The organism is Brevibacillus brevis (genome assembly GCF_031583145.1).
GTDB lineage: Bacteria > Bacillota > Bacilli > Brevibacillales > Brevibacillaceae > Brevibacillus > Brevibacillus brevis_E.
Map to the genome: position 1 here is coordinate 3,514,040 of NZ_CP134050.1, position 229,033 is coordinate 3,743,072.

Annotated in this window: 239 protein-coding genes, 1 other RNA gene and 2 riboswitches (2 of these 242 cut by a window edge); of the genes, 47 read left to right on the forward strand and 193 right to left on the reverse strand. The window is 54.2% G+C overall.

The genetic code is table 11. The annotated features are described in order from the left end of the window. The 61 genes from ispG to RGB73_RS17710 all read right to left on the reverse strand — a co-directional run. Positions 1-51: the beginning of a flavodoxin-dependent (E)-4-hydroxy-3-methylbut-2-enyl-diphosphate synthase gene (ispG, locus tag RGB73_RS17410; protein ID WP_310763980.1), read on the reverse strand. 1,032 nt of this gene lie to the left of the window's left edge; only the first 51 of its 1,083 coding nucleotides appear in the window; the start codon lies at positions 49-51; the stop codon falls past the left edge of the window. Between the two features lie 49 nt (positions 52-100). After that, a complete protein-coding gene (gene rseP, locus RGB73_RS17415) occupies positions 101-1,372 on the reverse strand; it encodes an RIP metalloprotease RseP (RefSeq protein ID WP_310763982.1) in 1,272 nt (423 codons plus the stop codon). Between the two features lie 26 nt (positions 1,373-1,398). Then, the gene (locus RGB73_RS17420; protein WP_310763984.1) at positions 1,399-2,559 is read right to left on the reverse strand and encodes a 1-deoxy-D-xylulose-5-phosphate reductoisomerase; all 1,161 of its coding nucleotides are present in this window, start codon (positions 2,557-2,559) and stop codon (positions 1,399-1,401) included. A gap of 36 nt (positions 2,560-2,595) precedes the next feature. Beyond that, the gene (locus RGB73_RS17425) at positions 2,596-3,381 is read right to left on the reverse strand and encodes a phosphatidate cytidylyltransferase (RefSeq protein WP_310763986.1); all 786 of its coding nucleotides are present in this window, start codon (positions 3,379-3,381) and stop codon (positions 2,596-2,598) included. A 17-nt stretch (positions 3,382-3,398) separates the two neighbouring features. Further along, positions 3,399-4,169, reverse strand: a complete 771-nt coding sequence (locus RGB73_RS17430) for an undecaprenyl pyrophosphate synthase (RefSeq protein WP_310763988.1) — start codon at positions 4,167-4,169, stop codon at positions 3,399-3,401. Positions 4,170-4,235: 66 nt separating this feature from the next. After that, positions 4,236-4,793, reverse strand: a complete 558-nt coding sequence (frr, locus tag RGB73_RS17435) for a ribosome recycling factor (protein WP_310763989.1) — start codon at positions 4,791-4,793, stop codon at positions 4,236-4,238. Positions 4,794-4,795: 2 nt separating this feature from the next. Next, positions 4,796-5,518, reverse strand: a complete 723-nt coding sequence (pyrH, locus tag RGB73_RS17440; protein ID WP_310763990.1) for a UMP kinase — start codon at positions 5,516-5,518, stop codon at positions 4,796-4,798. A gap of 243 nt (positions 5,519-5,761) precedes the next feature. Next, entirely contained in the window at positions 5,762-6,649 is an 888-nt protein-coding gene (gene tsf / locus RGB73_RS17445) for a translation elongation factor Ts (RefSeq protein WP_310763991.1), read from the reverse strand. A 110-nt stretch (positions 6,650-6,759) separates the two neighbouring features. After that, complete coding sequence (gene rpsB, locus RGB73_RS17450) at positions 6,760-7,467, reverse strand: 30S ribosomal protein S2 (RefSeq protein WP_310763992.1); 708 nt, start codon at positions 7,465-7,467, stop codon at positions 6,760-6,762. A 193-nt stretch (positions 7,468-7,660) separates the two neighbouring features. Then, complete coding sequence (locus tag RGB73_RS17455; protein ID WP_310763993.1) at positions 7,661-8,311, reverse strand: DNA polymerase III subunit gamma/tau; 651 nt, start codon at positions 8,309-8,311, stop codon at positions 7,661-7,663. Continuing rightward, the gene (locus RGB73_RS17460; RefSeq protein ID WP_310763995.1) at positions 8,301-8,816 is read right to left on the reverse strand and encodes a DUF6115 domain-containing protein; all 516 of its coding nucleotides are present in this window, start codon (positions 8,814-8,816) and stop codon (positions 8,301-8,303) included. The genes RGB73_RS17455 and RGB73_RS17460 overlap by 11 nt, the downstream gene beginning before the upstream one ends. Before the next feature lie 38 nt (positions 8,817-8,854). Beyond that, complete coding sequence (locus RGB73_RS17465) at positions 8,855-9,193, reverse strand: hypothetical protein (RefSeq protein ID WP_310763996.1); 339 nt, start codon at positions 9,191-9,193, stop codon at positions 8,855-8,857. Positions 9,194-9,238: 45 nt separating this feature from the next. Further along, positions 9,239-10,654 (reverse strand): flagellar assembly protein A, encoded by a 1,416-nt coding sequence (locus RGB73_RS17470; RefSeq protein ID WP_310763997.1) that lies wholly within the window; start codon positions 10,652-10,654, stop codon positions 9,239-9,241. A 36-nt stretch (positions 10,655-10,690) separates the two neighbouring features. After that, a complete protein-coding gene (locus tag RGB73_RS17475; RefSeq protein WP_310763998.1) occupies positions 10,691-11,479 on the reverse strand; it encodes a FliA/WhiG family RNA polymerase sigma factor in 789 nt (262 codons plus the stop codon). Between the two features lie 16 nt (positions 11,480-11,495). After that, positions 11,496-11,882 (reverse strand): hypothetical protein, encoded by a 387-nt coding sequence (locus RGB73_RS17480; protein ID WP_310763999.1) that lies wholly within the window; start codon positions 11,880-11,882, stop codon positions 11,496-11,498. Positions 11,883-11,884: 2 nt separating this feature from the next. Further along, a complete protein-coding gene (locus tag RGB73_RS17485) occupies positions 11,885-12,370 on the reverse strand; it encodes a chemotaxis protein CheD (protein WP_310774394.1) in 486 nt (161 codons plus the stop codon). Between the two features lie 4 nt (positions 12,371-12,374). Next, positions 12,375-12,998, reverse strand: a complete 624-nt coding sequence (locus RGB73_RS17490) for a chemotaxis protein CheC (protein WP_310764000.1) — start codon at positions 12,996-12,998, stop codon at positions 12,375-12,377. A gap of 5 nt (positions 12,999-13,003) precedes the next feature. Then, positions 13,004-13,480 (reverse strand): chemotaxis protein CheW, encoded by a 477-nt coding sequence (locus RGB73_RS17495; protein ID WP_310764001.1) that lies wholly within the window; start codon positions 13,478-13,480, stop codon positions 13,004-13,006. A gap of 37 nt (positions 13,481-13,517) precedes the next feature. Continuing rightward, positions 13,518-15,554, reverse strand: a complete 2,037-nt coding sequence (locus tag RGB73_RS17500; protein ID WP_310764002.1) for a chemotaxis protein CheW — start codon at positions 15,552-15,554, stop codon at positions 13,518-13,520. Between the two features lie 20 nt (positions 15,555-15,574). Then, positions 15,575-16,714: a protein-glutamate methylesterase/protein-glutamine glutaminase gene (locus RGB73_RS17505; RefSeq protein ID WP_310764003.1), complete on the reverse strand. Its 1,140-nt coding sequence runs from the start codon at positions 16,712-16,714 to the stop codon at positions 15,575-15,577. A 33-nt stretch (positions 16,715-16,747) separates the two neighbouring features. Next, on the reverse strand, positions 16,748-17,611 hold the full coding sequence (locus tag RGB73_RS17510) for a MinD/ParA family protein (protein ID WP_310764004.1): 864 nt from the start codon (positions 17,609-17,611) through the stop codon (positions 16,748-16,750). 5 nt (positions 17,612-17,616) lie between these two features. Then, positions 17,617-18,960, reverse strand: a complete 1,344-nt coding sequence (gene flhF, locus RGB73_RS17515) for a flagellar biosynthesis GTPase FlhF (protein ID WP_310764005.1) — start codon at positions 18,958-18,960, stop codon at positions 17,617-17,619. Then, positions 18,957-20,999: a flagellar biosynthesis protein FlhA gene (flhA, locus tag RGB73_RS17520; protein WP_310764006.1), complete on the reverse strand. Its 2,043-nt coding sequence runs from the start codon at positions 20,997-20,999 to the stop codon at positions 18,957-18,959. The genes flhF and flhA overlap by 4 nt, the downstream gene beginning before the upstream one ends. An 18-nt stretch (positions 21,000-21,017) precedes the next feature. Beyond that, entirely contained in the window at positions 21,018-22,115 is a 1,098-nt protein-coding gene (flhB, locus tag RGB73_RS17525) for a flagellar biosynthesis protein FlhB (RefSeq protein WP_310764007.1), read from the reverse strand. Further along, positions 22,112-22,894 carry a flagellar biosynthetic protein FliR gene (gene fliR / locus RGB73_RS17530; protein ID WP_310764008.1) on the reverse strand — a complete coding sequence of 261 codons (783 nt, stop codon included), beginning with the start codon at positions 22,892-22,894 and terminating at the stop codon, positions 22,112-22,114. Before fliR ends, flhB begins: the two co-directional genes overlap by 4 nt. A gap of 3 nt (positions 22,895-22,897) precedes the next feature. After that, entirely contained in the window at positions 22,898-23,167 is a 270-nt protein-coding gene (fliQ, locus tag RGB73_RS17535; RefSeq protein ID WP_310764009.1) for a flagellar biosynthesis protein FliQ, read from the reverse strand. Between the two features lie 31 nt (positions 23,168-23,198). Next, a complete protein-coding gene (gene fliP / locus RGB73_RS17540) occupies positions 23,199-23,960 on the reverse strand; it encodes a flagellar type III secretion system pore protein FliP (RefSeq protein ID WP_310764010.1) in 762 nt (253 codons plus the stop codon). Beyond that, entirely contained in the window at positions 23,957-24,634 is a 678-nt protein-coding gene (locus RGB73_RS17545) for a flagellar biosynthetic protein FliO (protein ID WP_310764011.1), read from the reverse strand. The genes fliP and RGB73_RS17545 overlap by 4 nt, the downstream gene beginning before the upstream one ends. Beyond that, on the reverse strand, positions 24,634-24,996 hold the full coding sequence (locus tag RGB73_RS17550; RefSeq protein WP_310764012.1) for a response regulator: 363 nt from the start codon (positions 24,994-24,996) through the stop codon (positions 24,634-24,636). Before RGB73_RS17550 ends, RGB73_RS17545 begins: the two co-directional genes overlap by 1 nt. Positions 24,997-25,031: 35 nt before the next feature. Further along, positions 25,032-26,441 carry a flagellar motor switch phosphatase FliY gene (gene fliY, locus RGB73_RS17555; protein ID WP_310764013.1) on the reverse strand — a complete coding sequence of 470 codons (1,410 nt, stop codon included), beginning with the start codon at positions 26,439-26,441 and terminating at the stop codon, positions 25,032-25,034. Beyond that, positions 26,434-27,429, reverse strand: a complete 996-nt coding sequence (gene fliM / locus RGB73_RS17560) for a flagellar motor switch protein FliM (protein WP_310764014.1) — start codon at positions 27,427-27,429, stop codon at positions 26,434-26,436. The genes fliY and fliM overlap by 8 nt, the downstream gene beginning before the upstream one ends. 39 nt (positions 27,430-27,468) lie before the next feature. Continuing rightward, the gene (locus RGB73_RS17565; RefSeq protein WP_310764015.1) at positions 27,469-27,924 is read right to left on the reverse strand and encodes a flagellar basal body-associated FliL family protein; all 456 of its coding nucleotides are present in this window, start codon (positions 27,922-27,924) and stop codon (positions 27,469-27,471) included. A 14-nt stretch (positions 27,925-27,938) separates the two neighbouring features. After that, on the reverse strand, positions 27,939-28,160 hold the full coding sequence (locus RGB73_RS17570) for a flagellar FlbD family protein (protein WP_310764016.1): 222 nt from the start codon (positions 28,158-28,160) through the stop codon (positions 27,939-27,941). Positions 28,161-28,229: 69 nt separating this feature from the next. After that, positions 28,230-29,054 carry a flagellar basal body rod protein FlgG gene (gene flgG, locus RGB73_RS17575; RefSeq protein ID WP_310764017.1) on the reverse strand — a complete coding sequence of 275 codons (825 nt, stop codon included), beginning with the start codon at positions 29,052-29,054 and terminating at the stop codon, positions 28,230-28,232. Between the two features lie 96 nt (positions 29,055-29,150). Beyond that, entirely contained in the window at positions 29,151-29,534 is a 384-nt protein-coding gene (locus tag RGB73_RS17580) for a TIGR02530 family flagellar biosynthesis protein (protein ID WP_310764018.1), read from the reverse strand. 24 nt (positions 29,535-29,558) lie between these two features. Further along, positions 29,559-30,773: a flagellar hook-length control protein FliK gene (locus RGB73_RS17585; protein ID WP_310764019.1), complete on the reverse strand. Its 1,215-nt coding sequence runs from the start codon at positions 30,771-30,773 to the stop codon at positions 29,559-29,561. A 64-nt stretch (positions 30,774-30,837) separates the two neighbouring features. Continuing rightward, positions 30,838-31,749, reverse strand: a complete 912-nt coding sequence (locus tag RGB73_RS17590; protein ID WP_310764020.1) for a MotE family protein — start codon at positions 31,747-31,749, stop codon at positions 30,838-30,840. A gap of 12 nt (positions 31,750-31,761) precedes the next feature. Continuing rightward, on the reverse strand, positions 31,762-32,208 hold the full coding sequence (fliJ, locus tag RGB73_RS17595) for a flagellar export protein FliJ (protein WP_310764021.1): 447 nt from the start codon (positions 32,206-32,208) through the stop codon (positions 31,762-31,764). A gap of 1 nt (position 32,209) precedes the next feature. Then, positions 32,210-33,529, reverse strand: coding sequence for a flagellar protein export ATPase FliI (gene fliI, locus RGB73_RS17600; protein WP_310764022.1), 1,320 nt, complete (start codon positions 33,527-33,529; stop codon positions 32,210-32,212). After that, positions 33,526-34,344 carry a flagellar assembly protein FliH gene (gene fliH / locus RGB73_RS17605; RefSeq protein WP_310764023.1) on the reverse strand — a complete coding sequence of 273 codons (819 nt, stop codon included), beginning with the start codon at positions 34,342-34,344 and terminating at the stop codon, positions 33,526-33,528. The genes fliI and fliH overlap by 4 nt, the downstream gene beginning before the upstream one ends. Further along, the gene (gene fliG / locus RGB73_RS17610; RefSeq protein ID WP_310764024.1) at positions 34,328-35,341 is read right to left on the reverse strand and encodes a flagellar motor switch protein FliG; all 1,014 of its coding nucleotides are present in this window, start codon (positions 35,339-35,341) and stop codon (positions 34,328-34,330) included. Before fliG ends, fliH begins: the two co-directional genes overlap by 17 nt. Before the next feature lie 12 nt (positions 35,342-35,353). Beyond that, entirely contained in the window at positions 35,354-36,937 is a 1,584-nt protein-coding gene (gene fliF, locus RGB73_RS17615) for a flagellar basal-body MS-ring/collar protein FliF (protein ID WP_310764025.1), read from the reverse strand. Between the two features lie 30 nt (positions 36,938-36,967). Continuing rightward, complete coding sequence (gene fliE / locus RGB73_RS17620; RefSeq protein WP_310764026.1) at positions 36,968-37,267, reverse strand: flagellar hook-basal body complex protein FliE; 300 nt, start codon at positions 37,265-37,267, stop codon at positions 36,968-36,970. 16 nt (positions 37,268-37,283) lie between these two features. Then, positions 37,284-37,742, reverse strand: a complete 459-nt coding sequence (gene flgC, locus RGB73_RS17625) for a flagellar basal body rod protein FlgC (RefSeq protein WP_310764027.1) — start codon at positions 37,740-37,742, stop codon at positions 37,284-37,286. 2 nt (positions 37,743-37,744) lie between these two features. Next, a complete protein-coding gene (gene flgB, locus RGB73_RS17630; RefSeq protein WP_310764028.1) occupies positions 37,745-38,158 on the reverse strand; it encodes a flagellar basal body rod protein FlgB in 414 nt (137 codons plus the stop codon). Positions 38,159-38,531: 373 nt separating this feature from the next. After that, positions 38,532-39,311 (reverse strand): GTP-sensing pleiotropic transcriptional regulator CodY, encoded by a 780-nt coding sequence (gene codY, locus RGB73_RS17635; protein ID WP_310764029.1) that lies wholly within the window; start codon positions 39,309-39,311, stop codon positions 38,532-38,534. A 47-nt stretch (positions 39,312-39,358) separates the two neighbouring features. Further along, the gene (hslU, locus tag RGB73_RS17640; protein ID WP_310764030.1) at positions 39,359-40,753 is read right to left on the reverse strand and encodes an ATP-dependent protease ATPase subunit HslU; all 1,395 of its coding nucleotides are present in this window, start codon (positions 40,751-40,753) and stop codon (positions 39,359-39,361) included. 21 nt (positions 40,754-40,774) lie between these two features. Then, positions 40,775-41,317, reverse strand: a complete 543-nt coding sequence (gene hslV / locus RGB73_RS17645) for an ATP-dependent protease subunit HslV (protein WP_310764031.1) — start codon at positions 41,315-41,317, stop codon at positions 40,775-40,777. 17 nt (positions 41,318-41,334) lie between these two features. Then, positions 41,335-42,276 carry a tyrosine recombinase XerC gene (gene xerC, locus RGB73_RS17650; protein WP_310764032.1) on the reverse strand — a complete coding sequence of 314 codons (942 nt, stop codon included), beginning with the start codon at positions 42,274-42,276 and terminating at the stop codon, positions 41,335-41,337. A 55-nt stretch (positions 42,277-42,331) separates the two neighbouring features. Next, positions 42,332-43,651 (reverse strand): FADH(2)-oxidizing methylenetetrahydrofolate--tRNA-(uracil(54)-C(5))-methyltransferase TrmFO, encoded by a 1,320-nt coding sequence (gene trmFO / locus RGB73_RS17655; protein ID WP_310764033.1) that lies wholly within the window; start codon positions 43,649-43,651, stop codon positions 42,332-42,334. Positions 43,652-43,681: 30 nt separating this feature from the next. Further along, on the reverse strand, positions 43,682-45,760 hold the full coding sequence (gene topA, locus RGB73_RS17660; protein WP_310764034.1) for a type I DNA topoisomerase: 2,079 nt from the start codon (positions 45,758-45,760) through the stop codon (positions 43,682-43,684). 108 nt (positions 45,761-45,868) lie between these two features. Continuing rightward, positions 45,869-46,978: a DNA-processing protein DprA gene (gene dprA, locus RGB73_RS17665; RefSeq protein ID WP_310764035.1), complete on the reverse strand. Its 1,110-nt coding sequence runs from the start codon at positions 46,976-46,978 to the stop codon at positions 45,869-45,871. Between the two features lie 125 nt (positions 46,979-47,103). After that, positions 47,104-48,006, reverse strand: a complete 903-nt coding sequence (gene sucD / locus RGB73_RS17670) for a succinate--CoA ligase subunit alpha (RefSeq protein WP_310764036.1) — start codon at positions 48,004-48,006, stop codon at positions 47,104-47,106. A 120-nt stretch (positions 48,007-48,126) separates the two neighbouring features. Further along, a complete protein-coding gene (gene sucC / locus RGB73_RS17675; RefSeq protein WP_310764037.1) occupies positions 48,127-49,287 on the reverse strand; it encodes an ADP-forming succinate--CoA ligase subunit beta in 1,161 nt (386 codons plus the stop codon). A 186-nt stretch (positions 49,288-49,473) separates the two neighbouring features. Next, a complete protein-coding gene (locus RGB73_RS17680) occupies positions 49,474-50,532 on the reverse strand; it encodes a hypothetical protein (protein ID WP_310764038.1) in 1,059 nt (352 codons plus the stop codon). Between the two features lie 42 nt (positions 50,533-50,574). Next, positions 50,575-51,468 carry an AlbA family DNA-binding domain-containing protein gene (locus tag RGB73_RS17685; protein WP_310764039.1) on the reverse strand — a complete coding sequence of 298 codons (894 nt, stop codon included), beginning with the start codon at positions 51,466-51,468 and terminating at the stop codon, positions 50,575-50,577. Between the two features lie 81 nt (positions 51,469-51,549). Next, entirely contained in the window at positions 51,550-51,882 is a 333-nt protein-coding gene (locus tag RGB73_RS17690; RefSeq protein ID WP_310764040.1) for an SCP2 sterol-binding domain-containing protein, read from the reverse strand. A gap of 84 nt (positions 51,883-51,966) precedes the next feature. Next, entirely contained in the window at positions 51,967-52,281 is a 315-nt protein-coding gene (locus RGB73_RS17695) for a YbjQ family protein (protein WP_310764041.1), read from the reverse strand. A 159-nt stretch (positions 52,282-52,440) separates the two neighbouring features. Then, positions 52,441-53,253 (reverse strand): GGDEF domain-containing protein, encoded by an 813-nt coding sequence (locus RGB73_RS17700; RefSeq protein WP_310764042.1) that lies wholly within the window; start codon positions 53,251-53,253, stop codon positions 52,441-52,443. Then, on the reverse strand, positions 53,250-53,606 hold the full coding sequence (locus RGB73_RS17705; RefSeq protein ID WP_310764043.1) for a hypothetical protein: 357 nt from the start codon (positions 53,604-53,606) through the stop codon (positions 53,250-53,252). The genes RGB73_RS17700 and RGB73_RS17705 overlap by 4 nt, the downstream gene beginning before the upstream one ends. A gap of 27 nt (positions 53,607-53,633) precedes the next feature. Further along, positions 53,634-54,356, reverse strand: a complete 723-nt coding sequence (locus RGB73_RS17710) for an EAL domain-containing protein (RefSeq protein ID WP_310764044.1) — start codon at positions 54,354-54,356, stop codon at positions 53,634-53,636. A gap of 470 nt (positions 54,357-54,826) precedes the next feature. On the opposite strand from RGB73_RS17710, the gene RGB73_RS17715 reads away from it, so the two are divergent. Next, entirely contained in the window at positions 54,827-55,135 is a 309-nt protein-coding gene (locus tag RGB73_RS17715) for a protease inhibitor I42 family protein (protein ID WP_310764045.1), read from the forward strand. Between the two features lie 18 nt (positions 55,136-55,153). Here RGB73_RS17715 and RGB73_RS17720 read toward each other — a convergent pair whose 3' ends face one another. From RGB73_RS17720 to RGB73_RS17735, 4 genes are all read right to left on the reverse strand, one after another. Next, positions 55,154-56,701 carry a YifB family Mg chelatase-like AAA ATPase gene (locus tag RGB73_RS17720; protein ID WP_310764046.1) on the reverse strand — a complete coding sequence of 516 codons (1,548 nt, stop codon included), beginning with the start codon at positions 56,699-56,701 and terminating at the stop codon, positions 55,154-55,156. Between the two features lie 211 nt (positions 56,702-56,912). Continuing rightward, positions 56,913-57,446: a DUF4241 domain-containing protein gene (locus RGB73_RS17725; RefSeq protein ID WP_310764047.1), complete on the reverse strand. Its 534-nt coding sequence runs from the start codon at positions 57,444-57,446 to the stop codon at positions 56,913-56,915. 276 nt (positions 57,447-57,722) lie between these two features. Further along, on the reverse strand, positions 57,723-58,193 hold the full coding sequence (lspA, locus tag RGB73_RS17730; protein WP_310764048.1) for a signal peptidase II: 471 nt from the start codon (positions 58,191-58,193) through the stop codon (positions 57,723-57,725). 426 nt (positions 58,194-58,619) lie between these two features. After that, positions 58,620-59,957, reverse strand: a complete 1,338-nt coding sequence (locus tag RGB73_RS17735; protein WP_310764049.1) for an Ig-like domain-containing protein — start codon at positions 59,955-59,957, stop codon at positions 58,620-58,622. A gap of 247 nt (positions 59,958-60,204) precedes the next feature. Between RGB73_RS17735 and RGB73_RS17740 the strand changes: the two genes are divergently transcribed. The 3 genes from RGB73_RS17740 (at position 60,205) to RGB73_RS17750 (ending at position 62,754) form a co-directional block, all read left to right on the forward strand. Beyond that, positions 60,205-61,023: a methyl-accepting chemotaxis protein gene (locus RGB73_RS17740; protein ID WP_310764050.1), complete on the forward strand. Its 819-nt coding sequence runs from the start codon at positions 60,205-60,207 to the stop codon at positions 61,021-61,023. A 137-nt stretch (positions 61,024-61,160) separates the two neighbouring features. Beyond that, a complete protein-coding gene (locus RGB73_RS17745) occupies positions 61,161-62,189 on the forward strand; it encodes an Ogr/Delta-like zinc finger protein (protein WP_080597846.1) in 1,029 nt (342 codons plus the stop codon). A 1-nt stretch (position 62,190) separates the two neighbouring features. Then, positions 62,191-62,754 carry a transposase gene (locus RGB73_RS17750; RefSeq protein ID WP_310764051.1) on the forward strand — a complete coding sequence of 188 codons (564 nt, stop codon included), beginning with the start codon at positions 62,191-62,193 and terminating at the stop codon, positions 62,752-62,754. Between the two features lie 192 nt (positions 62,755-62,946). Here the strand turns inward: RGB73_RS17750 and RGB73_RS17755 are convergent, their stop codons facing one another. The 30 genes from RGB73_RS17755 to RGB73_RS17900 form a co-directional block, all read right to left on the reverse strand. Next, positions 62,947-63,318 (reverse strand): YraN family protein, encoded by a 372-nt coding sequence (locus RGB73_RS17755; protein ID WP_310764052.1) that lies wholly within the window; start codon positions 63,316-63,318, stop codon positions 62,947-62,949. Further along, positions 63,315-63,608 (reverse strand): EscU/YscU/HrcU family type III secretion system export apparatus switch protein, encoded by a 294-nt coding sequence (locus RGB73_RS17760; RefSeq protein ID WP_310764053.1) that lies wholly within the window; start codon positions 63,606-63,608, stop codon positions 63,315-63,317. The genes RGB73_RS17755 and RGB73_RS17760 overlap by 4 nt, the downstream gene beginning before the upstream one ends. Next, positions 63,605-65,524 carry a hypothetical protein gene (locus RGB73_RS17765; protein ID WP_310764054.1) on the reverse strand — a complete coding sequence of 640 codons (1,920 nt, stop codon included), beginning with the start codon at positions 65,522-65,524 and terminating at the stop codon, positions 63,605-63,607. Before RGB73_RS17765 ends, RGB73_RS17760 begins: the two co-directional genes overlap by 4 nt. A gap of 38 nt (positions 65,525-65,562) precedes the next feature. After that, positions 65,563-66,339: a ribonuclease HII gene (locus RGB73_RS17770; protein WP_310764055.1), complete on the reverse strand. Its 777-nt coding sequence runs from the start codon at positions 66,337-66,339 to the stop codon at positions 65,563-65,565. Between the two features lie 124 nt (positions 66,340-66,463). Continuing rightward, positions 66,464-67,357 carry a ribosome biogenesis GTPase YlqF gene (gene ylqF, locus RGB73_RS17775; RefSeq protein ID WP_310764056.1) on the reverse strand — a complete coding sequence of 298 codons (894 nt, stop codon included), beginning with the start codon at positions 67,355-67,357 and terminating at the stop codon, positions 66,464-66,466. 34 nt (positions 67,358-67,391) lie between these two features. Beyond that, positions 67,392-67,955, reverse strand: coding sequence for a signal peptidase I (gene lepB / locus RGB73_RS17780; RefSeq protein ID WP_310764057.1), 564 nt, complete (start codon positions 67,953-67,955; stop codon positions 67,392-67,394). 147 nt (positions 67,956-68,102) lie between these two features. Further along, positions 68,103-68,450: a 50S ribosomal protein L19 gene (rplS, locus tag RGB73_RS17785; RefSeq protein ID WP_023557202.1), complete on the reverse strand. Its 348-nt coding sequence runs from the start codon at positions 68,448-68,450 to the stop codon at positions 68,103-68,105. Positions 68,451-68,607: 157 nt separating this feature from the next. Then, entirely contained in the window at positions 68,608-69,354 is a 747-nt protein-coding gene (gene trmD, locus RGB73_RS17790) for a tRNA (guanosine(37)-N1)-methyltransferase TrmD (RefSeq protein WP_310764058.1), read from the reverse strand. A 17-nt stretch (positions 69,355-69,371) separates the two neighbouring features. Next, complete coding sequence (rimM, locus tag RGB73_RS17795; protein WP_310764059.1) at positions 69,372-69,887, reverse strand: ribosome maturation factor RimM; 516 nt, start codon at positions 69,885-69,887, stop codon at positions 69,372-69,374. A 5-nt stretch (positions 69,888-69,892) separates the two neighbouring features. Continuing rightward, positions 69,893-70,327 carry a YlqD family protein gene (locus RGB73_RS17800; RefSeq protein WP_310764060.1) on the reverse strand — a complete coding sequence of 145 codons (435 nt, stop codon included), beginning with the start codon at positions 70,325-70,327 and terminating at the stop codon, positions 69,893-69,895. A gap of 82 nt (positions 70,328-70,409) precedes the next feature. Further along, entirely contained in the window at positions 70,410-70,637 is a 228-nt protein-coding gene (locus RGB73_RS17805) for a KH domain-containing protein (RefSeq protein ID WP_049738737.1), read from the reverse strand. A 23-nt stretch (positions 70,638-70,660) separates the two neighbouring features. After that, positions 70,661-70,933: a 30S ribosomal protein S16 gene (gene rpsP / locus RGB73_RS17810; protein WP_005834322.1), complete on the reverse strand. Its 273-nt coding sequence runs from the start codon at positions 70,931-70,933 to the stop codon at positions 70,661-70,663. Between the two features lie 111 nt (positions 70,934-71,044). Next, positions 71,045-72,457, reverse strand: a complete 1,413-nt coding sequence (gene ffh, locus RGB73_RS17815; RefSeq protein ID WP_310764061.1) for a signal recognition particle protein — start codon at positions 72,455-72,457, stop codon at positions 71,045-71,047. 10 nt (positions 72,458-72,467) lie between these two features. Continuing rightward, positions 72,468-72,806, reverse strand: coding sequence for a putative DNA-binding protein (locus RGB73_RS17820; protein ID WP_310764062.1), 339 nt, complete (start codon positions 72,804-72,806; stop codon positions 72,468-72,470). Positions 72,807-72,949: 143 nt separating this feature from the next. After that, on the reverse strand, positions 72,950-73,957 hold the full coding sequence (gene ftsY, locus RGB73_RS17825; RefSeq protein WP_310764063.1) for a signal recognition particle-docking protein FtsY: 1,008 nt from the start codon (positions 73,955-73,957) through the stop codon (positions 72,950-72,952). Positions 73,958-74,001: 44 nt separating this feature from the next. Next, positions 74,002-77,574, reverse strand: a complete 3,573-nt coding sequence (gene smc, locus RGB73_RS17830) for a chromosome segregation protein SMC (protein ID WP_310764065.1) — start codon at positions 77,572-77,574, stop codon at positions 74,002-74,004. A 266-nt stretch (positions 77,575-77,840) separates the two neighbouring features. After that, positions 77,841-78,530 carry a ribonuclease III gene (gene rnc / locus RGB73_RS17835; RefSeq protein WP_310764066.1) on the reverse strand — a complete coding sequence of 230 codons (690 nt, stop codon included), beginning with the start codon at positions 78,528-78,530 and terminating at the stop codon, positions 77,841-77,843. Positions 78,531-78,584: 54 nt separating this feature from the next. Beyond that, the gene (gene fabF, locus RGB73_RS17840; RefSeq protein WP_310764067.1) at positions 78,585-79,826 is read right to left on the reverse strand and encodes a beta-ketoacyl-ACP synthase II; all 1,242 of its coding nucleotides are present in this window, start codon (positions 79,824-79,826) and stop codon (positions 78,585-78,587) included. A 139-nt stretch (positions 79,827-79,965) separates the two neighbouring features. Continuing rightward, on the reverse strand, positions 79,966-80,199 hold the full coding sequence (acpP, locus tag RGB73_RS17845; protein ID WP_005834336.1) for an acyl carrier protein: 234 nt from the start codon (positions 80,197-80,199) through the stop codon (positions 79,966-79,968). A gap of 115 nt (positions 80,200-80,314) precedes the next feature. Beyond that, positions 80,315-81,055 carry a 3-oxoacyl-[acyl-carrier-protein] reductase gene (gene fabG, locus RGB73_RS17850; protein WP_310764069.1) on the reverse strand — a complete coding sequence of 247 codons (741 nt, stop codon included), beginning with the start codon at positions 81,053-81,055 and terminating at the stop codon, positions 80,315-80,317. Then, positions 81,049-81,999, reverse strand: coding sequence for an ACP S-malonyltransferase (gene fabD / locus RGB73_RS17855; RefSeq protein WP_310764070.1), 951 nt, complete (start codon positions 81,997-81,999; stop codon positions 81,049-81,051). Before fabD ends, fabG begins: the two co-directional genes overlap by 7 nt. Then, complete coding sequence (locus RGB73_RS17860; RefSeq protein WP_310774398.1) at positions 81,999-83,018, reverse strand: beta-ketoacyl-ACP synthase III; 1,020 nt, start codon at positions 83,016-83,018, stop codon at positions 81,999-82,001. The genes fabD and RGB73_RS17860 overlap by 1 nt, the downstream gene beginning before the upstream one ends. A gap of 5 nt (positions 83,019-83,023) precedes the next feature. Next, the gene (gene plsX, locus RGB73_RS17865; RefSeq protein WP_310764071.1) at positions 83,024-84,031 is read right to left on the reverse strand and encodes a phosphate acyltransferase PlsX; all 1,008 of its coding nucleotides are present in this window, start codon (positions 84,029-84,031) and stop codon (positions 83,024-83,026) included. A gap of 33 nt (positions 84,032-84,064) precedes the next feature. After that, a complete protein-coding gene (gene fapR, locus RGB73_RS17870) occupies positions 84,065-84,637 on the reverse strand; it encodes a transcription factor FapR (protein ID WP_310764072.1) in 573 nt (190 codons plus the stop codon). A gap of 93 nt (positions 84,638-84,730) precedes the next feature. Continuing rightward, a complete protein-coding gene (locus tag RGB73_RS17875; protein WP_310764073.1) occupies positions 84,731-84,988 on the reverse strand; it encodes a hypothetical protein in 258 nt (85 codons plus the stop codon). Positions 84,989-85,094: 106 nt separating this feature from the next. Further along, complete coding sequence (locus RGB73_RS17880) at positions 85,095-85,865, reverse strand: DeoR/GlpR family DNA-binding transcription regulator (protein WP_310774401.1); 771 nt, start codon at positions 85,863-85,865, stop codon at positions 85,095-85,097. Between the two features lie 258 nt (positions 85,866-86,123). After that, positions 86,124-86,294, reverse strand: a complete 171-nt coding sequence (gene rpmF / locus RGB73_RS17885) for a 50S ribosomal protein L32 (protein WP_122905734.1) — start codon at positions 86,292-86,294, stop codon at positions 86,124-86,126. Between the two features lie 142 nt (positions 86,295-86,436). Next, positions 86,437-86,955: a YceD family protein gene (locus tag RGB73_RS17890; RefSeq protein WP_310764074.1), complete on the reverse strand. Its 519-nt coding sequence runs from the start codon at positions 86,953-86,955 to the stop codon at positions 86,437-86,439. Positions 86,956-87,038: 83 nt separating this feature from the next. Then, entirely contained in the window at positions 87,039-88,106 is a 1,068-nt protein-coding gene (locus RGB73_RS17895) for a SepM family pheromone-processing serine protease (protein WP_310764075.1), read from the reverse strand. After that, positions 88,103-88,897 carry a patatin-like phospholipase family protein gene (locus RGB73_RS17900; protein WP_310764076.1) on the reverse strand — a complete coding sequence of 265 codons (795 nt, stop codon included), beginning with the start codon at positions 88,895-88,897 and terminating at the stop codon, positions 88,103-88,105. Before RGB73_RS17900 ends, RGB73_RS17895 begins: the two co-directional genes overlap by 4 nt. A 136-nt stretch (positions 88,898-89,033) precedes the next feature. Here RGB73_RS17900 and ylbJ point away from each other — a divergent pair, with 136 nt between their 5' ends. Next, positions 89,034-90,263: a sporulation integral membrane protein YlbJ gene (gene ylbJ / locus RGB73_RS17905; RefSeq protein ID WP_310764077.1), complete on the forward strand. Its 1,230-nt coding sequence runs from the start codon at positions 89,034-89,036 to the stop codon at positions 90,261-90,263. 10 nt (positions 90,264-90,273) lie between these two features. Here ylbJ and coaD read toward each other — a convergent pair whose 3' ends face one another. After that, positions 90,274-90,753, reverse strand: coding sequence for a pantetheine-phosphate adenylyltransferase (coaD, locus tag RGB73_RS17910; RefSeq protein ID WP_310764078.1), 480 nt, complete (start codon positions 90,751-90,753; stop codon positions 90,274-90,276). Beyond that, a complete protein-coding gene (gene rsmD, locus RGB73_RS17915) occupies positions 90,750-91,361 on the reverse strand; it encodes a 16S rRNA (guanine(966)-N(2))-methyltransferase RsmD (RefSeq protein ID WP_310764079.1) in 612 nt (203 codons plus the stop codon). The genes coaD and rsmD overlap by 4 nt, the downstream gene beginning before the upstream one ends. Positions 91,362-91,817: 456 nt before the next feature. Between rsmD and RGB73_RS17920 the strand changes: the two genes are divergently transcribed. Together RGB73_RS17920 and ku are read left to right on the forward strand one after the other, a co-directional pair. Continuing rightward, on the forward strand, positions 91,818-91,961 hold the full coding sequence (locus RGB73_RS17920) for a hypothetical protein (protein WP_310764080.1): 144 nt from the start codon (positions 91,818-91,820) through the stop codon (positions 91,959-91,961). A gap of 174 nt (positions 91,962-92,135) precedes the next feature. Then, a complete protein-coding gene (gene ku / locus RGB73_RS17925; protein WP_310764081.1) occupies positions 92,136-93,092 on the forward strand; it encodes a non-homologous end joining protein Ku in 957 nt (318 codons plus the stop codon). 43 nt (positions 93,093-93,135) lie between these two features. On the opposite strand, the gene RGB73_RS17930 is transcribed toward ku, so the two are convergent. Continuing rightward, positions 93,136-94,017 (reverse strand): cation diffusion facilitator family transporter, encoded by an 882-nt coding sequence (locus RGB73_RS17930; protein ID WP_310764082.1) that lies wholly within the window; start codon positions 94,015-94,017, stop codon positions 93,136-93,138. A 514-nt stretch (positions 94,018-94,531) separates the two neighbouring features. Here RGB73_RS17930 and thiC point away from each other — a divergent pair. Beyond that, positions 94,532-96,313 (forward strand): phosphomethylpyrimidine synthase ThiC, encoded by a 1,782-nt coding sequence (thiC, locus tag RGB73_RS17935; RefSeq protein WP_310764083.1) that lies wholly within the window; start codon positions 94,532-94,534, stop codon positions 96,311-96,313. A gap of 27 nt (positions 96,314-96,340) precedes the next feature. After that, positions 96,341-96,511, forward strand: a complete 171-nt coding sequence (locus tag RGB73_RS17940; RefSeq protein ID WP_310764084.1) for a hypothetical protein — start codon at positions 96,341-96,343, stop codon at positions 96,509-96,511. Positions 96,512-96,630: 119 nt separating this feature from the next. Here RGB73_RS17940 and RGB73_RS17945 read toward each other — a convergent pair whose 3' ends face one another. The 11 genes from RGB73_RS17945 to RGB73_RS17995 all read right to left on the reverse strand — a co-directional run bounded on the left by RGB73_RS17945 (position 96,631) and on the right by RGB73_RS17995 (position 111,500). Continuing rightward, positions 96,631-97,704 carry a glycosyl hydrolase family 18 protein gene (locus RGB73_RS17945; RefSeq protein ID WP_310764085.1) on the reverse strand — a complete coding sequence of 358 codons (1,074 nt, stop codon included), beginning with the start codon at positions 97,702-97,704 and terminating at the stop codon, positions 96,631-96,633. Positions 97,705-97,730: 26 nt separating this feature from the next. After that, positions 97,731-99,491: a polysaccharide deacetylase family protein gene (locus RGB73_RS17950; RefSeq protein WP_310764086.1), complete on the reverse strand. Its 1,761-nt coding sequence runs from the start codon at positions 99,489-99,491 to the stop codon at positions 97,731-97,733. A 41-nt stretch (positions 99,492-99,532) separates the two neighbouring features. After that, positions 99,533-101,404 carry a glycosyltransferase gene (locus RGB73_RS17955; protein WP_310764087.1) on the reverse strand — a complete coding sequence of 624 codons (1,872 nt, stop codon included), beginning with the start codon at positions 101,402-101,404 and terminating at the stop codon, positions 99,533-99,535. A gap of 21 nt (positions 101,405-101,425) precedes the next feature. Then, complete coding sequence (locus tag RGB73_RS17960; RefSeq protein ID WP_310764088.1) at positions 101,426-102,739, reverse strand: nucleotide sugar dehydrogenase; 1,314 nt, start codon at positions 102,737-102,739, stop codon at positions 101,426-101,428. A 28-nt stretch (positions 102,740-102,767) separates the two neighbouring features. Next, positions 102,768-104,219, reverse strand: coding sequence for a polysaccharide deacetylase family protein (locus RGB73_RS17965; RefSeq protein ID WP_310764089.1), 1,452 nt, complete (start codon positions 104,217-104,219; stop codon positions 102,768-102,770). Positions 104,220-104,329: 110 nt separating this feature from the next. Beyond that, entirely contained in the window at positions 104,330-105,793 is a 1,464-nt protein-coding gene (locus RGB73_RS17970) for a polysaccharide deacetylase family protein (protein WP_310774403.1), read from the reverse strand. Positions 105,794-106,011: 218 nt separating this feature from the next. Continuing rightward, positions 106,012-106,341 carry a DUF1904 family protein gene (locus tag RGB73_RS17975; protein WP_310764090.1) on the reverse strand — a complete coding sequence of 110 codons (330 nt, stop codon included), beginning with the start codon at positions 106,339-106,341 and terminating at the stop codon, positions 106,012-106,014. Between the two features lie 382 nt (positions 106,342-106,723). Then, positions 106,724-107,863: a stage II sporulation protein P gene (locus RGB73_RS17980; RefSeq protein WP_310764091.1), complete on the reverse strand. Its 1,140-nt coding sequence runs from the start codon at positions 107,861-107,863 to the stop codon at positions 106,724-106,726. 148 nt (positions 107,864-108,011) lie between these two features. After that, complete coding sequence (locus RGB73_RS17985; protein ID WP_310764092.1) at positions 108,012-109,094, reverse strand: Ger(x)C family spore germination protein; 1,083 nt, start codon at positions 109,092-109,094, stop codon at positions 108,012-108,014. After that, on the reverse strand, positions 109,091-110,176 hold the full coding sequence (locus RGB73_RS17990; protein ID WP_310764093.1) for a GerAB/ArcD/ProY family transporter: 1,086 nt from the start codon (positions 110,174-110,176) through the stop codon (positions 109,091-109,093). Before RGB73_RS17990 ends, RGB73_RS17985 begins: the two co-directional genes overlap by 4 nt. Then, positions 110,169-111,500: a spore germination protein gene (locus RGB73_RS17995; RefSeq protein WP_310764094.1), complete on the reverse strand. Its 1,332-nt coding sequence runs from the start codon at positions 111,498-111,500 to the stop codon at positions 110,169-110,171. Before RGB73_RS17995 ends, RGB73_RS17990 begins: the two co-directional genes overlap by 8 nt. Before the next feature lie 219 nt (positions 111,501-111,719). Between RGB73_RS17995 and RGB73_RS18000 the strand changes: the two genes are divergently transcribed. The 3 genes from RGB73_RS18000 (at position 111,720) to RGB73_RS18010 (ending at position 115,284) form a co-directional block, all read left to right on the forward strand. Continuing rightward, positions 111,720-112,922, forward strand: a complete 1,203-nt coding sequence (locus tag RGB73_RS18000) for an oxalate decarboxylase family bicupin (protein ID WP_310764095.1) — start codon at positions 111,720-111,722, stop codon at positions 112,920-112,922. Positions 112,923-113,077: 155 nt separating this feature from the next. Then, positions 113,078-114,007 (forward strand): ATP-dependent DNA ligase, encoded by a 930-nt coding sequence (locus tag RGB73_RS18005; RefSeq protein WP_310764096.1) that lies wholly within the window; start codon positions 113,078-113,080, stop codon positions 114,005-114,007. A gap of 89 nt (positions 114,008-114,096) precedes the next feature. Beyond that, positions 114,097-115,284: a hypothetical protein gene (locus RGB73_RS18010; protein ID WP_310764097.1), complete on the forward strand. Its 1,188-nt coding sequence runs from the start codon at positions 114,097-114,099 to the stop codon at positions 115,282-115,284. A gap of 114 nt (positions 115,285-115,398) precedes the next feature. Here RGB73_RS18010 and RGB73_RS18015 read toward each other — a convergent pair whose 3' ends face one another. Genes RGB73_RS18015 through RGB73_RS18030 form a run of 4 tightly spaced genes read right to left on the reverse strand, consistent with a single transcriptional unit; the run spans position 115,399 to position 119,773 of the window. After that, on the reverse strand, positions 115,399-116,757 hold the full coding sequence (locus RGB73_RS18015; RefSeq protein WP_310764098.1) for a GerAB/ArcD/ProY family transporter: 1,359 nt from the start codon (positions 116,755-116,757) through the stop codon (positions 115,399-115,401). Positions 116,758-116,769: 12 nt separating this feature from the next. Continuing rightward, positions 116,770-117,006 carry a hypothetical protein gene (locus RGB73_RS18020; protein WP_310764099.1) on the reverse strand — a complete coding sequence of 79 codons (237 nt, stop codon included), beginning with the start codon at positions 117,004-117,006 and terminating at the stop codon, positions 116,770-116,772. Continuing rightward, positions 117,003-118,163, reverse strand: a complete 1,161-nt coding sequence (locus RGB73_RS18025; RefSeq protein WP_310764100.1) for a Ger(x)C family spore germination protein — start codon at positions 118,161-118,163, stop codon at positions 117,003-117,005. Before RGB73_RS18025 ends, RGB73_RS18020 begins: the two co-directional genes overlap by 4 nt. Next, positions 118,160-119,773, reverse strand: coding sequence for a spore germination protein (locus RGB73_RS18030; protein ID WP_310764101.1), 1,614 nt, complete (start codon positions 119,771-119,773; stop codon positions 118,160-118,162). Before RGB73_RS18030 ends, RGB73_RS18025 begins: the two co-directional genes overlap by 4 nt. Positions 119,774-119,958: 185 nt before the next feature. Here RGB73_RS18030 and ligD point away from each other — a divergent pair, with 185 nt between their 5' ends. From ligD to RGB73_RS18045, 3 genes are all read left to right on the forward strand, one after another. Further along, positions 119,959-120,813, forward strand: a complete 855-nt coding sequence (gene ligD, locus RGB73_RS18035) for a non-homologous end-joining DNA ligase (protein WP_310774405.1) — start codon at positions 119,959-119,961, stop codon at positions 120,811-120,813. A 73-nt stretch (positions 120,814-120,886) separates the two neighbouring features. Then, positions 120,887-121,681 (forward strand): prolipoprotein diacylglyceryl transferase, encoded by a 795-nt coding sequence (gene lgt, locus RGB73_RS18040; RefSeq protein ID WP_310764102.1) that lies wholly within the window; start codon positions 120,887-120,889, stop codon positions 121,679-121,681. Between the two features lie 129 nt (positions 121,682-121,810). Beyond that, a complete protein-coding gene (locus RGB73_RS18045) occupies positions 121,811-122,050 on the forward strand; it encodes a hypothetical protein (RefSeq protein WP_310764103.1) in 240 nt (79 codons plus the stop codon). Between the two features lie 88 nt (positions 122,051-122,138). Here the strand turns inward: RGB73_RS18045 and RGB73_RS18050 are convergent, their stop codons facing one another. From RGB73_RS18050 to RGB73_RS18060, 3 genes are all read right to left on the reverse strand, one after another. After that, the gene (locus tag RGB73_RS18050; RefSeq protein WP_310764104.1) at positions 122,139-123,158 is read right to left on the reverse strand and encodes an inorganic phosphate transporter; all 1,020 of its coding nucleotides are present in this window, start codon (positions 123,156-123,158) and stop codon (positions 122,139-122,141) included. Then, entirely contained in the window at positions 123,151-123,768 is a 618-nt protein-coding gene (locus RGB73_RS18055; RefSeq protein WP_310764105.1) for a DUF47 domain-containing protein, read from the reverse strand. The genes RGB73_RS18050 and RGB73_RS18055 overlap by 8 nt, the downstream gene beginning before the upstream one ends. Before the next feature lie 207 nt (positions 123,769-123,975). Then, positions 123,976-124,620: a GGDEF domain-containing protein gene (locus tag RGB73_RS18060; protein ID WP_310764106.1), complete on the reverse strand. Its 645-nt coding sequence runs from the start codon at positions 124,618-124,620 to the stop codon at positions 123,976-123,978. 299 nt (positions 124,621-124,919) lie between these two features. Between RGB73_RS18060 and RGB73_RS18065 the strand changes: the two genes are divergently transcribed. The 4 genes from RGB73_RS18065 to RGB73_RS18080 all read left to right on the forward strand — a co-directional run bounded on the left by RGB73_RS18065 (position 124,920) and on the right by RGB73_RS18080 (position 128,357). Then, positions 124,920-126,170 carry an MDR family MFS transporter gene (locus tag RGB73_RS18065; RefSeq protein ID WP_310764107.1) on the forward strand — a complete coding sequence of 417 codons (1,251 nt, stop codon included), beginning with the start codon at positions 124,920-124,922 and terminating at the stop codon, positions 126,168-126,170. Positions 126,171-126,326: 156 nt separating this feature from the next. Further along, entirely contained in the window at positions 126,327-127,394 is a 1,068-nt protein-coding gene (locus tag RGB73_RS18070; RefSeq protein WP_310764108.1) for a type III polyketide synthase, read from the forward strand. Between the two features lie 5 nt (positions 127,395-127,399). Further along, positions 127,400-127,912, forward strand: a complete 513-nt coding sequence (locus RGB73_RS18075) for an isoprenylcysteine carboxyl methyltransferase family protein (protein WP_310764109.1) — start codon at positions 127,400-127,402, stop codon at positions 127,910-127,912. 166 nt (positions 127,913-128,078) lie between these two features. Then, complete coding sequence (locus tag RGB73_RS18080; RefSeq protein ID WP_310764111.1) at positions 128,079-128,357, forward strand: hypothetical protein; 279 nt, start codon at positions 128,079-128,081, stop codon at positions 128,355-128,357. A gap of 11 nt (positions 128,358-128,368) precedes the next feature. Here RGB73_RS18080 and RGB73_RS18085 read toward each other — a convergent pair whose 3' ends face one another. The 5 genes from RGB73_RS18085 to RGB73_RS18105 all read right to left on the reverse strand — a co-directional run bounded on the left by RGB73_RS18085 (position 128,369) and on the right by RGB73_RS18105 (position 132,143). Continuing rightward, complete coding sequence (locus RGB73_RS18085) at positions 128,369-129,484, reverse strand: aminopeptidase (RefSeq protein WP_310764113.1); 1,116 nt, start codon at positions 129,482-129,484, stop codon at positions 128,369-128,371. A 149-nt stretch (positions 129,485-129,633) separates the two neighbouring features. After that, positions 129,634-129,804, reverse strand: coding sequence for a DUF4025 domain-containing protein (locus RGB73_RS18090; protein ID WP_310764115.1), 171 nt, complete (start codon positions 129,802-129,804; stop codon positions 129,634-129,636). A gap of 191 nt (positions 129,805-129,995) precedes the next feature. Then, a complete protein-coding gene (locus RGB73_RS18095) occupies positions 129,996-131,036 on the reverse strand; it encodes a threonine aldolase family protein (protein WP_310764117.1) in 1,041 nt (346 codons plus the stop codon). Continuing rightward, on the reverse strand, positions 131,023-131,481 hold the full coding sequence (locus RGB73_RS18100; protein WP_310764120.1) for a MarR family winged helix-turn-helix transcriptional regulator: 459 nt from the start codon (positions 131,479-131,481) through the stop codon (positions 131,023-131,025). The genes RGB73_RS18095 and RGB73_RS18100 overlap by 14 nt, the downstream gene beginning before the upstream one ends. A 230-nt stretch (positions 131,482-131,711) precedes the next feature. After that, positions 131,712-132,143 (reverse strand): MarR family winged helix-turn-helix transcriptional regulator, encoded by a 432-nt coding sequence (locus tag RGB73_RS18105; protein ID WP_310764122.1) that lies wholly within the window; start codon positions 132,141-132,143, stop codon positions 131,712-131,714. 221 nt (positions 132,144-132,364) lie between these two features. Here RGB73_RS18105 and lepB (RGB73_RS18110) point away from each other — a divergent pair, with 221 nt between their 5' ends. Next, complete coding sequence (lepB, locus tag RGB73_RS18110) at positions 132,365-132,925, forward strand: signal peptidase I (protein ID WP_310764123.1); 561 nt, start codon at positions 132,365-132,367, stop codon at positions 132,923-132,925. 61 nt (positions 132,926-132,986) lie between these two features. Here the strand turns inward: lepB (RGB73_RS18110) and RGB73_RS18115 are convergent, their stop codons facing one another. The 8 genes from RGB73_RS18115 to RGB73_RS18150 form a co-directional block, all read right to left on the reverse strand. Then, positions 132,987-133,832 carry a M15 family metallopeptidase gene (locus RGB73_RS18115; protein ID WP_310764124.1) on the reverse strand — a complete coding sequence of 282 codons (846 nt, stop codon included), beginning with the start codon at positions 133,830-133,832 and terminating at the stop codon, positions 132,987-132,989. A gap of 82 nt (positions 133,833-133,914) precedes the next feature. Then, positions 133,915-134,805: an NAD-dependent epimerase/dehydratase family protein gene (locus RGB73_RS18120; RefSeq protein ID WP_310764127.1), complete on the reverse strand. Its 891-nt coding sequence runs from the start codon at positions 134,803-134,805 to the stop codon at positions 133,915-133,917. Between the two features lie 20 nt (positions 134,806-134,825). Further along, positions 134,826-136,853, reverse strand: a complete 2,028-nt coding sequence (gene ggt, locus RGB73_RS18125; protein ID WP_310764129.1) for a gamma-glutamyltransferase — start codon at positions 136,851-136,853, stop codon at positions 134,826-134,828. Positions 136,854-137,013: 160 nt separating this feature from the next. Then, positions 137,014-138,084: a phosphodiester glycosidase family protein gene (locus RGB73_RS18130; protein WP_396136115.1), complete on the reverse strand. Its 1,071-nt coding sequence runs from the start codon at positions 138,082-138,084 to the stop codon at positions 137,014-137,016. Next, positions 138,074-138,592, reverse strand: a complete 519-nt coding sequence (locus RGB73_RS18135; RefSeq protein ID WP_310764133.1) for a hypothetical protein — start codon at positions 138,590-138,592, stop codon at positions 138,074-138,076. Before RGB73_RS18135 ends, RGB73_RS18130 begins: the two co-directional genes overlap by 11 nt. Before the next feature lie 335 nt (positions 138,593-138,927). Continuing rightward, entirely contained in the window at positions 138,928-139,839 is a 912-nt protein-coding gene (locus RGB73_RS18140) for an SDR family oxidoreductase (RefSeq protein ID WP_310774407.1), read from the reverse strand. Between the two features lie 197 nt (positions 139,840-140,036). Next, entirely contained in the window at positions 140,037-141,134 is a 1,098-nt protein-coding gene (locus RGB73_RS18145; RefSeq protein ID WP_310764135.1) for a threonine aldolase family protein, read from the reverse strand. Between the two features lie 149 nt (positions 141,135-141,283). Next, positions 141,284-142,114 carry an RDD family protein gene (locus RGB73_RS18150; RefSeq protein WP_310764137.1) on the reverse strand — a complete coding sequence of 277 codons (831 nt, stop codon included), beginning with the start codon at positions 142,112-142,114 and terminating at the stop codon, positions 141,284-141,286. A 49-nt stretch (positions 142,115-142,163) separates the two neighbouring features. Here RGB73_RS18150 and RGB73_RS18155 point away from each other — a divergent pair, with 49 nt between their 5' ends. Further along, complete coding sequence (locus RGB73_RS18155; protein WP_310764139.1) at positions 142,164-143,150, forward strand: stage II sporulation protein M; 987 nt, start codon at positions 142,164-142,166, stop codon at positions 143,148-143,150. Here RGB73_RS18155 and RGB73_RS18160 read toward each other — a convergent pair. The 6 genes from RGB73_RS18160 to RGB73_RS18185 form a co-directional block, all read right to left on the reverse strand. Next, positions 143,117-144,487, reverse strand: coding sequence for a DUF58 domain-containing protein (locus RGB73_RS18160; protein WP_310764141.1), 1,371 nt, complete (start codon positions 144,485-144,487; stop codon positions 143,117-143,119). The two genes, RGB73_RS18155 and RGB73_RS18160, sit on opposite strands and share 34 nt — an antisense overlap. Further along, the gene (locus tag RGB73_RS18165) at positions 144,438-145,358 is read right to left on the reverse strand and encodes an AAA family ATPase (protein WP_310764143.1); all 921 of its coding nucleotides are present in this window, start codon (positions 145,356-145,358) and stop codon (positions 144,438-144,440) included. Before RGB73_RS18165 ends, RGB73_RS18160 begins: the two co-directional genes overlap by 50 nt. 5 nt (positions 145,359-145,363) lie before the next feature. Then, positions 145,364-146,491 (reverse strand): DUF4350 domain-containing protein, encoded by a 1,128-nt coding sequence (locus tag RGB73_RS18170; RefSeq protein WP_310764145.1) that lies wholly within the window; start codon positions 146,489-146,491, stop codon positions 145,364-145,366. Further along, positions 146,484-147,110 carry a DUF4129 domain-containing protein gene (locus tag RGB73_RS18175; RefSeq protein ID WP_310764147.1) on the reverse strand — a complete coding sequence of 209 codons (627 nt, stop codon included), beginning with the start codon at positions 147,108-147,110 and terminating at the stop codon, positions 146,484-146,486. Before RGB73_RS18175 ends, RGB73_RS18170 begins: the two co-directional genes overlap by 8 nt. Then, complete coding sequence (locus tag RGB73_RS18180; RefSeq protein ID WP_310764149.1) at positions 147,103-148,128, reverse strand: DUF7847 domain-containing protein; 1,026 nt, start codon at positions 148,126-148,128, stop codon at positions 147,103-147,105. Before RGB73_RS18180 ends, RGB73_RS18175 begins: the two co-directional genes overlap by 8 nt. 389 nt (positions 148,129-148,517) lie before the next feature. Beyond that, positions 148,518-149,453: a cation diffusion facilitator family transporter gene (locus tag RGB73_RS18185; protein WP_310764151.1), complete on the reverse strand. Its 936-nt coding sequence runs from the start codon at positions 149,451-149,453 to the stop codon at positions 148,518-148,520. A gap of 218 nt (positions 149,454-149,671) precedes the next feature. On the opposite strand from RGB73_RS18185, the gene RGB73_RS18190 reads away from it, so the two are divergent. Together RGB73_RS18190 and RGB73_RS18195 are read left to right on the forward strand one after the other, a co-directional pair. Then, positions 149,672-150,295, forward strand: a complete 624-nt coding sequence (locus RGB73_RS18190) for a LysE family translocator (protein ID WP_310764153.1) — start codon at positions 149,672-149,674, stop codon at positions 150,293-150,295. A 101-nt stretch (positions 150,296-150,396) separates the two neighbouring features. Beyond that, a complete protein-coding gene (locus RGB73_RS18195) occupies positions 150,397-150,996 on the forward strand; it encodes a hypothetical protein (protein ID WP_310764155.1) in 600 nt (199 codons plus the stop codon). Between the two features lie 211 nt (positions 150,997-151,207). Here the strand turns inward: RGB73_RS18195 and RGB73_RS18200 are convergent, their stop codons facing one another. The 4 genes from RGB73_RS18200 to RGB73_RS18215 all read right to left on the reverse strand — a co-directional run bounded on the left by RGB73_RS18200 (position 151,208) and on the right by RGB73_RS18215 (position 158,078). Further along, positions 151,208-152,356, reverse strand: coding sequence for a glycosyltransferase family 4 protein (locus RGB73_RS18200; RefSeq protein ID WP_310764157.1), 1,149 nt, complete (start codon positions 152,354-152,356; stop codon positions 151,208-151,210). Positions 152,357-152,381: 25 nt separating this feature from the next. Continuing rightward, a complete protein-coding gene (locus RGB73_RS18205) occupies positions 152,382-154,229 on the reverse strand; it encodes a CotS family spore coat protein (RefSeq protein WP_310764159.1) in 1,848 nt (615 codons plus the stop codon). A gap of 226 nt (positions 154,230-154,455) precedes the next feature. Beyond that, positions 154,456-157,740, reverse strand: a complete 3,285-nt coding sequence (locus tag RGB73_RS18210) for a DEAD/DEAH box helicase (RefSeq protein WP_310764162.1) — start codon at positions 157,738-157,740, stop codon at positions 154,456-154,458. A 146-nt stretch (positions 157,741-157,886) separates the two neighbouring features. After that, positions 157,887-158,078 (reverse strand): hypothetical protein, encoded by a 192-nt coding sequence (locus tag RGB73_RS18215; RefSeq protein ID WP_310764164.1) that lies wholly within the window; start codon positions 158,076-158,078, stop codon positions 157,887-157,889. A 312-nt stretch (positions 158,079-158,390) separates the two neighbouring features. Between RGB73_RS18215 and pdaA the strand changes: the two genes are divergently transcribed. Beyond that, positions 158,391-159,140 carry a delta-lactam-biosynthetic de-N-acetylase gene (pdaA, locus tag RGB73_RS18220; RefSeq protein ID WP_310774409.1) on the forward strand — a complete coding sequence of 250 codons (750 nt, stop codon included), beginning with the start codon at positions 158,391-158,393 and terminating at the stop codon, positions 159,138-159,140. An 81-nt stretch (positions 159,141-159,221) separates the two neighbouring features. Here the strand turns inward: pdaA and aspA are convergent, their stop codons facing one another. Next, positions 159,222-160,646: an aspartate ammonia-lyase gene (aspA, locus tag RGB73_RS18225; RefSeq protein ID WP_310764166.1), complete on the reverse strand. Its 1,425-nt coding sequence runs from the start codon at positions 160,644-160,646 to the stop codon at positions 159,222-159,224. Between the two features lie 161 nt (positions 160,647-160,807). Between aspA and RGB73_RS18230 the strand changes: the two genes are divergently transcribed. Continuing rightward, the gene (locus RGB73_RS18230; RefSeq protein ID WP_310764168.1) at positions 160,808-161,329 is read left to right on the forward strand and encodes a Gmad2 immunoglobulin-like domain-containing protein; all 522 of its coding nucleotides are present in this window, start codon (positions 160,808-160,810) and stop codon (positions 161,327-161,329) included. A gap of 149 nt (positions 161,330-161,478) precedes the next feature. Here RGB73_RS18230 and RGB73_RS18235 read toward each other — a convergent pair whose 3' ends face one another. Both RGB73_RS18235 and RGB73_RS18240 read right to left on the reverse strand, forming a co-directional pair. Further along, a complete protein-coding gene (locus RGB73_RS18235; protein WP_310764169.1) occupies positions 161,479-163,071 on the reverse strand; it encodes a PTS sugar transporter in 1,593 nt (530 codons plus the stop codon). Positions 163,072-163,349: 278 nt separating this feature from the next. Further along, positions 163,350-163,487, reverse strand: coding sequence for a hypothetical protein (locus RGB73_RS18240; protein ID WP_310764171.1), 138 nt, complete (start codon positions 163,485-163,487; stop codon positions 163,350-163,352). Positions 163,488-163,609: 122 nt separating this feature from the next. Here RGB73_RS18240 and RGB73_RS18245 point away from each other — a divergent pair, with 122 nt between their 5' ends. Next, entirely contained in the window at positions 163,610-164,350 is a 741-nt protein-coding gene (locus RGB73_RS18245; RefSeq protein WP_310764174.1) for a YwaF family protein, read from the forward strand. 21 nt (positions 164,351-164,371) lie between these two features. Here RGB73_RS18245 and RGB73_RS18250 read toward each other — a convergent pair whose 3' ends face one another. Next, positions 164,372-165,247 (reverse strand): LysR family transcriptional regulator, encoded by an 876-nt coding sequence (locus RGB73_RS18250; protein WP_310764176.1) that lies wholly within the window; start codon positions 165,245-165,247, stop codon positions 164,372-164,374. Positions 165,248-165,396: 149 nt separating this feature from the next. Here RGB73_RS18250 and RGB73_RS18255 point away from each other — a divergent pair, with 149 nt between their 5' ends. Then, the gene (locus RGB73_RS18255) at positions 165,397-166,305 is read left to right on the forward strand and encodes a DMT family transporter (RefSeq protein ID WP_310764178.1); all 909 of its coding nucleotides are present in this window, start codon (positions 165,397-165,399) and stop codon (positions 166,303-166,305) included. 25 nt (positions 166,306-166,330) lie between these two features. Here the strand turns inward: RGB73_RS18255 and RGB73_RS18260 are convergent, their stop codons facing one another. Continuing rightward, the gene (locus tag RGB73_RS18260) at positions 166,331-166,876 is read right to left on the reverse strand and encodes a GrpB family protein (protein ID WP_310764180.1); all 546 of its coding nucleotides are present in this window, start codon (positions 166,874-166,876) and stop codon (positions 166,331-166,333) included. A gap of 90 nt (positions 166,877-166,966) precedes the next feature. Here RGB73_RS18260 and RGB73_RS18265 point away from each other — a divergent pair, with 90 nt between their 5' ends. Continuing rightward, positions 166,967-169,624, forward strand: a complete 2,658-nt coding sequence (locus tag RGB73_RS18265) for a phosphoenolpyruvate synthase (protein ID WP_310764182.1) — start codon at positions 166,967-166,969, stop codon at positions 169,622-169,624. 64 nt (positions 169,625-169,688) lie between these two features. Here the strand turns inward: RGB73_RS18265 and RGB73_RS18270 are convergent, their stop codons facing one another. Next, positions 169,689-171,287 (reverse strand): amidohydrolase, encoded by a 1,599-nt coding sequence (locus RGB73_RS18270; protein ID WP_310764184.1) that lies wholly within the window; start codon positions 171,285-171,287, stop codon positions 169,689-169,691. 188 nt (positions 171,288-171,475) lie between these two features. Here RGB73_RS18270 and RGB73_RS18275 point away from each other — a divergent pair, with 188 nt between their 5' ends. Both RGB73_RS18275 and RGB73_RS18280 read left to right on the forward strand, forming a co-directional pair. Next, on the forward strand, positions 171,476-172,765 hold the full coding sequence (locus RGB73_RS18275) for an MFS transporter (RefSeq protein ID WP_310764187.1): 1,290 nt from the start codon (positions 171,476-171,478) through the stop codon (positions 172,763-172,765). Positions 172,766-172,899: 134 nt separating this feature from the next. Next, positions 172,900-173,325 carry a sporulation protein gene (locus tag RGB73_RS18280; RefSeq protein ID WP_396136116.1) on the forward strand — a complete coding sequence of 142 codons (426 nt, stop codon included), beginning with the start codon at positions 172,900-172,902 and terminating at the stop codon, positions 173,323-173,325. 61 nt (positions 173,326-173,386) lie between these two features. On the opposite strand, the gene RGB73_RS18285 is transcribed toward RGB73_RS18280, so the two are convergent. Next, entirely contained in the window at positions 173,387-173,998 is a 612-nt protein-coding gene (locus tag RGB73_RS18285; protein ID WP_310764189.1) for a TetR/AcrR family transcriptional regulator, read from the reverse strand. 362 nt (positions 173,999-174,360) lie between these two features. Between RGB73_RS18285 and RGB73_RS18290 the strand changes: the two genes are divergently transcribed. The 4 genes from RGB73_RS18290 (at position 174,361) to RGB73_RS18305 (ending at position 177,428) form a co-directional block, all read left to right on the forward strand. Then, positions 174,361-174,816 carry a MarR family winged helix-turn-helix transcriptional regulator gene (locus tag RGB73_RS18290; RefSeq protein WP_310764191.1) on the forward strand — a complete coding sequence of 152 codons (456 nt, stop codon included), beginning with the start codon at positions 174,361-174,363 and terminating at the stop codon, positions 174,814-174,816. Continuing rightward, positions 174,813-176,219, forward strand: a complete 1,407-nt coding sequence (locus tag RGB73_RS18295; protein WP_310764193.1) for an MDR family MFS transporter — start codon at positions 174,813-174,815, stop codon at positions 176,217-176,219. Before RGB73_RS18290 ends, RGB73_RS18295 begins: the two co-directional genes overlap by 4 nt. 41 nt (positions 176,220-176,260) lie before the next feature. Next, a complete protein-coding gene (lgt, locus tag RGB73_RS18300) occupies positions 176,261-177,052 on the forward strand; it encodes a prolipoprotein diacylglyceryl transferase (RefSeq protein ID WP_310764195.1) in 792 nt (263 codons plus the stop codon). Between the two features lie 190 nt (positions 177,053-177,242). Continuing rightward, positions 177,243-177,428 carry a hypothetical protein gene (locus RGB73_RS18305; RefSeq protein ID WP_310764197.1) on the forward strand — a complete coding sequence of 62 codons (186 nt, stop codon included), beginning with the start codon at positions 177,243-177,245 and terminating at the stop codon, positions 177,426-177,428. A 178-nt stretch (positions 177,429-177,606) separates the two neighbouring features. Here the strand turns inward: RGB73_RS18305 and RGB73_RS18310 are convergent, their stop codons facing one another. The 8 genes from RGB73_RS18310 to RGB73_RS18345 all read right to left on the reverse strand — a co-directional run bounded on the left by RGB73_RS18310 (position 177,607) and on the right by RGB73_RS18345 (position 182,212). Next, positions 177,607-178,101 carry a GNAT family N-acetyltransferase gene (locus tag RGB73_RS18310; RefSeq protein WP_310764198.1) on the reverse strand — a complete coding sequence of 165 codons (495 nt, stop codon included), beginning with the start codon at positions 178,099-178,101 and terminating at the stop codon, positions 177,607-177,609. 116 nt (positions 178,102-178,217) lie between these two features. Next, positions 178,218-178,610, reverse strand: coding sequence for a hypothetical protein (locus tag RGB73_RS18315; protein ID WP_310764199.1), 393 nt, complete (start codon positions 178,608-178,610; stop codon positions 178,218-178,220). After that, positions 178,607-179,194, reverse strand: coding sequence for a manganese catalase family protein (locus RGB73_RS18320; protein ID WP_310764200.1), 588 nt, complete (start codon positions 179,192-179,194; stop codon positions 178,607-178,609). The genes RGB73_RS18315 and RGB73_RS18320 overlap by 4 nt, the downstream gene beginning before the upstream one ends. A 19-nt stretch (positions 179,195-179,213) precedes the next feature. Then, positions 179,214-179,462, reverse strand: coding sequence for a spore coat protein CotJB (locus RGB73_RS18325; protein WP_310764201.1), 249 nt, complete (start codon positions 179,460-179,462; stop codon positions 179,214-179,216). Between the two features lie 192 nt (positions 179,463-179,654). Continuing rightward, positions 179,655-179,936: a hypothetical protein gene (locus RGB73_RS18330; RefSeq protein WP_310764202.1), complete on the reverse strand. Its 282-nt coding sequence runs from the start codon at positions 179,934-179,936 to the stop codon at positions 179,655-179,657. Between the two features lie 295 nt (positions 179,937-180,231). Next, entirely contained in the window at positions 180,232-180,567 is a 336-nt protein-coding gene (locus RGB73_RS18335; protein ID WP_310764203.1) for a YolD-like family protein, read from the reverse strand. A gap of 11 nt (positions 180,568-180,578) precedes the next feature. Next, complete coding sequence (locus tag RGB73_RS18340) at positions 180,579-180,971, reverse strand: YhjD family protein (RefSeq protein WP_310764204.1); 393 nt, start codon at positions 180,969-180,971, stop codon at positions 180,579-180,581. Beyond that, positions 180,968-182,212: a DNA polymerase IV gene (locus RGB73_RS18345; protein ID WP_310764205.1), complete on the reverse strand. Its 1,245-nt coding sequence runs from the start codon at positions 182,210-182,212 to the stop codon at positions 180,968-180,970. Before RGB73_RS18345 ends, RGB73_RS18340 begins: the two co-directional genes overlap by 4 nt. A 244-nt stretch (positions 182,213-182,456) precedes the next feature. Here RGB73_RS18345 and RGB73_RS18350 point away from each other — a divergent pair, with 244 nt between their 5' ends. Next, positions 182,457-182,945, forward strand: coding sequence for a GNAT family N-acetyltransferase (locus RGB73_RS18350; protein ID WP_310764206.1), 489 nt, complete (start codon positions 182,457-182,459; stop codon positions 182,943-182,945). Here RGB73_RS18350 and RGB73_RS18355 read toward each other — a convergent pair. From RGB73_RS18355 to RGB73_RS18385, 7 genes are all read right to left on the reverse strand, one after another. Continuing rightward, on the reverse strand, positions 182,942-184,516 hold the full coding sequence (locus RGB73_RS18355) for a hypothetical protein (protein WP_310764207.1): 1,575 nt from the start codon (positions 184,514-184,516) through the stop codon (positions 182,942-182,944). The genes RGB73_RS18350 and RGB73_RS18355 overlap by 4 nt on opposite strands. 239 nt (positions 184,517-184,755) lie before the next feature. Then, on the reverse strand, positions 184,756-186,810 hold the full coding sequence (gene recG / locus RGB73_RS18360; RefSeq protein WP_310764208.1) for an ATP-dependent DNA helicase RecG: 2,055 nt from the start codon (positions 186,808-186,810) through the stop codon (positions 184,756-184,758). After that, complete coding sequence (sdaAA, locus tag RGB73_RS18365) at positions 186,807-187,694, reverse strand: L-serine ammonia-lyase, iron-sulfur-dependent, subunit alpha (RefSeq protein ID WP_310764209.1); 888 nt, start codon at positions 187,692-187,694, stop codon at positions 186,807-186,809. Before sdaAA ends, recG begins: the two co-directional genes overlap by 4 nt. 58 nt (positions 187,695-187,752) lie before the next feature. Continuing rightward, positions 187,753-188,418 (reverse strand): L-serine ammonia-lyase, iron-sulfur-dependent subunit beta, encoded by a 666-nt coding sequence (gene sdaAB / locus RGB73_RS18370; protein WP_310764210.1) that lies wholly within the window; start codon positions 188,416-188,418, stop codon positions 187,753-187,755. Between the two features lie 225 nt (positions 188,419-188,643). Next, the gene (locus tag RGB73_RS18375) at positions 188,644-189,498 is read right to left on the reverse strand and encodes a DegV family protein (RefSeq protein WP_310764211.1); all 855 of its coding nucleotides are present in this window, start codon (positions 189,496-189,498) and stop codon (positions 188,644-188,646) included. A gap of 21 nt (positions 189,499-189,519) precedes the next feature. Next, a complete protein-coding gene (locus tag RGB73_RS18380; protein WP_310764212.1) occupies positions 189,520-191,217 on the reverse strand; it encodes a DAK2 domain-containing protein in 1,698 nt (565 codons plus the stop codon). Positions 191,218-191,233: 16 nt separating this feature from the next. Further along, entirely contained in the window at positions 191,234-191,599 is a 366-nt protein-coding gene (locus RGB73_RS18385) for an Asp23/Gls24 family envelope stress response protein (protein WP_310764213.1), read from the reverse strand. A gap of 241 nt (positions 191,600-191,840) precedes the next feature. Between RGB73_RS18385 and rpmB the strand changes: the two genes are divergently transcribed. Then, positions 191,841-192,029 carry a 50S ribosomal protein L28 gene (gene rpmB, locus RGB73_RS18390; protein WP_005831020.1) on the forward strand — a complete coding sequence of 63 codons (189 nt, stop codon included), beginning with the start codon at positions 191,841-191,843 and terminating at the stop codon, positions 192,027-192,029. Between the two features lie 95 nt (positions 192,030-192,124). Here rpmB and spoVM read toward each other — a convergent pair whose 3' ends face one another. From spoVM to RGB73_RS18420, 6 genes are all read right to left on the reverse strand, one after another. Then, positions 192,125-192,208, reverse strand: a complete 84-nt coding sequence (gene spoVM / locus RGB73_RS18395; protein WP_005831022.1) for a stage V sporulation protein SpoVM — start codon at positions 192,206-192,208, stop codon at positions 192,125-192,127. Positions 192,209-192,228: 20 nt separating this feature from the next. Next, on the reverse strand, positions 192,229-192,405 hold the full coding sequence (locus tag RGB73_RS18400) for a hypothetical protein (RefSeq protein ID WP_310764215.1): 177 nt from the start codon (positions 192,403-192,405) through the stop codon (positions 192,229-192,231). A gap of 217 nt (positions 192,406-192,622) precedes the next feature. Further along, positions 192,623-193,183: an energy-coupled thiamine transporter ThiT gene (gene thiT, locus RGB73_RS18405; RefSeq protein WP_310764216.1), complete on the reverse strand. Its 561-nt coding sequence runs from the start codon at positions 193,181-193,183 to the stop codon at positions 192,623-192,625. Between the two features lie 148 nt (positions 193,184-193,331). Further along, positions 193,332-194,054, reverse strand: a complete 723-nt coding sequence (locus RGB73_RS18410; RefSeq protein WP_310764217.1) for an amino acid ABC transporter ATP-binding protein — start codon at positions 194,052-194,054, stop codon at positions 193,332-193,334. Further along, positions 194,047-194,706 carry an amino acid ABC transporter permease gene (locus RGB73_RS18415; RefSeq protein WP_310764218.1) on the reverse strand — a complete coding sequence of 220 codons (660 nt, stop codon included), beginning with the start codon at positions 194,704-194,706 and terminating at the stop codon, positions 194,047-194,049. The genes RGB73_RS18410 and RGB73_RS18415 overlap by 8 nt, the downstream gene beginning before the upstream one ends. A gap of 59 nt (positions 194,707-194,765) precedes the next feature. Further along, complete coding sequence (locus RGB73_RS18420; protein WP_310764219.1) at positions 194,766-195,587, reverse strand: transporter substrate-binding domain-containing protein; 822 nt, start codon at positions 195,585-195,587, stop codon at positions 194,766-194,768. 324 nt (positions 195,588-195,911) lie between these two features. On the opposite strand from RGB73_RS18420, the gene RGB73_RS18425 reads away from it, so the two are divergent. Together RGB73_RS18425 and RGB73_RS18430 are read left to right on the forward strand one after the other, a co-directional pair. Further along, positions 195,912-197,042 (forward strand): M20 family metallopeptidase, encoded by a 1,131-nt coding sequence (locus RGB73_RS18425; protein WP_310774423.1) that lies wholly within the window; start codon positions 195,912-195,914, stop codon positions 197,040-197,042. A 100-nt stretch (positions 197,043-197,142) separates the two neighbouring features. Beyond that, on the forward strand, positions 197,143-197,568 hold the full coding sequence (locus tag RGB73_RS18430) for an RDD family protein (RefSeq protein ID WP_310764220.1): 426 nt from the start codon (positions 197,143-197,145) through the stop codon (positions 197,566-197,568). A gap of 289 nt (positions 197,569-197,857) precedes the next feature. Here the strand turns inward: RGB73_RS18430 and rpe are convergent, their stop codons facing one another. The 14 genes from rpe to RGB73_RS18500 all read right to left on the reverse strand — a co-directional run bounded on the left by rpe (position 197,858) and on the right by RGB73_RS18500 (position 211,994). Beyond that, positions 197,858-198,505 carry a ribulose-phosphate 3-epimerase gene (rpe, locus tag RGB73_RS18435; protein ID WP_310764221.1) on the reverse strand — a complete coding sequence of 216 codons (648 nt, stop codon included), beginning with the start codon at positions 198,503-198,505 and terminating at the stop codon, positions 197,858-197,860. Then, on the reverse strand, positions 198,499-199,389 hold the full coding sequence (gene rsgA, locus RGB73_RS18440) for a ribosome small subunit-dependent GTPase A (protein ID WP_310764222.1): 891 nt from the start codon (positions 199,387-199,389) through the stop codon (positions 198,499-198,501). Before rsgA ends, rpe begins: the two co-directional genes overlap by 7 nt. A gap of 18 nt (positions 199,390-199,407) precedes the next feature. Then, entirely contained in the window at positions 199,408-201,393 is a 1,986-nt protein-coding gene (gene pknB, locus RGB73_RS18445; protein ID WP_310764223.1) for a Stk1 family PASTA domain-containing Ser/Thr kinase, read from the reverse strand. Positions 201,394-201,398: 5 nt separating this feature from the next. Continuing rightward, positions 201,399-202,154, reverse strand: coding sequence for a Stp1/IreP family PP2C-type Ser/Thr phosphatase (locus RGB73_RS18450; RefSeq protein ID WP_310764224.1), 756 nt, complete (start codon positions 202,152-202,154; stop codon positions 201,399-201,401). A gap of 4 nt (positions 202,155-202,158) precedes the next feature. Continuing rightward, positions 202,159-203,229 (reverse strand): dual-specificity RNA methyltransferase RlmN, encoded by a 1,071-nt coding sequence (gene rlmN / locus RGB73_RS18455; protein ID WP_310764225.1) that lies wholly within the window; start codon positions 203,227-203,229, stop codon positions 202,159-202,161. A 197-nt stretch (positions 203,230-203,426) separates the two neighbouring features. Further along, entirely contained in the window at positions 203,427-204,776 is a 1,350-nt protein-coding gene (rsmB, locus tag RGB73_RS18460; RefSeq protein WP_310764226.1) for a 16S rRNA (cytosine(967)-C(5))-methyltransferase RsmB, read from the reverse strand. Positions 204,777-204,779: 3 nt separating this feature from the next. Further along, positions 204,780-205,730, reverse strand: coding sequence for a methionyl-tRNA formyltransferase (gene fmt, locus RGB73_RS18465; RefSeq protein ID WP_310764227.1), 951 nt, complete (start codon positions 205,728-205,730; stop codon positions 204,780-204,782). A gap of 6 nt (positions 205,731-205,736) precedes the next feature. Then, complete coding sequence (gene def / locus RGB73_RS18470; protein WP_310764228.1) at positions 205,737-206,213, reverse strand: peptide deformylase; 477 nt, start codon at positions 206,211-206,213, stop codon at positions 205,737-205,739. A gap of 16 nt (positions 206,214-206,229) precedes the next feature. Then, positions 206,230-208,665 (reverse strand): primosomal protein N', encoded by a 2,436-nt coding sequence (gene priA / locus RGB73_RS18475; RefSeq protein ID WP_310764229.1) that lies wholly within the window; start codon positions 208,663-208,665, stop codon positions 206,230-206,232. Further along, the gene (coaBC, locus tag RGB73_RS18480) at positions 208,662-209,906 is read right to left on the reverse strand and encodes a bifunctional phosphopantothenoylcysteine decarboxylase/phosphopantothenate--cysteine ligase CoaBC (RefSeq protein WP_310764230.1); all 1,245 of its coding nucleotides are present in this window, start codon (positions 209,904-209,906) and stop codon (positions 208,662-208,664) included. The genes priA and coaBC overlap by 4 nt, the downstream gene beginning before the upstream one ends. 81 nt (positions 209,907-209,987) lie before the next feature. Then, positions 209,988-210,182: a DNA-directed RNA polymerase subunit omega gene (gene rpoZ, locus RGB73_RS18485; RefSeq protein ID WP_310764231.1), complete on the reverse strand. Its 195-nt coding sequence runs from the start codon at positions 210,180-210,182 to the stop codon at positions 209,988-209,990. A 3-nt stretch (positions 210,183-210,185) separates the two neighbouring features. Next, positions 210,186-210,806 (reverse strand): guanylate kinase, encoded by a 621-nt coding sequence (gene gmk, locus RGB73_RS18490; protein ID WP_310764233.1) that lies wholly within the window; start codon positions 210,804-210,806, stop codon positions 210,186-210,188. A gap of 15 nt (positions 210,807-210,821) precedes the next feature. Beyond that, positions 210,822-211,082, reverse strand: a complete 261-nt coding sequence (gene remA, locus RGB73_RS18495; RefSeq protein WP_015891999.1) for an extracellular matrix/biofilm regulator RemA — start codon at positions 211,080-211,082, stop codon at positions 210,822-210,824. 24 nt (positions 211,083-211,106) lie between these two features. Further along, positions 211,107-211,994: a YicC/YloC family endoribonuclease gene (locus RGB73_RS18500; protein ID WP_310764234.1), complete on the reverse strand. Its 888-nt coding sequence runs from the start codon at positions 211,992-211,994 to the stop codon at positions 211,107-211,109. 189 nt (positions 211,995-212,183) lie between these two features. On the opposite strand from RGB73_RS18500, the gene RGB73_RS18505 reads away from it, so the two are divergent. The 3 genes from RGB73_RS18505 to RGB73_RS18515 are packed head-to-tail and all read left to right on the forward strand — an operon-like array spanning position 212,184 to position 214,816. Beyond that, positions 212,184-213,926: an Rqc2 family fibronectin-binding protein gene (locus RGB73_RS18505; protein WP_310764235.1), complete on the forward strand. Its 1,743-nt coding sequence runs from the start codon at positions 212,184-212,186 to the stop codon at positions 213,924-213,926. A gap of 36 nt (positions 213,927-213,962) precedes the next feature. Beyond that, on the forward strand, positions 213,963-214,307 hold the full coding sequence (locus RGB73_RS18510; protein ID WP_310764236.1) for a DUF2512 family protein: 345 nt from the start codon (positions 213,963-213,965) through the stop codon (positions 214,305-214,307). 32 nt (positions 214,308-214,339) lie between these two features. Beyond that, positions 214,340-214,816, forward strand: a complete 477-nt coding sequence (locus RGB73_RS18515; RefSeq protein WP_310764237.1) for a hypothetical protein — start codon at positions 214,340-214,342, stop codon at positions 214,814-214,816. Positions 214,817-214,998: 182 nt separating this feature from the next. Here RGB73_RS18515 and ssrS read toward each other — a convergent pair. The 5 genes from ssrS to RGB73_RS18540 all read right to left on the reverse strand — a co-directional run bounded on the left by ssrS (position 214,999) and on the right by RGB73_RS18540 (position 219,169). Then, a non-coding RNA gene (ssrS, locus tag RGB73_RS18520) (6S RNA) lies at positions 214,999-215,189 on the reverse strand. 65 nt (positions 215,190-215,254) lie between these two features. Continuing rightward, positions 215,255-216,022, reverse strand: coding sequence for an enoyl-CoA hydratase/isomerase family protein (locus RGB73_RS18525; protein WP_310764238.1), 768 nt, complete (start codon positions 216,020-216,022; stop codon positions 215,255-215,257). A 17-nt stretch (positions 216,023-216,039) separates the two neighbouring features. Beyond that, positions 216,040-217,188: a CaiB/BaiF CoA transferase family protein gene (locus RGB73_RS18530; RefSeq protein ID WP_310764239.1), complete on the reverse strand. Its 1,149-nt coding sequence runs from the start codon at positions 217,186-217,188 to the stop codon at positions 216,040-216,042. A gap of 138 nt (positions 217,189-217,326) precedes the next feature. Beyond that, the gene (locus RGB73_RS18535) at positions 217,327-217,677 is read right to left on the reverse strand and encodes a DUF4870 domain-containing protein (protein ID WP_310764240.1); all 351 of its coding nucleotides are present in this window, start codon (positions 217,675-217,677) and stop codon (positions 217,327-217,329) included. Between the two features lie 544 nt (positions 217,678-218,221). Then, entirely contained in the window at positions 218,222-219,169 is a 948-nt protein-coding gene (locus tag RGB73_RS18540) for a GntR family transcriptional regulator (RefSeq protein WP_310764241.1), read from the reverse strand. Between the two features lie 195 nt (positions 219,170-219,364). Between RGB73_RS18540 and RGB73_RS18545 the strand changes: the two genes are divergently transcribed. Next, positions 219,365-219,478 carry a YjzC family protein gene (locus RGB73_RS18545; protein ID WP_396136222.1) on the forward strand — a complete coding sequence of 38 codons (114 nt, stop codon included), beginning with the start codon at positions 219,365-219,367 and terminating at the stop codon, positions 219,476-219,478. 60 nt (positions 219,479-219,538) lie between these two features. Here RGB73_RS18545 and RGB73_RS18550 read toward each other — a convergent pair whose 3' ends face one another. Beyond that, complete coding sequence (locus tag RGB73_RS18550) at positions 219,539-219,787, reverse strand: hypothetical protein (protein ID WP_310764243.1); 249 nt, start codon at positions 219,785-219,787, stop codon at positions 219,539-219,541. A gap of 89 nt (positions 219,788-219,876) precedes the next feature. On the opposite strand from RGB73_RS18550, the gene RGB73_RS18555 reads away from it, so the two are divergent. After that, positions 219,877-220,410, forward strand: coding sequence for a DUF309 domain-containing protein (locus RGB73_RS18555; RefSeq protein WP_310764244.1), 534 nt, complete (start codon positions 219,877-219,879; stop codon positions 220,408-220,410). Positions 220,411-220,416: 6 nt separating this feature from the next. On the opposite strand, the gene RGB73_RS18560 is transcribed toward RGB73_RS18555, so the two are convergent. After that, positions 220,417-220,980, reverse strand: a complete 564-nt coding sequence (locus tag RGB73_RS18560; protein ID WP_310764245.1) for an RNA 2'-phosphotransferase — start codon at positions 220,978-220,980, stop codon at positions 220,417-220,419. Positions 220,981-221,001: 21 nt separating this feature from the next. Then, positions 221,002-221,682 (reverse strand): CPBP family intramembrane glutamic endopeptidase, encoded by a 681-nt coding sequence (locus RGB73_RS18565; RefSeq protein ID WP_310764246.1) that lies wholly within the window; start codon positions 221,680-221,682, stop codon positions 221,002-221,004. A gap of 202 nt (positions 221,683-221,884) precedes the next feature. On the opposite strand from RGB73_RS18565, the gene RGB73_RS18570 reads away from it, so the two are divergent. Both RGB73_RS18570 and RGB73_RS18575 read left to right on the forward strand, forming a co-directional pair. After that, a complete protein-coding gene (locus tag RGB73_RS18570; protein WP_310764247.1) occupies positions 221,885-223,084 on the forward strand; it encodes an MFS transporter in 1,200 nt (399 codons plus the stop codon). Positions 223,085-223,177: 93 nt separating this feature from the next. Next, on the forward strand, positions 223,178-223,657 hold the full coding sequence (locus tag RGB73_RS18575) for a CcdC family protein (protein WP_310764248.1): 480 nt from the start codon (positions 223,178-223,180) through the stop codon (positions 223,655-223,657). Between the two features lie 80 nt (positions 223,658-223,737). On the opposite strand, the gene RGB73_RS18580 is transcribed toward RGB73_RS18575, so the two are convergent. Beyond that, complete coding sequence (locus tag RGB73_RS18580) at positions 223,738-224,550, reverse strand: VOC family protein (RefSeq protein ID WP_310764249.1); 813 nt, start codon at positions 224,548-224,550, stop codon at positions 223,738-223,740. 144 nt (positions 224,551-224,694) lie between these two features. On the opposite strand from RGB73_RS18580, the gene RGB73_RS18585 reads away from it, so the two are divergent. Together RGB73_RS18585 and RGB73_RS18590 are read left to right on the forward strand one after the other, a co-directional pair. Further along, a complete protein-coding gene (locus RGB73_RS18585; RefSeq protein ID WP_310764250.1) occupies positions 224,695-225,849 on the forward strand; it encodes a CapA family protein in 1,155 nt (384 codons plus the stop codon). Between the two features lie 63 nt (positions 225,850-225,912). Then, positions 225,913-226,044 carry a hypothetical protein gene (locus RGB73_RS18590; protein WP_310764251.1) on the forward strand — a complete coding sequence of 44 codons (132 nt, stop codon included), beginning with the start codon at positions 225,913-225,915 and terminating at the stop codon, positions 226,042-226,044. A gap of 3 nt (positions 226,045-226,047) precedes the next feature. Here the strand turns inward: RGB73_RS18590 and RGB73_RS18595 are convergent, their stop codons facing one another. The 3 genes from RGB73_RS18595 to RGB73_RS18605 form a co-directional block, all read right to left on the reverse strand. Then, a complete protein-coding gene (locus RGB73_RS18595; protein WP_310764252.1) occupies positions 226,048-227,340 on the reverse strand; it encodes a homoserine dehydrogenase in 1,293 nt (430 codons plus the stop codon). Between the two features lie 54 nt (positions 227,341-227,394). After that, positions 227,395-227,505: riboswitch (SAM riboswitch) on the reverse strand. A gap of 85 nt (positions 227,506-227,590) precedes the next feature. Further along, positions 227,591-227,697, reverse strand: a riboswitch (SAM riboswitch). Positions 227,698-227,792: 95 nt separating this feature from the next. Next, complete coding sequence (locus RGB73_RS18600) at positions 227,793-228,308, reverse strand: DinB family protein (RefSeq protein WP_310764253.1); 516 nt, start codon at positions 228,306-228,308, stop codon at positions 227,793-227,795. Positions 228,309-228,336: 28 nt separating this feature from the next. Then, positions 228,337-229,033: the 3' portion of an ATP-binding protein gene (locus RGB73_RS18605; RefSeq protein ID WP_310764254.1), read on the reverse strand. Its footprint extends 590 nt past the window's final position; 697 of the gene's 1,287 nt are visible here — the last part of the coding sequence; its start codon lies off the right edge, out of view; the stop codon is at positions 228,337-228,339.

Below are 229,033 nucleotides of genomic sequence, written 5' to 3' on the forward strand. Positions count from 1 at the left end.
GATTTGTACGCCTCCGACAAATACCGGTTTCGTCTCCTCGCGCTTGTACATTTTGCACCATCCTTCGTTTTGTCTGTTTCTATTCTAGTTAGATTGTACGTTATTGGAAGAAAAACCGTTGCAGGTCATTCCATGTGACTACCAGGATCAACAGCATCAGGAACGCAAAGCCGAGGAAGTGAACCATCCCTTCCTTGTGCGGATCGACGGGTCGTCCCCGCAAGGCTTCCACAGCCAGAAATGCCAGCCGGCCACCGTCAAGGGCTGGCAGCGGCAACAGGTTGAACAGCCCAAGATTGATGCTCAGAACGGCGGCCCATTTCATCAAGATCGCCATCCCTTGCTGGGCAAACTCGCCCGTCATCTTAAAGATCCCCACCGGTCCGCTCAGGTCGTTGATCCCTACTGAACCGGTAAAGAGCATACCCAGGCTCTTCAGGATCATCATGGTGAAGTCATACGTCGATGACGCCCCGTACTTCAAAGCTTCCCCTGGCGCGTATGTCAACGAATTGGACACCATGATCTTGCCGACGTTATTTTCATCTTTTCCTACCTTGACCGGGATCGTGTGGCGCTGACCGTTGCGCTCGTATTCGAACGTCAATTCCTTGCCGGGGGACTGGCTGACAATCTCCACGATCTCTTTCCAGGAAGCGACCGGTTTCCCTTGAATCGCGATGATTTTGTCTCCCTGCTGCAAGCCTGCTACTGCTGCAGGTCCTCCCGGCTTGATTTCCCCGAGGTACGGTACATCTTTCGGCACACCGAAAATCAGTCCGATCGAAACGAACAAGAGAAAAGCTAGGATAAAGTTTGCTGCCGGGCCTGCGAAAATGGCCCAGAAGCGCTGCGCCACCGTCTTCCCTTTAAATTGCCTGTTCAGCGGAGCGATTTGCGCCTCTTGTCCATCCTTCACCAGCTGCGCCTGCGGGTGCACAGAGAATGTACGCTGTTCACCATCGACTTCCAACGTCAGATTCAGCGCATGCTCCAGGTCAAAGCGGACGACCGTCCCTGTAATCGCACGTGCCGATCCGCTGTTTGGTCCGTCCAAGAGGATGTGCGTTACCTTTCCCACCGCATCCCGCTCCACGCTGATTTCCATGTGCGGCTTCAACATATCCATCTCAGGGTCTTCGCCGGCCATCCGGACCAAACCTCCGATCGGCAGCAGGCGAAGCGTGTATTCCGTCTCTCCCCGCTTTACGCTAAAAATTTTGGGCCCCATGCCAAGTGCGAATTCCCGACAAAGTATTCCCGCCTTTTTGGCCAGCAGGAAGTGTCCCAGTTCATGCACGAATACGAGTACCCCAAACACGACGACGATCGCGAGAATTGATTCCACGGAATCCAGATTGGGAAAAGGCAAGTGAACATCCACCTTTCATTCAGTATCTAAAGCCCTACCGTATACAGCTCCAGTGCCTGCGAGCGGGCCCACTCGTCCGCTGAAAAAATGTCTTCCAGCGTCGGGACCCTGACTCCTCGGTGAGCTTCGCATGTCTTTCTGACGATCTCCTCAATTTCAAGAAAACGGATGGCCCCTTTTAGAAACAGGTCGACGGCGACTTCGTTCGCAGCATTCAAAACGGCTGTATACGTGCCGCCGGCTTTTCCGCATTCATACGCCAATTGTAACAGAGGATAGCGTTCAAAATCCATGGCAGCAAAGTGAAGAGTGCCGAGCTTCACCAAATCGAGCGGTTCTGTCGCCAGATCCATTCTCCCCGGGTAGCTGAGCGCGTATTGGATCGCGACCCGCATGTCGGGTGTTCCAAGCTGGGCCATTACCGCCTTGTCCCTGTATTCTACCATAGAGTGAATGATGCTTTCATAGTGCAGGATGCAATCGATCTGCTCGTACGGCAAATCAAACAGCCAATGGGCCTCGATCACCTCGAAGCCTTTGTTCATCATCGTTGCGGAGTCTATCGTGATTTTCGCACCCATGCTCCAGTTGGGATGAGCCAGAGCTTGGGCAACAGTGACGTCCTGCAACTCCTTCCTGCTGGCATGGCGAAAAGACCCACCGGAAGCGGTCAGCAGGATGCGGGCTACGTCATCTTTGCGCTCCCCTTGCAAGCATTGGAAAACGGCGGAGTGTTCGCTGTCCACCGGGATGATCGCCACACCCTTTTCACGGGCAGCCCGCATCACGACCGGACCCGCGCTGACCAGTGTCTCCTTGTTTGCCAGGCCAATCGTCTTGCCGGCTTCAATGGCGGCAAGGGTCGGGGCGACGCCGACACTTCCGACGATGGCCGTCATCACGAAGTTCGCCGATTCATGGCGCGCCACCAGTTCCAGGCCCTCCGCTCCGTAGACGATCTCGGGTCTGACAAAGCCCCCGAGCCGTTCCTTCAAGGCTGCAGCGCCCTGCTCATTCCCTACCGAGACCAGTTCCGGCCGAAACTTTTTCACCTGCTCTGCCAGCAAGTCCACATTGGAGCCTGCCGCCATCGCTACGACGGAGAACTCCTCCGGATGCTGCGAGACCACATCCAACGTGCTCGTTCCGATCGAACCCGTAGAGCCCAGGAGTGCTATATGTTTCAATGATTTCACCCTCTATATTTCTTTATGCGCCAGGTTTCAGACGATACCTAGTAGATGCAAAACCGGGAAGACGAGCAGGAAGCTGTCAAATCGGTCCAGAACGCCTCCATGACCGGGGATGAGCTGTCCGGAATCTTTCACGCCAAAGTGGCGCTTGAACCCAGACTCCACCAGGTCCCCCAGTTGTCCGGCAATCCCGGCTACCAAGGCGATGCCGAAAACCTGGGCAAGGCTCAGGCTGCCAAGCAATGCATTTACAACGAGCACCACCAGCACCGATGCCGCAAGGCCGCCAAGCGACCCCTCAACGGTCTTGTTCGGGCTGATTTGTGGCCAAAGCTTGTTCTTGCCGATCGCCTTGCCGACGAAATACGCCCCCGAATCCGTCGCCCATATACCCAAAATGACCAAAATTGTCAGCATCAATCCGTCCGGAAGATTGCGGGTAGCTGCCATATAAGAAAATCCAAAGCCTATGTATAACGCCCCCACGACAGTCAGGGCGACGTGTTCGATATGAAACTGATTTTTCCGCAGAACGGAGTAAATCAATAAAAGCAACAGTACGGTTATCACCAGATCCGGCGTGCTGATGGTAAGCCATGCAGAAAAAGTGAGCGATGGCCAGAGAATGCCCACCACCAAGATATAACCAAGAAATCCTGCTACGCCAAACGGCCGTATGCCCGACATCATCATAAATTCAAAATGGCCAATGACGGCCAGTAAAAAAACCAATAGGGAGTACCATGCTCCTCCAGCATAGATCAAGAAAAGAAAAGCCGCCCCACCTATCAAGCCAGTTATTATTCGTTGCTTCAACAGATTCCACCTCTCGGCTATACCGCCCCGTAGCGACGAGCTCGGCCTTGGTACTCCACAATCGCTTGATAAAAGTGTTCACGGGAAAAATCAGGCCAAAGCACATCCGTAAACCACATTTCCGTGTAGGCCAATTGCCAAAGCATAAAGTTGCTCAAGCGAATCTCTCCACTAGTGCGAATCAAGAGGTCGGGATCGGGAATATCGCTTGTATACAGGTAACGGGAAATGAGTTCTTCATCCAAATCCTGCGGGTCGAGTACCCCCGCCTTCACTTGCTGTGCGAGCGTGGAAAATGCCTTGACAATTTCGTCTCGGCCGCCGTAATTCAACGCAAAATTAAGCTGCAAGCCGCTGTTCTCGCGGGTTTTCTCCTCCGCCGTAAGCAAGGCATTGAGCGTATGGGATGGCAATTCATCCTTGCTGCCCAGCATGCGAATCCGAACGTTTCGTTCAATCAATTCATCCAATTCTGTCGACAAAAATTCCTGCGGAAGCTTCATGAGAAAATCCACTTCGTCCCGTGGACGCTTCCAGTTTTCCGTGGAAAAAGCGTACATGGTCATGTAGCGCACGCCAATTTCGTCCGCCGCCTTTACGACATCCTTCACTGTTTTCATACCTGCTCGATGCCCGGCGACCCGGGGTAAATTGCGCATGTTGGCCCATCTGCCGTTGCCATCCATGATGACAGCGACATGCTTCGGGATTTTTCCAGAGCGGTCCAGTTCTTCAGGTGCGCTGTTCTTTTCCTTGCGGGACCATTTGCGCGCTAGATGTTCTAACATAAAGTGTTCCCCCGTAATGAGAGATATAGACGTACATCCCCCTCATTAGAGGGGGATTCCCTAGAATTACACTTCCAAGATGTCTTTCTCTTTGTCCTTCACAATTTTGTCGACTTCTGCGATAAACTTATCCGTTGTTTTTTGCACGGTTTCCTGGTGGCGGCGGGATTCGTCTTCCGAAATCGTCGCAGCCTTTTCCAGCTTCTTGATCTCATCGTTTGCATCGCGGCGGATGTTGCGGATGGCTACCTTGGCCTCCTCACCGCTCTTGCCGGCCAGCTTCACGAGATCCTTGCGGCGCTCCTCCGTCAGCGGTGGAATGGCCAAACGGATGATCACACCGTCATTGCTCGGAGAAATACCGAGATCAGACTGCTGCAGAGCACGGTCGATTTCTTTCAAGGCCGTTTTGTCCCAAGGTTGAATGGTCAGCATGCGCGGCTCAGGGACGCTGATGTTCGCCAATTGGCTGATCGGCGTCGGCGTGCCGTAGTAGTCCACCATTACACGATCCAGCATGGCGGGATTCGCCCGCCCTGCACGCAAGGTGGACAGGTCCTTTTTCAGATTTGCGATCGCTTTGTTCATGCGATCTTCCATGTCTTTGATCACGGATTGTGCCATAATTATTCCCCCTTCACCAGAGTACCGATCTTGTCGCCCATCACTGCCCGGCGAATATTGCCTTCTTCGGAAATGTTAAAGACGATCAGCGGGATATTGTTGTCCATGCACAAGCTCGAGGCTGTGGAATCCATGACGCCCAACCCCTTGCTTATGACTTCCAGGAACGTGAGTTGGTCGTACTTCTCCGCGGCTGGATCCAGGCTCGGATCTGCGGAGTAGACGCCATCCACTTTGTTTTTCGCCATCAGGATGACTTCGGCTTCGATCTCGGCTGCGCGCAAGGCAGCAGTCGTGTCTGTCGAGAAGTACGGGTTGCCCGTACCGGCCGCAAAGATGACGACGCGCATTTTTTCCAAGTGGCGAATCGCACGTCGGCGTATGTATGGTTCTGCCACTTGTCTCATCTCGATCGACGTTTGTACGCGAGTCGGGACGTTCACTTGTTCCAGTCCATCCTGCAAGGCGAGTGAGTTCATGATCGTGGCCAGCATGCCCATGTAATCGGCGGTTGCCCGATCCATTCCCTTGGAGCTGCCGGAAAGTCCGCGCCAGATGTTACCTCCACCGACGACTACTGCGACTTGTACTCCCAATTCTACGATTTCCTTGATCTGGTTAGCGACGGAAAAGATGACTTTCGGGTCAATGCCGTACCCGAGGTCTCCAGCCAGCGCTTCCCCACTCAACTTTAACACAACCCGTTTGTAAGCAGGAAGTGGCATGTGAAACGGCCTCCATTCATGAATCATTCTCTGTGCATTGTCGGCATTCCTCCCGATGCTCATAACTTGGCTTGCGCCAGCCTCGCGGGAGTGCCTACGCTGACCATGTCGATACTGCATCGCCTTCCGCGAGCCGATCGACAAAGAAGCAGCACAAATGCTTTTTACGTAACGGAGAGTTTCACATGTAGTGAAACTCTCGCTTTGAAAATAGGGAACACGGAGGTGTTCCCTATTTCCTTCTTATTGTTTATTCACTTGCGCCATTACTTCAGCGGCAAAGTCTTCTTGCTTTTTCTCGATGCCTTCGCCCACTTGGAAACGAGCGAATTCTTTCAAAGTAGCGCCTGCTTCTTTCAAAAGAGCGGATACTTTCTTGTCTGGGTCTTTTACGAATGGCTGTTCAACCAGTACGTATTCTTCGAAGAACTTGGAGAGGCGGCCTTCTACCATCTTCTCGACGATGTTTGCAGGCTTGCCTTCCGCCAGTGCTTGGTTCTTCAGAACTTCGCGCTCGCGATCGATTTCCTCTTGGGAAACTTCTTCGCGGTTCGCAAAGCGTGGGTTGGACGCAGCAGCGTGCATGCCGAGGTCTCTTGCCAAGGTTTCATCCTGGGTGCCTTCCAGTGTCACCAGAACGCCGATGCGGCCGCCCATGTGCAGGTAAGCGCCGAATACGCCGTTGTCGCTCTTCTCGGAGATGAAGAAGCGGCGGAAAGAGATGTTTTCACCGATGGTGGAAATTTTTTCGTTGATCACGTGAGACAAAGACTCGCCAGCGCCTTTGAAAGGTTGTTCCAGAGCCGCTTCAACAGATGCTGGGCGTTGGGATACAACGTGCTCGGCGATGTCTTTTACGAGGTTTTGGAACTCAGGGTTTTTCGCAACGAAGTCGGTTTCGCAGTTTACTTCGACGATTGCTGCCACGTTGCCAGCAACCGCAGTAGCGGTCAGACCTTCAGCAGCGATGCGGCCGGATTTTTTCGCCGCTTTCGCGATACCGCGCTCACGGAGCAAGTCGATTGCTTTTTCCATGTCGCCGTTTGTTTCTTCCAGCGCGCGTTTGCAATCCATCATCCCTGCACCTGTACGCTCGCGCAGTTCTTTTACTGTTTGTGCACTAATTGCCATTGAGTAGACCTCCTTGGAAAGTTGCGATCTTTGTACGGGAAAAGATCTCCCATTTGTTAAAAAAGGATGGACGGGGCTCTGACACCCTCAGTCCACCCTCTTACACTTGCTTACGCAGTTGTTGTGGCTTGCTCTCCGCCTTGGTTGCCTTCTTGCAGGGCATCTGCCATTTTCGCAGTCAGCAATTTCACTGCGCGAATAGCGTCGTCGTTACCTGGGATCACGTAATCGATCTCATCCGGATCGCAGTTAGTATCTACGATTGCAACGATTGGGATACCCAGTTTGCGAGCTTCGGCAACAGCGATGCGCTCTTTGCGTGGGTCGATGACGAACAGTGCGTCCGGCAGTTGATCCATGTGAGCGATACCGCCGAGGAATTTCTCCAGGCGATCCATTTCTTTGCGAAGAACGATAACTTCTTTCTTCGGCAATACTTCAAACGTGCCATCCTGTTCCATGCGCTTCAGCTCAGCCAAGCGAGCTGTACGTTTTTTGATGGTCGTGAAGTTAGTCAAAGTACCACCCAACCAACGTTGGTTGATGTAGTAGTGACCTGTGCGTTCTGCTTCTTCTTTTACGGATTCTTGTGCTTGTTTCTTCGTACCAACGAAGAGCACTTTGCCGCCGTTTTGAGCGAGTTCACGTACGAAGTTGTACGCTTCCTCTACTTTTTTCACAGTTTTTTGCAGGTCGATAATGTAGATTCCGTTACGTTCGGTGAAGATATAGCGAGCCATTTTCGGGTTCCAACGACGAGTTTGGTGACCAAAGTGAACACCAGCCTCGAGGAGTTGTTTCATCGAAATTACTGCCATATTTCACACCTCCTTGAAAGTGGTTTTTTTGATGCCTACCTCCGCCGCACCGCATGTCCCAAGCAATTCTGCCTGAGGCAGCACCATTGCTGGAATTGGTGGGCGTGCGATTTCAACACCGTTAATGAATATATCACATGGAACTTTCAATTGCAACAAACAGATTCCATTATTTTCGCAAAAAAATACCGCCTTACTTTTTAGGCGGTGTGGTAATGAGCTTGACGATTTCCGCTTCCGTCACAGGTGTCGAAACCTGGTACGTTCCTACGCGAATCCGGTTCAGCTTGTCCTGTGCGCGCAGCTCGTCCACGAATTTGTTATCGGCAGGCAGAATCCCCGCTTGCACCAGCTGCTTCGCTACTCCTTCCGCCGTCGCTTTGTAAGGGACGGTAAAGGACACGAGCGTTTCCGGCTTAGACTCCTCCACTTTCGGTGCGAGCGGCTGCCCCGTCTGAGCTTGGGCCGGCGGCGTCGCGGAAAGAGGCGGTTGCGCTGGAGAGCGTTCCTCCCCTTGGGCTTCCGGTGGCTTCGCTTGCGGCTGCGCGGCTTCTTTTACTGTCGGGGCATTCGGCTGAACGGTCTGACTAGCCGCAGGAGACACTGGCGCTTTCGGCGCAGCGGGAGACGGCTTTACGTTCACCTTTTTTTCCTGTTGCCATTGTTCGTACTCTTCCTTGGTCAACACGACCATCTGTAATTCCTTTGCGGCGTCCTTGATTTGCTCGGATGAAAGGGCCTTCGCCTCTGTGGGCACCTGTTTCGATGCAAGCCATCCCATGCTTGCCGCAGCAACGATCAAGCCCGCACCGAACCCGAACAGCAGCTCCCGTTTACGCATCATAAGCCCCTCTTTCGTTCCTGGAAGCCAATGCAAAGATCAGATCGATCTCACCGCGCCCCGCGCCCAGACGCTTGGCGATCTCATCGGCCGACAGACCTTCCCGATGCAGCTCAAATGCTCGCCGGTACCTCTCCCGCAGGGCTAGCATGTCTACCTCTGCGGGAGCCTCGATGCCTTCCTTCTTTTCTTGGTGCATCGTCTGTGGCAGAGGCTCCTCTTGATTCAGTGGCCGTGCGTTTTCCCATTGAGCCACGCGCTGGCGCAATTCGTGCATTTCTGACCGAAGCTCCCCCTCGGTCGCTTCGAGCCTGGCCCGTACCCATTCCTTTTCCTGTCTCCACTTCCGCTCCAGCCCTTGCACCAGCTTTTCGATCTCTGTCCTGTCAGTCGTCCGCTGTGTCAGAAGCGTCCTGTCAGCATCATCTGTCCGATTTCCTTTCAAGAACAAGGCAACAGCCATGCAAAGCACGCCTGCTCCAATCATGATGAGATACACTACGTCCATAATGGCCACCTTTGTTTCTGGCATGTCTTCTTTCCTTATTACAAGGAGATATCAATAAATCGCCCGCGCAAGGGATCCCTCATCGACACCGAAGATGGCGCCTTGTCCTCTGCGGAAGCACCCTCGAGTGAGACTGGGTCTTTTCCTTCCCGCTCCTGCTTTTCTTTTTGCTGTTTGTTCTCCCGCTCTCGGATCTGGCTCTTTTCTGGCTGAGCGACCTCGACCGGGCGACTGCGCATCTGCTGGTCAAGCAGGGAGCGTTCGTCGAGCATCGATTGCTGTTCATGGATGGTACGCTGCTGCTGGTGCTCCTGAATCCTTCCCGCCTCGAGCGAACGAGGCACAGCGACCTGCAATTCCACCGCTTTCCAACTCATGGAGGCTCACTCCCTGCCGCTTTTGGATGTGGGCAAAAACGAAAATCAGATCAAGGTGGCCGTACTGATTTCTCCGTCAAGCACGACAAAACGCGTCCGCGCATACTCGTGCTTGATGAAATGCACAAGTTTCCCGAACGTCATCTTGATCCCGGGGTACATCACGTGGTATGCCTCGATCGCAGCCGGCCCTTCTCCCTTTAACTCGGTCTCCACATCTTTTTTCCGGGCCTCGAGTGTCTTGCACTCCTTTTCCAGCACAAGCCGGGTATTCGTGAGTTTGATCTGGAGCATTTTTTTGTCTGGAGGCAATTCCCCGCTCGTTTGCAAAATCTGGTTCATGACACTGAGACCTTGATCCGTTTTGCGCAAATTTTCATACACCTGCTGCAATTCCTTTTGGATTTGCACCAGCTCCTGGCGAAGCTCCGGCTTCACTCCCACTTCGAGGACCGTCGGCGTCGCGCTCGTATTGCCGAATACGCGTGCGGCAATCTTCTCGCCCGCTTGCAATACACCGCCAATGATGATGCCTTTGGCACCTTTGCACAGGATTTGCTTGCCAGCCCGAACCGTCGAAAACATGATGCTCTGCGACACGATTACCTGATTTCCCGCTGTCACGTTTGCATTTTGGATAAAGGATGTGCGAACGTCATGGCCTGCGACGATGGACCCTTTGTCTTGAGCCACGATTCCGCTTTTGATTTCGATGGATCCACCTGCGATCAGCTCCGCTCCTTCTACACTGCCCAAGACGCGAATATCGCCCGATGCTTTTACTCGAAACCCATTTAATACGTTCCCGCGAATGACCACCGTTCCCACAAAGTCGATGTTGCCGACGCCGAAGTCCACGTCCCCGTTCACTTCAAAGACAGGGAAGACATTCAGCTTGTCCTGGTCTGTGAACGATACCTGACCGTCAATGGCTGCATAAATCATGGTTCGCTCCTGATTTTGCACCACGTTTTTTCCAGGCTTGATGATGACATCTCTGCCGGCTTTGGGAATGATGGGCTCTCCGGTAACGGACTTGCCAGGTTGACCTTGCCCCGCTGGGATTTTGCGCGCCAACAGCTGCCCCTTTACGACGTTAGGGATCGTTGTGAGGTTGTAGAAGTCGACGCGACCGTCTTCCAGTTCTTTGGGACCGCTTTCCTCACGCACCGAATCAAGATAAGGGTATTCTACCGATCCATCCGTACCCGGCACAGGAGGGAGGCCCCTGGCGACGGTGACCTGTGCATGAACGAATTTGCGAGGCAAGGTGCACAAATCCTGAACGACGTTGTCCAGGATTCCGAAAGTGACCCGGTGTTTCCGAAGCTCTTCATATACATCACTTTCCCGGATCAAGATGTTGTCGAGATCCTCCTCCTCTGCACGGAGAATGATCACCGCTTCCAGTTTGTCTGCGGACAGCTTCACTTCGAATCGATAGTTCCCGATCGCTTCCATCTTGCTTCCCCCTTTACATCATTGGGTACTTTCTCTCTACATTAATTGCGACTTCCATCTGGACAACGCAGAACGAAGACGGAAAAGAGCCTTGGAATGTAGCTGGGATATTCGTGAAGGAGACAGGCTCATGATTTCTGCGATTTCCGACAACGTCATCTCCTCGAAGTAGAACAGCGAAACGACGAGTCTTTCCTTTTCCGGGAGCTTGTCAATAACGGTGACCAGCACTTCCTTCAAGCTCGACACCTCTGCCACGTTCTCGGGACGCGGAGTCGCCTCATCGACAATGTAAGTGTGCCGTGCCGTTTTTTGCTCATCTTCCTCCCCGACCGCTTCATCAATCGAGACCATCGTCGCCAGTGACGTTTCGTAAAATACTTGCTGAAGCTCCTTTTCGCTTATCCCCAAATAATCCGACACTTCCTGATCGGTAGGCATTCGCAGCATTTGCTGTTCCAATGTGGTGTACGCTTCTTCGATTTTTTTGGCCTTGTCGCGAACGGTACGGGGAATCCAATCGTTTTCACGCAATCCGTCGATCATGGCTCCGCGGATGCGCCACATCGCGTACGTCTCGAATTGCAGTCCGCGCGTGTGGTCGAACTTTGCCAGGGCGTCCAACAGACCAAAACGGCCGTAGCTGATCAGATCGTCCTTGTCTACATTTGCGGGCAAATTGATCGCCAGCCGGTTCGCTACTTTGTCCACAAGAGGAAGAAAACGGGTAATCAAATCGATTTCCGCCTCGCGACTCCCTTCCTGTTTCCACATGACCCATTTATCGAATTCTTTTGCTTTTTCTTGAATGGTTAGCCGTGCCACGAAATGTCACCAACCTTTACTCATCTGTTAAGCGCCTAACGACCTCTGCAACGGTGGTGGGATCCTCTGCCGGATGGACTTTTTCCACCCTGGAGAACTGGAGTGGAGCAAAAGTCCCTTCGTCCTCTTCGCTCGGACCGTCCTCTCGCCCAGTCAATGAGGGAGCGACCGATGCCTCAGGGCCAGGTTCCCCTGCATTCGCCGAGGAAGAAGCCGACGCCTGTGTCTTTGCCACGATGGCAAACACCCAGCGAATCGGAAACGCAGCGAGGAAAAAAACGATGAAGGCGACGCCTGCCCTCTCCAGCGCAACAAGCAAGACGTTGCTCGAGAGGGCTGTCGCCAGCGTGATGACAAAAGCGAGAAGTCCCAAGCCAGCATTGATCCAAATGGTTCCCATCATCCCTATACTTCCTTCACACCTTGATTAACTGTCCGGATTTGAAGCACTCCGTTTGTGGCATCCATCTCTATCGTCCGACCGCAGTTTCCCCCTGTATCTTCTGCCACTATCTTGATCTGAGCGTCCTTCAAAGCCAGCTTGCATGCTTCCACATTCCTCGGTCCGATCCGCATCGTATCGTTGTTGCCCAAGAAGGCAAACATCTGAGCCCCGCCTGCCAGTTTCGCGACGAGATGCCGGGTGGAAGCGCCCGCTTTTTCCATCTGGTCGATCAGAAACGGTATGGCGGTGTCCGCGTACTTTCCAACCGTGAGCTCCCCGCCTTTGGCCAGGGACGATTCGGGTAGCATGACGTGGGCCATTCCGGCTATTTTATGGATACTGTCGTAGAGCACCACCCCTACACACGAGCCAAGTCCGGTGGTACGCAGCCGGCTCGGCGCCTTGGCCACACCGAGGTCGGCCATACCGATCTTTATAATTTCCATCGAGCTAATTTCCATCGAACGGAACTCCTAGTGCACGAAATAGAATGGGAAGGGACTCGGGATCGGGTATCAGAAAGAAATTCCCCTTTACCTTTTCGTTCCCCTCAAAGAAAGCCGTGTCAATCGTGAGGGCGACGTCCCCTGCCTGACCGAGTTCGATCAAGCCGTAGCTGAGAATGGCTCCAGCCATATCCACCGCCAGCGCAGGAACGGAAGGCTGCAGATTCAACTGAGTGAAATCTGCTAGCGATGATAGGTAAGAACCCGTCAAAATGTTTCCGATCTCATGCAGCGCCGAAACCTCCAGCTCTTCCCATTCATAGACGTCTTTCTCGATTCCGGTGATCTGGTGCAGCAGATGCTTGGCGGAATCCATGTCGAGGATGAAAAACATGTTGCCGGGGCTGTCGCCTTCTACGCGGAGAAAGACAGTAACCACAACCGTTTCTGCCCCACCCACGCAATCCGCTACTTGGTCGAAAGGAATAATGCTGACTTGAGGCACTTTCATGTCAATTTCTTTTTGCATGAGTTTAGAGAGAGCGGTAGCTGCATGGCCCGCACCGATATTCCCAATTTCTCGCAGCACGTCGAACTGGAAATCTCCAAACTTCGTAAAGTAGCCCATTTTGCTTACCCCTCAATAGTGTCCAACTGCTTGATTTCTTCATTGCTCAACACTTTGTCGAGGTTAAGCAGGATCAACAGGCGCTTGTCCAGCTTGGCAACCCCGCGCAGATAAGCCGCTTCCACCCCTCCCACTACTTCCGGCGGCGGCTCGATCGCATCGACTGGAATATCGATCACGTCGTTTGCGGCGTCCACGATCAAGCCAACCTCCAGCTCTCCTACCGCGACGATAATGATCCGGGTCGATTCGGAATAGACGCTCTCTTCCAGCCCGAACCGGTTGCGCAGGTCGATGATCGGAGTCACGACCCCGCGCAAGTTGATCACCCCTTTGACAAACTTGGGAGTGCGAGGTACGCGTGTAATGTGTTCCAGTTTTTCAATGGATTTGACTTGACTGACTTCTACTCCGTACTCTTCGTCTTTCAAACGAAAGACGATCACTTTTACTTCGCCTACGATTTCCTTGTGCTCGAGCATTCGGTTGCCCCTCCTTGATTGGCCTCGGTAGTGTTGCTTACTTGATCAGTGCGTTGCAATCGATGATGAGTGCTACTTGTCCGTCGCCCAGAATCGTAGCGCCGGAGATGGCGAAGACGTTCACCAAATATTTGCCAAGCGATTTCAAGACGATTTCCTGCTGACCGATGAAGGAGTCGACCACCAGCCCGGCCATTTTTTCTCCTTTGCGGACGATAACCACAGCGACCTCTTCTTCATCCAGCTCTGTACCGTTCGCAGGCACCTGGAAGATATCTTGAAGCGAGACGAGCGGGACCACCCGACCTCGGAAGTCGATCACCTTTTGGCGGTGGGCCATCATGATCTGGTCTTTTTTGAAGACGGCTGTCTCGATGATGGAGCTGAGCGGCACGGCGTACTTCTCATTCTTCACCTGGACAAGCATCGCGGAAATGATCGAGAGCGTCAGCGGCAGCTGAATCAGGAAGGTCGTCCCTTGTCCCGCCACCGACTCCACGGTTACACTTCCACCGAGGGACTCGATTTTGGATTTGACCACGTCCAGGCCTACGCCCCTGCCGGAAATGTCCGAGATGACCTCTGCCGTGCTGAAGCCGGCGGCAAACAGCAGTTCATGGATCTGTTTATCCGTCAGGCTGTCCGCATTTGCAGGATTCACAATACCGCGCTCAATCGCCTTTTTCAGCACGCGCTCCTTGTTGATGCCTGCCCCATCGTCCTTGACTTCGATGAACACGTGGTTTCCGCTATGGAACGCACGAAGCACGATCGTTCCTTCTTCCGGCTTGCCCGCTTTTTTCCGGTTCTCAGGGGATTCGATCCCGTGGTCCAGCGAATTTCGCAGCAAGTGGTTGAGCGGGTCGCCGATTTCGTCGATCACGGTGCGGTCCAGCTCGGTCTCTGCCCCGATGATTTCCAAATGGACTTTCTTGTGCAGATCCTTTTGCAAATCACGAATCATGCGGGGAAAGCGATTGAACACCTGCTCGACCGGAACCATTCGCATCGTCAGGATGATATTTTGCAAATCTCCGCTGATGCGGCTCATGTGTTCAACGGTCTCTTGCAGCTCATTTTTGCCGATTTCTCTTGCCAGCTGCTCGAGTCGCCCGCGGTCGATGACGAGCTCACTGAACAGGTTCATCAAAATATCCAACCGATCGATATCCACGCGGATCGTCTTTCCGCCCGTTGCCTGCTTTCGCGTAGGAGCCTGCTGGGCTTCCGGGGCTTTTTTCTCCGCTTCTTCCGTCTTTTCCAGAGCCACGGGTTCAGGCTTTCTTTCCGCTTCCTTCAATTGGATCGGATCGATTTTGACATCCTGAATCTCGGAAATGTTCAAAATCGAACTGCGAATTTTATCCGCGGATTGCATCGTGACATATGCGACCTCGAACGACGTCTCGAACCGTTCGTTTTCGATGTCTTCCACGCTCGGTTTGGTTTTGATCACTTCACCCATCGACTCCAGCTGATCGAAAACCATGTAGGCGCGAGCGGCTTTCAGCAAGCATGATTCAATTAGCGACACCTTGATCCATAGCAGGTTGTTGCCCTGCTCCTTGGACTGTTTCAGCACCATCATCGCGTAATCGTCCATGTCGTCCACCCCGACAGCCGCTTGTTCGGCTGCGGGAGCTTCCGCTTCTTCTACGGCCGCTGTTGCCGCAACCTCCTGCTCGGCGGTAAACTCGCCAGCGACGATTGCACGCAGCTTCTTCACGGGGATCGACACGTCCGCCGACCCGTCTCCGCCTTCCGTGATGTCGATCACCATCCCTTCGATCAAATCGACGCTCTGGAAGATGACATCCATAATATCGCTGTTGATCGTCAGCTTTTGATTGCGGATGAGGTCCAGTACATTTTCCGCTTCATGCGTCAAGCTAGCCATGTCCTCAAACCCCATCGTTGCGGACATGCCTTTCAACGTATGAGCCGAACGGAAGATTTCCTTCACATGTGTAAGGTTGCCCGGATCATTTTCCAGCAGCAGCAGATTTGCGTTGATCGCTTGCAGATGTTCTTTCGATTCTTCGATAAACATGTCCAAATACTGATTCATATCCATCGGTGATCCACCTCCCAAAATCAGTGCACGAGCTTGCACAACAGCTCTGGAATTTTATCAACAGGGGCAACGTTGTCTGCAAGGCCCGCCAGAACGGCAGAACGTGGCATCCCGTAAACGACACAAGTCGACTCGTCCTCGACAATGCTCGTAACAACACCCTGGTCTTTCATCAATTTTAGACCTTTTGTCCCATCATTTCCCATGCCTGTCATGATAATTGCCCACTTGTCTACATTTGTCAAATGGCTTGCGGACTCGAACAAAATGTCGACAGAAGGGCGATGGCCACCTCTCGGCTCCGCCTGATGCAGATGAGCCTGAAGTCGCCCGTTTATGTATTGAACTTCAAAATGGAATCCTCCCGGAGCGATATAGGCCGTACCTGGCTCCAGCACTTCTCCGTCTTCCACCTCCGTCACCCGTATATGGGACAGCGTGTTCAGTCGTTGCGCCAACGATTTTGTAAAACCGGCAGGCATGTGCTGCACGATAGCGATCGGTGCGGGAAAATCTGCAGGTATTGCAGTTAGGACGGTTTGCAGTGCTTTTGGTCCTCCCGTCGATGTACCCAAGACGACCAGCCTTTGTCTTGCGCTTCCAAACACTCGCGGCGGAGCGGCATGGGCTGGAGCGGGAGCGGTCGCTTTTGCCGTTTTCTGAATCCGAATTGGAGCCGCAAGCTTGCCAGGCGAGCCCAGTTCGTTGGCCGGTGGCTTGCTATCCCTTTCGTTTGCCGGTGATTTGCGAATGCGGCCCTTGGTTGTGTACGCTGCTTTTACGCGTTCTACCAGCCGGTCGCCTACCTTGTGAATATCAAGCGAAATCGGTCCGGAGGGCTTTGTCACGAAGTCAAACGCGCCCAGCTCCAAGGCCAGAATCGTCGCTTCCGCACCTTCCCTCGTCAAGCTGCTCAGCATCACCGTCGGCACCGGATGATCGTTCATCAGAATCTTCAGTGCGTCCAGGCCGTTCATGACGGGCATCTCAATATCCAACGTGACGACATCCGGATCAAGTTGTTTGCACTTTTCCACACACTCGAGTCCATTTCTCGCTCGATCGATGACTTCGATATCGGGATCCGCGGATAAAATATCAGAAATAACTTTACGCATGAATGCAGAATCGTCTGTTACCAAGACACGAATCTTACGCAAGTTCAATCTCGCTCCTTTCCTTCGCCTGCTGCCTTATCGAATGAAGTGTTTCAACCTCGCCAAAAATCCTTTGAGACCATTCGCCGGGATCTCTGCTTTTGAAGAAATCTCCAAGTACTGCCCGACCAAACTCCGAATGCTCCTGGAGGATTGCGCTTGTGGATAGGCCAGTAGAAAAGGACGTTGCTGCTTCACTGCCTTGGACACGTGGGAATCATCCGCGACGTATCCTAATGAATGGATCTCCATCTCTAGAAAGCGTTTGGCAACCATCGCCAGCTTGTCCGCTGTCATCTTGCCTTCGCGATCTGAGGTTACTCGGTTGATCACCAGCCGGATCTTGACCGCGGGGTTGCGGGAGTGCAGCATTTTGATGACCGCGTAAGCATCTGTGATCGCTGGCGGCTCCGGCGTCGTCACGAGAATCACCTCGTCCGAGGAAAGCATGAAGTGTATGGATTCCTTTGACAAGCCAGCCCCCGTATCGAATATGATCGTATCGGCATAGCCTTGGAGCGGGTTCAGCCGAGCAAACAACAAGTCCAGTTTTTCGTCGTCCAGCTGCATGATCTGAGTGAACCCGGACCCGCCCGCGATAAATTCCAGTCGGCCTGGTCCTTGTTCCATGATGTCCCATACGGTCACATCGGGCTCAAGCAGATGAAAAAGATGCTTTTTCGGAGTAATCCCCATCAGCACATCCAGATTGGCAAGGCCCAAATCTACATCGAATAGAACAGCCTTGTGTCCCCTCTCGATCAATCCGAGTCCAAAGTTGAGACTGAAATTCGACTTCCCCACCCCGCCCTTTCCGCTGGTGACCGTTACGAGCTTTGTCGGACGTGCCTGATTGTTCGCTTTGATACGTTGGCGGAGTTGTTCTGCTTGGTCTCGCATGGCCTTTAGTCTCCCATTACCATGGATGATACAAGTGCGGGTGTCGCAACCACGATGTCATCCGGAACATTTTGACCCGTCGTGACGTAGGATGGGACAAGTTTCATTTCCTCTGAGACGTTTACCATCGTCCCATAGCTCTGAGTCTCGTCCGCTTTTGTAAAAATCACCTGCTTAACCGGTATATCCGAGAAGTTTTGAATAATCGCCTTCATGTCCGCATACTTGGAAGTCAGGCTGAGCACCAGGTAGTTAACGCTGTTCTGTCCGTGCTCCACGAGCTCCCGAATCCCTTGCACGTACTCATCTTTTCGGAAATTGCGGCCTGCGGTATCCACGAAGATCAAATCGCAATCACTGAGCTTTTCCATCGCCGACAGCATCTCTTTCGGTTGAAACACGACCTCCAGCGGCACGTTGAGTATGTTTGCGTACGTCTTCAATTGCTCAACTGCAGCCATCCGGTACGTATCCGCTGTAATGAATCCGATTTTCCGTTTTTCCTGCAGCATGCAGTTGGCAGCCAGCTTGGCAATAGTCGTCGTTTTCCCCACGCCGGTAGGTCCGAAGAAAAACGCATACTGAACGGAGCGATCGAGCCGCATTGGCGTCTTTGTACGGCCAGAAAGCATTTCGGAGAGGATGCTCCTGCTCTCAGCGCGGGCATCATCCAGTTGCCAGACATGTCCCGCGTTCGCTTTCTCCATCAATTTTTGCAGGATCTGGGCCGTGACTTCCTCCGTCACCCCTTGCTCTAGAAGGTGCGCCCGGATCGCTTTTACGGGTTCCGGTAGCTGCTGGCTCAAATCGTGAACAAGCAGTTTTTGAAACATCTGCCGCATGTCTCGCATCTCGTTGGCCAACGCATCCGTGCCGGCCAAAGGATGGCTCGGGATCGGATTCGAATCCGGTTTTGCCGATTGAACGGCGGCCGGATTTGGCTGGACCGCCGGTTGCTCCAGCTCTTTTTCAGCCACTGGCTCCTGCGTTCTCTGGGATATTTCCGGAGGAGCCGAGACACGTTCTTTTACAGCCACGCCTCCTTCATTCGCACGAGACTGTGCCGCGCCAGCTTTTCGGTACACTTGTCCCATTGAATAGGCTCCTGTTTGCGTGCGAGTGATAGCGTCTGTTTGTCGATCTGCTGCCGGTGCCTGAACCTTCTCATTCTCGGCGGCCTTATCGTCTACTGCAGCAATGACTTCAATCCGCATCTTGCCAAACATCCCGAACAATCCGCCTATTTTTACTGGCTTGGAGTTTAAAATGACGGCATCTTTGCCTAAATCCGCCCTGATTTTGTCCAGGGCTTCCGGCATGGAATCGACTATGTAACGTTTCACTCTCACGTGATGTTCACCATCCCTACGCTTTGCACTTCAACATGTGGCTCCAGCTCGCTGTATGACAAAACGGGAACATCCGGCATCATTCGGTCAAGCAGCTGGCGCAAATACATACGCACGGCAGGTGAAGAAAGAATGATCGGCTGTTGTCCCGAATTGATCATCTTTCCGACCTCCACCGACATCGACTGGTAGATCCGCTGGGACGTCTCCGGATCCATCGCCAGATAGCTGCCTTGCTCGGATTGCTCGACCCGTTCGGAGATCGCCTTTTCCAGCCCTGCCCCTGCTGTGAGCACCCGGAGAGGTTGGCCCGGTTCGGTATACTGCAGAGTGATCTGTCTGGCCATCGCCTGCCGCACGTACTCGGTCAGCACTTCCGGATCCTTGGTGAACAGGGCGTGATCGGCCAACGCTTCGAGGATGACATTCAAATTGCGCACCGAAACTTTCTCTCTCAGCAGCTTTTGCAGCACTTTCTGCACATCGCCGATGGAGAGCAGCCCCGGGATCAGCTCGTCTACCAAAACCGGAGCAGTCTCCCTCACATTGTCGATCAGGGCGCGGGTCTCTTGGCGGCCCAAAAGCTCGTGCGCATGGCGCTTGATGATCTCCGTCAAATGGGTGGCCACTACGGATGGCGGATCCACGACCGTATACCCTGACAGCTCGGCAATCTCCTTATTCTCTTCTGTTACCCATAATGCGGGCAATCCAAACGCGGGTTCCACCGTTTCAATCCCTACCACGCTGTCATCCTCGATCCCCGGACTCATGGCGAGATAGTGATCCAGCATAATTTCCCCTTTTGCTACTTGGTTGCCCTTGATTTTGATCATGTACTCATTGGGGCGCAATTGGATGTTATCCCGAATGCGAATGACAGGAACGACGATTCCCATTTCCAGCGCAATCTGTCGGCGTATCATGATGACGCGGTCGAGCAGGTCCCCACCCTGTTTCACATCAGCCAGTGGAATCAGTCCGTAGCCAAACTCGAACTCAATCGGATCGACCTGCAGCAGACCGACGACACTCTCGGGACTGCGCACTTCTTCGATTTGCTGTTCTTCTACTTTGTCTGCGGATTCAAGCATCTCGATCCGCTGTTTCTTGCTCAGCTTCCACCCGGCAAAGGCCATAATTCCCGCCACCGGGAAAACCGGCAAAAGACCGATCGGGGTAAAGAGTCCCAGGAGCAGCATACATCCGGAAACGATGTACAACAGCCGCGGAAAACTGAACATTTGCCGGGTGATGTCATCACCGAGCCCTTCCCCGGAAGTCGAGCGCGTCACGATAATACCAGCCGCTGTGGAAATCAGCAGGGCGGGAATTTGGCTGACGAGCGCATCCCCGACAGACATTGTGGTAAAGCGGGAAGCAGACTCCGCGAAGCCAAGACCGTGGACGAGCATCCCGATTATGAAGCCTCCGATGATGTTGACAATAAAAATAATGATTCCGGCAATGGCATCCCCTTTTACGAATTTGCTGGCACCGTCCATCGCTCCGTAAAAGTCGGCTTCACTCTCGATCTTTTTCCTTCGCGCTCTCGCTTCTGCTTCGGTGATCATTCCGGCATTCAGGTCGGCGTCGATACTCATCTGTTTCCCCGGCATCGCGTCGAGCGTAAACCGTGCCGCTACTTCCGCCACACGCTCAGACCCTTTGGTGATGACGATAAACTGGATGATGATCAAAATGAGGAAGACGACAAATCCGACGACCTGGTTTCCACCAACGACAAAATCCCCGAAGGTTTCGATTACTTTTCCGCCTTCCCCATGAGACAAAATGTTTCTCGTGGTGGATACATTCAAAGCCAGACGAAAAAGCGTAGTGATGAGCAGAACCGTGGGGAATATGGAAAACTCCAACGTTTCCTTTGTGTACATGGACACAAGCAAAATCGTCAACGCAAGGGAGATGTTGAGGATCAGAAGCAGATCGAGCAATCCGGAAGGGAGTGGGATCACCATCATGACCACAATGCTTATGACGAATAGGATCGTGCCTAGCTCCTTGAATTTGAATCCCACTGTTTATCCTCCTTTCTCTTATTTCACTTTCCCCTGCAGCTTGTATACGTACGCGAGAACTTCCGCTACGGCTTTAAACAACTCTTCGGGAATTTGCTGTCCGATTTCTACTTGACTATAAAGAGCCCTGGCCAAGGGCTTGTTTTCCATCGTTACGATACGGTGCTTTTTGGCCACCTCTCTGATTTTCAGAGCGAGGTAATCTTGCCCTTTGGCCACCACCGTCGGGGCACTCATCGCGTTGGCGTCATAGCGTATGGCAACAGCAAAGTGAGTCGGGTTGGTGATGATCACATCTGCTTTTGGCAGCTCCTGCATCATTCGCCGGATCGCCATACTGCGTTGACGCTCGCGAATCTTTCCTTTAATCAGCGGATCCCCTTCCGCCAGTTTGTGTTCATCTTTCAAGTCCTGCTTGGACATCCGCAAATTCTTCTCGTGTTCATAACGCTGGTAGGCGTAATCCAAAACCGCGAGAACAAACAGCAGTAAGCCCAGGTACAGCCCCAGCTTGGAGACTTCCCCCGCCGTAAATGACAGGACCGTTCCCAAAGATTTGAGGGACAGCTGTACCACCTGTTCTTTCGTGTTCCACAAAATCGTATAGGCGACAAAAATACCGGCACTGATTTTCAACAGCGACTTCAGCAGTTCCACTAGGGAACGCATGGAAAATATTCGTTTTGCCCCTTGAATCGGGTTTAATTTTTCTAGCTTGAAATGCAGCGTCTCGGTGGATACGACCCACCCGACCTGCATGATGTTGACGGCAAAGGCTACGAGCATGGAAAGACCGAGTACCGGCCCCACGATTTTGAATGCTTCAAAGGCCAACTGCTTAATCATGACGGCAAGGTTTTCCTCATTGACTTGCCATCCCGTATACGTGATCAGCGACTCTCTCATGATGTTTTGAAATGTAGCGAGCATATTCGAGCCGAGCATGGTCAGCAAAAAAAAGAACGAAGTGAGGGCAATCGCCGGGGACAAATCCTGGCTCTTGGCCACCTGCCCCTTCTTGCGAGCGTCATCCCTTTTCTTGGGCGTCGCTTTTTCGGTCTTCTCTCCGTTAAAATACTGGAGGTCTATCGGAAAATGAAATCTGATTCTCTTCATGGTGATCCTCCGAGCGATTTCATCATTTCTGCGAGTGCCCGGAACATGTTTTCGAACAACCCGCTCAACGTCAGCAGGAAAGCAGGCATCACCACTATCAAAAGCAGAAAACTCGCAAGCAATTTGATCGGCAGCCCAACGACGAAAATATTGAACTGCGGGACTGACTTGGCGATAATGCCGAGAGAGAGGTCCACCAGGAACAGAGACACCACGATAGGTGCAGCCATCATAAACGCGCTGAGGAACATGTTTTGAAAGACTTTGACGGCGGTCATCATCACCTGCTCGCTACCGAAGGCCGCCCAAACCGCATCGACCGGAATGGCCTGGTAGCTCTTGAGGATCCCCCGGATCAGCATGTGATGCCCGTTGATGCTGAAAAAGTAAAGAGTAGCCAGGATGTTCTTGAAGTTACCGGTAACCGGGATGTATGCGCCCGTCTTCGGATCGATGACGTTGGCCATCGCCAGCCCCATCTGCATGTCCATGAGTCCGCCAGCCACCTGAACAGCAACAAACATCAATTCGCAAATGTATCCGAGAATGACTCCTACCAATGCTTCTTTGCAAACGTGAAGGATAAAGGTCAAATCCATGGCAATCTGCATGTTCACAGGAACGTACTGAAAGCTGATCAGCGCCATGATGAAAGCCAGCGTGATCTTGAACCGGTTCGGAACCCCCTTGATCGAGAAAAACGGGGCGGCTACAAAAAAAGCGCTCATTCGGACAAAGACAAGCAAAAAGATGGGCAGATACGCGAAAAAGAGATTCATAGGCTATCCTACAAAACGATGGAGGTTTCCGAAGATTCCCATCGTGAAATCGAGCATCACACGTAGCATCCACGGCCCGACGGCCAGCAGGGTGATGAATACGGCCAATATTTTCGGGATGAATGCAAGAGTCTGCTCCTGAATTTGTGTGGTAGCCTGAAAGACGCTGACGATCAATCCGACCAGCAAGGCAATCCCCAAGGCGGGTGCCACAAGCAGCAGGATGGTGTAGACAGAGCTTTGCGCGATCTGCATCAATAATTCTTGTGTCATGCTCTACCTCCTCGGACCCTTCGGAATTTCCTCAAAAGCTGGCCAGCAGCGATTTCACGACCAAGTACCAGCCGTCCACCATGATGAACAGCAAAATTTTAAACGGCAAGGAGATCATGACCGGCGGAAGCATCATCATCCCCATCCCCATTAAAATACTGGAGATGACCATATCGATCACGAGAAACGGGATAAAAATCATAAAGCCGATTTGAAATGCCGTTTTCAATTCGCTGATGGCGTATGCGGGAACCAGCGCACTGAGCGGAATGTCCTGAATGGTCTTGGGCCGCTTCTCTTTGGTGTACTCCAAAAACAGCGCCAAATCTTTTTCCCGGGTCTGCTTCGCCATGAATTCCTTGAACGGAATGACAGCCGCGTCAAACGCCTGCTGCTGGGTCAATTTCCCTTGCATGAACGGCTGCACTGCCGTTTCGTTTACCTTCCCGAGTGTCGGTGCCATGATGAAGAGCGTCATGAACAGAGCGAGCGACACCAGAACTTGGTTGGGCGGCATCTGCTGCGTCGCAAGCGCATTGCGCACGAAAGAGAGTACGATGACAATCCGGGTGAAGCTCGTCATGAGCAGCAAGATCGCCGGAGCCACGGATAATACCGTCAGGATCAGCAAGATCTGGATCGCCGAGGATGTTTCCTGAGGCGTTCCAGTACCACCGCCAATTTTCAAATCTATGCTCGGAACAAGCGGTGTTCCCGCCGGTGCTGCCCATACGACATTCGGCAAGGCCAGCAGCACTGCGGCAATCACGAGCACCTGCAAAAAACGTTTCATTTTAGGTCCCCTCTGTCCTGGGCTTCCTCTTTGGTCCATACGTCCGTTTGAATCGGCCGTTTTTTCACATCATTCCATTGCCCCCTCAAGAGCTCTTGAAACGACTGCCCTTCCGCATCGGAAGAATACAGGATTTCTTCTTCCATCTGTTTCTTTCTACCGAAAGGCAGCCAGCTCAAGGAAAACTGCGGGGACAGCGGCTTGATCTCGGCATCAGCCAAGATGAGGTCCACTTCTTCGCCCGGCTCGATCATGCGGAGCAATTGTACATTTTCGCCAACTCCTACGATGTACAAGGTCTCCCCGATCATGACCACCTGCATCGTCTTTCCGTTCCCGAGCGCTGCGGCGGAGATGATTTTGATCGGGCCTCGGCTTTGACCGATTTGCCTCTTCCCCAGAAAGCGAAGGAGCAGGTAGATGAGCACAGCGATAAACCCTAGCGAGAAGACAACTTGAATCAAGTAGCCCCACATGCTGTCAGAACCGCTGCCCGGAATGGCCGCCGGCTGTTCGCCGCCGGCGGGCGCATTGCTCGTGGGTGTATTCCCCTGTTTGTAGGCATCCGCCACTGTTCCTTCGGCTGCCGCCAAACCGGGAAGGGAAGCGAGAAGCAGCATGATGAGACATCCAACCCAGATGAATCGCATCCCTGCTTTCCGGATCTTCATCATTAGCTCAAAGTCTTCTTGATCGCTTCCAAGACGCGATCAGCCTGGAACGGCTTCACGATGAAGTCTTTTGCGCCCGCCTGAATCGCGTCGATAACCATTGCTTGCTGTCCCATTGCGGAGCACATGATGACGCGTGCGTTCGGATCCAGCTTTTTGATTTCTTTCAAAGCAGCGATCCCGTCCATCTCCGGCATGGTGATGTCCATCGTCACGAGATCAGGACCGAGCTCTTTGTATTTCTCGATGGCCTGTGCCCCATCGCTCGCTTCTCCTACGACGGTGTACCCGTTTTTGGACAAGATTTCCTTGATCATCATCCTCATGAACGCTGCGTCATCCACGATTAATACTTTGTTTGACATGATTAGCTCCTCCCAATGCTTCACTGTTGATTTGGTTATTGTAATTTTTGAACACGATCGAACTGACTGATGATATCTGTGACACGGACACCGAAGTTTTCGTCGATGACGACCACCTCTCCCTTGGCAATCAGCTTGTTGTTCACCAAGATGTCGACATGCTCACCTGCCAGCTTGTCCAACTGTATAATTGATCCAGCGGACAAGTCAAGAATTTCCCTGATCAATTTCTTGGTGCGTCCGAGTTCGACTGTCACTTGCAGAGGAATGTCGAGAAGCAGGTTCAAGTTTTGCTCTTCCCCGGCCGCCATGGGCGCACCTCCAAGTGGTGCGAATTGTGCCGGTCTCACATTCGCTGGTTGTGCTGCCGGACCTCCAAAGTGCTGAGGAGTCGGCGACACGGGAGCTTGTGGATAGCCTTGCGGATACGGCGCATAGCCGGGCGGCATTGCATGCTGAGCGTATGGATCCGGATACGCGGGCGGCTGTCCCGGGTACCCCATCGGCTGCCCGTAGCCAGGAGGTGCATAGCCCATTGGCGGCTGCCCGTAAGCAGGCTGTGGCGGATACCCCATCGGGGGCTGCTCGTACGCTGGCGCCTGTGCTTGTGGTGCTTGTGGTGCCTGTGGCTCGTATGCCGGCTCAGGCGGAGTTGGAGCAGCTGCAGCAGGTGCGGCAGAGTGTCCGATAGCAGGGATGCTCGGCATCTCGAGGACTTCGGCAGCAGCAGCCTCATCATCGGTACCTCCGACAAGTCGATCGATCATCTTTTTCGCAAAGGACAGCGGCAAGAGCTGCATGATGTTGGAATCGATCAACTCTCCTTGCTCGCCGACCTTCAAGCGAAATGACACTTTTACCAGCGGACTGTCGTCATCCGAAAAGCTGTCTCCGCCCTTTCCTTGCGCCAAGTCCATCACATCAATGCCTGGAGGAGTGATGTTGATGAACTGGTTGAAGATGGTCGACATGGATGTTGCTGCAGAGCCCATCATCTGGTTCATCGCTTCCTGTACGGCGCTGATATGAAGCTCGGAAAGCTCAGTGTTATCCGGGCGTCCATCGCCTCCCATCATCAAGTCGGCGATGACGGCTGCGTCTTCCATTCGGATGACCAAAAGATTGATCCCTTTGAATCCGTCGGTGTACTCCACGTGTACCGCTACATGGGGAATGGGAAACTCGTTCTCCAGCTCGTTTACACTTATGACGGAAACGGTCGGTGTGGTGATGTCTACCTTTTGGCTCAAGAGCGTAGACAGTGCAGTCGCTGCACTTCCGAACGAAATGTTACCGATTTCGCCGAGCGCGTCCTGCTCAAACGGGGAAAGATACTCGGCTACATCCTTGATTTCCGCCGAATCCGCTTCCTCTTCGTCTTCCACCAAGTTGTTCGCGCGGAGCAGCGCGTCAATTTCGTCTTGAGAAAGCATATCTCTACTCATTGTGTTCCTCCCCCTCCTCTATGACTTCATCAATCTGTACGGCCACTCGCCCTTTCATCGTTCCCGGCTGTCCGAGGAACTTCAGGTGATTGCCGATCTTGATTTTGAGTTTGCTGTCCAAAGATTGATCCAGCTGGATCACATCGCCTGTTTGAAGCTGGAGGAAGTCTCTAACCGAGATTGTCGCTGTTCCCATCTCCGCGATAATCGGCAGCTTCGCTGTCTTTACCCGTTCCTCCACACGCAGACGCTCTTCTTCATCACGCGTCTTCTTCTGTTTGGAGAACCAGTATTGTCCGGACAGCTTTGTCATGATCGGCTCGAGCACCACATGGGGCAGACACAAGTTAATCATGCCGGTCGTGTCCCCTATTTTGGTGCTGAATGAAATGACGACGACGATTTCATTGGGCGAGACGATTTGCATGAATTGCGGGTTCATCTCCAGCCCTTCCTGATAAGGATCAAGCTCGATGATTTGCTTCCATGCCTCGTGGAACGTGTCCAGTGCTTTTCCGAACACACGTTCCATCACCGTTGTTTCAATTTCCGTCAGGGCTCCCATTTTTTCCGGAATCGCCCCCTGCCCTCCGAGAAGACGATCGAGCATGGTGTAGGCGATGTTGGGGTTCACTTCCAGCACCATGCGACCTTCCAGCGGCGGGGCTTCAAAGATATTGAGAATGGTCATCTTGGGTATGGAACGAATAAACTCGTCATACGGCAATTGGTCGACGGAGGCAACCGTAATTTGCACGAAGGTACGGAGCTGAGCGGAAAAATACGTCGTCAACAGCCTCGCGTAGTTTTCATGGATACGCGTCAGACCACGAATTTGGTCTTTCGAAAAACGCAGAGCTCGTTTAAAGTCATACACTTTTACTTTGCGCTCAGTCTCTTCTTTTTTCAGCTCATTGGCGTCCATCTCCCCTGAGGAGAGAGCAGCCAACAACGCATCAATCTCACTTTGTGAGAGAACCTCGGCCATATGTCGTCACCTCCTTGCTATGTATACCTTCATCGCTTCCTAGGACAAGACGCGCTTCGTCGTCACCACTTGCACGATTTTGCCATCTTGCATCAGGGAGCTGACCTCATTCATGATTTTAGCTTCCAGCTTGTTTACGCCTTCCGTGCCTTTGATGTCTTCCGGCGTCAACCCTGCCAATGTTTTGATGATCACCTGGTTTACCTGCGGCAAGCGTTGCTCCAGCTCCGCTTTTGACTTCGAGCTATCCGCTGTGATGGTAAAGCGTACGATCATGTAGTTGTTTGTCAGCAAATTGGTGGTAATTTCCCCGGTATCTACCGAGTACTCCTGCATTTCCTTTGCAGAAAGTGGTTCCAGTTGCTCTTCTGCGCCGCTTGCCGACTGTGCGGCCGGGGATAGATACGTTTGCCAAAGCACGAACGAAATAACTCCCAGAAGCGAAATCGCGATGATAATAATGAGAGCCATGTTAAACAAACGATTTTGAAACATCGCAAAGCCTCCCGCTATTCATTTGCGTCGTCCGGCAATTTTGGTGCGGTGCGTGCCGGATGAACATTTTGATAAAAGGCTTGGACACGTTCAGCGATCGATTCCGCTGAATCCTGGACGATGTATTTCCTGTCGTTGAACAGGGTAATCACCGTATCGGGAGTAGCCTCTACCGTCTCGATATGCGTGATGTTCAGATAAAACGTGGCGCCGTTAAATCGCGTCAATTTGATCATCGGCTGCTCCTTTCGGGCGAGAGGGCGGGGAAGGACTGTCTCCTTCCCCTAGCTCACCCTTTTAGCCATTTAGCGTTTCAGGTTGACCAATTCTTCCAACACCGTGTCGGAGGTGGTGATGATGCGGGAGTTGGCCTGGAAGCCGCGCTGCGCCACGATCATTTCCGTGAACTCCTCGGACAGGTCTACGTTGGACATTTCCAGCTGACCTGCAATGATGTTCGCCTTGATGTTGGCATCCGTCGGTTCGAGTGGCGTATATGGATCTCCACCGTTTACGTCGCCCGCATTGAGCGTGTATTCATACAGGGAGTTGCCCACTTTTTTCAAGCCGCCAGGGTTGTTGAAGCTCATCATCCCGAGCGTCGCGATTTCTTCCTGCGTGCCGTCAGGTGTGACACCGATGACCTTTCCGTCCTGTCCGATCGAATAAGACGTGTACGCATCGCGGCTGATGGTAATCGCTCCGCCGCCGGCAGCCTGTACGACCATTCCTTGCGGGTTGACGAGCGTCCCGTTGCTATCACGGGTAAAGTTGCCCGCACGCGTGAAGTAGGTCAGACCGTCGTCACCGTCTTTTACGACGAAGAATCCGTCGCCCTCGATGGACAAGTCCGTGGGCAGATTCGTCGTCATCGGGCTGCCTGCGTTAAACACGGTATCGATGGAACCGATTTTCGAACCCAGTCCGATCTGCGTCGGGTTCGTACCACCTTTACCGCCATCTGACGGTGCACTTGCGCCCTGGATGTTTTGGCTCAAAATATCCTGAAACATGACACGGCCCTTTTTAAAGCCAACGGTATTCACGTTTGCGATGTTGTTTCCGATGACGTCCAGTTTCGTCTGAAAACCGCGCAAACCGGAAATACCCGAGTACATGGAACGAAGCATATTCTATTTCCTCCTCTGCTTGATCGTAAGTTGCGATTACCTCCGTCGATCGGTAATCGCGGGGCTTCCTCGCGCGAGGTCCAGCCCGCCGCTTCACTATACGAAGATCGCACTGTCGATGTTGGTAAACACATTGTCTTTCATGCTTCCGTCATCTACTGCAGTAATGATCTTGCGATTTACGATACTGACGACGTAGGCCACATTGTCCATCAAAATGAGGGATTCTCTGGCCCCTTTCGTAGCCGCCTTCTTCACGGCTGACTCCAGACGGTCCATTTGCGCGGCATCAAGTGTGATTCCCCGTTCCTTCAGCCGGTTCGCTGCGTGCTGGCTGAAGCTGAGTGGCTGCGCTTTGCTAGTTGTGCCAAGCGATTCCGTCAGATATTGCTGGAACGGTATGCCGCTAGCTCTGGCGGTCTGGGCAGTCGGATTCGTTCTCGGAGGGAAGTAGGTTTGCGACACACGAATGGGATTCATCGCGGCTCCTCCTTTTTTCCGTCCCTAGACGATATCGCCTATGCCCTGTGCGGTCTCCCGCAGGCGATTCCATAACGATTCTGTCGATTCCGTGTTGTCAACCAAAGCGTCCAGTGCAAATTCCTGATCTTGCTGCTGTTCCGCTTCCCGCTTGTTCTCTTGCTGTTGTCTCGCTTGATCCCGTTGTCCTTGGAAGCTAAATGCTGTTTCCTGCTGCTGGCTTACTTCCAAACGGTCAACCTGCAAGCCTTGTTGAGCCAGCGCAGCTCGGAGTTGCGGCAGCTGATTGTCTAATAAATCCTTGCCAGCCTGCGTCTCTGCGGAGAAGTGGGCCGTAATGACTCCGTTATGCGACTTGATGGTCACATCAACTTGGCCCAACGACTGCGGATTCAGGATCAGCTTTGCTTCGTGAACGCCCTCTACCTGCGACAGCTTCATCTGCTTCACGAAAATTTGGGTGACCTGCTGCGTTACCTGGCTCGCATGTACCTGATGAGCCGGGACGGAGGGTTGCGGGAGGGTCTGGTTGGTTTGCTGCGGGGTCGGTGTTGCGACCGTCCCTTGCGCATTGGCAAACGGCTGACTGCTCTCCTCGTTTCCATTCTGATTGGACAAGCCTGAGCCTTGCAATGAAGGCTGTACGGTTTGAGATGGAATGCCGGCTTCGGCCTTGTACGCCGACAAGCCTTGGTGGAAACGCAGTGGCTGGACACTTTTTTCGAGCTCCGGTTGAACTTGCGGTCCCCCGGTCACTTCCGAACGGGCAAGCAACGGGCTCTTCTTCCCAGTCTCCTGGGATCCTTTTTGGTTTTTCAGGGCCTCGAGCAGTTCCGCGAGCTTTTCCATTTCGGCGGAAGCGGGTTCCCCCTCGCTCAGCTTGGTCATCAGTTGCTTCCAGTCTTCCTGAATCCCAGGAAATTGGCTTTGTGCTTTTTGAAGCAGCTGATCGACCGCCCCTGCCTTGTCCTCCAACGCAGCTCCCAGTTCTTGCGGCAGCTGCTCTCCGGACGAAAGCATCTGTGCGAGCAAGGCCATCAGCTCCTGCAGGGCATCCATATCGTCTTCGCTAAGCCCTTCCGGAGCAAGCGTTGCATCGGGATCCGGCAAGGATTGCAAGGCCTGAATCATCTGCATCGAGAACAGATCTCCAAGTCCTGCGCCTCCTGTCGCCGTACCGGCAGTCGCAGTCGCGCCACTTCCCACACCGACCGAAGTCGTCACACTTGCTACATTCATCTCGTTCACCTCCCTAATTGGTTTCGTTGCTATGTAAACGACAAGAGATCAGTTTCCCAATCTGTTATCGAAGCAACTCCTCGGTAATGCGGGCCGCCAGGTTGTCGTCTTTCTTCTTGTCGTCCTGGGCGATCGCGGCGAGAGTCTGCGCCCGTTTATCATCGGGCATGTCCGACAGAATCGAGAGTGCTCTCGACTTGTTTGTCTGCATCAGGGAACGAATGACGGCGGCCGAGTCTGCTGCAGGCATTTGTGCAAATGAATTGACCAATGATTCCTTTGTATTGCTGCTTCCCGCAGCATCGTTGCGCGTCGCGCTCAGCGCCTTCGTCAATACTTGCACACGTTCTTGCAGCGCAGCGATGTCATCGTCCTTGTTTACGACCGAATCTTTCAGCATGATCGAAATATCTGCCGCTTTCTTCGGATCCATTTTCGCCAAAATATCGGCTCTCTGGTTTGGCTTCATCTTGGTCATGACGGTGACGGCTTCGTCCAGACTGAGGTTTTCGATGATTGCCGCAGCACTCTTGGGAGCCATCGTGGTGTACACCTTGGCCAAATCCGCAAATTGCTGCTGACGTTCCTCTTCCGAAGCGCGCTTGTCCTCCATCATCTTTTTGAGGTCTTCCACTTGTTTTTCCAGCGCCTGGATGGTCGCTTCCTTCTTCGCCGTTTCTTCTTTTAATGAAGAAATGGCTTGCTCACTTTTCGCGCGATCATTTTGCAGGGTGGACAACTGTTTGGTTACCTCTTCTTTTGGATCAGTGCCAGGAGCCGCCGCATATTCGTCCGGGACTAGCTTTTCCACGTACGGTATGGATTTGGCCCAATGCAGAACATTCCCCAGCACATTGACCCCTAGCAGGCTGAGGAGCACACCGCCTAGGAGGCAGGCAAACAGTGCAGGAATCACGATCATGTAAAAAAACCATTCCCACCTGCCGTACTCCCGTTCTTCTTGGATTTCTTCCATCTGGTACCTCCCTCAGTTGCTTCGCCGAAGATAGAGCTGCGTGCCAATCTCGTCCAACTCTTTTTGTTCCTTGATCTTTTCCGTCTCAAGGTACTGTGCGAGCGAGCGCTCCCGCAGGCGCTGCCATAACTGAGACTCCTTCATTCTTTCCGTCAACCTGGACTGGCAGCGCTCCACATCCTGTTCGCACCCGCGCAGCGTCCTCTTTTGACTGGCAATCGAACGTTCTACCGACAGCTTGTACTGATTGATCGAGAGAAGCTGTGCCGCGCTGCATGTTTGAGCCTGTGCTTCCTGAAGAAGCAGCGACATTTCGTCGCGCTGTTCATGCAAACGGTGCAGCTTCCATTCCTCTTCGTTTTTCCGCTGAACCGACTTGCCGAATGCCCACTCCGCCTGTTCCTTCTCCTTCTCTTTCAAATCCAGAACTTTTTGGAGATGAAACTGGAACACTTTCACGTTAGTTCACTCCCCCGAAATTCGCGGTCAACGCTTTGATAGCACTTTGCAACGTAGATGACTCGTGCGTACCCTGTGCCGTAAAATCGCGGATGACGTCCCTGTAGCGAATCGCAGCGTCGATCTCCCGGTTCGTCCCCGGTTTGTAGGCTCCGATGTTGATCAGGTCCTCTGCTTCCGTGTAGGTGGCCAGATGCTTTTTCAACTGACGGGCCGCTTCCAGATGGCTGTCGCTTACGATCTCCGTCATGACCCGGCTTACGCTGGCGAGTACATCAATCGCAGGAAAATGTCCTTTTTGCGCAATTTTCCGGTCCAAAACGATGTGTCCGTCCAGAATCCCGCGAACCGCATCGGCGATCGGGTCGTTCATGTCATCCGAATCTACGAGCACGGTGTAAAAGGCGGTAATGCTACCGCGATCCGCTGTACCCGCCCGCTCCATCAGCCTCGGCAGCAATGCAAAAACGGACGGAGTGTACCCACGGGTTGCAGGGGGCTCACCAATGGCCAGCCCGACTTCCCTTTGGGCCATGGCAAAACGGGTGACGGAATCCATCATCAGCATGACGTTCATGCCGCGATCACGGAAATACTCAGCGATTGACGTGGCAATCATGGCGCCTTTGATCCGGATCATGGCGGGCTGGTCCGATGTGGCTACGACGACAACGGATTTCTTTAATCCTTCTTCCCCCAGATCCCTTTCAATAAACTCCATGACCTCCCGACCGCGTTCCCCGATCAATCCGATCACATTGATATCTGCCGTCGTATTGCGCGCGATCATTCCCATCAAGGTACTCTTTCCGACACCGGATCCGGCGAAGATACCTACGCGTTGGCCTTTCCCGATGGTCAGCAGTCCGTCGATGGCTCGGACACCTACGCTCAACGCTTCTTGAATTCGCGGGCGCAAAATCGGATTGGGCGGCAGGTTGTTCGTCGGAAAGGAGGTCAGTCCCACTGGCAGTGTGCCTTGAAACGGCCGCCCCAGTCCGTCCAAGACGGAGCCGAGCATTTCAGGACCGACCTTGACTTCCAGCGAACGCCCCGTCGCGACGACATCGCACCCCGGGCCGATCGCCTCGAGCTCGCCAAGCGGCATGAGCAGTACCTTGTTTTCTCGGAACCCGACTACTTCTGCGATGATCGGCTCGCGGCTGTTGCTTGGAAACAGGTGGCAAATTTCCCCGAGCTTGACTTCGGGGCCTTGCGACTCGATTGTCAGTCCGACGACTTGCGTGACCTTTCCATTCACACGCATCGGATCGAGCCCGAGCAAGGCGTGTTTGTATTTGGACAGATCGAGAATGCTCATGGCGCTTCACTTCCTCGCGCGATTTCAAGCAGTGCCTGCCTGATTTCCGTCAATTGCGTATCAATGCGTGCATCGACGCTTCCGAGAGGGGTGCGAATGACACATCCGTCATCTTGTACGGTGTAGTCCGGGTAAATCGAAAGCTCCGCTTGGCCATCCAGCAGCTCAAGCAACTGCGCCCGATGTTCTTGTACGAAGTCAAAATGTTTGTGATTGACGCATACCGTGATGTGTCCGTGGACTCTCGAGCGGCTCATCACTCGCTTCACGATTTCCAGGACCTTCTCCGGTGCCTGTGCCAGCTCTGCCGCAATCACTTTTTTCGCCACCTCGATGCTGAGCTCCACCAGGAACGGCTCCGCTTCCGCTACAATGCGCTGTTTTTCAGCAAACGCACTCTCCAACACCGTGCGGGCTTGTCCAACAGCATTCGATTCTTCCTCGTATGCCTGCTGCTTCCCCGCTTCATAGCCAGCCAGATGTCCTGCGCTAGACGCTTCTTCGTGAACGTTTTGAAACAGTGTTTCTGCTTCTGTGCGCTTTTGTTCCCACCACAGCTCGACCTCCTGCATCGCCTGACGCCTGATCTCCTCGGCCTGCTGGGCTGCCTGCTGCAATATTTTTTGAGCGGATTCTTCCGCGTCCCGTATGATGTTTTGCGCTTCTTCCTCAGCCGCGCTTAAAATTTTTTGATTTTCTTGCAACCTTTCCGGATCAACTTCCGTCTTTAGTGGTACAGGTGTCACAGAAAGGAGCACGGAATCGTCAGAAGGCTGATAAAAAGAGGCTTTGATGATTCTAGACAATGATATCATCTCCTCCACCGCGAGCGATGATGATCTCACCAGCCTCCTCTAAACGGCGGATAATCGCAACAATGCGGGACTGAGCTTCTTCGACGTCGCGCAGACGGACAGGACCCATGAATTCCATTTCTTCTTTGAAGGTGTCCGCCATCCGTTTCGACATGTTGCGGAAAATAACTTCCCGTACTTCCTCGCTGGACACTTTGAGCGAAAGCTGGAGGTCTGCGTTCTCTACATCGCGAATGACGCGCTGGATGGAACGGTTGTCCAACGTTGCGATGTCCTCGAATACGAACATGCGCTTCTTGATTTCTTCCGCCAATTCGGGGTCCTGGATCTCCAACGAGTCCAGAATGGTACGTTCGGTACCGCGATCGACACCGTTGAGTACCGCCACGATGGCTTCGATACCGCCGGCCTGGGTGTAGTCCTGGGTGACTGTAGCGGAAAGCTTTTGCTCCAGCACTTGCTCGACTTGTGCAATTACCTCCGGAGATGTGCTGTCCATCATCGCAATCCGCTTCGCTACTTCTGCTTGGCGTTCTTGCGGCAAAGCCGACAAGATCATCGCCGCCTGCTGTGCCTCAAGATAGGACAAGACCAATGCGATCGTTTGCGGATGCTCATTTTGAATAAAGTTCAAGATTTGGCCGGGGTCCGCTTTTCTGGCGAAATCAAATGGCCGCACTTGCAAGTTGGCGGTGAGGCGATTGATAATATCCATCGCTTTTGTCTCGCCCAAGGCCTTCTGCAAAATTTCCTTGGCGTATGTAATTCCGCCTTGCGCGATCACTTCTTTTGCCACTGCGATCTGGTGGAACTCAGCCAAGATTTTGTCTTTTTCATCGTTATCTACTTTTCGAACATTGGCGATTTCCAACGTCAATTGCTCGATCTCGTCTTCACGCAAGTGTTTGAACACTTGGGCGGAGATTTCCGGCCCGAGTGAGATGAGCAAGATAGCCGCCTTCTGTCGACCAGTCAACTCTTTAGCGCCGCGAGCCATACTTTTCACTCCTTAATCTTCTGCTAGCCATGTACGAAGCAGGACGACAAACTCTTCTGGCTTGCTTCGCGCCAGTTTTTCCAGCTGCTTCCTGACGACCACCTGATCTCCGTCTTCCTGGTATATCAAGTCAGGAATTTCTGTAGGCTGGGACGATGACAGCAAGTCCGGAGCCTCTTCTTCTTGCTGTTTGACCTGACTTCTTCTCCGCAGAATGAGGAATGCGACCGCTGCGAGCGCCAGAACTGCAATACCGCCGACTGTCCAAAGAACGGTGGGGCTAAGCGAATTGGAGTCTTGCGCAGCTACTTTTCCAGAGAATTGACGCGGCAGGACGGAAATATGCTTGTCCAGTTCATCTTGAGTCAAATCGATTCCTTGATTGCTCAAGGTAACCCGTACGACATTGCGCAATACTTGCTTGATGCTCTCTACCGTCGCATCATCGAGCTGGCCGCCGTCTGGAGGCTCCACGCCCACATTGATCGTGACGTCTTCGATTTTGTATGGACTCAGTGTGATGTTTCGCGTAATTCGGTTTACTTCCCGGTTGATCGTATCGTTCAATTCTTCGTAGTCACTGTTGCTGCCTTGCGGGGTGCTTGCAGGATAGCTGGGGACTGCGCTTGCGCCCGTACCGGCAATTCCTCCCGGAGGTGCGCCTTGACCCGAGAACGTTTTGGATAATTTTTGAGAGGAAATAATAAGTCCTTCGTTATTTTCTTTGTCAGGAGCTTCCACGAGATTTTCTACGCGATTTTCCTTGTCAAAGTTCATTTTAATAAACGTATGGACAATTACTTTGTCTCTACCCATGATGGTGCCGAGCAGATTGTACAGGTTTTGCTGAATATTCTTTTCCACTTCAGCCTTGATTTTTTCTTGTTGATTAAAACCGGTGAGCGTTCCTTCGCTTTCGTTTTCATCCGCGCGCTCCAAAGGATTGGAGTACTGGTCCGTAATGGCGATGGCATCCATCGGCAGCTTCGGCACACTTCGGGAAACGAGCAGGTAAAGCGAGTTGATTTGTTTTTGGTCCAGGGTCGTACCCGGCTCGACATCGACGATGACCGAAGCGGTAGCCGTATCGGGGGTTTCTGTTACCCAAACGCTTTCTTCCGGCAGCGTGATCATGACCTGTGCGCTTCGCACACCCTTCACCCGCTCCAGCATTTTGCGCAGTTCTTGTTGAAGGGCTTCCTTTTTCATCACATCGAACTGGCGATCCGTGACGCCGAGCGTATTGGAAAAGATCTCCGAATTGATGCCAGCCTCGCTAGGTATGCCTTGCGCTGCCAAATCCACAATCACATCCTGTGCCATTTTTTCCGGCACCTCGATGCTCGTTCCATTGCCGGTAATCCGGTACGGAACCTTTGCACTTTCCAGCTCTTGTTTGATTTTCCCGATTTCCTGTTCACTCAGCTTTTGATTGTAAAGCGGTGTATATACCGGCTGCGCCGCGATGTATATGTATAGCCCGAGTGAGATGAGCAGAAACAAGGATATTCCTGCGATCATCCATTTTTGCTTTTTGGAAAACTGGTTCCATCTTGACGCAAGCTGTTCTCTGAATACTGCTATACGTTCGTTCATGATTCACCTCTCACAGGATACCAACAACAATCATATCGTCATGCGCATGATTTCTTGATAAGACTCGATCACCTTGTTACGTACCTGTAAGGTCATCTGCAACATGTTCGAAGCTTTTAATCCTGCCACCATTACTTGGTCGATGTTGTCAATCTGTCCAGCTGCAAATTTGTCTGCCAAGATCGAAGAATCCACTTGGGCTTGATTCACTTGGTTCAGAGCATCCGATAAAAAGGCGCCGAAATCTTTCGTTACATCAGCAGGTGTTTGCGTCTTGGCTACTCCTGCCGTCTGAATCGGTGTGATTTGGGATAGCGAATGGATTTCCATCGATTACTTCTCCTCTTTACCTGATTTCCAAGGCTTTCATCATCATGTTTTTCGTTGCGTTCAAAGCCGTAATATTGGCCTCGTACGATCGGGAAGCAGAGATCATGTCCACCATTTCCTTCATCACGTCGACGTTTGGCATCAGGACATAACCTTCTTTGTCTGCGTCCGGGTGGGACGGATCGTACACCAGTTTGAACGGTGTCTCGTCTTCCTTGATTGCTGTTACCCGCACGCCTTGGCTGCCATTTTTCCCGGTCACGTTTCCTACTGCCGCCTGCAGCAAGTTTTCGAACGACTCACCGGATTTCGGCGAGAGTTCCACCATTTTTCGCCGGTACGGCTGCCAAACGCCATTCACGAAATTCGCTCTGGTTGTTTCGGCATTCGCGATATTCGAAGCGATCGTATCCATGCGAAGCCGATTAGCAGTCAGTGCAGATGCACTCGTGTTGATTCCCTGAAAGAGACTCATCCCTATTTCCCTCCGCCGTCAATGACACTTCGTATTTTTTGGTACGCTCCGGCCGTTAGTTGAGTCAAACCGCTGTACCAAATCTGGTTTTTGGCCAATTCGGTTTCTTCCGCTTCCAAATCGACATCGTTCCCGTTATTTTGTACAAAGTTGTTTGGGTTGGAAACGATTTGCGGAGTTGCAAAACCTCCCGCATTGGCAAATGGTATGTGCTTTTCATTGGTGCGATATGCTTCCAACTTTTGCTGTCCCCGTGCGCCAGATAATTCCTGCTGAAGGTACTCTTCGAATACGACTTGCTGGCTCTTGTATTGAGGGGTATCGATGTTAGCTAGATTGTTCGCGATCGTTCTGTTTCTAAGGTTTGCAGCATCCATTGATCGCTCCAGGACCTGCATATGATAGCTTCCCAGCATCGGCTTTTTCTCCCCCATTCATTACCAACTCGATTTCGCAAAAACGCTATAATTCTTCCATATTCGACATCCAAGATACGAATCAATCATAGCAAAACTGCTATACCGAAAAAAGCCCCTTTTCATGACGATTTTCAAAATGATTCAATGGCACTAAATGCCTGTTCTTTCCTGATTTTTTACTACATTTTACATTTCCCCATGGAAAAATCCCATATATTTGAAAGCTATATGTCCCGGGTTCCATTGCGATACCGACGTAAAATCATGTCACAAATTGTTGAAAACAGGACTATGGTCCCATGAAAAAAGGCGCAGCACGCTCTCGTGCTGCACCTTTTTTTAACGAACATTAAATTTTTCGTGAAGGGATTTACGAAGTTTTCAACTTCTCCAGCTCTGGCAACAGCTTCTCGTTCAGTACTTTGATAAACGTACCTTTCATACCCAGAGAGCGGGATTCGATCACGCCTGCGCTCTCCAGCTTGCGGAGCGCGTTTACGATCACGGAGCGGGTAATTCCTACGCGGTCGGCAATTTTGGAAGCGACCAGCAAACCTTCTTTGCCTTCCAGTTCTTCAAAGATATGTTCGACTGCCTCCAGCTCGCTGTAAGACAGGGAACCAATCGCCATTTGTACGACGGCCTTGCTGCGAGCTTCTTCCTCAATCGCTTCAGAGCGCTCGCGCAGAATTTCCATGCCTACTACCGTGGCCCCTACTTCTGCCAAAATCAAATCGTCATCGACGAACTGATCGTTGATTCTGCCCAGAATCAGTGTACCCAAGCGGTCTCCTCCACCCATGATCGGCACGAGCGTGGTCCAACCGGCGCGGAATACCTCTTTCATTTCCACAGGGAAAATCGTGTATGGGCTTTCTACGTCCAGGTTGGCGGAGGTTTCTTCGACTTTCAGCAGTCCTTGGCTGTATTCTTCCGGGAATCGGCGGTCTTCCAGCATTTTGCGGATACGGGCGTTGTCCATTTCTTGATGGATGGCAAACCCGAGCAGCTTCCCTTTGCGGCTGACTACGAATGTATTCGCTTCGATGACATCGCTCAAAACTTGCGCCATTTCATTGAAGTTTACGGCATGCCCTGCAGATTTTTGCAGCATGCGGTTAATTCTTCTTGTTTTCGACAAAAGATCCATCTGTATTTCCTCCCAATGTATAGGTGATGCTTTGCACTAACGTCCCTTTACAGGATATATTGGCTCAAATCCTTATTCCCTACGATAGTACCCAGTTTTTGCTTGACGTAATCAGGGGTGATTTGCACGACCTCCAGGTGAATATCGGGAGCCTCAAACGACAAGTCTTCCAGCAGCTTTTCCAAGATGGTATGCAAGCGTCTGGCCCCGATATTGTCGGTGCTCTGGTTCACTTCCGCTGCGAGACTGGCCAGCTCGGAAATGGCTTCCGGCGTAAACTCCACCCGAATCCCTTCCGTTTCCAGGAGGGCGATGTACTGTTTCAGCAGCGCGTTTTTCGGCTCTGTCAAAATCCGCACAAAATCTTCTACTCGAAGACTGGTGAGCTCTACCCGGATCGGGAAGCGTCCTTGCAGCTCCGGTATCAGATCGGACGGCTTCGCCATATGGAAAGCGCCGGCAGCTATGAACAAGATGTAATCGGTTTTGACAGGACCGTACTTGGTCATGATGGTAGAGCCTTCTACAATCGGCAAGATGTCCCGTTGCACACCTTCTCGGGAAACGTCCGGACCACGGCCGTCTTTGCCCGCGATCTTGTCGATTTCGTCGATGAAGATGATCCCGTGGTTTTCCGCCCGGCGAATCGACTCCTGCGTGACCTCATCCATATCCACCAGTTTTTGCGCTTCTTGCTGAATTAATACCTTTCGTGCATCTTTTATTCGCAATTTTCGTTTCTTCGTCCGTTTTGGCAGGAGGCTGCCAAGCATATCCTGCATTTGCATCCCCATTTGTTCTGTACCCGGAACCTGGAACATGTCAAACATCGTAGGGGATTGATCCTCGACGTCAATCTCGATCATCTGGTCTTCCAATTGGCCATTCGCAAGCTGCCACGATACTTGTCTGCGCTGCTGCTCGATGGAAGCGTCCTCCGGCTCTTGTGCGGGAGTCTGCTGGTTTTGCCCTCCAAAAAGCATTTCGAGAGGGTTTTTAAACGAGCTTTGCTGCTTGCGCGATGGAACCAGGACGTTCACAATGGCATCGTTTGCGAGCTTTTCCGCCTTCTCTTTGACTGCTTCCATTTTTTCCTGCTTCACGGTACGAATCGAGGCTTCGACCAGATCCCGAACCATGGATTCCACATCTCTGCCGACGTAGCCCACTTCCGTGAATTTTGTCGCCTCTACTTTAATAAACGGGGCGCCCGTCAGCTTGGCGATCCGGCGGGCGATTTCCGTTTTTCCGACGCCAGTGGGACCGATCATCAAAATGTTTTTCGGGACGACTTCTTCAATCATTTGCTCCGGCAAGCGGCTGCGGCGATAACGGTTGCGCAAGGCAACGGCGATGGCTTTCTTGGCTTGTGCTTGCCCGACGATGTATTTGTCCAGATGCTCAACGATCTTACGCGGGGTTAGTTGCTCAAGATTCAGCACGTAAACGTCCTCCCTTATGCTCTATTGGATTTCATCCACAACCAAGTTGGTGTTCGTGAAAACACATATTTCCGCAGCCGTGAGAAGAGATGCTTCCGCAATTTCCCGTGCGCTCAAATGGGGAGCGTATTTTTTCAGTGCCCGTCCAGCAGCGAGTGCAAAGCTGCCGCCGGAGCCGATCGCCAAAATTCCATCATCCGGTTCGATAATTTCACCGTTGCCCGAGATCAGCAACAAGTGGTCTTTGTTGAGTACAATCATCATTGCTTCGAGGCGGCGCAGCACTTTGTCCATGCGCCATTCCTTTGCCAATTCGACGGCCGCACGCTGAAGGTTGCCGTGGTACTCCTCCAGCTTGCCCTCGAATTTTTCGAAGAGCGTAATGGCATCCGCCACCGATCCGGCAAAACCAGCCAGGACTTCGCCTCGGTAAAGCCGTCGCACTTTCTTTGCGCCGTGCTTCATGACCATGCTGTTGCCAAAAGTGACTTGACCGTCTCCGGCCATCGCGACTGACCCATTATGCTGTATGGCGAAAATCGTTGTGGCATGAAATTGTTCCATGACTGATTCCTCCCGTTCTATGTACGATTGGCGGAACCGGTATCGCGCGTACCCGCACGCGGATGAGCGGTGTTGTATACATGGCGGAGCCTCTCCTTGGTCACATGCGTATACACCTGTGTCGTCGAAACATTCACGTGTCCGAGCAGCTCCTGCACCGTCCGAAGGTCAGCGCCTCCATTTAGCATATGGGTGGCGAATGTATGGCGGAACGTATGCGGAGACACATGCAGATGGAGCGCGTGCGTTTCGACGTATTTGTCGATCACGCGGCGAACGCTTCTGTCAGACAACGGCTCACCACGGTAGTTGACCAGTAGATATCCATGATCCTTGAGACCAGCCAGAAGCTTTTGTCTTCCATACTCTAGGTATTGCCGAAGAACGTCGCAAGCATAACTTCCCACCGGCACATACCTTTCTTTTGCCCCTTTTCCGTATACGAGCGCGACACCCATGTTTGGATCGATCGCATCTACGGAGAGTGTAACCAGCTCCGTGACTCGTATGCCGCTCGCGTACAGCAGTTCAAAAATCAGCCGATCTCTCACCCCGAGTGGAGTCGTCATATCCGGCAGATCCAAAAATGCTTGAACTTCTTGTGGATACAAAAAGGTAGGAAGTTTCTTCTCCATTTTGGGAGTCGAAACGAGTTGGAATGGATTCCCTTCCAATAACCCTTCACGCAACAAAAAACGAAACAGGCTGCGCAAACTGGAAAGCTTGCGGGCAATACTTCGCCTGGAGAGGCCTTTTTTCGCCAGATGCGCGAGAAAGGAGCGACCATGCAAATAAGAAACAGCAGCAAATGCGGTGATTTGGTGCTGTTCCATAAAGGCGACAAATTCGCGGATATCTGCCACATACTGCTTCACCGTGTGAGGAGAGGCGTTTTTTTCTACTTGCAAATAACGGGTAAACATCGCAACTTCAGATGCGAGCTGTTGCGAAATGTCCATACGGGATGCACCCTCCTCGAAGCACCTATATAGTAACACAGTCGAAAAACGGATATCAACGTAAATTGTGTCGTTCTTGTGTAAAATTCTGAATTGTATCTAGCGCCCGCTCAGCGAGTTTTTCGTTCTTTTCCCGTTTGTTGCGAATACGCGTGGGAAGCTCCGGAACGAGTCCGAAATTCGCATTCATTGGCTGAAAATGCTTCGAATCTGCTGTCGTGATATATCGGGCCATGCTTCCCATGACTGTCTCGGGAGGAAGGACTAGCAGCTCTTCGCCTTTTGCCAAGCGGGCTGCATTGATTCCCGCCAGCAGACCGGAGGCTGCGGATTCTACATACCCTTCCACGCCGGTCATTTGCCCTGCGAAGAACAGCGTGTCCCGATCCTTGTACTGATACGTCGGTTTCAGCAGCTTCGGCGAGTTGATGAAGGTATTGCGGTGCATGACGCCGTAACGGACGATCTCGCAGTTTTCCAGACCCGGTATCAAGGAGAATACGCGTTTTTGTTCCGGCCATTTCAGATGCGTCTGGAAGCCGACGATGTTGTACAGGGTAGCGGCTCCGTTGTCTTGGCGTAGCTGGACGACCGCATACGGCTGCTTGCCCGTTCGCGGATCGGTCAGCCCGACAGGTTTCAATGGGCCAAACAGCATCGTCTGACGACCGCGCTTTGCCATGACTTCGATCGGCATGCAGCCTTCGAAGAAGATTTCTTTCTCAAATTCCTTGAGCGGCACTGCTTCCGCTGCAATCAGTTCCTCGTAGAAACGGTTGAATTCTTCTTCCGACATGGGGCAGTTCAAGTAGGCAGCTTCCCCCTTGTCGTAGCGGGAAGCCACGAACACCTTCTCCATGTCGATCGAGTCCTTCTCCAGAATTGGTGCAGCCGCATCGTAAAAGTAGAGATAATCTTCCCCGGTCAGGTTTCTCAGCTGTTCTGACAGAGCGGGGGATGTGAGCGGTCCTGTGGCGATCACGACGATGCCTTCCGGAATCTCCGTAATCTCCTCCGTTGCCACTTCAATCAGCGGGTGGTTGCGGACTGCATCGGTCACATACTCCGCGAACTCGTGGCGGTCGACGGCGAGAGCTCCGCCTGCCGGTACCGCACAACGATCCGCTGCCCCGATGATAACCGAGCCCATTCGGCGCATTTCTTCCTTGAGCACCCCGACCGCATTGGTCAGCGAATTGGCGCGCAAGGAGTTGCTGCAAACAAGCTCAGCGAATTTATCGGTGTGGTGGGCAGGCGTCTGCGTTTTCGGTCTCATTTCATACAGTTTTACGGCGACACCGGCTTGGGCGATCTGCCAGGCCGCTTCACTGCCCGCCAGTCCGGCGCCCACCACGGTAATTGTAGGTTGTGTCATGATGAATATCCTCCAATGGTCAAAATCGCATCAGGAGTCTGCGTCTTCCTGGTAATCGCATTTGGTGCAGACGATGCTCACGCCTTGCTTCTTACGCTTCTTTTCCACCAGCATACTGGAGCATTTCGGGCAAGGGCGGGCGATCGGTTTGTCCCACGAGACGAAATCACATTCCGGATATCGGTTGCAGCCGTAGAAAATACGGCTCTTTTTAGATTTACGTTCGATAATCATTCCGGTTTCACATTGCGGGCACTTTACTCCCGTTTCTTTTACGATTGGCTTGGTATTCCGGCAATCCGGGAACCCGGAGCAAGCCAAAAACTTTCCATAACGCCCCAATTTGTAAACCATGACCCGACCGCACAACTCGCATGTCTCGTCGGATTCTTCATCCTTAATTTCGACTTCCTTCATTTCTTCTTCCGCGAAGGCAACCCGTTTTGCAAAGTCACCGTAAAACGCATCGAGAACATCTACCCAGTTGGCGATCCCTTCTTCGATGCTGTCCAGACCGCTTTCCATATGGGCCGTAAACTCCAAGTCCAGAATCTCCGGGAAGAACTCCTCCATCAAGGTAATGACGATTTCTCCTAATTCAGTCGGAACAAATCGTTTTTCCTCGAGGGCGACATAGCCGCGTTTTTGAATGGTTTCCAACGTTGGAGCGTATGTAGAAGGTCGACCGATGCCTTGTTCCTCCAGCGTCTTTACTAAACGTGCTTCGGAATATCTGGGAGGTGGCTGCGTAAAGTGCTGCGACGGTTCAATGGTTTTCTGTTCAAGGGTCTGTCCCTCTTCAATCGGTGGCAAAAAGCTCTCTTCCTCGTTTCCGTCATCGCTTCCTTCAATATATACCTTCATAAAGCCAGGAAACTTTACCTTGGAGCCGGTGGCCCGGAAGATGACATCTCCTGCCTTGATGTCTACGCTCATCGTATCCAGCACCGCAGAGGACATTTGACTTGCGAGAAAACGCTCCCAGATCAAGCGATAGAGGCGCAGCTGATCACGGGACAAAAACTCTTTGATTTCATCCGGTGTACGCATAACCGACGTGGGACGGATCGCTTCATGAGCATCCTGGGCATTCTCGTTTTTGGCAGCAGTACGAGGTTCGGACAAGACGTACTCGCTTCCAAACTTTTCTTGTATGTATGCTTTTGCTTCCTCTTGCGCGGTAGCAGAAATCCGGGTGGAGTCTGTACGCATGTAGGTAATCAAACCGACTGCGCCCTCTTTGCCGCCGACGTCAATCCCTTCATAGAGCTCCTGAGCAATTCGCATGGTTTTGGCTGTACGGAAATTAAGCTTTCGGGCTGCCTCTTGCTGCAAGGAACTGGTGATGAAAGGAGGTGCCGGATTCCGCTTGCGTTCGCGTTTCGTTACTTTTTGAACGACATACGGTTGATCCGCCATCCTTTTGTAGACTTCCTGAACATCCGCCTCCGACTTCAGTTCAACCTTTTCATCCCCATAGCCGTAAAATTTGGCCTCAAAGTCCTTTCCGTTGCTGATGAGCTTCGTTGTGATCGTCCAGTATTCTTCCGGAATGAATTGCTGGATTTCCCGCTCCCGATCCATAATCATTTTGACGGTAACGGATTGCACCCGACCGGCACTAAGACCCTTGCGCACTTTTTTCCACAAGATCGGACTGATGTTGTACCCGACCAATCTGTCCAGAATGCGGCGGGCCTGCTGAGCGTTCACCAAATCCATATTGATGTGTCTCGGGTGTTTGAACGCTTCCTTGATGGCGTCCTTCGTGATCTCATTAAACACAACGCGAAGCGGCTGGTTCAAATCCAACCCCAGGTATTGAGCCAAATGCCACGCAATTGCTTCCCCTTCGCGATCCGGGTCAGCCGCCAGATATACTTTCTTCACTTTTTTGGCGGAATCTTTCAGGGTCTTCAATACGTCCCCTTTGCCGCGAATGGTTATGTATTTGGGTTCAAAGCCACGTGTCACATCCACACCCGTCTGACTCTTCGGGAGGTCGCGCACATGTCCCATCGATGCTTTGACAATATATTTGCTACCCAGATATTTTCCAATGGTTTTCGCTTTCGCAGGGGATTCTACGATTACGAGCGTATCAGCCATTTTTTTCCTCCCCTTTTAGTAAGGAATCTTCCCTATTATTAAATATGCTTATCCGGTTTGTCAAACACTTGCAAGGCGCACGGGAAGCGGAGGAAGCCGAGGCAGGCTTTAACGTCTCGCGAAATACCCGCCCGGAAGGCTGGCAACCATCCCTTTCGCTTCCAGCGTCAAAAGACTTCGGTGCAGCATCCTCACCGCCTCCGGCCGCAGCAGCAAAGCCACTTCATCCAGGTGGGTTCCTTCATGGGACAAGACTCGCAGAACTTCCCGCTCATGATCCTCGAGCTGCTCGCCGTGGGCCGATTGTTCCTCACACGCAGCGGCCTGCTTCGGGAGCATGTGCGCCCACTCCTCCAAGACATCCGCACTCGTTGTTACTAGCTTTGCACCTTGTTTGATCAAGTTATTCGGCCCTGCACTGACCGATGAAAAAATCGGACCAGGGACGGCAAAAACATCTCTTCCCTGTTCCAATGCGCAATCCGCCGTCACCAGCGATCCGCTCTTTTCTGCTGCTTCCACCACGAGAACGCCAAGACTCAATCCGCTGATAATGCGATTGCGCTCCGGAAAAAGACCTGCCACCGGAGGCGTCTCGGGCGGATATTCGGAGACGAGCAGGCCTAAAGACTCAATTTTCTTGTACAAGGAGCGATGCCCGGCTGGATAAACATGGTTCATTCCACATCCCAAAACGCCAATTGTCTTTCCATTTGCCCTCAGTGCCGTCTGATGCGCTTCTTCATCAATACCATAGGCCAGTCCCGACACGATAACCAATCCTTGCCGTGCCAGGTCTTTGACCAGATGTGCGCAGCTCGCCCTCCCATACGGAGTGGGCTTCCGCGATCCTACGACACCGATCGCCGGTTGGTGCAAAAGGTCACTCTCGCCTTTGCAAAACAGCGTAAGCGGAGGATCGGGAATGTGCCGAAGCTTGTCGGGAAAGTCATCGTCCAGAAAGCAAAGGTACTGGATGTCCCTTCTGTTTCTTTGTTCGACAAACAAACGAGCTGTTTCTTCCTTTATATGTTCGCGTACTTGCTGCGAAACCTTTCCGGGCAGCTTCCACTGTCTTTCTACCGTCTGCCAGTCAGCTACCGCCGCGGCAAACGACCCGTATTCGTCAAATATCGCCCGCAGCCGCTTCCTGCCCAATCCCGGTACCATTCCAAGCACGTACAGCCAGTCTCTTTCCTGCAAGCCATGCTTCGACACGTTCGGACCCCTCCCCTTACTCCTATCCAATGGTCTTAGGAGCTATTCTAACCAATGACAGAAGTCCGTTCAAAAAGAAAAAGGCAGACAAGTCGCTGCTTGCCCACCTTTTTCAACCCCAAACCTTATTTATTCATAACTTTGTCGAGCATGCCGCGTTCTTTCAGCAGCTCAACGAGTGTTTCGCCAATGACAGCTGGAGTTTTCGCTACGCGAATGCCGCATTCTTCGAGCTTCGCGATTTTTTCAGCAGCTGTACCTTTTCCGCCGGAAATGATTGCACCAGCGTGACCCATGCGTTTTCCTGGAGGCGCAGTTTGACCGCCGATGAAGCCGACAACCGGCTTTTTCATGTTGGCAGCGATCCATTCTGCTGCTTCTTCTTCAGCGGTACCGCCAATTTCACCGATCATGATAACCGCTTCGGTGTCTGGGTCTTCGTTGAACATTTTCAGTACATCGATGAACTCCATACCTTTTACAGGGTCCCCACCGATACCGACAGCAGTGGATTGACCGATGCCGCGGGTAGAAGTTTGGTGAACCGCTTCGTACGTCAAGGTACCGGAGCGGGATACGATACCCACTTTACCCGGAGTGTGGATGTAGCCTGGCATGATACCGATTTTGCACTCGCCTGGGGTGATGACGCCAGGGCAGTTCGGTCCGATCAGCTTGGTTTTCTTGCCTTCCATGTAGCGTTTCACTTTCACCATGTCCAGAACCGGGATCCCTTCCGTAATGCAGATCACCAGATCCAGTTCAGCGTCAACCGCTTCCATGATCGCGTCAGCTGCAAACGGAGGAGCAACGTAGATAACAGATGCATTTGCACCCGTTTTTTCGACTGCTTCTGCTACGGTGTTGAAAATCGGAATACCGTCAACCTCAGTGCCACCTTTACCTGGTGTCACACCACCCACCATTTGTGTACCGTATTCAACGGCACCGCGAGTGTGGAACAGACCAGTTGCACCCGTAATCCCTTGCGTAATTACTTTTGTATTTTTATTAACGAGAATACTCATCGCGTATTTTTCCCACCTTTTTTATGACGTGTAGGAATTTATAAGCGCAGGGCACTTATAAATTTCCGGAGCGCATGAAAGCTTTCCGCTACGTTATTCTTACGTATCAGACCGCTTCGATTACTTCACCAAAGCAACGATTTTTTCAGCGCCGTCTGCCATGGATTCAGCAGCTACGATGTTCAAACCGGACTCGCCCAGGATTTTCTTTCCGAGGTCTACGTTGGTACCTTCAAGGCGAACAACCAGCGGTTTGTCCAATTTGATTTGTCTCGCAGCGTTCACGACACCGTTTGCAATGACGTCGCACTTCATGATACCGCCGAAGATGTTGACGAAGATGCCTTTTACTTTTTCATCGCGCAGGATGATTTTGAACGCTTCGGTTACTTTCTCTTCGGTAGCGCCGCCGCCTACATCAAGGAAGTTTGCAGGATCGCCGCCGTAGAACTTCACGATGTCCATGGTAGCCATTGCCAGACCTGCACCGTTTACCATGCAGCCGATGTTGCCATCGAGGGCGATGTAGGACAGATCGAACTTGGAAGCTTCGATTTCTTTTTCATCTTCTTCATCCAGGTCGCGCATTGCCACTACGTCAGGGTGACGATACAGCGCGTTGCTGTCGAAGTTCAGTTTGGCATCGAGTGCCATTACTTCTCCGTCGCCGGTAACAACCAGAGGGTTGATTTCCGCGATAGAGCAATCTTTGTCTACAAATGCTTGATACAAGCTCATCATGAACTTGGCAGCCTTGTTGACCAGCTCGTTTGGAATGTTGATCGCATAAGCCAGTCGACGAGCTTGGAACATATTCAAACCAGTTACTGGATCGACTACTTCTTTGAAGATTTTTTCCGGAGTGTTGGCTGCAACTTCTTCGATCTCTGTACCGCCCTCTTCGGATGCCATCATCACTACGCTGCCGGTTGCACGGTCAACGACCACACCTACGTAGTATTCTTTCTTGATATCGCAGCCTTGCTCGATCAGAAGACGTTTTACTTCTTTACCTTCTGGGCCGGTTTGATGAGTAACCAGTACTTTTCCGAGGATTTCCTGGGCGTATGTACGCACCTCATCCAGATTTTTTGCCACTTTCACACCGCCGGCCTTACCGCGGCCACCTGCGTGAATTTGCGCTTTTACTACACATACTTGTGTGCCGAGTTCTTTTGCGGCTTCGACAGCTTCTTCTACAGTGAAAGCTACGCGGCCTTCCGGAACTTTCACACCGTACTGCTTAAGTATCTCTTTACCTTGATACTCATGAATGTTCATTCTCCATCCTCCTATGGCAGATAAAGATCAGCAGGCGCAATGACTGATACATAAACAAAAGACTGTTCCAGTCATTATCGCCACTATCAGTGCAACAGTACCTATTCTACGACAAAAATCGCAAAAGTGGTAGTCATATGTTCTCTTTATCGTGACCATTCTGCTTCCGGTTCATAAGGGCAATCCTTATTTTTGCGCAGGTTCTAATAACTTCCAGACTGACTTTTGCAGCTGACTGTGCCCATACCATACTTGGTCGATACAAAAATGGCGCTCGTAGAAAATGACAGTCCGCTCCTCCCCGTTTACGCGAAAGTGAACCCGGTATTGCTCCGGACCGACTTGCTTCGGCGCATCGCCCAGCCGTACCCCTGTCTTCAACAGTCGAACAATCTGATGAGCTTTCCCTTGCTCGACCGTGCTCTGGGTGACATCCAGATTCCTCTCGTTCACACGCATCTCTCCGGTCGCTTCCGCCCGAATATTCGTTGCCTTAAAAAGTTTCTCGATCGGTTGCCCCGGATTTTCCTTCGGTACCAAGTATTCCGTCAAGCGGGAAAACATGGATCCGTCCACCTGAAAATACTGCGTGTCCCTCCCGAATGGAACCGAGATAAGCGTAGGCGTCAACACGGTTACTTCCAACGGACGCTCTGCAGAGTCAAGACGCAATTTGTAGTACGGATACAAAGGGTGTTGGCTCTGCGGCATTTCCGTTTCAGGAACCGCCTTGCCCAGTACGGCTTGGATATACGTCGTCTCTTTATCCTGAAGTACCCGTGATAAGGTGAGATCCTCCGCGCTCAGCAAAATGCTGTCGGCTCGCATGGCCAACAGCCCCTTCCCTGTCAAGCGATGCACCCATTGATAAAATGTGGCGGCTCCAGTACCTCGATACGTATTTTCTCCGAACTGGCTCGCCTTCTCTCCCACAGTGACAACAAGAGGTGCCAGCTGTTTCCGGTACAAAACAAGCGTGAACCGGGCTTCCTCCTGCTTCAGCGGCTCGTTCGACAGCTGGAGATCCTTCCCTTGACCTTGCAGTTCGTTCAAAAATGTGGGCAAGTCCAGGGCGACTTCCTGACCGTCTGTCGACATCACCGTTACTTTGTCCACGGTCCCCAGCTCGGTTCGGATCCGCTCCCGCATGTCCGCATCGGTCACTTTTGCGTTTTGCGCACAACCCGTTACCATTGCACACGCCACCATGAGCGAAAACAAGTAGGTACGAAAAGACGATTTCATGAAGAAATCCTCCTTTATGTAGCCGTCTGCAAGACCCCTGCGTCAAAGAAGTCCCAAGCGACGGCTGATTTCGCTGCCAAGCTTACGCTTTACGTAAATTTCCCCAATTTGATGGGGATCCTTCACCACGACCGAACGATTGTTGGTTCGGATGACCACAAATTTGTCTCCGTTCTTGTCCAACCCACAGATCAATTCCGATGCGACCTCCACAAAGATGGCAACCACGTACTGATCCTTGACTTTCTTCAGTGAGATTTTGGGGAACGGCGATAGCAGCGGCGACGTTTTGTCCTGGATGTACTGCGTGATGGCCAGCAAGTATTTGTCCGGGTCCCCGTACTGCTCGATTTCGTGATTGACCCCGGTTATGACGCCTTCGTCCGTAATGCCCAGGAACAAATTACCGTTGTTTGAATTGGCAAACGCCACAATCGTCTTGATGATTCCGCTTTTCGACAACAAAAAGTCGCGTTTGAATTCAATCATGTCATTCTCTCCGAGCTGAGTCGCCACAAGAGGGTCGTCTACTCTTCCCAAGTAGCGAAACCTGCTGATCGCCCCCAGTCGGTAGACGTATTCCTCGAACAGATCTGCGGACAGCGCGAGATCTTCCAATACTGCATCCGTGTTCTGCCACAATTTATACGTCTGTGGAGAGAAACACATGTCAAACAAAACAGTGCTGCCGAGTGAACGGATGTTCATCCCGATGGCAGCAGGCCTCGCGAGACCAGTCTGATACGGCGGCTCGCACTCGGCCTCCATGACTCCCGAATGCAGCAGGTAGTCGAAATAATGCCGAGGCAATGCAGCGTGCTGTCTGAGAAGTTCTCGCTCCACACTCCCCCGCCTGGTCTCCTGATACAAGTCAAAACGCACACATTGTTCTTCCCACTGAGTCACTACTGCTACAAAGGAGCAAATATGGCGCATGATTCCCCTCGTTCGTCAAATTTTCAAACCGTAGATCGTTGGTCATATTTTACAGTAAGCCTTTGGAGCTTGACTAGTGAATTATGAGCGAGTGCCATTCAGAATCATCTGGAACATCAGAGAGTAGCCCATGTCCCCCTTGATTTTCAACTGGCCGGTCACCAAAGCTACAGTCGGATTCAGCTTGCCTTCCGCCCATCTGATAAAATTTGTGTCAGAAAGCTCAAGTGTGCACGTAGCCTCATCCGGAGTCCCTTTCGTATACGCAGCTCGATTTTGGCAAAGGGTCAACTGAAAATTCCCTCCTCCTTCCCCGTTCACGAACAAGTGGTATACAGCTTGAAAACCGCGAATCACTTGGGGCTCCCTGTTTATTTTTTCCACCAGATCCGCAAGTGTTTGCTCAACAGACACGAAACCTACACCTTCCCCTGTTTGAAGTCGTCTAATGCGAGATGCTCATTTTGGGGTGAAAAAAGAAAAGCCGGTAAACCCGGCTTACTTGACACGAACAGCGGTTCCTGTCGCGATGACCATCATCATTCCTTCACGGAGCGTTTCGAAGTCGAGATCGACCCCGATCACTGCGTTTGCCCCCAGCGCTCGGGCTTTCTCCTTCATCTCGCGGATCGCTACCTCGCGCCCTTCTGCCAGCTTGTTTTCGTACGTACCGCTTCTTCCCCCGATAATGTCCGTAATGCCGGCCAGGAAGTCGCGCACCACGTTGGCGCCCATAATGACCTCGCCGCTGACAATATCCAGATAGGCTTCGATCTCTCTGCCTTGCAACGTACTTGTCGTAGAAACAATCATGGGGAATGCCTCCTGTATAATCAGTTGTTTACTTCTCTTCTTTGTTTACGATTGATCCTTTGACAAGTTACATTTTTTATCCAGTCATGTAACCTTATCATCCAAAAGTGTATGCCTTCAAGCGAAAGACTATTCCCAAAAGCTTCCCTGCTCCCCTTATCAGATGGCAGCGGCTGGCGAGATCTTTTTGGTCTTGGCTGCCGTCGAGAGGAGACTGGCTCTCGCGATGTGTTCCCGCAACGGAGTCGAGCAAAAGCCCGGCTCGCGAAATCCGTCGATATGCCCGATCGCCGCAGAGACTTGTATATCGCAAATATCCATCGGCTGCTCAATCAGCCCCAGTTGCTGCTCGACCCGCTCTTCCGAAGCGGAAGTAATCAAAATGAATTCGTCGCCTGCATAGCGGCAAAGGTAGTCGTCCTTGTCCAGGACCATCGAGGACAGAACAGCGGAGAATGTCCGGATGACATCGTCGCCAAACGGGTGGCCGTATTTCTTGTTGATTTTTCCAAACTCATTCACGTCGATGAAAAACAGATGGAACGGTCTTTGCTCTTTTAACAGCTTTTCCCCTACGCATAGGATGAAAGGAGCGCGGTATAAACCGGTCAATGGATCGAGCCATTCCGCCAGTTTGATCTGGACAGCCTCCCTGGTCACGACACCTATCAACCTCTCCTGATCCATCACCAGTACGAGGTCGGTGTCATTATTCTCAAAAAAGTCATGGGCTTCCCATACGTTTTGCTCCGGAGACATGGGAGGTGGAGGGTCTGCCATTGCATCCGCCACGATCCGGTTGGGATGGGCTGCTCGCACATGCCTCGACAGCAGGATTCCCGTCAGTACTCCGTGATCCACAACAACCAGCGTATCTGTGCTGTATTCGTTCATTTTCTCTGCCGCATGCTGCACACTTTTGTCAGAGCTAATGGTGCAAATCGCCGTTGTCATGATTTCCGAGAGTTTCATAACAGGTCTACCTCCCGCTGGACGGACATTGCAATCTTCAGTTCCGAGCGCAGAACCATCGAATCGCTGATCATTCGTTCTGCTTCTTCCAAAATGATGGTCATCAGCCTTTTTTCATCGATCATCTGCAGAAGAGAATTTCGTAAAAGGACCGCTTCAATTTTCGGGTGATCCATTTTGATGAGAGTGAACTGCTCAGGAGACAGCGCTTCCGCCATCCTCCTGACCGCTTCCGGTCCAATCGGCGCCCGACGGCCAATAATCAGCAAATCCTGCATAGGCGGAACTTCAAATTCGGATATTTTTAGCGTTAACGTTGCTTTCCGTGACGAGACATTATTTTCACCAATCATTTGTATACCTCCATTCCATCCGGGCATTCATTCGCCGGGCAGTCTGCCGGGCTTTCCGAATAAATACCCTTGCCCGATCGCAACCCCAAGCCCCGCTGCGCAGGCAAAATCTTCTTCCTGTTCGACTCCTTCTAGAATCAGCTGCGCATCATCCCTGCAAAAATCTACGAACAGCTTGACTACTTTCTGCTTTTCTTGTGAACGGGACAAATCTTGCGAAAAGAAACGATCTATTTTGATGAAATCGGGCGCAATTTCAAGTATTTTGCGAAAAGTGGTCGTTCCATCCCCGACGTCATCCAACGCGATCAGAAACCCACACTCCCGCAATTTGGCAATTCTCTTCAAAAAAAGCGGTTCGTTCCATATTTTCCCTTCCATGATCGACTCGTTGATCTCCAGCACAATCTGGTTCTGGTACGGTGCATAGTCCGCGGAGAGCTTTTGAATGAAAGCAGGGAAAGTTTCGTCAACGATCGTGGAAGGAAAAATATTGACAAACAGAAGCTCGTGGCGATAGCGCTTTTGAGACTGAAAGAACGACCGGAGCGCGTAATACATGGACAGCGTGTCGAACTCCAAAAGCTCTTTTTGTTCTTTTGCAGTCTGAAACAGCTCCTCCGGATTTGCATTTCTTGAACTTCGGAGCAGGGCTTCGTACCCCATTCGCTTTTTCCCCGGTAGGCTGCAAATCGGTTGAAATACATGGTAGTATTCCTGTTTTTCAAATAAGTTCGCAATGCTTTCCATTAGTTTTCCTTTCCCTTTCTCATTCCTAGCAAAAGATGAACACAAAGAAAAAGCTTCTCCCGATCGAGAGGAGCAACAGTGGCAGGCTTGCCTTTTATACATTGCCGGGAAGTGATCCATATACGAAAACAAATAGTTGCGATCATAACGATTCGGCCTTGAAACCCTTGCCGATTTCCTTCTCACGAAAACGACAGGAATATTCGCTCACGAATCCCGCCTTTTCGGTTCGACATTTTGTGTCTTTATCCCTAATCATTCGCCATTTTTTTGCAAATTCCTTTCCAAATGATGCTAATTGCCTATAAAAAAATATAAACAAGTCGGGATTGTCATGATTTCGTAAAAATATGGAAGGGAATCCCACTCAAGCAGACTCACCTCCATGGGGATCAGGCCAGCCGTCAAACACCCGGCTGGCCCCAGGGACATATGCTGATGGGAAAGGAGAAAGGGGGAAGGAGGAAGCCATGGCACAATCAAAAACTCATTCCATCCGCGTTTCGGAAGGTCATTCGTTTGTTCTTACGTTTGCATCAAATCCAAGTACGGGCTATCAATGGTTTTTGTCCAATCCATTGGACAATCAGTATCTATCCTTGGCCGCGAACGAGTACGTCCCTCCCACGTCGCCATCCCGCATCGGACAGAGCGGTCATCAACTCTTCACCTTTCATGCCCTGCAAAAGGGGATGACCTCCATCGCAATGAAATACTGCCGCCCGTGGGATGCGGGCGATTGCGGAAGCTTTGACTTCACGATCGTAACGATTACTTGAGAGGCCACTCTTTGCAAGTCACGCAGGAATCCCCCGGTCCAAGGCTCTGTAACGAATCGCCTCTGCTACGTGTACCGACTGAACACTCTCGGAGCCTTCCAGATCCGCGATCGTTCTCGCTACCTTGACGATTCGGTCGTAGGCCCGTGCACTTAGTCCGAGTGATTCAAAAGCCAGCTGGATCAGTTCCTGGCCTTCCTTGTCAAGCTTGGCATATCGACGAAGTTCACTTCCCGTCATCGCGCTGTTGAACGGACAGCCTTGCCTTTGCGCATATCTTTCGGCTTGTCGTTTTCTGGCTTGCTCGACACGCTGTCGAATATCTGCGGACGACTCTTCTGCCGTTCGCAGATTTAAAAGCTGGACAGGCACTCGTGGCACTTCCAGGTGCAAGTCGATACGATCCAATAGAGGTCCGGACAGCTTCGAACGGTATTTCTGAACCTGCTGAGGCGTGCATGTGCAGCTTTGCTGGTCCCGGGTGCCAAAGTAGCCGCACGGACAAGGATTGCATGATCCGATCAAAAGAAAACGAGCGGGGAACGTGAAAATTTGCTTGGCTCTTCCGATCGTAACGATACCAGCTTCCAGCGGTTGTCGGAGGACCTCCAGCACATGTCTGGAAAACTCCGGCATCTCGTCTAGGAAAAGAATACCGCCGTGCGAAAGGCTGCACTCGCCGGGCCGGGGGATTTGCGCCCCTCCTCCCACAAGCGCAGTGGCGGTAATCGTATGATGCGGCGCACGGAACGGGCGCTCTTGGATGAGCGCGCCCGTCCGCGGCAGCTGCCCCGCTATGCTGTATATCTTGGTCACTTCGTACGACTCTTCGGTCGTCATTCGCGGCATGATCCCCGGTAGACAGGTCGCCAGTAGCGTCTTCCCTGAACCGGGCGGACCAACAAGCAGAACGTTGTGGAAGCCGGCAGCAGCGATTTCCAACCCGCGCTTTACAAATTGCTGGCCGTAGACGTTGGAGAAATCAGGGCTTTCGCGATGATCTCGACCTGTCAGCAATGCAGCCGCACGTGTATGTTCTGCTTCAGCATTCACTGGCCGCAGTCCTTCTTTCCAGTAATGAACCGCGGAGGACAAATCAGGGGCAGGAAGCACGACAATTTCGACCAGCCGTGCTTCGGGGGCGTTTTGTTCGGGCAGGATGACGTGTGTAAATCCCGCCTGCCTCGCTTCCAGCAAGATCGGAAGCACGCCTGTGATCGGCCGCAGAGAACCGTCCAAGGCCAGTTCCCCCAAAATAAGGACTCGTTCGGGTCGAGGCGTGATCTGCTTGGAAGCCAGCAAGATACCAAACGCGATGGCGAGATCGAAGCCCGAACCTTCTTTGCGCTGGTCGGCAGGCGCGAGATTTACCGTGATGCGCTGCATCGGATAATCAAACCCCGCGTTTCGCAATGCGGCTCGTACACGATCTCGTGCCTCCTTCACAGCCGAGCCGCCGAGGCCCACCAGATCAAACTGCGGCAATCCATTGGCGATATCCGTCTCGACGGATACTACCATTCCATCTATGCCAAGTACGGTCCCGGAATAACTGCAAGCGTACATAATCGTTTCCCCTCCTCTTTCAGGGTAGGAAATGATAGAGGAGTGGGCAAATGTTTTTGAAAGTAGCTGAATGTTGCGGTCCAAAAAAAAAATAAGCCTTGATGTTCAAGGCTTCTCTCTCGCGACAACGATCTCAAGCATGTTGCAGGGGGAAATCTCAGCGATCGTTCCTTTTTAATAAGCCAGAGCGGGCTTCGAAGTCGGAATCTGCTCAAACTTCTTCTTCCTCCTCCAAATCCTCTTCCGTAATAAACACGATCTGAACGCCCACCACTTTCCCTTCCGAATTCCTTGCCACGAACGCCACATATCCGCCGTCCCCAAATCCCGAGCTGGATACTACGCCACCATTGATTACTCCCGCACCCAAATCGGTCAATGTCAGATCGCAGCACGAGGAGTACCACTTGTCGTCCGGGTCGAAGGTCGTCTCGCCTACGACTGAATCGTCATTTCTGTAGACGGTTCGCTCGAATATCCCTGCCTGACCGCTGTCCACCGCGACTACAAAGTCACACGCTTCCCAGGCTGCTTCGTCTTCCTCCCGCAGAGATTCGTGAAGAGCAAAAACAACCGCGCACCTTTCTCCCCACTCTCCTCCATCGATTTTCTCCACATAGGCGTTCCACTTCCCGGTCGAAACGTTCTCAAGGACACCCTGGCCCCAATTGCCCAAATCATAGCAAGGGTCAGAGACAACCAATTGTCCCGAATGACTCTCAAACACCCCTAAATGAATTCTCATCTGTTTCTCCTCCAGAACTGTAATATGTTTTTTGACGAATAGGCACCTTAAGCTGGCCAAGCCTTGGGCAAACGAACGCACCCCATTGAGATTGTCTCGCGCGGAAGGATGAGCCCGCGCTGCGAGTTTGTCGATCATATGTATGCTTCCTGCTAGTCAGTGTTCACCTACAAGGCAAAAGCTCCAAGAATTTGTCATGACGCAGCAGGGGGACGGAAGGCAGATCGATTTGGTCTGCTTTCCCGAGGCGTACCGCTTTCTTGTTCCGCTGATGGTTCATCCTTTCCCCTGCCTTGCCCTCGCTCTTGCTTTACCCGCCACATAATGAATGACGCCGCCCATCGCGAGTAGAACAATCCCTACGTTGATGGCTTGGTCCGCCAGATTGAGGATCCCTTTTCCGGAAGGTGACACCAAAAAGTCGGTTACGCGGCCAAATACGATCCGATCGATGGCATTCCCGATGGCCCCACCCGCCAAAAATCCCAAGGCGACATCGACAAGGGCCCCTCTTTTTGGCTCATGCTTACGGAAGTACAGGATCCCGATCACGAAAATGACAGCGACTGCTGCAAACAGTCGCGCATAGCCCTGGAAGAGGCTAAAGGCCATGCCCGCATTTTCATAGTGGGTCAGCTCCAGGCCCCAGAAGAAAACTGTTTCCCCTTCAGGCAAATGCAGACGGACGATGAGTTTGGTGAGTTGATCTGCGATGAGTACGAGGATCCAGGTCAAATAAAAAGGCATGGCAGGTCCTTCTTTCTCTTGTTGGGTTGTAACCCTTTATAGAGCCTCGGTCAAAATGGGCTATACTGCGATGTAGTGAAGAGGAGCCTTTTGTCGTGTTGAATCAAGGAAAGATTAGAAAAAAACCCTCTCATGTTCGCGACGCTATGAGAGGGTTTGCCGACTCTATCGCTATTCTACCACAATTGTGATTTCTTTGGCTTCTTCTCGGCCGGTCCGGCTTTGGGCAGCTTTCACTTTCAGCGTGTACTCGCCTGCTTTCTCAGGCTTCCACAGATACACTTTGCGGTAGATGCCGTTCTTACTGTCAACTTGTATTTTTGCCCACTACCAACGAGCCGGAGAAGTCGACAATGATCGGCTTTCAAAAAGCCCTGCAGACTATGTTCATACAGTGTCCACAGGGCTTTCGTCATCTATTCTTCCTTACTCGACAGTTACTTTAATTTTTACCGAATCGCCCTTGTATTTGGCGGTTATCGTAGCTGTTCCAGTTTTCTTGGCCGTGACGACTCCGTCCTTCACGGTAGCTACGGACGAATTGGAAGTGCTCCAAGTTGCTTTGGAGCCTTTCAGCGACTTGTCATCGTACAACAAGTAAATCGTGTCTTTCTTCCCTTTTTTAATGGTGATGGAGGTATCCTCTGCTTCCAGGCTGCCGCTGCTGTTGGAATCTTTTACGGTTACTTCGATTTCCACTTCGTAGCTTTTGTACTTGGCGGTAATGATTGCGGTTCCTTTGGCTTTCGCGGTGACGACTCCATCTTTCACAGTGGCGACAGACGATTTGGAAGTCTTCCAGGTAGCCTTGGAGCCAGTCAACTTCTTGTCGTCGTACGTCAGCTTAATGGTTTTCTTGTCGCCTTTCTTCATGGAAAGCTCGTCGGTGTCTGCCTCCAGTTTGCCGTCCGATGCTCCAGAACCATCGACGACCACTTCGATCTCAACCTTATCGTTTTTGTACTTCGCCGTGATGATCGCCGTACCTTTGCCTTTGGCGGTTACTTCGCCGTCATCAACGGTGGCTACGGAAGACTTGGATGTTGTCCAGGTTGCTTTTGAACCGGAAAGGGTCTCGTCATCATATTTCAGCTTGATTGTCTCTTTGTCGCCTTTATCCAGTTTCAGCTTGGTTTCGTTCGCTTCCAATTTGCCGGAAGTATTGGACTCGACACTGACATCAATCAATACGAACAGGTTTTTATAATAGGCAGCGATCGTTGCGGTTCCGTTCGCCTTTGCCGTAATCACGCCGTTTTTGACGGTTGCGACAGAGGTGTTCGAGGACGTCCAGCTGGCCTTGTTGTTTTCCAGCGTTTTGCCATTAAACGTCAAACGAACCGTTTGCTCGTTTCCTTTTTTCATGGAAGCCTTCGTCATATTTGCGTCAAGCGTATCAGGATTCGAAACGGTGGTTCTGATCTTAATGCTCTCTCCGCTGTACTTGACCGTGATGAACACAGTTCCGGTCCCTTTCCCCGTCACCACGCCATCCTTTACAGTCGCCACGGAGGAATTGGACGTGCTCCACGTAGCTCGAGTAGGATCGAGCTTTTGGCCGTTGTACATCACTTGGATGGTCGTGGTTTTGCCCTTCGTGACGCTGATCGCCTTCGAAGTCACAGTCAATCCGGTTGAATCCGCTGCGGCCGCAATCGCCGCGGTCTGCGCATGCGTAGTGGCAGGAAGCGCAAAGTGGACCGCGCAAACGGTAGCCAGCGCTAACGTGAAAGTTTGAAACAGCTTGCTCTTCATTCTCTTCATGAGTGTACCTCCAAAATTTATCCTATATCTGGTTTGACGGATGAAGTGGAAAAATGTCACATGAAAAACCCACTTTTTTTAGAAAAACATTTGTTTTTTGTTCTGTCAATTGTTTCACGCAAGATTTGTCGGATTATGCCGATGTATATAGTAGCGACAGTGATCCAACGTGTGACCGTCATAGCTCGTTGTGTATGAATATTCCTCGTTGACGATCAGGAATCAAAATCAAAAGGAGGATCATTTCATGTCTACCAAATTGCAAGCGCTGTTAGCATGCTTGGAAGATATTAAGGCAAGCCAGGTGGAGGATGTCTGTGTAGCTTTGACCGATACCGAGAAGTATCTCGCTTTTTTGCCGAGCGAGACGTTGAATCTGCACACGGAGCCTGGTACGCCCATCGAAGGAATTAAAGGGACCGTCACGGAAAGGGCGCTGCGCAGTGGAAAGAAACTGTCTCAGGAGCAAGGACCCGAAATCTGCGGAACACCTTACATATCGACGGCAACCCCTATTTACGAAGACGGACGCATCGTCGGCTGCCTCACGATTCTGACCTCGAACGCGAAGATCGAAAACATCCGTTCCGTCTCTTCCACACTCGCTGCTACCGTCGAAGAGATGACCGCGACAGCGGATCAAGTGGCGGCGGTCTCCCTTCATGTCAACGAGCAAATCCTCGGCGTTTCGCAGGAATCACAATTTGTGACGACGGAAATCGACAAGATCTTCAAAGTTCTTTCGTTCGTCAACGAGATGGCTTCCCAATCCCACATGCTCGGTCTAAACGCCGCGATTGAAGCTGCCCGTGCCGGTGAGCACGGCAGAGGCTTCAGCATCGTCGCCAACGAAATCAGAAAAATGGCAACGCAGAGCAAAGAAGCTTCTGAAGAAATCCAAAAGCAGTTGAAGTTCATCGAGACGTCCATGCACAAAATGAATGCCGCCATCCAATCCGTCAGTTCCCAGTCGCAAAACTCCTCGGCGAGCATCCAGGAACTGCGGGCAGCCTTTGAGCATATCGCAAATACCGCAACGGAATTGTATGACGAAATTCAAAAATAGTGACCAGCCCTATCCCCGCTTACTTATCGTGCGGGGTTTTTTACGGCAAAAAAAACTACGACTGACCAATTAACTAACAAGGATTTCCAAGACCTCTGTCGAAGTTAGTCATTAGCCTATTTGACGGAGGTCTTCTCATGCCTTTACCCAAGAATCGTGTCATTCCTGAAAAGAAAATATACTTTCGGCCAGAGATACAGCATTGCCCGCACTGTGGCACGAAACTCAGGCGACATCATACCGCATGGAAAAAGAATGTCATCACACTTGCCGGTGTTATCCAAGCTTGGAGTATGGCTTATGCTTGCAGCAACGCAGATTGCTCATACCCCAGAACCTATTACAAATCCGCTGAAGCTGAGCTTCTCAGCATGAAACACACTTCCTACGGTTTTGACGTGCTAGCGTTGGTTGGTCAGCTTCGGTTTAAGCAACATATGACAATCGGCGAAATTACGGAAACGTTGAATCAGCGCGGGGTAACCACGTCAGAACGCAATTCTCAGCGGTTGTACGAACGTTATCTTACCTTGCTCCGCGCTAGCGTGACGGATCACGTCAAGCAAGCACTCAAGCAAGTTGTTCAGGACCGTGGCGGTATCATGATTTCCATGGACGGTGTTCAGCCCGAGAAAGGCAATGAGACGCTCTATGTCATACGAGAAGTATTCAGCGGAACGATCCTGTCTGCACAAAATCTAAAGAGTAGCTCCGCAGAAGAACTTAAGAAACTCATCCTGCCTGTTATCGAACTGGGATTTCCCATCATCGGGATCGTTACGGATGGTCAACAATCCATCCGAATGGCCATGGAATCGTTACTGCCGGACGTGCCGTACCAATACTGCCAATACCACTATCTAAAGGACATTGCAAAGCCTGTTGTCGATTTAGACCGCAAGCTCAAGACAGGAATCAAGAAGAGCCTCCGTGGTATTCGCGAAGTCGAGAAGCGAATCGAAAACGATGCCTCTACAGAAGCAGAGGTGGCAAAAGATTACGTGGCGGCCATTCGTTCTGTGCTCCTCGAAGACGGCAATCCCCCACTCGATCTACCGGGCATACGTGTTTATGAAAATGCTAGAGCCATTCAGGCTTCCCTCGAACGATGCCTGAGTAAAAAAGGGGCCCTCTCTGCTCAAAAACCTAATCAGAATTTTCGATAAATTGGATGATTTTGAAGAGCAATATGCTACCGTGATGCGCTGGTCCAAACCGATTCACCACGTTGCCGGGATCTTGAATCCAAGCATAGATAAACGAAGTGAAACGGTTCGATTTCATATGCAGCATCTGTTAGATTGGGTTGAACAGACGTACACCAGCAAAGACGACTTGCCAATGGTTGCAAATCTGAAAAGCTACTCCCGGGGGTTTTGGAAAGGCCTGTTTACGTGTTACGACCATCCGCATGTCCCACGAACGAACAACGACCATGAGCGCTTCTTCCGCCAGACGAAGACCCGGCATCGACGGATGACGGGTCTGAGAAGTTGGAACGAATATATCCTCCGAAGTGGTGAAATGGTCGTATTTGTCGATGACGCACTTCACCAGAGTAATGTGTTAAGTAGACTTCAGTCTGTAAACTACCTTGATTTTAAAAATGAACGCCTGCGTTGGTCTGCTCGTTTGAGTGAAGCTACCAAACGCAGACGATTCCGAACGAATACAAGTGTGTACCTGGAACAGGCCGAAAATGCTTACTGTATGTTAATTGGTCAGTCGTAGAAAAAAAATGCCTCCCAGCAGCGCCGGGAAGCGGATGATGATGCTTGGAGGAGTTTCATCGCGTCGAGTACAGTACATAGTACGCTGGGAGCAAGGCAGTTGATGTAGACATATCCCCAATAACCCGGCATCCAGGAGCCCTTTTTTTCCCCGTTTGCTATCCTCCTGGGGTCGGGCAACCGGATAGTCCGGTCAAAATGCGTGCTTGATGTGATCAAGACTGCATTCGGTGATAGACTTGTCCCCCCTCGAACAATGAATCGCAATGACGTCAAACCGGAAGGACGGAATATGCCGAGAATCGTTCTGTAAATACTCTAAGGCCAGTTCCCTCAGCTTCTGCCTTTTTCTCCACGTGACCGATTCAGCAGCTGTGCCGAATACCTGCCCGCTCCTCGTCCGAACCTCCACGAACACGAGTTCCTCTCCGTCGATCGCTACGAGATCAATCTCTCCGCGCCGCGTACGAATATTGCGCCCAACGATTTCATATCCGCTCTGTAGAAGATAGGCCTCTGCCATCCTCTCTCCCCGCTGTCCCAGTGCAGCTCGGCTGTCGCTCACCCGTTGCTTTCCCCTCCTTTGTCCAGACGATATACGAAAGCGAGGACTTCTGCGACGACCTGATACAACTCAGGCGGAATTTGCTGGTTGAGATCCAGCTTACCCAATACCTCTACCAGCGACGGGTCTTCCTGTACCGGGATGTGGTTTTCCTTTGCCGCCTTCAAAATATTTTCGGCTACGTACCCCTTCCCTTTCGCCACCACCTTGGGAGCTTCCATGGTACCTGCCTGATACTTGAGTGCGACCGCCTGCTTTCGTTTGCTTTCCGATTCCTTGGGCTGACTCATACCCGCAGATCCACTCCTTTGTACTCAGCCAGCCATGTCTCTTTGACTCCGGCAGCGGCAGACGACTTCGCACGCTGTTCGGGAATGGATTGGACCCGAACGGCAGAAAGCTGGTAGCCGATGTCCTGCAGCTGCTGTGCAAAGCGGTCCTTCATCCCGTGCACAATCGGTTCTACCCAGGAGGTATCGTTGAATATTTGCAAATTGACGATTCGATTGACAATACTGACATCGATCATGGTCGTACCCATGGTCTTCAAGTCGAGGTGGAAAAAAAGCCGGCAATTTTCTGCGTCGATCTGTCCGCCGCCTCTTTTTTTCGATTCGATCTGAACGTAAGCCGTATCCTCCCCTTGAGCGGAACGTATGGGGATTTGCATAACGATTTGGGAAAGGGCTTGGCTGCTCGGCTGGACCATCATGAGCTGTTGGCCGGTGACTTGCTGAAGCAACTGGTCCGCCGCTTCCCGCAACGCGGTCGGCACGGTGTGAGCCGGCGCCTGGATGACTTGCAGAAGCATGGACTTCACCGATTCCATCTGACCCAAGTGTCGGGCATCCGGCAATGCTCCAGGCAGTGACTGTCCCAGCAAGTCGCGTTCATGGGCGATACCCATCTGGCGAAACAGCTCCTGAATCGGATGATTGCCTGGGGGGACTGCTGAAGACTCCTGATTCACCAACACTCCCTGCTGATTCAGGCTCACGTACTGCCCGTTCCCTGTTGCCTGCGGCGCTTTGGCTGATTGCTCCGCTACCCCAGCCCCTTCGCGGTTGGCTGCGAGTGGCAACGTAACCGGGACAGGCTCCTCTCTCCCTGGGGCTGAGAGGCCTGCCGTCGCTTGAACCGCATTTCGGTTTTGGCTGGCTCCTGACAGAGCGCTTCCACTATTTTGCGGCTCAGCTGCACTCGCTGTTTTCGATGGTACGGACTCCAGTTGCCCGCCTTGTGCGCCGGGCAGCTGAGCGGATGGATTCGGAACCGTACTGTTTGGGGAAACGCGCATCGCCTCTCCGGAAGATGGGCCTTGCAAAGCGGTTGCCCCTGATGTGGGAGCAAGCGAAATGGTTTTCGTCGTTCCATCAGCGGTTTGTGACAGCACTTGTCCATTCTGGGTGTTTGGACCAGCAGGCGCTGGAGTAGATCGATTGCCATCCTGCTGTGCCAAAGGAGAGAGCGGAGTGGTATCCTCTGCGGCGGACAACGTTACGGGCAATGCTGCCACTTTTTCTCTCAAAAGCGAAACCAGCCCTCGAAGAGCTCCATTGGTCTGGCCCGCCTGCGTTTGCAACATTGCACCCGTGGCCTGGCCTGGCTGCCCCCCCGCTGTTTCCTCTCCCAGAAATGCGGATGATTGCTGCAGAAAGGCTTGGATTGCCTGGCTGATCGGCTTATCGGACAGAAACGCTTTCAGACCTGCCACCGCATCGGGGGTAAGCGGCAAGTTTCGCTTGACCGCGATCATGAAAGCTTCCAGTGTGGCGTCGTCGGTGCCAAGTCGAGCGGCCACAGCCGTAAAGGCTTGAACCGTTTCTTTGTTGACGGGCAAATTGGCATTCATCAGCGCCGTGACAATCGCCTTGCTTTCTTTTGTGTCCGGCAGCCCCAACGTGCGAATCAGGCTTTCCAGCGATGCCTCTTTCCCTGCCCCATCGCCCGCGGTGTCGAGGACTTTCAGTGTAACGACATCGGAAGAGGGCTGAACCTGGAGCCAAGCCTTTTGACCTTCCTCCAGCCTTGCCTCCAGCTTCGCCTGCACCTTCGTGCCGCCAATCTGCACCAGCGCCATGTTGTCCGGATACAGCTTGACCACGGTTCCTTTGAACACTTGCCCCTCGGTCAGCTCGACAGGCTTCGGAGCGGAAATCGGCGTGCGCTGCACCAATGATTGGATCAGTTGTGACGGGGAAAACATAGCACTTCACCTCTCGAAAGGCCATCAAACGGGCGAGATCACGCCTGCTTTTTCACGCCGGTAAAGGTCATCCGATGGATCGGGCTGGGTCCGTAGCGTTCAATCGCAGCCAAATGCTCGGCCGTTCCGTAGCCTGCATGTTTTTCAAAGCCGTACGCTGGATAGTCTCGTGCAAACTCCGCCATCATTCGGTCGCGGGTCACCTTGGCTACAATCGAGGCTGCCGCGATCGACACGCTTTTTCCGTCGCCGCCGATGATCGGCACTTGCTCACAGGAGAGCCCCGTAAGCTGAACCGCATCGATCAGGCAAGCATCTGGAGCAAGATCAGCCGCGACAATGGCCTTGTGCATCGCTTCCTTCGTAGCGTTCAATATATTGATCGCATCGATGCGTGCGGCGTCCACGACTCCGATCCCGATGGCCGCTGCATCTCGAAGAATGATTTCATAGTAAGCCTCTCGGGTGGCTGCCGGCACTTTTTTCGAATCGTTCAGACCCGGCAAATAAAAATCCTCGGGCAAACAGACAGCCGCTGCCACAACCGGCCCCGCCAGCGGTCCTCGGCCGACCTCGTCCACTCCGAACAAATGGCGGTAGCCCTTGTCCCGCAGCGCGCACTCATACTTCGTCATTTCAGCCCACTGCTGCGCGAGCTTCTCTTGACGCTGAAGTGCGGCTTCATGCCGGCGAGCGAGCTCCTGCACTCCTGCCCGCTTGTCTTCCTTCAGCCATTGTAAAAAATCTTTGGGCAACTCGTCCAATTTTTCGAGCATCGCCTTTATTTCCTTTATCGACAGTTCCGCGATGTTCATTGAATCATTTCTCCTTATGTACCATCTTGAGAACGGAAAATCGGCCACGCTTGTTTACCCGGTGGCTTTCCCGCGTAAAAAAAACCGTCTACCACCGAAATGATAGACAGGTTTTCGCATATGCTCATTCCGACAACGAGAGCGGCTTGCCGATGGGCTCGTCCATCTCCCAGTCGACGGGGCGCTCCACGGACACCTGGCCCAGCTTTCCTGAGCGCAGCTCCCGCAAAAAGATCTCCGCCGCCTTGTCGTAGTCGATATTTCCGCCGGATACCAGACAGCCGCGCTTCTTGCCGATTTCCTCGAGCATGGCCACCTTGTCTTCCGGCAGCTCCTTCAGCTTGAAGCGCTCCAGCAGCCGCTCCGGATAGTAGTGCATCATGTAGCTGATCGCGAACAGCGCCACTTCCGTGAAGTCGATCAATTCGTCCTTGATCGCCCCGCTCGCAGCGAGTCTGAGCCCGACCATCTGGTCCTCGAACTTTGGCCACAAAATCCCGGGTGTATCCAGCAGCTCGAGAGTATCGCCCATTTTGACCCATTGCTGGGCTTTCGTTACCGCAGGGCGGTCACCCGTCTGCGCGACAGCCCGCTTGGACAGCCGGTTGATCAACGAAGACTTTCCGACATTGGGAATACCGAGGATCATGATTCGGATTGCCCGTGCCTGCATGCCGCGCTCCGTTCGCTTGGCCAACATCTCTCCAGCCAGCTCACGGCAAAGCTCCGGCAGCTTGCTGACGCCTTTCCCGCTCAAGGCGTCGATCGGCAGCGTACGGATCCCTTGCTCGCGGAAGTAGGCCATCCATTGCTCGGTGACCTGATCATCTGCCAAATCGGCTTTGTTCAACAGGATCAGTCTGGGCTTGTCGCTGACGATTTCGTCGATCATCGGATTGCGGCTGGACAACGGAAGCCTTGCATCCAGCAGTTCGATGACCACATCGATCAGTTTGAGTTTTTCCGTCACTTGACGGCGGGCTTTTGCCATATGGCCAGGAAACCATTGAATTGTCATGTTGTTCACCTACCTTGCAGCTTGCTTGTTTGCCTTATTTCGTCATACGCATGTCCGCTAACGGCCAAAAGGTAAACTCGGCACGTCCCACGACCGTGCTGATCGCAACGGGCCCGATCATCCTGCTGTCGCGGCTGTTCGGACGGTTGTCGCCCATGACAAAAATATGGTCGGCCGGTACTTTCACAGGGGGAAAGTCGCTTGTGAATACTGTCCCGCCTTCTTTTTTCCACGCTTCCTTATGCTGTGCAAGATACGGTTCTTCTACCAGCTTCCCGTTGACGAACAGCTGATCCCCTTTTGCCTCTACCGTATCTCCTGGTACTGCGATGACCCGTTTGATGTAATCGCGCGTAGCCTCCGCATGAAAGACGATAATGTCGCCCGGTTTGGGATCTCCCATATAATAGATTGCCTTATTGACAACCAATTTTTCATTGTTATGTAAGGTGGTTTCCATGGACTCGCCCTCCACGATAAAGGGGGCGAATAGGAAGGTCCGGATGAGAAATGCCAGTACTATCGCAATACCCAGCGCACGGGTCCATTCCCAAATCTCGTTTTTCTTGGCGCGGGTGGAGGTAACTTCTTCACTCATGATTCCGATCCTCCCGTGTTGGCTCGTCCATCGTGTCGTCTTCAGACCTTGGCTATGCCAAGCCAAATCAATCCTGCTTTTTGGTACAAATGGAAAAAAGAGGCCTGGCTAGCAGACCAGTCCTCTTTCCTATGCGTCATCAAACGCTTATCGGCGGATTTCTTTAATGCGAGCTGCTTTACCCACGCGATCACGCAGATAGTACAGTTTCGCACGGCGCACTTTACCATGACGCACGATTTCGATCTTGTCGATCTTAGGCGTGTGTACTGGGAAGGTACGCTCAACACCTACACCGTAAGAAATCTTACGAACGGTGAAAGTCTCGCTGATACCAGTACCACGACGGCGGATAACAACGCCTTCGAAGAGCTGAATACGCTCACGCTGACCCTCGATAACCTTTACGTGTACACGAACGGTGTCACCAGGTCGGAACGCAGGAATGTCCTGTTTCAATTGCTCTTTTTCCAATTCGCGAATTACTTGGTTCATTTGAATTCCCTCCTTCCGATCAGACGTTCTTACTCGTCTACCACTGGATGGCTCAGCGCAAATGCCTGAGATACGAGTAGCGGACCGCCTTAGTCAGCGGGCAAAATTGCCACAAGAAGTATAATAACACATTGGGCGACAAACGACAAGGCAATATCTACGGTTTGTCCCCCATTTTTTTCTCATTGTCGAGCTCGTCCAGCAGCTTTTTCATTTCGTCCGTCATTTCCAGCTTGTGCAGAAGGTCTGGCCTGCGCTCGCGGGTGCGGCGCAGCGATTCCTTCAGGCGCCATTTTACGATATTGGCATGATGCCCGGAGAGAAGGATGTCCGGCACCTTCCAGCCGCGGAAATCGGCAGGTCTGGTGTAATGAGGGTATTCCAATAGACCCGTGGAAAAGGAATCTTCCTCCGCCGACGTCTGGTTGCCGAGAGCCCCAGGCTGCAGCCGCACCACGCTGTCGATGACGACCATGGATGCCAGTTCGCCGCCTGTCAGCACATAATCGCCGATCGAGATTTCGTCTGTGACCAGATGCTCGCGGATGCGCTCATCGTAGCCTTCGTAATGGCCGCAAATGAATACGAGGTGCTCTTCCTGGGCCAGTTCTTCCGCGAGCTTTTGATGGTAGGGAACGCCTTGCGGGCACATAAGGATAACCCTTGGCTTTTTCTCTCCCGTCATCGCCTCCACAGCGCGAAACAGCGGTTCCGGCTTCAAAACCATGCCGCCCCCTCCACCGTATGGAGTATCGTCTACCGTTCCGTGCTTGCTCTCTGAATAATCGCGAAAGTTGGTCACGTGAAAATCCACGATTCCTTTTTCGCTGGCTTTTCCCAGAATGCTGCTGGACAAAACCCCCGTAAACATCTCGGGGAAAAGCGTAAGAATGTCTATGCGCATGCGAGTTCGTATCCTCCCTACAGCAAGCCTTCCATGAGGTGGCAAACCACTCGTTTGTTCGCGACGTCCACGTGTTTGATGCAGTCGTCGATATAAGGCAGCAAAATTTCTCCACGCTTGCCTTTTACGACCCAGACATCATTGGCACCTGGCTGCATGACGTCCACGATCTTGCCAAGCTCTTCTCCCTCTTCCGTGAACACGTCGCACCCGATCAGCTGGTGGATGTAATATTCGTCCTCCTCCAGCTCCATGAGCGCTTCTTCCGGGATTTTCAGCTCGCCGCCCTTGTACTTTTCGATGTCGTTGATATTCGTATACCCATGAAAGCTCAAAATCTCAAAGCCCTTATTATGGCGGCGAGTCGCGATTTTCAATTTCAGCGGCTCAGCGAGAGTCGGGTGGAACAAAAACAGCTCGCTCCCTTTTTTGAACCGTTGATCGGGAAAATCCGTCGTGGAAATGACGCGCACTTCTCCGCGCAAGCCGTGGGTATTGACCAGCTTCCCCACACCGTAGTAACGCTTTTCCAATGCCTTCAATCCTCCATACATGCCTGGGTATCTGTTTTCGTGCGAATTTCATGCACCCGGCCGTCTTTTATCATGATTTCCGTTCCAGCCATGATTTCATCCCAAACATCTCCGATTTGGACCGTCACGGGACTTTGCACGGTCTGAAAGTCCAGCTCGCTTCCCACCGGCACGCTTGCTGCCTGCTCGAGCTGAAGCTTCAAGAGATCGATTTTTTCCTTGCGCTGCTTCTCTTCCCGAGCTACTTTTTCTTGTGCCAGCGCATATGTATCGGCTGATTTCTTCCGCGCGTCAGCCAGGATAAGCTTTGCTTGAAACTGCCACTGTTCCCATTCGCTCTGGAGCATGTGTATTTGCTTCTCATAGTGCTCCACCAGCGCTGCACGGGACGCTTCCGTCATGATGATCTTGACCTGTACCGAACGTAATATCGTGACCATGGCGCCACTCCTCTCGGTGATCGATCGATCCACAACAACCGCTCTCATAGGAAAAAAGACTGGGATTGCTCCCAGCCTTTTCTCAAACAATTTCAACCGTGACCCGCTTGTCCGTTTCCACGGATGCGGCCATCACGACTGTCCGCAGTGCCTTCGCAATTCGGCCTTGCTTGCCGATGATCTTCCCCATATCATCGGGGTGCACCGACAATTCAAAGACGAGAATGCGCTCTTTATCCACTGCGTTGACACGAACCTCATTCGGATGATCGACGAGAGCTTTTGCGATCGTTTCGACCAGCGCTTTCATCATCAGACCTCCAGATGACCGACTTACTTGCCGTATTTGGTTTCGTGTACTTTCGCGAGAACGCCCTCTTTGGAGAGAAGGTTACGAACGGTATCAGTTGGAGCTGCACCATTCAGGATCCATTGAACCGCTTTTTCGGTATCAATTTTCACCACTGCCGGTTGAGCAACCGGATTGTAGTAACCGATTTCTTCAATGAAACGGCCATCACGCGGGGAACGGGAGTCAGCTACTACTACACGGTAGAAAGGAGCTTTCTTGGAACCCATGCGCTTCAGACGGATTTTAACTGCCATGTTGTGTCACCTCCTGTATGGATCAACGCGAGAATCACTTCGCGTTGGTGCTTCTATATCTGAACCATCGCGACCCCTGAAGAATCAGCGGCGCGAAGAGATCATGCAAACTCATTTGAACGGCGGCTTGAAGTTGAACGGAAAGTTCATGCCACCCTGGTTTTTGCCGCCTTTGCCCATGAACGGAAGGCCGAGACCGCCTTTTTTCTTCGACTTTTTCATCATCTTGTCTGCGGCTCCGGAGAACTGCTTCATCATCTTCTTCATTTCTTCGAATTGTTTGATGAACCGGTTCACTTCCTGAATGCTGGTCCCGCTGCCGCTTGCAATGCGCTTGCGACGGCTTGCGTTGAGCAATTCGGGATTGGCCCTCTCCGCTTTCGTCATCGACTTGGCGATGGCTTCCACGCGGGCAATCTGCTTCTCATCGACGTTCATCTTGCCCTTCATCTTGTTCATTCCGGGCAGCATGCCGAGAATGTCTTCAAAGGGGCCCAGATTGCGGAGCTGCTGCATGGAGTCCAGGAACATGTCAAAGGTAAACTCTCCTTGACGCATCTGGCGTTCCATGTCGCGCGCCTTTTCTTCATCGACGGATGCCTGCGCTTTTTCGATCAGGCTGAGCACATCACCCATGCCCAAGATCCGAGATGCCATGCGATCCGGATGGAATGGCTCCAGCGCGTCCAGCTTCTCACCCATCGCCGCGAACTTGATCGGCTTGCCGGTGACCGCTTTAACGGAGAGCGCGGCCCCGCCTCGGGTATCGCCATCGAGCTTGGTGAGAACGACACCGGTCAGCTCGAGCTGGCTGTTGAAGCTCTCTGCGACGTTGACTGCATCTTGTCCCGTCATCGCATCGACGACCAGCAAGATTTCATCGGGCTTGGCTACCTCGCGAATCTGCTTCAGCTCATCCATCAACGCTTCGTCGATATGCAGGCGTCCTGCCGTATCGAGAAGGACGACGTCGAGATTGTTCTCCTTGGCATGTGCGATCGCTTGCTTGGCGATTTCCACCGGGCTGACCTGGTCACCGAGTGTGAAGACAGGCGCTCCGATTTGTTCTCCCAAGACTTGCAGCTGTTTGATCGCAGCAGGTCGGTAAATGTCTCCCGCCACCAAGAGAGGCTTCCTGTTTTGTTTTTGCAAATACTTGGCCAGCTTACCGGTCGTGGTCGTTTTCCCGGCCCCCTGCAAACCCGCCATCATGATGACGGTCGGCGGCCTGTGAGCCATCGTCAGTTGAGCGACACTGCCGCCCATCAGCTCGACCAGCTCTTCATTCACGATCTTGATGACCATCTGGCCAGGCGTCAGGCTTTTCATGACATCCTGACCGACTGCGCGCTCCTTGACGCGAGCGACGAAGTCTTTCACTACTTTAAAGTTCACATCTGCTTCCAGCAGGGCCAGTCGAACTTCGCGCATCGCCTCGTTGACGACGGTCTCGTCAATCTTGCCTCTGCCTCGCAGTTTGTCAAACGCGCTCTGCAGCCGATTGGCTAAGCTCTCAAACGCCATGCGAGCCCTCCTAATCCATCTCTGACAGTTGGTGCAGCAAAGTGTTCAGTTCGTCTCTTGTCTCGCCCTCTGCTAGGGACTGCAAAAGCTCCTGCATGCGGTTCAGCACGGCCATGCGCTGTTCATGCTTTCTTGCGAGGTGGAGCTTCTGGTCGTATTCGAACAGCTGCTTCTCCGCCCGCTTGATGTGGTCATAGACAGCTTGTCGGCTGACCTCGTGCATTTCGGCGATCTCTCCGAGGGACAAATCATCCAGATAGTACAACTCGAGATATTCGCGCTGCTTGCCCTTGAGGAGCGGGGCGTAAAAATCAAACAAGAGATTGACTTGATTGGTTTTCTCCAGCATGGGACCCAATCCTTTGCTTTGAGGTACTCGACTGTGACCTGTAAAGACTTTTTCTTTACAGCACGTAGATTATAGTACCCAATTCCACACCCAGTGTCAAGCTTTTTTGTTGACATCATTTTTTTCGTTCGTTTTTGCTCGAATTACGCCTCGTTTTGCTCTTCTCCGACTTCCTGCTGGATGAGGCCCGCGAACAGGGCGTGGACAAACTGTTCCGGATCGAAGCGTTGCAGATCGTCCATTTTTTCGCCCAAGCCGACGTACTTCACGGGAATGTTCAGTTCGTTCCGGATCGCGATGACAATTCCGCCCTTTGCCGTCCCGTCCAGCTTGGTCAGGACGAGTCCGGTCACGCCAGCAGACTGGCCAAACGTCTTGGCCTGTGAAAGGGCATTTTGTCCCGTAGTGGCGTCCAGCACGAGCAATACTTCATGCGGCGCGCCCGGAAGCTCCCGCGCCAGGACGCGGTGCACCTTAGCCAATTCTTCCATCAGATTGACCTTGTTTTGCAGACGGCCGGCGGTATCGCACAGAAGGACATCCACCTGGCGTGACTTGGCTGCCTGGATGGCATCGTAGATGACCGCTGCCGGGTCGGAGCCCTGCTGCTGCTTGATGACATCGACGCCGACACGCTCTCCCCACACTTCCAGCTGTTCGATCGCGGCAGCGCGGAACGTATCGCCCGCTGCGAGCAGTACCTTTTTGCCTTGCTGCTTGAACATGTGCGCCATTTTCCCGATGGTGGTCGTTTTCCCTACGCCGTTGACTCCCACGAACAGAATCACGTTCAGACGGCCATCCTGCACATTCAGCTCCGTATCTGCCGCTTCGTCGTTCTTGAGCAGGGCGACCAGCTTTTCGGAGAGGATCGGCTGCAAGTCCATGGCGTTCTCGATCTTTTGCTTGCGCACTTCCACGCGCAGGTCGTCGATCAGCTCCATGACGGTACTGACGCCGACGTCCGAGGTGATCAAAATTTCTTCGAGCTCGTCGAAGAAGTCGTCATCGATTTTTTTGTAGCGGCGGACCAGATCCTCCACCTTTTCCACGAGCAAGTCGCGGGTCTTGGCCAGTCCGTCCGTAAACTTCTGGGTCACTTCTTCCGATTTTTGTACGATCGCGTCGCGAAGGCGCTTGAAAAAGCTCATGTTCATCTTCCTTTGCCGGTAGTAATCAATCGTTCATGGAAACGCTACGATGCGGATTCGATAAATTTGTCGCTGTCCTCGAGCTTGACGGAAACCAGCTTGGAGACCCCGCCTTCCTGCATCGTAATCCCGTACAGCACGTCCGCGCTTTCCATCGTCCCTTTGCGGTGCGTGACACAAATAAACTGGGTCTGGCTGCTGAAGTGGTGCATGTATTCGGCGAAGCGGTTGACGTTGGCCTCATCGAGGGCCGCCTCTACCTCATCGAGCACGCAGAATGGCACGGGCTTCACGCGCAGGATGGCAAACAGCAGCGCCATCGCGGTCAAGGCACGCTCCCCGCCGGAGAGCAGCGCCAGATTTTGCAGTTTTTTGCCGGGCGGCTGTGCCACGATGTCGATGCCTGTCTCCAGCAAATTGTCCGGATTGGAGAGCAACAGATTCGCGCGTCCCCCGCCGAACAGCTTGACGAAGACGTCCCGGAACTGCTCGGAAATTGCGTCGAACGTCTCCTTGAACCGGCGTGACATCTCCGTGTCCATCTCCTGTATCACTTGATAGAGCATGTCCTTGGCTTCGTTCAGATCCGCTTCCTGCGTGCTCAGGAACTGCTGCCGCTCGGACAGTCGTTCGTACTCTTCGATCGCGCCGAGGTTCACGGTGCCGAGCGCGGCAATTTGCTTCTTGAGCTTTGCCACGAGCTGCGTCTCTTCGGCGATCTCGCCGCGTACCGGATATTTTTGCTTCGCCAGATCGTAGCTCATTTCGTATTCTTCGGAGAGTTTGTTCAACAGATGATCGAGCTCGACCTCGTAGCGGTTTACCTTGACTTCTTCCTGGTGCAGCTTGTCTTCCAGCGATTTGACTTCCCTGCGGATTTCCTTGACCTGCTGCTCCACCTGCTCCTGCTTGTAGAACAAAGTCGCCCGCTCGCTGCGCCGCTCCTGGATCAGACCTGCTACCCGATCCTTGTCTTGCCGCAGTTCGGCAATTTTTTGGTCCAGCTCGGCGCCGGACGTTTCATTCGTGCGCTCCAGCTCATCGAGGGAGGCAAGAGCCGCATTTTGCTCTTCCCACTCCTTTTGCAGGGCGCTCTTTTGCTCGGTCAACCGTTCTGTCTGCTCCATGCGCGACTGGTACTCCTGCATGACCTGCGCATTCAGCACCTTGAGGCTGGTGATTTTCTGATTCATCTCTTCCTTGGACTCGAGCTGCTCCTGACGCTTGGCCTCCGCAGCGGCGATCAAGGCTGACAATTCCTTTTCTTCTCCATCCATCACAGACAGAGACGCCTGCAATTCTTCCAGCCTGCGGGAAGCTTCTTCCATTTCGCGGCGGTAGCCGGCGATTTCCTGCTCGACGATCCGCGTACGCTCGCCAAGCGAACGGCCTTCCGCTTCCGTTTGCGACTGCAGGCCTTTGACTTCCTGCTCCTTCAAGCGAAGCGCCTCACCCTGGCTCCGGAGCGCCTCCTGCTCTTGCTCCAGTTCACGGAGCTCCTTCGCCAGTTGATCCATATGCGTAGTATGCCCAGAAATTGCCTGGTCGATTTCGCCCATCTGCGCTTCCAGTTCTTCTGCCTGCCGATTGCGTCCGAGCAGGTTGGTGCTGTTCTTCTTCAGCGCTCCCCCTGTCATGGAGCCGCCCGCATTGACGATATCCCCTTCCAGCGTCACGACGCGGTAGCGGTAGTTCAGTGTCCGGGCTACTTTGTTGGCTTCCTCGAGCGTTTGCGTTACGATGACATTGCCGAGGAGCGATTCGAGAATCGGCCGGTACTTCTCCTCGAACGACACCAGTTCGCTGGCGATCCCGACGACCCCTCCCGCCTTCGCCAATTGGCGCTTGTCTTCCGGCTGCAAATGGCGCGGTCGGATGACATCAAGCGGCAAAAACGTCGCGCGACCGGCGTTGTGCTTTTTCAAATGCGCGATGGCGGCGCGGCCTGCGCCTTCGTTCTCGACGACGACGTTTTGCAGGGCTCCTCCGAGTGCCACTTCTACTGCAGTCTCGTATTGCTGCGGCACGACGACAAGCTCCGCCACCGCTCCATGAATACCCGCAAAGCCGCGTTCGCGCGCCTTCAATATTTCTTTGACGCCCTGCTGGAAGCCGGCGAACTCGGATTGCATTTCCTTCAAGAGATCCAAGCGGGACTTGGCCGCCTCTTTCTTCTGCTCCAAACCCCGAAGCTCCCTGCGATCCGTCTCCAGACGGGCTTGTCCATCGCGGATGCGCTCCATCAGCGACTTGTAGCCCGCGACGGTGTCCTGAATCGATTGGTCGATCTCCACGAGCTGCTCCCGCAAGGCAGCCAGCTTGGACTGCCGCTGCTGCTCTTCCGCATCGAGCTGCTCTTTTCCCGCCAATTGGCGGTCCAGTCTCGCCTGACTCGTCTGCACCAATTGCTGCTGGTGCCGCATTTCATTTCGCAGATTGGCCATTTCGTTCAGCTTTTCGAAATAGTCGCCTTTCAACCTTTCCACATCATCGGTCAGCGACTGGACCATCGAGAAAAATTGCCCTTCGGCTTCTTGCAGCGAAGCGTTGGCCTCCGCCATGCGGCGATTGGCTTCCTGGGCTCGCTCTTGCTCTTCTGCCAGTTCAGCCTCCAGAGCGTGCTGCTTTTCCGTGATCCGGTGCATCTGCTCCATCGTCTGCTGGCGGTTGGCGTGCAGGTTGCGCATCCGCTCGCGCAGTACTTCCCGCTGCCCTTCGACCTTCTCCGTCTCCTCGCTGACCGTCAGGAGCACGTGCTGGAGCTCCTCAATCGACTGGTCGATCTGCGTGACGTGAAAACGTGCCTGCTCCAGATCGGCCTCTTGCTTGGAAGCCTCCGTCGACTGCTCGACCAATTGCTCCTGCAGCTCATGTACGCGTTTCGTCGCCGCTTCCCATTTGGCGTGCGCCGCCTCGATCTGCTGGACGTACAGCGCCACCTCGTGCTCCACGAGCCTCTTGTGCAGCTCCTTGTACGTTCGGGCAGTTTCTGCCTGCTCTTGCAAAGGACCGATCTGCTCGGTGATTTCACTTACGATATCGTGAATACGGACGAGGTTTTGTTCGGTTTCATCCAGCTTCTTTTCCGCTTCCCTCTTCCGCGTCTTGTATTTGACGATCCCGGCCGCCTCTTCAAAAATGCCGCGGCGATCCTCCGATTTGGTGCTGAGAATCTCCTCGATTTTGCCTTGCCCGATGATCGAGTAGGCCTCCTTGCCCAAACCGGTATCCATGAACAGCTCCATGATGTCTTTGAGACGGCATGACCTGTTGTTTATGTAGTACTCGCTTTCACCGGAGCGGTATACTCTGCGTGTGACCGAGACTTCCGAATATTCCACATCAAGGGAACGGTCGGAGTTGTCCAAAGTGAGGGTCACTTCCGCGAAATTGACGGGCTTGCGCGTATCGCTGCCGGCAAAGATGATGTCTTCCATCTTTGCGCCGCGAAGCGACTTGGCGCTCTGCTCCCCAAGCACCCAGCGGATCGAGTCGGAGACGTTGCTCTTCCCGCTTCCGTTCGGGCCCACTACCGCTGTCACTCCGGGCACGAATTCCAATTCCGTCCGGTCGGCGAAGGACTTGAATCCTGCCAGTTCCAGGCGTTTTAAATACATACTGACGGTCCTCCTTAACAGCCCATCCGAGATATGGCCTCCTGCAGCCTGATTGCTTCCGGAAATAGAAGCCGCGCTGACTGTCGCATCATCGCCAGGCCGCTCGAAAAGAAGCCCCTGCATACGGACAGGAGCTTACCTACAATCAGCTACTTCGTCTTATCGACATAAGTGTAACATAGAAGAGTACGTCCCGCAGTATTTTCCCACGGAAAAGAGAAAGCCGCACCCACCCGGTACGAGTTGGTGCAGCCTTCCTTTCATCGTTATTGCTTATCTCCCAGCTTGACCAACGCGCGAGCGGCCGCCTGCTGTTCCGCTTCCTTCTTGGAACGGCCGGAGCCGACGCCCAGCGAGCGATTGTTCAAGAGTACTTCAGACACGAACTCGCGATTGTGAGCCGGTCCTTTTTCTTCTACGATGCGATACTGGATGTCTCCCAGATTGTCTTGTTGAACAAATTCCTGCAACTGGCTCTTGAAGTCGGTTACCTGGGCAAACTCGCCTTTATCGACGCGAGGATAGACGTACTTTTCCATAAAGGAAAACACAGCGTCGACCCCCTGATCCAAGTAAAGGGCACCAATAAATGCTTCAAATACGTCCGCCAGCAAGGCAGGTCGCTGACGGCCACCCGTCAGCTCTTCCCCTTTTCCCAGCAGAACGAGATCGCCGAAATTCAGCAGTTCAGCAAACTTCACCAGAGACGGTTCACAGACAATGGCTGCACGAAGCTTCGTCATTTCCCCTTCACTCATCTTGGGGAATGTCTTGTACAGAAACTGGGAAACGGTCAGCTCGAGGACAGCGTCACCCAAAAACTCCAGGCGCTCATTGTCTTGTATCCGCTTGCCGCGTTGCTCGTTCACGTAGGAAGAATGGGTGAATGCCTGCCGCAACACGCTTTCGTCATGAAAGCGCACGCCGATCTTTTCTTGCAGCTGTGCAAAACTCATCACCCTCACCACCATTCCAGGAGACTTCCTACTTTTTCTCTCAGTAGGACTCATTTATGCTTCGTATCGTTTCAAGATGACCGTCGCGTTGTGACCGCCAAATCCGAACGTATTGGAAACAGCCACGTTGACTGTCGCCTTGCGCGCATGATTTGGCACGTAGTCGAGGTCGCACTCCGGATCCGGATTCTCCAGATTGATAGTCGGAGGCAAAATTTGGTCGCGCAGGGCAAAAGCCGTTGCGATCGCTTCGATCCCGCCCGTGGCGCCCAACAGGTGGCCCGTCATCGACTTGGTCGAGCTCACGGCCAGCTTGTACGCATGCTCGCCAAATACGGACTTGATCGCTTGGGTCTCGGCGATGTCGCCTTGATCCGTCGAGGTTCCGTGTGCGTTGATGTAGTCGACCTCGTTCGGGTCGATACCGGCGTCCTTCAAAGCGTTCTTCATGCAGCGGGCTGCCCCTTCTCCACCCGGAGACGGCGCCGTGATGTGGTGGGCGTCAGCGCTCATGCCATACCCGATCACTTCTGCGAGGATGTTGGCTCCACGCTTTTTGGCGTGCTCCAGCTCTTCCAGGATAAGCACCCCTGCGCCCTCGCCCATGACGAATCCGTCGCGGTCCTGATCAAACGGGCGGCTTGCTTTTTGGGGCTCGTCGTTGCGGGTTGACATCGCTTTCGCGGAACAGAAGCCTGCGAAAGCCATCGGACGGACTGTTGCCTCCGCTCCGCCCGCGATCATGACATCGGCGTGATCAAACTGGATCAGGCGAAGCGCGTCACCGATTGCATTTGTACCCGTAGCGCAGGCCGTAATCGCGCTGGAGGTAGGGCCTTTCGCACCGTACTGGATGGAAACCGCACCGGAGGCCATATTGGCAATCAGCATGGGAATAAAGAACGGACTGACACGGCGCGGTCCTTTTTCCAGCAAAATGCTGTGCTGTTCTTCCCACGTGGACAAGCCGCCAATCCCTGACCCGATGTATACACCCACTCGCTCCGCATTTTCGGGAGTAATCTCCAGCTTGGCGTCTTCCAGCGCCATTTTCGCCGCTGCTAGCCCGAATTGAACGAATCGGTCTGTACGTCGAACTTCTCTTTTGTCCATGTACAGCTCGGGGTTGAAATCCTTGACTTCACCCGCGATCTGCGTCGGATAATCCGAAGCGTCAAACGCAGTCAGGCGATCAATGCCTGATTTGCCTTCCAAAAGGCTGTTCCAGAAGGTCTGCGCGTCATTTCCCACTGGGGAGATGACTCCGACGCCGGTAATCACCACTCTTCGTTTCATTACGATCACCTCTATATGAAAGTCAGCAATCCGCTTTCTGGTTTCACTCTCGCTAAATGTTTCATGTGACCCGTGCAGGTATGTACAGTTGGGAATGAAGGAGAAGTCCCGTACGATACGGGACTTCCAACTGATGGATCTACTTGTGAGATTCTATGTATTTTACGACCTCACCTACAGAAGTGATCTTTTCAGCATCTTCGTCAGAAATCTCTAAATCAAACTCATCCTCGAGTTCCATTACGAGTTCCACTACATCCAGGGAGTCAGCGCCCAGGTCTTCTTTGAAAGAAGCTTCCAAAGTAATCTTGGACTCATCTACACCCAGACGATCGACGATGATTTTCTTCACACGTTCCAATGTATCTGCCATTTTGCTTCACCCCCTCTCCCGTATTATAGTAGATGAGCCAGCAAAAAACCAGTTCTAGCATTCGGGCGAAAATCCAAGCTGCGACTAGGCTGCAAGGCTCATGTACCTGTTATGGCTACATGTACATACCGCCGTCTACGTGAAGGGTTTGGCCCGTCATGTAATTGGCTGCGTCCGATGCCAGGAACAGCACGACAGAAGCGATGTCATCCGTTTGACCCAATCTGCCGAGCGGAATTTGCGCCATCATTCCTTCTTTTACTTCTTCGGAAAGCACGGCGGTCATCTCCGTATCGATGAATCCGGGAGCGACGGCGTTGACTGTAATGCCGCGGGTAGCCAGTTCGCGTGCCGCGGTCTTGGTCAAGCCGATCACCCCAGCTTTGGCAGCCACATAGTTGGCTTGGCCGGGATTGCCCAGTACGCCGACTACGGATGTAATGTTGATGATTTTACCGGAGCGCTGTTTCATCATGGGGCGCGTCGCCGCTTTCAGACAGTTGAACACGCCTTTGAGGTTGGTGGCGATGACGTCGTCCCACTCCTCTTCCTTCATGCGCATCAGCAAATTGTCGCGGGTTATGCCCGCGTTGTTCACGAGGATGTCGATCGCTCCGAAATGATCCAGGGCAGCCTTGAACATCTCGTTTACTTCTTCGGTCTGCGACACATTCGCACGCACCATGATGGCGTCCCTTCCCAATTCCTTGATCTGAGCGACCGTCTCCGAAGCAGCCGCCTCGCTGCCTGCGTAGTTGACTACCACATTGGCCCCGGCTTCCGCCAGCTTCAGGGCAATTGCACGGCCGATTCCGCGAGAAGCGCCTGTAACCAGCGCCGTTTTTCCTGCTAGCATAATACCCCTCCGTTCAACAGCTCCGCGAGCGACTCCTCATCCTGCACCGAGATCATGGTTGTTTCCGCCGGCGCGATCTTCTTGATCAGCCCTGCAAGGACTTTCCCCGGACCAATCTCGACGAACGTCGTCACGCCTTGCTCCACCATCCATTGCACGGAATCTTCCCAGAGGACAGGGGCAGACACTTGCTGCACCAAGCTGTCAACGATCTCCCGTGCGTCAGAGACCGGTCTTGCCGATACGTTTGCCACGACAGGCACGCCCGCGTCCTGCACACTTACGCTCGCCAAAACCGCCTTCAGCTTGTCAGCTGCCGGCTGCATCAGGCTGGAGTGGAACGGACCGCTGACGTTGAGCGGGAGCACGCGCTTCGCTCCTGCTGCTTTCGCTTTTTCGCCTGCCAGCTTCACACCTTCCGCCGAACCGGAAATGACGATCTGCCCGGGGCAGTTCATGTTGGCGAGCTGCACCGGATGTCCCGATGCCGTCACTTCTTCGCAGACGGCATGCAGCGCGGCGCGATCCATGTTCAAGACAGCAGCCATGGCGCCTTGTCCTGCAGGTACCGCTTCCTCCATGAACTGTCCGCGTGCCCGTACCGTCTTCACCGCATCCGCGAAGGACAGGGCACCAGCAGCTACCAGCGCGGAATATTCGCCGAGGCTGTGTCCTGCCACAAAGTCAGGCGCGAAGCCAGGCTGCTTTTCCCGAAACGCCGACAAAACCGCGATGCTCGCCGTCAAAATCGCCGGCTGCGTATTCGCTGTCAGCTTCAATTCTTCTTCCGGGCCTTGGAAGCACAAGCCGGACAAGGAAAATCCGAGCGCTTCGTCTGCTTGTTCAAAAACGAGGCGAGCTGCCTCGGACTTCTCTGCGAGTGCCTGGCCCATTCCTACGAATTGCGAGCCTTGGCCAGGAAAGACAAATGCCACTTTCCCCATTACTTTCCGCTCCCTTCTGCTGAGGTGGTCGACCATTTCAGGAGAGCCGCTCCCCAGGTCAGACCGCCACCGAATCCGACGAGCACGATATTGTCGCCTTCTTTTACGCGACCTGCTTCGACGGCTTCATCCAGAGCCACCGGAATGGATGCCGAGGACATGTTGCCGTACCGGTCGAGGTTGATGACGACCTTGTCTTCGGACAATCCGAAGCGCTGCACAGCGGAGTCGATAATCCGCTTGTTCGCCTGATGCGGCACCAGAAGACCGATGTCTTCCTTGGTCAAGCCTGCCTTTGTAAGGACGGCTTCCGTCGCCGAATTCATCACGCGAACCGCGAACTTGAATACTTCTCCACCAGCCATCGTCAAATAGTGCAGATTGTTTTCCACGGTTTCGCTGGAGGCAGGTGTGCGGGAGCCCCCGGCAGGCAGGCAAAGCAGGGAGCCGCCGGAACCGTCTGCACCGAGCTCGAACGACTGGAAGCCGTAGCCCTCCTGGACTTCCCCGATGACGGCTGCACCCGCCCCGTCACCGAACAGGACGCACGTATTTCGGTCTTTGTAGTTGGTGATCTTGGAGAGGCTCTCGACGCCAACCACCAGAATGTATTTGTAGAGCCCGTTTTGGATGAACTGGGTCGCTGTCGTGATTCCGTACAGGAAGCCGGTGCAAGCCGCCGACAAGTCCATCGCTGCTGCGCGGGTCGCTCCCAGTTTGTCCTGCAAAATGCAGGCCGTAGACGGAAACATCGTGTCCGGTGTCACGGTCGCGACGATAATCATGTCCAGCTGTTCCGGGCTCAGTTTCGCTTTCTCCAGCGCTTTTTTGGCCGCCTCGTAGGCGAGGTCGGAAGAAGCCTGATCCGGAGCGCTGATCCGGCGTTCGCGGATTCCCGTCCGCGTGACGATCCACTCGTCCGATGTATCCACCATCTTTTCCAGATCAAAGTTGGACAACACCCGCTCAGGGGTATAGGAGCCGGTTGCCAAAATGCCTACAGAACGCTTGCCGTTCATCTGCCTCACTCGCTTTCTCCCGTATGATTTTTTTGCAGTGCTTGCGCGATAATGTCGTTCACGTTCTGTTCCACGAATCGCGCAGCGCTGGCGATCGCGTTTTTAATCGCCTTTTCGTCAGAGGAACCGTGCGCCTTGATGACAGGACTGCGCAGACCCAAGAGCGGTGCTCCTCCGTACTCCGCGTAATCCATGCGCTTTTTGAAGCGGGACAGTCCCGGCTTCAAAATAGCCGCCCCTACCTTATTAATCAGGCTGGAAGTAAATTCCTGCTTGAGCATCGAAAAGATTGTGGAGGCCGCGCCTTCCACTGCTTTGAGCAGCACATTGCCGACGAATCCGTCGCATACCAATACGTCGCAGTTCCCAAGCAAGACATCGCGCGCTTCTACGTTCCCCACGAAGTTCAAATCGGCCTCAGCTAGCATCGGAAAGACGGCTTTGGTCAGTTCATTGCCTTTCCCGTCTTCCGTGCCCACATTGAGCAGCCCAACCGTCGGACGTTCAAAACCGAGGACGCGCTCTGCGTACAGGCTGCCCATCACCGCGTATTGCAGCAAGTGAAGCGGCTTCGCGTCCATGTTGGCGCCGACATCCAGCGTCAACGAAACGCGGCCCTTCGTGTTCGGAATGAATGCAGCCAGCGCAGGACGTTCGATCCCTTCCATGCGCCCGGCATACAAAAGCCCTGCCGTCATGAGCGCACCCGTATTTCCCGCTGAAATGGCCGCATCCACGATATTTTCCCGCGCCATCTGCACGGCGACGACGAGAGATGAATTTTTCTTTTTCCTCGCCGCTTTCACCGGTTCGTCATCCGGCATGATGACTTCGGTCGTAGGTACAATCTCGATGTTCGCCGGGATCTCTCCCGGCAGGTGGCTCCGAATGCCTTGTTCATCCCCCACCAGCACTACCGTAATAGATGGGTTTTCCTTGATGGCAGCCAGCGCTCCCAGCACTGTACTGCGCGGTGCGTTATCGCCGCCCATCGCATCCACTGCAATTCGCAACCGTGTCTCCTCCTTAATTCTGGGCCATGTCAATTATGTGAGAGCGGGCATTCCTACCACGCGGAATGTCGCAGTAAAGACCAGTTCACCTTGCACTTTCGTCTCTACCCGCACTTTGCACTCATCTCCGTTGCGGCTTCGTACCATTGCCTTCGCAACCAGCTTTTCTCCCGCCCGCACCGGCCTGATAAAGCGAATTCTCGCCGTCGCTGTCAATGCGACATCAGCGTTTATGACCGCCACAGCCAACGAGTTGGCCTGGGCAAATATGTAGTGTCCACGAGCGATCTGCGTTCGTGAAAAGACGTGCTCTTCTTTGATCTCTAATACGGAAATCGCCTGCGAATCCAGCTGCAAATCGATGATTTCCCCGATGACCTCATCGATCCCCAGCGACTTCACCGGGTCGAGGCTTTTTTCGGCCACCGACTTGATCCTCTCCCGAAGCTCCGGGATGCCCAGCTCCAGACGATCTAAGCGTATTGTTTGAATACTGACCTGAAATAACTCTGCCAGTTCCTCGTCAGTGGCAAAAGGATTCTCTTGCAGCGTCTGCACCAAGCGAGTCTGGCGATCCTTTTTCGGCAAGCGGGCGATGCTCGACACCCCCCTAGAAAGATTCTTCTATAACTTATCTAATGATTGCGATCAGTTTTTAATACCTGGTACCAAACAAAGTATAAGGGACGTTTCCCCGAATTACAAGCAAAGATCGAGAAAATAGCCCGATGGTCTCGTCTTATACAGACGCTTGATGACGTTCGCAGCTCGAGCGGCCTGCGAAATTCTGCCTGGTATCATAATCGAGAGTCCGATCTGGCTGCGCGGCCCTTGCGCGATCGTGTCCACCATCTTTTTCCCGTGGTTGATGAGGATGATTCTGCCGCAAAAGGCCCGGAGTCGCGTCTTGGCAACAACATACGTCAAGCCCGATGGTCGGTATGTAAATGCCGACAAAAAAAGAGAAAGCCCTTCCAAAATAGAAGGGCTTTCTCTGATAAATTCACTTGCTGTCACGCCGGGATAAAGAACCCTTCACGCCAGCCAGGTGAAGTTTACCCGCCTAGTTCTGCCGATCCTCCGCCACCAACAGCTCCACCTCATGCTGCAGGAGGGCTTCCATCATTTCCGGATTCGGCCTTTGGTCGGTCACGATGATGTCGATCTGCTGCAGACCAGCCACCCGATACAGCATTGACTTGCCGAATTTGGACTGGTCGGCCAGGACAATGACCTGATCGGCTCTTTTCATCATTTCCTTGATCACGTAGCCGGACTCCTCCGTGGGAGAGACCAAGCCGCTCGGGGTAATGCCGCAAGCCCCAATAAACAGCTTGTCGACATGGAAATCGGACAGGTTGTCGATGGCTCGGGAGCCGTATACATACTGATCTTCAGGATGCACATCTCCGCCGAGGAGCTTTACCTGAAACCCCTCTCTGCCGGCCAGGCTGGATGCGGCGGCGAGCGAGCTGGTGATAATCACGTGGCCCGTCGTCTGCAAGGACTCGATGGAGAGCTGGACCGTTGTCGACGCATCGAGCATCAGGTAGTCCCCGTCTTTCACCAATCCTGCCGCGACCGCAGCAATGCTGCGTTTTTCCGGCAAGCCGAGCTGCATGCGCTCCCGGTAGGAATAGCTTTTCTTCGTCAAGGTAGGCAAAATGGCTCCGCCGCGAGTCCGCAAGATTTGCCCCTGCTCCTCCAGCTTGACGATATCCCGCCGTGCCGTATCCCGGGACACCCCAAATCGCTCCACGACATCCTGCACGCTGATCCGCTGATGCTCCTGCAAATACTGCAGGATGGCGGCCAGCCTTTCTTCCTGAAACATCACGATTTCACTCCATCCGGACACAGCCGCTGTGCTTCTGCTTTTATTGTAAGGGAATCTCGCATTATACGCAAGTGTTTATAAGTATTTATAAGTAAAGTTAAGTAATGCGTCCAATTCGGAGCTCTGAATGGAGTCAGCCCACGGCGGATCGCCGCTGAGTCCCGGGGCAGGTAGGTCAAGCGACTTCCTCAGGTCGCTTTTGCCAAATAAAAAAGACAAGGTGATTTCTCACCTTGTCTTTTAAGCAGCGCCGAATTACTTCGCTACTTTCACACCTTTGTAGTGACCGCAGCTTGGGCAAACGCGATGCGCAAGTTTGTATTCGTTGCAATTATCGCATTTGATCATGCCTGGAATCTCTAATTTGAAGTGCGTACGACGCATTCTTTTACGGGTTTTGGAAGTTCTCCGTTGAGGTACTGCCATCTTCCTTACACCTCCTTCAACTGACAAATGCTAAGATGCTCTATTGGGTGGATAGTATAGGCAAAATGCTTATGCCATCCTTCAAAAATGGGACGCTCCAATCCGACAGATCGGCGTCCCATCTTGAAAACAAAAGGAACGACTACTTGCTGTCTTTGAACAAATCCGCCAGCCCTGCCAAACGGGGGTCGATTCGTTCGTTCTTGCAGCTGCATGCCACTTCGTTGCGATTGACGCCACAAGTCGGGCACAATCCCTTGCAATCTTCCTCGCACAGCGGGAAGGTAGGCATAGCCAGCAGAAAATCTTCCTGGAGAAGCGAGTCCAGCTCGATTTCATCGCCGTGCAACGGAAGAATATCGCTGTCCTCATCCTCTTGAAGAATCGGTTCGTCTTCATGTGCAAAGGTCTCGGAAAAGGCAACGTTCGCATGCTGGGTAAAAGGAGTGAGGCAACGGGCACAAACAAAATCCACGTCTGCATTCATTTCGCCTTTTACGTAATAGAGGTTGCCCAGCTGCACCGCTTCGCCCTTGGCGGAAACCGGAGTGATACTTCTGATTTCGTGATGGCGATTCTTCAGCTCGGACGCATCAAGCGTCAGCTGAAACGGCAAGGGCTCTCCCTTTCGATGCTCTAACTCTGTCAACTTAATATTCATAGTTTCACCTCATGCACAACAAAGATGATTATAGCCCCTGCCCAAAGCTTTGTCAACCTTTTTTCCTTGACAGCTCATTTTCCTCAGGAGGTTTTTTGCTTTTGGGACTGGAGATAAGCCACTGCGTCACTGACATTCTTGACGGGTACGATTTGCATTTTGGTACCAATCCGTTTCGCGGTAGCCAAAGCCTCTTCGTAATTGGAGTCCGCTCCCGGCGTATCCTGCGGGGCGAAAAAGATCTCCGCTCCAGCCTTGTCGGCCGCTACGACCTTGTGATTGATCCCGCCGATGCGGCCTACGGTCCCATCCAGGGAAATCGTGCCTGTTCCGGCGATTTTGTATCCTTTGGTCAGATCCGTATTCGTCTCCAGCTGGTCATAGATTTCCAGCGTCATCATCAACCCTGCAGAAGGACCGCCGATTCCTTGGGAGGCGATATTCACTTTTTTCGGGATGACGATGTTTTGCTTGTTGTCCGGACGCACACCGATGCCGACCGACTTGGAATCAGGCAGCGGTACCAACGTTATCACCGTTTTGGCTTCTTGTCCATCGCGGATGTAAGCAATTTCGACGGAGTCCCCTGCTTTCTTTTTGGAGAGCACTGCCAGCAGGTCGGCCGCTTCCGGGGTCGGGATCCCGTCGACGGAAGTGATGACGTCCCCGATCTTCAGTACCTTTTTCGCAGGGAGGCCGTCAATGGTCCCCATCACCCACACGCCCTGCTTTTCCACTTTCACGTCGTATCCGGCCAGGCGAAAAGCGACCGCTTCCGCCAGTTTTTGCGAATTGTCCATGACAGCCTGCTCGCGCCGCACGAAATCTTCATTGCTCTCCCCTTGGCTCACCACGAGCTCCTTTTGCATCAGCTCGGCGTCCGGAGACATTTGAGCGTAGATGTACCAGGCGAGATTCGCTTCCCCCATGCGAACTGTGGTCAGCATGAACGATCCGGATTCATCTTTTTTTCCGCCTTCAACCTCAATCATCGGAGCCAGTTCGATCGCCGATCCCGGTCTCGTGATGTAGTAATTCGTAGGAATAAAGAAGGAGAGGCCTAGAAGGGCCGAAATCAGAGCTAACCCCCAACTGACGCCTTTGGCGCCCTTCGCTCTTCTCGAATTGGAGCTTTGCCTTACCTCATTCATTCAACAGCCTCCCAGCTTTCAATCAATTCTTGGATGCGCGAGGCATGCTGTGCCCCTGCCTGCTCGCCCAGTTCGATGATTTCTTCGACTCCGGTGTAAGCGATACTGCTATAATGTCCAACATCCGGCCGGATTACGAGATCGGCAGCCAGGATCCGGTGCCGCAAAATTTCCCGCTCCATCACGTCGATCGTCTGGGCGATGACGTCGAAAATGGTCGATACTTTCATCGGCGTGTCCACTTGTGCGACATCGACTGCGATCACGATATCGGCGCCCATTTCGCGAACGACTGTCACGGGCACGCGATCGATGACGCCACCGTCGACGAGCAGCCGTCCATCCACTTTCTCCGGCACAAAAATGCCGGGGATGGAAATACTCGCACGAACAGCCTGATCAATCGGTCCCTCACGAAAGACCACTCGCTCGCCGGACTCAATGTCGGTCGCCACGATTGCGAGCGGCTTATTCAATTGTTCGATCCGTTTGCCATGGGTAAGCAAACGGATGAGCTGTTTGATTTTTTCACCGGATACGAATCCGAGACTGGGGACCGTCAAATCGAGCCAGTGCTTGCGTTTCAAATTCAGCGCCAGTTTCCCCATCATATGGGGCTCAATGCCGTTGGCGTACACGGCGGCGATCAGGCTGCCCATGCTGCTTCCTGCCAGCATATCCACCTCAATGCCATGTGCCTCCAGAGCCTTGAGTACCCCGATATGGGCGAAGCCGCGCGCCCCTCCCGACCCCAATGCCACGCCTACTACCGGTTTCCGTTTCGCTCCCATGCTCCATTCCCCCTGTACCATAGCCTATGTGGGGAGCCGCCGATCCTTTCGCACCCATCGCGTAGAGGATCGGCGCATAGTTTGCGGTTTGAGGGCGTAGACATGTACTATCTTGCAGTCGGTTCAGGAGGATTCCATGTCACGCCACTCTCCGATTCTCACGTTGTTGTTCGCCTTGTCGACGATTGCCCTCGTGTTTTCCTTGGTCGCCTACTCGCAGATCTCGTTTGAGGCTGCGGTCCGCGGACTCAAAATCTGGTGGGAAGTGGTCTTCCCTTCCACCCTGCCCTTTATCGTCCTCTCCGAGATTTTGATGGGTCTCGGTGTGGTTCATTTTGTCGGCGTATTGTTGGAGCCCATGATGCGTCCCCTTTTTAACGTGCCGGGGACAGGCGGGTTCATCCTCGCCATGGGCTTTTCCTCCGGTTACCCCGTCGCCGCCAAATTGACGACGCGCCTGCGACAGCAAGGCAGCGTGACGCAGGCGGAAGGGGAGCGGCTCGTATCCTTTACGACGACCGGAGATCCCTTGTTCGTCATGGGGGCCGTGGCCATCGGTTTTTTTCACAGCGAACAGATGGGGCTGATTCTCGCCCTCACCCATTATCTCTCCGCGGTCATCATGGGGTTGCTGTACCGTTTTCACGCACCGTTCGCCACTGTCACCAAGCCTCTCGCAAAGACGGAGCTGCCGCTGCCGCTGCGCGCCCTCCAAGCCATGCATAGGGCTCGCCTCCGCGATGGCCGCGCTTTCGGCAAGCTGATGGGAGACGCCGTTCAGTCCGCCTTGAATACGCTCTTCATGATCGGCGGGTTCATCATCGTGTTTTCCGTGCTGATCCAATTGTTCTCAGCGATCCACCTGACGCAGATCATCGGTACGCTGCTGTCGATCTTCCTCGGCCCCTTCGGCTTTCCTCCTGCTTTCTCCCATGCAATCGTGGCCGGCCTGTTTGAGGTCACCCTCGGAGCCCAGGCAGCGAGCACTGTTGCCGACGGCGTGCCTCTCGTATGGAAAGCCGCGATCGCAAGCGCCGTGCTTTCCTGGGGTGGATTGAGTGTACATGCGCAAGTGGCGAGCATTTTGAGCGAAACCGATATACGGGTGGCTCCGTATTTGATCGCACGGTCGATTCACGCCCTTCTCGCCGCTGTCCTCACTTTCGCCGTGTGGAGCCCGCTCCAAGCGACGGCATGGTTTGCAGCGAAAAGCGTTCCCGTCTTCCTCCCCACCTCATCCGGCATACCGGTCTTCAGCTGGTGGGAGATCCTCTGGAAATCCAGCTTGCTCGCACTTGGCATCGCCGCGTTCCTGCTGCTGGCAAGCGGACTGGTCCGCAGCTTGCGCACTGGTAAGACGCGCTGAGAACGGAGAGCTACCTGCCCAGCTTGGCCAGAAGCGCCTCCTCCACAACCGGAGGAACAAGGTCGGACACGCTTGCCTTGTAGCTGGCTACCTCTTTCACGATGCTGGAGCTCAGATAGGAATATTGGTTGCTGGTCATCATGAAAAACGTCTCGATATTTTCATCCAGCTTTTTGTTGATGGATGCGACCTGCATTTCGTATTCAAAATCGGAAACAGCGCGCAACCCCCGGATGATCACCTGGGCTTTGCGCTTTTTCATGTAGTCAATTAAAAGGCCGTCGAACGAATCCACTTCCACATTGTCTATGTCGGCTGTCGCTTGGCGCAACAGCTCTACGCGTTCTTCCACGGTGAACAAGGAGTTTTTCTTGGAATTGATCAATACAGCTACGATCACCTTGTCGAATACGCGGGCTCCCCGGTTGATGATGTCGAGGTGTCCGTATGTAACGGGATCGAAGCTTCCTGAGCATACCGCGATGGTCATGGCGATTCCTCTCCTTCGGGCGTCGACTCGTCGTCTGACGCGTCCCTTTCAGAATGGCGTTCATAGTAGTAAAGCGTTACGGCCGTCTCGCCATAGGAAGACGAGCGGTCCACCACGCAATCGCCGATCTCGAGCGGCAGCTCGACGCCGACATCGTGTTCGGCGACGATCCACGCTCCTTCGGCAAGCAGTCCGAATTGTTGAAACAACCGGATTTCCTCTGCAATTTTTTGGTGGGCGTACGGAGGGTCGAGAAACACCAAATCAAACGCGTGGCCGCGCGAAGCCAGCGTACGTATCGCGCGATCCGCGTCCATGCGGTACAGCTCCGCGCTGCCCTCCAGCCTACAGGCCTCCACGTTTTGCTTCACGACGGCGAAAGCCTTCGCATCCCGCTCCACAAACACGGCCCGCTCGGCTCCCCTGCTCAGCGCTTCTATTCCTAACCCACCCGTTCCGGCGTACAGATCAAGCGCCCAACCGCCGTCAAAATACGGGCCAATCATGTTGAAAATCGATTCTTTCACTTTGTCTGTCGTAGGACGCGTGCCTTTGCCTGGAACGGCCGTCAGTCTGCGTCCCTTGTGCTCACCCGCGATGACTCGCATACTTTTTTCACCCGTCATCTGTTTATGTTATTGTGCCTGACTGTCGGAAGCAGGCGAGAATGATTTCATACTATCACAACTGCATGGGCCCGTAAAATTTCAAGTGGAAAATTATTCTCGCGAAGGTGTATAACCGAAAGACGAATTGGAAAAGATTATGGATAGCGACGCAACGGTGTCGCTGACAACCGCGGAGAAGACTTACGTTTCCCCATAAGCTCTTCCTCCGGTTTCTCCTCTCCCATAATTGAAAGGCCGTTCACTTTGGCGCACGGCGTGTCTGATAGGAGCATTCCGTGCCATCACTCCCCATGCGGGAGGAGTTGAACTGCTACCTCATTGCCCATCAGGCGGTGGGGTATTTTTTTTGCGTTCGGGAACGATACAAGGGAGGAATTCGCCGCTAAAGCGCGCACAGCGATCCTCCGAACCATCGCCGAAAAGGAGTGTGCTAACATGGCCGAAAAGCAGCCATCCGAGCAAAAGCTGAAAGCTTCCAAAGCCCAATCGATTGCGGACCGCACAGGCGAAGGTGTGGATCGAGCCAGACAGATGCAATCAGAGGCCGATCAGTCCGACATCGTCAAGCACGGACAATAGCTCTGCGTGCCAGCCGTCTGCTTTCTGCGGCTGGTTTTTTTGTATATTCCCCCATAATCGGCGGCATACAAGCGCGGCCGCATCCTTGAGCTTGTTCACCTGTATTTCCCTTCCCGCTTCCTCCCGAGAAAGCGGATACTACCCATTAAGAAGCGAAAGACGGGAGGAATCGCATTGCACACGGTTTGGAAAGGCTCCATCAGCTTTGGACTCGTCAATATTCCCGTTCGCATGTTCACGGCGACAGAAGAGCGGGACATCCGATTTCGCCAGTTGCACAAGGAATGCCATACGCCGATCAAATACGCCAAGATGTGCCCGCATTGCGATCGGGAAATCGAAGCCAGCGAAATCGTGCGCGGCTACGAATACGAGAAAGGACACTTCGTCATCATCGACGATTCCGATCTCGAGGCGATCACTCCGGAAACACGCAGGGCGATTGAAATTCTCGACTTCGTCGATTTGAAGGACATCGATCCCATCTACTTCGACAAGAGCTATTTCCTTTCGCCGCAGGAGACAGGGGACAAAGCGTACGCGCTGCTGCGGGCTGCGATGGAGCAGACCGGAAAAATCGCAGTTGCCCAAGTGACGATGCGCAATCGCCAGAGCCTCGCCGTCGTACGGCTGTACGAGCACTGCATCATGATGGAGACCATTTACTATCCGGATGAGGTCAGGCCGGTCAGTCAAGTCCCTGCCTTGCCTGAAGCAGAAGTCGCCCTCTCGGAAAACGAACTCAAGATGGCGACGGAGCTTATCAACAACATGACCGTCCCCTTTGATCCAGGAAAATACACGGACGATTACCGCATCGAACTGCAAGCGATGATCGAAAAAAAGCTGGAAGGCCAGGAAATTGCGACTTCTCCAGCCGTGCCGCGGGCCAATGTCATCGACCTGATGCAGGCGCTCAAGCAAAGCCTCGAGGCGACCGGCGGGCCCGCAGCTGGTCCGGTCAAGCTCGAGCCGGAGCCCACACCGGAGCCTGCTGCGAAAAAGCCCGGACGAAAGGCATCGTCCAAGACGCCCAAGGAAGGGGCCGCCAAGCCGATGCCAGCCGCTCCTGCCGCTTCCACTACCGGGACCACGACAAAAACGCTGCGCAGGAAAAAAACGTCTGTGTGAGATGTTAAATCATAAAAAAACCTGTCCGCCAAGGGACAGGTTTTTAACGTTGTGCGACCTTTTTGATCGGTTCAATGTGGATGTGTACGTTATTGATCTTGTGTACCTTCCGCATTCGTTCCTCGATTTTTTCCGTGATGGTGTGGCTCTCGACGACGTTCAGGTCCGGATCGACGTGGATCACGACGTCGACGAGGACGCTGCTCCCGAGGTAACGCGCTTTGATGTCGCTGATCTCCTCCACGCCCGAGATGCCGGAAATAGTCCCACGCAACTGTTCCAGATGACTCTGGTCAAAACCGTCGGTAAGGCGATGCGTTGACTCCCGAAAAATGTTCCATGCCGTTTTTAGGATGATCAGACCGACGACCAACGCAGCGAGGGGATCCAGCCAGTCGAGCCGGAACTGCGCCCCGGCCACGCCGACAAACGTCCCGATACTGACGAATGCGTCTGAGCGGTTGTCCATGGCTGCAGCCATCAGGGCCTGGCTGTTCGTCCTCTGTGCCAACCCCCGGTTGTATCGATATACCCCAAACATAATGACCGCTGTAAACAGTGCAGTCCAGCCCGCCAGCATGTCCGGCGCGGAATGTTCCGGTGAAAACAGCGTCGGAACCGCTTCGGTCACGACCTGAATCCCGACGGCCAGCATGATAAACGAAGCGATGAGTGCAGAAATCGTCTCCGCCCGAAAGTGGCCGTATGGATGATCTTGGTCAGGCGGCTTGCGGGAAATGCGAAGTCCGATCAGAACAGCCACGGATGCAATCACATCCGTTGAATTGTTCAACCCGTCCGCCATTAACGCTTCCGAACCGGCGATCAGGGCAATCATTATTTTGAGAACCGAGCAGAACACATAGGCGACAATGCTCACCCATGCCCCCCGCTCCCCTTTTTTGATATTGGAGTACACATCCACACACCATCACCTCAGAAATCTCTATGTTGTCATCCGATAGGATTGCAAACAAGTGAAGAACCACGCATTTTTTAACGACCTTCATCGTAACAGACGCTATTCGTGTGGGTCTAGAGAAACAGTTTTAGTCCGAGTCAGGAGTATCGGGCAGAGGAAAATGTTTTGCACGGCCGCAATTTCCCCTTCCAATTTTTCACTTGAAAAGAAGCAAGGTTATCGGTATGCTAGATGTGCAACCAAACCAACACATGCACGGGAGCTTGGGGAAAACCAGGCTGAGAGGATGGCTGTCATCGCCATCGACCGTTGAACCTGAACTGGGTAATGCCAGCGGAGGAATTGTCATAGTCGACACGATCAGACTCGCGTATCTCATCGTTGGGATACTTGTGTCTGTTCATCTCTCGCGTCTGGCGTCGCATGCTCCCATGCGGCGTTTTTTCGTGGCGCAGGGATTCTTTCCGCCTCCCCGTACGGTTCGCGATTCGTGCAACCATCACAAGGAGGTTTTATTATGTCCACCTCACACGATTCTCCCTTCCACATCACCCCGGTCCAAACTTTTCCGGGCAGCCGAAAAGTGTATGCGATCGGCAGTTCACCCGACATCCGCGTCCCGATGCGGGAAATCTCCCTTCAGCCAACAAAGACAGCTGCGGGTTCGGCGCCGAATCCCCCACTTCGCGTGTATGACACCAGCGGAGTGTACACCGAAGAAGGCTACGTCCCTGATATCCAAAAAGGACTTCCGCTCCTGCGGTCGGGCTGGATCGAGAGACGCGGTGACACCGAAGCATACACGGGCCGCCAGCCGCAGCCACTCGACGACGGTATCGAAAGCGACAGCCAGAACAAGTCCGTCCCCACCTTTCACCGGGCTGGACGACTCCCTCTTCGCGCCAAGAAAGGACGCTCCGTCACCCAATTGCACTATGCAAAAAAAGGGGTGGTCACTCCCGAGATGGAGTTCGTGGCGCTGCGCGAAGGAGTCGATCCCGAATTCGTGCGTGATGAGATCGCGCGAGGACGTGCGATTATCCCCGTCAACATCAATCATCCCGAGAGCGAACCGATGATCATCGGACGCCATTTCCACGTCAAGGTAAATGCCAATATCGGCACGTCTGCCGTTTCCTCCTCCATCGGTGAAGAGGTCGAGAAAATGATGTGGTCCGTGCGCTGGGGCGCCGATACGATCATGGATTTGTCGACAGGCACGCACATCCATACGACGCGGGAATGGATCCTGCGAAACAGCCCGGTTCCCGTCGGCACTGTCCCGATATATCAGGCCCTGGAAAAGGTCAAAGGCAAGGCCGAGGATTTGACCTGGGAGATCTATCGCGACACGCTGATCGAGCAGGCGGAGCAAGGAGTGGACTACTTTACGATCCACGCGGGGGTGCTGCTTCGCTACATCCCCCTCACAGCGAACAGAGTGACGGGAATCGTCTCGCGCGGAGGCTCCATTCTGGCTGCCTGGTGCCTTGCCCATCACGAAGAGAACTTTTTGTACACCCATTTTGAAGAGATTTGCGAGATTCTCAAGACGTATGACATCGCTGTCTCGCTGGGAGACGGTCTGCGCCCCGGATCGATCGCGGATGCGAATGACGAGGCCCAATTTGCCGAACTGGAGACATTGGGCGAGCTGACGAAAATCGCCTGGCAGCACGACGTGCAAGTCATGATCGAAGGGCCCGGCCACGTCCCGCTTCATCAAATCAAGGAGAACATGGACAAACAGCTGACCATCTGCCATGAGGCCCCCTTCTACACGCTGGGTCCGCTTACGACCGACATCGCCCCGGGCTACGACCACATCACTTCGGCCATCGGCGCCGCGATGATCGGCTGGTTCGGCACGGCGATGCTCTGCTATGTGACACCGAAGGAACACTTGGGGTTGCCGAACAAGGAAGACGTGCGCAACGGCCTGATCGCCTACAAGATCGCCGCGCATGCAGCCGATTTGGCTAAAGGCCATCCCCGCGCGAAGCAGAGGGATGATGCCCTGTCCCAAGCACGTTTTGAATTTCGCTGGAACGATCAGTTCAACCTGTCGCTGGATCCCGAGCGTGCCAGGGAATACCATGACGAGACGCTGCCAGCGGAAGGGGCGAAATCGGCTCATTTCTGCTCGATGTGCGGGCCGAAGTTTTGCAGTATGAAAATCACGCAGGACATTCGCACGCTCGCCCGGGAGAAGCAGCTCTCAGAGGATGCCGCGCTTGCGGAAGGCATGAAAGAAAAGGCGTCTCAGTTCCGCTCCCAAGGAAGCCGCATCTATACGTAACGCCGTGAGAAGGAGAGGGATCGATCGATGGAAGAGGCCATCAGACTGCGCGAAGAAATTTTGCGGCTGCAAGAGTCCCTTCTGGAACATCGCCGCCAGCTATTCGCCTTGCAGCAGAGCTGCTTACACGAATTTCAGGAGACGCCGCTCGCTCGCACCTGCGTGAAATGCTTGCTGACCGAAAGCCTGTATTACTGATCGGAAAAGAGACAACCTGGCTACGCCATACCGTTTGGCGGAGCCGCGGTTACCCTTATACGGGATCAAGACCTATCTGTACGAAAAAACCGGAGAGTACGCCTCTCCGGTTTGATTCCTTACTTGGATTGATTCATCAATCGTACGCTGCCTGGACTCAGATCTCCGAGACGCCACAGTGCGATGTCGTATCCTTCCTGCCAAACGGCGTCCGCCCAAGTCTGAAGCGTCGTTTCATCCGCATACCAGACCGTATGCTTCCGCTGCTCCTGGTCAAGATAGGTGAAGTGAAGGCTGCCGCTTGCATTGTTGCGCCTCGGCATTTCCAGGCTGGACTTTGCGAGCTCGGCTGCCTGGGTCTCTGTTAGCGCTGTGACCTCCCCGCCCTCCGACCAGTCAAATCCTCCAGCGGACAAAGCGATGACTTTCTTGCCCGGGACCTTCTTCATCCGGCTTGCCAGCTCCGCAATAAAGGAACGATCAGCCTTTGGTCCGGGATCGCTGCTCGGTCCATGCAAATTGTACGCCATCATGACGTATACCGGCCCTTCCGGTAGGGAAAGCTGCTCGATCGGCGTCCGCGGCTCGAGGACGATGCGCAGCGTCTTGTCCTGTGCGGAAAGGCGTCGGTACAGCTCCCCGTAAAAAGCGAGCACATGCTCCCAATCCTTCTCCTCGATCCGTTCGTAATCGATTTCGATTCCGTGGAACTGATAGCGGGAAACTGCCTCCATGATCTGGTCGATATGCCTGTTCCGACTCTCTTCGGTCGCCATGAGCCTCGACACGATGGCCGGGTCTTTCTGCGATTCGCTTCCGTCTTTGCGCAGCTGATCGTTGACGATGGTGAGATCGAGATGGACCAGACTGCTCTTTTTGGCGACGTCCTGCACCTTGGGCAGAGCATCTTGAAATGCTTTCGTAAAATACAGGTCGTCAGACTCGTCAAAGTAGGCGGCAAACATTTGCACGCTCGTCAGCCCATCCGTCATTTGCCGCAAATCTTCCGCGCCGGCTTTCCATTGCCAATCGACCAGCCATGCCGTCTTTTCCAAGGGCTGCTTCGCTGCAGCGGTCGGCATCCGATCCGTTGTATCGCCTATCGTCGCACACCCTGATAGAAGGGCGCCCGCCATCCCCACTTTCATTGTCCAAGCCATTATCCGGTATAGCACCCGCTTTGTATTTGCCACCAGCCTCGGATCTCCTTTTCAACTGATCAAAATGTGTCCATGACCCAATCGATGCAAACGTTCCATCCACGCTTGACTGCGTTTACCACCTTTTCCCATCCGGTGTACGAATTGTGAAACAGCATGACTTCCTTGCCGTCTGCACCTGACAGCTCCGAGATTTGCAGATCCGTAAATACGGCGTCGTATATGTCGTCCTTTTTGTTTTTCTCGCTGTACGCGGACTCCAGCGCTACGCCGCCCTTCTCCAAGCCACGATCGAAGCTCTGGCTGATCCACTGCTTGCCATCCACCGATACGTTGAGTTGATCGCCGCTGACCCGGATGTCGAGCATGCGGGTGTTCTGGATATTGACCGGATAACCTTCGTCTTCTTCCTTGGCTCCCGCAGCCGTCTGGGCATTGGTGTACACAGTCGCCTTGTCGTAGGACAAATCTTCCGGACGCCAGCTGATTTCATTTAATTTGACCGTCGCCAGCTCCGTGACAGCACCGCCCGGCCGCTTCTCTTCCACTGTCAATTCGTTATCGCGAAGCGTCACTCGCACATACGCGTCTTTGGCTCGGTCAAAACGAACGTATACGCTCTGCTCTCCGACGACGTTGCCTTCCAGCTTGGCTGAGATGTGCAGATTGCGCTGATTCTCGCTGTTCTTGAGAAACAGCATGCCGCTTCCCCCTGGCGGCGAAGTCAGCACCAGCTTGTTCCCCTTGTACTCATCCGCCCCGCTCAATCGCTCCCATTGCTCGGCCTGAAGCTCGTCGCCCCTTTCGAACCTCACTTTTTGCTGTGTATCCTTCTGGATCTTCATCAGCAGATGGTTCGTGTACCAATACGGAGCGGCCTGAAGTCTGGTCAGGTCGTACAGGCTGTCCTTGCTGGTATTGTAAGCCGTGCCCTCCCTGTTGAAGTGCATGGCAAACAGCTGACGAATATTCGTGTCATTCACGTCGGAAACCAATCGGTTCATCCCGTTGTACAACGTATTGGCGTGCATGATCATGTACACCTGCGGCACAAAGCCCAGCGTCTTCGTGTATACCTCGTTCATCTCCTGGTAGTCATGGCTGATCCGGGCTTCCATCTGCGCTCTGTCTTCCACCGGGATCATGTTGGCGTCCCGTATGAAGTCCATCAGGTAATGGTTGTAATACGCCACATCGCCCTTTGCCGTCATCTCGTTTTCGTCCCGGACGCCGACAAAACGCCCCTGCCGATCGAAGATATTGATGTACGTAAGCCGGTAGCCGTTCGTCCCGAGCTCCCAATACCCCGACTCCTTCATCTTCAACAGATCGTTCGGCTGAAGAAATTTGTGGTCGCTGTTCCCCATCTTATTGGCGTAGGACAACGCCGTCGCCTTGTCATTGTACTTTTCCAGCAGGGGCTGGGCGAACAGATGAGAGTCGTTTCGCCCGTCTTCGAAAGCCAAAAAGAGCGCTTTATCGGGAAGCGGCTTCTTCTCCTTGTAGAAATCGAGAACGTCCTGCTGGGAAATCGTTACGTATCCTTGATCTTTCAGCGCCTTCAGCTGCTCGTCCAAATGCTCCTGCGCGATCAGCTTTGGAGTGCCTGTCCGCCCGACCCCAAAGTAGGAAATGGCGATAAAGCCTTTGTCATTGTGCCAGGCCGTACGATCCGGTTCCACGTATTGATTTGGATCGAACACGGCTTGGTACAGGATGGCTCCCACAGCCAGCAGGATAGCGAACTGACCGATGGTGCGAACCGCTTTCCGGCGATTTTTTTTGGAAACGTCCAGGGCGGTGATTCGTTTTTTCCTCATCGCTTATCCCACCCACATTCTACGAATCTTACAGGCCGCCATCAAAAAGGCAGCCCGAATCCTTTTTTGTTTTTCTTTCGAGCTTCCTTTCTTTTTCGCGCTTCAACATCCTGCGGCGTTTCCCTCGTTCCCCAGGTCGATTTCCAGAAGGTCACCCAGGCGACGGGCATTTGCCACAACAGCACGAATTCGTAAAACAGGCAAAATACCATTCCGAATATCCAGAGTCTGCTCTTGCGGTAGAGCAAGTGAGCGAGACTCATCAACAGAGCCATCATGAACAGGCCCATGAGGAACGTGCCCGGAAAGATGTGGTGAACGAGCGGAACGTATCCCAGATTGTACAGCACGATGACCGGTGCAGCGATCGGCACAATCAGACCGATGTAGAAGAAAAGGGCCATAAACGGTTCCTTTCTCCAGATAAACGTACTTGCCCGAAGCGACTCCCGCAGCCACGAACGCTTCCAGCGCATTTGCTGCTTCAAAAACACGCTCATCTCCGAAGGGACGATCGTGGAGCAGATCGCGGAGTCTTGATACGAGGTCCGATGCGTCTTGAGAATGAAGTTGGTCATACTTCGATCGTCTCCGAACGTCGCAGGCTGGCCGAGAAACTTTTGCGTCAGCCAGGCTTCGGAGTGCTTCAGCACCAGTTCTTTGCGGTAGCAGGACAATGGACCAGACAGGCACGTCACGCTGTCAAACCAGGCCTCCGCTGCCTTCATGATGCGGAAGGCGATATAGTAGCGCACCGTCTGCAGCTTGGTGATCGAATTGGTAAACTTGTTCTCGACGTCGGTACGCCCCGCTACGCCGCCCATCTTCGGATCCTGAAAAGGCTGAACGAGATGTCTGATCGCAGTCGGCTCCAAAAAGCTGTCCGAATCGACGAATACGACCAAATCGTGCTTCGCCATCTCCACACCCTTCACCAGAGCGACCCGCTTCCCTCCATTTTCGGAAAGAACGTGCATCCGTACGCGCTCTTTGGTCTGGAATCGCTCCGCCTCATTGTGGATCATGGAGATGACTTTTTCGATCTGTTCGACAGACTTGTCCGTGGAACGGTCATCCACGACGATGACTTCCAGTTTGTCGATCGGGTAATTTTGATTCACACAGCTCAAAATAGTCCGGTGTATCCATTTTTCTTCATTAAAACACGGGATGATGATCGACACTCCGGGGGTGAAGTCCGGATTGATCGGCACATCGCGGTAGAGCGCTCCGAAAAAGTAGCGCGTCAACAGGAAGGCAGCCGCGATGATGCTATACAAGTACAACAAGATGTTGTACGAAAAGTAAATTACGCTCTCCGCCCGCATGAGCATGATAAAAATCGCCGACAGGAGCAAGAAACCGCTGGAGGTGTAGATCGCGTATCCCCAGCGTTTCTTTTGGAAATACTCCGTCAGCGGTTTGGCAAATTCGATGCCCACCATCCACTTCTCTTGCACCTCGTCCTCTTGGGCATACGTCCGAACGACAGTGGCCTCTATGTTCACAGTCGATTCGAACCCTTCCGGCATCGTCCCCGGAGGGATTTCGCAGTGGATGCTCACCTTTTTCCCCTCAAACAGTTGGCCTGCAGCGGATGGGGCAAATTCCGCCAAGAGCCCCGTGGAAGAAATATCGACAGCCCGTCCTTTCAGCGAATGCTTCCGCTGTTGACCGCGCGTATAGACCCGCACTTCAAAATTGGCCATGTATCGCAGGCTAAGCATGCGGAGCTTGTCCAAATATTCCGGGTCCGCCTGCGTTTGGTCCGCCCCTTTGGCGTCCTTGACTCCTCGACGGTCTACCTGATTGCGTATCCTTTCAGGATCTGGCACGTTGGACAAAAGGCGCCGGTCTGCACGGGATACCGTCAGCACTTCTCCGACCTTCTTCTTTTTGTTGCTATGAAACACGGTCGCCCTCTCCCTTTCCGCTTACAAACTCCAGTAGTGATAACCGTTCTTCTCAAGGGTCTCCCGATCAAAGACGCCTTTGATGTCGATCATCACTCTTTTCTTTTCTTTGCCGTACATGCTCTCGATCTCTTCCAGGCGCATTTGGGCAAATGGCGCATGCGGAACCGCCACGACGACCACGTCCAGATCGGTAAGGTCCTCCAGCTCGGAAAGCTCGATTCCGAATTCCTCGTAAGCCTGACGCGAATCGACCAGTGGATCCACGACGAGGGGAAGCATTCCGTATTCGTGCAGTTCGAAAATTATGTCGGTCACTTTCGTATTGCGGATGTCCGCGCAATTTTCTTTATAAGAAAGCCCAAGAACGCCGATCCTGACGTTGGGCACATCCAGCTTCAGCCGAACAACCGTCTTGATGATCTGCTCGGCGATGTATTTCCCCATTCCGTCATTGATGTGCCGGCCAGCCAGGATGATTTTCGAGTGGTACCCGCTGTCCTCGGCTTTATACGTCAAATAGTACGGGTCGATCCCGATGCAATGGCCGCCGACCAGCCCAGGCGTGAATGGGAGGAAATTCCACTTCGTTCCGGCAGCCTGCAGGACCGATTTGGTATTGATCCCGATCTGATGAAAGAGCATGGCCAGCTCGTTCATAAACGCGATATTGATATCCCGTTGCGCGTTTTCGATCACTTTTGCGGCTTCTGCCACCTTGATGCTCTCTGCCCGATAAACGCCTGCCTCTACGGCCAGGCTATACACGCGCGCCACGACATCCAGCGTCTCCTCATCCATGCCGGAAACGATCTTGACAATGTTTTCGAAGCGGTGCTCCGTGTCCCCCGGATTGATCCTCTCCGGCGAGTACCCGATTTTGAAATCGATCCCGCTGCGCAGTCCGGACTCGGCCTCCAGCAGAGGGATGCATACCTCTTCCGTCACACCCGGATAAACCGTCGATTCGAACACGACCACGGAGCCCTTCGGCATGTGTCGTGCCACGGTTCTCGCCGCGGCTTTTACGTAGTGCAGATCCGGAACGTTGCCGCTTTGGATCGGCGTCGGCACCGCGATGATGAAAAAGCGTGCCTCACTCAGGCGCTCCTCCTCGTCCGTAAACTCGATCGAGGTTTCCCTAAGCCTCTCGGGTTCCACACTCCCGTCCCGGCATATCCCGTTCTGAAAGTCTTCTATTTTTTGGCGATTCACGTCAAAACCGATGACGCTCGCTTTCCTCGACAAAGCTACTGCTACCGGAAGTCCGACATATCCAAGTCCGACTACCGCAATTTTTTCCTGCCGGTCTACAATCGCTTCAAACAACCCCATGATGTCAACACTCTCCTGCTTTGCTCGATTATGGACCCAACATGTCTGACAGCTTCACAAATGTATATCCCTGACTCCTCAGCTTTTCGATGACGATCGGCAGTGCTTCCGCCGTGTGGATGTCATCCAGCATGTGCATCAGGATGATGCTTCCACTGTGTGTTTGCTTCAAAATGGCGTTCACGATGTCGTCAGCTGATTTGCTCTTGTCATAATCGGACGGATCGACATCGAAGTTGGCCACGGTGTGATAGCCTGTCGCTCCGATTGCTTTCAGCGTCGCTTGGCTGAACTCCCCTGTCGGGGGACGGAAGTACATCGTCGGCTTTTTCTGGATGGCCTCCGTAATGATCCGGTGCGCCTTGACGATTTCCTCTTGCAGCTGCTCCTGCGTGATTTTCGTGTTGACCGGGTGGGAATACGTGTGGTTGGCCACATCGTGCCCACCCTCGGCAATCGCCCTCGCGAGATTGGGGTTTCTCTCCACTCCGTCCGCCCGCAAAAAGAAAGAGGCTTTGACGTCGTACTTGTCCAGGGTGTCCAGTATTTTCGTGATCGTGTAGTCCGTGCCCCAATCGTCAAAAGTCAGCGCGATTTCTTTTTTGCCTGTATCCATGTGCGTCACGAGCCGGTACGCGGCACGGTCATAGTCCGCATTGATCTTGGCGGCATCGTACCCGTCGATTTGTTCGAGGGGCTTCTTCTTTGAACCGACTGCAATCAGGTCGCGAAGCGTTGCAAACTGGTAGCCTGCATCTGCTGCCGCCTTTGCAATCAGCGCCAGGTTGGGGAGGAGCTGCTTGCTCTCTACCGTGTCCATCGCGATGATGCCGCCCCGATTGATGTATTTCCGGATGTAGCGGTACTTTTGCTCTTCGGTCTCGTTCTCCCAATTATGTAAAAACAGACTCGCAGTGATCACGGCTTCCTGCCCGTTTTGAGCGGCGGCAGCCCGGATGTCATCGCTTGCCTTCGCTGCCCACGTTCTGACATAGCGCGGCGTGATGCCGGTCTTTTGCTGGATGACTTCCTTGCCGAGCTTGATCTCCTTGTCAATCTGATCGTAGTCGAGCTTGGTCAGGTCGAGCTGATTGAGGGTGTTGTTTTCGATTTCATGCCCGCGCGCGAGAATTTCTTTTGCCAGATTCGGCTCCTCGGCTACCCTCATACCCGGCAAGAAGAAAGTCGCCTTGATATGGACCTTGTCCAATTCATCCAACAGCAGCCTCATCGTCTTGCTGTCCGCCATCCCGTTAAAGGTAAGGGCGAGTTTTCTCTGCGTCGTATACACGGAAGAAACCATCTTGCTCGGTTCGCCGGTCAAGCGCGCTGCTTTTTGCACCGCTTTATTCGGTGCCGAGACATAACCGACCGCCCTCTCTGATCTCTGGGCCGGGGCACAGCCACCTGCTGCCATAGCAAGTGCCATGGCTGCCAGCATCCATTTCGTACCAAGTCTTTTGTTTGTTTTCCTGACCATTGCCGTCAAGTTCCCCTTCCTTTGCAAAGTGTACGACTTCACCCACCATTTGTCCGTTTGCCAATTTTTTAATCCTACTCTGAATCGAAACAGTCAGGCTAGTGCCAATTTCAGGGAGCCGCTTTGGCTCCTTCCTGCTGAATCAGGTCAGCCATTTTCACAAAGGCAAAGCCCTTTTTCTTCAATTTCTCTATCGCAATCGGCAACGCCTCAATCGTGTGGATATCGTCTAGCATATGCAGGAGGATGACACTCCCGCTTTGCGTCTGGGAGAGGATGCCGTTCACAATGTCGTCAGCACTGTTTTTCTTGTCCCAATCCAGTGTGGTGACGTCGTACATGGCAATGTCCTTGTATCCGACCGCTGCGATGACCTTTCCGGTTTCATCGCTGACGACTCCAGTCGGAGGGCGAAACAGCATCACCGGCTGCTGCTGGATGGCTTCCGTAATGACGCGGTGCGCCTTCACCAAGTCCTCCTGCAGCTGCATGGGCGACAGAGTCGTGACGACCGGGTGGCTGTAGCTGTGGTTGGCGACATCGTGTCCGCCTTCTACCATCGCTCGGGCGAGATTCGGATTGTTTTCGACCCCTTTGGCCCGCAAGAAAAACGTGGCTTGAACGTCGTGCGCTTCCAGGATGTCCAATATCTTTGTGACCGTCTTGTCGCTTCCCCAGTCGTCAAAGGTCAATGCGATTTTCGGCTGGCCCGTTTCGATCCGATAAATGAGCCGATAGGCAGCGTTTGCGCTGTCCGGGTTGATTTTGGCTGCATCGTATCCGGGGATTTGCTCGAGAGGCTTGCGCTCCCCGCCGTCCGCCACCAGTTGTCCTAACGGGACGAACTTGTAGCCGATATCCACGGCCGCTTTCGCAATATAGGGAATGGCCGGAATCACCTCCGGATTGATATCCGTATTCAAGGAGATGATGCCCCCTCTGGATATGAACCGTTCCACATATTCTCCGATCGCTTTCGCGTCTTTCATATCGCGGTCCTTCGGGTTGATATTGTATGTAACCACCGCCTTCATCCCCAGAGCCGCTGCGGCTATGCGAAGGTCGTCATTGTAATCCCCGGACTTGGTCCGAACATAACGGGGAGTGACTCCTGTCTGCTTCTGAATGACTTCGTTTGCCAGGCGGATTTCCTTATAGATCTGTTCGTAGTCGAGGTTGCTCACATCTGAATGGTTCAATGTATTGTTCTCGATCTCATGCCCTCTGCGCAGGATGTCATTGGCGATATTCGGCTCTTCCGCCACTCTCATCCCTGGTAGAAAAAAGGTCGCCTTGATCTGATTCGCGTCCAGCTCATCCAGCAGGCGCCTCATCGTAGCCTCGTCACCCATTCCGTTGAACGTCAACGTGAGCTCCTTCTTTGCCGTATAGACGAAAGGAAGCACTTTGCTCTTCTTCTCGGGATCACGCTTCACGGTTGGCGCCACGCTCTGCTCTTGTCTCGTCTCTACCGTTTTTTCTTCCCACCAGCCGCACCCCGCGAGCAGAGAATTGGTCATGACCAAGATCAGCCATGGGATGATCCGAAGCTTTTTTCTTTCTCGGCGATCCATCACTATCGTTTTCACCTTTCCCCTTCCGGACACTTTTTTTTCTGTCGATCACATTTTATAGGAAAATATACCTATTTGCACAGTGGGAATGTAGTCCGTTGCCCTCACAAGACTCCATTGTAACGTCGTCATGCCCTTTCTCATTCGATTAATTTCGACAAAATACCAAAAAATAAAAAAAGCCTGGCTCCGTGTATCGGAGCCCGACCTTTTCACCGCTAGCGCATGGTTTTCGCCTGAAGAGGCAACCCTTCCTTGTAATAAAGGGAGGGAGACAGCAGAATAAAAAAGATATGGGTATTCTCAAAACCGTGCGGCTTGAGAATCTGATGAATCATTTGGGCGATCGCATCGTACTGCCTTTGTTCGCGTTCAAACATGAGAATTTCCACCGAGTACGGACTGTTTGTGATTTGCTCGACGAGGAGCAGCTCAATTTTCACTTTTTCCTTGGCTACTTCCGCGATGCGGGCAAATTCGTCGATGATCTCAGGGGAAACCGTACGAAGCAGCTCTTTCTCAAACCCTTTAAATCGAAGAAACGGCAAGACAATTCCTTCTTTCTCGAGAGCGAGACAGCAGTCTCGTCAATAAGATACTTACTCAAATAATTATAAGCATCATCATATTTGTAGATCAATTAAAAATGTATTAATGAAAGTAAACTCACTTCAAGTACCTACAAAGCCGGACGAAAAAAGGTAGGCTATATCAGAGAGCGCATGCCGATTTTATGAAGGTGTGGTGGACGTACCACTGAAAATCGGGATGCACTCAACCAGATATAGCCCGCGGTTTTACCAGCGGAAAGGACGTAAAAGGCTGAGTCCTCCTGTCGCTGCGCGAAAAATGATTACATTCAGTATAACCTGAATATCGATACTTTATCAAATAAAAAGTTTCATAAAATTCCTGCTCCCTTCTTGCTTGTCACACACGCTCCGCATGCAAAACATACTCGGCAAAGACATCGGCAAACGCCTCCACGCTCCGATAGCATTCTTCGACGGTATTGCCGGTACCGCCTACTTCCAGCAGCAAACTCCCCGGTGAAATGTGCTGGTTGTACTCCCCGTTCCCTTCGTTCTCCCCTTTATCGTCCACCCCTCTGGTCAAGCCTGGATACTTCTTGTCCAGCAGCTCTCGCAGGTCGTTCGCGACTTTCAGGTTTTTCTCGTAGGCCGGGTTTCTCGTTCCGATGACAAACATCAGCCTCGCATACGTTTTTCCACCGATGGCGACCGTTGTTTTTTCTCGGGGAGAGTCGTCCCGGTGCAGGTCGAAGAAGTAATGCAATTGGCGGTTTTCCCCCGCAGCGGCAGTCACGGCCTTAAGCGATTGGGCGTAGGCGAACGGGTAGCTTTTGCCGAGGTCGATCAGCTCTTGGTAAATATCTTGATCGAGAAACTGTGTGCCGATCCCCCGATCGTTCAATGCTTCCGCCAAATGCTTGCCGACCAGCGTAATGTTTTGCGTCTTATGGTCTACGGCACTTGTGCCCGGCGCCGGCTTTGCTACGCTGAGCCACGATTCCCGGTTGTGTGTATGGTACACGAGCACTTGCTTGCTCTTTGACTGGCCGGAGTGATCGACGGGCTTTGGCTTTTCTTCTGTCTGCGAGCTTGTCTCCTGCGTGTTTGTGTCCCCTCCGCTAACGGGCTGCGCAGGCTTCTCCACGGGAGCGGCGGACTCGACCTTCCACTCCGGCGCCATGCTGTCCCCGTTCTCCGGTTGATTCGGCGATTCATAGGCGATCAGCCCGGGTATTTCCTTTCCCATGATACTGAGCGGGTTTCCCGGTGTGAGCCCGGTCATGGTACGGATAAGATCATCGGTGAAGGAGCCAGGCTCTTGCCTGGCAGGAGCTTGTACCGTCTGGGAGAGGTACGGGATGTCGGTCCCTATCCCTTTCACCAGGATCGAAAGCGAAAGGTGCGCAGCGATTTCACGCAGCATCGGCGTCTGGATGAGCGCCTGGTTTCCCTTGATCACAAGAAGGCTTGTCAGGTTGAACAACAGAGCTGTTGCAAGCGATAGAATGACGAACAGTCGCAGCAGATGTCCTGCCATCTCTGCTCCCCCTTTAGTCTGGATCGCGACTCCCCTTTCTACTACTCTATGCAGCCAGATGCACAAATTCTCCTTTTCCTTCATGGCAAAGGCTTGATTGACCTAGTCTCTCGGAACATGTGTGACTCACGGCGGCTCAGCTTCCTCTCTACTTCTTCGTTTTGAGAAGCCCTTCATTTTGAATGACCGCCTGCAGATGGGTGTTCAGTTTCATTTTTGGGTAATAATCGGTCCTCCAATGCACCAAGCGTTCACGAGGAATCTGCCTCCGACAGAACTGGCCCAGGCCCAAAATATCGGCTTCCTTCGATTGGAGTTTGCGGAACAGTCGTTGATATCGGCTGGCAAGCAACGCTTCCAGTTCTTGTTTGATTACCTCCACAGAGGCATTTCCTTTTGTCTCCATAATGACAACGTTCAACTTGATATTGCTGTTCAAAGCAGTTCGATTCCCCTCGGCAGAGCAGCTGTGGGATAAAGTTTGTCCTAGAATTCGCACGGTGGCGTGGTCCATTACCTCGATCCTGCCTTGCGCGCTGAATCCGTTGTAGGCGTTGAACAACAATGTTTCGTCTGTCGAAATTTTGCCTACCATTTTTCCGTTCTTGATGATGGCCGAACCGGTGCTCGCAATGGTCGTCGTTTTACCTGTTTTGATAATGGAGATCGCCACATCTTGTGTGTACGAATGCAGGCTGCGGAAAACCTGCCATATTCGCGTTTGCGCCACATCAGGGGTCCAACCGGCATTTTTTTCAAAGAAGTTATAGATTTCCATTCCACTTTTCGCGGAAGAGGATTGCAGCCTCTCGAACAACGGTCCCAGCTTTTCCTCCGAGATGGCCACGATCGTTTTGGAGGAAATGTCGCGTGCCCGCATTATGCTTGAAATACTGTCCTTCAGCCCTTGCTCGGCCAATGACCTATCAAACACGATGACTTTTAAATGAAGCAAATCGACCTGGGTCTCCATGTTTGTGCTGATCTGGTCCCAGATCTCGTTGATCGTTTGACCCGCATCGGCTACAACCCTGACATCGGACGTACCTTGATTCATATTCGGAATTAGAAGATAAACTTTGTACCCTCCCCCGCTTTTTTCCAGCCCCATCACAATTGGCAACGCTCGGTGATTGATGTCCTTATTGTTGGCGCATCCGTAAGTGACCAGCAGGATTCCGGCTATCAGCAGCATGTGGAGAAACGTTGCGACGTGGTTTTTCGCAATCATGGACAAGCTACCCCTTTTCGATGATGACGAATTCCCAGGACAAGCGTAGCAATCGGGATCACTGTCATCACATACAGGCGCGGAAAGGTGTTCCACCACAGCAGCTCTTCGACGTGTTTCCAATCCGGAATGTACAAACAGACGACAAATATAGCCACGGCCAAAACAAGTTTTGCTCGAATCGGATGGACGGATGGGATCCCCCGCCGAATGAGCTCGGTCGTCTTCCAGATAATCAAGGAGAGAAAGAGCACGACGAAGCAGATCAAGCTGATCATGAAAAACATCGTGACCCGATCAAACATCAGCCAGGTGACATTAACGGTGTCGATTGCCATAATAAACGGAAATTGAAACTGGGAAGCGGTATTTTGCCCAAACGTTAACAGCGGCACGTACGTCGAGATCAGAAACACGGGGAGAAGCAGAGAGGCGGTCCACATCACTTTTCGCCAGTTGTAAGGGACATAGGGCGGAATAAACCCCAAGAACATGAATCCCCCCGTGAAAGCAAACATGCTGAGCAGGTAAGAACGGCTGAAGACGTACGAGAAAGAAGCCGCTTGCTCGTCCATGAGAGGGAAAATATAGCGCCAATCCACATTTTGAAAGGATAGGCAAAACACCAGAAAAAGAAAAGGAAGGAATAGGACGGCGACAAGCAGTCCCGTTCGAAACATCGATTCAATACCGAGAGCGGAAATATACGTGGATACCGCCAGCAGCAGCGCCATAATCGCCCACAGCGGCATGTTGGCCAGGAAAACAAGTGTGATGATTTCTGAATAGGCACGGACCGTAATGATCAGAATCATCAGGAAGTAGAGCAGGACGGGAAGCAGCAGGAGAACGGCAGCCATTTTGCCCGTCTCCAGAAAAATATCGATCACGCTTTTCGGCGCCGCATAACTCAATCCTTTCGTAAACAGGCCGATCACTGCGATATGGCAGGCAAATCCCAGCAGGATCGCGCTCCAGTGGCCGACGGAAAGACTGCCGATAATGTCCGTCGGATACAGGAAAAAGATGAGCCCGATATGCGTCAGGAGGTACATGGCCATCACTTGCAAGCTTTTATCCATCTGATTGATCCCTTGCTTTCCAATGGTACAGATACGGAATGCCAAACGTACTCACGCTTGCCAGATAAGCGCAGACCACCACGATGCCGACAAATAACCCCAGCACGCCATACACCGCGGATAGGATGAGCAACAGATACTTGGATATGCGAATGGAAATCGCATTGTGGAAGCCGATCACCGTAAAACTTGCGATGGTGGTAGCAGCCAATATGATGATGAGAATATTGCTGACGAGTTTCGCCTGGACGACTGCTTGGCCGAGAATGATGCCCCCGACCATTGTGATCGTAGGCCCAATGGTTTTCGGAAGACGGATGCTGGCCTCGAGAATCAGTTCGAGGGTGACGAGAAGCAATAGCGTTTCAATGATGGCCGGATAAGGTACATCCACGCGGCTGCGTGCAATGGACAGGGCGAGCTCGATGCGAAGTACGTCAGGATTTACCGAAACCAGCGCGACATACAAGCCGGGCATCAACATGTTGACCAGTACTCCGACGATCCGCAACAGTCGAAATGCGATCAAGAAAAACAAAGGGTAATTCCGATCGTTCTCCTCCACAAACATGTCCATCATCAGACTGGGCAGAATCATCGCGAACGGGAAGCGGTCAAGAAACAGTACCACCTTCCCCGCTCCGAGTGCCGAAGCGACATTCTCAGGCAGCTCGGTCGTGTTGTAACGGGTAACCAGCGTCCATTTCGGGAATCCAAGCGCTTTGGATAAGGCCAGCAAATTGGGGATATCTCGATCCAAACGAGATTCGACTCTTCGCGTAACCGCATCGAGAAACGCGGGATTTGTCTGTCCCTCCATGAATAAAAGCATGGCTCGTCTGCGCTGCACTTTCCCAAACCAGTACGAGTGCATTCGCAATTTGTCCGACATGACATGTGTCTTTACGATTCCGATATTGGTATCGAGATCCTCATTGAAGGCGCTGATCGAGCCACGCACCACATTTTCGGTCGAAGGCGCTTCGATGGAACGGGACAGCGTACGGTGTACCGGAGTGATTTTCATGCAATAGCCGGAAAGTTCATGAAGAATGATCAGATTTCCTTCTGACATCGCCGAAACTACCGCTGGCTCGTCCGCGTCGTTCAAGCATTCTCCCATTCCGTTGCCCAATGCAATCAAAGGCTGGTCTGCAGCGATGGCGTTTTGGTACTGCTGTTGAAGCAGCATCATGGTCTGAGGCAGATCGATGAGCGAAGTGTACCCAGCCAGCGTGACCGTATGATCAATCAGAACCATTCGATGAAGAAATAGATCGGCATCTTGCTTTTGTCTCGTCTGCAAATATTCCAAAAGGTCCAAGCAAGATCACTTCCCATGGGTTATCGTTCCCCAGTATTTCCTATGGGAGTTTCCCGTATACCGCGAGAGAAAACACAATCGGACGCCAGTCACCAACAGGGAACTGGGCGAATATCCTGCTCATGTTGTAAGTGATAAGGAGTTTCGCGCTCTGCCTTCATTCCTCCCCCTTTTTTCACCTCGTTACATGCCCCACATGATACAAGGAGGAACGCTTTGATGAAGAACAGTTTTGACAATCATGCTGCGAAGGAGTCGATCCCGCAGCCGATCAGGGAGGACGGTGCCGGTTGGTGGGATTTTGGCCCGCGGGACGTCATGCGAGATCGAGAAAACCCCGATATGCTCGTCTCTCCCGCCACTGATGCCGGCACCCTGCCCAATTTAAAGTTCTCTTTCTCCGATACCTACATGCAGCTCAATCAAGGCGGATGGTCACGTGAGGTTACCATTCGGCAGCTTCCGATCGCGACTACCCTGGCTGGCGTCAATATGGCGCTTACCCCTGGCGGCGTGCGCGAATTGCACTGGCATCAGCAGGCGGAATGGTCGATCATGCTTGTAGGCAAGGCACGGATTACAGCAGTCGACCAGAACGGAAGGAACTTTAGCGCCGATGTCGGTGTGGGAGACTTGTGGTACTTCCCCCCCGGGATTCCCCACTCCATTCAAGGTCTGGAAGAAGGATGCGAGTTTTTGCTCGTTTTCGATGATGGCCATTTTTCCGACCTGAACACGCTCTCTATTTCGGATTGGTTCGCCCACACCCCGCCAGATATCCTCTCAGCCAATTTTGGTGTGCCCGAAAGCGCCTTCGATGGGATCCCGAACCAACAGGTGTACATTTTCCAAGGCACGATTCCCGGCCCGCTCGCATCCGAGCAAGTACCCGATCCCTTCGGCACGGTGCCGCTGAGCTTTTCACACCGCCTGTTGAAACAGGAACCGCTCGTTTTTCCGGGAGGTACCGTCCGCATCGTTGACTCGACCAATTTTCCGATCTCCACAAGGGTCGCGGCGGCATTGGTAGAGGTCAAACCAGGTGGCATGAGAGAATTGCACTGGCATCCAAACGCGGACGAGTGGCAGTATTATATCCAGGGCACAGGACGAATGACGGTCTTCGGGGGCGAAGGAACAGCCCGCACCTTCGATTATCGGGCAGGCGACGTCGGATATGTGCCGCGTGCCTTTGGCCATTACATCCAAAACACCGGTGACCGAAGTCTGTGGTTTCTCGAGATGTTCAGAAGCGACCGCTTTGAAGATGTGTCGTTGAATCAATGGATGGCACTGACCCCTCATCCACTGGTTCAGGAAAACCTCCAGACAGGCCCTGAATTGATGGATGCCCTGCGAGAAGAAAAATGGTCGGTCGTGAAATATCCGGGATATTCCTATACGCCAAGAACGAACAAGTAACTTCGGAATTCGTGCGCGTATAATCGCATATTTTGGGTTCATCATAAAGACAAAAAGCCGGTTACCACCCTCGCATGGTAAAACCGGCTTATTTCTATGCAAGCTTCTTGTGCTTTGCAAGGATGCGTCCTCCATATCCTTTTCCGAGGTGAACCATGAACCCGATTATTCCACTGGAACCCATTAGCTGTGAAGAAATACCCCAAGGACCGAACTGGATTGCCCAGGTGAAATGGGACGGGGTTCGCGTATTGACTTATTACGATGGTCGTGAAGTGCGGCTGTTCAATCGCAAGCTCAATGAGCGAACGTTTCATTACCCGGAGCTGACATCGATCTCGAATTATTGCTCAGCAGGCTCCATCATCCTGGACGGAGAGATCATCGCCTTAAAAAATGGAAAACCTTCTTTTTATGAGGTGATGAAAAGGGACGGGATCCGGAAGCTGAACAACGTGGATGTCGTTCGTAAAAGCGTTCCCATCACCTATATGGTCTTTGACATACTCTATCTGAATGGTCAATGGGTAACTTCTTCCCTTCTCTCAGAGAGACAAAAGATACTGCGAGATGTCATTCAGCCGACGGACGATGTTCAACTGGTGGATAACTTTGACGGGACGGCTTTGTACGAAGCGGTCAGGCTACAGGAAATGGAAGGAATTGTAGTCAAGGACCTTGCCAGCACCTACTTGATAAACGGCAAAGATGCTCGATGGCAAAAGAAAAAATATTATAAAGACATAATTGCGGTAGTCGGTGGGGTCACCTTTCGAGGCAGCCTTGTGAATTCTCTTCTGCTAGGGCTATTCGATCAGGATGGCCGATTCAGATACATCGGACATGCAGGGACAGGAAAACTAACCCAAAGCGACTGGAGAAACCTTACGGAACGGATCGGGCCGCTCGTCCAAAAAAGCATGCCATTTGTGAATAAACCGCCGCGGACTGCTAATACGGTTTGGCTTCGGCCAGAAATTACCGTGAAGATCAAATTTGCAGAATGGGTAGAGGGACATTCCCTTCGTCAGCCAAGCATACAAGGATTTGTAGATCTTCCTGCGCACCAATGTGTGATGGAGTAGTTTCAGATAGGGAAAATTTGCTCCAGGATGTAACTTTTAACGGTGGCGGAACGTTTTACGATTGAATTCCCAAGAAGGAGATCCGAGACATGTTGAAAAAGAGCTTTCGCGCCGCCGCAATCGCAATCATGCTGTTCACAGGTCCATTCGCTCCATCCATGCAAGCAGCCCAAACAGGAGTGCCTTCATACCGAGTTGCTATTCACCTGCCCACCGTCAATACGCTGGAAGAATCTGAAGTCATGCACACGATCCTGAAAGAGTCTCTGAAAAGCGTAAACCCCTATCCCGCCGGTGTTGTGGAACAAAATGCGATGAGTCCGGTAGAAATTGTAGGAGATATGAACGCGACCATTACGCCATCGGGATTTATGATGGATAGCTTTTATGAATCCAGAACCGGCTACTTGCTGGCGCTTTATAATGAAATTGGCTCTCTGGCTCCGATGTATCCCACAGGCTACGATCCGGCCTCTATCAAGCAGCAAATCGCACGGACGGAAGGCACTGCGGAAGGGGAAGCGCTCAGGAAAAAGCGAGGTCAGGTGGAACTTGAAGCGCGCATCAATGCGCTGGTACAGGCGGGATTCGTCAAACCGGAGGAATTAGGCGGTCAACAGCTTACGAAGCAATTTGTTGCGGAGACCCTGTACCGGGTATACAAAAACGCCAGACCCTACAAGGGAAGCGTAGCACCGAAGGACAGTCAAAGCGAAGCAGTGTGCTGGGCGATAGAAGTTGGGCTTCCGGGTTTTCAAGTCGATGGCAAAGGATATGTTTATCCGGAGCACCTGCCCAGTTACTCGAATATACTCGATTTCGTCCACTTGTTTCTGCCCAGCAAAATCAATGGGACAGGGCGTGAGTATTTCCAGTTTGAAGTCGATGCAGACCTCCTTCGAACGGCTATTGACATTCGATCCGAAAATTTCTTGTATGTGAACAACAAGCCGCTCTCCTCCATGCCCAACTCTTTTCTGTTGTCCGAGCTTCCGGAAGCAAAGAAAGCAAAGGCGGAGCTGGCTGCGGCTATGGCGCCACAATTGATCGGAATGATCCAACAAGCGCGACTAGAGATTCAGAAACCGCGTGTGTGGGACTGGAGAAAAGACGTGATTCGGCATCCTTCCTTCACCAAACTCGTACAAGAATATCGGAAAACCAAAAGCCAAAAACCACTCCTGCAAGTGTATCAAGCAGTCAAAACACGGTATAATTTGTACGCTCGCCAAGACTCCCTGCAGGTCATGAAAAGTGTGCTGGATCATATCCAATAACAATCGTTGAAAGACGCAAGCTGACGCCGTATTCTACCGGTGTCAGCTTTTTTTCGTACGCGAGGTCGTTTGCCGGATCAAAGCAGCTGCCCGATCCATTTTCCTTACTCTTTGCTATTGCCGGAACGTCCCTGACTCTTTGTTCTTGACAAGCTTTTGCTTTCCGTGATTCAACGCCTGCATTTCCGCATAGCTCGCCAAGAGAGCCAGGAGCAGGAAAAAGGAGAAGGAAATACTTGTGACGACTCCCCCCATCTCCGTACTGTTCATGAAAAGAACGCCGCTGACAATCGATACGATGCACCCCAGAAGCGAGAGGGCTCCGATCCACACCGATTGACGGTAAAACCGGTACAAACGCGTCCCCTCCGGAATGCTTACCTGCGTTTCCATCTTCCGGTTCACCCTCGCTTTGATGTACAAAATCGTCAGCAGCGGAACCTGGATGGCGACGGCGATGAACGGCATCGTGAAACTGAGAAAATCGCTCATATCCACGACCCGCTGGTAAAGAAACAGAGAGGCAGCAGCCAGGAGCCAGCCCGCAGGCAGGTTGTAAGCCGCATAATGCTGCTGTCCGCCAAAAGAACCGAGACAAACGAGAAAGGCCAGATAACCGACGATAACCTTTATGGTGAAGGCGGGAAACCACAGGCTGAACAAGACGATTTCGACCCGGTCCAGGAAATCCGTCACATGGATCTGTTGAACCAAAATGAACAAGGGGAAATTGAGACGACTGGCGATCGTAAACCCCATGACCCCGAGCAAGATCAGCAGGAGCACAGTCGCCGCGAATCCGACGAGCAAAACGCCATGCTTCATGGCTGCGAAGAACAAACGGGGATGGGTAGATGCATGCAGGAATGCTCCAAACAGAAAGATATCCCCATAGATCCCGAGCGGCAGCAGGTTGGTTACGAAGATTTTGCTAAGACTGCTGCTGAGGATCGGTTCCAGACGCTCCACGCTATACTCGTTGCTCAATAGCAGGTACATCAGGATCGAGAGGGAAAAGAAAGCAGGAAAGTACATTTCGTTCACGCGGGCAGCGACTTCCAGACTCGTCTTTCCGTAGTACATCATCAAGAGGACAAAGACGATCAAAATGATTTCAAGGGGGGTCCGCGGAAGAAGGGCCACGTGGAAAAACGAGCAAGCCCCTTTGATGTCCAAGGTAAGAGTGATGCCGATATACAGCAGCAGAATGAAATTGATCAAGCCGCCTACCCATTTGCCAAACACAATAAACAATATTTCAAACATATTTTTCCCCGGATAGGCGCGAGTCAGCTCAGCCAGTGCGAACGCGATTGCAATCGCATAGCAGCAAGGAAGGATCTGAGAGAACCAGGCATCCATTTTGGCTATTTTCGCCAAGGTATTGAAAAAGGAGATCAACATCCCCGTCAGTAAGACGCTCGCGACCAGCCAGGCGATTTGCCGATGATTGATGACTTGCTTGTGGATCATGGACGCTCCTCCTTACTTCATATGATCAATCCACGACTTGATATGGGGAGAAAAGACATTCAAATAGTCGTCGATGGGTATTTGTCTCTTCTGTTGAAGCTGCAGGAGAATCAAGAAACACACGGTAAACCCGTACAGGATATACATCACGATTTTCTGTTTGCCAGGAATACGCTTTCTTTTCAGGAGAAAGGACACGATTGATATCACCAGCACGACGATGTATACGATGAGAAATAATCGATTCATTGCGGCTCTTCCTTCGTAATATTCGTTGTCGTCTGTCCGACATTGGAGATTTGGACTTTGCAATCGATTTTGTACGTTATTTTCGATATCACTTCATTCCATCTATCCCGATACGTGGCCTTCCACTCTCGCGGGTATTTGCGAGCGAGGTCTATTCCCAGACCGATCGAGTCGGATCGCGTCTTTTTGATCTGATCGAATATCCTTTTGATATTGTCCGTCACTTCTTTCTCCAGCTTGGACTCGATCACCGTAACTACTTCTTTTTTCGATAAGTTGTAGGTGGTCAGGTTTTCCACCACGATCGCCGTGCCATACACTTTTACTTGAAAATGAATGGCTCCATTTCGGAGTACCGGATAAATGTGGGCCTTTCCTTTATAGATATCAATGCTCAGCTTTTGCTTGCCATCCAGATTCACGACAGTCGTATACGGTGCAAACGAACGCTGGAACCAGCGCAGCCCTTTGATTTCCTCGTTCGAATACGTAGCGACTAGCTTGTCGTTCCGAAAGGTCGCGATGCCTGTCGCCTCGATTTCCTTGGACTTTCCCTTTGGCTTTGTATCGACGGGTTCAAATATGGGCAGGAAGGCATCCACCCCTGGTGTGTTCAGCATCTGGGAAATATCCTTGATCGTGATCGGGATCGTAACCGCTTTAACAAGCTCGCGGATCGCATCCCCCGAAAAGCGCTCGAACTGCGGTTGTGCTTGCAAAAGCCGGAACGCCTTCCCTCTTGTCATGACAATATAAGCTGTCAGACGATTCTCCGGGAACCGTGAGATAATATCCAGCACCTCGCCAAAACCTTCTTTCGCCAATTGCTCCCCGATCACGACGACGCGATGGTGGGCATAGTACAGATGCCTCGACATACGGGACTGGATGATGTTATGAGCATCCCGAATGGTCTGACCTACTGCGGAATCGACGTAGTAGCTTTTGTCACCGCCGGTTCCCCCGCCACCGCCTGTCGGTCCCCCGAGGTGGCTGACGAGAGGCACCTGCACCGATAATCGATACAACCCGCCTTTCTCCTTGTCGATGGCCATGGCAATGACGATGGCCACGTCGTTTACCTCGCGCCGGTCCCAGCAACCACTTCCGATCAGCAAGCAGACCATGATCATGCAAAGCAGCGCTGCTCGTTTCACGATCTCCCCTCCTCGTCAGGCTGGCTATTGTTCCCAGGTACCCCCTTTTGTCCTTCGTCTCTTACGAGTTGTTTGCTAAAGCCCACATCCATCCGTCTGGCGTTTTGAACGCCCATAAAGCTGGGGCGTTTGTTTAAAGCCGCCCAGGGCGAGCGGAGCAAAATATCCTTCAAGTCGCCCGCGGACAGCGGAGCGACAGGCGCGAGGTATGGCACCCCGAACGAACGCAAATTAGCCATATGCCCGATGATGATGAGCAAGAGGACGAGAATGCCGTATATCCCCAAAATAGAGGCCGCAATCATGATGGGGAAGCGAAGCATGCGCAGGGCGATGGCCGCGTTGAAATGCGGAATCGTAAAGGAGGCGATCCCTGTGATCGATACGACGATGACCATCGGAGCGGAGACAATTCCTGCCTGGACGGCTGCCTGGCCTACGACCAGGGCGCCCAGGATGCTCACCGCCTGGCCGACCGTCTTGGGCAGGCGAATTCCCGCCTCCCGCAAGGCTTCAAAGGCCACCTCCATGAGAAGCGCCTCGACGATCGCCGGGAACGGGATGGATGCACGGGCGGCGGCAATGCTGAGAAAAAGTGTCGTCGGTATCATCTGTTGATGAAAGGTGGTAATTGCGACGTAGATTCCCGGCGTCAAAAGCGAGACGAGGAGGAACAAGTAACGTAGCCACCGAACGAGCGTCGACATTTGAAATCGCTCGTAGTAGTCTTCGTTCGCTTGCATCATCATCCAAAAGGTGGCAGGGACGATCAGCACCATCGGGGTCCCGTCTACAAAGATGGCGACTCGCCCTTCCAGCAAGGCCCCTGCGATTGTATCGGGCCGCTCGGAGTACATGACTTGCGGAAAAGGCGAAAGGATGCTGTCCTGAATCAGTTCCTCGATATATCCACTTTCCAGGACGGAATCGATGTCAATCTTGCCGATCCGTTGCGATACTTCCTCCACGAGGCTAGGGTCCGCGATTCCTTCCAGATACGATACAACAACGTTCGTGTTGGTCTCCCGGCCGATGACAAGCGATTTCATTTTCAGCCGAGGCGTCTTGAGCTTGCGCCGCAGCATGGAGGTATTCGTGCGGATGTTTTCAATAAAGCCTTCCCGCGGACCGCGAATGACGGCCTCGCCTTCCGGTTCGTTGACGGAGCGCATCTCCGCACCGCGGATGCCGAGAGTGAGCGCCTCCGAATTGCCGTCCACCAAAATCCCCGTGTCACCGGAGAGCACAGCCTGCAGAAGCTTTTTATAATCTTTTACCCGCGTGACTTGCGAGATCGGAAGCAGCGCTTCTTCGATCACCTGGATGTTTTCGTCCCCGTCCTCCAGCACCATCAAGGCTTTCAAGGCCTGGTTCACTTCCGAGGTGTTGATGAGTCCATCCACGAACACCGCGATGGCGTGCACGCTGTTCTTTTGCTTGAACTCGCGGATGACGAAATCCGAGCAATCCGAAAACAGATGCTGCAAGAAAGTAGCGTTGTCGCTCAACTTTTCGAATAACGGAACGCCTTCCAGCTCGACCAAGCTGCAGGCGTCAACCGTGTCGATCAGCTCTTGAATTTTGTCCTTTTTCTTTCCTGGAAACTTCATCTTTTCACCAACCACTGGCAAGCTAACCGTATTATGGTTAAATGCTTCCATTTCTATGCAGAAGGCCCTTTTTCACGAATAAGGAACGGATGTGTGGAGAAAGTAGGGGCAAAGAAAACTGGGAAGAAGGTGTCCACTTGCCGGCAACTGCTAAAGAATACGAGCTCACCTTGGACGGTCATACCATGACGATCACCAATCCGTACAAGCCGTTGTGGCCGGAAGCGAACGTGACCAAGCTGGACTATATCCGCTACTTGCTTCAGGTCGCGCCGTATCTGCTTGCCTATGCGAAGAACCGGCTGCTGACTGTCATCCGCTATCCGCACGGGATTCACGACAAGCATTTTTTTCAAAAAAACACACCGGAGTACGCCCCGTCCTGGATTCGCACCAGCGTATGGGAAAACACGCGATACGTGCTGTGCAACGATCAGGCGACGCTCATTTGGATGGCGAATCAGGCGTCCTTGGAATGGCACGTCTCCTTTCATTTGGCCCATAACGAGATCCCGACCGAGCTCGTCTTCGACCTGGATCCGTCCACAGACGACTTTTCCGTCGTCATCAAGACTGCCCTGCTGCTTAAACAACTGCTCGACGAGCTACACCTCCCTTCCTTTGTGAAGACGTCGGGCGCAAGCGGATTGCAGATCTACATTCCTATCGAGCAGCGTTACACGTTTGAGCAGACAAGAGAGGTCGGGCAATTCATCGCCTCCTATCTGGTTCGCAAGCACCCCGAGATGCTGACGATCGAGAGGTTGATCAAAAATCGGGGAACAAAGCTGTACATCGACTACTTGCAGCACTGGCGAGGGAAGACGCTGCCTGCTCCCTACTCGACCCGTGCGAGAACACAGGCGACTGTCTCCACGCCCTTGCGCTGGGATGAAGTGCCCTCTATCCATCCGACCGACTTCACCGTTCACAATGTGCCCGAGCGGCTGCAGCAGCTGGGTGACCTGTTCGCATCCGTGTCTTCTCCTACCCATCCGGCCTCGCTGGATTCCATTCTCACGTTCTTGCACAGAGTGTAACGTTGAATTTTGAATACTTGCTTCGGTTTGTGCTATACTGTCCTGAGACATTGCGAGGCAAGGAGGAACTTTCATGATTGATCCCGTAGCGATTGCGGTCGGGCCCTTGAAAATTCACTGGTACGGTATTATTATGGGGCTCGCCTTTTTCATAGGCACTTATCTCGCCCGATACAATTCCAAACGTTCCGGCATAGACCCGGATCACATTCTGAATATGGTCGTCCTGATCATTCCTGCCGCGATTATTTTCGCGCGGCTCTACTACGTGATCTTCGAACTGGATCAATATAAAACCTTGATGGATGTGATCGCTGTATGGAATGGCGGCCTTGCCATTCACGGCGGGCTGATCGGCGGGGTGCTGGCCGGAACCTGGTACATCCGCAGACACAAGCTTCCGTTTTTGAGACTGGGCGATGTCATGATGCCCAGCGTGATTCTGGGCCAGGCGATCGGCCGTTGGGGCAACTTCATCAACCAGGAAGCCCATGGCGGTCCGGCCTCCGCAGAATTCATGGCTAAGTTTCCCGCATTCATTCGTGATCAGATGTACATCGGAGGACAGTACTACCACCCTACTTTCCTCTACGAGTCCATGTGGAATTTGGTCGTGTTCGCCATCCTGATGGTCATGCTGTATCGCTTCAAGAAATTCGACGGGCAAGTTTTGTTCAGCTATATGATCCTGTATTCCGTGGGTCGTTTCTTCATCGAGGGAATGCGCACGGACAGCCTGCTCATTGCAGATACGCTGCGGGTCGCTCAGCTCGTCAGCTTGAGCCTGATTGCACTGGGTATCATCCTGCTGCTCGTTTTCGCCCGGAAAAGCAAACAGTCGCGCCAGTCCCACAACACGATGGAATAATCCGAACCAAACAGAAGAAGCGCTCTCTTTCGTGAAAAGAGGCGCTTTTTTCTTTTCCTCTTGTCTGAATTGTCGCAATGACGGCAAGAATACAATGTAGGAGGATAAACAGGAAAGGAGAATGTTTCGATGGACGACGGAATGCTGGAAGAGTACCTGGATCGGCCTGTGCGCGTCCAATTTGCCCCCGGCATGATTGGCCCCGGTCTAGCTGCATATGTCGAGGGCAAGCTGTATGATTACGGACCGAACGGCATTCTTCTGGAGGAGGGCGACGGCTCGCTGAATTACATTCCTCTCTCTGCCGTACGGCTCGTACAGATCAAACCGAAGCCAGGTCTGTGGGAGCGGCTCACGGGTTCGGGCTGACCGAAAAACGAAAAGACACCTGTTGCAGGCTTGTCCGCCTGATAGGTGTCTTTTTCTTGTAACCAATCTGAATGAATCATCGTCTGTATCAGAGAAACACATCAAACACGACATAGCAGGCAGCAGCCAGACAGGCCGTAACGGGGAGCGTAATCACCCACGTCACGACGATGCGGCCCGCCAGACCCCATTTCACGGCATTCAGCTTTTGGGAAGCCCCTACCCCGAGGATCGAGGAAGTGATGACGTGCGTCGTGCTGACAGGCAGCTTCAACATCGTGAAAATGGTGATGATCAAAGCGGAAGAAAGGTCGGCCGAAAAACCGCTGATCGGCTTGATTTTCATAATCTTTCCGCCCATGGTCTTGATGATGCGCCATCCGCCTACCGATGTACCCAGTGCCATCGCGAGGGCTGCAGACAGCTTGACCCAGAGTGGAATGGTAAATTCGCCCGGAGCCTGATGCAAAAATCCACCCGACAACAGCGCGAGGGTGATGACCCCCATGGTTTTCTGTGCGTCGTTCGCGCCGTGGCTGAAGGACTGCCAGGAGGCCGAAAGCACTTGCAAAACGCGGAAGCTGCGGTTCGTACGATGATAGGCTGTGTTCGCAACCAGGCGGGACACGATCCGGATGACGATAAAACCTATGACAAAAGCAACGATGGGAGAAATGATCAGAGCCTTTACGATATCGATGAAGCCTTCCATGTTGATCGAACCAAATCCTGCAGCACCTACCGCAGCACCGGCAACCCCGCCGATAATGGCATGGGAGGAAGAACTCGGGATCCCGAACCACCAGGTGATCAGGTTCCATAAAATAGCGGCGGTAAGCGCTGCAAGAACTACGAGCAATCCGTTTTGCAGTTGGAATGGATCCGTGATTTTGCCGCCGATCGTCTTGGCTACCCCGGTGTACGTAAGAGCTCCGAGAAGGTTGAAAACGGAAGCCAGGATGATGGCCGTACGAGGACTTAATGCTCGTGTCGATACAGATGTCGCAATCGCGTTGGCGGTATCGTGAAAACCGTTGATAAAATCAAAGCTTAGCGCCATGATGACGACGAGTATGAGAATAATCACCTCTGGCGAAAGATCAGGCATTCTTTAACACGATCCCTTCTACCAGATTGGAGACGTCTTCGGCAAAGTCCGCACAGTCTTCGAGCTTGTCGTAAATCTCTTTCATCTTGATCGCTTCGATCGGATTGGCATCCGGAGCGTTCAGGAGATCCGAAACCATCTTGCGGTAGTTGGAATCTGACTCGTGTTCCAAATCCTTGATCTCCCGCGCAATTTTGGCCACCACCTGATGGTCCAGCTTGCGAAGGGTACGGATCAGTTCGATCAGCTTCGCGGAACATTTAACCAAAATATTGGCTTGAGCGAGGACGCGTGGATCCGGTTGACGCACCTGGTACAAATACATGCGGTCCGCAACCCCGTCGATGTAATCGATCATCGAGTCCATCGTATGCGCCAATTGGTGAATATCTTCGCGCTCAAGCGGAGTGATAAAAGTGGAGTTCAACTCGTTCATGATGCGGCGAACGATTTCATCCCCTTCTTTTTCAACAGCCTTGATTGCCTTGACTTTCGCTTCCAGGTCCTGATAGTTTCCTATCATTTCATAGAAGAGATGCGTTCCCTTGTGGACGTTAGCAATTTGCTGTTCGAACAGGTCGAAGAAGATATACTTGTTTGATTTAAACATACGTTCCCTAGTCACTCCTTTGGAAAAATCACACCTAGACGATTATATCGAACATTAATGTGAACGTAAATTTAAAAACAAGCGAAAGTGTATGTATTTTTCTTTAACGTATTATTAAGTTTTTGTAAATCACCTTTACAATTCCCCAAGAAAAATACCCGCCTTCCCAGCGGGTACGAATGGTAGTGTTGCCGAAGGCTCCTGTATTTAATTCGTGGCGGCAAGCATGCAGTCTTTCTTTTTCTTGGCTTCGTACATCAGCGTGTCGGCTTTTTCAGCGAGCTGCAACGCGTCAGTCGCATGCAGCGGAAACGAGGCCACCCCGATGCTCACTGTCACACCGGACAACTCCTGTCGCACCTGCTGCTGGATTCGCTCGCCGATCGCCAAACCGGCAGTGGTGTCGGCATGAGGCAGCAGGACGACAAATTCCTCTCCGCCCCATCTCCCTACCGCATCGTGCTTCCGGACGCATGCTTGCAGGACAGAAGCGAATTGGCACAAGAGCTTGTCTCCTTCCACGTGACCATAACGGTCGTTGTACTTTTTGAAATTATCCAAATCTATAAACAACAAAGTGACCGGGTATTTGGAACGGCGGGCGACCTTTACTTCGTGATTCAGCCTGGCCAAAAACCGGCGATTGACCAGCACGCCTGTCAACGAATCGTGATAAGCCATCTGCCGCAGTGATTCCACGTACTTCCCGATCCGATACCCGGTAGCTGTCTGGATGACAGCCGCCATCATGATCCAACCTGCCTGCTCTCCCTCTGTCGGCATTCCGATCGCGAACAACCAAACGGCGATCATGAGAAAGGATGCCCCCAAGCCAATCCAGCGTGAATCCAAAGATTTCCCCCTCCGGTCCAAGCAATTCTCTTTCATCTCTTTTTGAGACATTGGACCTATATCTATCTTGAAAATCAGGACTGTAATCGCATTCATAGGAATATTTTACCTATCTTTATTTTTGAGTTCAAGCCCAAATGTGGACCGCAATGTGCTGATTTTGCCGCAAATACCTCTTGCATCCTTCTTCCTGTGAATAAAGTCTAACAATTCTCATTTATCCCAAACCTCTTTCTTTTCTTATGACTCTCCGATATACTTACAAAAATATCCTTTATCGGCAAGGAGGAATTATCCGCATGACCTGGCTTCACAACCTCCTCTCCCGCTATGACAAGGCAATCTGGATCCGCGTCATCGGGACAATCTTGACGACTTTTGCCGGCTTCATGCTCCGACCGTTTCTGGCCTTCTATCTTTACGACAGAATGGACGGCAACCTGCTGCTTGCAGCGATGGTCACGAGTCTTCAGCCCCTCACGAGCATCATCTCAGGCTATTTCGCCGGCAGCCTGTCAGACCGATACGGCCGAAAGCCGTTGATGATAGCTGCACTCCTGATCGAATCCGTTTCCATGGCGGGCTACATGTGGGCAGAGTCCCTCATCGCCTTTGCCGCTCTCACCATTCTAAACGGGGTCGGGGCTTCCCTGTTCTGGCCCGCAGCTAGCGCGCAAGTGACAGACATTGTTCCCGAAGAGAAACGAAGTGAAGTATTCGCCCTGCTCCATACCGCCCTGAATCTGGGGGCAGCTGCCGGGCCGCTCATCGGCGTCGCGCTGTACAAAATCAATCCGGGCATCGCCTTTGGCATTTGCTCGCTCACGTTGTTCATTTACTGTCTGCTCATTGCCTGGCAAGTGCCTGAAACACTGCCGCGAGAAGCGAGGAATCGCACGGAAACGAACAAACTGAGTAGTCCGAGCGCCCGCTTCAAATGGTCCGAGCATACCACCGTAGTTTGGATGGCACTCGCTGCCGTTCCGGTCTCTCTACTGTACTCGCAGGTGGAAATTATCCTCCCGCAGCACTTGCGAACGAAGTACGACGATTTTCTCACGGTCTTTGCTACGCTCTTGACCATCAACGGGATCCTGGTCGTCTGTTGCCAGATTGCCATTGCCAAATTCGCGGAACGCTTTCCAGCCCACCGAGTCATCTTAATCGCGTATATGTTCCTCGTCTGTGTCGGCTTCGGATACGGCTGGGCGCCCGGCATGCTCGTCCTCGTACTGGCGGAGACCGTGTTTACGATCGGCGAGATGCTGTACGGACCGCAAATCCAGAAAGCGATTTCCGTCATGGCACCCGATGAACACCGCGGACGTTACTTTGCCGTTTTCGGCGCCAACTGGGGGATCACAGGAACCATCGGGCCTTCCGTGGGTGCTGTCGCTTTCCGCCATATCGGAGGGGCTTACTGGTTTTCGGTGCTCAGCGCCCTGCTGTTGGTCGGGGGACTGTTTCAATACCGGTTCGTCAAAAAAGCAATGCAGCGCACGCAAGCGGCTCCCGTTTCCACGGAGCAGCCGTCAGTGTCCGCCACCTGACTTTCGCACACCGAACGTGATAGAAGCCTGATGTGCCTTCAAGGTCCATCAGGCTTTTTGTGTTGCAGCCGCCGATTTGTGGATCGCTATGAATTGGAATGAAATGGTAGGGAAAAACTAAAAAGTACCATCCTAAAGACGGGAGTGAAAGACCACATGCCCCGTATTCAATCCGTGGCGACAGCCGTACCTCCCTATGAGATCGACCAAGAAGATTCGATGCGCCTGGCACGCCGTTTTTTCCAGGATGCCTTTCCCGATATCGATCGACTACTGGGCGTTTTCGGGAACAGCCAAATCCGCAAGCGCCACTTCTGCATGCCGATGGACTGGTACGAAAGCGACCGACACTTTTCGGAAAAAAATCGCCTGTATGTGGAAAACGCGGAAGCCCTTTCTGTCCTCGCTGGCCGCAGATGCTTGGAAAATGCAAATCTTTCGGCTGACGAAGTCGATTGCCTGATGTTTGTATCAAGCACGGGGATCGCGACGCCCAGCCTCGACTCACGTCTGGTAAACCTTCTGGGGCTGCGTCCTGACGTCGCTCGGGTGCCACTGTGGGGATTGGGGTGTGCTGGCGGTGCGATGGGGCTGACCCGTGCCTGCGAATACGCCCGCGCCTACCCCGACCGCCGCGTCCTCCTCCTCAGCGTCGAGCTGTGCGGGCTGACCTTCATACGTCAGGATCTGTCCAAAAGCAATCTCGTGGCGACCTGCCTGTTTGGCGATGGCGCCGCAGCCGTGCTGGTCGAAGGGGATGAGGCTAAGACTGTGTCCAGCCCTTTTCCTCGTCTTCACTTTTGCGCCGCGCGGACGACCACTTGGCCGGATACGCTGGATGTCATGGGCTGGGAGCTGACCGAACCAGGACTCAAGGTCATTTTTTCCCGAGACATTCCCAGTATCATTCGCCAGTCCATGAAGGAAAACGTCGACAGCTTTCTTTCCTTGCACGGCACTTCCGTGGATGGAGTTCGGCACTTTCTGTTTCATCCGGGGGGCGCCAAAGTGCTGGCCGCATACCGAGAGTCTCTCGGCATTCCACAGGACGCGACGCGATTGTCAGCCGAAGTGCTCGCAAACTTTGGCAACATGTCCTCTCCGACGGTCCTGTTTGTGTTGGAAAAAAGCATGGAGCAGGCGTGGCGCCCCGGCGACCGCGGGCTTCTCGCCGCTCTCGGCCCTGGCTTCAGCTCGGAGATGCTCCTCTTGGAAGCGAGGTAACGGGGATGGACTTTTTCTGGTACGTGATGGGTACCGTCCTGCTCCAACGGTGGGGAGAGCTCCTGCTCGCCGCGAGGAATGCCCGCATCATCCGCTCACTTGGTGGATATGAAATCGGGTCCGGACATTACAAATTCATCGTAGCGCTCCATTTGCTTTTTTTCGTCAGCCTCGTATTTGAAGTCGTGAACGGTCCGCGCCTGCTTCCCGTTTGGTGGCCTTATCCATTTTCCTGCTTTGTGGCTGCACAGCTCCTGCGCTACTGGTGCATCTGGAGCCTGGGCCCTCGCTGGAACACGCGAATCCTGATCCTGCCAGGCAGTCCGCCGGTGGCGCGCGGGCCGTACCGGTTCCTTCGCCATCCCAACTATCTGGTGGTGGCCGTCGAGCTTTTCGCATTGCCGATCACGTTCGGCGCGGTGCTTACCGCTGTTATGTTTACCGTCCTCAATGGGTGGATGCTCCTGCGTGTCCGGATCCCCGCCGAAGAACGAGCAGTCTACGCTCCCAAAGAATAGTACGCAAAAAAGTCTCCGCAAGGTTACGAGGCGGAGACTTTTTTGCCAAAAGACAGGTTTACACAGCCGAATATTGGGTAGAGAAAATAGAATGCTCTATTATCATCATGTGAGGTGACGTCAGGTGAATCGGACAAGCGTATTTGAACCTATGGAAGCTCGGCGTATGATCGTCCGCGATTTTTATGAATTGATCGAAACGATCCCGAATCGGGACGACCAAGAAACGATTCAAAAGCTGCTTCGCTACTTGCAGGGCCTGCTGCGAATCAAGCAAGTGATCCCGCCGACTGTGGAGATCATGACCATCGTCAAGCAGAACAAGCCGATCCTCTTTCACGCGGCTCGCCGAGCAGTGATGAGTTCCAGCAACCTCTCCATGCTGTTTCAGCTCGACATGGACGTAGACCTGGCCAAGGAACGGCTGCGACAATACATCGCGTGAAACAGTTCCCCTTACCCTTTTAACGACTCGGGATTGAGGCATTCCAGCTCAGGAATGACGAAACGGCCGTCTTTGCGGATCAGAACGCCGTCAAACCAAATTTCTCCTCCGCCCCATTCCGGGCGCTGAATCGATACCATATCCCAGTGCACGGACGATTTGTTGCCGTTGTATGCTTCGTCATAGCACTGTCCCGGGGTAAAGTGGAAGCTTCCGTCGATCTTCTCGTCAAACAAGATGTCTTTCATCGGGTTCATAATGTACGGGTTTACCCCGATGGCAAATTCACCGATGTAACGTGCGCCTTCATCCGTATCGAGGATTTCGTTGAGACGTTTGGTGTCGTTGGCGGTTGCCTCGACGATCTTTCCATTTTCAAAGGTAAGGCGGACGTTTTCGAAGGTAAAGCCGTGGTATGGGGTCGGAGCATTGTGCGTGATGGTTCCGTTGACCGAGTCCTTAACCGGCGCCGTATACACTTCGCCGTCCGGAATGTTGCGAAGGCCTGCGCACTTGACGGCTGGAATGTCTTTGATGGAGAAAGTCAGGTCTGTTCCTGGTCCTACCAGTCTGACCTGATCCGTGCGATTCATCAGTGCGACGAGGCTATCCATGGCGTCGTTCATTTTGCCGTAGTCCAGGTTGCACACTTGGAAGTAGAAGTCTTCGAATGCAGCGGTGGACATATTCGCGAGCTGGGCCATGGAAGGATTCGGATAGCGCAGTACGACCCATTTGGTGTGAGGGACGCGTACATTCATGACAGGCAATTCGTACAAGCGCGAATACATGCCCAGCCGTTCGCCCGGTACATCTGCCATTTCGTTGATATTGCTGCCCGCGCGGATCCCGATGTAGCCGTCCATTTTTTCCATCAAGGACACTTCGTGCTCAGCCATGACCGCGAGCTGATCTTCCTTGCATTGCATTGCCAGCTCCCGGCTCACGGCCGGATTGATCAATTGGACGAAAGGATTGCCCTTTGCCTTGTAGATTTCCCGCACCAGCGCCGCTACCAGATCAGGCGTCTCTCCCTTGGCATTAATCAAAATGTTCTCTCCTGGCTGCACTCGAACCGAATAGTTGACGAGATTGTAGGCCAATTGTTCCAATCTTGGGTCTCTCATCAGTCACACACCCTTTTTCAATTTTCTGATTCCTCTTGTATTCTTACCGATAAATACGGATAAGTCAATAAAATTTATTTTATCATCTGCAAAAGAAGAGCCAGCCCCATTGGTTGAAAGGGCCGGCCTGACAGCTGTTGTCATGCACATTATTCGATTCTATTGCCCCTGTCCTCGATCGTACCCATCTTGTACACGTCGCTGACCTGCTCTTGCGTCGTCGCAAGCCCGTCCTGTTCCATGGTCTCGCTTTCCGTCATCGCTGTCTCGCCAGCTTGCTGCACACCCGCAGCCGCTTGTCCCTCCTTGTCGCGCTTCATGCTTCGCCCCTCCTTTTCATTGATTTCCGATATAGTGTATACCGGAAACTCCCTGTTTACCCGTGGATCGCCAATGGAGACATGAGGATGGGGCGAGACGGCCCCGATGATGGTGACCTGAGCGCGATGCAAACTGGTTCAGCGATACCAAAACTGGTCCAAGACAAGGCTGACTGCAGAAACCTGTTCCCCTACGTGCGAAGCGACCGGATCTCTTCGATCAATGCTTCCACCTGTTCCGGCTTCGTCGCCCAACTGGTGCAAAATCTCACGGCGCTGTGTGTCTCGTCGATTTTTTCCCACAAAGAGAACGAGTACGATTTGCCCAGCTCCCTGATCACGTCATCCGGCAAGATGGGGAACTGCTGATTGGTAGTGGAATCGTAGCGGAGCGGGAATCCTTTTTCCACGAAGGCATCGCGAATCTTTATGGCCAGCTCGACGGCCTGCCTCGAGATGTCAAAGTACAAGCCGTCTTCAAACAAGGCTTCAAACTGGATACCCAATAATCTTCCTTTTGCCAACAGGCCCCCTCTTTGCTTGATCATGTACCGGAAATCCTTTTTCATGGCCTCGTTCGTGATGACGACTGCTTCTCCGAACAACGCTCCCACTTTCGTTCCCCCGATGTAAAAAACATCACAGAGCTTTGCTATGTCCTCGAGAGTCAGATCGCTGTCTTTGGAAGCCAGGCCGTACCCCAATCTCGCGCCATCCAGGAACAGCGGCAGTCCGTATTCCCGGCAAACGCTGCTGATTGCTTCCAATTCGGCTTTGCGATACGTCGTTCCGTTTTCCGTCGGGTGGGAAATGTAAACCAAGCCCGGCTGCACCATATGCTCATGGGTGGGATCATTCCAATGCGCCTCGTACATTTCCTTGATCTGGCTGGCCTGAATTTTACCGTCGTCGCTCGGCAGTGTCAGGACTTTATGCCCGGTAGCTTCGATGGCCCCCGTCTCATGGACGGCAATATGTCCCGTCGTTGCCGTAATCGCGCCTTGATGGGGGCGCAAAATCGAAGCGATGACGGTCGTATTGGTCTGGGTTCCTCCCACCAGGAAATGCACATCCGCCTGATCCGCCCCACATGCCTTTCGGATGTACGTTCTGGCGTTCTCACAGTGTTCATCTGTTCCGTAACCGGGGGTCTGCTCTTCGTTTGTTTCCAGCAGACGCTCCAATATCCGCTGATGGGCGCCTTCCGTGTAGTCATTTTCAAACCGTATCATCCTGTATCCTCTCCAGCCTGTCCAATTTTTTAAGCAAAAGCTTCATGGAGGCATGAATCTCCTCGACCTCTTCCGGCGATAAACCGTGCAGCAATCTAGCGATTTGTTCATCCGATCTTTCGTTGAGCTGCTCGAACAGGGCGATTCCTTTCGGCGTCAAGCGGATCAGGCTCATTCGGTTGTCCAGCGGTGATTGCTCCTTTCCGATCAGCCCGTCCCGTTGCAGCTTGGCGATGATTCTGCTCATGTAGCTGCGGTCCATGCCCAATTTGTCGACCAGCTGATTGGCGATACACGGCTCCATGAAGCCAATTTCCAGGATAACTCGGGCCTCCGTCAACGAATATCCGGTATCCAGTACATGCTTGTCCAAGATTCCCAGCATTTTGGTATAAAATCGGTTGAAGCGCCGAATATCCGCGATGATCTTCTCGTCTAGTGGCATGCCGGCCTCCTGTTTTGTGGACTTTGTCAACTAATATCATAATCGGATTAGTGGACGATGTCAACATTTTAAGGAAGGGTGGTTCCCTCTAACCAGCCCCTGCAGCACGAAAGGCAGCGGCTAGCCAAGACTGTGTTTCAAGTCTTAAGGCTGCCGCTGCCTTCTCTTGTTGTTGAAAAGCTCTATGGTTTTTCCTGCCCCCCAAAAAAGCCGTGTCTTCCTTGACCGATTTACTTCAGACTCTGTCTCATTTTCAGCAGAAAACCCGTGAATTGTTCCAATTCCTCATCGCTTAAATGAACCAGCAGCTTGTCCAGAAGGGCGTGGCGCCTTGCCAGCAGTCTCTCGATCAGCGGTACCGCTTTTTCGGAAAGGGTCACCCAGACTACCCGACGATCGTTTTCGTCGCGAATCCGGTCGATGTAACCGGCTTTCACCAGCCTGTTCAGCGCAATCGTGGTAGCGCTGTTGGATTGCTTCAATACCGTCGCCAGCTCTGAAACGGTGCTTCGCTGCCTTTCATGAAGCACGCGCAGGAGAATAAATTGCTTGGGGCTGATCTCTTCTTCCTCCTCCAGCCATTGGCTGATAAAGTACCTTGCCATCTCGACGAAGACTCTGTCCAATTCCTCCAATTTGCTGGCGCGGGACATATCACTCACATCATCACCTATTTTCCAAATCAGAAATGGGTAGTTTCCTCCAACACTATAGCTAAGTCCGATCCCGCAGAGCAAGTACTGCTCCTGGCAAGCCCTTCCTCCCAAGCATTTCCTTGAATCTTCTTCCGTTCTGAAACGTAAAGCATGTATAATGAAAGGGCAGGTTTAATGCAGGGCTCGCATCCTTCGCCCGTAAACCACATACATAGGAGATCAGATCGATGGAACAAACGAATAGCGTTTCAAAGTGGAAAGTAGAATTACTGGATTGGTTGAAATCGTTTTTATTGATTGGCGGTTTGACCGTATTCATCTACGTGTTCGTGATGGCTCCCTACGTCGTGCAAGGACGCTCGATGGAGAGTACCCTGCACGATCGCGAACGAGTCATCGTCAACAAAGCCGTCTACTATTTGAAAGATCCACAGCCTGGCGATATCGTGATCATTCACCCGGATGCGAGCGGAGACAACTGGATCAAGCGGGTCGTAGCCGTAGCGGGCGACACTGTCGAGGCAAAAGGCGATCAACTGTACGTCAACGGCAAGCCCCTCAGCGAAGAGTATTTGACAGCCAACAAGCTGAAGGCTTCTGCGGCAGGCGTGACGCTGACGGAAGACTTCGGCCCGATCAAGATCCCGGCTGGATGCGTCTTCGTGATGGGTGACAATCGCAACAACAGCATGGATAGCCGCGTCATCGGCCCCGTAAAGCTGGACCATGTTGTTGGACGAGCAGAGCTCGTGTACTGGCCGCTCTCCGACATCCGCCTCCCTCACTAATGTACCCGTTTGCAAGCAAACAAAAGCCGCTCTCGTTGAGCGGCTTTTGTCATGCAGAAGGTTACTGCTTCTGAGCTGCGCCCTCCTGCTGTAAATAGTCTTCCAATGTGATACCCTTGCTCATGATCTCTTCTGCAATGTCTACGCCAACATAGCGCAAATGCCACGGCTCATAAGCATATCCGGTGACGTCTTCCTTCCCTTTCAGGTAACGGATGATGAACCCGTACTGGGCACAGTTTGCTGCCAGCCATTGCCCTTCCGGCGTATCCGCGAAAGACTCTTCCAGCCTCGTCTTCGCATCCGCTCCCGACACGTCCATCGCGAGGCCGGTCTGATGCTCGCTCTTGCCCGGAACGGCACTGTACGCTGCTGCGTGTTCGGCTCCCTGCGTCTTCACGTACGTATCAAACAAGGACTTCTGCGTCCGGTACGAACGGTAGCCCGAGACTGCGTACAGCTCGACGCCTTGGGCTTTCGCTCCCGCGAACAGCTTTTCCAGTGCGCTCGCCGCTTCCGCCCGCAACAGCCGCTTTTCTACTTTTTCATCAAACGGGAATGGGACGTTCGGCTCCACCAGATCATCCGGAATATAGTCTGCCGGCAATGCACGCTGTTTGTTAACCACCACGGTGATATCAGTCGGATTGGTCACTGTCGGCACACCGTCCACCATCTGAACGGTCTCCTCCAGCGAAGGCATCTTCTTCGCCACGTTTTGTGCCCCATCTGCGTTTTGAGGCTGCTTCTCTGGCGCTTCCCCGTTCTGGCCTGCTGCAGCGGCCTGGGTCCCTCCAGTATTTTCCCCTGAAAGCAAATGACTCAGCGATGGCGCTTCACACCCGCCAAGAAGTGCTGCTGATAGTGCTGCGACCAAAACAAGACCCGTAGTGTGATTTCTCTTCATGACCTGTCCTCCTGATTCCATACAGACACATATGTTCTGCTCTACCTTATCATGGAGTTAGACAGATGAAAAGCATAGAATGTCACACTTTTTTCCCCGTCCATTTCGTGGAAATGATTCGGATGAGCTCGGGAAGCCAGTCGTCAAGCTGCCGGAACATGAAGCCGGCTTCCTCCGCTTTCCTGGTTTCCATGTAAAAAGAAGCGGGGAAAGCAAAGGGAGATTGGTCCACAGCTTCTTTTTCGGGAACGATTCGTGCAGGCTTACCCACGATGTCTCCGATGGTTTCCATGAGCTGCCGTTGCCTGATCGTGCCGTGCGAGCAGGCATTGACAGGGCCTGCAACGGTGGAGTTCCCCGCCCACAGCAAAAACTCTGCGGCTTCCTGTGCGTGAATGAAGCACAGGATCGCCTCGGGATCGGCAAGACCGATCGGACGCTCCTGCCAGATGTGCTCGACGTGAAAATCCAGCCGTTTGGTATAGTCGTCCTCGGCCAGTACGATCGGGAAGCGGACTGCCACGACGGGAAAGTCCGCCTGCTGGAAACAGACGGCCTCCGCCTGCCGCTTCCCTTCCTGATACGTGACTTTGTCCCTCGCAAGGGGCCGGATCTCATATCCGTACGGATCGAAGTCTTCCTCTTTCAGCGCCTCTGCTGAGAAGTCGTACACTGACAGGGTTGAGGTCAGGATGTACTTGCCTGCTTTTCCTTCGAATACCCTCATCGCATCCATCGCGTTCTGGGAAGAGTAGCAAATGTTGTCATAGACAATGTCCCACTTCTCTTCGCCCGCCACGGCCAGAGAATCCTTGTCATCCCGATCCAGCTTCAAACGCTTGACCGAAGGGGGCAGCTGTACGTCCGCGATCCCCCTTGTCGCCACTGTCACATCCGCGCCGGACTCCACCAAAAGCTGCACCAACCGTTTCCCGAAAAAGCGAGTTCCTCCAAGTACGAGTACTTTTTTCATCGTGAGCCCTCCATCGCGCATTAATTTTGCAGTTGCAGAGTCCTTTCAGCCTCATTCCACTCCACTTTGTAGCCCAGCGCTTCCGCGACCTTCTTCACCGGCAAAAAGCCTCTGCCATCAATGGCCACAGCCTGGTTCTTGAAGGAAGCGAAATCTCCTTTCAAGCCAAGCAGCAGCTTGTCGGCCTGTATGTAAGCCGTCCCATTGAGCATCCGTTTTTGCTCCGCCGTGTAGGGATACTCGATTCCGTTTACCTTCAGGATGAACGGACCTTCTGGCGGTGCGGGCTGCACTTCAGGCTGCGCGCTCTTGTATGCGACGGCATCGACGCCCAGTACGGTGCCCTCCCGCGTCGTATCCGCACCCCCGTACATTTTTCCGGTCTCGAGATCGTATACGACCGCCTGCACATTGCCGATGTTGGTAGGCCTCGGCGCAAAAGCGTGCCCTTTTGCCATCAGCTGCAAAATGACGTCCTGGTCGATGCCGGACTCCCACGTCACGGCAGGATAGCTGCTGGAAAAAATTTTGGGTGCTTCGATCGCCTGCTGAATGTCCATGCCGTGCTCGATGACGTTCAAGATCGTCTGGGAAACGGAGGCGATGATCGTAGAGCCCCCTGGCGAACCCACCGCCAAAAACGGCTGGCCATCCTTGAGGACGATCGTGGGGGTCATGCTCGAACGCGGACGCTTGCCAGGCTCCACCTGATTGACTCCCCCAGGTACGGCGTCGAAATCGGTCAGCTCATTGTTCAGCATGAATCCATACTCCGGCACCATGATGCCGCTGCCGAACACGTCTTCGATCGTCGTCGTATAGGCGACGAGGTTGCCCCATTTGTCCATGACGGAAAAATGAGTCGTTTGCTTTACGGGAGAAGCATCGGTCAGGTGCATGGCGACAACCGGCTTCTTGCCCGGATCGTATTTCCATGGATCGCCTGCCTCGACGTCTTCGTTTGCCGCATCGTCGGATATCAGCTTGCGTCGCTCCGCGATATAGTCGTCGCTGATCAGCCCTTTCTTGGGAACGGGGTATACATCCTCGTCCGCCATGTACGCTGCCCGGTCGGCGTACGCGAGATGGTTGGCTTCAATCAGATGGTGCAGGTACGGTACCGACCCGAAGCCGTCTTTCTGGTTGTCGTAGCCTTCCATCAGCTTGACGATTTGGAGCAGGGTAAGTCCGCCGGAGCTGGGCGGCCCCATCGTCACGATCTCATACCCGCGAAACGTCCCGCGGACTGGCACCCGCTCCTTGACGGCGTACCGCTGCAAGTCATGCATGGTCATGCTGCCGCCCGTTCTTTGCACCTCCTTCACGATGGCTTGCCCGATCTCGCCGTTGTAGAAAACACCGACGCCCTTGTCGCGAATCAAGCGGAGCGTCTTCGCCAGCTGGGGCTGGATCAGGACATCCCCTTCCGCAAGCGGCGCTCCTCCTGGGGCGAACACCTCGGCAGCTGTTTCGTGCTTCTTCAATTTATCCAGCGAATTCTTGATGTTGTCGTGCGTCACCCAGTTTACCCGCACACCTTTTTCCGCCAGCTCGATCGCCGGCTTGATGACGTCCTTCAGCCTCATCGTCCCGTAGCGCTCCAATGCCGTCTCCACGCCGAGCAGCGTTCCCGGGATCCCCACCGCCTGACCGGTCGTATGCCTGTCTGCAAATGGGATCGGCGTACCGTCCGCCTGCAAAAACATGTCGGGCTTGACGCCTGCTGGCGCCATCTCGCGGCTGTCGATCACGGTCACCTTGTTTTGATCCTTGAGGTAGATCATCATGAAACCGCCGCCGCCGATCCCCGACATGTACGGCTCCGCCACATTCAGCGCCAGTTGAATGGCTGCGGCTGCGTCCACGGCATTCCCGCCGTGAGCCAAAATGTCCTTGCCGACCTGTGCTGCCGCCGGGTGCGATACGGCCACGATCCCTTTGGTTGCGCCGTCCACGCCCGTCGGAACTCCCGGCACTTTCGCCTGAGCGGGCATTGAAAACGCTGCCAAGGTGAGCAGCGAGAGGGCAAAATGCCTTGCCTTTTTCATACGATCCCCCCTGACCCAATTTCTTGTTTCTACCATTATTATAATTTTCAGCATTTTTAAAGGTCAACATGTCGATAGTCCTTTGACCGAAAAAACACCCTTCCTGCCAAAACCGGATGACCGGCTCAAGCGGAAAGGGTGTGGAAAAGTCAGGCTCGGTTTACGGCATGATGACCAAATTGCTCACGACGGGGCGTTCACTGCCTCCCGACGGCTTGTTGAGCAGCTTGCCGTTGTAATAAAACGCACTGGAGCCTCCGCCGTCCAAATTGTAAGCGTCGACGACGTGAAACTCCTGCAGCTTTCTTTGTGCTTCCTCCAGCGTGACGCCGTTGCTCCAGCCTTCCCGTCGCCCGTCAATGACGATCACGAGCAAATCGCCATTGTCGAAATGGCCGATCAGCGTCCGCGGCTGTCGCGCATTCGCCCATCCTTTCGGAATCGCCAGCCGCTTTCCGTCCTGCAGCAGGCGCGGCAAGAAGCTCGCTCCCTGCAAAATGCCCTGCTGCGTAATCTGCTGCTGGGTCGTGATCTTCGTCCCGACCAGATGGCCTTTGTTGTTGAAGCCGACGAAGCTCAGGCTTGAATTGTTGGAAAACGTGCGGATTTTTCCATCCACCACAGTGATGCCGAGCGGTGTCACATAACCGTTCTTATCTGTCATGAAACCGCCGGCGTTGACCGCCAGAATCGCTCCCGTCCTTTTGCCGGCGTGGCTCGTCTTTTCGCCTTTGCTCCTGACAGAGTCGTTTGCGAGCACCATCTTCAGCGCTTTCGCATTATTCAGCCGGACTTTGGCCATGTACCCGCGATAACCGGCTTCCTCCAGAGAGTACACCTTGACCGTGGAATTTTTGCCAAAGGATTGGCCGATCGGATTGCCCAGCATATTTGACAGAATCGTATCGAGAACGTCCGCCGACTTCTGCGTCTGCGACTTGCTCGCTGCCAGCAAGTTTTCCAGATGCTTGTTCTGCTTCTCCAAGTCCTGCTTTTCCTTTGCCGCATGATCCTGGATTTCCCCGATCAGCTTTTCCGCGCGGCTGATGCTCTCTTTCGACTCATCCAGCTTCTCCCGGAGCGCTGTCGCCTGCTCGTCCGTTTGCTTGGCAGGCAGCACGAGGCCCTCTGCCTGGAGCTTGTCCACCGGATTGGCCTGGGAGAATGCAACCAGAAAGCCGAGAGCGGGGGCCAGCAGAAACGCAAAAAAACGGTTCACCTTACCAAGCACGAGCAGCATCCTCCAATTTTTTCAGCGATGCTTTCAGCTCGACTAGCTGCTTGTTCAACTGGTCAATCCGGTCCTGCAGCGCTTCCTTGGTCTTGTTCGTGCCACCTATCGTCTCGCCTGTCAATTGCAAATTTTCCTCCAGATTGGACAGGCCGTCCTGAACGGTTTTCATCTCATCCTGGACGAGCGCCAGCTGATCAGTCAAAGCGCCCATCTGTTTCTGGTTTTCTTCCTGCACTTGTTGGAAACGTTGGTTCACGTATTCCTGCTGCTTGTCCAACGTATGAACGGCAAAGGCGTAACCCGCATACGCGAGGCCGATCCAGGCCGCAATCGCGATGACCATGGGCCACAAAGAGCGCTTGCCTTCTGTCTGGGAGGGAACCAACGTCGTAAACAGGCTGCGAAACAGTCCGGTTCGTTTTCGTCTTCCCTCTTGCCCTCCTTGTTTAGGGAGCTGCAGTGTGGATGACGGTGTCGATGATGCGCGGATGTACTTATCGCTCATCGGCTACCCCCTCCTTTCTATGACAAAGAGTGAGGTTTTATTATACCATAGAACAAATTTCGCCAGGCCATTTACGGAATAGCGAGAAAACTTTCCGGTAACTCAGAACGGACCCGCTCTATGGGGAAAGAGGCGTTTTTGGTAGGCGACGGACTAGCTCCAATCAGAATGCAACGGCTGGCTAAGACTTAACAATCAAGTCTTTGACCGCCGCTGCTTTTCGCAAGGGAACCGTATTGTTGGTTTTCCCCCTGTTTGATACGCTTCATTTTGCATCCGGCATGAGTCTGAGGGCGATACCCTGCCGACTCATGGAACTTGACAGCGTTACCCTCTTAACGGTAACCGGAAGCATTCGCTGGTTTGCCTGCTTCCTGCACTTCTACGGCATACCGAAAAAAGTCCGGCTGGGAACCGTCCAGATCATAAAAACCGTACACTTTTGCGAGCTCGCCGCTTGAAACTGACTGACCGTTCCAGCGCGCGACTTGTGGGTCGCCAGCAAGAGCGGCAACGGCACGTCCTATATAACGGGGCGTTTCCGAGATGACGAAATGAGGTTCCTGTTCAGCGGCGTCTCGCCAGTTTTCTTCCTTGACACCAAAGTGATCCAGCATGATCTCGGAACGCATCCACCCCGGAGTCACTGCTACGGCCGTGCAATGATGCGGCGCAAGCTCATGGGCCAACGACCTGGCCATACGGATGGCCGATGCCTTGGCCAGATCGTAAAAGAGCGACAAACGGTAGTTTTGATCATTGTATTCTGCCGTACCGTCCGTGATCTCCACCACCAATCCATTCCCGCTTCGAATCAACAGAGGGAGCGCAAAGTGGCTGGTAATGATATGCGTGTCAACCGCGAGCCGAAGCATGCGAAACCCACCTTCAAGAGAATGCTCCCACACGGGCACATTCCATTCGATCAAATGCTCGCCTCCCCACACATCGTTGACCAGGATGTCCAGTCTTCCCTGTTCCTTCTCGATGCGGGCGATAAGAGCCTGGACCTGATCAGGATCCAGATGATCCACTTGAATCGCGATTCCAGTGCCCCCCGCTTTCGTTACAAGCTCAGCAGTTTCTTCGATTGTTTCGGGACGATTGTACTCGGAGCGTTGTGTTCGTGTGGTGCGCCCGGTCACATAAACCGTGGCCCCGGCCGCGCCCAACTCCGTTGCGATTCCTCTCCCAGCCCCGCGTGTCGCGCCTGCCACCAATGCTACTTTTCCGCTTAGAGGTTTCATCATGAATTGCTCCTTTCGTTGATCTCCCCCCATTATGAGACAGGAATCATGTCAACATGTGTCATATTGATAGCCGCCTAGAATCTTTCTCCGATGCGGTCCGCAACAGAAAAACAAAGACTCCCTCGAAGAGAGCTCGAGGGAGCCGGGCAGCTTTTATTCCTGTTTTCGTATCCAAGCGATTGTGCGTGCTGCTCTTAGCGTAGCGTGACTTCCATTTTTTCATCCAGCAGTGAAAATGCTTGCTGCAGCTTCTCTTTCGGAATGGTCCCGTAATTGTCCCCGATGCTGATTTCGAAGTAGCTGCTTTCCTCATCCACGGCGTAGACGACAGCTGTCAAGCCTACCCCTGTTTCCTCCACTACTGCCAGGAAGACAGGCTCGATTTTCTCTTTCGGGAGCGGAAAATGAACGTGAAACATGTTTGACACCGGTACGAGCGGTCGGGTCCGCACGCCGTGGCAGCCGTTGTACATTGCCGCCAGCTCTCTTGCACCGTTTAAATAAGCCGGGAAGCGGTCCCGCCTTTTCTCGAAGGAATAGTCAGCGCTCAGAATGTACGGATACAGGCTGATCAGGTCTCCTCCGTGACGACGCTTCCAGATGAACGCTTCCTTGGCGAACGGCTCGCTTCCCGCGAGAATCGCCCCGGCAATGCCGCCGACTCCTTTGTACAAAGAGATGTACACGCTGTCAAAGAGCTGGCACACCTCCGCTGCCGTCTTTTGATAGTAGGGAAGGACCTCAAAAAGGCGTGCCCCGTCCATATGCAGCTTGATCCCTTCCTCGCGGCAATAGTCGGAGATCGCGACCAATTCATCAAATTCCGGCAATTCTCCACCGATTTCCCGTTGGGGAAGCTCGAGCAGCAAGCAAGCAACGTCGGAGCCCAGCTCCTGAACATCCGCCAATGTAATCAACCGGTTCTTGTCGGCGAGCAATACGGATTCGATCCGGTGAAGCTTCTTCAGACCGTCCTCTTCATGGATTTCCAAATGGCAAAGCGGATGATAGGCCACCTTGTGCAAGGAAAGCTCGTCGCACCAAATGCGCATGGCAATCTGCTGGGCCATCGTGCCGCTCGGGAAAAACACGGCTTTCTCTTTCCCGAGAACGCCCGCCATTTTGTTTTCGAAATCCTCGATGACGGGGCCTTTTCCGTACGTGTCACTCTCCAGGCCGGCGTCGATCTCTGCAAATGCCTGCTTGAGCACCCCAATGTTTCTCGGTCCGTTTCCCGGAACTTGATGCGCGCATGCCTTGTAGGCTTCCCTCAACTTCTTCGACAGTTCCATCTCCTGCATTCTCCTTCCCTGATACTTGCCCGCCCCGTTCCCTGAACAAGGGACAGCAAGAACTGCACTTCCTCTTTGACTATACACGGTTTCGGGAGCCTGTACCTAGAAAAAAAAGCGGGAAGGCGAAGTGATGTCCGCCCTCCCTTTCAACGCGCGCCGAGCTGCCACTCCTGCCGCAGCACCTGATGAAGCTGCTGCAGGAAAGCCACCGGGTCTGCCAGCTCCTGCCGATCGACCGCCAGCTCCAGCTTGGTTGTGTACAGGTTTACCAATTGGCTTGCCAGTTCTTTTCGCTTGTCCGGGGAAAGGGACTTCATCCTTTCTAGGAAAGAAGTCAGCAGTTGCCAGTCCTCCCGGGTAAACTTTTGTTTTTGGCGTTCATCGAGCGTCAGGCTCGTGCTCACCATGCCTGCATGCGACAGATGCGTACTTGGTTTGTTTCGAAGCCCATTTTTCGCCCCTCCTTCGGACACGACGACGGTGCCCGCGACGAGGTCGCCGATCCGCTTATCCTGGGGGTGAAAAAAAGATACGATCGCCCCGAGAAAGTATCCGGTCGGCAGTCCATCCACGATTCGGAACAGATTGCGAATGGCAGAGGCTAAAAACGTGACGGGCTGCCCGTTGTCCCGGATGACTCGCAGCCCCATCAACCGCTTGCCCACGGTCTGTCCCGACCAAAACGATTCCAGGACGAGAAAGTACCCGAAGTTGAAGACAAAGACAAACAGAACGACGATGGCCATCGCCCATTTTTCGGAATCGGTTTCCGTTTCCAAAAACCAGTTGCTTTTTCCAATTTCAACTAGGATAAAAAGCACAAATACAGTAAGATTAACCAAGGACAGCAATACGGTGTCAATGAGCTGGGCGGCTGCGCGGCTCCCCAAGCCAGCAGTCTGGAAGCGGAGCATGACATGCTCAGGGGTCACGACGGATGTCTCCCGGTTTGTCGGCAACTTTATCGGATCATTCATGATGGTTCACTTCATCCTCTCGATTTTGCTTAGAAAGGAGGCACAACGCTTGGATATTACCTCATTTTGGCACAAACACAAAACCTCGTGGTCGGAGCTCGAGCAGTTGGTGGAGCGCTTTGGACGGCAGCCGCGCACGATCAGCGCTGCCGATATCGACAGACTCACCCTGCTGTACAAAAAAGTGTCCGCCCACCTCGCCTACATCCGCACCTTTCACCCTGGTGACGAGGTGACGCTCTATCTCAATCAGCTCGTTTCGCGGGCGCACAATCTCACGTACAGGCAGCAATCAGGCAGCTTTCAGCAGCTTCGCCACTTTTTTGGCAGCTACCTGTTTTCGCTGGTGCAGAAGCGGTCGGGGTTCATCGGCATCGCCGCCTTTCTGTTCCTGCTCGGAGCGATTTTTGGCTTCGCAGCTGTCATGGCGGATCCGCTGAATATCTACGCCGTCCTGCCCCAGGGCATGGCCGAGCAATTCGACCCGGCCCAACTGGGAAAGGGGCATGACGATATCAATAGCCCCGTGATCTCTACCCTGATCATGACGAACAACATGAAGGTCGCGATCTTGGCCTTCGTGAGCGGCATTACACTGGGGATCTTCCCGATCTACCTGCTCCTGTTCAACGGCCTTCTCGTCGGTGCTCTCGCCGCCCTCTATGCGCAGGCCGGCAACAGCTACGCTTTCTGGGCGTACATCCTCCCGCACGGCGTCATCGAACTGACGGCCATCTTCATCGCGGGAGGCGCCGGGCTGCACATGGGCTACCGCCTGCTCGTGCCGGGACGCTTTGCCCGAAAACACCAGTTTCTGGAGGCTGCCAAAGAGTCAGCCCAGCTGCTGCTGGCGACCCTCCCCCTCTTTGTGATAGCGGGGATCATCGAAGGATTCATCACGCCTTCCGGGCTCTCCCTGGAGACAAAATACGGTGTCGCTCTCGCCACCCTGCTAATCCTCGGAGGGTGGTACGGGTGGGGATTGAAGCGCCAGCGCTCCGCTCACAGCGCTTCTCTCGCTTTGATGTCCAAATAAGTGTTCACGACAGCGAGCGTCAATTGATCGGCCGGAACGTCCAACACCTGGATGCCCGCGCCGGTCATTTTTTGTTGAAAAGCTCGGCGGTCCAGCTGGAACCGTTGCGCGAGCGATTTGACATACGCGATTCGACTGCTCCGCGTCTCCTGACCGCTCCATTCGTGCAGCAGCGGATCTGCCAAACTGAGCAGAAGCAAGAGGTGAGAGCGCCGCAGCCTCCATAAGTGGCCGCCCAGCTGATCCTCCACCAGGTAGTTCTCCATATCGGAAAAAAGCGCGATCAGGCTCCTTTTCTTTTGCTTGCGCAGCAGAAACTCCATGGCTTTGGCCGGATCGGATTCCACGAATTCGCTGCGCAGATCGAAGGTCGCCTCCAGCAATGTGTGCAGATGGGGCATGCCCTTTCCCGGCGGGATGTACGTCTTGATCTCGTGGGAGTAGACCAAGAGCGCGACCTGATCGCCTTGGCGCAAAGCCACAGCCGCCAGCGTCATGGCGGATTCGAGCGTCGCATCCAGTCGAGTGCGTCCGTCCCACTCCACTCCCATCAGCCTTCCGCAGTCCAGGAGGATGGTCACCACTTTTCCCTGCTCCGGCCGGTACTGGTTGGTCATGAGCTTGCGCGTGCGGGCGGACGCCGACCAGTTGATCGTCCGCGGATCGTCGTCGTAGCTGTACTCCCGGATGGCATGGAATTCAGAACCGGCATGCGCCCTGCGGACGAGCTTTTTCCCGTCGACGATCAGGCTGCCTTGCAGCGACGCCAGATAGCCGCGTACGGCGGACATGTCGGGATAGACACACACGGACTGACCGGCGGCAAAGCGGCTCTGCCTCCACCACAAGCCGACGGGCCCGCACCAGCGCACATATAGCCATGCGAACGGGTAGCGCCCTCGCTCCTTCCCGGCCGTCGTATAGGAGCGAATCTCCTTTCCGCTTGCCAGCTTCCCTACTACCGGGCCCGCTTCCGCAAAGGAAAGCGGCAGATCATCCAGGATGGAATAGGAAAGAGCGAATCCGCTTTTGTTCTCCAGCGCAATCTCGACGGAAAAGGGCTTCCCCAGATCCACCTGTTCCGGCATCGTCCTTTCGACGGAAAGATCAGACCGTCTGGGCATCGTCAGCCAATCGACCAGGCTGATGACTGCGAGCAAGCCGTTGTACAGCCAAAACGCCTGGTAGCCTGCTCCCATGATTTGTCCGGCGACAGCGACGGGTACGCCGAGCAGCGCGAGCAGAAGGAGCCGTCCCGTCGGCAGGACGAAGCGGTCCTGCAGCCAATCAGCGAGGAACCGGAATGGCGGCCAACGTTTCATCGATGATGTGGTCACTGGTGCCCCCCTCCATTTCCGCCTGCGGAGCCAGGACGAGCCGATGGCGAAGGGCAGGACGCGCCACCATTTTCACATCGTCGGGCGTCACGTACATCCGGTTGTCCAACAGGGCCCACGCCTTGCTCGCCTGCAAAACGGCAATTCCCGCACGCGAGCTCGCTCCGAGCACAAGCCGCTGCGTCTCTCGCGTTTTCCGAATCAGCGTGGTGATGTAATCGATAATCGTGTCGTCCACCACGACTTCGTCCAATCTTTTCCGCTCGCTCAGAAGATCGTCCAGAGAGCAAACCGGTTCTGTCGCGACACTTTGGCTGTCTTGGCTTCGTACATGCTGCCGGAGAATTTGCCGTTCATGCTCGAGGGATGGATACTGCATGGTCAGCTTGAATAAAAACCGGTCCAGCTGCGCTTCCGGCAAGACGTAGGTGCCTTCGTACTCGACCGGGTTTTGCGTAGCCACCACGAAGAAAGGCTCCGGCAGCGGATACGTGACGCCTTGGATGGTGACCTGCCGCTCCTCCATCGCTTCGAGCAAAGCAGACTGGGTCTTGGGGGGTGTCCGGTTGATCTCGTCTGCCAGGAGCAGATTGGCAAATACCGGGCCCTTGACTGTTTCAAAACGGTTGTGGTGCATGTTGAATACGACATGGCCGATGATGTCGCTCGGCATCATGTCCGGGGTAAACTGGACGCGCTTGCTTTCCCCCCCGATGAGACCGGACAGGGTACGGACCATCTTCGTTTTCCCGATCCCCGGGACCCCTTCCAGCAGCACATGTCCGCCTGCAAGCAAGGCCGCTATCAGCAGACGGACGTTTTGCCGCTGGCCCACCAATTCTTGTTCCATATGTACGAGCAATTGCTCCACTTCTCTCACTCCTTTTCCAGGCGCTGGATGACATCGTCGATCAAGAGGCTGTCTTGAAGCAGCCGCTTGGATGTGTAGCGCCTGTCTGTCTTTGCCTTCTCCAATGCTTCCAATACGCTCCGCAAGCGGCCGACGTCAGCTTCACTCCATTTGGTCCGGGCGAGCGAAAGGATCTCGCCGTACTCCGCCCGCCGGTGAACTCCCCAGCGATCGTACAGCCGCTGTCGCAAAAACGCTTCCCTGTGCAACAGCGCGTCCCGTGCGAGATTCTTGTGTTCATACCAGCTCGACACGGCGAGCAAGGTTTCGTCTCCACGCCGTACCGTCCATTCTCGCAGTGTATATACGGGACCGAACCGCTTTCCCCTCCACCAGATCCAGAGCAGCAGCACGAGCGCCAGCTGCAGGCAGCCCGCGATGAGCCAGCCTGGGTAAACGGCAAGCCAGCTTGGCCTGTCTTGCAATCCGTGGTGGTATTCATCCACCCACAGAACGGATTCCTTTCCTTGCACGTACGGCCAGACCGCCTCGAAATGGCCTTTCTGCAAAACGCCCTCGTTGGTCAGCCAGTCCGATACCAGAAAGAGACTGACATTCCCCTCACCATACGCGGTCCGCGCCGCGAGCACGCCCAAGTCGTCGGAGATCAACGCCTCTTGGTCCGGGGCATCATCCAGTCTCCACTGTGTCTGTGCCGTTCCCGTCAACTCCTGATCCAGCAGCGGGCCGACGATACGGCTCTCATGCCCTTCCTTTTCTCCGGTCAGTTTCGTCTCGAAGGGCAGATCCCCCCATTCGCCGGGCTCTTGTTCAAAAAGCAGCAGTTCGTTACCGCGCTTGACCCAGTCCAGCAGCTCGGATTGTTCGCGCTCCGTCAGTCCCCACGGCTCGACCATCATCAGGGCCTGCCCGCCCGTTGCCGGCAGGGCGCGCATCGGCTGTCTCCACTCTTTCACCTGGTGTCCTTTCTCCTCGAGCAGCAAAATCAGCGCCTTCATGCCATCCGGCGCGGTTGAAGACGAGAGGTACGGGGGCCCGCTTTTCGCTTGCGGCTGCACCAGCATCCACCCACACAAGAGCAGAAGCACGATGGCGGCTGCGATGCCTACGCGGTAGGTGCGCAAGCTATCCATCCTCTCTCACCTCCCGGAAATACTCTTTCAGGGCATTCCATCTTTCCCAAAAGTGCTCTTCGCTCACGGCAGACTGCCCGTACCATACACGCTCGAAAGCCTGGGCATGCGTCCGAAACACATCGCTCTCGCCCGGCTTATGGTAGTGGATCTCTTCCGCGTACTCCCAGTTTGTCTTCCAGGGCTCGACGCGAAGCCAGCCTTTTTCCTGCATGTAAACCAAAAGGGCGAGAAACAAGGAGCGTTCCCCTTCCCGCCATTGCTTCCTTTGGCCCAGCTCCTTTGCCTCCCGCAAATAATCCGCGTACGAGTGCACTTTTTCGGTACCCGAGAAGAGGGGCTGCCTGTACCTCTGCTCCCGCCCCAGTCTGCGAGCCAGCCAGAACACCAGGACGATCAGCCCGATCGCTGCTGCTGCAAGAATGATTGTGGATACGGTGCTCGATGTTCCCTCCGGAAGATGCCCCCGTTGGAAGAGCCCGAGCAGCTTTTCCAGGAACTGGTCCATGGCTTGGCGGAGCCAGCTTTCCCCCTGTTCCCCGTGGTGGGAAAACTCGTCCCTGGACAAGATTTCCTTCAGCTGTTCCTTGTCCTGTGCCCAAGGACTTCCGCTACTCATGGGAAACTCCCGGCCCTTCCTCTACATGCGGTGTCGCCGTCTCGTGTCCAGCCTGCTTTTCCAGCATAGCCATCAGATCCGTACCGTCTTTGCGCACCCGCAAATCGAGATAAGCCAGCGAGTAGACGATCATCATCCACGGCATGAGCACGCAGGAAAAGAGGAGCATCAGCAATTGGCTGAGGATAGACGCTCCCAATAGTCCGTAAACCGCCACCTGAACCCCGCCGGAAAAGACGGAGTAGAGTACCACCAAGACCACATAGAGGCCGAACAGCCGCCAAAAGTTCCCTTTTGTCAGGTTCCAGCTCTTTCCGAGCGGCACGCCTCCTCCTTCCAGCAGGACGTACGGCAGATAGAACCCCCAGCGAAGCATGAAAAAGCCGGGAACGAGCATGATCAGCACAATGAAAATCAGGTAAGCCACAATGAAAAGCATGATAAACAGGGCCGACACGACTGCGTCGTCGCCGTCGAAAATGCTCCCCAAAGATTCGCCGGAAATGAGCGTAACGATCAGCGCGAGCAAGCCGAACAGAAGCACGAATGCGAGCACGATGCCCACGATGACGAGCGAGTACACAACCGTCGCCCCGACAAGCGGCCAAAAACGTCCCATTGACTGTTTCAGCGCAGCCTTGATCCCCAGCGTCTGCCCCTCTACCGCAGCCCTGGTCATGAGCAAAGTCGACGACACCAGCTGCGGGTAGGCGCCAAGCCCCATGACGGGCAAAACAACCAGCAAATACAACAAGAGAAAGCCGATTTTGTCCGTCGGTTCAGTATCCATTCCGGCAAACCGGCTTGCTACCGATTCCCAAAAGTCGGAACCGTCTGTATCCTGCATGAAGAACGACAGGTTTCCGATATCAAAGACGAGCAAATCCTGCAACAGCAAAAACGGACCGAACAGCATCAGCGCCAATAGAAAAAAAGCGCCGAAATGCTGACGATAGACTGTGAAGCTGCGGTCCAGCAGCTTTCCTACTCCCATGGGAGCGAGCGGCGATTGATTCATGCCGAAACCTCCATGTTTCTTTTTTTTGAGATTACCTGAACCATTATACATGATTTTCCTTTTCTTTTAATAAATGATTCCTTTTCATTTCCTTTTTCTCTTCAAAAAACGGGAATCGGGCGATTTTTCGCCAGTAACATTACTTGGCTCCGCCAAGCATTTTGGCGGCCTTCGTTGCACGAATGCCGGATCAGAATCTCTCTGAATAAAAAAACTGCCTGCACATCATATCGAATGCGATCGACTGATCTGCGGCAGCTTGTTTGTTTTCCGAGCAACTACTAGCGGGATAAGTCCACACGGCAGCTGGAATGCTGTGCATCGAAATCAACAGTACCATGCAGGACTGTACAATGGGCTGTTTCCCGCTTCACAAGCCCGAGGGCTTCTTACGCATGCTTCAGCAAAAACTCTTTCCCGTACTCTCCGTGGTCCAGGATGGTCGGGTGTTCGATCTGGACGGTGGAGTGTTCGATTCCGTACTTTGTCTTCAAGATGTGGTTGATTCCCAAAATGACGCAGTACGGCTGGATGTCTTCCCGCACAAACACGTGTGCGGTCAAGGAATAGTGCTCTGTCGAGATGGACCACAGATGGAGCTCATGCACATCCTCTACGCCTTCCACGCTGCCCAGATCAGCCCGGATCTGATCCAGATCGAATTGCTCTGGCACGGATTCCATCAATACGGACAAAGACTCGCGAATGATTTTGGCTCCGCCCGTAAAAATGATGGCTCCGATGACCATGCTGACCACGGGATCAAAAAGGGTGTAGCCCGTGAAGTGAATGAGCAGCGCAGATACGATGACCCCGATGGAGCTGAGCAGGTCCCCGATAAAGTGCCACAGCGCGCTTTTCACATTCAGGTTGTTTTCCTCGCGCATACTTCGGCCAAGCACGATCGTCAGCACGATATTGACCACGAGACCGATGGATGCGATCCCCAGCATCAACCCCATCTTTACGTCCTGCGGATGAATCATCCGGTCGATTCCTTCGATAAAAATTCCGATGGCGATCACCGCCAGCGCCAACCCGTTTAAAAACGAAGCAATAATTTCAAAACGGAGGAATCCAAACGTGTACCTTTTGTTCGGCTTTCGCGCGGCCATATAGATCGCGGTCATGCTCAAGCCAAGGGCAAAGACGTCGGCGATCATGTGAGCCGAGTCGGACAGCAGGGCGAGGGAATGGGACAAGAGACCCCCTACGATTTCTACGATAGTGAAGAACAGTGTCAAGATCAACGTGATCCAGAGTGTTTTCTTCGACGTTTGCTGCTCTTTCACGTGATTGAGATGATGATAGTCCGTGTATTTCATCAGAGCCACCTCCGTTTTTAAAATAATTATAAAGTAATAATTGATTTAATTATAGGCGCGATTCCGCCAGAATGCAAATGAACGTTTTATGGATCATACTACTGATTTTCATTACCAGTTCGAACGATTCAGTAAAATTTCCTTAACCTCTGGACGCCCTCTTTATTTTCCCGTAATGTATGTTCCAATCACCCAACTCGAAAGCAAGGAGGTGTACGATGGATCTTAGCTTGCTCCTTTCCTTTTTGGCCGTATCGGTGCTCTTGACGCTGGCACCCGGCCCGGACATTTTATTCGTCATTGCGCAAAGCATCTCCCATGGGAGAAAAGCAGGCATTTCGACCGCTCTGGGACTGGCGACCGGCGTCATCGCCCATACGACAGCCGCTGCGCTGGGGATCACCGCGATCCTCTATAACTCGGCGCTTGCCTTCCACGTGGTCAAGTACGCGGGAGCGCTGTACCTCTTATACCTGGCTTACCAGGCGATCAAAGAAGGCGGCAGCCCGCTGTCGACGGCGGTGCCTCAGAAGCAGTCCGCATTGCGCCTGTATCGCACCGGCATTTTCATGAACGTCTTGAATCCGAAAGTCTCCCTGTTTTTCCTTGCGTTTTTGCCGCAGTTCATCACGCCGGGCACTGGAGATGAAGCCTTTCAGATGATGATTCTGGGCATTGTCTTCATGGTTCAGACGATCATCCTCTTCTCCACCGTCGCTGTTTTCGCCGGAATGTTCGGACAAAAGCTCTTGAGCAAATCCTCTGTCGGGAAATATGTCAACTACGGCAAGGCAGTCCTGTACGCGGCGATTGGCATCCGAATTGCGTTGTCGGATTCGTAAATATCTGTTGCCTCATTTTTGGTCGCCGGGATTTTTGTCCATATCAGACCCTCTTTCGCTGAATATGATAATCCATGTCTGACTGTGAGAGGTGTCGTGCAATGAAATTGACCAAGACGGCCAGAAAGAAAAGAAGGGCCAGACCCGCCGGATCCCCTCGCTTGGGCCGCAACAGAAAGCATTCGGTCACTGGGCTGCGCCGCTGGCTTCGCGTTCACGTCCGCGCCCCTCAAGTATCCGTGACCGCTCCCGTGCCTACCGTACAGGTCGATGCCCCATCCGTGAACATCGAGGCACCGAAGCCGATTGTCATCCCCGCTCCGGTCGTAAAGATCGACGTGGAAGAGGAGAGTGCCGACTACGCCAGCTATAAAGGGCTTCGCAGGGAATTGCGCAAATGCTTGAAACAGAATCAGCCCGTCGAGTTGCTGTTGGCTTCCGATTTCGGATCGGACAACCGGAAATTTCAGACGGGTTCTTTGACCCGTGTGGATGAAGGCATCGTCGAGCTGCGTGCAACCGCTCCCGACGGCACGCGGGAATTCAGCATCCTGATTCCTCTCAATCGTATCGTCGCAATCATTCCTGGCCAGACCTACGCGGCACAAGCTGCCCCCGCTGCGGAAGACGAAGGGGCGGAAACCGAGCCGATCTCGTTGCGCTTGAGTGACGAGGACCGGGAATCTCTCGCTTCGGGGTAAGCATTTTCTTGGCACGGGGCAAATGCCGCAGGCCACTGCCCCCTGCCGGGACTCCTGATCCTTCGTCGGACAAGCCTCGCATGCTGTGCAAGGCTTGTCCGATTACAGTGAAAACAGGCGCCAATCACACACCTGACAAATGAGCCATTGCCCGCTTCTCCCAACGGATGTGGGGACAAGCGGGCTTTTGACTCTGAGTGGCCCGTATGACTTACCTCCGCGAACCGCCCCAAACCTGCAGTACGTCCCTCGCCACACGGTCCCAGGTGAACCTCTCTTCTGCCAGTCTCCTCCCCACTGCCCCCATCTGTCTTTGCAAATCCCTACTGGAGAGCAGCTTGTTGAGCTGGGTGGAAAAAGACTGCGGATTTTCCGGCTCTTCGACCAAGAGCCCGTTGTTCCCGATGATGACCTCCGCATTTCCTCCCCGTTTGGTCGTGACAAATGGCAATCCTGCGGCCATCGCCTCGTAGTGCACCCTGGCCAGCGGCTCCTCCCACTGGGAAGGGCATACGAATATATCGCCTGCCCAGAACCACTGATGGATTTGTTCCGAGCTCACATAGCCCGTCGTAATGACCGGAATCGGTGAACGGTCAGCAAGGGAACGAACATACGCCACATAGTCGCTGACTTTGTCCACCCCATACCACGATCCGCCTACAAGGACGAGCGCGATATTGGAATGATGCTTTTGCAAGTCGTTCATCGCCCGTACCAGGATATCTGCTCCCTTTTTCGGAGTCAGCCTGCCCACGAACAAGATCACCTGTCTGTTCCCCAAGTTGTGCATGGATCGCAATTCCTGGCGGATTTTCCGCGCCGCTTGCGACCCTTCCCACGGAACAAATGTCTGCAAATCGACCCCGGAGTAAATCGTTCGCAGCTTGGGAGCCGCTTCCGGGTAGAGGGACTGAATCACGCGTCCCACATAATCGCTGATCGTAATGATCCGTTCCGTCTCGGCGATGGCCACGGCCGCTTCCGCCGGATTGATTTTCGCCTGGTCGAACATGTCGTTGTGCATGCTGAGAATGATGCGCGCCCTGGGAGCCACTTCGCGAATCAGCGGCACCAGCCGCGGACGGTTAAACACGTGGATGATGTCGTACGATTGATTGCGCAAAAATTGCACGACTTCTTCCGCATACGTCTCAAATACGCCCTGCCCGTTAACCCTCACATAGCGCACATTGCGAATCTTCTCTTCCATCGGAAGCGAAGGGTCTGTCGTTCCCAATACGGTTACATCGTGATGTCTGCCAAGAACGTCGACGATCCCTGATATATAGGTCTGGATAGCGCCGCCGCGGACTGGAGGGACGGGCAATTTTTCTGTACAGATCATGACTACCTTCATCCGAATACTCCTTTCCTCGTACGGCTCATCGCACTCCTCTGGTCTTTACCCCTTTTTTGGGCCTCGGTTTGTTTGCAGCCTGCCTGTTCAGCTTCTTACTGGGTGCAGGCACTTTGGTGAATGAATGCTTTTTCCCCGGCTGAGCCGCTTTCTTTGTCTTGCCTTTGGTTGAACCGACTCGCTTGATGGATTTGACAGCCTTTTGCGCCGCCTGCCCTTTGACCCGTTTGGCAGCAGCAGCCCTACGCTTGCTGAGCGGTACAACCTTTCCCCCTGCTTTCTTGACAGCAGCTGCGCCTCGTTTCTTCACAGCCGGTTTTTTGGCTGGAACTGCCGGCTTACTGCTTGGGGAGGAGACCGCCTCTCCGGAAATCGGCTTTTTCTTTGCCTGGCCGCTTCGAGCTGCTCTGCTTTCCTCCGAAAGGTATGGCGCCAGTGGGATGACCTTCCTCTGGCTGACCTTGCCCGCACGCGGCTTTCTTTTCGCAGCAGGTACAGACGCTTTCTTTTTCATAGGCTTGAGACGAACAACCGGGCTCGAAACGACCTCGGCTGGCTTTTCCTTTTCCTGCTCGGAACGCTTCTCGCCAGTATCTGCGTCTTTCTTCTTGATTTTGAGCCGTCCCTTTTTGCTTTCCTCTGCAGCCGGAACCTTCCTGTCTTCCTTTTCCTGTGGCTGGAGCCCCCAGCTTTGCTGATCCCACGGGCTGTCCGACGAGATTCTCTTGACTTCCGCAGGTACAGCAGCGCTTTCGTAGCTTCCTGGCTTGTATTTGGAACGCTCCGCTGCCAGCTCCGCCAATGCCTGCGCTTTCGTCCGATCGGTTGCGACGACCCGTTGCAGGATCCCTTCCGCTTCCGTATTCAAAAAAGTCAGCGGGTCAAAGAACATTTCTTTCAGATGCTTGTAAAACTCATTCGGCACGGCCATGTCGATCAGGAGCACTTCATAGGATTCGGCATCCAGCGGGTTTGCCTGGTGATACGCATCGATCATGCCGCGCATCCACGTCAGATCCCACACTCCCATATCGTCCATCGTGCTCGTAATCAGCTTCCTTAGATCGCGAAACGGCAAGTCGTACGAAACCCCATCGAGGTCGATGACCCACAGACCGCCGGGGCCGTTCTGACCGTTCGACCATCCGTAGTCTTGGTGCACCAGTCCCCAGTGCGGCTCCCCCATCGCAACCATCCGCGGATAAGCCGACGCTTTCAACCGTTCCAGAGCTTCCAGCGCCTGGCGCTCGTACTCGTCGACTACCGCCAGAATCGAGGGACTCGCGGCTGTATCGCGGTACGCCTTGGCCATTTCTCTCATCCAGCCGATTTTTTTGGCGATCTTCTGGTAGTAATTCGGCCAGCGGTACAAGCGGGAAGAGTTTTTCGCTCCAAAGGGTGGCAAGTACCCTTTCGTGTGCCGGTGAAACTCTCCCAGTCCGTAACAAAGCTCCTGAGCTCCTACCAAATCTACTTTTGTCGCAGGGGTCAGCGCGATCCAGTCCGTAACGATCCAGAGCTTTCCTCCCATTTCCACAAACAGCTTGCCGTCGTTTGCGGGAATCAAAGCCGGGACCCTTGCGCCTTGCCGAACGACGTAATCTTGCAATCCCACGCTGAACAGACTGCGCTCGGGGGTGCGATGCAGGAGCTTTAGGCTGCGCGGCCCTTTGTTCGTCTCGATTTTCCAAATCGCTCCGCCTTTGTCGGGCTTCGAAGTGATCAGGGTGCGAGAGCTCACCTTCATGTCGTATTGGCGCATGACCTGTTCGGCTATCGCATCGACCTCAGGAGGCACCTGCAAATCCCAGTTCACGGGAGCCGGCTCCGTCCCCGTCCGGGTGTCCCATGGCGTAATCAGATACTGTTCCATTCCATTCCCCCCACGTTGCCTTATGGAGATCTCTACGAATTCTTAATAAATTATTCGTCGCATTTTGAACACGAAACGGACAAATAGCCATGGGGATAAGCCAATTCGGCTCCACTACAGGGATACCCGCTGCCTCTCCCCCCGTTCTCAAACAAAAAAGCGCCTTGGCCTGTACGGTTTGTACAGACCAAGGCGCCCCCAAAACGAGTGAATCGCATCCACCCATTCAGCCAATCATCAAGAGCTCCCGGATTTCCTGCTCCGTCAAGCTGGACAGCGCCTCGCTGCCGGGCTGGATGACTTCCTGAATGAGATTTTTCTTTCGCTGCTGAAGCTCGTACATTTTTTCTTCCACGGTTCCTTCTGCGACGAGTCGGATGACTTGCACGACATTTTTTTGGCCGATCCGGTGTGCCCGATCCGTAGCTTGCTCCTCCACCGCCGGATTCCACCACAAGTCGTAAAGGATCACCGTGTCGGCCCCGGTCAAATTCAAACCGGTACCTCCTGCCTTGAGCGACAGCAGGAACAGGTTCCCCTCCCCTTCATTAAAGCGCTGGCAGAGCTCCACGCGCTTCGCTGCGGGCGTGCTCCCGTCCAAATAGAAGAACGGAACACCCGCACTGCCCAGCTCTCGTCCAATCAGACCGAGCATCTCGGTGAATTGGGAAAACAGCAGCACCCTTCTGCCTGCGCTGCGGCATTCCTCTACGATATCCAGCACTTGCTCGAACTTGGCAGAGCTGCCCTTGTAGTCTTCGACGAACAAGGCGGGATGGCAGCACAGCTGCCGCAGCCTGGTCAATCCGGCCAAGATTTTGATCCGGTTTTTCTGGAAACTCTCTTCGTCCAGATGCTTCAGCGTCTCCTGGCGCAGCTTGGCCAGATAGGCGGCGTACAGCTTTTTCTGCTCCGGCAACAGAGCGGAAGGCTGCAGCGTCTCGATCTTGTCCGGCAGCTCGCGCAGGACATCCGCCTTGACTCTGCGGAGCAAAAACGGACGGACGCGCTTTGCCACCGCTTCCCGGGTCATTTCGTTGAAGGCTCTCCTTCCCGGGAACAGTCCTGGAAAGACGGCGTCATAAATCGACCACAGCTCTTCCAGCCCGTTTTCCACGGGTGTCCCTGTCAGTGCGAAGCGATGAGCAGCCTGAATGCTCTTGACCGCCTGCGCCGTCTGAGTGGCGTGATTTTTGAACGCTTGGGCCTCATCCAGGATGAGCGTATGAAACGAGAGGCTTCCATACAGCGTTTCATCCCGGCGCAAGAGCGGATACGAGGTGATGATGACGTCGACTTGATCGGCTTCTCCCCACACCTTCGCCCTCTCGCTTTTCGTGCCGTCCGCGATCACGGTGCGCACTTCTGGCGCGAATTTTTTCAGCTCGCTCTGCCAGTTGTACAAGAGCGAAGCAGGCGAGACGATGAGGGCCGGCTGCCTGCGCTCCCGGATCTCCGGTAGGACCGACAAGAGAAACGCAATGCTTTGCACCGTTTTGCCGAGTCCCATATCGTCTGCCAGAACGCCGCCGAAGTGATAATGGGCAAGCGTCTTCAACCACTGATATCCGTACACCTGATAGTCCCGCAAAATGCTCTTCAGACTGCCTGGGACCGGGAAGTCCAGACTGTCCGGATGCTTCATGTTCTCCAGCAGATGTCGGAACGCTTTGCCAAACGAGACATTCTTCCCCTTGCTGTCCGAGTCCAGCATGGCCAATCCGCGCACGACCGGAATCCGGAGGGTCCGTCCCTCGATCTCTTCGCCGCTGATCCCCAGCTCGCCCATCAGGCGGTGAATGTTTTGAAAGTCTTCGCTCTCAAGAGGCAGCAGCGCTCCGTTGGGCAGGCGATAATACTTCCTCTTCTCTTCCAGCGAACGCAATAGCCCGCGAATCTCCGCTTCCGGTATTCCATCGATGTCAAATTGGAACTCGAGCCAGTTGGTCCGCTCGTCCATATCCACTCTCACTTTTGGAGGTGCAAAGCCCGTGAGCAGCCTCACTTTGACTGCGGAGGTGGCGTACACCCTGACCAGCTTTTCCAGCTGGGGAACCATGTGGTACAAGAAATCGTACTGAGCTTCTTCATCATCCAGATAGTACCCGGCCTCGGTACGGGTAAAGGCGCTTTCCTCCATCAACTCCAGGATTTGGCGTTCCTTCTCTCCGTCTCGGAGCACGATCAGATCGGTCACTTTTGCGAGTGCGGCATCCTCCAGCGGATTGAACACGATATCCCCGTACTGAAATTCCAACCCCGCCAGGAGCCGGTCCCGGATCCGGTCCAGGTAAAGCTTGGCCGACAGCTGCGTCCGCACCATCCTCTGCGATACGGAGGGAGAGATCGCAACGCTCCCGATTTTTTTCAGCTCCGGGACGACTTGGGCGAGAAAAGGCTCCATTTGCTCCTGTCCAATTTGCAGCTGCCGCCTTCCGGTAGAAGCCAGCATCCCTTTCAACTGCTGGAGGCGGCGGCACATGGCTGGCGTCAGCTCATAGAGCTTGCCCTCTGCGACAGCCAAACGATACGAATCCAGGACTGTCACCTTTTCCAAACCATCTACTGCGAACTGATAATGGGCGGGCGATCCCTGGTCAAATGAAAAAGACAACGGCAGCGGTGCATCAGACGACGCGATCCCATCATACGTCTTCTCGCCCGCCTCAAACGAAACGGCCTGGACCTGTTCTAGCGCCCGCTGCAGCATTTCCCACATCAGAGGCGGAACGAGCAGTGTCCGCGTATCCGTCTCGCGGCTGTGGAGCGCGGAGCGGTGCGACGACTCGCGATACAGCTTTTCATTTGCCTCGATCTCGATCAGCTGTTCGAGGACAGCCACGTCCTCCCGCAAAAAGCAGTGCAAATCGGGCTCGTAGGTGAAATGGCTGGAAAACTCGTAGGGCTTGCCTTGCTCGACCCGCTCCAAAAACTCTTTTATTTTTTTCACAATGTATCGCCGCTTGGTTCCGACTCGCAGCTCGATACCGAACATGTATTTTTGGTAGCCGTACGAAACGAGCTTGCACACGTACTCGATCTCCAGAGGGGTCCGTGCGTCAAATCGCATCTTGCCGGCTTTTCGTTCCGGATGGGCAAACAGACCGAGCATTTTTGCGGTCAGCTGCCTGTCGTAGGCAAGATCGGCTGCGTCTGGAGCATGTGCGTTGCGGCTCCACTCCCGTCCTGTGCCGAACCGCTCGGGGATGGCCGGTGTTCTGCCGTCCGCCTGCAGATCCAGGATAGCCAGCAGAACAGCCGCTACGTGCTGGCAGTCCTGATCGTAGGAGCGCAGCTTGGGGCAGGTGCAATCCGTCTGGACAGCGCCATCCGCAAATACAACGGTCACCCGATCGCTCGCCGCTCCCTTGATCGTCGCTTCGTAGCGCGGACCTTCCGGATCGTAATCCGTAAACGTCACTTTATTTGCGCGATGGTATGCCTTCCCGCGCTCATACGACATATGCCCGCATCGCTGCTGAATATAGCGGTGTGTCAACTGAACGTCCATAGCTGCAAATCCTTTCTGTTCTCTTCCACGTATCTGTCGTTCTTTTTGCCGATATTCTCATGATAACAGATTGCCCACGAGCAGAGGAAAAGAAAAAGATGCGCCGGGGACGCACCTTTGTTGGCTTCGATACGGAGAGAATCTCCTTACCGCACGAACCCTTCATTTTCATTTTCATCTTCTTCATCGATGTCGTCTTCTACGACTGGAGGATTATTCCCTGCGAAGATGTACTTTCTCTTCCTTCCGTCCCTGTATTCAACCTTCACTTTGATTTCCACGATCTCATCATCGTCGCCGACCTTTTCTCTCAAATACTTCAACCATTTCAGTCCCATGCCGCCACCTCCTGGTCCTGGATGATTTCACAGCGGAAACGTCAGCGTAAACTCCGTTGACTTTACACTATATGAGAGGAGCTTCAGCATGGTATGAGCGGTTGTCACTCCTCTTTCGCCAAATCATTCCACCGTCTTCCATCTGTGCTCTCCTGAAGCTGTACATAATCGGCAAGGGACTGGACAAACTTTCTTCGAAGCCAGTGAACTAAGATGTTTGCAGAAAGGACGTGAAGCTTGCAAATGGACAAAGCGGGTATGAGGCTGACTGCCCAGAAGAGTCCGGTCTGGTCGAAATGGCGGCTCGTTTGCATGTGCCTATTGCTGTTGTTGCTCTCCCCGATCCACGCTGCTCTCGCCTATCAGGACCAGCCGTATCACTTCGGATTCAAAAAAAGCAAAAACGGTCAGCTCCCTTCCATTAATGAAGAAGGATTTAAGCATGTCGTCGATCGCCACGGAGCCGTTTTTCTCGGAGACACAACGAAAAAAGAACTGTATCTGACGTTCGACAACGGATATGAGAACGGCTATACCTCCTCGATTCTCGATACGCTGCTCGCGCGAAAGGTGCCTGCCATTTTCTTTGTTACCGGCCATTATGTAAAAGACCAGCCCGAGCTGCTGAAGCGTATGGCGACAGAAGGACACCTCATCGGGAACCACTCCTGGAGCCATCCGGACATGACCACGATCTCAAACGAAAAAGTCAAGGAAGAGCTGGCGAAGGTAAAAGAAGCCGTGGCGCAGGTGACCGGGCAAAAGGAAATGCGGTATTTGCGCCCTCCCCGGGGAATCTTTAGCGACCGGACGCTGGGCGTCACGAAAGAGCTGGGCTATACCAACGTCTTTTGGTCAGTGGCCTACCGCGATTGGGACACCAAGGTGCAACGCGGATGGAAATACGCCTACGACAATGTGATGGCACAACTGCATCCAGGGGCGGTCATCCTGCTCCATTCCGTCTCCAAGGACAACGCCGATGCCCTTGGCGCTATCATCGACGCAGCCAGGAAGCAAGGGTACGAATTCAAGGCGCTGGATCAACTGCCGCCCCGCTGAGGGCTCCCGCCACCTTTTCCTGTCAAAGGAAAAACTCCCGCGAACCACCTTCGGCCGCGGGAGTTTTTTTGCGGGAATCGATTAGTCTCGGTCGAGCAGAGACGCTCCGGCAATACCCGGATGCGTCATTTCGAACGGATCGAGGATCAGATCCAGTTCTTCTTCAGTCAGCACGTTGTAATGCAGGCACAGTTCGCGGACGGATTTTCCGGTCAAAATGGCTTCGCGGGCGATCCGCGCAGCTGTTTCGTAACCCAGGTGCGGGTTTACCGCCGTGATGACCCCTACACTTTTCTCCACGTATTCTTTCATCCGTTCGCGGTTGGCTTCGATACCGGCCAGGCAGTGCTGCGTAAATACACGGAACGCATTGTCCATGATGCTGATCGATTGCAGCAGGTTGAAGACCAGCACAGGCTCCATGACGTTCAGCTCCAGCTGTCCGGCTTCGGAAGCCAGGCAAATCGTGTGATCGTTGCCAATGACCTGGAACGCCACTTGGTTGATGACCTCTGCCATAACCGGATTGACTTTCCCCGGCATGATGGAGGATCCTGGCTGGCGAGCCGGCAAGGAAATTTCACCAAGGCCTGCACGAGGACCCGAAGCCATCAGGCGAAGGTCGTTTGCCATCTTGGACATGTTCATCATGCAAACTTTCAGCGCGGCGGAAACCTCCGTGTACGCGTCTGTATTTTGCGTTGCATCCACGAGATGCTCCGCTCCTGTCAGAGGGAAGCCCGTGATCTCCGCCAGCTTTTGCACGACAGTAGTGATGTAGCGAGGATCGGCGTTCAGCCCGGTGCCTACTGCCGTCGCCCCCATGTTTACCTCGTACAGGTGCTGACGGGACTGCTTGATCCGCTTCATATCGCGCTCAAGCACGCGACGGTAAGCTTCGAACTCCTGTCCCAGACGGATCGGAACCGCGTCTTGCAAGTGAGTCCGGCCCATTTTGATCACGTCGTCGAACTCTCTTGCTTTTTGACCGAAGACATCGTGCATGTTCTCCATCGTCACGAGCAGTTTTTCCAACAGGTCCAGCGTAGCGATATGGATCGCGGTCGGAAACGCGTCATTGGTAGATTGGGACATATTGACATGCGTGTTCGGGCTGAGGTGGAAGTAGTCTCCCTTTTTCTCGCCCATCAGTTCCAAGCCACGGTTCGCAATGACTTCATTGGCGTTCATGTTGATGGATGTACCCGCTCCCCCCTGGATCGGGTCAACGATGAACTGATCATGCCATTTTCCTTCGATGATTTCCTCAGCGGCGGTAACGATGGCATTGCCCAATTTCGGGTTGAGGCGCGAAACCTCCATATTGGCAAGCGCTGCCGCTTTTTTAACCATGGCCATCGCGATGATCAGGGACGAGTGCAGACGGTAACCCGTAATCGGGAAGTTTTCCGTCGCCCGCATCGTTTGCACGCCGTAATAGGCATGGACAGGAATTTCTTTTTCACCGAGGAAGTCTTTTTCAATTCGGTAGGTTTGTTCTGCCATTTTGGATTCGACCAGCTTTCTGCGATAATAGTGGAACGATCTTCGCCACTATTTTACCATAGAAATGACGTTATGGACGCTTCGAGTGGAACACACTCTCCTCTTTTTACGTCTTAGTATGTGTGAAGCGTCTTGACTATCCAGAGAAACGAGGGATTTTCATGAAAAAAATCGGGGTCCTCCTCTTCGCCGTCTTGCTTTTGCAAGGGTGTGCCAGCGATCAGGCGACCAGTCCCGGCACCGACGCCGAGCCGCAAAAACCACCCGTGGCCGAGCAGCCGCAAACACCGGCGGAACCGTCCGAACAGCCTTCCACGCAAGAACCGCAATCTCCTGACAGCACGACCGGCGAGGGCAAAAAAGACTCAGAGAAGCAAGATGTGTACGCCAACGATCTTTTCCGGCAAGTGACCGTAAAAAAAACCGGGACCGATACGTTTGAGGTAAAAGGCCAGGCACAGGTATTCGAGGGTGTCGTCAGCTACGTCGTCGAGGACGGGCACAACGAGCTCGTGAAAGGCTCCATCCAAACCTCCGCCGGCGCTCCTGCCTGGGGCGACTTTACCCACACGCTTACGGTGAAGAAGGCCGATCCGAACACCACCCTGACGCTGATCCTGTTTGAAACGAGCGCAAAAGACGGCAGCCGGCGAAGCGAGCTGATCCTCCCGCTTCCGGAATAATCGCCTGCCACAACGCAATCTTGCAAAAATGGGCACGCCAAAAAACAAAATGACCGTCAAGCACTCTGCGACTGTCCGGGAGTCCTGACAAAAAAGCCCCCTGATACGCTGCTGAAGCGCTGTCAGGGGGACGATTCATGTGGCGTCGATTAGGCGCTGGCTTTTCCGTCCGCTTGCTGGACGGCTTTTTTCTTGGCGATCTGATTGGCGATCAGCGTGATGAGTAGCGAGCAAATCAGGCCACTGGCCATAGCGGCGATAAAGCCCAGCATGCTGTTCGACAGCAGCGGAGCCATAACGGAGGGAACGTAAGCCGTGCCTCGCACGTCAAATACCCCTACCATCATCCCCGCGATTCCTGCAGATGCGATCGCGCCCGCAAATACCAGCTTGTTGGAAAACATAAAGGGATAGGCCGCCTCAACGAAAGTGCCGAAGCCCATATTGATGAGAAAGCCCGGAGCGGCGACAGTAGCCTCGCTCTTGTCACGCGGGAGGATCATATTCGCCAGCGTAATGCCCGCCGACACCATGACCAGTCCAACCATATCCACGGCGCCAAGGAAGCTGTTTCCCGTTTTCTCCATTTCCAACAGGACGATGGGGAGGATGGCAGCGTGATAGACGCCGCCGATAATCGCGGGCCATATGAGCAGCCCGGCGATGAGGCCCGCCAAAATCGGACTGTACGAGACGGCTCCTTCGATCAGCACTTTCACCCATTCTCCGGCTTGCAGGGCGACAGGAGCCAACAGGTAGTAGACGATCAGCCCCGCGATCAGACCGGATACCCCTCCGGCGATGATATTGACGGTCGTGGTCGGAAATTTCCACTCAATACACGTGCGAAACAGCACGTTGACAAGCAGGCCTGCTCCGATCCCGCCGATCATTCCGCCGATGATGCCGCCGTCTACGGACAAGATCCCCGCCAAAACACCCGCCACGACCGATACTTCCTCCATGTCTGACACTTGTTTTGCTGCGATGGCGGCAATGACCACCGGCAGGGCCTTGATCAAGACGTCGAACACGCCGCTGAGCATGTCCAATCCGGGAATTTTGCTGAGGGCCAGGATCAGAGCCAGCGCGATAAAGCCGGGAAGCGACGACATCATGATCCCTCGGATGTTGATCCTCTTCCAGGGGCTGCCCGCAGACGTATCCGTTCCCGTTCCCTTTCCCTCGCCGATTACCGGCCGGTAGGAAAGGCCCCACTTCTTGGCAAAGGCCGTCATAAAACTGATGGCGCGAGTGCGGTTCGTCGTGCCCGTCGTTCCTGACGTCAGCAGCACATTGGCCCCTTTTGCGCTGATGAGCGCCATCGAGGTTCCACCCGTCCCCACGATCGGAATTTGTTTCTTCACTGCCGCTGCCACCACTTGGGCATTGGTACCATTGGGATCGGCGCTCATGCTGATGAGGCCGTCCACCAGCCCGTCTGTCAGCTGCCGAGCCAGTTCCGCGTCCGTGCTTTGCACATACTGGTTGCACTCCTCCAGCGTGCCCGTAAACGCGACCACGATACCGCCCGCTTCTGCCTTCCAGGAATAGACGGCCGCTTCTGTCTTCCCTCCTGCCGTATCCATGGAGCCTTCCGCCGCAATAAACTGAACGCCTGCGATCTCGATCCCTGCCGATCCGGCCTGGAGCTGTATCTCCCTGAGCAGCTTCTGCGGATCTTTTCCTCCCAGGTTGTACAAATTTCCCCCACTGCTTCCGATGATGACGATCCGTTTCATGCGTCTGTGCCCCCTGGCTTTTGCTATAGTAAAGCGATGCTTTGGTAAATCGACATAGCTTTACTTTAGTGAAGCAAGAGCCAAATTTCAATCCTTTCTGTCTTTTCCTCCAAAAAAGAAGAGAAAAATCGAATTTCTTGATCGAACTCAGGAAAATGATGGTATATTGGAAAAGGCCTTCCCGTCACCATTTTTCCGAAAAGTCGAAACCCTCTCCGCATGCAGAGAGGGTTTCATTGAAATTCGTTTCTTATATGGTGCTAGAGCTGCTTTCGCTCCTAGTCATGCTGTTCCTTTTGCGCATCTTGCTCTTCTTTGAAGCAGTCCATGCAGAGGGCACTGTTGTTTTCGATCTCATACTCTGTCAAGCGAGCCTGGCACGATTTGCACTGTCTCTCCGTTAATACCAAGTTCAAGACTATATCTCCTCTCATTGATGTACATTGGTCTAGTTTCATTATAACCGAGGAATGATATGCAACCAGTGGATTTGTGTTAAAATTTCGTGAATTCTCTCACAAAATAATTGGAGGATGCCATGAACTCTCCCTACCTGTCGTATACGCTGGCCCTAGAGCCTTTTCAACTGTTTTCGCCAAGCCATCTGATCAGCCTGCTTCTCACCGTGCTGCTCGCCTTCGTACTTTTCATCTGCCGCCGCATGCTGCGCAAGCCAAGCGCCGATGTCCTCGCCCGATCCCTGTTGGCCGGCGTGCTTGCGCTGTCCGAGCTTTGCTTCCAGCTTTGGCATGTCTGGACGAATACGTGGTCGATCGGGGAAGCTTTGCCGCTGCAGCTGTGCAGCGTCATGCTCCTCCTGTCGATGTTCATGCTGCTGACAGGCAGCTATCGCCTGTACGAAGTGACGTTCTTCGCCGGCATCTGCGGAGCGACCCAGGCCTTGCTCACGCCTGAGCTGTTTTACCCCTTCCCGCATTTTCGCTTCATTCACTTCTTTGTGGCGCACGCCGGCATTGTCCTGGCCTGCCTGTACATGACTTGGGTACGCGGCTACCGACCGACGTTCGCTTCCGTCTTAAAATCGATGGCCGTTCTCAATCTTTTGCTGCTGATTGCCTTGCCCGTCAACCATTGGACGGGGGCGAATTACCTGTTTGTTTCGCGAAAGCCCGAGAACCCCAGCCTGATCGATTTTTTGGGACCGCACCCGTGGTATATCCTTTCGCTGGAGGCCGTCGCACTCGTGCTGTTTACCTTGCTGTACTTGCCTTTTCGCCTCCGCAGGCGCGCCGCCCATCCGAAACGGCTGGATGCGTGAGGAGGAAGGGCAGTCTTGCCCTCACGCCCACTCCCGTACCCATTCCTTCACACATTGAAAAAAACGAGTGGAAGCCGGAGACATATGCTTGAGGGATGGGACAGCGATGCCGAGCGAACGGTAATGCTCGCCTTCCAATGGAATCGTGCGGATATTCGGGGGAAGGCGAAACAGGATCATCTCCGGGAGGATGCTGATGCCCAGCCCGTTTTGCACCATGGCGATGATGGCATGGTCGTCCCCCAGCTCGTACTTCACCTGCGGCGAAAAGCGATACTGCTTGAAAATGCGCTGCAGGTCGTTGTCGCAGCCCGTCGTCGGCATGATGAAGTCCTCCTGCGCGAGTTCATCCACGCTCACGCTCTCCCGCTGGCTGAAGGGATGGCCATCGGTGACGATCACCATCATCCGATCCCGATGCAGCGGCTCGGTCTCCAACGCTTCGACTGTCGGCAAGGAGACGAACCCTAGGTCTACCGTACCTGTGGTGATCCAGTTTTCAATGTCATCGTAGTAGCCCTCGAAAATCTTTACCTGAATTGCCGGAAATTGATCTTGGAACCGCTTGAGGATACCTGGCAGCCATTGGGTCGACACGCTGGTAAACGTGCCGACGCGAACCGTTCCGACCTCGATTCCGTTGATCGCCGACACTTCCTGCAGCATCTGCTCCTGCCAGCGCAGCATTTCTCTCATGTATTTGAGCAGTCGCGCTCCATTGTCGGTCAAGCTGATTCCGGAACGCCCTCTCGTCAGGATCGTGAAGCCGTATTCTTTTTCCAGACTGGCAATGGCGTGGCTGATCGCCGACTGGGTCAGTCCGAGAATCTCCCCGGCCTTCGTCAAGCTCCCCGACTCGACCACCGTGACGAACACTTCAAACTTGCTGAGACTCACGGCTTCCTTCTCTCCTTTCCCATAAATTTCTCTCATGCAAAGAATGACAAACATTCATTTTCCTTATTGATAGGATACGTTTATACTTGGATCGACACAATATCCAGCCATCATCATCCTGTTTCCCGGCTCTAGGAGGAAGGTAACCGTTGAAAGCTCAAACAAAAGCGGATCTCGCCATGCTGCTCGTCACCCTCTTTTGGGGATCATCCTATTTGTTCATGCAAATGGGACTGACCGACCTCGCGACGTTCAATCTGATCGGCATCCGTTTTGGCATCGCCTTTGTCTTGGCCGCTTTGTTTTTTCACAAGCGCATCCTGCGTCCTTCGCGAAAAACTGTCTGGCACGCCTTGATCCTGGGGGCGATCCTGTTCGGAGTCTTTGCGACCGTCACTGCCGGAGTGAAGACGACGGCCGCTTCCCAGGCGGGCTTTCTCGTGAGTCTGACGGTCATTTTCGTTCCCCTGTTGTCCATTCTGCTGAAAAACAGGCCGGAGAACCGCGTATTTTTCGGGGCTGCGCTCGCTGTGGTCGGCATCGGCATGCTCACGCTGACCGAGCATCTCCAGATCAGCCGCGGCGATCTGCTGTGCATCGCAGCCGCCTTGTGCTACGCCACGCACATTATCGTCACGGGGAAACTGGCGCCGCAGTCGGACGCCATCCAGCTCGGAGTCTACCAGCTTGGCTTCGCCGCCTTGTTCGGCCTCCTCTTTTCGTTTGCCATCGAGACGCCGCGACTCCCGCACTCTCCAAAGGCTTGGCTGGCGGTGCTCGTCCTCAGCATCCTCTGCAGCGCCATCGGCTTCGTCGTGCAGACCATTGCCCAACAGTACACATCGCCTACCCACACCGGACTGATTTTTTCGCTGGAGCCTGTCTTCGCTGCCGTCTTCGCATTTTTGCTTACGGGCGAGACACTGTCGGTTCGCGGTTATATCGGAGCGGCTCTCGTCCTTGTCAGCGTGCTGATCGCCGAAATCGACTTCAAGCAGTGGCGGCGGGGAAAAAAGCAAAATACGGCAACGATCGCCAAGCAGGACCTGCCACTTTGAGCAGGCCTGCCTTTTTTACGTCTGTTTACAGATCCGTTTTCCCTGCTTGCCAGCCCGTCAGCTGGCTCCACTTATGCGCCTCCTGGAGCCTGCGCCAAATAAACGGGGACTTCGCGTCGACGTAGAGTGCCCTCTCATCGCGGTACTGCTCCGCCAGCCGGTATTTGAGGGCGGCGTAGTCCTGGCACCGCTCCGGGTGTGCCCGCAGAAAATCCCGGAACAGCAGCGACATTTGCTCCGACCAGCTCCCGCTCCTCCTGACGTGTACGTGCGTCCGTTCTTCACCGGGGAGCTCGCGAAAATACCGTTTGCTGAGGTCCGGATTCTCTTTCCGGTAGGCAAATCCCGCTGCACGCATCCGGTCTGTGAGCTCGTCCATCGGCTCAAAGGAAGCAACGGAAACCTGGATGTCAATGACCGGCTTGGCGTCAAGCCAAGGTACAGATGTCGAGCCGATGTGGTCAATCCGGATAGCCAGCTCCCCCAGCGCCTCGCGCAGTCTCTTTGCTCTTTCGCTGAACATGCGGGGCCATTCATCCCGATAGGCCACGACCTCGATCCGTTCACTCATGGTTCAATCCCCTCTTTCTTCATAATCTTGCAGACAAAGGGTATACTCCAGATGCACCCCTCTACGCTTAGGACTTCGGAGGTATTTCCCTTGAATCGTTACGTCTTGCCTTTTCAAGCTGTAGATAAAGAGTCGCTTTCCCTGGTTGGAGGAAAAGGGGCCAATCTGGGTGAAATGACGCGGGCAGGGTTCCCCGTCCCTCCCGGTTTTTGCATCACGACGGAAGCTTTTTCGGCACTCACACAGACGAGCGGCGAATTTGCTGGCCTCCTGCGCGCCTTGGACGAGCTGGAGCCTGGCGAACTGGACAAAATTCATCGGGTTGGCGGCGATCTTCGGCTGCATATCGAATCGCTCCCGATTCCTGAAGAGATCCTGACCGCTGTACTGGCGCAGTGGACCGAGCTCGGTTCGCTCCATTCGTACGCCGTGCGTTCGAGCGCGACGGCGGAGGATTTGCCGACGGCTTCATTTGCCGGCCAACAGGAGACGTTCCTGAATGTAAAGGGCGAGCTCCAGCTCCTCGCCGCGATCCGCGGGTGCTGGGCCTCGCTCTTCTCCGACCGGGCGATCGTCTACCGGATGAAAAACGGCTTCGACCATCGGGCCGTCGAGCTCGCCATCGTGGTCCAGCAAATGGTTTTTCCTGAGGTGTCCGGCATCATGTTTACCGCCGATCCCGTCAGCGGCCACAGGGGCATCGTCACCATCGAGGCCAGCCTCGGCCTGGGAGAAGCGCTGGTTTCCGGGCTGGTTTCTCCCGACCGCTATCAGATCAAGGACGATGCGATCGAAGACAAGCACATCTCGACCAAACGGATAGCGATTCACGCGCTGGCCCAAGGGGGAACGATCAAATCGGAAATCCCTGCTTCCGAAAGAAGCAAACAGGCCTTGCCCGATGAACGGATCCTCGAGCTGGCGGGAATCGGCAAGCAAATCGAGCAGCACTACGGGTCGGAGCAAGACATCGAATGGGCCTTGGCCGGCGGGAAGCTCTATATTCTCCAGGCACGGCCCATTACCTCCCTGTTCCCCCTCCCGGATGTGTCCGACGATCAATTCCACGTCTTCCTGTCGTTCGGTCATCAGCAAATGATGACAGAGCCCATGTCCCCGATGGCGATCTCCCTCTGGAAAACGTTCTTTCCGTCCAGGACGGGCACGCGCAAGCAGTCGATCGTGGAAGCGGGCGGCCGACTGTTCATGGACCCTACCGACATGCTGCGCTATGAATACGTGCAGCAGCTCTATCCGAAGATGATGAGCAAGATGGACGAACTGATGAGCCTGGCGCTGTCGGAGGTGCTTGCGCGCGATGAATTCAAGAAGACCAATCCGATCGAGCCGTTGAAAACGCAGCTCTTCCAAGCCGCGGGCCCGATCGTGACGATATTGCTCAAAGATCTGATCGCGGTGGACAGCGAGCAAGTGTACAAAGGCATTCTCGACTTTATGCGGTCGCGGATCCGCCAGACCAAGGAACGACTCTCGTCACTCTCCGGCGCAGAACGGGTCGCCGCCATCGGGCAAGATGCCGGCAAGCTTCTGCAGGATTTGTTCGCCAACGACATCCACTACTTCGTCTCCGGCATGCTCGCCTTCCAGCTGATTCAGCTCTTTTGCACCTGGTGGCTGCAGCAGCCGGAAGACCTTTCCCCTTTGCAAAAGTCGCTTCCGCACAACGTCACGGCCGAGATGGGATTGAGGATCGGGGATTTGGCGGATACGGCCCGGCCTTTCCCCGAGCTGGTCCGCTATCTCCAAGAAAATCAAACCCGCTCATTCATGGAAGGGCTGGACAGTGTGGAAGGAGGAGCCGCTTTTCGCGAGCAGTTGGAGACGTTCCTCCTGCACTTCGGCGCCCGCTGCCCCGGTGAAATCGATCTCGCCAGACCGCGCTGGCGGGAAGATCCGTCCATGCTGCTCGCCTCGATCCTCGGGCACTTGCGCACAGTAGGCCCCGGCGAGCACCGGGAGCGGTTCCGGCAAGGGGCGGCTCAGGCGGACGAAACGGCAGGGCGCATTTTGGAACGGCTGAAAGAGACTCCTGACGGCGAGTTCAAGCATTCGTTTCTCTCTCGGCTGCTGACCGTCTACCGCAGCATCGGAGGCCTCAGGGAGAACCACAAGTTCGTCATCGTCCTGCATCTCGACCTGTACAAAAAGGCGGTTCTGGAAGAAGCGGAAAAGCTCGTGCAAACTGGCAGGATCTCGGATGTATCCGATGTGTTTTTTCTAGGCCTGCCGGAGCTGCAAGCGGTATTGGAGGATCGATTCAGCGGTGACCTGCCGTCGCTGATCGAATCAAGGAAAAAGGCTTACGAGCACTATCAAAAGCTGAGCCCTCCCCGGGTGATGACCAGCGAAGGCGAGGTCGTGGTCGGCAAACGCGACCTCTCCGCCTTTCCGCCGGGTGCTCTCGTCGGTACGCCAGTCTCTCCCGGCTTGGTGGAAGGCTATGCCAAAATCGTTCTGAAACCGGAAGCCGCGTCCATACAGCCGGACGAGATCATCCTCGCACCATTTACCGATCCGGGCTGGACGCCGTTGTTCCATCAGGCGAAAGGGCTTGTCACCGAGGTCGGCGGGGTGATGACGCACGGCGCCGTCGTGGCCCGGGAATACGGGATTCCTGCTGTCGCCGGGATCGAAGGTGTTACCCGCCTGATCAAAGACGGACAACGAATTCGCCTGGACGGGACGCAAGGGTATGTACTGGCTGTGGAGGAGAACCCTCCGTCCTAGTCCCTCGAATAACGGCAACAAGCCCAAAACCGGAGGGATCTCCATTGGGCTTGTTTTGCTTTGACTACCGCTGATACTGCACCTTGCCGCCAATGACCGTCATCAACACCTTGGTCGTGAGCAGCTCATCAGGGTCCATCGAGAACAAGTCATTCGAGTAGACCGTCATATCCGCGTATTTCCCACGGGACAGTGTGCCTTTCACGTGGCCTTCCCGGGTCACGGCCGCGCTTCCCTGTGTAAACAAATGAATGGCCTCCTGCATCGTCAGCTTCTCCTGTGGGAGGTACCCTTCGTGAGACTCCCCCGGCGCCTTTCGCGTGACAGCTGCATGGATCCCGAGCAATGGGTCGATCGGTTCGACGGGGGTATCCGAACCGGCTGCGCATATGATCCCTCGCTCCATCATCGTCTTCCAGATGTACGAATAACGGATACGCTCTTCTCCCACCCGGTCGATCACCCACGGAAAGTCACCGGCCAAAAACCGCGGCTGAATATCCGCGATGCGATGTGGATGCGCCAAGCGGTCCAGCAGATCCGGACGCAAAATTTGCGTATGGATGAGCCGGTCCGGATAAGCCGCAGGGGCAAATTGGTCCAGACTGTCCAAGACCATCTCCAGCGCCTTGTCGCCAATGGTGTGGACGGCAATCGGCATGCCCAGATCGCGAGCCTGCCGCACCAGCTCGGTCATAGCCCCCTCCTCATGCACCGGATAGCCGCTGGTCGACGGGTCGTCCGCATACGGAGCCGACAGATACGCCGTACGACGGCCCAGGGCTCCGTCTGCGAATATTTTCACCGCCCCGATCTGTACGTGGCTGTCCCCATAGCCCGCCCGCATGTTCTTCTCGCGCAATTCGTCCATGTACGGATAATAGATGAGGAGGTTGCAGCGCAGCCCTAGCCCTTCCCCTGCCACCAGCTCGTTGTACAGCTGGTACGTCTGCGCAGGGCCCCTCAGTTCGCGGCAGTCTTCCGTGTGGGCTCCGGTAAGGCCATGCTCGAGCGCATAGCGGATGGAGCTGCGCAACGCCTGCTTCAAATGATCGTACCCGGGCTTGGGGATATGCGGCGTGATCAGGTTGGAGGCCGTCTCCAGCAGCATGCCCGTCGGTTTTCCCGTCGCGGGATCCCGCTCGACCACTCCCCCTGCAGGCACCTCGATTCCTGCATGATAGCCACTGATCTCCAGCGCCTTGCTGTTTACGAGGTGCGCATGGCCGCATACGCGCGAAAGCATGATCGGACAATGCGGCGCGACCTGATCGAGCTCGGCGATCGTCGGAATCCCTCCGCCTCCTGGAAACAGGTTCTCGTCCCAGCTGTGGCCCACGATCCATTCGTTGTGCGGCGTTTGCTCCGCCTTTCGCTTGATTTGCGCCAGCAGCTCGTCCTTGGAGGCAGCCTTGCTCAAATCGAGCTGAAGAAATGTCAAACCCAGCCAGCCCAAGTGAAGGTGGCTGTCTATCAATCCTGGCGTCGCAGTGCACCCTTGCAGGTCGACGATCCGGGCATCGCTCCTGCCCCATTGCAGCATCATTTCCGCGTTTGAACCAAGATCCTGTACGATGCCATCCTTGGCAACGAGCGCTTCCACAAGCAAATGCTGCGGATCGCCCGTGTAGATCCGGCCATTGGTAAAGATAGTCGTTGTCATGTCTCTCCCCCTTTGTGTTTCCTAGCTTCTTATTCGGGCACAGTCCCTTCGTTTTCCTTCCGGAGGCACACATTTTTGACGAAATGGCGGTCAACTGGAAAATCGCCGCTTTTTGTCTATTCCCTGTCCCATTCGGGCACGTTAATGATCAGGACCATCATTCAACGACCTGTGGGAGGGGCAGACACATGCACCAAAAGACAAAGACCGGCTTCCCCGCCTTTGGCAAGTGGCAGCCGCAATCCGGACAAAGGGAGGACCAGGAGCACCAGCGAGGGCACGGAACGCTCGACACCCAAGCCAGACTCCTCTTGATCGTCAACGTCCTCTTCATTACGGCCGGGGCCTTGTCGGGCACGTTCGTCAACGTCTACCTGTGGAAGGTGAAAAGCCAGTTCGCTCCCATCGCCTGGTTTACGTTTGCCACCTATCTCGCAAGCGCCCTCACGTTTTGGCTGGCTGGTGCCTGGGTGAAGCGCTACAACAAAATGAACGCACTGCGCCTGGGCATGGCCATCTCCGCCCTGTTCTACCTGCTCGTGCTGCTGCTCGGCACCAAGGTCGTGGCGTATGCCGCCCTCCTCGGAGTGGTGCAAGGAATGGCAAACGGCTTTTTTTGGCTATCGTACAACGTCGTGTACTTTGAAATCACCGGTCCGGACAATCGAGACCTATTCAACGGCTGGGCAGGCCTGCTCGCTTCCGGCGGCGGCATGCTCGCGCCCTGGATCTCCGGTATTCTCATCTCCCGCATGACCGATGCAAAAGGGTATACGCTCATTTTTACCTTGTCCCTCGTCTTGTTCGTCATCGGAGTCGTCATCAGCTTTTTCCTGAAAAAACGGCAGTCCGAGGGTGATTACCACTGGACATTCGCCGTTCGGAGCTTGCGCCGGGACGCCGATTGGCGCTGGGCGTTCGCCGCTTTGGCGGGACAAGGCCTGCGCGAAGGACTTTTTGGATTCATTATCGGACTCATGGTGTACATCGCCACCAAAAGCGAAATGACGCTGGGCAACTACTGGCTGATCACGTCGGCGGTCGGCATTGTCAGCTACTTCGCCGTAGGCAAATGGCTGAAGCCGCGCTATCGCAGGTGGGGAATGTTTAGCGGCGCGCTGGTCATGACCGCCGCCGTCACTCTCTTCTTTTGGAAAGTGAGCTACGTGACCTTGCTTGCGTTCGGCGTAGCCGTCGGTTTGTTTTATCCGTTTTTTTCCGTACCGATTATTTCTACCGTCTTTGATCTGATCGGCACCAACGAGGAGAGCGCCCGAAATCGGGTCGAATACGTCATTCTCCGGGAATTTGGCTTGGACGCGGGGCGGCTGCTGGGCATCGTCATTTTCCTGATCGTGACTTCCTTCAGCACGTCGCCGGTCACGCTAAACTGGCTGATTCTCGTGGTTGGCACGGGTCCTTTGATCGCCTGGTTTTGCATGAGGCCGCTGTTTTTGAAAGGAGAAAAAGTCCGGTAAGCCTCCCCCGCTTGTTATGGCCGGCATCCGGTCCAGCTGAAATGGGAATTTTGCCCGATGCAACTCGTCTTTCCCTTGGTATAATTAGCTAAGAAATCTACTCGCTTTCCACTAGCGTACCAAGGAGAAGCATCGTGCAGAAAAAACGAATCCTATTGATCATCGCCTTTTTGCTGGCGCTGGGCTCTTACTTTTTCGAGCGGCACAGCCCGCAAACGCAGACTAGCAGCATCGAAGCGGATTACGTGCTGGAATTTCCGAGCAGCAAATACCCGCAAACAGCCGAGCACATCCGCTCCGCGATCGCCAAGGGACAATCGGCGGTCTGTACCATCGACCGGAGGGGCGCAGACAAAAACCGTGAAAAATCACTCAAGGGCGTCCCCACCAAGCCCAATTACGACCGCGACGAGTGGCCCATGGCGATGTGCCGGGAAGGCGGAAGCGGCGCGGATATCGCCTACATATCGCCCGCCGACAACCGCGGCGCCGGCGCGTGGATTGCCAACCGGCTCGAGGATTACCCGGATGGGACTCGGGTCAAAATCGTCGTCAAATAAATTTTGCCCCGGCAGGGCCACCGCTGAAAACAAAAAAGCGATGACGCCGGTTGCGAAATCGCTAGGGAAGAGACGTATTCAGCTTTTCCGGAGCGATGCCCCGAAATACGACGTCTACGCCATGAGCGAGCATCGATTCAAGCGATGCTCCTTCTTCATTTCGGAGCCAGGCCATGTACGATTCCAGGTAATACGACCAGAGCATGCGTGCAACGACCCGGCTAGGCGCATGGTCAGACAGTTCTCCCCGCTTTTTCCCCCGCTCCAGCGTCTGAAATAAGATCTCGATGAGTGGGGACTCCTCACTTAGCACGTCTCCTGAGCCCATGTACTCCCGCAAGGAAATGGCGGCCAGCTCGCGGTCGCCCTCAATAGACCGACATAGAATGCGGAGCATGTGATCGATCTGTTCCCTCGTCGATAGCTGCTCGACTTGCTCGTCAGCGGCAGCTTCCCTGATCATGTTTCCCCGCTGCTTGATGATCTCTTCGATCAACTCGTACTTCTTGGCAAAATGTTTGAAAAAGGTCGCCTTCGCCACATCTGCCTCCGTCGCAATTTCTCCCACGGTTGTTGCCTGGTATCCTTTTTCGCGAAACAGACGGATGGCGGTATCGTAGATCGTTTGGCGTGTCGCCAGTTTCTTCCGCTCCTGTCTTCCCACTGTGCCCACTGATCCCTCACTCGCTTTCTCCTTCAATCCCACCCGGAATTGAAGTCTGCTTTTTCGTCTGGTGGCAGCTATCTGTAGACGGTAGCTTCTTAGATTTTTAGTATAAGGGAAAAGATATAGGTGTGCTACCAAAAAAGAAATATTCGGAACATTGGCCCAGTGAATGGCCATTGCCTGATCTGGTTACCTTATCAACAACTGGCGTGCCCGCTCGCAGCAATCGAGAGCACGCCTCGCTTCTTTTCCTTGGCGAACGATTTCGGTACCCTATGCACTCTGGCGGTCGTCCATATATTGACGTTTGAAGGATTCCCCGATAAGATGGTCCGTATGTTGACTATTTCAAAGGAGACTTGCCTGTCGTGGATGCAAAAGTAAGCATTATTCTTCACTTGCTGCGGTTGTCTTCCCTGATCAACCGGATGGGGCTCCGCCTGATCGATGGAACCGGCTTGTCCAGCGTCCAGCAGTGGCAGTTGCTCGGCATCATTCGAAGAAATGAAGGAATTACCCTCGGCAAGCTGAGCGAGGCGGCCCTCGTCACCAAGCAAAACATGACCGGCCTCGTGGAGCGGATGCAAAGGGGCGGATGGATCGACACCTGGAGCGATCCCCACGACAAGAGGATAACTCGGGTCCGCATCACCGAAAAGGGAAAGGAAGCATTGGAAATCCTGCACCCGCGATCGATGCAGAGCAACGAGGAGACCTTTCACGCTTTTCAAAACGAAGAACTGGAGCGTTTGGACGAGATGCTTGAGCGGCTGTCTCGGACCTTGCGCATTCAACTGGACGGGGAGGAACAGAACCAAGAATGACAGCCTATCAGCGAAAAATTACCATCGCCCTGATGATCGCCACCTTTTTGTCGGCGATCGAGGTCACCATCGTCAGCACGGCCATGCCGACGATCGTCAAGAAACTCGGTGGCCTGGAGCTCATCAGTTGGGTGTACGCCGTGTATTTGCTTACATCGGCCGTGACCACCCCCATTTTCGGAAAGACGGCCGACCTTTTCGGACGCAAGAAGGTATTTTTGTTCGGGGCGGCTCTCTTCCTTTTGGGATCCATGCTGTGCGGGCTCTCCCAAAGCATGGAGCAGCTCATCTTTTTCCGCGCCGTTCAAGGGATCGGGGCAGGAGCTGTGGTTCCGATCACCTTTACGATCATCGGGGATATTTTCACCTTTGAAGAGCGGGCAAAAGTGCAGGGCCTCTTCGCCTCCATCTGGGGAATCGCCGGAATCTTTGGGCCCCTGCTTGGCGGATTTTTTGTCGATTACGTCAGCTGGCATTGGATTTTCTACATCAATATTCCGTTCGGCCTGATCTCCATTTGGCTCATCAGCAAAAACCTGAACGAAAAGCTGGAGAAGCGAAAGCGCCATATCGATTACGGGGGAGCGATCACCTTCACCGTCGGGACCAGCGCTTTGCTCTATGCCCTGCTTACCGGCGGCAACGATTATCCGTGGAATTCCGCTCCGATCTACGTGCTGTTTGCCGCAACCGTGATATTTCTGATCCTGTTTTTTGTCATCCAGATGCGGCATCCGGAACCGATGATCCCGCTGAAGCTGTTCCACTATCGGGAAGTCTCTGTGCCCAATCTGATCTCATTTTTGGCCAGCGCCATTCTCATCGGCATCACCGCCTACCTCCCCTTGTGGATCCAGGGCGCGCTCGGAAAAGGGGCGATCTATTCAGGACTGGTCCTGATGCCCATGTCCATCGGTTGGCCAATCGGCTCCACGGTCGGCGGGAGGATGCTCGTACGCGTCGGCCCCAAACGGCTGTCGCTGCTCGGCATCTTGCTGCTCGCCATCGGGACGTTTTGCCTGACCTTGATCACGCTTTCGACCCCTTCCTGGGTCATTTGGGTGATCGTGTTCGTGCTTGGCCTCGGCTTCGGCTTCTCCATCACCACGTTTACGATCGTGGTCCAATCCGCCGTCGACTGGAGCCTCAGAGGGGTCGCGACGTCTTCCAACACGTTTTTGCGGACGCTCGGGCAGACATTTGGCGTCGCCGTGCTGGGCACGTTTTTAAACTCGCAGATCGGCAGCCATTCCGATGCGAGCGGACAAGTTCCGCCTGAAATCCTCGCTGCCGGGATTCACCGCATTTTCTTGATCATTGCCGTTCTCGCTATCGTCTCTCTGGTCATCACCTTCTGGATTCCGAAGAAAAATCCGGAGCCCGCGCGCGACAAGGCTTCCTGATTCTGCCGGCCGCGGCATCATAGAGAAAGAAGGGATATTCGTTGCACCAATACATCGCACACATCGGCTCTTTTCCCATTCGCTCGTACAGCTTATTGTTCGTGCTGGCAATCGCTTTGGGCGTAGGAGTCACGCTTACCCTTGCCAAGCTGCAAAAAAAGGAGGAATTGGGCAATCACCTGATGAACCTCCTCGTCCCCATGATCATCGGCGCCATCATTGGCTCGCGGTTTTGGGCGGTCTTTTTCTTCGACTGGGACTTCTACTCCAAACATCCCGAAGAAATCATCGCGATCTGGCATGGCGGACTCTCCATCCAGGGGGGGATCGTGGGCGCTATTCTGGTCGGCATCTGGTACGTCCGCAAGCACAAGCTGTCTTTTTGGGAGCTGGCTGACCTTTGCGCTCCCGGGCTGATCCTGGGGCAGAGCATCGGACGCGATGCCAACCTGATGAACGGGGATGCCTTCGGTGATCCGACCGGCAGCAACTTCGGGATCCTGTACCCGGAAGGCACAAACGCCCGTTTGACATTCGGCGATCAGCCGCTTTGGCCGGCGGAGGTATGGGAAGGGCAGATGGATGTGATCATCTTCGCGCTGCTGCTGATCCTCATGCGCAAGCAACTGAAGCGCGGGTATCTGTTTTTGGCATACAACATCTTGTACAACATCGGCCGCTTTCTCCTGGAGCTCTTGCGGGGCGACTCGCCGCGCTACCTGTTTCACTGGACGGCGGCCCAATGGACATCCGTCTCTGTCATCGTCCTCGCGCTGGCAGCCGGAGTCTATCTCCACTTCCGCTCTCCGCAGGCGCAAGAAGAGGCGTCTTGACGACCTTTCATAAACGGCTCGGGAAATAGGACGGCTGCCTTCCTTTTGGACAGGCAGCCGTCCTTTTGATTTGTCTCGTTTCGGTGTGGGGCATGACTTGCATAGCGCGGAATATTCCCGTGGCGCATATGGCATATTATTTTCAAAATTGGTACGATGGTTTTCAAAGACTAGAAAGGATGTGCGAAAATTGACGAGGGCAGAATTAGCACAGCAAAGACTGGACGGCTATATCCGCGATCTGGACGAGCTGTTTCTCGAGCGAAAGAAGGACTATCCGCCCATTGTTCAACGAGCGATCGTGAACGAAATCAACCAGGTGCAAAAATCGATCAGACATTGGGAGCAAGTACTCCAGGAACAGGCCATCTCGTGATGGTCTGTTTCTTTGTGGAGAGCCGGTTTAAGCATGCGGGGTGCACCGTGTAGATCTGTCCTCCACTTGAGGATGACTTGTCCGGTACACGTACTCAGATCCTTCCGTACTTCCCGATGGTGCCGGGAATCACGACTTGCAGTTGGCCGTTCACCAGTTCGCCGATGCGGAAATCCGCTCATCCCCTTTTGACATCCAGATGAAAAATGAGTTCCTCTCCGTGCTCCCCATCGTACCTGAGACCGCGATCTTCGAATCCAGCTTTCCGGTACAAGCGGATCGCAGGCGTGTTGGTATGGTGGACGGTCAATATGATTTCGTCTGCGTCTGGAACATGCTTTGCCGCGATCCCGTGCAGCGACTGTAGCGTTTCCAGGGCGTAACCTTTCTTTTGGTGTCGGGCATCGATGGAAAACGACTTGAAAACGATCGCGTGAGGATGCTTCGTGTAGCGATTGCCGGATGGATCCGTATACAGCGCAAAGCAGCCTGCCAGTTGATCGCCGGCATAGATCAGGAACGGTTGGTTATGCGAGTCGTCCCGGTATTCTCGAATGACTTCGGCTGGCAGGGACGTGTAGACCGCCTGCCCTTCCGGCAGCTCATAGGAGGCGATGGCCGCGTCGGCGTCTTCCTGGTACGGTCTTATGGTAAGTCTGTTTCGGTGCTCCATTGTGCCACTCTCCTCCACTATCTGCGCAGCTTGACTAGGCTCTGCCCGTTGCTTCCCTTTGTTTGACACCCTTTCCATCATACCACATTTTTACATCCGTATTTTTCGGTCCACGTTTACGCTTCTTCATTCTTTGGCGCCTTGTTCTTTTCATCGTTCTCTTCATCGCGTATCTCCGGATCCCCTGCCTCGATTAACGGCTCGTAGGGATCATGCAGCCACTGAAACAGCGTCCCGGTCTTGAGCACTTCGTTTAACGGAAACTGGTTGATGTACGGATCCGGCGGGAACGGCTTCACAGGGGGGATCGGTGTCAGCTGGAGCTCATCGGGGACGTCACGTTTTGCCTGCTGTGGGACGTTCTCCCTCCTCGCAGGGGGCTGAGCATACTGCCCAATATAACCGGGAGGAGCATGCCCCGGCCCCCAGGGGTAGCCAACCCCCTGCCGCCCGCCGGCAAGCCCGTCCAGCCGTGGCGCTGGCCGCTTGCTCTCCATCCGCCTGTTCATAGGTCGTCCTCCTTTTTCGCCTTGCTTGCGCGCTGCTCCTCTTCCATGATGAAAAAGGCCTCCCGAAAGCGCTGGGAATGAACGATCTCTCGCCCGCGCAAATATTTCAGCACCTGGATCAGCTCCGGATCATCCGTGAGGTGGATCAGCCATTGATAGGTCGCCCGCGATTTTTCCTCGGCCGCGATATTGTCGGCCAGGTCGGCGATCGGGTCGCCCTTCGTCTGGATATAGGCGGCGGTCCATGGCACGCCATGCGCATCCGTATAAAACAGAGCCTTGTCGTGGTCGGCGTAATGCTCGCCAAGCCCCGCCTCCTTCATCTGAGCGGGGGTGGCATCCTTGATCAGCTTGTAGATGAGGGTCGCAACCACTTCCATATGCCCCAGCTCTTCTGTCCCGATATCAGTCAGCAGCGCTTTTATCCTTTTGTTCGGCATCGTGTAGCGCTGGTTCAAATAGCGAAGCGCAGCGGACAACTCCCCGTCCGGTCCGCCGTACACTGTCGTGAGAAATTTGGCCATCCGCAGGTCCGGCTTGCTCACCCGCACGGGAATTTCCAATGTTTTTTCATAGATCCACATACGTTTTGGTCCCCTATCCTCAGTACTCGATTTCCCACGGCCACGGTGTCTTGTGCCATACCCAGCGATCGGGAGACGAGGAATTGCCGTATTGCCGAAGAGGTCCCCGTTCCTTCTCGTACTGCCTTTTTGCCTCTGTCAGCTGCTCTGTCAATTCCTTGTACTGCTTCACAGCGCGCTGGTCATCCGGGTTCAGGTCCAAATACAGCTGGAGCTCCACGAGCGCAAACTGGACCTCCTGCAATTTTCGCAGCGGACTTCTGTCCATCAGGGGTGTCTCCTTCCGCTTGGCGCCTGCAGCTTGCCCAGCCCTTTAGCCGGCGGGACCCACGCGCCCTTTTCTTCTGCTATCACCGTATGCAGCTAGGCAATTGACGGTCCCACTTCGGCGGAGAAACAAAAAGCCTTTCCGCTCGGATCCCCGATTTGGAAAGGCTACTGTGGTTTTCTGTTTGCTGTTTTACTGGGCCGCTACCTTTTCTTTGCTCTTGGTAACAATGTGGTGGCCGATCGGCAAGCCGCGTTCTTCCAACTCGGCAGCTGTCACGATATGGAGCGTCTCACTCTTACACGGCATCGGCATCAAACCGCCCAAAGGACTCATTACCCGGCCGATCGTATCGGTCTCGATGAGCACATACAGTCCTTTCTCCTCCAATTGTTGAATAAATTCACCCCAACGCTTGGAAGTAATCTGATCCGCGTGCTTGGTGAACATGACACCCATTTCCTGTGCTAACATTTCCAATCCCCTTTGTTCTATCCATCTGTGATCTGGTTCCCCAAAAGATATCCTAACAATACAGGGAAACCTCCCGTTCTGGCAAAATCCGTGGGGACCAAAATATCGCGAAAAACGGTTGTTTTTGACCACTTTTCGTTTCAGGAATGCCGCCTCGTCACCACGCACGCCATTTGATCATTCAGACTCTGTTTTTTGCCGCTTGCCTTTTTCAAAAGGGCCCAATTTTGTCGATTTCCTGAACAGCCGCACGCCGTCTCGTTCGAAGATTTCCTCCAATTCCCTGCGTTTTTCTCTAAAAGCTGGTCGCCAGCTCTACCTGCAGCAGCCGCGCGAACGGAATCCAGTGGGTATCCGTACCGACCCGCACCTTTATACGCCGCTTTTCCTGGTCGATGTGCGCCACATGGGCGGAAAGCCGGCGCGGCTGCTGTCCGTCGTAGTAGGTCAAGGTCAGGCCGCTGCCTGTCTGGTAGGCCTGCCACACCTGCTCGCTCAGCTCTCCCAACTGGTCCTGATCCAGCTGCGGCGGGACGTAGCGCCGCTCCTCCTCCTTGATCCGCGCGTACCACTCCCGGTGTTCGGGCAGCACGAAACGGCTTGCGGCAAACAGATTATCCTTTTTAGACACACGCGTCTCCCTCATGTCGTCTTCTCTCCTCGTTGATAGTGTGCGACCCACTGGCCGACGAGCTCCTGGCATTCGGCCCGCAAGATCTCGATCGAGTAGATCGCCTCGCGCAAATATCCTCGTTGCCGATAATGAACGACGTAGGCGTGCCCCTGCCGCTGATAGCTGACGACTACGCATCCGCGCTGGCGGAGCAGACGGCGCAGCTGATGGTGCTGCCGCTCTGCCCAGCGGGAGAGCTCCAGCAGCACCCAGTCGAAAACCGCCTGATACGACAGCTTGAGCGGCACGATTCGGACTTCCCCCAGGTCCACCATCACCACCCGAAACAAAATGCCGAACAGGATGTACAGGCGCATCAGCTCCTGCTCTCCTTCCTCTATCTGCACAGGCTGCTCGCTCACTTGTAATGCCCCCCGATCTTGCGAGCCCGCTCTCGAGCCTGGCCTGCCCCAAGCAGCGAGGCTGCCCGCAGGATGGCATCCTGGCCGTAGCGGGTACGGATGTCGTCCATAGCATGGGCGAGCGAACGGCGCTTGTGATGATCCTCAAACAGATTGAGCTGCAGGACGTTGTCCGGCACGAGCTGGCTCAGCGTGACCCCGATGCTCCGGACGGGCGTCTGCTGCCAATGCCGGTCAAACAGGCAACAGGCCGCTTCGTACAGCGTCATGGCGTCATTGGTCTGCTCCTCCAATTTCATCTGCCGGCCAAAGCCGGTCTTCACATCCAGATCCGCTCCGCGGCAGCCGACAGACAGCACGGACCCCATCAGCTCCTTGCTCCGCGCCCTGCGGCACACCTCTTCGCAGAGCTCCAGCAGCACCACTTTGATTTCCGCAGCGGTATGGTAGTCACGCGGCAGCGTCATGTGATGGCCGATTCCCTTTTGGGTATCGTAGGCCTGGAGGGAGACCGGCGAATCATCCAGCCCCTGAGCCGTGCGCCACAGCACTTCGCCGTTCACGCCGAAGCGGCGCTGCAGCACAGACGGAGCCATTTCCGCCAGCTGTCTGATCTGATATACTCCCATGCGGTGAAAGTGGCGCTTCATCCGCGACCCGACTCCGAACAGCTTTTCGATCGGCAGCTTCCACAGCGTATCGGCCAATTCCTCCCGCTTGAGCCAAAACACACCCTCTTCCCGCTTTTTGGCGAAGTTGTCGCACGCCATTTTCGCCAACACCTTGTTCTCGCCAATGCCGACCCGGCAGTTGATCCCGGTCTCGAGCCAGACGCGCCGGCGGATTTGGGCAGCCATTTTCAGGGCATCGCCGCCAAACAGGTGCACGCTGCCCGTCACGTCGAGAAACTGTTCGTCGATCGAGTACGGCTCCACCTTATCCGTGAACGCCTCAAAAATTTGGGTAATCTGCATCGAGATGCGGATGTACATCTCCATCCGCGGGCGAACCACGACGAGGCTGCGGCATTTTTGCTGCGCCTGCCACAAGGCTTCGGCCGTGACCACTCCATACGATTTGGCGATCGGGCATGCCGCCAGGATCACCCCGCTGCGCCGCTCCGGGTCCCCCGCTACGACGATGGGCTGGTTCCGCAGCTGCGGATTGGCCGCCTTCTCGATGCTCGCGTAAAAACTCTGCATGTCGACCAAAAAAACGATCCGTTTGTTCACATTGGGCATATCGCCATCCCCTTATAAGAACAAGTGTTCGCAAATACTTTTGTTCTTAGTATAGCAAACAAACGTTCGCTTTTATACCTCTCTTTTGCAAAAACGCGCTGGTAAATATTTACGAGCGGAGAAGGGATGCCCGGCCCGGGGGCGAATTCCCAAAAGCGTGCGAAGAACAAGCCAGCCGTGAGCGCGTAGCCTGCGATTGGCTTCGCCCGCAAATCCCATTCACCCGAAAGGAGAACAACTGCCCATGACCATGCATCTGCGTCCCACCACGGAAGCCGACCTCCCCTTCGTCTACGGGCTGGAGCACGCCGCGGACAACAGCCCGTACCTGCTTCCCTGGCCCATCGAACGTCACCAGAAGGCATTGGCCGACCCGGATATCCGGCACTGGATCGCCGAGCATACGAAAACGGGCCAGCCCGTCGGATACGTCATCCTCGCGGGGCTGGCCCAATCCCATGATTCAATTGAACTGATGCGCATCACGCTCGCGGTCAAAGGCAAAGGCTACGGACGCGAGATCTTGCGCCAAATCAAGCAGTGGGCGTTTACCGACCAGGGGGCGAACCGCCTCTGGCTGGACGTCAAGGAGACGAATGAGCGCGCCCTTCACTTGTACCAATCGGAAGGGTTTCGCATCGAAGGCACCTTGCGCGAATGCCTAAAGACCGGCGCTGGCTACGAATCCTTGATCGTCCTGTCCATGCTGGCGCGGGAATACCGGCCCGGCTAATTGCCGAGATCCTGTTCACTTTGCAGCAACAGCCACTTTCCATCCCGGCTCGCGGCAACCAGGTGGGTCAGTCCGCTTCTCAGTCCACCCAGAATTACCCGCTCCTCCCGTTTGTCCGCGTCCAGTATGCGAAGGGTCTCCACAGAGGACGTCTCTTGCTGTCCTTTTTCCCACTGGAGATACGCCAGCAAATGAGTCCCGGGGATCCATACTCCCGAAGCGACAGAGTCCTTGATCTTTGTTTCGCCGTGGTACAGCCCGGCATTCCAATACATCTGGTAAGCGCCGTCATCCGACTGGACGTAGCCCGACCAGGCATCCCGGGCGACAGGCGGGCTCCATTTCACTACCCGGCCCAGTCTCCAGTCATAGCGCTGGCGCACCTCCACCATATCTTCGTTGTTCTCCCGCATCATAAACGTGGCGTAGCGGCCGTCGTCAGCAAACTGTACGGGCAAAGTGGCGCCATCTGCCTCGCTGATCGGGATCGTTCCTTTCACCGCTCCTTGCAACCGCCGCTCCTCCCCGGTATCCAGGTCGTAGATGACCAGATCGAGGTTTTTCTTCTGCTCCGCTGACCCCACCGCCATCAGCACATATCGGCGGTCGCGGCTAAAGCTGGCGCCGTGCACAAATCCTTTTACGTTTACGGGAACGGCCCACTTGCTCGGTGGCACCTCGGTCCGATCTCCGGGTTCCGTGTAGAAAAAACCGCGCCGGTCCGCCACAAACTCCCCTTTTCCCCGATAGTTGACAACCAGCTGCACCGGGTAGCGTACCAACGTCTTATCTTCCGTGTCATATACAGCGTACAGCGGAATGTGTGGGGCGTCGCATTCGCAAAATTCCTTGTAGCGGTACATCAGCAAAAACCTGCGATCGTCATCCAAGGCGGCCGAGACGAAATAAGGAGCGGAAAACGACGAGAGCTGCCGATTTTGCATTCCGTCCAGCGAGACTTGCCACACCTGGCTGGGAACCATGGCCACGGCTTGAAAGGCCAGCTCGCCATTGATCTCCTTCCCTTTGGCGGTTTTGGCTCCGCCGGCATTCAGCACATACTCGGCGCCAATCCAATCCGCATCCGGCATCTTCGCCAAGGTCGCCAGCACGTGCAGCTGCCGGTCGTGGACCCAGTGAAAGTCCAAGGCAGGCTGCACACGATAAGGAGAAGAGAGGTCCATGGTATGAAGTCGGATTGCTGCTTCCACGCTGGAGCGATCCATCGGCTCCCGGAAGAAAAACGTGTACGCCTGCGGGCCAGCACCCACTACTGTCCGCAGGGGGGAGTGAAGCTGCGGCTCTTCGTCGAGCTGAACCCGCACCTCTTCTTTCATCGCTTCATAGTCAAACGGGATTTCCTCACGCTTCCACTCCACAGCTGCTGGAGGGTCAGCAGGCGGCGATGGAGCAGGCGAAACCGGCTCACCCGCAGGAGGAGGCCCGGATGGCTCCTTCGTACCGGGCAGCTCGCTTGGAGTCGGCGGGCTCGTGGTGCGGGTGCACCCGGTAGCAGCCAAAGCAATTGCCAGAAGCAATGGCCCCCAAGGCAAAAGTCGAAACAAACGCATGAAAAAACCGCCCTTCTGTATATTCGGTTAGAAAAATTTCCCTGCTTCCGTTAGTTAGACGCGGCTCGTGCCGAATTTGTTTCTCGCCCATTAGAAAACCTGGCTGCGCCATGCTTTTTGGCGGAGCCGCGATTGCCCTTATACTGGACAGGAATTTGATACCTTCCTATCTGTATGAAAAAGAGCCTCCCCTGTCCGAATACAGAGAAAGCCCCTCCCTTTTCCAATAGGAACAATGGTCAGTCAAACACGACGCCGTCAAGCACCCCTTCGCGCTTTAGGTACGCACGCAGCCAGCGGTACTCGGCATCCCGCCAGAAGACGTCTTCGGCCACTAGCCTGGCCGTTTCTTGACGGGCCACCTCCAAGGCCTTGTAGTCGCTGAGCAGATCGGCGACCTTGAACTCCGGAACCCCGCTCTGCTTGGTCCCGAAGAAATCGCCCGGTCCGCGCAGCTCCAGATCGCGCTGGGACAGCTCAAAGCCATCCGTCGTCTCGCACATGACGCGCATCCGCTCTTTCCCGATCTCCGATTTGGGGTCGGCGATCAGCACGCAGTAGGACTGCTCCGACCCACGACCCACACGGCCGCGCAGCTGGTGCAGCTGCGCAAGGCCGAAGCGCTCCGCATCGTACACCACCATGTAGGTGGCATTCGGCACGTTTACCCCTACCTCGACGACCGTCGTAGAGACGAGCACCGCGTATTCTCCCGCGAGAAACGCCTGCATCACGGCATCTTTTTCCTTGGCTGGCAAACGACCGTGCATGAGCCCTACGCCAAACTCGGGAAAGACCTGTGTGAGCTGGGCGTGAACGTCGATTGCGTTTTGCACGTCCAGCTTTTCCGACTCTTCGATCAGCGGGCAAATGACGTACGCCTGCCGTCCTTTGCGCAGCTCGTGGCGCATCTGCTCCAGCACGGCCGGAAACTGATCGTGCTTTTTCCAGGTCGTCTCGATCGGCTTGCGGCCAGCCGGCATCTGGTCGATGGTAGAGACGTCCATATCCCCGAAAGCCGTGATCGCCAGCGTCCGCGGAATCGGCGTCGCGGTCATGAACAGCACGTCGGGCGACAGCCCCTTGCTGCGCAGGATGCGGCGCTGCTCGACGCCGAAGCGGTGCTGCTCGTCCGTGATAACCAGGCCCAGTCGGGAGAAGAAGACATCTTCCTGGATCAAGGCATGCGTCCCGACCGCAATGTCGATCAGCCCCATCTGCAGGGAGGAAATGACCTCTCGTCTGCGCTTGGCCGTCAGCGAGCCGGACAACAGCGCCACCTCGATGCCGTGGGGAGACAACAGGCTCGTCAGCGACTGGACATGCTGCTCCGCCAAGATTTCCGTCGGGACCATCAGCGCCCCTTGATACCCTGCCTTGACAGCGGCAATGAGCGCAATTGCCGCGACCACGGTCTTCCCTGAGCCTACATCGCCCTGCAGCAGCCGATTCATGGCGTGCGGTGAGCGCAAATCATCCAAAATTTCTTTCACGACCCGCTTCTGTGCCTCGGTGAGCGGGAACGGCAAAGAGGCGACAAACTGCCGCACCTCTTCCATCGGAATGGACATCGCCACGCCTTCCGTTTGCTGCCGGTTCACCCGGCGCAGCGTCTGCATTTTCAACTGGAACAAAAACAGCTCCTCGAACATGATCCGCCGCCGCGCTTGCCGTCCTTCTTCCGCATTGGCCGGGAAGTGGATGGAGTGAAAGGCTTCGACACGGGGCATCAGCCGATAGCGCTCGACGATGTAGGACGGCAAAATTTCCGGAATCTCCTTGCCGTACTGCCGCAGCGCCTGCTGGATGGACTTGCGCAGCAGGTTGTGCGTGACATCTCCGCCCAGCGGATAGACCGGAGCCAGCTCACCCCGTTTGGCGGCTCGTTCGGAATCCGCCTCGGTCATCTCGCTGACGGTGACTTGCAGCTTGTGCTTGTCCCATTTTCCCGTGATGAGAATTTCCTTGCCCGGAGACAGTTTGTTTTTGACGAACGTTTGATTGAACCAGACGGCAGTGACCACCACCCGGTCCATGACTACCTTGACGGAAATGCGCGATTTGCCTTTTCCATAAAAACGAACAGAGGGTTCGCCGTATACGGTGCCCGCCAGCGTGACCCTCTCTCCGTCTTTTACCTCTGTCAAATCGCGCACGCGGTAGTCTTCGTAGCGAGTCGGGAAGTACTCCAGCAAGTCTCCGATACTGTGAATTCCCAACCCGGCAAAAGCTTTGGCCCGCTCTTCCCCTACCCCGTGCAGCTGGGAGAGCGGAGCTTCGTATGCCGTAGTCACTGCTTGTCGATCCTCACGCCGAAAATTTTGGCTTCGATTTGGCGTCCGGTCTGGGTAGCGGCCAATCCGCCCTGGGCCGTCTCCTTGAGCGCCGTCGGCATTGAGCATCCGATGCGGTACATCGCTTCGATGACTTCATCGGTAGGGATGACGCTCTTGATTCCGGCCAAGGCCATGTCAGCCGCCACCGTCGCGATTGCGGCACCCATTGCGTTGCGTTTGACGCAAGGCACCTCCACCAGTCCGGCTACGGGGTCACAAACCAGACCGAGCATGTTTTTCAGAGCAATCGCTACCGCCTGGGCCGATTCCTCCGGCGTCCCGCCCGCCATTTCCACGATCGCTGCCGCCGCCATCGCCGTGGCCGAGCCGACCTCCGCCTGGCAGCCGCCCGCAGCGCCCGAAATGAACGCGTTGTTGGCGATGCAGTAACCGATCGCCCCGGCAGTAAACAAGAAATGAACCATCTCTTCCCGAGTCGGCTGCAGCTTGTCGGACACCGCGAACAGCGTCCCCGGCACAATCCCGCAAGCTCCAGCGGTAGGCGTAGCCACGATCGTCCCCATCGCCGCATTGACTTCGTTGACCGCGACCGACATGGAGACCGCGTTCAGCAAGGTTGGCCCGGAGAGAAAGGGCTTGTCTTTCATATAGGTTTGCAGCTTTTTCGCGTCGCCGCCCGTCAGCCCGCTGTGCGAGCGAATATCTTCTTCCAGGCCGCGGCGCACCGCTTTTTCCATGACATCCAGGTTGGCGTACATGTCCTTCATGATATCCTCTCGGCTGCGCTGGGACACTTCCATCTCAGCCTCGATCATCACCTGGGAGATTTTCTTCCCCTGTGATTCCGCCAATTCCACCAGTTCAGCTACGTTGCGAAACATGTCGCGCGTTCACTCCTCTACTCCCGCAATTTTCGTGTGGGCAAAAGTCAGCATTCTTCTAGTTCAACGAAAGCAGGGATACATCAAATACGTGCGGAATCTGCCGGATTTCCTCCAGGACTTCCGCAGAGACCGGTGCATCTGTCTCGATCGCCATCAGCGCCCGGGAACCGCGGTCATGCCTGGAGACCTCCATCAGTCCCACGTTGATCCGGTGCTCGGTCAGCACCTTGGCTACTGCGGCGATCATCCCGAAGCGGTCCTCGTGCAGCACCAGCAGCGTCGGACTGTCGAAGCCGAGCTGCAGGCCGAAGCCGTTGATCTCCAGGACCTCGATCTTTCCGCCGCCGATCGAAACGCCGACGATCTCGGTCGCTCCGTCAACGTCAGACAGTTTGATTCGCGCCGTATTCGGATGCTCGGTCAAGACGTCGGACGTGAGCAGATCGACTTCCATTCCCGCCTTTTCGGCGATGATCAGCGAGTTTTTCAGGCGCAGGTCGGATGTGTCAAAATCCAGGATTCCGGCGACAGTCGCGACGTCGGAGCCGTGACCCTTGTACGTCTTGGCGAACGATCCGTAAAACGTGATCTCCGCGAGCTTCGGCTGTTTGCCGAACAGCTTGCGGGCCACCCTGCCGATACGTGCGGCACCTGCTGTATGTGAGCTGGACGGTCCAACCATGATTGGACCGATAATATCAAATACGCTTTTGTACTTCAACCGGTTCTCCTCCTGATATCGCAAGGGGTTACACAAGATTCACTCTCATTGTATCCTACCCGATGTGAAAGCGCTACGAAGAATATCTTCCGGGAGCATTCCGGCCATTTGAAAACCTGGCTACGCCATGCCTTTTGGCGGAGACGCGGCTGCCCTTATACCGGATCGAAATTTTATCCTGTCTGTACGAGAAAAACCTCCCTGATGGCCGGGGAGGTTTTCATCCTATGCCTTTACCATTACAATTCCCAGAAGTCCCGGACCCGCATGCGTACCGATGACGGGACCGATCTCTTCCAGGTGCGAATCGACGACCTGAAATTCCTGCTTGATCCTCGCCGAGATCTCCGTCGCCATATCCAGTGCACTGCTGTGCAGCACCGCCGTTTTGACCGGTTTTCCCCCCGCGTACTCCTGCAAGGTTTCCAGGACGCGATTCAACGCTTTTTTCGTTCCCCGCACCTTGTCGTACGCGCTGACGTAGCCCGCGGGATCGAGCGTCAGGATCGGCTTGATGTTCAGCAGCGAGCCGATGACCGCCGACGCGCGGCCGATTCGCCCGCCCTTTTGCAAGTATTCCAGCGTGTCGACGATGAAGTAGACCTGCACTTCGTCCAAATAGCGGTCGATCATGTCGAGAATCTGCTGCTTGCTTTTTCCTTCCCGCGCTGCCCTTGCCGCCTCCACGCAGATCATTCCATGTACGTAGGAGGCCTTGCGCGAGTCGATGACAGTGATGTCGATGCTTTCATCCAGCATGGACTTGGCGATCATGGCAGACTGATAGGTGCCGGACAAAGCCGAGGACAGGATAATGGCGATGATTTGCACGTCATCCCCGTACTGTTCGTGAATCGCTTTGTACGCTTCCGCAAACTCCAGCGGCGAAGGCTGGGAGGTAGTGGGCAGCACACTCGATTCCTTCAGCTTTTCAAAAAAAGCAGAGGATGAGATGGTGACTCCGTCCAGATACGTCTGCGGCCCGAACATGACCTTCAGCGGCACGGCCACAATCCCCAGCGATTGCCGCACAGACGCATCAATATCGGACGCGCTGTCGGTAAGAATCACGATTGGCATGCAACAGAGCTCCTCTCACAATTACTCCACAGAAAAAATAAACGGATACAAGGGCTGGCCGCCTTCCTGGATCTCCACTTCCACATCCGGAAACGCCTCCGCCAATGTCTGCTCCAGCTCTTCTGCCTGCTTCTCGGTCGCGCCTTCTCCCACAAACACGGTAACGATCTCGGCATCTTCGTCCACCATATGCGTCAGGAGGGCCGCAGCGCTTTCCATCAGATCGGGACCGGCTGTGACGATTTCCTTTTCGGCAATCCCGATGTAGTCGCCCTCCTTGATCGTGACCTCGCCCATTTGCGTGTCGCGGACCGCGTGCGTGACCATTCCTGTCTTCACCGAACCGATCGCTTTCTCCATCGCTGCGAGATTCGCATCCGGCGCTGCAGCCGCATTGAAAGCGACGAGCGCTGCCATGCCCTGCGGAATGCTTTTCGCCTTGACGACGGAGACGGAGGCCTCGGACAGCTCCGCCGCCTGCTCCGCGGCCATGACGATATTGCTGTTGTTCGGGAGGATGATGATGTGCTCTGCGTGCAGTCCCTGAATCGCTTTCAGGAAGTCCTCCGTGCTCGGATTCATCGTCTGCCCGCCTTCTACGACGACGTGCACACCCATGCTTCGCAAAATCTTGGAGATCCCTTCGCCAGCCGCTACAGCGATCAATCCGTAGGCGAGGGACGCGGTTCCCCGCTGGACCGCGGCCGTTTCCTGCCCTTTTCGCTCTTCCGCTTTGAGGATGTTGGCATGTTGTTCCCGCATGTTTTCGATTTTGATCCGATGCAGGCTTCCGAACTGCTGCGCGTATTGCAGCACGCTGCCTGGATGCTCGGCGTGAATATGGACTTTCACGACCTCATCGTCCGAGACCACCAGCAAGGAATCCCCCATCTGGTCCAGCTGGCCGCGAAACAGCCCTTCTGAAAACGGCTTTTTGTTCGGCTCCGTGCTTCCTGCGATGTGGACCATGAACTCGGTGCAGTAGCCGAACCGGATATCCTCCGTTTTCATGTGGATTTGCGCATGCTGCTCGCGTACCAGCTCGTCCAGATCCTCTTCCCGGATCGAGGGCTTTTGCTGGTGCGCCAGATCGTCGACAGCCTCTCCTCTGAGCGCGCGCAAAAATCCTTCGTATATAAACAGCAGGCCTTGGCCGCCCGAATCGACGACGCCGACTTCCTTCAGCACAGGCAGCATCTCTGGCGTGCGCAGCAAGGTGGCCTGCGCCTGTTCATACGTTTTCTCCATGACCGCGACGATATCGTCCGACGTGCGGGAAGCCCGGACAGCAGCCTCGGCTGCCTCCCGGGCGACCGTGAGAATCGTCCCTTCGACGGGCTTCATGACGGCCTGATAGGCGGAGTCTACCCCGGATTTGAATGCCTCGGCAAACTGGCGGGCATCTGCGACATCCTTTCCGCTCACCGCTTTGCTGAAGCCACGGAACAGTTGCGACAAAATGACGCCGGAGTTGCCGCGGGCACCCATCAAGAGGCCTTTGGCCAAGGCGGAAGCCGCTTCCGAGACACGCGGGGATTCCCTGCGGGACAGCTCCTCCACCCCCGATGTCAGCGTCAGATTCATGTTCGTTCCAGTGTCTCCATCGGGTACGGGAAAGACGTTGAGCCCATCCACCACTTTGACGTTATCGGACAAAAGCTTTGCCCCCAGGTAAACCATCCGGCTAAAAAGCACGCCATCAAGACGCGTATGTACCAACTGATGTTCCTCCTTATTATGTATCCCTGTCTGTACGTACTCCCTGCACGAAGATGTTCACGGCAGAGACGTCGATTCCGACTGTTTGCTCCAAGGTGTAGCGGACGCGGCGTTGCACGCTTGCGGCCACTTCGGAAATTTTCACGCCATAGCTGACGATAATGTGCATGTCCAACGTCACTTCGCCATTTTGGTTGTGAACGACGACCCCTTTGCTCAGGTTGTCTCGTCCCAAAAGCTCGGCAATCCCGTCTTTCAACGCTTTTCGTGGAGACATGCCGACGAGGCCGAACACTTCCATGGCCGCGCCTCCCGCAATCCGTGCGATCACTTCTTCTGTCACATCAATTTTCCCCAAAGGGGTACTCATTTCAACTGTCATGCAAGGACTCCTCCTCTTTTCAACAGCTTGATCGCTTGGTATGTATACATGCTTCCCATAATTCTACACTAACCCATAGGAGAAATGAAGCGTTTTGTCGAATCGGAAAGGAAGGAAGGAAGTGAAGGCTTTTCCACATGTCAAGTATTGCAATTGACAGCCTGCCTATGCTACTATGGTTGAGTATTTGTATTTCCCATTTGGGGAATCCCGTTTAGATGCAACAAGGAGGTGGATCGTAATGGCACGTCGTTGCTTTGTAACTGGTAAATCTGCTAAAGCTGGAAACGCTCGCTCCCACTCCATGCGCGCAACTCGCCGCACTTGGGGTGTTAACGTACAAAAAGTGCGCATTCTTGTAAACGGAAAACCGAAGCGCGTTTATGTAAGTACCCGAGCACTGAAATCCGGACTCGTAACTCGCGTGTAGTCTTGTCTGCAACGCGAAAAAAAGCACCCTCGAGGTGCTTTTTTGCATTTCTCAGGCGTTCCGCTCTTTCCCTCAGGGGCCTTTTGGCGAGGCCGTCATTTTTTCTTGTTGAACGCCTCTATGATGCCGCGAATCATGCCACCTAGGAACTTCGGCAACTTGATGGTGTAAAACCGCATGATACCCCTCCTCACCGAAATTACTTCACATGATACAGAAACCAGCCCGCCCCCATGAGAGCCAACGCTAACAGGCTATACCAAACCCACGGAGGTGCCGTGTACAGGAAAATGGTGATACCTCCGACAGCCAACGCAACCCCGAGAACACGTCGCAAGGCGCCCCCCTGTCGCAGGCGATAGGAGCGCAATCCCATTCATACTGCACCTCCTTCAGGTGTTCTCCCAAACGTGCATATTACATCATATTCTGCTGTCGGATAAACATGTATCCTGCCGGGCGAAAAAATGAATGGCCGCCTCCAGCCCGTATGAATGCCAGAAAAACAAGGAAATGATCAACAAAAAATCAGGCAACAATTTTTGCTGCCTGATTACCTTATGCGCACATTCTCGACAATATGCGTGTCCCTGCTACGCCAAACGGTCTCTTGCCGGAAACAACAGCGAGGACGCGCTTGTCATCACGACCGTCAGCACCGCTCCGGCAATCACCATTTCCGGCAGCAGGTATGTGATGTTGTACACGAAAGAATACAAGGCCACAGGCGTCCCCTGGGGAGCGTATTCGCCAAACCAGACGATCCCGGAGACGAAGTGGCAGACGAAGCGCCCCAGCACCCCGATAAGCAGCCCGCTCCACATCACCGCGATGCGGCTTTTTTTCGACTCAAAGCCGGACAGGCTCACCAGCCCGGAAAGTCCCAATGCGCCAAACGCAAGCGGATAATCCAGCAGCAGCTGAACCGGATTCACGACCGTGCTGCCGAACAAGAGCTGCAGCACGCCCACTGCCAGTCCCGTAATTACCCCGGCCCACAAGCCCCGCCGTACCGCGATCAGTGCGATCGGCACCATGACCAGCGAGACCGAGCCGCCCTGCGGCATCTCGAATACCTTAATCAGGCTGAAGACCAGCGCCAGCGCCGCCATCATCGCCATTTCCAACAACGTGATCAATCGCATGCGATCCAACGTCATTCACTCCTTTTCATCCTATCCCGATCTATAATAGCAAACAATCTGGCAACTACGGTCGCCGCTCCCTGATTCTAGCCCAAGTGCGAAGGACCTGTCAAAAAAGAAAAGCCGCGAGCTGTAGGCACAGCCGCGACTCAATGCTCTAGCGGACTTTCTCCAGGAACTGCTTGGCCCGCTCGCTCTTCGGACTTCGGAAAAACTCCTGAGGAGGTGTCTCCTCCACCAGCTTGCCGTTGTCGATAAACAAAATCCGATCGGATACTTCTTCGGCAAACCGCATTTCGTGCGTCACGATCGCCATCGTCATACCGGTGTGCGCCAGGCCCTTCATGACCTCCAGCACTTCCTTGACCATCTCGGGATCGAGAGCGGAGGTAGGCTCGTCGAACAGCATGATTTGCGGTTCCATGACGAGGGATCGCGCGATGGCCACACGCTGTTTTTGCCCCCCGGACAGGCGGGACGGATACACATCCGCCTTGTCCGACAAGCCGACACGGCCGAGCAGCTCTCTCGCCTTTGACTCCGCCTCTGCCTTGGACATTCCCTTGACCTTGATCGGGGCATAGGTCAGATTGTTCAGCACGGTCATATGGGGAAAGAGATGAAAGTGCTGAAACACCATCCCGATTTTTTGCCGGACTTTCAGTACATCCGCTTTGGGGGCTGTAATGTCCTCCCCGTCGATGGTGACTCTGCCGGTCGTGGGCACTTCCAGCAGATTCATGCAGCGCAGCAGAGTCGACTTCCCGGAGCCGGACGGACCGATGATCGCGACGACCTCTCCTTTCCCGATCTCCGTAGAAATGCCCTTCAACACTTCGAGCTGTCCAAACGATTTGGTAATGTTGTCGATCTTAATCACTGCGCCTCATCCTCCTCTCCAGCATGCGCGCCACCCAGGTCAGGATCATGACCATGACGTAGTACAGGACACCGGCGATGATATACGGCTCAAAGTACCGGAAGATGGTGCCTTTGACCACGTTCGCGTTTTGCAGGATGTCGGCGAGGCCGATCGTGGAGACGAGAGCCGATTCCTTCAGCAGCGCGATCGTCTCGTTGACCAGCGCAGGCAGGATGTTTTTGACCCCCTGCGGCAAAATGATGTCCAGCATCATCCGGCGGTATGGAATGCCGAGCGCTTTGGCCGCTTCCCACTGCCCCTTGTCCACCGCGAGAATGCCCCCGCGGATCGTCTCGGAAATGTACGCGCCGGAGTTCAGCGTGAACGTCAACACAGCCGCTTCCAGCTGGGAGATGTTATAACCGGTCAGCTGCGGCGTCGCAAAGTAGACGAAGGTCAGCTGCAAAATCAGCGGCGTGCCGCGAAATACGGACGTATAAGCGACCGCCAGCCAATTCAGCGGACCGAATTTGGAGATCTTGATGAGGGCCAGGATGGAACCCCAGATAAACCCTAAAATCACCGAAATCAGCGTGACGAGTAATGTTACCTTTATCCCATTCAAAATGAAAGGGATATAGGGCACAATCTGTCCAAAATCCAAATCCATGCCCGTACCCACCCCTTTCTGTCAATCGTGTAGCTGTTTGTCTTTGCCGTACCCGGCGATTATTGGCCGAACCATTTTTTGATCAGCTTGTCCATTTCTCCGTTTTCCTGCATCTCTTTGATCACCTTGTTGAACTCCTCTACATGAGGCGATCCTTTCGGGAAGGCGATCGCAGAGCCGTTTTTCTCGTCGGATTGGATCGTGGTGTACTGCAGGCCCGGGTTGCTCTCTACGAAGCCTTTCGCCACGGTATCCTCGAGGATGGCGGCATCTACGCGTCCCGTTTTCACTTCCTCAACGATTTCCCCCGTTTTGTTCAGGGAAGTGATTTGCAGACCGGGTGCCGTCGAAGTCGCCAGCTCCTTCGCAGCGGATTCCTGGATGGAACCCAGCTGTACCGCTATCTTTTTGCCTGCGAGCTGCTCCGGCTTCGTCAGGCTGCTCTCCTTCTTGGTCACGATCGTATTTTTCGCGTCATAGTAGATCGTGGAGAAATCGACGTTCTTCTCGCGGTCAGGAGTCGGCGTCATTCCTGCCATGACGAAGTCCGCACGGTTGGTTTGCAGTGCCGGGACCAGTCCGTCGAAGTTCATGTCGGTTACCTTTACTTCATACCCGAGTTTTTTTCCGATGTAGTTGGCAATGTCCACGTCGAACCCTACGATTTCGTCCTTGCCGCTGGACAGGTCGTGGAATTCATACGGCTTGTAATCCGCAGATGTAGCCATGTTCAATACCTTTGTGCCACCGCTCGCCTGACCGGATTGCGGTGTCCCCGCAGGCTGGCCGGTGCCGGGCTGATTGCCTGTGCCGCACCCTGCCAGAACGGCTGCAGCCAGGAGGGAAGTGAATGCGAGAGAAACGAGCGATTGTTTTTTCATAATGGTACCCCCGTTAGGATTGTAGTTAGCATCAGCGAAGAAATGATGTCTGAAACAAGTAGATTGCATGAATGAAAAACTTATATTTATACAGCATAATGATTATTTTAATCATTAGCTGAACAATTTCAATCTTTTTTTAGCCATATCTCAAATATCCAATTTACTGAATTTTATTTACAAATAAATAGAGTGGTGGTTTTTCCTGTCCGTTGTAGTATGTCCGGATTGGGCAATTTCTCCGCAGAATGCCGATTTTTCTCTGGCGAAAAGCCTGGCAAAGACTTATAGTGCATATGAAATCAACTTTGAGGAGGAAGTATGATGGCCCAAAATTGGACTTCCTATTTTCAAGAAAAGCTCCCCGAGGTGCTCGAGGAGCTGCGGACATATGTAGAAATGGAGACGCCCACCCAGAACAAGGAGGCGGTGGACAAGCTGGGAGAATTCATCGCTGGCCGCTTCCGCTCTCTCGGCTGCAGGGTCGACATCATCCCGCAGCAGATATACGGAAACCAGCTGCGCATCGAGTTCGGCGAAGGGGAGGAGCAGGTCCTGGTGCTCGGCCATTTCGACACGGTAAAGGAAGTCGGCACGCTCGCCCGCGAGCCATGGAAAGTCGTGGACGGCCGTGCATACGGTCCGGGGACGTACGACATGAAGGCCGGCATCGTCTTTTGCTACTATGCCTTGAAGGCGATTGTGGAGCATAACATCCCCTTGCCAAAAAAACTCGTCTTTTTCTGGAATACGGATGAGGAAATCGGGAGCGTGTCGTCGGAGCGGTGGATCCGGGAAGAGGCCAGACGGAGCACATGCGCGCTGGTCATTGAGCCTGCCGCAGGAGATGGCTCGCTGAAGACCAGCCGAAGTGGCGGAGGAGAATTTCTGCTGAAAGTGACGGGCAGGGCTGCCCACGCGGGGAACGACCACGCCTTGGGCGTCAACGCCATCGAAGAGATCGCACACCACGTCCTTTCCATCCAGTCTTTTACAGACTATGCGGCAGGCTCGACGCTCTCGGTGGGAACGATCCGGGGCGGCAGCGTCTCCAACGTCGTCCCGGACTATGCGGAGGCGGAAATTGATGTGCGGATCCGCAAAAGCCAGGAGGCTGCGCGGATTACTGCTCTCATGCATGGACTCGCGCCGATCCTGCCCGGTGCCCGGCTGGTCGTGGAAGGCGGCATCAGCAAACCGCCGATGGAGAGAACCAGCGGAACCGAGCGACTGTTTTCGCTCGCCCAGGAGCAAGCCCGCCTGGAGGGACTCACGCTGACGGAACGAGCCGTAGGCGGAACGAGCGACGGGAACTTCGCGGCAGACGAAGGCACACCGACTCTCGACGGGCTAGGACCTGTCGGGGACGGCGCCCACGCTTCCCATGAGCACATCGTGATCGATGCCGTTCCCGGCCGCATCGCCGTCCTTCTGCGTCTGCTTAGCAGCTTGTAAGGTTTGGATTGCCCTCCGCCGCGAAAACGGCGGAGTTCTTTTGCTCTACTTTTTGCGGGGGCATCATATATATATCTATCGAGCGAAAGGAGTTGAGAAGATGGAGACCGCAAAGCCGCTTCCTAGCAATCCGGTTGGATTTTGGCGCCGTCTGGGGGCCAGCCTGCTGGACGGATTGATCATCGGGATCCCCCTTGCCCTTATCTCTTACCTGCTTACCGGCGATACGGAAGGGAACCTGTTTACCAACCTGCTATCGTTTCTGTACAGCCTGCTTTTGCCCGTCTTCTGGTACGGATACACCGTCGGAAAGCGAATCATGGGCGTGCGGATCGTCAAGCTGAACGGGGAGCCCGTGGGAATCGGCACGATGCTGCTGCGTATCGTGATCGGGATCTGGCTGATCTATTCCGTGACGCTCGGCATCGGGGCGATCATCAGCGCCATCATGGTCGGCGTCCGCGAAGACAAGCGCGCCATTCACGATCTGGTGGCGGGCACGTACGTCACCTCCGATCAGCCGTAATGCAGCGGCCGCTCACCGAAAGCGATATGGATGCCACGAAAATTAGAAAACCTGGCTTCGCCAGCTTGGCGGAGCCGCGGTACCCAAAGGGCACAAGTCTCTCTATCTCACTGTGTTCGAAGTCTCGCTATGTTGCCCTTATACCGGATAGGAATTTTATAAATTCCTATCTGTACGACGAAAGCCACCCCTCTTGCCTGAAGGGTACCTCCCATTGTTTTGTGCGATCCAACATGGGGGCTTCTTCAGGCATATAAAGGATGGCTTTTTTATCTGGAGATCTGTGGCATCAACCGCGAATAGCAGCAATCGCCTGGGTGCGGTCTGCCTGGTTGAATACGGCGCTGCCGGCCACCAGGACCGTAGCTCCCGCTTCTTCGCACAGACGCGCTGTCTCGGCGTTCACGCCGCCGTCAATCTCGATCTCGACGTGGCCGAGGCCGCGCTCATCCAGCATGCGGCGGAGCTCCTTGACCTTGGGCAGCACATTGTGAATGAATTTCTGCCCGCCAAATCCGGGATTGACGGTCATCAGGAGCACGATGTCCACATCCGAAAGGACATGCTCGATCGTCCCCAGCGGCGTAGCCGGGTTCAGGACCACACCGGCCTTGATCCCCTGTTCTTTGATCAGGTAAATCGTCCGGTGCAGATGGCGGCACGCTTCCTGATGCACGGTGATCCAGTCCGCTCCGCTCTTCGCGAATTGCGGAATGTAGCGGTCCGGCTCCTCGATCATCAGGTGAACGTCGAGCGGCAGTTTGGTCACGGGGCGAATCGCCTCGACGATCAGCGGTCCGATCGTAATATTCGGCACGAAATGTCCGTCCATGACATCGACGTGAATCCAGTCTGCCCCTCCCCGTTCGACATCCAGAATCTCTTCTCCCAGTTTGGCGAAGTCAGCCGACAGGATCGAAGGCGCGATTTTTACCATGGTTTATTCCTCCGTTGATATTCTTTCAGCTCATCTCGGAATTGCAAGTAATGGTCATACCTCTCTTGACTCAGCTCCCCGGCAGCCACTGCCTCCTGCACGGCGCAGGACGGCTCGCTGACGTGCAGGCATCCCCGAAACTTGCAGCCGGCGGAACGATCCGCGAAATCCCGGAACGCTTCCGCCAGACCCAGCTCGTCCAAACCGTTAAACTCAAGCGAGCTGAAGCCCGGGGTATCTGCCACATAGCCGCCGCCTTCCAGCGGAATCAGCTCGACGTGACGGGTCGTATGCTTTCCGCGCCCGAGCTTTTCGCTGACATCCCCAGTCTGCAGGCTCATTCCCGGAAACAGCGCGTTGATCAGAGAGGATTTGCCGACACCGGACTGACCGGCGAAGACGGAAATGCGGTCATGCAGGACGTCCCTGACTTCGGATATGCCCCGCTGCTGCTTCGTCGACGTCGGGATGACGGTATACCCGATCGCTTCGTATTTCTGCACGATCGCCGCGACTTCTTCCTCCGTTGCATGATCGGCCTTGGACAAAACGATGACAGAGTCGATCCCCGCATGCTCCGTATGCACCAGAAACTTGTCGAGCAGCAGGGCGCTAAACGCCGGCTTGAACATGGAAAAAACCAGTACGGCCTGATCCACGTTGGCGATAGGCGGGCGAACCAGCTCGCTGGTCCTCTCGCCCACCTCCATGACGTAGCCCTCTTCTTCACTGATCGCATCGTAGACGACCCAGTCGCCTACGAGCGGATTCACTTTGGCTCCCTTTTTCTTGAAAAGCCCGCGAGCACGACAGCTGAAAATCCTGCCTTCATCCGCTACGTAGTAAAACCCGCTCAATGCTTTCACAATCCGTCCTTCTGGCATTCATGTCCCTCCACCTGATTATGGCAAGCTGCTGTACGAAATCGGAATGGTCTGGTATTCCACGTAATTGTTTGTCGCCGGATCCTTCTTGAACACTTTGATGACTGCATCTTTTTGCGGAGACATGACTACCGGTATGTCATAATCCTTGCTCTCGGCAATCTGCTCCTTGTACACGCCCGATGTGTCTCCACGGGCGTCGCTTACATCGATTCGAATGTCAGCGGTCTCTCCCGGCACGATTTCGACGTAGACCGGCACGTTGGCCAGCTTGGCGTCCTGCGGGTACTGGCCATTGCTCACCGTGAGCGGGATCGCTACTCCTTTTTGCACGTCCATGCCCGCATCGTACGGATGGGTCGAGAGCACGATGCCGGCCTTGTCTGTCGTGTAGGAAGGCTCTTCCTTGATATCGCCGATCGCGAGGTTGTACTTGAACAGTTCGACTCGCGCCTGCTCCATCGTTTTCCCGATGACATTCGGCATTTTCACGTACGATTTCCCTTTGCTGACCGTCACCTTCACAGTCTGCTTGCCCGGATACACTTTCGTATTCGCATCCGGCGACTGGCCGATTACCATGCCTGCCTCTGCCTTGTCGTCCTCGACCTCTTCATAGGTGATCAGTTCCGGCTTGAAGCCCAATTGCTTCAGCGTCTGCTCGGCTACCGCGCGCGAGGAGGACACGAGGTTCGGCATGTCGATCGCCTCCTGCCCCTTGCTGACGTAAAGCGTGACAGTCGCCTTTTCCTTCAGCCGCATCGGCGGCGCCGGATCTTGCCTGATGACCATGCCCTTCTCTATCGTGTCGTTGGCTTCCTCTACGATATTCGCCACCAGGTTGGCATCCTCGATCTTTTTCTGCGCCAGGCTGACTTCGATTCCTTCCACATAAGGGACCTGCACTTCCGGCACCGAAGGGAAGACGTTCAGGAGGAAGTTGAACCCGAAGAAACCAAGGACCAGGAACAAGCCGATCCCTACGACCCAAAGCAGGGTTTTCACCCACCATTTGCGCTTGGGCTCCTGCTCCTCTTCCTCATCGCGCGGACTTTCATAACGGCTCCGCGAACCGCCGACCGTCCTCCCGCCATTGTGGTTGTCGAGCATGTCCTGCGTGATGATCGGCACCACGCGCGTCATCTCCTCGTCCTCGGGGAACGTCAGCTTTTCCTCGTTCAACCGCTCCGGAAAAAGACACGTCTCCAAATCTTCAAGCATTTCGCGAGCGGAAGCATAGCGCAGGAACGGATCCTTTACCAACGCTTTGAGAATGACGTTTTCCACGCTTTGCGGGATAGCAGGGTTCACTTGCCGAGGCTCCGGCAGCGGCTCCTGCAAATGCTTGAGAGCGACAGAAATCGGCGAATCGCCGGAAAACGGCAGCTCGCCCGTCACCATCTCATACAGCACAATCCCGAGCGAGTAGATGTCCGACTTCTCCCCCGTGATGCCCCCTCTGGCCTGCTCCGGGGAAAAGTAATGAACGGACCCAAGCATCGCATTCGTGTGCGTGATCGTCGTGGAAGTGACCGCCCTCGCAATCCCGAAGTCGGTGACCTTCACCCGCCCGTTTTTCCCGATCATGATGTTGTGCGGTTTAATGTCCCGGTGAATGATCTGATTCTGATGGGCGTGATCAAGCGCGTCGCATATTTGTGCAGCGATTCTCACAGCTTCTTCCACAGGCAAAGCCCCACGCTGGATAATCAGTTCCTTGAGCGTGTAGCCTTCTATGTATTCCATCACCATGTAATGGGTATCGCCTTCCTGCCCGACGTCGTACACCCCGACCACATTGGGGTGAGACAGGCTTGCCACCGCCTGCGCTTCCCGTCTGAACCGGTTGACGAAGTCTTCATCCCCGCCGAATTGGGAACGCAGCACTTTCACCGCTACTGGACGATTTAGTATCAAATCTTTGGCTTTGTACACGATAGCCATACCGCCCCCGCCTACACGGGCCTCCAATTGGTATCGCCCTCCAAGCCGTTGACCTTCCATCTCTCTCACCCCTCTTTCCTACTGGCGTCGGGCATGTTGCGGACAGCTACCAGCGTGATATTGTCCTGCCCTCCTGCGGCCAATGCTTCCTGCACCAAGCCTTCTACTTTCTCCTGCAGCGACGTCGGCTTCCGCAGCCACTCTTCCATGACGGAAGGCGGAACTTTATCGCTAAGTCCGTCCGAGCAGATCAAGACGACATCGCCCGGTGCCCATTCGAACTGGTCCAGGTCGACGAGCACATCCGGCTCCGTCCCGAGAGACCGCATGATCACGTTGCGGTGGGGATGGACAGCCGCTTCTTCGGCCGTGATCTGTCCGCTTTTCACCAGCTCGTTCACCAGCGAATGGTCCTCCGTCTTCATGACCAGGCCATCGGCGCCGAATTTGTACAGCCGGCTGTCGCCGATATGCGCCGTAATCACCGTGCTTGGCCGAAACAAGGCTGCGATCGTCGTCGTTCCCATTCCGCTGCATTCCGGGTGCTCCAAGGCGTACTCGTACACTTCCTTGTTGGCGAGCAGGACGGAGTTCATCAAATACTCTCGCAGGTCCGCCCCTTCCAGCTCTCCATCGATGTGACGCAGTTCTTTTACTATTCGCTCAACGGCAAGGCGGCTGGCGATCTCACCAGCCTCGTGGCCGCCCATTCCGTCAGCCAAAACAGCCAGGGCGCGTCCGTTCGCGTCTGCCTCACAGGCATAGTAGTCCTCGTTTACGGAACGGACGTGGCCCACATGGGATTTCATTGCAATTTCCATGGTATCACCCCACGGTTTCTTTAGCGTGTTGTGCCCTCAGCTGTCCGCACGCGGCTGCGATGTCGCTGCCGTGCTCGCGTCTGATGGTCACATTGATTCCCTTGTCCTCCAGGATGCGTTTGAATTGGAAAATCTCATTGCGCGGCGTGCGGACATAATCGCGCTCCGGCACGTAGTTGACAGGAATCAGGTTGACATGGCAAAGCATGTCGCCAATCAGATCCGCCAATTCTTCCGCGTGGTGCGGCTGATCGTTCTTGCCACCGAACAGACCGTATTCAAAGCTGATCCGCCGACCTGTCTTGTTGATGTAGTGACGGCACGCTTCCATCAGCTTTTCAAGCGGGAAGCCGCGGTTGATCGGCATGAGCTGCGTTCTCAGCTCCGTGTTGGGAGCATGCAGGGAAATGGCGAGGTTGACTTGCCCGCCCCGTTCGGCGAACTCGTAAATTTTCGGTACGATTCCGCTGGTCGAGACAGTGATATGCCGCGCGCCGATGTTCAAGCCGCGGTTGTCGTTGATGACGGACAAAAAGGCCATCAGGCTCTCGAAGTTCTCAAACGGCTCCCCGATCCCCATCACGACCACGTGGCTGACACGCTCTCCTTCTTCGTCGAGCTTGCGCTGGGCCATCAAGACCTGGGAAACGATCTCTCCCGCGTCCAGGTTGCGCTTGAGCCCGCCTAGCGTGGACGCGCAGAACGTACAGCCGATTCGGCAGCCGACCTGCGTGGTCACGCAAATGCTGTTTCCGTAATTGTGGCGCATGATGACTGTTTCGATGGCGTGGCCATCCACCAGCTGAAACAAAAACTTGATCGTGCCGTCTTGGGACTGCTGGTGCATGATTTCTTTCAGCGGATCGATCCGGAAGGTGTCCTCCAGCTTTTGGCGCAGGTCCTTGGACAGATTGCTCATCTCCTCGAAAGAAGAGACGCGCTTCACGTACAGCCAGTCAAAAATCTGCTGGGCGCGAAACGGTTTGTCTCCCGCTTCCACCAGCCATTGCTTCATTTCGTCTTGCGTCAAACTGTAAATGAGCGGCTTTTCGCCCGTAAATGTCGTAATCGGCATGCTGTTTTCACATCCTCAAGTTCATGGCTTGCATAAATCGTCATTTAATCATTGTAACTCGCAAACGTCCACGCTTCAAACGGTTTTGCCATCCAGCCAGGAAATGCGTCGCTTTTCCTAGTGTAAACCATTCCGAACACATGCAAACAAAGGCAAGGGAGTGGCACGATCCCGAAGGCGCGCCACCCCCATTATTCTTACCCTTTTCGCTTCAAACGGGCTATGAAAAAACCGTCACTGTCAAAGTGATGCGGCAAGATTTGAATAAACGCGCCGGACTCGTCCACTTTTGCCCGCACATTCTGCGGCAAGTCGTCTTGGAGCGTGGAATCGAGCACAAACTCGGGATGCCTGTCGACGAAACGGCGAACGACATCCTGATTTTCCATCGGTTCCACCGTACACGTACTGTAAACGAGGGTTCCCTCTGGAGCCAGCATGGAAGAGAGGCCCGCAAGCAGCTGGTATTGCAGCTGCGCAATCGAGCGCACGTCTTCCGGCGACTTGTTCCACTTCAAATCCGGCTTGCGGCGGATGACGCCAAATCCCGTGCATGGCGCATCCAGCAAGATCCGGTCAAACATCCCCAGCCCTTTGTCCGGGAGGTCGAGCGCATCGGAGACGATCGGCTCGATGATGGAAATCCCCAGCCGCTCGGCTGCATGGGCAATCAGATCGCGCTTGTGGGGATGCACGTCGTTGGCAATAATTTCTCCGCGATCCCCCATGAGCTCGGCCAGGTGAGTCGTCTTCCCACCGGGTGCAGCGCAAGCGTCCAGGACGCGCATGCCCGGCTTGGGAGACAGCGCCGGAGCGACCAGCATCGAGCTTTCATCCTGCAAGGTGTAGTAGCCTTCCTTGAACCACCGAGTCCCGGCAGCGTGACCGCCGCCTGCGAGCACGAGTCCCTGCTCGCTCAAAGCTGATTCTTTGGCCTCGTGTCCTTCCTCCCTCAGTCGCGCTACCAGCTCGTCCTTCCCGATCTTAAGCGTGTTCACCCGCAAAGACGTATGGGGCGCCCGATTGTTCGCTTCACAAATGGCCTTGGTCTCCTCTTCCCCGTACTGCTTGATCCACTTGCGGACCAGCCATTCCGGATGGGAATACAGCACGGCGATTTGCTTTGCGGCATCGCCTTTGGGTACTCGTTCCCACACGTCAGGCTGGCGCAAGACATTGCGCAAGACGCCGTTGACCATGGACGCGATCCCTTGGTGGCCTCTGCGCTTGGCGATTTCTACCGCTTCGTGCACAGCCGCGCGTTCGGGGATGCGGTCCAGATACCGGACCTGGTACAGACTGAGCAAGAGCAGATTGCGTACCCACGTCTGCAGCTTTTTCCCAGTGGTGAACTGGGACAGGACAAAGTCAAGCGTCAGCCGGCGCTGAATGGTGCCGTACACGAGCTCGGTCACCAGTCCCGTATCGGCAGGATTCATGTCCGACCGGTCCAGGACATGGCGCAGCTCCAGATTGCTGTACGATTTGTGTTCTTCCACCCGATTCAAGACATCGAGAGCGATATCGCGGGCTCCTTTTTTTGCCACGGGCTATTCTCCTACCTTCGTGCCGATTTCGATGCTGCTGCCCGCTCCGCGCAAAAAGTCGAGAGCGCTCATCCGCTTCTTTCCTTCCGGCTGCAGCTCGGTGATTTTGACCGCACCTTCGCCGCACGCCACAACCAGACCATCCTCTTCCCGGGCGATGATCGTCCCCGGCTCCCGGTCTGTCTTGCCTTGCGACAGCTTTTCGACCCACCAGAGCTTCCATACTTTTCCGCCGTAGGTCGTGAAAGCGACAGGCCAAGGATTCAGGCCGCGCACCTGGTTGTAGATCTGCTCGGCAGTGCGAGTCCAGTCGATGCGCTCGTCCGCCCGCTTGATGTTCGGAGCGAAGGACGCAGCCTCGTGGTCTTGCGCCTCCGCCTCGATTTCACCTGCGAGCAGCCTGGGAACCGTGTCGATCAGGAGAGCAGAGCCCGCCGCCGCCAGCTTGTCGTGCAAGGTGCCGACCGTGTCCCGCTCCTCGATGGGAACGACTACCTTGGAGAGCATGTCTCCCGCGTCCAGCGCTTCCACCATGTACATGATGGTGACGCCGGATTCCTTTTCGCCTTCCACGATCGATTTGTGGATCGGAGCCCCGCCGCGGTATTTCGGCAAGAGGGAAGCATGGACGTTGATACACCCAAAGCGAGGCGCCTCCAGCAGCCGCTTGGGCAGGATCTGTCCGTACGCTGCCGTCACGATCAAGTCAGGCGCAAGCGCCAGAACCTCGTCCAAAGCGGCGTCCGCCTTGATTTTTTCAGGCTGCAGCACTTGCAGTCCATGACGCAAAGCCGCCTCCTTGACGGGGGGCGGCGTCAACACTTGCTTGCGTCCTACCGGGCGGTCGGGCTGGGTAACCACCCCGACCACATTGTATCCTTCCCTGAGCAGCGCCTCCAGGCTGGAGACAGCAAAGTCGGGCGTACCCATGAATAAAATGCGCGTATCTTTCAATGCAGTTTATTCCCCTTCCTCATCCGGGCTCACCTGATACACCTTGTCTGCCACATCGATGAACAGCACGCCGTTCAGGTGATCGATTTCATGTTGGGAGCAGCGGGAGAGCAGGTCCTCCGCCTCCAGCTCGATGGGATTGCCGAAGCGGTCCTGTCCGCGCAGCTTGATCCATTGGTGACGGCGCACATCGCCGCGCAGGCCCGGGATGCTCAGGCAGCCTTCCGGATAATCAAATTGCTCGCCTTTGAAGTCCACGATTTCAGGGTTGACGATCTCGATCAATCCATCGCCGCAATCCATGACGATCACGCGCTTGGAGATGCCCACCTGCGGTGCCGCCAGGCCTACCCCGTCGGCATCGTACATGGTTTCGGCCATGTCGTCCAACAGCTTGTGCAGATTGGAGTTGAATTTGGTGACCACGACCGCTTTTTCCCGTAGGATCGGATCTGGATGTTTTACGATATTGCGAATAGCCATGTGCTTGTTATCCTCCCTAAAGCAGTACGTACGGATCAACGTCTATCGTCATGAGTACTTTCTGCTGTTTGTTCCATTCTTCAAACGCAGCGGTCGCCCTGGCCAGCAAGGCGGAAAGCTGCGGTTCATCCCGATATTTTAACATGATCTGAAAACGAAATCTATCCTTCACTCGGGCAATAGGCGACGCTACCGGTCCGAGCAGGATCGTCGTCTCGGCAAGACGAGGCCGCAAATAGTCCGCCATCGTATGCGCGCCGCGAATGACGACGGGCACGTCTTCGTGACTGAAGGTGATCAGCACGAGGCGGAAGTAAGGCGGGTAGCCTGCTGCCCTTCGCTGTAGCATCTCGTCTTCGTAGAAAGCCGGATAATCGTGACGTGTCGCGTGGACGATGCTGTAGTGCTCCGGCGTGTACGTCTGGATGACCACGTCGCCTTCCAGCTCATGCCGTCCCGCTCTCCCTCCGACCTGCGTAAGCAGCTGGAACGTCTTTTCGGCCGCGCGGAAATCAGGCAAGTGAAGCGAAGTATCGGCCGCGATGATGCCTGCGAGCGTCACGCGGGGAAAGTCCAGCCCTTTTGCGATCATCTGCGTCCCGAGCAGTACGTCCCCCTGCCCGGACCTAAACTTGTTCAACAGCTCCTCGTGGGCGCCCTTCCGCGACGTCGTATCGACGTCCATGCGAATCACGCGAATGCCCGGAAACAGCTTGGCCAGCTCTGCCTCCACCTTCTGCGTCCCCGTCCCGAAAAACCGGATGTGCTCGCTCTGGCATTCGGGGCAGTGGGCAGGCTGGGCAATGGTATAGCCGCAATAGTGGCAACGGGCAGTGTGGTTCGTCTTGTGATAGGTGAGCGAGATGTCGCAGTGGATGCAGCGCATCGTATAGCCGCAGGAGCGGCACATGACGAAGGTGGAGAAGCCTCTGCGGTTGAGAAAGATCACCATCTGCTCCTGCTTCGCAAGCCGGTCCGCAATCATCTCGTGCAGCTTTCTGCTGAACATGGAGCGGTTTTCCGCTTGCAGCTCTTCGCGCATATCGACGACGTGAACGTTCGGCATCGGCCGGTTTCCTACCCGGTCCGGCATTTCCAGAAGCGAGTAGCGCCCACGCTTCGCCAGCGCATACGTCTCCAGTGCCGGAGTGGCACTGCCCATCAGAAGCACCGCCTCGTTTTCTTTCGCGCGCCACAAGGCCACCTCGCGGGCGTGGTAGCGAGGCGTCTCTTCCTGCTTGTACGAGCTTTCGTGCTCCTCGTCGATCACGATGAGCCCGACGTTTTGAAACGGCGCAAAAATCGCCGAGCGAGCCCCGACGACGACCTTGACCTGGCCTCTGATAATCTTCCGCCACTCGTCGAAGCGCTCGCCTTGCGACAAAGCGCTGTGCAGCACGGCGACGTCCGCCCCGAAGCGCTCCTTGAAGCGCTCCACCATCTGCGGCGTCAAGGAAATTTCGGGAACGAGAAAAATCGCTTCCCGCCCTTTGGCCAGCGTCTGTTCGATCGCTTCGAGGTATACTTCCGTCTTGCCGCTTCCCGTCACCCCATGAAGCAGGTAGGAGGCATAGCGCTTCTCTTGAATCGACTGGACGATAGGTGCAAGGACCTGCTTCTGCAACGGTGTAAATTCGGGCTTCGCCTTCTCGGCAAAGCGCCTGTTCGCGAATGGATCACGGTACACCTCGACCTGCTCGATCACCAGCCACCCCTTCGCCTCCAGGGTCTTCAGCGAAGAACGGGTGACACCCCATTCGCCTTCCAGCATCTTCGTAGAAAAGGACTGGCCTTCGTGCGCAGCAAACAGTTCGAGAACTCGTCGCATCTTCTCCGCCCTCGCAGGCAATCCGGCGATCGCATCTGCGAGCTCTTCGCTGCCGAGCAGGCAGCGTACGAACGACTGCTGTTTGCGCGTGATCCGATCCCTCACCTGGTATTCTGTCGCCAAAAGGCCGCTGTGAATCCAACCGGGCACAAGCAGGAACTCTTCCGGAAATAGCTTCTCGACCTCTGCGAGCGGAAGATGCTGCTTGCGGTAGAGCTCCCACAAAAGACCCGAATTGCCGCACGTCTCTTCATCCAGCTGGTCCGTGGCCGTCAGCCATTTTTCCGATTTGCCTTTGAGAACGGCCGGAATCATCGCCTGAACTGCTGTCACCCACGGGCACAAGTACTGCCTGGACATCCATTCGCTCATTTTCAGCAGTTCAGGCGTCAAGGGGGGCGTATCGTCCAGTACCTGTTCGACATCCCGCAGACGGCTTGTGTCCGTCAGATCGGGAGCGTTTTCGGCAATACCGATGACGTACCCCTGCAGCTTGCGCGGACCAAATGGAACCACGACGCGGCTGCCCACCCGAATCAGCGGTGTCAGCCACGCGGGCACCCGGTAATCGAACGGCCGGTTCGTCCGGTTGACCGGCACGTCCACGATGATTTGGGCGATCATGACAGCTCGGACAGCGGACGTTCGGACAGCTTCAACAGCACGGCATCAAACAGCTTGTCCGCTACCTCTCGCTTGCTCAGTTTTTCCAGATCCACCTGTTCTCCGGCTCGAGTCAGCAGCGTCACGACATTGGTGTCGCTGCCCATGCCCGCCCCTTCCGCAAGCACATTGTTCGCTACGATCATGTCGAGATTTTTCCGCTCCACCTTGGACTTGGCGTGCTTGATCAAATCCTGCGTCTCCGCCGCGAAGCCGACGACGAACTGCGTCGTTTTCCTCTCCCCGATCGTCTTCAGGATGTCCGGGGCTTTATCCAGCTCGAGTACCAGCGGTCCATCGCCCTTCTTCATCTTATGCGCATGCACCGTCTTGGGACGGTAATCGGATACCGCGGCCGACTTGACGACGATATCGCTCTTTGGCAAATGCTCCATCACCGCATCGAACATTTCCTGCACCGACTCGACCGCTACGAACCGGACGCCATCCGGTTTTTTGAGCGCAGTCGGTCCGCTGACCAGAACGACCTCTGCCCCTCGGTCTCGTGCGGCTTCCGCGATGGCGTAGCCCATTTTTCCGGAAGCGTGGTTGGTAATGTAGCGTACCGGGTCGATCTTCTCCCGCGTAGGTCCTGCCGTAACCAGCACTCTCTTTCCATGCAGATCCAGCGGACGGACATTGCCCTTCTCCTGCTGTGCAAAGAAAGCGCGGACTGCCTCCACGATTTCCTCCGGCTCCGCAAGCCGTCCTTTTCCGATCCAGCCACAGGCCAAAAGCCCGACTCCCGGCTCTACGAAGCGATAGCCGTACTCCGCCAGCTTTTCCATATTGGCCTGGACGGCAGGATGGTCGTACATGTTGACGTTCATCGCAGGCGCCACCATCACGGGCGATTTGGTAGCCAGCAGTGTGGTCGTCAGCATGTCGTCGGCAATCCCGTTTGCCATTTTTCCGATGATGTTTGCTGTCGCGGGTGCCACCAAAACCAGATCCGCCTTGTCCGCCAGCTCGATATGGCTGATGACGTGAGCGTCCGGTTCTGTAAAGGTGTCGGTATGTACTGGTTGGTGAGACAAGGCCTGAAATGTCAAAGGCTGCACGAACTGAAGGGCGTTGTGCGTCAGGATGACATTCACCTGCGCCCCAGCCTGCGTCAGCTTGCTCGTAAGTGCCGCGGCCTTGTAAGCCGCAATGCCTCCGGACACGCCGAGTACGATTCGTTTTCCTGCGAGCGAAACCATGCGTCTCTCTCCTCTCTTGCCCATCCGAAAAAAACAACCTGCACGAGGTTGTTTTTCAAGGCGTAATGCGTATGGCAGCTATTACAGTTCGTGAACCATCAGCTCGTCGGAAATAAATTCTTCCAGCGCTTGGCCGACAAACTTTTTGGATTTCGGTTTGACTACCTGCAGTTCGCTGTTTTCCCGCAGCTGACGGGCACGCTTGGACGCCACCGTCACGAGAATGTATTTGCTGTCTGCTTTTTTCGTCAGCTCGTCAATGGATGGATACAACATGAATTACTCGACCTCCCTAAGCCATTTGCGATATTTGTGAATCTGACGTTCTTTTTTCAGGTGCTCGGCGGTAATAATCGCCTGGATCCGGTCGCACGCCGATTCGATGACGTCGTTGACGACCACGTAGTCGTACTGATCCATCAGCTCGATCTCCCCCCGGGCTACTTCCATTCGCTTGCGAATGACTTCCTCCGTTTCGGTGCCGCGACCGACGATGCGGTTTTCCAGCTCGTTCAGATCAGGCGGGGCCAAAAACAGAAACGTCCCTTGCGGAAAACGCTTTTTCACTTGCAAGGCACCCTGAACTTCAATCTCCAGAATAACATCTTTTCCTTCTGAAAGCATGTCATTCACAAACCGGCGCGGCGTTCCGTAAAAATTGCCGACGTATTCCGCCCATTCCAGCAGTTCATCCTGCTCGATCATCCGCTGAAACTCTTCCTTCGATTTGAAAAAATAATTGACTCCTTCGACTTCTCCCGGACGCGGCGAACGGGTGGTAGCGGATACGGAGTACACCAGCTCGGGCATTTTTTCCCGCAAAGCCTTGCACACCGTTCCTTTCCCCACCCCTGCAGGCCCGGAAAGAATCAAAAGAAGACCGCGATCCTCCATGGTCATGATTCCACTCCTACTTTATTCATCCGATTCGTCATCTTTTGTCGTCAGTCGCTGCGCTACCGTCTCAGGCTGGACGGCCGACAAAATCACGTGATCGCTGTCGGTGATGATCACCGCGCGTGTCCGTCTGCCGTAAGTGGCGTCGACGAGCATGTTTCGGTCGCGCGCTTCCTGAATGATCCGTTTGATCGGCGCAGACTCCGGACTCACGATGGAAATGATGCGATTCGCATTCACAATGTTACCGAAACCAATATTGATTAGCTTGATTGCCATGACGGCCCAGCCCATCCTTTCATCCTACTCGACATTCTGCACTTGCTCTCTCATCTTTTCCAGCTCGGTCTTGATCTCGACTGCCAGATGCTGGATGCGCAAATGATTGGCTTTGGATGCGATCGTATTCGCCTCGCGATTCATTTCCTGCAACAGAAAATCCAGCTTGCGGCCGATCGCCTCCTCTTTTTCGAGCTGACCGCGAAATTGGAGGCAATGACTGTGCAGACGTGTCAATTCTTCACTAATATCGCTTTTTTCAGCGAAAAACACTACCTCTTGGGCCACCCGCTGCGGATCCAGCTCGAACGAAGCTTGAGTAGACCATTCGCTGAGCCGCTGCTCCAGGCGCTTGTGGTACTCCTCTGTGCCTGCCGGAGCCAAGAGGCGGATTTCCTCCAGCCAAGATTGGATTAAAAGCAGCCGGCTGTTCAGATCGGACTCCAATTGTCCACCCTCGGCCGTTTTCATGGAAAGCAGATCTTCGGCAGCGTCCTTTACCAGATCGAGCAACCATACGGCTACATCCTCGCCGTCCGCCTCTTCCGCTTCTTTGGTATGTATCACGCCAGGAAACATGAGCAAATCCTTGGCACTCATTGGTGTCTCCAGTGAAAAGCGCTGGTCCATTTCGCGAGCGAGCTGCAGGAATCGTTCGGCTACGTTCCAATCTACGTCTAGCGTGTTCGAGGACGACGCGCTTCCTTCCAAGGAGATCGTCACATCCACCCGGCCGCGCCTGACGTACTGAGCGACGAGCTTGCGTACCTGATCCTCCAGCATGCTCCACTTCTTTGGCAGCCGCACCAGTATTTCTTGAAACCGGTGATTGACAGCCCGCAGCTCCACCGTCAAACGCAGCGAGCCTCTCGAGTCGTCTTTTCGTCCATACCCTGTCATGCTTCGAACCATCGTATTCACTTCCAAGACGTAAAATCAATTAATTAATTATAGGAGACAACTCTTGGCAGTGTCAACCGAAGCCGCACCCCGACAACAAAGTTCCTCCTGCCGTTGCCTTTGTGCTACACTGTGACTGGCAGCTATTCGCAGGATAGCAATTCATTCATTTTCTGAATTTGAGCAGCGAGGTGAACACCATTGGCATTTGACGGCGTCGTTACCCGTGCCGTTGTACGGGAGTTACATAAATTGATCGGGGGACGGATTGCGAAGATCCACCAGCCCCATCATACGGATATTGTCATGCAAGTGCGGACTGCGGGAGAAACAGTCAGGCTGCTTCTTTCCGCCAACCCGACATACCCGCGCATCCACATTACCACGGAGGAGTTTACCAATCCTTTGGAAGCTCCGATGTTTTGCATGCTCCTTCGAAAGCATTGCGAAGGCGGCATGATCGAGTCGATCCGCCAAGTAGATCGGGAAAGAATCATTCATATCGACGTGCGCACCCGTGATGAGCTGGGGGATACGGCTACGCGTCGCATCGTCATGGAAATCATGGGCAAGCACAGCAACATCATCCTGATGGACCCGCAGACGGGAATGATTCTGGACAGCGCGCAGCATGTGACGCTGGCCATCAGCCAATACCGTCAGGTCGTTCCGGGAAAATCGTACGTCGCTCCGCCGAGTCAGCATAAACAAGACCCGCTTACAGTGGAAAAGCAGGCGTTTCTCTCTTCACTGGATTGGAACAGCGGCAAGCTGGACAAACAGATCGTCGAAGCCTACACCGGGATCAGTCCGCTGCTCGCGAAAGAAATCGTCCATCGAGCCGGACTCGCCAATCGCGCTACGCTTTGGCAGTCGTTTTCCGAAATCATGGCCGCGATCGAGCGCCATCAATACACTCCGGTCATCGTGGAGAGCACAGACAAGGCGAACTTCCACGTGGTGGAGCTGACCCACCTTTCCGATGCCGTCTCCGTGACGCCATTTCCCTCTGTTCAAGAGTGCCTGCAATCGTTTTACGAAGGGAAAGCGCTGAGGGACACGGTCAAACAGCGTGCGCACGACTTGATCCGGTTTGTCACCGGTGAAAAACAAAAGAACGAGAAAAAAATCGAAAAGCTGAAAGCGACGTTGCAGGAAGCCAGGGATGCTGAGCAATTCAGGCTGTACGGTGAGCTCATCACAGCCAATATGCATCAGATGAAACGGGGCGATACGGAGCTCGTGACCGTAAACTGGTACGACGAAGCCGGGGGAACGATTACCATCCCGCTCGATCCGCTGAAAACCCCTTCAGAAAATCTGCAATCGTACTACAAACGGTACAACAAGGCGAAAAACAGCTTGCAGGTCGTCCATGAACAAATCGAACAGGCCCAGAGAGAGATTGTATACCTGGACGGGCTTCTCGTCCAACTGTCCCATGCCACGCTTCAGGACGCCGAGGAAATTCGCGAAGAACTGGTGGAACAAGGCTACATGCGCGATCGCAAAAAACGCGGTCCTCGCAAGAAAAAGGACGCAAGGCCCGAACTGGAATGGTACAGATCGACCGATGGCACGGACATCCTGGTCGGGAAAAACAACAAGCAAAACGAATATTTGACAAACAAACTGGCTGGGCCGTTCGAGACGTGGCTGCACACCAAGGACATCCCCGGGTCGCACGTCGTCATCCGCGCACGCGAATTCACAGAGCAAACACTGCTGGAAGCAGCCCATCTGGCCGCCTTCTTCAGCCGCGCGCAGCATGGCAGCGGAGTGCCTGTCGACTATACGCTGATCAAGCACGTCAAAAAACCAAACGGCGCCAAGCCCGGCTACGTCATCTACGAGCAGCAGCGTACGCTGTACGTGACGCCGGACGAGACGCTGGTCCGACAGCTTAAGGCGAACGCATCCTCCACGCATAGCGGAGGTAGGTAAGATCATACTAAGGGCATGAAAGGAGGTGTTCGTTCCTTGAACATCTTGATCAAGCTCTTGGTAAACGGAATCATTGGCATACCGGGGCTCTATTGGTCGGGAACGTCCCTTACGTTCGCGGTCGTTACGAGTGTCGTTGTCAGTCTGATCGCCTACGCCTTGGGCGATGCGCTCATCCTGCCCAAAACGAACAATACCTTTGCGACCACTGCAGATTTCATCATGGTCTTCGCCCTGTTCTGGATAAGCAGTTACGTATTTCTCCAGCCTTACCGACTCTCGGGCATTTTGCTAACGGCATTTGTGATCGCTGTCGCGGAGTACTTTTACCACGATTACTTGCAGCGCCGCGGTGTGCATCATACCAAACATCCGGGCTGAAGCTGATTCATTTTCACGGAAGGAGGATCGGGATGAACGTCATCGGCATCATCCAGACGGATTTGAACGAATTCAGCGTCTTGTTCGAGCAAGGGCAAGGCGGGCAACAAGGCGGCCAGCAAGGACAGGGAAAACAATCGCAAAAGAACGGCGGTCAAGGACAGCAAGACCGTCAGGACAGTCAAGACAGCGATTCCATGTTCCTCAGCTTTCTGGATGAACAACCAAGCAGCCAGGAGAGTAGTAGCGGCGGCGGCGGGCAGCAACAGCAGCAGCAAAACGGCCCGCAGGAGATGACCGTCCGGATCAAGGGAATCCCGGAAGGTCAGAAGGCGAACTTTTTACAAATGTATCAAATCCTGCAAGACGCCCAGGATCCGCAATCCTTGCAGCAGTCTTTGACGATCGTAAGTCAGGGAGACCAACAGGATGGACACGGTCAACACCAGGGAGGAAACGGGCAGGATCAGGGAAACGGCTCCAACAGGCAGAACAAGACTACGCATTGACGATCGCGACCACGATTCGAAAACCGAGGCTCCGCCAAAAAGCTTGGCGGAGCCTCGGTTGCCCTCATACCGAATTGGAATCTTATCCATTCTTCTGTGTACAAAAAAAACCACCCGGAACCTTTTCGTTCCAAGTGGTTTTTTGTTTTATAGGAGCCCGAAGGCTTGTTAGACGTTCAGAGCAAGTCCCCGCTCTGCCGTTGACCTCATGTTTCTATAACCTGCGCTCACACAGGTGGGTGACCCCTCCGCACTTCTGCCTTCCCATTCATCCCAAAGGAGGTGGGCCTGACTTCCATCACAGAATTCCGTCTCCCGAAAAACACGTATAAGGTTAGAAACATTTACGGCCTTACGTACATCGCAGGATCTTGATACGTCTACTTTACCACAGGTGACGCTTTTGCTCAACGGATAATGTTCCCTGCCTCGGCTGTCTCATTCCCGTTTCTTTCGCCGGGCCATGACCAGCGGCAGGAAATCCGGATGAGCGATCAACGCAGACTGCTGGGCTTTCTCCCAATGAAGCGCCTGCTCCAAATCCATTCCGTACGCCCGGGACAGCCCTTCCTTGGTTACACGAAAAGCCTGCTTCGGGATGCGGCGGACGGAAGCAATCAGGCGTTCGACTTCGTCTGCGAGCTCTGCGGTATTCACCGCTTTGTAAATCAGGCCGATTCTCTCCGCCTCTTTGCCTGTCAGCTTTTCGCCAAGCAGTGCCAGCCGTTTGGCCGCAGCGAGCCCGACCAGCCGCGGCAGCAGGTACGTCCCGCCGAAATCGGTCGTCAGTCCGATGTGAACGAATGGTTCCTGAAGGACGGCATCCTCTGATGCCACGACGAAATCTGCATGCAGCGCCAGGTTTAGCCCCGCACCGACAGCCACCCCTTCGATCACGGCGATCACGGGCTTTGGCATGTGATGCAATTGGGTTAAAAAGTCGTTGATGACAGTGAGGGCTGTTTCTGCTCCAGCCTCTTTGCTCATGTCCCCCAGGACGCTCAGATCCGCCCCGGAGCAGAAGTTCCCTCCCGCGCCTTTCAACAGGACGACTTCCGCTTCTTCCTCACGGGAGCCCCGCTCGATGGCGTCGCGCAGTTGTTCAAACATCTCCAGAGTCAATGCATTGAGCACGTGCGGGCGGTTGAGCGTGATAATCCAAACGCCCCCTTTGAGCCGGGTACAGACGGGAGTTTCTTGCACCATTCTACGACATCTCCTCTCTACGACAGCACGCTCGGAATGACGTGAAGCTTTTGCAGCCTGTCCAGTTCCGCATCCGCCAATCCCAATTTTTTTCGCAGCAAATCCCGGGTGTGATCGCGGTACCAAGCAGATGATCCGGGCACCGGAGAGTTTGCCTCTTTTTTCTCCAAATAGGGGATCGTATAGGCGATTTCGCGGCTCGTGACATACAGGCTCTCCGCCCAGCTCTCCCTCTCCTCGACAGCCGTCAGGCAGCAATCGACTTCCATTCCCAGCTCGCTCCACTCCGCTTGGGTACGGGATAAAAACAGTGCTTTCAACTCCTCGTACACCTCCGGCTGCTGTTCGATGGACGCCCGCTGCAGCATCTCCCAGTCCTGGCGGCCGACAGCGCGACAAAAATTCAGCCAAAACTTTTCTTCCAAAGCAGCGAGGGCCACGTATTGCCCATCCGCAGTCTCGTATACCTGATAGGCAAGCAGGCTTCTCCCCGTCATTCCATACTCTTTCGGCCCGCTGCATTTGCTCAGGATGGCGTGCAGCCCCATCCAAGAGGACAGGAGATCTCCGGAAGCGACATCCAGATAAGCCCCGCGTCCAGTACGGGATCGCTGGACAAGCGCAGCGCAGATCTGCTCGCTGGCATACAGTCCGACGGCGTAGTCCGCCAAAGGAAAATCTGCGATGACCGGTTTTCCTTCCCCGTCGCGGACAGCCGACAAAAAGCCGCTAACCGCCTGGATGTTCAAATCGTGGCCACCCAGTTGATACATTTCTCCGCTTTGACCATATCCGGTGACCGAGCAATAGATAAGGCCGGGATGGACTTCCCACAGGCTGTCGTAGTCCAATCCCAGATGGCGCAGCACCCCTGGGCGGAAACTCTCGACCATCACATCAGCTTGTCTCGCCAGGGCAAACGCGAGCGACTTTCCTTCATCCGTACGCAAATTCAGCGAAATGCTTTTGTGGTTGCGATGGGAACGCAGGTAAAACGCTCCCGTCTCCCTGCCCTCCAAGCCGGTCGGTGGAGCCTGTGACGTATGGTCATGGACGGAGAATGACGTGATTTCAATGACCTCAGCCCCCAGATCAGCCAGTCTCATGGTGCAGATCGGTCCAGGAAGATGGCGGGAAAAATCGACGACCGTAACTCCTGTCAACATATCGTACACCCTTTCCTCCGTTTGCCTTTCCATTGTTTTCGCGGTGGCGGGCATGGCATCCTTCCCCTGATTGAAAATTCAAAATTATGATCCCCAAAAAACAGCCGCTCCCCGTTGGAACGACTGCGTGCCGAATGATTATTTAATGAAACGAATCGTAAGCGGATATCGAAACTCGCTCCCCTCGTTGGCTTTCACCGCTCCCATGATCAAGAAAACCGCCCAAAACAGAAAAAGGGCAATCAACAGAAGGGCGCCGATGAAGACGAGGAGCAAGATGCTGGAAACGGCAGCGTAAATCGTGACGGAAATGCCAAAGTTGACTGCTTCTTTTCCGTGGCGATCCACAAACGGACTGGTCTCCCTCTTGACCAGCCAAACGATCAACGGACCCAGTACATTTCCAAGCGGAATAAAAAAACCGACGAGGGAGGACAGGTGGGCGATCATAGCCCACATCCTCTCCTCCTTTCCGTACAAAACATTCATGATGATTCCTCCTAGATTTGGTTATTTCTAGTGTACGACAATTTTGACGCAAAGTTGCGAAAAAACGAAAAAGCGCCTGACTGGCGCTTTTTCGGATGAATTAATACTTGCCGCCGTAACCAGAACCCGAAGAGGAACCGTGACCGTAACCGTAGCCGTGGCTTTCATACCCATAGCCGTCATGATGGCCGTAACCGCCGTGGCTATGTTTGCACTCCGTTCTGTAAACAGGCTTGTAGTAGCAGTGTTTTTTGTAGTATTTCTTTTTGCAGCATTTCGTAACGTGGCATCTGCAACGAGATCTTCTGCATCCGCAACCCATTAACCTCACCCCCTCTTGATCGGTACATCAACAAGGTATGTGGGTGACGGCGTATTGGCATGGACATCTGTCTAGATGATAGCGAAAATCAGCGAATGTCCCGACTGCTTGTGCAAGCCTATGCGACTGTCCCAAGCAGCGCGAAAGCATGACTTTGGCGTCTCGGCGGCATGGCCAGAAAAAACGAGGAGGAGGAAGGGATAAGGATTGATAAGAGCATATTTACTGAGTGACGATCTTCCGAAGTTCATTGATTCCGTGATGGTCCGGGATTTCTTGATATTCCTTGACCTTGGGAAGCGTAAGAAGATGCGGCCTGGTCATATAACCCGGCTTGGATATGTACACCACGTCGCAGCTGGCGATCAGCTCAAACACATCCGGATGGTTGGCTTCGATCGTGCGCAAATCGAGGTGGGTAATGCCTGCATTGTATAAATCGTTGATCATGCCCGCCGCCCCTCGGATGGTGGCGCAAATAAGACCGACCTTCGTATGGCGGGGATAAGCCTCCATCGCCGGGATGACCGTGGTTGGATCCGGGATGAAATCGAGACTGACGAGTGGGGGAGCCTCCCTGGGCAATGTTTGCTTCATCATGCGCAAATTGACGGATGGGTGTGTCACAATCGCTTTGTATTGATGGAGGAAGCTCGGATCTTGCTCGAGCCTTTCGATAAAGTCTTCAAAGGTGCGTCCCTCCACCATCGCACTCGGCAAGTGGTATTGGACAAGCCGCAGATATTCTGCCAGCTCCAGCTCCGTAAACCGGAGAAACAAGACCGGGAACTGGTTGATTTCCTGCATGACCGAAGAGAGGACGCGGGTGAATTCATCGATGGAATACCCCATCGCTTTTACTTTGTGCAAGGTCTCTTTCGCCAGCAAAGCCAGATGAGCCGGATTGCGAGTCAGCAGCGGATCGTTGACCACGTTGCTCACAATCGTGCCTCGGCCTTGGCGGGAATCGACCATCCCTTCCTGCTGGAGCCGCAAATATACGCTGCGTACGGTATTGTAATTGATTTTCAACTGGGCTGCCAATTCCCTCACCGTCGGAAGCTGCTCATTCGGCGGGAGCTCCCCGCTTCGGATCAAGGCGGCTATCTGCTGGTACAATTGTTCGTGGTACGAAACATTCGAGTCCTTTTGCAGGATGAGTTTTATCATGAATCCACCTCTCCTTCGCTTCTGAAATCATCGTATATGAATTTTGAACAGAACGTCAATAGATGGGGCAGCATGAAGGCGATTGCGGCGGAAATACTAATCGTGTCCACATAACCAGCCACGAAAGAAGGTGACCTGATGGGAGAACACAGCCGTTTTCGTGAAGGTGAAAATTCACCCAAAAACGCTGTTTACATGGAAATCGGAGAATCAGGAGCAAGCGTACAGGATCCGATGATTATCGAGTTGAGCCGTGGAGAGAAGTTCCCCGCCACGCGCAACAAAAACCGGGTATGGACGCAAAAATGACTGGTTGAAAAGAAAAAGAACCAACCCTTCACTTTGGAGTGGTTGGTTCTTCTTATCCCGCTACTGCTCGTCGTCCTCTTCGCTTTCTTCTTCTTCGTCCTCGTCGTCACCGCTTACGTAAATGATCGAGACCCCCAGGCTCTCCAGGAGCTTCAGGACTTCCCTGTTCAGCTCCTCGTCCATGAGCAAGCCCAAGCTTTCCACGAGCTCCAGCTCTTCCAGTTCGCCTGCTTTTGCATCATCGATCAACTCTATCACGTCTGTCATTTTCTTTTTTTCCAAGACGGCCAGCAATTCTTCCGTGGTCATGAAATGTTCGCACCTCGTTTTCTACACGCTTTCCTTTATAATAGTATATATCCTGTCAATTGAAAACCAAGCAGCGAGGTGTTTTGCCCATGTACCCGCAGCCATATCTGGACTATCTGGTTCAGTTTCATGTCGATCGAGACTATTTTGAATGCCACGAAATTTTGGAAGAGTACTGGAAGAGCTTCCCTGCCAACGAACGTAAAGCAGTATGGGTGGGCCTCATCCAGATTGCGGTCGCCTTGTACCATCAACGCCGCGGCAATCAGAACGGCGCACTTAAAATGCTGGCGAGCGCCATCCGGATCGTCAAGCAGCATCCGGACGACATCCAGCGATTAGGGATGGACGACAATGCCTTGACGAGCTTGTTGGAGGCCCGACTGAAAGAGGTAAAGGACGGAGAAGCCTACCGTAGCCTAGACCTGCCAATCAAAGATGAAGGTTTGCGCCGACAGTACGAGGATGCCTGCGCAGCCCGAAAGGCCCCCGCCTCCCGCGAGAGCGACCTCAGCGATTCCTACTTGCTCAACAAGCATACCCTTCGCGACCGCAGCGAAGTGCATGCCGAGCGCCAGCGCCAGCTCCAGCTCCGCGAACAAAGACGAAGCGGGAAGGCGTGAGGAGCGTCACAGCGGCTCCAGACAATCAGCTGTAACCGCACTGCAAAAATAATACGGGTCGGATGTGGAAGGGGAGGAAGCCAGCCGGAAAAAGGGGGTGCCTGCCGCATGGGCCTCCCTGGCTTTCACCAGGAGGATCTCCAGCGTACCTGCAGGCAGACCGATGGCCTCCACCCGATCCGCAAGCTGGACGTATTCGCTGGCAATCGGCAGCAGACCAGCTGCGAAGGCCTGCCGCACGAGCTTTTTGTGCGTCCCGTAGTATAAAAATTCCGGAGGCTCTGCTTCCGCCAGCCTGCCCTTGCTCACAACCGGCATGAACCCGTGCGTCGCGCGAATCAAATCCCCCTGATCCCATTCAAACAGCCGGCCCGGATCGTTCTCCACGACCTCCCGCAAATCAGAGCGAGTCACGTAGGCGCATCCTTTCAATGTCCGTATATATGCGAGCAGCGGCTCTACAGGTGTGTAGCCGTATGTATCGTAATAGAGCTGGACGTACTCGCTGTTCTGTCTCAAAATGCTGAGCAGTCGCTTGCGCAGTCTTGTTGTTTCATGGCTTGCCTGCATATCCTGCCTTCCCCCTATCCTTTAAAAGATCCACCAGATGACCGGAAGCACCAGTCCCAGATCGGCCAGCAAATGGCTGAACCACGTAGAGTACACAGAGGGGTACCTCGCCTTCATCCACCCCCACACATTTCCCACGACAAACACGAGCAGCGTGATCAAGCATCCCCATTTGAACCCGAAGAGCACGCTCGATACGATAAGGTGGTACAGCGAATAAAAAAAGCTCGAAAGCAGCACTGCGTGCGATCGTACCAGCACCGACACGAACCGCTCCAGGACAAAGCCGCGCCAGAACATCTCTTCCAGCAGCGAATTGACGATCACCAGGTACAGAGAAAACCACCAAATCCACCGCCTGCTGAGCTCCCATCTCTCCAGAGTCTGCCTGATTTGCTCGGGCCTCCCGTCGCTTTGCAGCAGCAGCCAGATACCCGCGATTGCGGCAGCCATCAGCAGGATGCCCAGCCCCAAGCCGAAGACGGCCCCTCTCCACTCAAATTTTCCCCAGGCTACCTGCCAGCTTCTGCTCAGGTTCCCTTCCCACCAGGCGTGAATCAAGGGTACGCACAAACAGACGAGGAGATGGAAGCAGACGAATGTGACAAACAGGCTCTGCCGTTCCACCAGGCCGTAAAAAATGGACAGTGTGGCGGCAAAGCCGTATACGATCACCAAGAGCAGGGACCGTTTTTTGATCATGAGGACAAGCCTCCTTCTGATTCCTCAAGGAAAAACCCCGAGTCAGTCTGACCGTTACCTGCCGACCCGAATCAGTTTAGTTTTCCCCATCTACCCGCCTTGAATGCAAGCAGCTTTGCGAAATATACAAATGATTCCGGAAATGCTATACTGTGGGTTATCTATCTGTTCATTCAAAAAAATTGGATAAGGAGTACTTCACATGCTATGGCGCAACCGAACCTTCCTCTTGCTGATGACCGGCGAAGTCATCGCGGGGGCGGGTATGTGGATCTCAATCATTGCCAATCTCCAGTTCATGCAGAGCTTGATCCCTTCCGATACGGTCAAAGCTCTCGTCCTGATGAGCGGCCTCGTCGTAAGTATTTTGCTCTCCCCCAAAGCCGGCGTCATCATCGACATGTATGACAAGCAGAAGGTCATGATGCTCGCCAGCCTGATTCGCTGTCTGAGCCCCGTCTTTATGTTTCCGGCACTCGCAAGCAATTCCATCCCCTGGATGGTTGTCTCCCTCATCATCATGCAGTGCTCCGCCGCCTTCTATTTCCCGACCGTGCAGGCATCGCTGCCGGCTATTTTGACGAAGGACGAATTGCTGAAGGCGAACAGCATCTATTTGAATATCTCCACACTGTCGCGCATCGGCGGGACGGCCGTCGGCGGGGTGCTGGTCGTCTCGATGGAGCTGTCCATGCTTTACGTCTGCTCTATCATCGCCTATGCCGTACTTGCTGTCGTCACGCTCTTTCTGCGTATTCCCCACGTGTCTACGCGCACATTGAAGGAAAAAGTGGAGTTTCGCGAAGTGCTGACGATCGCCCGGCGGGACCCGGCGCTGTTGGTCGGCCTGATCAACAACGGCCTGATCACGCTGTTCCTTGGCGGCGTCAATCTGATGATTCTCAATTTCAGCGAAATCCAGCAGGAGCCGCAGCTCATGGGCTGGATCTACATGGCGGAAGGATTCAGCATATTGGTCGGCGGCCTGCTTGCGAAGCGGTGGATCGGCGGCCGCAATTTGGTTGCTTCCTCGACTCTCATGCTCGTCTTTTTCGGCATTTCGCAATACGGCATGTCCTTCGCCGCGCATAAATGGATGGTGCTCGCATCCTTTGCCGCCTTCGGATTCGTGGTAGCGTTTTTCTTCCCCGTCTCCGCCACGATCTTTCAAAAGCGGCTGCCGGAGCATCAGCAGGGCCGATTTTTTTCCTTCAAGAGCATGCTCGATCGCAGCTTTTTCCTGCTTGCCTTGGGCGTCACCGGTGTCTGCCTGGACCTCTTGGGCATTTCCGGATATTTGCTGCTCATCGGGACGATTACCGTGCTGTTTGGCTTTATCACGTACGGGTACAGCAAAAAACACAAGCTGGACGTGCGCGCTCATGACGAAGCGGCCGCGTAAAAAATGAGGGAATCACTGTCAGATCCTTTACCTTCATTCCGACAATCGTGTATGATAAGAGTATCAGCGTAAAACTATTGGAGGGATTCTTCCATGCAAATATTGTCTTCAACGGCACTGGGCATCCTCGTGCCGCTCATCATGGCGACGCTGGTAATCTTCGTACGGATGCGTCGGCAAAAAAGACCGGTGTCCGCCAAGAGCATTATTTTGCCGCCGTTTTTTATGGCGACGGGATTTTTGATGTTTTTCCTACCGGAGGCAGCTACACCTCCCATGTACGACTTTACGGCCTTTCTCGTCGGATTGGTATTCTCTATTCCGCTGATCCTGACGTCACGCTTTGAAATTGTCGGGCAGGATGTGTACCTCAAACGGTCGAAGGCTTTTTTCGTCATCTTGCTTGGGCTTTTGATCATTCGCCTGATCATCAAATTGATAATCAACGATTCGTTCACGCCCCTGCAAACGGGCGGTCTGTTCTTCCTGCTCGCATTCGGCATGCTGGTGCCTTGGCGAATCGCGATGCTGTACATGTACCGTCAGTTGACCAAAAAAACGTTTGGGACATAACGCTTGAATAAAGAAAGCGAGGGCCTCCGCCTGGTACGGAGCACCCTCGCTTTTTCATTTCCCTGATGGGGGGCTTGCGTTCATCGTCCCGTTCGTACATACCTTCCGCCGAACACGGTATCCATCCCGCTCCCATCCGTCCCGGCCAAGCGGACAAAAAACGGGCGTTCTCCTCTGCTCGCCAACGCTTCCTGTGTCCATCCCGCTCCAGTCGGCTGACAAAGAACGATGTCGCCCCCGGGCAGGGGAAACGTCAGGCAACGCGCTCCCAGCTGTTCGTCGGAAAAAATGTCGCTGCCCTCCCAGCCAAACCACCTGCTCCAGCGCTCGGCCGCCTCGTCCAGATCGGCTACCGCGTAGCCGATGGATTGAACGGTTTGCGCTCCATTCGGATGAGGAGCCAATATGCCGCGATTGGCCAGGTCGCGCTCACGGCCCGCATCCTCTTCATGCCACTCGATAAGAAAAGGAGGAATCAGCCTGCTTGACGGATCCTCGAGAAAAAGCATGCGCCAGCGAATGACCGTGCCATCCTCCCGTGTCCGGCTCCCTGCCACGGGGCCCCTCACTTGCAGCCCTCGCTTGCGCAGCTCTTCGTCCCACTGGTCCATCTCGCGGGTGCGCAAAGCAATCTGGCCGAAGCCTTCTCCCGCGCTGCGCTCATTTACCAGCTGGCGAATCAGCGGATTGTCAGACTGCTCGGCCACATCCGCGCGCTCGACCGCCAAAAACTCCACATAGGAGAGCCCAAAGTAACTCAGGCTATTCCATGTGCCCCACTTCTCATGCCTGCCTCCCGCTACCGCGTGATACCCCAGTTCCCGAAACCTGTCTGCCGCTTCTCCCGGGGAGCGATGCAGAAAATGTACCATATGATCGAAAGTCAAGTGCACGTTATTCCACCTCAATTCCTCGCCCGACGGACGGGCGCCGATTTTTGTCCATTGTACTTTCTCTCCCATGAAAAGGAAAGACGATCATGCGAATGTGAAACCATGTCCGGGTTAGTCCCGTCCTATATAGAGAAAGGGGGAGCCATGAATCAAACGAGCCGAACCATCCGCAGAATGGAACAACGCAAAAAAGCGAGGCGCAGGTGGCTCCGGGTAGGGCGGCACACGCTTCTCTTTTGCCTGGTCGCCGCGCTCGGGGTCGGATTGTACGGAATGATCGATCTTCTTCATCGCGATGCCTCAAATCAATCCGAATTGCCATCATCGCCATCCGCATCCGACTCGACCGGATCTGCCCCTGAAGCGGCCATTTCCTTGAGCTTTGCGGGCGATGTCATGATGTCAGGCAATGTCGAAAAGACGCTGCAGGAAAAGGGGTACGAGTACGCATTCGCGCATGTCCGACCTCTGTTTCTCGCGGATGACTACACGATTGTCAATTTGGAGACGCCCGTCACGGAACGGGGAACCCCTTCCGACAACAAGGAATTTGTGTACAAATCGCCTCCCGCCTCGCTCCCTGCCATGAAGGAAGCCGGTGTCGACGCCGTCAATCTGGCCAACAACCATTCCATGGATCAAGGGATGGATGGCTTGCTGGATACCCTGCATAACCTCGAAGCCGAACAACTGGAGTATGTCGGTGCCGGAAGGGATGACACGCGCGCATACGCACCCGTCTTTTTTGAAAAAAACGGCATCCGGGTCGCGCTGCTCGGTTTTAGCAGAGTCATACCGGAAGTAAGCTGGTACGCCGGTAAAAACAAGCCGGGAGTGGCGGCGAGCTACGATCCGGCACGAGCCGCCGAAGCGATCCGCCAGGCGAAGACGGAAGCAGACCTCGTCGTGGTCATCGCCCACTGGGGAAAGGAACGCGTAGACGAACCGGTCGATCATCAGACTATGCTGGCCCACGCGTATATCGATGCAGGCGCAGACCTGGTCGTTGGCGGCCATCCTCACGTCCTCCAAGGCTTTGAGAAGTACAACGGGAAATGGATCGCATACAGCCTCGGAAACTTTATCTTTACACGCGCATCCGAACCGAAGACGTGGGAGAGCATGGTGCTTCAAGCGAGCTGCACCAAAAGCGGAGACTGCACGCTGACGATGCTCCCCTACCACGCTGAACTGGGCCAGGCCGTACCGATGAACGAATCGGACGGCGCTCTTTTGCGCAAGCGGATCGAGTCCATCTCCCGACAGGTGAGCATTCACCCGAATGGCCGTGTGGAGTGAAACTTTGCTGTTGTTTGCTTCGTAACACATAGTATACGACGCAAACCGAAAGGATGGTTGGACATGACCGGAATCATCATCGCGCTCGCCTCAGTCGGGGTCTTTCTGTTGTCCGGTTACTTCCTGACGAAATGGGAAAAAGCCGTTTTTCCGAACAATCAACAAAACGGGGATGCCGGCGAGCCGAAAAAATAGCTCTTACGCGTCCCCCAGCAAGGGAAAACACCGTACCTGCAAGCCGAAATCTGACGTCAGCAGATCGGCATGCTCCTGTTCGAGGCCGCTGGTGATCAACCCCGCCCGCAAGACGCCTCCCAGGTCAAATTGCACCTTGAGCTTGTGGACACTCACGCCTGCTCGGCGCAGGAAGTGCAGCACCTGGTCCGGAGTGGCAGCCGGACCCGAACCCTCCAGGTAACAGAGCGAATGCCCCTCCACTTCCTCTTTGCTGCTCGTCGCAGCTTCCCGTTCCTTCCATGCCGGATGCGGGATGAACGGCTGCGTCAGCAAGTACGCCAGATCTTCGACGACGGCGCTGGCGGTTGGCAGTTCGCCTGCCCCCCTTCCGGTAAACAGGAGATCTCCGACGATATTTCCCGAGAGCTGCACCGCATTGAATGCGTCCTGGATTTGAGCCAAAGGATGGCTCGTCGGCAGTGCGGTCGGCTCTACGGATAGTCGGATACCGTCACCTCTGCGGTGCGCCTGGGCAATCAGCTTGATTCGGTAGCCGAGCTCGCTGGCCATTCGGATCTGCCCGGCTGTCAAATCCGCGATGCCGCGCCGGTTCACCTCTTCCAAAGGCAATGATTCCCCGTATACCAGCTGCGCGAGAATGTACAGTTTGTACATCGCGTCAAAGCCTTCCACGTCCGAGCGCGGATCGGCCTCTGCGTATCCGAGCTCCTGCGCCTGCTTCAGGACGTCGTGATAAGACTGCTGCTCCGTCTCCATCTTCGTCAAAATGAAGTTGGTCGTTCCGTTGAGAATCCCCCGAACCCCTGTGATGTCATTCGTCCGCAGAAACTGCCGCAGCACGCCGAGGATCGGGATGCCCCCGGCTACACTCGCCTCGTACGCGAGATGAACGTGATGCCGGTTGGCCAAATCAACGAGCTCGGTCCCTTTTTTCGCCAGCAGCTCCTTATTCGCCGTGACCACATGACAGCCCTTTTCGATCAAAGCCCGTACGTACTCGTATGTAGGCTCGACTCCGCCCATGACCTCCACGACAATATCCACGTCGCTTTGCAATACCTCATCGAAATCAGTGGTCAGTACGGAGCGGTCGAGCGATACGGCTCGCTGTTTTTCCGAGTCTCTTACCAGCGCCTTGACGATTTCGATTCGCTTGCCCAGGCGCGAGGTCAGCTTTTCCTGTTGCGAGCGGATTGTCTTGATCACGCCGCCTCCTACTGTTCCAAGCCCCAACAACCCTACTTTGACGACATCTGCACTCATCTCTTTCACCTCATCGGCAATCTTGTTCAAAACAAAAAGCCTTCTTCGGGGAAGAAGAAGGCTGGTCGGCATCGCTGCACCCTCTTCTTATCTCCCAGGACGCGCACATCCTGCAGGAATTGGCACCTTGTCGCAATGCTTCGCAACGGTTGCCGGGCTTCATCGGGCCAGTCCCTCCACCTCTCTCGATAAGAAAACCGCAATTCAATTGTGTCAAACTCAAAACAAAAAACCTTCCTCGACAAGAAGAAGGTTCGTATGACGTCTACGAGTAGCCCGCTTCTTATCTATCGGGACAATTCGTCCCGCAGGAATTGGCACCTTGTCACATTACGCAACGGTTGCCGGGCTTCATCGGGCCAGACCCTCCACCTCTCTGGATAAGAACGTTGTATGCTGTTTAGGCTATTCTAAGAAATTCCACCCAATCCGTCAACACAAAATTGTTTCTTTTCAGTCAGTTGCCATACGAATCGGCGAAATCACCCGATTTGGTACCGATCCTTTAGAAGGATGCCATGATGAAGCTCATGACCGGCAATGATGTACGCCAGCGCTCTGGCCGAACAATGGCTGTTGTTCGCAACCCCGGTCCGCTCCCATGCACGTGCTGGTACTCCTTTGAACATCGCGATGGTGGACTGCCGTACCGCCTTGTATTCGTCGAGAAGCTCCGACATCCGCCGGGAAGAAAATTCCCCTTCCGCTACGTACGCCTCGTCGTCGTAGCCCGCAAGCGGGGTCTGATCCCCTCTGGCGATCCGCAAAAGCCGATAGCTCATGATTCGTTCCGTATCGATGAGATGTCCAAGCACTTCTTTCACTGACCATTTTCCGGGAGCATACCGGTAGTTTTCTTGTTCTTCCGTCAGGCCAGACAGCATTTGCACGGTCTCTTCCATCTGTCTGGACAACTGAAGCAGCAGATCCCCTTCCGGAACCAGATTCACATACTTCCCATAGTATGCGATGTGCTCTTCGTTCGTTGGACGCTTCATTCCTTTGTTTCCTCCTGGGTACTGGATTTTACCAAATCTGCGAAACAGATGGTTCAGGCGCATATTCTTGCAGCGGAAGCGAAATGGTAAAGACCGTTCCGGCTTTCGGCTCGCTTTTCACCGCGATGGAACCTCCCATGGCGCGGATAATTTGGAAGGAGTAGGTCAATCCCAATCCGGTTCCGCTCGATTTCGTCGAGTAGTAGATCGAACCGAGCCGATTGATTTGATCGGCGCTCATCCCCACCCCGTTGTCCTTGATGACCAGGAGAACATGACGATCTGCCAGAATCAGGCTCAAAGACACCTTCGCTTGCGGCACCTCCACACAAGCTTCAATCGCATTCTTCATAAAATTCACGAGAACCTGCTTGACTTCCTCCCCATTCGCCACGATCCATACCGGAGCGACCGGTTCTTGTTCCAGCACGAGCTGAACATTGCTCATGATCGCATACGAAGACATGACATCAATCATGACACGCACGTGTTGGGACAGGTTGGTTTTGTCCTTTTGCTTGCTGGGCGGTCTGGTGATCGACAAATAATCCGAGAGCACCGATTCCGTCCGGACGATTTCCATCAGGCTGATATCGATGTACTGCTCCATTTTTCCTCGTTCCAGCGTGCTGGAGCGGATCAGCTTTAAAAATCCTTTCACCGCCGTTAGCGGATTGCGCACTTCATGGGCAAGTGAGGCGGCGACGTGGCTGATCGCTTCGTAC

Coding starts and splice junctions, on each gene's coding strand:
- RGB73_RS18560 (WP_310764245.1), bottom strand. CDS start 220,980: ATGCAGGCAAGCCATGAAACAACAAGACTGCGCAAGCGACTGCTCAGC.
- RGB73_RS18400 (WP_310764215.1), bottom strand. CDS start 192,405: ATGGGATTGCGCTCCTATCGCCTGCGACAGGGGGGCGCCTTGCGACGT.
- fabD (WP_310764070.1), bottom strand. CDS start 81,999: ATGGGGAAAGTGGCATTTGTCTTTCCTGGCCAAGGCTCGCAATTCGTA.
- rplS (WP_023557202.1), bottom strand. CDS start 68,450: ATGAACCAAGTAATTCGCGAATTGGAAAAAGAGCAATTGAAACAGGAC.
- RGB73_RS18295 (WP_310764193.1), top strand. CDS start 174,813: ATGACAGCCTATCAGCGAAAAATTACCATCGCCCTGATGATCGCCACC.
- fliG (WP_310764024.1), bottom strand. CDS start 35,341: ATGGCTCGCGGCGCTAAAGAGTTGACTGGTCGACAGAAGGCGGCTATC.
- RGB73_RS18565 (WP_310764246.1), bottom strand. CDS start 221,682: ATGATCAAAAAACGGTCCCTGCTCTTGGTGATCGTATACGGCTTTGCC.
- RGB73_RS18145 (WP_310764135.1), bottom strand. CDS start 141,134: ATGGAACTGTCGAAGAAGTTGAGGGAAGCCTACAAGGCATGCGCGCAT.
- RGB73_RS18500 (WP_310764234.1), bottom strand. CDS start 211,994: ATGGTTCGAAGCATGACAGGGTATGGACGAAAAGACGACTCGAGAGGC.
- RGB73_RS17760 (WP_310764053.1), bottom strand. CDS start 63,608: ATGAGTCAGCCCAAGGAATCGGAAAGCAAACGAAAGCAGGCGGTCGCA.
- priA (WP_310764229.1), bottom strand. CDS start 208,665: ATGATCGCCCAAATCATCGTGGACGTGCCGGTCAACCGGACGAACCGG.
- RGB73_RS18275 (WP_310764187.1), top strand. CDS start 171,476: ATGCACCAAAAGACAAAGACCGGCTTCCCCGCCTTTGGCAAGTGGCAG.
- frr (WP_310763989.1), bottom strand. CDS start 4,793: ATGGCACAATCCGTGATCAAAGACATGGAAGATCGCATGAACAAAGCG.
- coaBC (WP_310764230.1), bottom strand. CDS start 209,906: ATGGTTTCGCTCGCAGGAAAACGAATCGTACTCGGCGTGTCCGGAGGC.
- RGB73_RS18545 (WP_396136222.1), top strand. CDS start 219,365: ATGGAAATCGGAGAATCAGGAGCAAGCGTACAGGATCCGATGATTATC.
- RGB73_RS18215 (WP_310764164.1), bottom strand. CDS start 158,078: ATGGGACTGAAATGGTTGAAGTATTTGAGAGAAAAGGTCGGCGACGAT.
- pdaA (WP_310774409.1), top strand. CDS start 158,391: ATGTGCCTATTGCTGTTGTTGCTCTCCCCGATCCACGCTGCTCTCGCC.
- rpsB (WP_310763992.1), bottom strand. CDS start 7,467: ATGGCAGTAATTTCGATGAAACAACTCCTCGAGGCTGGTGTTCACTTT.
- RGB73_RS17430 (WP_310763988.1), bottom strand. CDS start 4,169: ATGTTAGAACATCTAGCGCGCAAATGGTCCCGCAAGGAAAAGAACAGC.
- RGB73_RS18515 (WP_310764237.1), top strand. CDS start 214,340: ATGAACGTCATCGGCATCATCCAGACGGATTTGAACGAATTCAGCGTC.
- RGB73_RS18175 (WP_310764147.1), bottom strand. CDS start 147,110: ATGAGTAGCGGAAGTCCTTGGGCACAGGACAAGGAACAGCTGAAGGAA.
- pknB (WP_310764223.1), bottom strand. CDS start 201,393: ATGGAAGGTCAACGGCTTGGAGGGCGATACCAATTGGAGGCCCGTGTA.
- RGB73_RS18195 (WP_310764155.1), top strand. CDS start 150,397: ATGAAATTGACCAAGACGGCCAGAAAGAAAAGAAGGGCCAGACCCGCC.
- rpsP (WP_005834322.1), bottom strand. CDS start 70,933: ATGGCAGTTAAAATCCGTCTGAAGCGCATGGGTTCCAAGAAAGCTCCT.
- RGB73_RS17735 (WP_310764049.1), bottom strand. CDS start 59,957: ATGAAGAGAATGAAGAGCAAGCTGTTTCAAACTTTCACGTTAGCGCTG.
- RGB73_RS18245 (WP_310764174.1), top strand. CDS start 163,610: ATGAACTCTCCCTACCTGTCGTATACGCTGGCCCTAGAGCCTTTTCAA.
- ffh (WP_310764061.1), bottom strand. CDS start 72,457: ATGGCGTTTGAGAGCTTAGCCAATCGGCTGCAGAGCGCGTTTGACAAA.
- topA (WP_310764034.1), bottom strand. CDS start 45,760: ATGGCTGATACGCTCGTAATCGTAGAATCCCCTGCGAAAGCGAAAACC.
- RGB73_RS17485 (WP_310774394.1), bottom strand. CDS start 12,370: ATGGAAATTATAAAGATCGGTATGGCCGACCTCGGTGTGGCCAAGGCG.
- remA (WP_015891999.1), bottom strand. CDS start 211,082: ATGGCAATCAAGCTAATCAATATTGGTTTCGGTAACATTGTGAATGCG.
- codY (WP_310764029.1), bottom strand. CDS start 39,311: ATGGATCTTTTGTCGAAAACAAGAAGAATTAACCGCATGCTGCAAAAA.
- aspA (WP_310764166.1), bottom strand. CDS start 160,646: ATGGCAGAACAAACCTACCGAATTGAAAAAGACTTCCTCGGTGAAAAA.
- RGB73_RS17680 (WP_310764038.1), bottom strand. CDS start 50,532: ATGAAATCGTCTTTTCGTACCTACTTGTTTTCGCTCATGGTGGCGTGT.
- RGB73_RS18115 (WP_310764124.1), bottom strand. CDS start 133,832: ATGAAGAGAAATCACACTACGGGTCTTGTTTTGGTCGCAGCACTATCA.
- RGB73_RS18310 (WP_310764198.1), bottom strand. CDS start 178,101: ATGGAGCACCGAAACAGACTTACCATAAGACCGTACCAGGAAGACGCC.
- RGB73_RS18430 (WP_310764220.1), top strand. CDS start 197,143: ATGGAGACCGCAAAGCCGCTTCCTAGCAATCCGGTTGGATTTTGGCGC.
- RGB73_RS17490 (WP_310764000.1), bottom strand. CDS start 12,998: ATGGGCTACTTTACGAAGTTTGGAGATTTCCAGTTCGACGTGCTGCGA.
- RGB73_RS18045 (WP_310764103.1), top strand. CDS start 121,811: ATGGACGACGGAATGCTGGAAGAGTACCTGGATCGGCCTGTGCGCGTC.
- RGB73_RS18345 (WP_310764205.1), bottom strand. CDS start 182,212: ATGCCCAATGTGAACAAACGGATCGTTTTTTTGGTCGACATGCAGAGT.
- RGB73_RS17960 (WP_310764088.1), bottom strand. CDS start 102,739: ATGGGGTTGTTTGAAGCGATTGTAGACCGGCAGGAAAAAATTGCGGTA.
- acpP (WP_005834336.1), bottom strand. CDS start 80,199: ATGGCAGATACATTGGAACGTGTGAAGAAAATCATCGTCGATCGTCTG.
- flgC (WP_310764027.1), bottom strand. CDS start 37,742: ATGAGTCTCTTTCAGGGAATCAACACGAGTGCATCTGCACTGACTGCT.
- RGB73_RS18120 (WP_310764127.1), bottom strand. CDS start 134,805: ATGAAAAAAGTACTCGTACTTGGAGGAACTCGCTTTTTCGGGAAACGG.
- RGB73_RS18050 (WP_310764104.1), bottom strand. CDS start 123,158: ATGCCTGATCTTTCGCCAGAGGTGATTATTCTCATACTCGTCGTCATC.
- fliR (WP_310764008.1), bottom strand. CDS start 22,894: ATGAATCTCTTTTTCGCGTATCTGCCCATCTTTTTGCTTGTCTTTGTC.
- fliQ (WP_310764009.1), bottom strand. CDS start 23,167: ATGACACAAGAATTATTGATGCAGATCGCGCAAAGCTCTGTCTACACC.
- RGB73_RS17705 (WP_310764043.1), bottom strand. CDS start 53,606: ATGATTGGTGAAAATAATGTCTCGTCACGGAAAGCAACGTTAACGCTA.
- RGB73_RS18420 (WP_310764219.1), bottom strand. CDS start 195,587: ATGAAAAAACAATCGCTCGTTTCTCTCGCATTCACTTCCCTCCTGGCT.
- RGB73_RS18530 (WP_310764239.1), bottom strand. CDS start 217,188: ATGTTGACAGGAGTTACGGTCGTCGATTTTTCCCGCCATCTTCCTGGA.
- ligD (WP_310774405.1), top strand. CDS start 119,959: ATGACGATCACCAATCCGTACAAGCCGTTGTGGCCGGAAGCGAACGTG.
- RGB73_RS17895 (WP_310764075.1), bottom strand. CDS start 88,106: ATGAATGAGGTAAGGCAAAGCTCCAATTCGAGAAGAGCGAAGGGCGCC.
- rpmB (WP_005831020.1), top strand. CDS start 191,841: ATGGCACGTCGTTGCTTTGTAACTGGTAAATCTGCTAAAGCTGGAAAC.
- RGB73_RS17765 (WP_310764054.1), bottom strand. CDS start 65,524: ATGTTTTCCCCGTCACAACTGATCCAATCATTGGTGCAGCGCACGCCG.
- fliP (WP_310764010.1), bottom strand. CDS start 23,960: ATGAAACGTTTTTTGCAGGTGCTCGTGATTGCCGCAGTGCTGCTGGCC.
- RGB73_RS18375 (WP_310764211.1), bottom strand. CDS start 189,498: ATGCCAATCGTGATTCTTACCGACAGCGCGTCCGATATTGATGCGTCT.
- RGB73_RS18550 (WP_310764243.1), bottom strand. CDS start 219,787: ATGACCACGGAAGAATTGCTGGCCGTCTTGGAAAAAAAGAAAATGACA.
- RGB73_RS18135 (WP_310764133.1), bottom strand. CDS start 138,592: ATGAGCGATAAGTACATCCGCGCATCATCGACACCGTCATCCACACTG.
- RGB73_RS18260 (WP_310764180.1), bottom strand. CDS start 166,876: ATGAGTGAACGGATCGAGGTCGTGGCCTATCGGGATGAATGGCCCCGC.
- RGB73_RS17805 (WP_049738737.1), bottom strand. CDS start 70,637: ATGAAAGCGCTGGTCGAAACGATCGCAAAAGCTCTCGTCGATCATCCG.
- RGB73_RS17980 (WP_310764091.1), bottom strand. CDS start 107,863: ATGGCAGGACATCTGCTGCGACTGTTCGTCATTCTATCGCTTGCAACA.
- RGB73_RS18075 (WP_310764109.1), top strand. CDS start 127,400: ATGGACTTTTTCTGGTACGTGATGGGTACCGTCCTGCTCCAACGGTGG.
- RGB73_RS18315 (WP_310764199.1), bottom strand. CDS start 178,610: ATGAACAGGCGGATGGAGAGCAAGCGGCCAGCGCCACGGCTGGACGGG.
- flgG (WP_310764017.1), bottom strand. CDS start 29,054: ATGCTTCGTTCCATGTACTCGGGTATTTCCGGTTTGCGCGGTTTTCAG.
- flgB (WP_310764028.1), bottom strand. CDS start 38,158: ATGCTGGGAAGCTATCATATGCAGGTCCTGGAGCGATCAATGGATGCT.
- RGB73_RS18535 (WP_310764240.1), bottom strand. CDS start 217,677: ATGAATGTTTTGTACGGAAAGGAGGAGAGGATGTGGGCTATGATCGCC.
- RGB73_RS18575 (WP_310764248.1), top strand. CDS start 223,178: ATGCAAATATTGTCTTCAACGGCACTGGGCATCCTCGTGCCGCTCATC.
- fabG (WP_310764069.1), bottom strand. CDS start 81,055: ATGCTAGCAGGAAAAACGGCGCTGGTTACAGGCGCTTCTCGCGGAATC.
- RGB73_RS18235 (WP_310764169.1), bottom strand. CDS start 163,071: ATGAAACGGATCGTCATCATCGGAAGCAGTGGGGGAAATTTGTACAAC.
- RGB73_RS17740 (WP_310764050.1), top strand. CDS start 60,205: ATGTCTACCAAATTGCAAGCGCTGTTAGCATGCTTGGAAGATATTAAG.
- RGB73_RS17580 (WP_310764018.1), bottom strand. CDS start 29,534: ATGAATCCCATTCGTGTGTCGCAAACCTACTTCCCTCCGAGAACGAAT.
- RGB73_RS17455 (WP_310763993.1), bottom strand. CDS start 8,311: ATGATGCGTAAACGGGAGCTGCTGTTCGGGTTCGGTGCGGGCTTGATC.
- smc (WP_310764065.1), bottom strand. CDS start 77,574: ATGTATTTAAAACGCCTGGAACTGGCAGGATTCAAGTCCTTCGCCGAC.
- RGB73_RS18140 (WP_310774407.1), bottom strand. CDS start 139,839: ATGAAACCTCTAAGCGGAAAAGTAGCATTGGTGGCAGGCGCGACACGC.
- sucC (WP_310764037.1), bottom strand. CDS start 49,287: ATGAACATTCATGAGTATCAAGGTAAAGAGATACTTAAGCAGTACGGT.
- RGB73_RS17940 (WP_310764084.1), top strand. CDS start 96,341: ATGGAAGAGGCCATCAGACTGCGCGAAGAAATTTTGCGGCTGCAAGAG.
- RGB73_RS17585 (WP_310764019.1), bottom strand. CDS start 30,773: ATGAATGTAGCAAGTGTGACGACTTCGGTCGGTGTGGGAAGTGGCGCG.
- fliE (WP_310764026.1), bottom strand. CDS start 37,267: ATGGAAATCCATTCGCTATCCCAAATCACACCGATTCAGACGGCAGGA.
- RGB73_RS18555 (WP_310764244.1), top strand. CDS start 219,877: ATGTACCCGCAGCCATATCTGGACTATCTGGTTCAGTTTCATGTCGAT.
- RGB73_RS18205 (WP_310764159.1), bottom strand. CDS start 154,229: ATGGAACAGTATCTGATTACGCCATGGGACACCCGGACGGGGACGGAG.
- RGB73_RS18585 (WP_310764250.1), top strand. CDS start 224,695: ATGAATCAAACGAGCCGAACCATCCGCAGAATGGAACAACGCAAAAAA.
- rsmD (WP_310764079.1), bottom strand. CDS start 91,361: ATGCGAGTCATCGCGGGTGAGCACAAGGGACGCAGACTGACGGCCGTT.
- RGB73_RS18415 (WP_310764218.1), bottom strand. CDS start 194,706: ATGGATTTGGATTTTGGACAGATTGTGCCCTATATCCCTTTCATTTTG.
- RGB73_RS17770 (WP_310764055.1), bottom strand. CDS start 66,339: ATGAACATCGCGGAACTGTCGATAAAGGAAATAAAGGCGATGCTCGAA.
- RGB73_RS17920 (WP_310764080.1), top strand. CDS start 91,818: ATGGCCGAAAAGCAGCCATCCGAGCAAAAGCTGAAAGCTTCCAAAGCC.
- ylqF (WP_310764056.1), bottom strand. CDS start 67,357: ATGACAATTCAATGGTTTCCTGGCCATATGGCAAAAGCCCGCCGTCAA.
- RGB73_RS18350 (WP_310764206.1), top strand. CDS start 182,457: ATGACCATGCATCTGCGTCCCACCACGGAAGCCGACCTCCCCTTCGTC.
- RGB73_RS18330 (WP_310764202.1), bottom strand. CDS start 179,936: ATGTTAGCACAGGAAATGGGTGTCATGTTCACCAAGCACGCGGATCAG.
- RGB73_RS18385 (WP_310764213.1), bottom strand. CDS start 191,599: ATGACAGTTGAAATGAGTACCCCTTTGGGGAAAATTGATGTGACAGAA.
- coaD (WP_310764078.1), bottom strand. CDS start 90,753: ATGACCATCGCGGTATGCTCAGGAAGCTTCGATCCCGTTACATACGGA.
- RGB73_RS18200 (WP_310764157.1), bottom strand. CDS start 152,356: ATGAAGGTAGTCATGATCTGTACAGAAAAATTGCCCGTCCCTCCAGTC.
- RGB73_RS18210 (WP_310764162.1), bottom strand. CDS start 157,740: ATGGACGTTCAGTTGACACACCGCTATATTCAGCAGCGATGCGGGCAT.
- RGB73_RS18600 (WP_310764253.1), bottom strand. CDS start 228,308: ATGAAGCGTCCAACGAACGAAGAGCACATCGCATACTATGGGAAGTAT.
- flhB (WP_310764007.1), bottom strand. CDS start 22,115: ATGAAGAGAATCAGATTTCATTTTCCGATAGACCTCCAGTATTTTAAC.
- RGB73_RS18085 (WP_310764113.1), bottom strand. CDS start 129,484: ATGAGAGACCCAAGATTGGAACAATTGGCCTACAATCTCGTCAACTAT.
- sucD (WP_310764036.1), bottom strand. CDS start 48,006: ATGAGTATTCTCGTTAATAAAAATACAAAAGTAATTACGCAAGGGATT.
- thiC (WP_310764083.1), top strand. CDS start 94,532: ATGTCCACCTCACACGATTCTCCCTTCCACATCACCCCGGTCCAAACT.
- tsf (WP_310763991.1), bottom strand. CDS start 6,649: ATGGCAATTAGTGCACAAACAGTAAAAGAACTGCGCGAGCGTACAGGT.
- RGB73_RS18570 (WP_310764247.1), top strand. CDS start 221,885: ATGCTATGGCGCAACCGAACCTTCCTCTTGCTGATGACCGGCGAAGTC.
- RGB73_RS17700 (WP_310764042.1), bottom strand. CDS start 53,253: ATGAAACTCTCGGAAATCATGACAACGGCGATTTGCACCATTAGCTCT.
- RGB73_RS17495 (WP_310764001.1), bottom strand. CDS start 13,480: ATGCTCGAGCACAAGGAAATCGTAGGCGAAGTAAAAGTGATCGTCTTT.
- fabF (WP_310764067.1), bottom strand. CDS start 79,826: ATGAAACGAAGAGTGGTGATTACCGGCGTCGGAGTCATCTCCCCAGTG.
- RGB73_RS18320 (WP_310764200.1), bottom strand. CDS start 179,194: ATGTGGATCTATGAAAAAACATTGGAAATTCCCGTGCGGGTGAGCAAG.
- RGB73_RS18080 (WP_310764111.1), top strand. CDS start 128,079: ATGATCGTCCGCGATTTTTATGAATTGATCGAAACGATCCCGAATCGG.
- RGB73_RS17565 (WP_310764015.1), bottom strand. CDS start 27,924: ATGTTTCAAAATCGTTTGTTTAACATGGCTCTCATTATTATCATCGCG.
- spoVM (WP_005831022.1), bottom strand. CDS start 192,208: ATGCGGTTTTACACCATCAAGTTGCCGAAGTTCCTAGGTGGCATGATT.
- ggt (WP_310764129.1), bottom strand. CDS start 136,853: ATGAAAAAGGCAAGGCATTTTGCCCTCTCGCTGCTCACCTTGGCAGCG.
- fliM (WP_310764014.1), bottom strand. CDS start 27,429: ATGGCCGAGGTTCTCTCACAAAGTGAGATTGATGCGTTGTTGGCTGCT.
- lepB (WP_310764057.1), bottom strand. CDS start 67,955: ATGAGTGAAGAAGTTACCTCCACCCGCGCCAAGAAAAACGAGATTTGG.
- fliH (WP_310764023.1), bottom strand. CDS start 34,344: ATGATATCATTGTCTAGAATCATCAAAGCCTCTTTTTATCAGCCTTCT.
- RGB73_RS17800 (WP_310764060.1), bottom strand. CDS start 70,327: ATGGTCACGATATTACGTTCGGTACAGGTCAAGATCATCATGACGGAA.
- rpoZ (WP_310764231.1), bottom strand. CDS start 210,182: ATGTTGTATCCATCCATTGACGAGCTGACGAAAAAAGCAGACAGCAAA.
- RGB73_RS18000 (WP_310764095.1), top strand. CDS start 111,720: ATGAAGAACAGTTTTGACAATCATGCTGCGAAGGAGTCGATCCCGCAG.
- RGB73_RS17590 (WP_310764020.1), bottom strand. CDS start 31,749: ATGGAAGAAATCCAAGAAGAACGGGAGTACGGCAGGTGGGAATGGTTT.
- RGB73_RS17460 (WP_310763995.1), bottom strand. CDS start 8,816: ATGGACGTAGTGTATCTCATCATGATTGGAGCAGGCGTGCTTTGCATG.
- RGB73_RS17550 (WP_310764012.1), bottom strand. CDS start 24,996: ATGTCAAACAAAGTATTAATCGTGGATGACGCAGCGTTCATGAGGATG.
- RGB73_RS18095 (WP_310764117.1), bottom strand. CDS start 131,036: ATGATACGGTTTGAAAATGACTACACGGAAGGCGCCCATCAGCGGATA.
- RGB73_RS17985 (WP_310764092.1), bottom strand. CDS start 109,094: ATGATTGCGAAAAACCACGTCGCAACGTTTCTCCACATGCTGCTGATA.
- fliI (WP_310764022.1), bottom strand. CDS start 33,529: ATGAGCATTCTCGATCTGTCCAAATACAAACACGCCTTGCTCGGGCTC.
- RGB73_RS18170 (WP_310764145.1), bottom strand. CDS start 146,491: ATGGATAGCTTGCGCACCTACCGCGTAGGCATCGCAGCCGCCATCGTG.
- pyrH (WP_310763990.1), bottom strand. CDS start 5,518: ATGCCACTTCCTGCTTACAAACGGGTTGTGTTAAAGTTGAGTGGGGAA.
- RGB73_RS17990 (WP_310764093.1), bottom strand. CDS start 110,176: ATGGATAAAAGCTTGCAAGTGATGGCCATGTACCTCCTGACGCATATC.
- RGB73_RS18005 (WP_310764096.1), top strand. CDS start 113,078: ATGAACCCGATTATTCCACTGGAACCCATTAGCTGTGAAGAAATACCC.
- RGB73_RS18055 (WP_310764105.1), bottom strand. CDS start 123,768: ATGTTTAAATCAAACAAGTATATCTTCTTCGACCTGTTCGAACAGCAA.
- RGB73_RS17720 (WP_310764046.1), bottom strand. CDS start 56,701: ATGTACGCTTGCAGTTATTCCGGGACCGTACTTGGCATAGATGGAATG.
- fliY (WP_310764013.1), bottom strand. CDS start 26,441: ATGAGTAGAGATATGCTTTCTCAAGACGAAATTGACGCGCTGCTCCGC.
- RGB73_RS17695 (WP_310764041.1), bottom strand. CDS start 52,281: ATGATTGTTTCTACGACAAGTACGTTGCAAGGCAGAGAGATCGAAGCC.
- RGB73_RS17465 (WP_310763996.1), bottom strand. CDS start 9,193: ATGAGTTGGAAAGCGGTGGAATTGCAGGTCGCTGTGCCTCGTTCGCTC.
- lepB (WP_310764123.1), top strand. CDS start 132,365: ATGGAACAAACGAATAGCGTTTCAAAGTGGAAAGTAGAATTACTGGAT.
- RGB73_RS17820 (WP_310764062.1), bottom strand. CDS start 72,806: ATGCTGGAGAAAACCAATCAAGTCAATCTCTTGTTTGATTTTTACGCC.
- RGB73_RS18525 (WP_310764238.1), bottom strand. CDS start 216,022: ATGGTGCAAGAAACTCCCGTCTGTACCCGGCTCAAAGGGGGCGTTTGG.
- RGB73_RS17480 (WP_310763999.1), bottom strand. CDS start 11,882: ATGATGGGAACCATTTGGATCAATGCTGGCTTGGGACTTCTCGCTTTT.
- RGB73_RS17710 (WP_310764044.1), bottom strand. CDS start 54,356: ATGGAAAGCATTGCGAACTTATTTGAAAAACAGGAATACTACCATGTA.
- RGB73_RS18590 (WP_310764251.1), top strand. CDS start 225,913: ATGACCGGAATCATCATCGCGCTCGCCTCAGTCGGGGTCTTTCTGTTG.
- RGB73_RS18185 (WP_310764151.1), bottom strand. CDS start 149,453: ATGAAATACACGGACTATCATCATCTCAATCACGTGAAAGAGCAGCAA.
- lgt (WP_310764102.1), top strand. CDS start 120,887: ATGATTGATCCCGTAGCGATTGCGGTCGGGCCCTTGAAAATTCACTGG.
- RGB73_RS17950 (WP_310764086.1), bottom strand. CDS start 99,491: ATGAGGAAAAAACGAATCACCGCCCTGGACGTTTCCAAAAAAAATCGC.
- RGB73_RS18010 (WP_310764097.1), top strand. CDS start 114,097: ATGTTGAAAAAGAGCTTTCGCGCCGCCGCAATCGCAATCATGCTGTTC.
- RGB73_RS18190 (WP_310764153.1), top strand. CDS start 149,672: ATGGATCTTAGCTTGCTCCTTTCCTTTTTGGCCGTATCGGTGCTCTTG.
- RGB73_RS18325 (WP_310764201.1), bottom strand. CDS start 179,462: ATGGACAGAAGTCCGCTGCGAAAATTGCAGGAGGTCCAGTTTGCGCTC.
- rnc (WP_310764066.1), bottom strand. CDS start 78,530: ATGAGTTTTGCACAGCTGCAAGAAAAGATCGGCGTGCGCTTTCATGAC.
- RGB73_RS18070 (WP_310764108.1), top strand. CDS start 126,327: ATGCCCCGTATTCAATCCGTGGCGACAGCCGTACCTCCCTATGAGATC.
- RGB73_RS17545 (WP_310764011.1), bottom strand. CDS start 24,634: ATGATGAAGATCCGGAAAGCAGGGATGCGATTCATCTGGGTTGGATGT.
- RGB73_RS18355 (WP_310764207.1), bottom strand. CDS start 184,516: ATGCGTTTGTTTCGACTTTTGCCTTGGGGGCCATTGCTTCTGGCAATT.
- rpe (WP_310764221.1), bottom strand. CDS start 198,505: ATGGTAAAAATCGCGCCTTCGATCCTGTCGGCTGACTTCGCCAAACTG.
- RGB73_RS17965 (WP_310764089.1), bottom strand. CDS start 104,219: ATGGTCAGGAAAACAAACAAAAGACTTGGTACGAAATGGATGCTGGCA.
- RGB73_RS17715 (WP_310764045.1), top strand. CDS start 54,827: ATGGCACAATCAAAAACTCATTCCATCCGCGTTTCGGAAGGTCATTCG.
- def (WP_310764228.1), bottom strand. CDS start 206,213: ATGGCTATTCGCAATATCGTAAAACATCCAGATCCGATCCTACGGGAA.
- gmk (WP_310764233.1), bottom strand. CDS start 210,806: ATGACCATGGAGGATCGCGGTCTTCTTTTGATTCTTTCCGGGCCTGCA.
- RGB73_RS17880 (WP_310774401.1), bottom strand. CDS start 85,865: ATGTTTCAGGAAGAAAGGCTGGCCGCCATCCTGCAGTATTTGCAGGAG.
- RGB73_RS17500 (WP_310764002.1), bottom strand. CDS start 15,554: ATGGATATGAATCAGTATTTGGACATGTTTATCGAAGAATCGAAAGAA.
- RGB73_RS17745 (WP_080597846.1), top strand. CDS start 61,161: ATGCCTTTACCCAAGAATCGTGTCATTCCTGAAAAGAAAATATACTTT.
- rlmN (WP_310764225.1), bottom strand. CDS start 203,229: ATGCCGATTACGACATTTACGGGCGAAAAGCCGCTCATTTACAGTTTG.
- RGB73_RS17570 (WP_310764016.1), bottom strand. CDS start 28,160: ATGATCAAATTGACGCGATTTAACGGCGCCACGTTTTATCTGAACATC.
- RGB73_RS18150 (WP_310764137.1), bottom strand. CDS start 142,114: ATGAATGATCCGATAAAGTTGCCGACAAACCGGGAGACATCCGTCGTG.
- RGB73_RS18065 (WP_310764107.1), top strand. CDS start 124,920: ATGACCTGGCTTCACAACCTCCTCTCCCGCTATGACAAGGCAATCTGG.
- RGB73_RS17725 (WP_310764047.1), bottom strand. CDS start 57,446: ATGAGAATTCATTTAGGGGTGTTTGAGAGTCATTCGGGACAATTGGTT.
- ftsY (WP_310764063.1), bottom strand. CDS start 73,957: ATGAGCTTTTTCAAGCGCCTTCGCGACGCGATCGTACAAAAATCGGAA.
- RGB73_RS17890 (WP_310764074.1), bottom strand. CDS start 86,955: ATGAATATTAAGTTGACAGAGTTAGAGCATCGAAAGGGAGAGCCCTTG.
- RGB73_RS18100 (WP_310764120.1), bottom strand. CDS start 131,481: ATGCCACTAGACGAGAAGATCATCGCGGATATTCGGCGCTTCAACCGA.
- trmD (WP_310764058.1), bottom strand. CDS start 69,354: ATGCGCATAGACATTCTTACGCTTTTCCCCGAGATGTTTACGGGGGTT.
- RGB73_RS17510 (WP_310764004.1), bottom strand. CDS start 17,611: ATGCGAGACCAAGCAGAACAACTCCGCCAACGTATCAAAGCGAACAAT.
- RGB73_RS18090 (WP_310764115.1), bottom strand. CDS start 129,804: ATGAAGCGCGACAAGGAGGGACAAGCGGCTGCGGGTGTGCAGCAAGCT.
- RGB73_RS18540 (WP_310764241.1), bottom strand. CDS start 219,169: ATGATAAAACTCATCCTGCAAAAGGACTCGAATGTTTCGTACCACGAA.
- RGB73_RS17470 (WP_310763997.1), bottom strand. CDS start 10,654: ATGGAAGCGATCGGGAACTATCGATTCGAAGTGAAGCTGTCCGCAGAC.
- RGB73_RS18230 (WP_310764168.1), top strand. CDS start 160,808: ATGAAAAAAATCGGGGTCCTCCTCTTCGCCGTCTTGCTTTTGCAAGGG.
- xerC (WP_310764032.1), bottom strand. CDS start 42,276: ATGGACATTTCGCAACAGCTCGCATCTGAAGTTGCGATGTTTACCCGT.
- RGB73_RS17860 (WP_310774398.1), bottom strand. CDS start 83,018: ATGAACGGCAAGCGTTCTGTAGGCATTTTGGCAACCGGCTCCTATACC.
- RGB73_RS18020 (WP_310764099.1), bottom strand. CDS start 117,006: ATGAATCGATTATTTCTCATCGTATACATCGTCGTGCTGGTGATATCA.
- ylbJ (WP_310764077.1), top strand. CDS start 89,034: ATGTCACGCCACTCTCCGATTCTCACGTTGTTGTTCGCCTTGTCGACG.
- lspA (WP_310764048.1), bottom strand. CDS start 58,193: ATGCCTTTTTATTTGACCTGGATCCTCGTACTCATCGCAGATCAACTC.
- RGB73_RS18015 (WP_310764098.1), bottom strand. CDS start 116,757: ATGATCCACAAGCAAGTCATCAATCATCGGCAAATCGCCTGGCTGGTC.
- fliF (WP_310764025.1), bottom strand. CDS start 36,937: ATGAACGAACGTATAGCAGTATTCAGAGAACAGCTTGCGTCAAGATGG.
- RGB73_RS18180 (WP_310764149.1), bottom strand. CDS start 148,128: ATGAATCAATCGCCGCTCGCTCCCATGGGAGTAGGAAAGCTGCTGGAC.
- sdaAA (WP_310764209.1), bottom strand. CDS start 187,694: ATGTTTCGCAACGTAGCTGAACTGGTGGAATTGGCGGAATCACAGGGG.
- RGB73_RS18030 (WP_310764101.1), bottom strand. CDS start 119,773: ATGAAGTTTCCAGGAAAGAAAAAGGACAAAATTCAAGAGCTGATCGAC.
- RGB73_RS18425 (WP_310774423.1), top strand. CDS start 195,912: ATGGCCCAAAATTGGACTTCCTATTTTCAAGAAAAGCTCCCCGAGGTG.
- rpmF (WP_122905734.1), bottom strand. CDS start 86,294: ATGGCAGTACCTCAACGGAGAACTTCCAAAACCCGTAAAAGAATGCGT.
- RGB73_RS18270 (WP_310764184.1), bottom strand. CDS start 171,287: ATGACAACGACTATCTTTACCAATGGCCGGATCTACACGGGCGATCCG.
- rsgA (WP_310764222.1), bottom strand. CDS start 199,389: ATGCCAGAAGGACGGATTGTGAAAGCATTGAGCGGGTTTTACTACGTA.
- RGB73_RS17900 (WP_310764076.1), bottom strand. CDS start 88,897: ATGGGAGCGAAACGGAAACCGGTAGTAGGCGTGGCATTGGGGTCGGGA.
- RGB73_RS17970 (WP_310774403.1), bottom strand. CDS start 105,793: ATGGATCGCCGAGAAAGAAAAAAGCTTCGGATCATCCCATGGCTGATC.
- hslV (WP_310764031.1), bottom strand. CDS start 41,317: ATGGAACAATTTCATGCCACAACGATTTTCGCCATACAGCATAATGGG.
- RGB73_RS17685 (WP_310764039.1), bottom strand. CDS start 51,468: ATGCGCCATATTTGCTCCTTTGTAGCAGTAGTGACTCAGTGGGAAGAA.
- RGB73_RS18450 (WP_310764224.1), bottom strand. CDS start 202,154: ATGGAAATTGCAATGAAATCCCATGTGGGCCACGTCCGTTCCGTAAAC.
- trmFO (WP_310764033.1), bottom strand. CDS start 43,651: ATGACACAACCTACAATTACCGTGGTGGGCGCCGGACTGGCGGGCAGT.